Source organism: Rhodoferax sp. LS1R11, assembly GCF_056521395.1.
In genome coordinates this window covers 215,723-443,057 of record NZ_JBWMAW010000002.1, presented here as the reverse complement: position 1 = coordinate 443,057, position 227,335 = coordinate 215,723, and the positions used below count along the sequence as shown (strand labels likewise).

Below are 227,335 nucleotides of genomic sequence, written 5' to 3'. Positions count from 1 at the left end.
GGGCATCAAGCGCGGTTTGATGACCACCGTGCACGCCGCCACGGCCACGCAAAAGACCGTGGACGGCCCCAGCAACAAAGACTGGCGCGGCGGCCGCGGCATTCTGGAAAACATCATCCCCAGCAGCACCGGCGCCGCCAAGGCCGTGGGCGTGGTCATCCCTGAGCTCAACAAAAAGCTCACCGGCATGTCCTTCCGCGTGCCCACCTCTGATGTGTCCGTGGTCGACCTGACCTGCGAACTCAACAACGAAGCTACCCTGAAAGAAATCTGCGCCGAGATGAAAGCCCAGAGCCAGGGCGCGTTGAAAGGCGTGCTCGGCTACACCGAAGACAAAGTGGTCGCCACCGACTTCCGCGGCGAGACCTGCACCAGCGTGTTTGATGCTGATGCCAGCATCGCGCTGGACAGCACCTTCGTGAAGATCGTGGCCTGGTACGACAACGAGTGGGGCTACTCCAACAAGTGCCTGGAGATGGTGCGCGTGGTGGCCAAGTAATTCACGTTCTGCGTGAAGCAAAAAAGCGCCTGCGGGCGCTTTTTTCATGTCTGTTCAACTAACGTGGCCGTTCCTCACGCCCGTCCGGATGCCTGGCAAAGCGTGCCGGGTCGCGCCCATGCACGGGTGCGGTGTCGGGCCAGGGCCAGCCGCCGAACTGGGTGCGCTGGTAGTCGGCCATGGTTTGCGCAATCTCGGCCTGGGTGTTCATCACAAACGGGCCGTATTGCACTACCGGCTCGCCAATGGGGCGGCCCTGCAGCAGCAGGAATTCGGCCACTTCGCCCTCGTCGCTGTTCTGCAGGTCCACGGTGGCGTCGCCGCGCAACTCAATCGCCGCGTGTTGGTTCACCGGCTGGCCGGCGATGGTGACGGACGTGCCCTTGAAAAAATACAGCGTGCGCCGCGTGCCCGGCCCGGTGGCGGCTGGCAGCGTCCAGCGGGCGCCCGGTGCCATGCGAATGGTCCAGATGGCCACGTCGGCGTCTGCCTGGGCGGCCCAGGAATCGGGCGGCGGGCTCAGGGGCGCCTCCACGGCCGCCCCTGCGGCATCCAGCTTGGTGCCTTGTAATTGCCCGGCAATGACCGAGACCTCGGTGGTGCGACCCCGCGCATCGGTGAGCTGCTGGCGCGGAATTTTTTCGGACCAGAACATCGTGAAATGCGGGGGTGACATCTTGGCGGCGGCTGGCAGGTTCAGCCAGATCTGGAATAGCTCCAGCGGGTTGGGCGCGTCGGTTTTCAGCAGCGGAAACATCTCCGAATGCACCACGCCCTTGCCCGCCGTGAGCCACTGCACATCGCCACCGCCAAAGCGTGCGGCAGCACCCAGCGAGTCCGCGTGGTCAATCAGGCCCTTGCGCACGATGGTCACCGTCTCAAACCCGCGGTGTGGGTGCGACGGAAAGCCCGGCACTTGTTGGCCGTGGTACATGCTCCAGCCGTCCTTGCGGCCAAAGTCCTGGCCGATGTCGCGGCCCGCCAGCGAGGCATCGGGCCCCATCTGTGCATTGCCCTGCGGGTAGGCGTCGTCGTGGTAGACGCAAAACAGAAACGGGTCGAGCGTGGCCCACGGAAAACCCAGGGGCTGGATCTGGACGACGGGGCTGGCGGCAAGGGTGGACATGGCGGTGCTTTCAAAATGAGCAGGTGACGTTGATCCCCCGGCTTTCAAGAGACGCCATCCCTGGATGGCCCGAGTTTATCGGCGGCCCCTGGCTTTAGACACAATAGACCCCCCGGGCGCGACCGCGCCCTTGTCCCATGGGTCTTGTGTGATCAAACTTTCCCGGCTTCCACTGCTCCTCCCGGACGCGCTTGCCCGCCTGCGCGGCCTCACCCGGCGTCAAAAGACCCTGGCGCTGGCCGCCGTGCCTGCGCTGTTTTTGCTCTACGTGCTGGTGCTCATTCCGCTGACCCCCAGCATCAGCGACATCCGCAAGGCCAAGCTGGAGCAACCTACGCAGGTGCTCTCCAGTGACGGCAAACCGCTGGCCGAGTTTCGCCGTGCCAGCGGGGCCCGTGTGCCGCTGGAGGACATCTCCCCGAATGTGATGGCGGCGTTGATTGCCACCGAAGACCACCGTTTTTACGACCACCACGGCCTGGACTGGCGGCGCACGGCGGGGGCGGCGCTCAACACCTTCACGGGCAACCGCCAGGGCGGCTCCACCATCACGCAGCAATTGGCGCGCAACCTGTACCCCGAAGAAATTGGCCGCGCGCCCACGCTCAACCGCAAGCTCAAAGAGGCCATCACCGCGTTCAAGATCGAGGCCCTGTACACCAAGAAGGAGATTCTGGAGACCTACCTCAACACCGTGCCGTTTCTGTACAACGCCTATGGCATCGAGATGGCGGCGCGCACTTACTTTGACAAATCGGCCGACGAGCTGGACGTGTTGGAAAGCGCCACGCTGGTGGGCATGCTCAAGGGCAACAGCTACTACAACCCGGTGCTCAACCCCGAGCGCTCGCTGCAACGGCGCAACATCGTGCTGGCGCAAATGGTCAAGCACGACCAGCTCGATGCCGCCAGATTCGAGGTGCTCAAAAAGCGGCCACTGCGTGTCGAGTTTGAGCGCCAGACCGAGCCCACCGGCCCCGCCCCGCACTTTGCCCAGCAACTGCGCAAGTGGCTCATCAACTGGGCCGACAGCCACGACTACAACATCTACACCGACGGCCTGGTGGTGCACACCACCATCGACTACCGCCTGCAAACCATGGCCAACCAGGCGGTGGCGCGCCAGGGGCGGCAGTTGCAAGGCATTGCCGATGCCGCCTGGGCACCGCGCGGCGTCTGGGGCCCGGGCAGCGCCGTGGTGCAAGCCTTGGTGCGTGAAACGCCCGCGTTCAAAACGGCTCTTGATACGGGCTTGAGCGACGAAGCTGCGCTGAAGAAGCTGATGACAGACACCCTCTTCATGCGCAGCCTGCGTGAAGAAAAAACCCGGGTGCAGGCGGGCTTCATGGCGCTGGACCCGCGCAGTGGCCAGGTGCGCGCCTGGGTGGGCAGCCGCGATTTCAAGATCGACCCGTTTGACCACGTGCAGCAGGCGCGCCGCCAGCCCGGCTCCACCTTCAAGCCCTTTGTGTACGGCGCCGCGTTTGACAAAGGCGCCAGCCCCGACGACACGCTGGTGGACCAGGCGGTGGAAATCCCGATCTCGGGCAACGACGTGTGGCGCCCCACCGACGGCGGCCCGCCCAGCGGGCAGACCATGACCCTGCGCGACGGCCTGGCGTATTCCAAAAACACCATCACCGCCCAGCTGATGCAGGCCGTCGGCCCCGACCGGGTGGCCAAACTGGCCGTGGCCATGGGGGTGCGCCAAAGCAAGCTCGACCCCGTGCTCTCGCTTGCTTTGGGCACCAGCCCGGTGACGCTGAAGGAGATGGTCACCGCCTACGGCACCATCGCCAATGGCGGCGGCTACCTGGAGCCCATGCTGGTGACCCGCATCGAGAACCGCAAGGGCGAGGTGGTGGCCGCCTTCAGCCCCGCCGCGGCCGAGACCGCGCTGCCCCCGGCCGCCAACTACACGCTGCTGGACACCATGCGCGGCGTGGTGGATAAGGGCACGGGCAGCGCCATTCGCAGCCGCTTTGGCATTCGTGCCGATGTGGCGGGCAAAACCGGCACCACGCAAGACAACACCGATGGCTGGTTCATCTTGATGCACCCGCAACTGGTGGTGGGTGCCTGGGTGGGCTTCAACGACGGCCGCATCACGCTGCGCAGCGACTACTGGGGCCAGGGCGCCCACAGCGCGCTGCCGATCGTGGGCGATGTCACGGCGCAAGCGCTGCGTGCCCGCCTCATCGACGTCCGCGTGAAGTTTGTGGAGCCGCAGGACACCAGCTTCATCAGTCCGCTGCTGGGCCGTTTGCGGGATTGGGCCAATGGGCTGATGGGCAACATCCCGGCGCCTGAAGGCCCGGTGGATGCGGCGCCCCCACCTGCGCCGGACAGCGCACCCGAGCCGGCACCAGCGCCGGAGCCTGCCGCGTCGGCCAGCCTGCCCGCCGCCCCGCTGGAGCCTGTGAACGGCGTGGCGCCCCCGGTGTCACCCGCACCCGCTGCGCCGCCAGTGGGTCCGCCGGCCGTGGTGCCTGTTGCGCCCGCCACGCCAGCGCCTGAGCCTGTGACGCCCGTGGTGGGGGAGCCGAAAGCGCCCGGTATTTAAGCAAAATCGGGCTGTAGCCTAGGTAATACCTTCGGGTGTAGCTATTAAATCAGGAGCAAGCTGGCATCGTGAAGAGACTGGTTTGTGGCTGATTAATAGTCAAAAATATCTATTCATAAAATAGTTTAAGACGTTGAATTAAAAGTATTTTTATATGAATTTATCTATTCATATAATGATTCATGGCCAAGCCCGATGATCTGACCTCCAAAGCCCTGCAAGCGCTGCGCCGCCAGGGCAGCGTGCTTTCCAGCGCCGAATTGCAAAACCTGCTGGGCGTGAGCCAGCCCACCGTGTCGCGCGCGCTGGCGCCGCTTATTCAGTCAGCTCAGGTGCAAAAGGTGGGGGCGGCACGCGCCCAGCGTTACGTGCTGCCGCGCACCGTGCCCGGCGTGGGCCGGGATGTGTTGGTCATGCGGGTGGATGCGCAGGGCCAGCCCTCACCGTTTGCACGACTGGTGCCGCTCGAAGGCGGTGCGTTCTGGGTGGATGAAGCCGATGGCGCACGTGCGCTGCACGGCGGCCTGCCCTGGTTTCTGGATGACATGCGCCCCCAGGGCTTCATGGGTCGTGCCTTTGCCCACGCCCACCCCGCCTTGCAACTCGGCAGCGATCCCCGCCACTGGAGCGATGACGATGTGCTGCGCGCGCTCACCCAGTTTGGCGACGACTTACCGGGCAACCTGATCCTGGGCGAGGCGGCGTTTCAGCGCTTTCACACCCTTTCCGAGCGCGTCTCCCGCGTGGACTCGAAGGCGGAATACCCGGCGCTGGCCGAGTTGGCGATGCAGGGCGCGCACCCCGGCTCATCCGCGGGTGGCGAGCAGCCCAAGTTTTGCACGATCAGCGCCGGGCGGCCGGTCATCGTCAAGTTTTCGCCCGCGGGCGACGCCCCGGCCGACCAGCGTACCCGCGACCTGCTGGTGTGTGAGCATTTGGCGCTGCAAACCTTGGGGCAAGCGGGTGTTCCCGCGGCCCGCACCCAAATTTTGACCGGGGCGGGTCGGGTGTTTCTGGAGTCCGAGCGCTTTGACCGCACCATCCCCAGTGGCCAGTCCGGGCCGATCGGACGGATCGGCATGGTCTCGCTGCAGGGGTATGACGCGCAATACGTGGGCGAGATGGACAACTGGGCCGCGACGGCCAACCGCATGGCCGCACGCCAGTTGCTGAGCCCGGCAGATGCCCGCACCCTGCGCCTGCTGGAGGCCTTTGGCGTGCTCATTGCCAATACCGACCGGCATTACGGCAACATCTCGCTGCTGCTCCAGGACGACGACTGGACGCTCTCGCCCACCTACGACATGCTGCCCATGCTCTACGCCCCGGTGGCGGGCGAGCTGGTGCCGCGCGACTTTGCCGCCCGCCCCCTGCAGCCCACCGCCGCGACTCTGCCCGAGTGGCGCGAGGCCCAGGCGCTGGCGGTCACGTTCTGGCAGGCCGCCGCGGGGGATGTGCGCATCTCGGCGGGCTTCAGGCTGATCGCGGCAGAGAATTTGAGTCAAATCGGGCTGTAGCCCAGGTACTGCGTGCGGGAGTAGCTATTAAATCAGTAGCGATCTGGCCTCTGGCCCAGCGGTCAAGCCGGTGCCAGGGCAAGAAAGGTGCGCAGCCGCGCCAGCTCCTCCTCCAGCGCCTGGCCAAAGGCGGTGTCGTGCGGGGCGGTGCCGGATGCATAACCCAGTTCAACCTTCAGCCCGCCATCACGCACCGCCAGGTTGCCCCAGCCCATGACTTGGTCGCGCCACAACAGCGGCAGCGCGTAGTAACCGCGCACCCGTTGGGGCGCCGGGGTGTAGGCCTCAAAACGGTAGGCCCAGCCCCACAACAACTCAAAGCGCCTGCGGTCCCACACCACCGGGTCAAACGGCGCCAGCAGGCGCACCACATCCCGGGGTGCGTGGCGGCGTGAGGCGGGGGACTCAGCCACCGGCCAATACCAGTTCACCCCCGCCACCTTGGCGGATGCCAGCCGCAGCTTGGCCCGCTGGAAGGCCGCCTGGCGCTGGTCCGCCCATTGCGGCGCGCCGCCGCGCAGGTGGCTGATCAACTCCCCCAGCGAGCGCTCCGGCAGTGGCGCGTACTTGTGCACGATCACATCGACCAGCGCGTCCAGGGACGCCGCCGGTTCAGCGGGTTGATCGGTTTCATCAGGCGCGCGGACCGCGTAGGTGCGCACCCCGCTTGCGCGTGCCGCAATGCGCAGCAGGCCGCGGTAGTGCATGTCGTCCAGCAGCTGCGTGCTGGCGTTGGACGAACCGCCAAACCAGTTGCGCGCCGGGCCATGCGCAAAGTGCGCGTCCACCTCGCGCGGGTGCACCACGCCGTGCGTCCGCACAAAGTCCAGCACCGCCGCCGCCTGCACCCGGCGTGCCTCGGGCCACACCGTGCGGGGTGTGCGCGGGTGCATCAGCGCCTGCGTGGCGCGGGGCAAAAAACCGTAGTTGACGAAGAAGTCTTCTTCAATGTCGAGCGTGGGGTAACGCCGCTCCAGGTCGCCCGCGCAGTAGCCCTTGACGCGGTGGCGCAAGGTGAGGTCTTGTGCGCGCGCCGGAGCGCGGATCGGGTCGGCCTGCACAAAACCCAGGCGCTCAATCGCGCTGCCCAGCGTGGTCGGCGTGAACAAGGTGCGCGCCACCGCAAAGCGGCGCAGGGCGTCCAGGGTGATGGGCATGACAGCGCCCGAATCGTATGACGGTTAGCCGCCCACCACCGACCAGCCCGCGTGGCGGTTGACCTTGTTGTTCTCGTATTCCCACGACGTGCCGCAGCGTTCGCAGCGGTATTTGGTGATGGTCACCTGACCGTGTTTGTGCGTTTCGGTGCGGTTCGTGCCCTGGACCAGCTCGGGGTGCCCGGGGGCGCGGCGCCAGTTGCGCTGGATGCCGGCGCACGAATCGCACAACTCCATCTTCTTCAATTCATTTTTTCGGTTCAGGTCTTCGGTCATGGGGTTGCTCTTCAGGTTGGCGCTGGGTGGCCTTTCTGGCCATGGATCAGTGCTGGCTTTCGCCTTGGGGTTGGAACTGGATTGTCGCTGCAAGTTCACCGGGTCTTTCTCCGAACGGACAGCAGGGACCTGAATGCGGGTGTCCGTGGTGCCGCTTCTGATCGGGTCGGCCGGTATGATGGACGTCACGGCTCAAGGCTTCAGCACCTCACAAAGGACTGCCATGTCGAATTTATCGAACCCCGGCGACCCGGCGGCAAGCTCCGCAGGTCTTTGGCTCACCCTCAAGAAGGCCGCCAGTCGGCTGCAGGACTGGTTCGCAATCCAGTCGGTGGCCGTCAAGCTGACCGTGCTGGTCATCGTCGTGCTGATCCCGGTCACCGCCATTTATTCGTTCACGCTCTTGCAGAAGCAGGCCGCCCTCGCCGAGCAGGTCAAGTCCATGACCGTGGCGGGCAAGCCGGGCGAGGGCATGTGGGCATTCAACGACAAACTGCCCGTGGTGTTGGGCGGCGGATCGGTGCTGCGCTTTCTGGAAACGAACCCGGTCGAGCGCATCACGGTGGTCTATGAACCCCTGCTGTGGAACTTGTCGGAGCGCATTGTCCTTATTGAGTCACAGGGTAAACAGCACGCGTACTATCCGAGCGATATGGAGACCAAAATCTTCACCGACAAAGCCGTCACCGCCCCTTGGGGTGGCAAGCTGGACTTTGTTCCACGGGCAGAGCTCTCGCCCGCCAGCCTGGCGGTGTTCGAGCGCCTGGACCAGCGCTTTGCCGATGCCCGCCCGCAGTCCGAGAAGGCCGGCTGGAAGGCCGGCCTGAGCGGCGGCTTGTCGGCGGCGCTGACGCTCGGCGTGCTGGCCTTTTTGTATATCCAGCTCAAGAGCCAGCACAAGTCGCTCAAGTTCATTGAGCCAGCGCAGGTGCAAGGCTCCATCGACGACCTGGTGGGCATGGACGACATCAAGGCCGAGGTGGCGCAAATCAAGGACCAATATCTGCGCCGCGCCGAGTATGCCGAGTACGGCATCAGCAAGCCCTTCAATGTGATGTTCAGCGGCCCGGCGGGCACCGGCAAGACCAAGCTGGCGAGCTACCTGGCCAAGGAATTGCGTCTGCCGATCCTGTTCCACTCCGCGGCCAACCTGGAAACGGGCTTTGTGGCGGGCGGCTCGAACACGCTCAGCCGCATCGTGGCCATGGCCCAGCGGCGCAAGCGCTGCATCGTCTTCCTGGACGAGGCGCAGGACCTGTTCATGAAGCGCGGCGGTCGCCGCAAGTTCGACGATGACACGGCCAACACGCTGCTGTCGGTGCTTGATGGCGTGCGCAGCAAGAATGACGCCGAGATCATCTGGATTGTGGCCAGCAACTTCAACAGCGAAACCATGCAGATGGATGAGGCCATGCTGCGGCGCTTTCAGATGAAGGTGGACTTTCGCCTGCCCAACGGGGAGGAGCGCCTCGCCATCATCGGCCATTTCCTGAGCCAGCGCGCTGGCAAGGTGCTGCCTGCTCTCGACCTGCACCATGTGGTGGACGTTACCGAGGGCCGCAGCCCGGCCGACCTGGAGACCATCGTCAACCAGGCCGGCATCACGGCCGTGCAGGCGGGCCAGCTGATCGGCGCCGATACCCTGATGCAGGCCGCCGAGCGCGTGCTGGTGGGCAACGTCAACATCCACACCACCCAGGAGCGCGAGCGCGACCGCCGCATCATTGCCGTGCACGAATGGGGCCACTTCCTGGTGGACCTGGAGCACGAACGCCAGCAGCCCAACAGCGACTGGGCGCAGATCCTGGCCGACATGAAGACCATCAAGATTTCGCTCAAGGCCAACCCGCGCACCAACGCCTTGGGCTTCGTGTTCCACAAGCAGGGCGTCAACCTGCTCAAGACCAAGAGCGACATCGAACACGATGTGCGCGTGCTGCTGGGCGGCATGGCCAACGAGGAATTGTTCTTTGGCGAGGAAGGCACGACCAACGGCGCGCACAACGACATCACCCGCGTGACGCAGTTGCTGCACCACGCGGTGGGTGAGATGGGCATGTACCGCAAGACCCGCCTGAACTTTGGCGCGCTCAACAAGGACAGCCACGGCGGTGGCCGCGAGCTGGACGCGGAGACGCGCTCCATCATGGAAGCCCAGAGCGAGCGCCTGTACCTGGAGACCAAGTCCGTGCTGGCCCGGCTCAAGCCACTGACCGAGCATCTGGTGGGCAAGCTGCTGGAGACCAGCGAGATGAGCCTGAGTGAGGCCCTGTTCGAGATCCGCAGCTTCGAGTCAACAATAGCCCACTAGCCCCCGCAGGTATTGCGCAGGCAGCTAGCAAACTAATAGCAAAAGTGCGCCCCTCGGTGTGGCGGGTTAGGGCGGCTCAGCACCACGTCGGTGACGAGTACGCCTCGACCTAGATGACGCCGGGGGCCAAGAAGATCAACGACAAGATGTTCACGTTCAACGGCATGGTACATATGTGCGCTATCCCACAGACGACAACACGCACGGGGCATGTAATGGACTTTTAGGAGCCCACCATGACCCAACACGCTACCATCAATGACCACGTGACCTACCGGCCCGGTGACGGTGCGCCCCTGCTGATCCCGGAAGGCCCCGTGGAGGTTGACCTGGCACCCGACAGCGCCACGCTGAGCTGGACCGAAGAAAACGGTGCGGCCGGCGTGACGGCCATTCCGCTGACGCAATACGAAGAGTACGTAGACCAGAAGCGGATTACGCCGGCAGATGAGCCGCCCGCACCAGCCCCTGTGGCTGCAGAGCCGTCTAAAGCACCGCCCCCCTAGCCCCGGCCTTCTGCCGCCAGCCCGCGCACCACCGCGGGCCGCGCCACAAACGCGGCCAGTGCGCGTGTCACATGGGGAAAATCCTGAATGCCGACCAGATCACCCGCCTCGTAAAACCCGACCAGGTTGCGCACCCACGGGAAGATGGCGATGTCGGCAATGGTGTAGGTCTCGCCCATCATCCAGTCGCGGGTGGCGAGGTGCTGGTTCAGCACGGCCAGCAGGCGTTTGCTCTCGGCGACGTAGCGGTCACGCGGGCGTTTGTCTTCATAGTCTTTGCCCGCAAACTTGTGGAAGAAGCCCAGCTGTCCAAACATCGGCCCCACGCCGCCCATCTGAAACATCAGCCACTGAATCGTCTCGTACCGTGCGGCGGCATCTTGCGGGATGAACTGCCCGGTCTTCTCCGCCAGGTACAGCAGAATCGCGCCGGACTCAAACAGCGCCAGCGGCTGGCCGCCCGGCCCGTGGGGGTCCAGGATGGCCGGAATCTTGTTGTTGGGGTTGAGCGACAGGAATTCGGGGGACATCTGGTCTTGCGTCTCAAAGCTGACCAGATGCGCCTCATACGGCAGGCCCATTTCCTCCAGCGCAATCGACACCTTCACGCCGTTGGGCGTGGGCAGCGAGTAAAGCTGCAGCCGCTCGGGGTGCTGGGCGGGCCATTTGTGGGTGATGGGGAAGGTGGTGAGATCGGTCATGGGGTTCCTTGGGGTGGATGGGGACGGCACGTGCCTGAAGCGCGATTTTGGCCGCAAAGCAGTGGACCTGCTGCGGCAAGGGCGAACGCCTCACCCGCCGGCTACAGCACCTGCCGCGGCAGTTTTTCAAAATGGGCGGTCAGTAGCGCCAGCGCGTGGCGCACCTTGGCGGGCTGTTCGCCGCGCCGGGGGGTGATGGCGTAAACGGGCATGTCGGGCAGTTGCCACTGCGGCAACACAGGCAGCAGGCGCCCATCGGCCAGGGCGCGGCGGTCATCGTCACTCACCACCACGCTGATGCCCCAGCCCGCCACGCACAGCGCGTGCAAAGCCGTCACCTGGTTGGCCTGCGCGCGGCCAGTCACCTGGACCGTGGCCTGTTCCCCGTTGTGGCTGTGCAGCACCAGCGTCTCTGTTCCGCCGCTGGACGGTCTGCCGCCCAGCCAGTCGTGCGCGCTCAGGTCTTGCGGCACACGTGGCCAGCCGCGCTGTGCCAGGTAAGCCGGGGCGGCGCACAGTTGCGCCTCCATGCTGCCCAGCTTGCGGGCCACCAGGCTGGAGTCGGACAGCTTGCCCGCGCGCAGGGCAATGTCCACCCGCTCCTCGATCAGGTCCACCAGCGTGTCATCCAGCAGCAGCCGCAGGGTCAGCTTGGGGTGGCTGCGCAGGGGGGCCAGCGCCTGCGCCAGCAAGCCGCCAAAGCCCATGGGCGCGGCAATGCGCAACTCGCCCTCGGGCTCGTCCCGGTGGCGCTCCAGCGCCTGGTCGGCGGCGCGTGCGGCGGCCACCATGGCGTTGCAGCCCTCGATGTAGCGCGCTCCCGCCTCGGTCAGCGTGAGCTTGCGGGTGGAGCGGTGCAATAACGCCAGCCCCAGCGCGCCCTCCAGTTGGCGCAGGTGCTGGCTGACGGCCGAGGGCGTCATGCCCAGATGGCGGGCCGCGGCGGTGAGCGAACCGGCGGCCACCACTTCGGCAAACACCGCCATGCGTTTGAGTTGGTCCATGCCAAAGCCTTTATTTGTGTAGTTTTACTTCACAGTATTAGCGAAATTTACCGTCTATTCATAACTTCATGAAGCAAACAAACTAGAGCCTTCTGAAACACACACCGGAGATTCACATGAAAGTTGCACTCATTGGCGCCACAGGTTTTGTGGGCAGCCCCGTTTTGACCGAACTGCTCAGCCGCGGCCACCAGGTCACCGTGCTGGCGCGCAACCCGGCCAAATTGACCGCCCAGCCGGGCCTGACCGTGGTGGCGGCCGACGCGCTGGACGCCGCCCAGGTGGCCCAGGCCGTGGCCGGGCATGACGCCGTGGTCAGCGCCTACAACCCCGGCTGGACCGAGCCCAAAATTTACGACCTGTTCCTGCAAGGCTCCCGCGCCATTGTGGACGGCGTGAAACGCGCAGGCCTCAAGCGCCTGCTGGTGGTAGGCGGCGCAGGCAGCCTGTTTGTGGCCCCCGGCGTGCAGCTGGTGGACACCCCGCCGTTCCCCGCTGAATACAAACAAGGTGCCCTGGCCGCGCGTGAAGCGCTGAACCAGCTGAAGCTGGAAACCTCGCTGGACTGGAGCTTCGTGTCACCCCCCATCGCCCTGGCCCCCGGTGCGCGCACCGGCCAGTACCGCACGGGCCTGGACGACTTGTTGCCCGGCGTGGGCGAGGCACCGGCCGGCATCTCGGTGGCCGACCTGCGGTGGCGATCGTGGACGAGATTGAAACCCCGCGCCATGTGAAGGCGCGGTTCACGGTGGCGAGCTAAGCCCCCGCAAGCGCAGGTGCGCCGCGTTTTCCAGATCCGCGGGCACGCTGTTTTTGGCGCTCAGGTAGTGGTGGGTGAACACCGCCAGGTACGCCTCCAGCACCTGGGCTGCCTGCGGCTCACCGGCCAGCGCCAGGCACAGGGCCGCCACCTCTGAGGTGCACAGGTGGTCGTCGCGCGTGGAGCGGCGCAGGCGGTAGGCGGACAGCTGTTCGGGCTGCAAACTGAGCACGGGCAAGTGGTTGAGGTAGGGACTCTTGCGAAACATCTTGCGCGCCTCGGGCCAGGTGGCGTCCAGCAACACAAACAGCGGGCGCTTGCCCTCGCTCTCAGGGTTCGGACGCACCGCCGCCACCACCCGTTCGGCCTCTACAAACTCCCCCGGAAACACCAGATACGGCTGCCACTGCGGGTCGGCTAGCATCGCCAGCAGGGCCGGGTCCACCGCCGTGCGTGACCAGCCAAACGCGGCCGTGTCGGCCACCACGTCGGCAATCAGCCAGCCCGTGTTGCTGGGCTTGAGCGGCTCGATGTCCGCCATGATCAGGCATACCCCCGCCCGGGTGGGCACCCGCGGGCGCAAGGCGCACAAACAGTGGCTCGCGATGACCCGGCAACCCGCGCAGCGCTCGGCCCGCGAACCCCGGGCGATGAACGGCGTGGTGCGCAGCGCCAGACGGGCCGTGCGCAGGCGTGCTACGGCGTGGGTCATGCGGGGTGCGGCCAGATGGCGCTGGGCGGGGTGGTGGATGTTTGGGTTGGCATAAGGCGTATTGTCAAGAATACGGTGCAGGGTGATTGGGCTGCCAGAGTTGATGGCGTGCTTGGTTTACAGTCAAATCGGCCTCTATCCCAGATGGAGCTTGCGGAAGTAGCTATTAAAAGCAGAGCAAAAATACAGCCGCTCCCCGCTTGGCCGGGCAAGTTGCACAACTTGTAGCACGAAAGTGCTACTATTTCACATCCTCTGGAAAGCACAGCATGTCCACCACCACCATCCGAATTGAAGACGATCTCAAGGCCCGCGTGGCCGCTGCCGCACAGCGTGCTGGCAAAACGGCTCATGCCTTCATCCTTGATGCCATCGCCCAAACAGTGGAACAGGTGGAACTGGACAACGCCTTCAACGCCACGGCCGACCAGCGCTGGGCCAACATACAGTCCACCGGTCAAACGGTGCCATGGGAGGACGCCAAAGCCTACCTGGCAGCCCGCGCCCGCCATGAGCCCGCGCTCAAACCTGTCGCCCGCAAGCGCACCGTACGAGCGGGCGCATGACGCACCTGGAACTGGCCCCGGAAGTTTTTGATGACTTTGACCGATTTTTTGACCACATTGCCCAGTTTGACGCAGACGCCGCACCCCAGCGCATTGGCGAAATTCTGCAGGCCTTCCAAATCCTCACCCATAGCCCCCTGATCGGGAGACCCGTTAAAGACGGCAAACGCGAACTGGTCATCGGTCGCGCCACCCGAGGTTATGTGGCGTTGTACCGCTACGTGGTCGCCATTGACACCGTGTTTCTGCTGGCTGTGCGGGCCCAGCGCGAGTCTGGCTACAAGCATGAAAGCGACACGTAGTCCCCATGGACCTCTTTGACGACCTGCCCCCCGAAGCCGCCCTGACCGCCATCGCCCCCGGTGCCGTGCTGTTGCACGGCTTTGCCCGCGAGGGGGCGGCTGCTCTGCTGCAAGCCATCGAGTCCGTCATCACCCAAGCCCCCTTGCGTCACCTGCAAACCCCGGGCGGCTACACCATGTCGGTGGCCATGAGCAACTGCGGCCCGCTGGGCTGGGTGTCCAGCGCCAGCGGCTACCGCTACGCCGCGTGCGACCCGCAAACCCAGCAGCCCTGGCCCGCCATGCCAGATTGCCTGATGGACCTGGCCCAGCGCGCCGCGGCGCAAAGTGGTTACGCCCACTTCGAGCCCGATGCCTGCCTCATCAACGAATACGTGCCCGGCGCCAAACTCTCGCTTCACCAGGACAAAGACGAAAAAGACCTGCGCGCGCCCATCGTCTCGCTCTCGCTGGGCTTGCCTGCGGTGTTTCTGTTCGGCACCCCCAGCCGCAAAGACCGCCCTCAGCGCTGGCGGCTGGTGCATGGCGACGTGGTGGTGTGGGGCGGGCCCGCGCGTCTGGCCTACCACGGGGTGAGCGCGCTGGCCGAGGGCGAGCATGCGCTGCTGGGGCGGCGCCGGTTGAACTTGACGTTTCGGTGTGTGGGGCAGGAAATTTAAATCAAATCGGGCTCTAGCCCAGGTGGGACGTGCGGAGGCTGCTATCAAATATGAAGCTGCCGCAGCTGCACGCGGCGTCACCATCCAATGCCTGCCCGCCTTATTTGGCAGGCCGATGCAGCGCACAAATCTTGTTGCCGTCGGGGTCGCGCAGGTACGCCAGGTAGAGCTTGCCCACCGAGCCGTCGCGAAAGCCCGGTGGCTCCTCGCAGGTGGTGCCGCCGTTGGCCACGCCTGCCGCATGGAACGCGTCTGCCTGCTCAGGTGTCTGCACCGCAAACCCGATGGTGCTGCCATTGCCATGCGTTGCCGGCTCGCCGTTGATGGGCTTGGTGATGCCAAACATGCCCGTGGGGCCGCGGTAGAAATAGCGGTTGCCGTTGGCAACGCCCGGGCCAATACCCACTGTGCCCAGCAGCGCGTCATAAAACTTGCGCGAGGCCTCGAGATCATTCACACCAAAAATCACATGACTGAACATAGCTTGCTCCGTAGGCGCCCCGGATTGGGGCAAATTAAGACCGTCAGCATGGTACTGGATGGGCCGGCCACTGGGCTGTGCGGTGATATGAGGCGCATTGCGTGCTTAATCACCGTTTAAAATGCGGCGAATAAACCGCCTAATCACCGCATGCGAGCCCACCGCCCCTCAAGAAACCCGCGCTATATCTGGCAACTGCCCGACTGGCCCAACTTCACCTATGACGCGGCCGCCCTGGCTGCGCCACTGGCGTTGGTTCACCGCGCCCAGGGGCAGCTCATGGGCCGCATGGCTGAACTCGGGCTGGCGCAACGCGAGCAAGCCACCTTGCAGGTGCTGACGCAAGAGGTCATCAAGACCAGCGAAATCGAAGGCGAGCGGCTCAGCCTGGAGGCCGTGCGCTCTTCCATTGCGCGCAAACTGGGGCTGGACATTGGCGCGCTTGCGCCCAGTGACCGGCATGTGGATGGCGTGGTGGACGTGGTGCTCGACGCCACGCGTAGTTTTGATCAGCCTCTGACCCAGGAGCGACTGTTGGGCTGGCATGCAGCCCTGTTTCCCACCGGTTACAGCGGCAGGATGCGCATCAATGTGGCGGTATGGCGAGATGATGCCAATGGCCGTATGGAAGTGCTGTCGGGCGCTGTCGGGCGAGAAAAAGTGCACTTTACTGCCCCGCCCGCCGACACCCTGTCTGTGCAAACCAATGCGTTTCTCAACTGGTTTGAGACCGCCCCCGTGGGCGATGCCCTCATCAAAGCCGGGTTGGCGCACCTGTGGCTGGTGACACTGCACCCCTTTGACGACGGCAATGGCCGCATCAGCCGCGCGGTGGGCGACATGGCGCTGACCCGCGCTGAAGGCACCAGCCAGCGCTTTTACAGCTTTAGCGCCCAGATACAGCGCGAGCGCAAAGACTACTACGACCAACTGGAGGCCACGCAAAAAGGCCCGTTGGACGTCTCACCCTGGCTCCATTGGTTTTTGGCTTGCCTGCTACGCGCGGTGCAGGGGGCCGACACGACGTTGGCCGGGGTGCTAGACAAAGCCCAGTTCTGGCAGCGCTGGGCTGGCACCCCCATGAACGAGCGACAAGCCAAGGTGCTTAACCGCGTGCTGGACGGCTTTGAAGGCAAGCTCACCAACGCCAAATGGGCCGCCTTGGGCAAATGCTCCACGGATACTGCGCTGCGCGACATCAACGACCTGCTGGCGCGCGGGGCATTACGCAAGCTGGACGGCGGCGGACGCAGCACGGCCTACGAGTTATGTACAAAATAGGCCTCTAGCCCATGCGCATCCTCCACACCTCTGACTGGCACCTCGGCCAGCACTTCATGGGCAAAAGCCGTCAGGCGGAGCACCAGCAGTTGATCGACTGGCTGTTGCTTCAGGTGGACCAACACGCCGTGGACGCCGTGCTGATTGCGGGTGATATTTTTGACACCGGCGCGCCGCCCAGCTATGCCCGCGAGTTGTACAGCCAGCTGGTGGTGCGCCTGCACGGCGCGGGCGTGGCCCTGCTGCTGCTCGGCGGCAACCATGACTCGGTCGCGACCTTGGGCGAAAGCCGGGCGCTGCTTGAATGCCTCAGCGCCACCGTCATTGGCGCGGCCGATGACCCCGCGGCGCAGGTGGTCGTGCTGCCCAAGCGCGGTGGCCAGGGCGAGGCCGGTTGCGTGGTGTGCGCCATACCGTTCATCCGCCCGCGCGATGTGCTGCAAAGCCAGCCGGGTCAAAGTGCGCAGGACAAACAAGAGTCGCTGCAAAACGCCATCCAGGCCCACTACGCCGCCGTGTTTGACGCCGCCAGCGTGCGCCGCGCTGCCCTGGAGGTCGCGCACGGCGTCAAGCTGCCCATCCTGGCCACCGGGCACCTCACCACGGTGGGCGCCAGCACCAGTGAGTCGGTGCGCGAAATTTACGTCGGCTCCCTGAACGCCTTTCCGTCAACGGCTTTTCCCGCGGTGGACTACATTGCGCTGGGGCACATTCACCAGCCCCAAAAGGTGGGCGGGCAGGACCACATTCGCTACTGCGGCTCTCCGATTCCGCTCAGCTTTGACGAGGTGCGCCAGCAAAAAGAAGTGCTGCTGGTGGACCTGGACGCCACCGGCCTGCGTGCCATCACGCCGCTGCCGGTGCCCCGCTTTCAGCCCTTGGCATCGGTCAGTGGCAACCTCGTCGCCCTGGCCGAGCTGATTGCCGCTGCCGCCGCCAGCGGCACGCCAGAGCGTCCCGTCTGGCTGGAGGTGACCGTGGCCGAAGACGACTACCTGTCGGACCTGCCCGCGCGCATTGAGGCCATCACCGAGGGCCTGCCGGTCGACGTGCTGCGCATCCGCCGCCTGCGTGGCAACGCCGCCGCCACGTTGGCAGCCGCCAGCGAAACCCTGGATGAACTCAGCCCGCACGATGTGTTTGCCCGCCGCCTTGACCAGGAAGAGTTGGCCGAAGATTTGAAACTCGCCCTGCAGGAGCGCTACCGCGCCATCGTCACCCGCCTGCAAGAAGGCCAGGCATGAAGATTCTTGCCCTGCGCCTCAAAAACCTGAACTCGCTCAAAGGCGAGTGGGCGATTGACTTCACCCAGCCCCCGTTTGTCGAGAACGGCCTGTTTGCCATCACCGGCCCCACCGGCGCGGGCAAGTCGACCTTGCTGGACGCCATTTGCCTGGCGCTGTACCACGAGACGCCGCGCCTGAAAAGCATCTCGGTGTCCAACAACGACATCATGACGCGCCACACGGCAGACTGCCTGGCGGAGGTCACCTTTGAGGTCAAAGGCGCCGTGTACCGCGCCTTCTGGAGCCAACGCCGCTCGCGCGACAAGGTTGACGGCGCCTTGCAAGCGCCCAAGGTCGAACTCGCCACCGGTGCGGGCCAGATCCTCAGCAGCCAGAGCAACGACAAGCTCAAACGCATTGAGGCCATCACGGGGCTGGATTTTCCGCGCTTCACCAAATCGATGCTGCTCGCCCAAGGCGGCTTTGCCGCGTTTCTGAACGCCAGCGCCAACGAGCGCGCCGAGTTGCTGGAGGAGCTGACGGGCACCGAAATCTACGGTGAGATTTCCAAAAAAGTGTTCGAGCAGGCGCGGGAGGCCAAGCAACAACTGGATCAACTGAAAGCCCGCGCCGATGGCATGGAGCTGCTGAGCGCCGAGCAACGCGACGCCATGCAAAGCGATGTGGATCGCCTGGGCAAGGAGTTGATGGAGGTGCAAGCGGCCCACCAAACCACGCTGCTGCAACGCCAATGGCAGCTTGACCTGTCGCAAAGCGTGCAAGCCCTGCAAAGCGCCGAGACCCAGCGCGTGGCGGCCGATGCCGCGCTGGACATGGCCGCGCCAGCGCTGCGCCGCCTGGCCGACAGCGAGCCCGCACTTGCGCTCAAGCCGCTGCACCAGGCGTGGCAGCAAGCACAAGTGGCGTGTACCCAAAGCACCAGCACCCTGGCCGCGTTGCGCCTCGATGCGCAGCGTCAGCAAGTGGCGCACTACCAGCAGCAGCACCGCGCCCAGTCGCTGGCCGCCCGCATCGAGCGCGCCGCGCAAGCGCAGTTGACGCTCCAGCAAAACCAGCGCCAGCAACTCGACACCTACTGCACCACCCACCCCCAGCACGCCGCCCTAGGCGAGCGCCTGGGTGTCTGGCGACAGCAGTTTGACCAGCGCTTGAAGCTGCAGCAAAACCTGGCCACGCACCACCAGGCCTTGCAAACACTCGCCGCAGAACAGGACGAGCGCGCCAGCCACATCGCCACCCAACGCACATTGGTCGACGCCGCAGCCCAAGCCCAAACCGCGTTGGAGGCCGCGCAGCACACCGCGCAAACCGGGCAAGCCCAGCGCCTGGCGGGCCAAACCCTGGCCACGCTGCGCGAGCAATGCCAAGACGAACAGGCCAACGTGCACCGCTGGCAGCAAGCCGAGGCCCTGGCCCGTCAGCGCCGCACGCTGGCCGCGCAGCAAGCTACGCTGGCGGCAGAGCAGCAACCGGCCGCCGCCACTATCGCCACGCAAGAGGCCGCCGTGCTGGCCCTGCGCGAGCAGCACAAGCGCTTGAAAGAGCAAGTGGTCGACAAACAAAAACTGCTCGATCAAGAGCGCCGCATCCAAAGCCTGGACGCGCACCGTCAAGCCCTGCAACCCGGCGAGGCCTGCCCCCTGTGCGGCGCCACGGAACACCCCGCCATTGAGGCCTACCAGGCGCTGGACGTGTCCAGCACCGCAGCCGCCTTGAAAGAAAAACAGGCCGCGCTGGACGCATTGGTGGCCGACGGCACCCAGGCCGCCGCCGAGTTGGCGACCAGCCAAGCCAACCAAGCCAGCCGCCTCAAGCAGCAAGCGCAAATTACCCAAGACATTGCCCAATGGCTGGTGGATTGGGCGGAGTTAACCGCGCCCATCACCTACCCCCGCGCCCTGGCCGCAGACGACTGGAAAAACGCCGAGAGTTTGGGCGCCACCCGCGCCACCGCTGAGCAGACCCTGGCTCAAGCCACCCAAAACCTGCAAACCGCAGAGGCCGGTGAGCAAGCGCTGCGCCACGCGGTGGACGCCGCCCACCAAAGCGCACAGGCCCTGCAAACCGCCAGCAATCAATGGGAGCGCCTGCAACAGGCCGAGCAAGACGCCCTGGCCCGCCACAGCACCTTGCAGGCCGCGCTGCAGACCGGCCAGGACGACCTCGCCGCACTGGAGGTCAGCCTCAACGCCACGCTGATGGATGCGGGCTACCAACTGCCCGAAGACGCCGCCCCGTGGTTGACAGCACGCGCGGGCGAGTGGCTGCAGTGGCAAAACACACAAGCCCAGCTGCAAGACATCGCGCAAGCCATCACCCGCCACACCGGCCAATGCGAAGCCGCCCACACGCAGGCCGCGCACTGGGCGCAGCTGTGGGATGCGTTGCGTGTCAGCACCGCCCACGACATCGCGGCGCATGCCCAACTCACGGACGACGCCGATGCAATCGATGCCAATTTGCCCGCCGCCTTGACGCAGTGTGCCCAGGATATCGACCGCCTCTCGCAGGCGCTCGCCGCCCTGCAGGGCCAAACCACCCAGGTGCAGGCCAACCTCGCACAACAAGGCGTTGCACTGGCCGACGCCGACACCGCCTGGCAAGCCGCGCTGGCCGCCAGCCCCTTTGCCGACGCATCAATCTATGAGGCCGCCCTGTTGGCGGCGCCCGAGCGCCAGCGCCTCATCGACTTGAAAGAGTCACTGCAAGCCGCGCAACAGCAAGCCACGGCCCTGCTGCACGCTGCACGCAGCCAACACACCCAATTGGCAGCGCAGGCACTCACCGCACTGACCGTGGAAGAGCTGGCCGCGCTGCTGGCCGCGCAAGAAGCACAACGCAGCACCCTGAGCGAGCACATGGGCGCCCAGCGCGCCCTGCTGGCCAACGACGAACAGCATCGCAACAGCCAGCAAGCGCTGCTGGCGCAAATCAGCGCGCAAAGCACGGAGGCGGACATTTGGCAGCGGCTGGACAGCCTGGTGGGCTCCGCCAAAGGCGACAAGTTCCGCAAGTTTGCGCAAGGCCTCACGCTGGACCACTTGCTGCACCTGGCCAACCGCCACCTGGTGCGCCTGCATGGCCGCTACCTGCTGCGCCGCAAGCAAACCGGAGAGCTGGAGCTGGACATTGTGGACGGCTGGCAGGGCGACGTGGCGCGCGACACCCGCACCCTGTCGGGCGGCGAGAGCTTCCTGGTCAGCCTGGCGCTGGCCCTGTCGTTGTCGGACCTGGTGAGCAACAAAACGTCGATTGACTCGCTATTTCTGGACGAAGGCTTTGGCACGCTGGACGGCGACACCCTGGACATCGCCCTGACCGCCCTCGACACCCTGAACGCCAGCGGCAAGATGATCGGCGTCATCAGCCACGTGGAGAGCCTGAAAGAGCGCATACCCGCGCAGATTCGGGTGGAGAAGGGCGGCGGCGTGGGGCATTCGCGGTTGGTGGTGTAGCGCAAGTTGTTGCAGTAAAAGGATTTACGGTATGTTTTGCAAATGAGCAGGAACATGCCGAACTGCGAGAAACCAGCGCACCTCACGCGACATTGATCTGCCGTGGGACGCCTGATCACCATTTGCAAGAAAAATAGGCCTCTAGCCCCCGTCCTGCGTGCGGAAGGTGCTATTAAATCAGGAGTACCGAGCGGACATCTCCTTGCACATCCGCGCGTTTGCCAGAACGACGCCGCGCACCTCATCCCGTTGACGCGCCTCGATCACAAACCCGCTCTTCCTGAAAAACGGTTCGGCCGTGAGGCTGACATCAGCGAACAGTTGGGCAATGCCACGGCTGGCTGCTGACCGGTGAATATGCGCCATGAGCGCCCTTGCCGCACCGCGACCCGCATACGCGCCCGCGACAAAAAAATGGTCGATATGGCCGGACGCCTGAAGGTCTGCATAAGCCACCATGTGCCCTTCGATCTCGGCGACGAACGGTTGGTTGCTGCGAATTCGCTCACCCCATTGCGCCGCGTCGTACTGGCGCGGCGCCCATGCCTCCAGTTGCTCGGCTGTGTAGTCTTTGCAGGCCAGCGCATGTACCGATGAGTGGAAGACGGCACGCAATGCGGGTTCGTCGCCGGGGTGGAAGGTTCGGATGTGCATGTCGGCGGGATGAAATCGGGAAGGGGAAGAATTCTACGAGTACGCCTTAACTGCATGGTGTCGCTCCTGGTGTTTGACGCCGAATACGTAGGCACCATGGACAACTGGGCCGCCACCGCCAACCGTATGCAAGAGCGCCAGCTGCTGCGCCCGCAACCCACCGCCGCCACGCTGCCCGAGTGGCCGCGCGCCCTGGCACTGGCCCGCAGCTTCTGGGCAGCGGCTGCGGCAGACCTGCGCATATCAGCAGGTTTTAGGCAGATTGCGGCGGAAAATTTAAGCCAAATTGGCCTGTAGCGCACGTAGAACGTGCGGGAGCAGCTATTAAAAAGTGAGCAATTGGTAGGCGGCCAGGCGTACGCTCAGCTCGCCATCGGCGCGCATCGGCTGCGCCGCTTCAAGCTGTCGCCTATCGCTTGAGCGCGGGCTGCTCCCAGCCGGGCACGTTCACCGCGTAGCGTGTGGCCTTGCCCACGCCTTCCACGCGCAGCAAACCCTTGGCAAGCAGGTCGGTCAGGTCCCGCGTAGCGGTGGCTTTGGAGGTGTCGGTGAACTTGGCGTACTTTTCGTTGGTCATGCCGCCCAAAAATCCGCCACCTGATCGCACGTGCCCGGCTTCCAGCAAGCGCTCCAGCACCTTGCTTTGGCGCGGGTTGATAGCGCATTGGGCCGCCCACTGGCGGAACTGCGCCTTCTCGGTGGCATCCATCACCACGGCCTGGCTGGCTATGCACGCGCGGGTAAAGGCTTGGGCAAACCATTGCACCCAGAGCGTGACGTCAATCGCGGTGGCGTCGGGCGCAATGCCGCGCAGGCGCTGCGCATGGTTGAGCGCGTCGTAATACGCGGCACGGGTTTTGAGCATCTGGTGGGCCAAGCCGTACACACGCACCAGCGCCGGGTTGGCTTGGGGGTCTTGCGCTTGCATGTCCTGCGCCAGTGCCATGTCGGCCAGGGCGCGGCCCAAGCGACCGTTGCCGTCTTCAAACGGGTGGATGGACTCAAACCACAGGTGCACCAGCGCAGCCCGTGCAATGCCATTCACTGCTGCGCCTGCGGTAGCCCCGCCCGTGGGCCGGGTGTGCTCGAACCATGCCAACAACTTATCCATGTGCGCCACCACCTGCGCAGAGGGCGGCGCCTCGTAGTGCACCACCTCACGCCCCTGCGGCCCGCTGACGATCTGCATGGCATCGGCGTGATCGCGCAAGCGCCCCACCGCAATGCGCGTGATACCCGACGTGCCCCCCGGAAACAGCGCCGACTGCCAGCGGCACAGCCGGTCCAAATCCAGCGCCGCGTTGTGGTTGGTCAGCGCGTCTTGCATCACCTGCACCAGGCCTTCGGCAGACCGGTCGGGGCCGGGCGCATCGGCCAGTTGAAGCCGGTGCGCCACGGACGAGCGCAAGGATTCCAGATTGAGCTGCTCGCCTTCAATCGCGGCGGTGGCCAGTGCCTCTTGCACCCACAGTTCGCGCTGCACCGCGTTGGCCTGCTGCAGCCCAATGGCGCTCAACAAACCCAGCAACCGACCCTGTTCCAGGCGGGCTTGGTCCAGCGCGGCGGCAAGCGCAGCAGCGTCAAACGTCAGCTGCGGCCATGCGCTGTGCTGCCAGATGTAGCGTGGGGATTGGGGTGGGTTTGGGGGCGGCATGAGGCGTATTTTAGACAATACGGCTCACAATGTGAGGTGTATTTGTGAGAATGCGGTTCAAGCGCAAAGCCTGACCCATTTTTATATGCCAAATCGGCCTGTAGCGCCCGTATAACGTGCGGGGGTAGCTATTAAAAAGTGAGCAAGTGGTTGGAGGTCTGGCGTGCACAAGGCAATTTCAAAGCTGGGTGCGTGGGCGTCGGCAGACTGTAGGTTTTTGCCCATTTGGCGTATCAGCGAATGGGCTGAAAACGCCAGCGTGGTGCTGCCCGTGTTCAGCTCGCCGTAGTCGCCCCCGTCGTGCAGAAAGCGCGTCGTCAGCCCAAACGCCGCTTCGTAAAACGCCAAGGTGGCTTTGACGTCTTTCACATAAAGAATGGTGTAGCCGAATTGCATGGGTTTTCTCCTGGTAGGGGGGTGGTCAGCAGGAATGACTTTAGCCCTGTTTCCGAAGTGCTACCTTGGAGGAAGGCGACCTGCAACGGCATTCACACTACCCCAGCATACGCACTCAACCCAGCCCCGTAGTAATGGTCATATACATGGGCGTAGGCCCGGGCGAATTTCTCGTCTCGGATGTCCTTGGTGTACTGCACCGGCAAGCGCCGCATTTCCAGCTTCAAGGTTTGCATCACAGCAGCCTTCGTCTGCTGCTTTTCACGCCAGTCAAAGACCAGCTTCTCGCGTCGGAGCGTTTCCAGCAGCTCGCGGCAGACCTTCTTCACATCGGCCTGTTCCGCTTTGGTCAGCACCGGTTCCGGCTTGGTCAGGATGTCAAACAGCGCCAACTCCTCCTCACTCAAGCCCTCGGCCATGCCTCGCTGGTCTTCATTTGAGAGCACCTGCACAAAGTCTTTCAGCTCAGCAAACAGGGCTTCGATGTTTTGGCTGCCCGCGTTGTAGGCGTCAATCAGTTTCTGGAATTTCTCAGCCAGATCCACCCGCGTGGCGTTGAGCTTCAGCATCGACGCCAGCTTGCCCTCAATCAGCCGTTTCAACTTTTCCGCCTCAGTGCGTTTGTGGCCCTGGGCGAACTTGGCCTGCAGTGCTTCAAAATCAATTTCGGACAGGTTGATCAATGACTCCGCGCGGCTGGCGGGCCCGATGCGGTAACCCTCGGTGGCAATCGAATCGTTCAGCAGGTCTTCCACGTCGCCCATCACCGCCGAGATATCGGGCTGCTCGGTTTCCGCCTTGATCTTGGCCGCCAGATACGCCACCAGCACCGACAAGGGCGCCAGCTCATTGGCCATCGGGTCGGGCAGGATGGCTTTGAACAGCCGCGCCACCCGACTGGCCAGTTGCAGGTAACGCTTTTTATCAGCCTCGCTGCCCAAAAACGCCTCCACCGCATCGTCAATCAGCCCAATGCGCTCAAACCCCTGCGCCGCCGCTATGCCTGCCAACATCACCCCGCGCGCTTGCGCGAAACTGTCCGCTTCATCCAGCGCCAAGCGCAGCGCCGCGACCAGTTCGGTTTTGTCCAGAATCGGCGCGCCCGCGTCGCCACCCGCCGCCCCAGGCTGGGCATAAATCGCCAGCGCGTTTTGCAATGCGCGAAAGATACCCACATAGTCCACGATCAGGCCGGATTCCTTGCCCGGCGCCACGCGATTGGCCCGCGCGATGGTCTGCATCAGCGTGTGCGCCCGCATCGGTTTGTCGAGGTAGATGGTCGAACAGGTCGGCACGTCAAACCCGGTAATCCACATGGCGCAGACAAACACCAGCCGCAGCGGCGCATCGGCCGCCTTGAACTGCTCCGCCAGGTCATCTTTGAGCATGCGCTGGCGATGCGGCACGATGTTCAGCCCCTTGCTGGCCAGGTCTTCCACCTCGTTCTGACCTTGCGACACCACCACCGCCATGTCCGTGGATTCCATCAGGTGGATGCGGGCCAGCAGCGCCTCGCGCTCATCCCCCAGGGCTGGCACCAGCGCCGCCTGCAGCCGCGCAATTTCAGCCTGCCAGTGCACTTGCACCTTGTCGTACATGCGCAGCGCCGTCGCCTTGTCAATGCACACCATCATCGCCTTGCCCCGGTAACCGCGCCCGGTGAAATGCGCCACCAGGTCTTTGGCTATCGCGTCCAGCCGGTCTTCGCGGGTGATGATGTGGTACTCGCGGCCAAACTCGCGCTCCAGCTTTTTCTCCTGGTCCTCGTCCAGCTCGGCGGCTTCCAGCAAGGCTTCCAAATCCTTATCCAGGTCCTCATTGGTGAGCTGCACCTCGGGGATGCGGTTCTCGTAATACAGCGGCACGGTGGCCCCGTCTTCAATCGAGCGGGCAAAGTCATACACGCTCACGTAGTCGCCAAACACCTCGCGCGTGCGCTCGTCATCCCCCTTGATCAAGGGCGTGCCGGTAAAGCCCAGAAAGCCCGCGTTGGGCAGTGCGTTGCGCATGTTCAGCGCAAAAATGTCGTACTGGCTGCGGTGCGCTTCGTCGGTGATCACGATCACGTCCGACCGGTCTGAGAGCTGCGGGTACGGCAGGCCCGGCTCGTTTCTGAACTTCTGAATCAGCGTGAAGATGTAGCGCTCATTGCCTCCCAGCAACTCGCGCAAATGCGCCCCGCTGGTGGCCCGCACATCCTCCCGCGCCGTGGCGCCGGTGGCCTTGAAGGTTTTGCTGATCTGGTCGTCCAGCTCCTCGCGGTCGGTCACGATCACAAAAGTGCAGCTACCCAACACCCGGCGCAGCACCTTTTGCGTGAAGAACACCATCGACAAACTCTTGCCCGAACCCTGCGTGTGCCAGAACACGCCCAGGCGTTTGGCATCCATCTGGCCACTATTCAGCTGGGCCGCCCGCAACTCCACCAGCCGGGCAATCGACTTGTTCACCCCCAGAAACTGGTGGTTCTTGGCAGTCTTTTTGATCAGCCCGCCCTTGCCCTCTTCAAACACCGTGAAGTTCTCGACGTAGTCCAGCAGCCGCGACGGTTCCAGCAAGCCGCGCAAAGCCCGCGCCAGCGACACCTGGCTGCCCTGAGCTTTGACGTTGACCACCTCGTCCTCATCGTCCACCCGCTTCCAGTCAAAAAAGTGCTCCCAGGCGCTACTCAAAGTGCCCACCCGCGTGTCCGAGCCGTTGGACAACAGGATAAAAGCATTGGGGTGAAACAACTGCGGCACCGACTGGCCCTTGTAGTCCCGCAGGTTGGCGTCATACGCGCTTTTGAGCGGCACGCTGGGTTTCTTCAGCTCAATGAACACCAGCGGCAGGCCATTCACAAACGCCACCAAGTCGCAACGGCGGCGGTACATATCGCCCGCCACCCACATTTGCGAGGTCAGCAAGAAGTCGTTATGGCCGGGCGTGGCCCAGTCGATCACGCGCAGCGTCTCGATGGTGTGCGCGCCCGCCTCGTCCAGCACCTTGACCTTGACGCCATCTTTGAGCAAACGGTACAGCTCGCGATTCGCATTGACGGCAATTTGCTTGGAGCGGTCTTGCGTGAGTTGTTCCACCGCCTGTGCATAGGCGTCGAGTGGCAGGCCGGGGTTCAGCGATTCGAGTGCGGCACGCAATCGGCGCGGCATGACGACCTGGTGCTCACTCACACGGCCCTCAGTGCCGTGTTCGCCAAAAGTTTCGCCATACAGGTTCTTGACCGTCCAGCCCAACCCGGCCAGCAAGTCCATTGCCGCCTGCTCCACCAGCACCAGCTCGCCATAACTGGCCGTGACTTCACGAACTGACAATTGAGACATCAAGTTTCCCGTTAAAAATCAACCTGTTGGCTCGTGAAGAGCCTCCCTTGAACTGACACAGACTGACATCTCCACCGTTATTCGGCGTGTTTTTGTCAGTCTAAAACTGCACTGGCGACATCATGCGCCGTTGAGTATCAATGGCGTTTTGGTGTGACTTTTGCGAGTTCGGCAACCATTTCAGAAATGCGTGCCATGGCGGACTGGTACACGGCGCTGTCTTCGCGTTTACCAAGATCAACTTCAATGGCGCGCGCGCGCTCACCCATACGAGACAGCACGGTGCGGTGCAAATCCTGGTCGGATAACTCTTCAAGAATGGCTTCAAAAAGAGCTGGCTCAACCATGTAAAAAGCGGCCTTGTTGTGGTTCAACACCGCTACAGGTTTGCTTTTGGCATCGCGCAGCACCGCAGCCGGATTCTTTTTGAATTCGGACATGCTGATCGTGACTTCGGAATAAATTGCTTCCATAATTAAGCTCCAAATTAAGAGCCGATTGTAGTGCCGACAGTCGCCGATGCAGTCCCGAATAATGCGAACACACACCAGGAGCAGTTGGGGATTAAAAGGACCAAGCTCGAATCTGCAACCCGGCCAGCAAGTCCATCGCCGCCTGCTCCACCAGCACCCACTCGCCATAGCTGGCGGAGACTTCAAGTCCGCACTTGCGCGCCCACATTCACCACGCGGCCGTCTTGCCAGATGTAGCACGGCGTGCCGGTTTGCTGCGACAGCTCCATAGCCTTGCGGGCCGCACGGCGTAGCGCAACGCCCACTTTCAAAAGGTCAGGGTCGCGGGTGGGGCCAGCAATGGGAGCCGGTACAGGGGTTGAGGGCATTGATTTCATGGTTGATCCTTACTGTCAATCAGCACGGGGACTGAGCCTGAATTATCGTAATGAACCCAGGCATCGACCACCGGCTTGTACAAATGCTCAAAGTTGCGCAGCCCGCCGTCAAAGCGTCGTCGAACCACCGCTTCAGGAATGGCATGCCCGCCTTGCGCCACCCGGCCCGACACGCGGGCCAGTGCCATTTCAGCACTGGGCAGCGACAAAAACACCAGTTTGACATGGTAGCCCTGCTGCCGCCAGCGCGGAATCTGCCGCGCATAGGCCATGCCGCTCAGCGTGGTCTCGAACGCAAAGCTGCGGCCATGCGTGATGCGCGAAGCCATTTCCTCCAGCATCAGCCGCCCGGCCCGCAAGGCGGCGGCCTCTGGGTTGAAGGGGGACAGCCCGGCGGCGATCAGATCGGCGTTGATGAAGTCGGGGCACTGCGCCTCGCCCGGTAAAAACTCGCGGGCGAAGGTGGTTTTACCCGCGCCATTCGGCCCGGCAATGATGAGGATGCGGCGTAGTTCGGTCATGCGGTTTCGGCCTGTGGTTCGGGCAGCGTGGACACGTCCAGCTCGCCGGAGATGAGTTTGGGGAGCAGTAGGTCGCGGGTGGTGCGGAGGTTGGCGTTCTTTGTTTTAAAGTTTCTGATCAAGGCAAACATTGGCTCTACGATTGTTTCAAAATCAACAGCAACTTGATCGGAAGGGCGAATTACGGCCATTGAGTTGATGTAATCCTTGTTCGCATGTGGAATGGCCGCACCAACGTTTTTGCCTCGGATATCAACTTGATTTCCTGCAAAGAAGAGGTAAATCCAGTAAGGCCTTACCCCACCCGCCTCACTTGCTCGATACCTACCCAAGGTCGATCCCACTGCACCCTCGTGGCCAATAAAAACCTCCCCTGAACCTGATCCGTCCATCACCATGATCGTGTCACTTAAGCAGACGGTAACTAGCTTTTCTGGATGGGCATATTCGCAGGCTCCACCCCGCAAAGAGTCAATTAACAGGGCAGGAATTGCCCCGCCGTTTGGTGTGGGCTGCGTAGCATTTGGTTTTTTGCCTTTTTTGAATTCGATAAGTTGCCCGAGGGTTGTCAGTTCCCATCCTTCCGGCACCAATCCCAACTCGGACTCGACCATCCGCACGCCCTCATGGCCGGGGAAGCGGAAGCGGACGAACCACTCCTCGTAGAGGCGCCGGGCCATCTCCTCCAGAATCGCGATGCGCCGCGTGTTGTTCTCGATCAGGTCGTCGTAGGCGGAGAGGATGGAGGCGATGCGGCGCTGCATAGGCAACGACGGTAACCACAGCGGAAGCGATCTGATCATTTCCAAGCTGATGTAACTTTGAGCAACGCCCCCCTTAATCAAGTAGATCGCTTGTTGGAATTCCGGCCCCGTCACCCAGTAATAGAGGTAATCGGAATCGAGGGACTGCTGTGTGGGTCGCAGCATAGCGATGCTGCTTGAAAGTCCGAATCTATCTTCGTTATTCACTCGATACGCCTGCCCGAGACTACCAATGATGCCAAAAATCACATCGCCGCCAATTGGCAAAGTTAGCGCTTTTGAATCACGTTTGAAATGCTTCGAAAAAGTTAGTTCATCAATGAAATAGGCGCCATCAAGTTCTAGTCGCCCCTCCTTCAGGTTCTTGGCCGTGAGATATGGAACTCCTTCATCAACCCGTTTTAGGCTTCCATGCGCGCCATCGCCAACCTGGCAGTGATCACCTATTCGGCAAACCAAGTAGTTCATCAGGACTGCCCTGAAAGCAAGGCTGCGAGACGCTCAGAAATACTGTCTTCTAAAACTCTTGAGTCAGAGTTCAGCAATACCAGTTCCTCGTTCAACTCCTCCAGCTTCTCCATAAAATCAAACTCATCCGCCGCCCGCGCCCCGACACCCACATACCGCCCCGGATTCAAACTCCAGCCCTGAGCCTCAATCTCCGCCCGCGTCGCCGCCTTGCACAGCCCCGCCACATCGGCATACACGCCGCCCGGAAAGCGCTCCTCCAGCAGCGCCTGGCTGCCCGCCTCAAACTCCGGCGCTTCACCGCGATGCAGTCGCACCACGTTGGCCAGTAACTCCAGTTGCTCGGGCGTGAACTCGCGCGTCGAGCGGGTCACCTGTTTGAAGAACGGCCGCGCATCCAGAAACAGCACCTGGTCTTTGCGTGGGTTGGCCGTGGGCAACTGCGCCTTGGCCTTGTCGAAAAACCACAGCGTGCAGGGCAACGTGACGGTGTAGAAGAAGTTGGAGCCGATGCTGACGATCACGTCCACGCTGCCGCTCTGAATCAGCTTCTTGCGGATTTCCAGCTCGCTGCCTCGGGCGTCGCCGGCCGAGTTGGCCATCACAAAACCGGCGCGGCCGGTGTCGTTCAGCGCCGAGTGGAAGAGCTGAATCCACAGGTAGTTGGCGTTGTCGGTGCTGGGCAGGCCGAGCGGGAAACGGGCGTCGTCCTTGATGCGGTCCTTGTCCACGCCCGACACGTTGAACGGCGGGTTCGCCATCACGAAGTCGAACTTTCCCAGCACCTGGTGCGGGTCTTCGTAATAGGTATTGGCCTCGCGGATGTCGCCTGACAGGCCATGCACCGCCAGGTTCATCTTGGCGAGCTTGACGGTGTCGCTGGATTTTTCGGTGCCGAACACGGTCAGCTCGGTGGTGGCGTTGCGTTTGTGGCGCTGCACAAAAGCGGCCGACTGCACAAACATGCCGCCCGAGCCGCAGGCCAGGTCGCCGATGCGGCCGTGGTAGGGCTGCAAGATTTCCACAATCAGTTTGACGATGCTGGTGGGGGTGAAGAACACGCCGCCTTTTTGCCCCTCTTTCAGCGCGAAGTTGCCCAGAAAGTATTCGTACACCTTGCCAAAGGCGTCGCCATCCAGATCGACAGCCGCCAGCAAGCGCAGCAGCTCCACCAGCGTGGCGTTGGGCAGCAGGTTGTAGCCGCGCGGCAGCACGCCCTGCAACTCGGGGTTGTGCTCTTCTACCAACGCCATGGCGGCGCCAATGGCTTTGCCCAGATTGGCGCTCTCGGTCAGGGTGACCAGGTACGAAATGCGGGCTTCCAGCGGCAGGTAGAGCACGCCCTCGGCGTGGTAGTCCATCGCCTCACGTTCGTTGGCCGGGGTGCCTTGGGCCGCCAGTGCGTCATCAATTTGCGTGAAGCGCTTGTCGGCATGGCGCAAAAAGATCAGGCCCAGCACGGGCGTGGAAAATTCGGAGGGTTTGAGGCCGGTATTGGCCCAGAGTTGGTCGGCGGTGGCCCAAAGCCGGTTTTCGACTGCGACGAGATCAGATGCCATGGAGTCCCTGTAGATGTTGGGGTGATGGTAGCGGCTGGGAGTGGACGATTGAAACCGTGGCGCACGGGCGATGTGGCTTGTTTTGAGGGGTGGGAGACGGGTTTGATAGAAATATATGCCAAATCGGGCTCTAGCCCACGTCCTACCTGCGCAAGCCGCTATCAAATCAGGACTAAATCGAAATCCCCAGCCTGTGCACCATCGCCGGTCGCGCCATCGACGCCCCAGCGAGCATCTGTTTTGTCTTAGAAAAAACTGGACCGGCGAATTTTGAAGTTGCCGTTGATGCGACCGCCCAGGTCGATACGATGCCCCATGAGGCGTTTGGCGCATAGCTAATCCGCTAGCGCCCGAGCGGGACCTGGAGCGTGGCCGTTTCGCCGCCGCGAATGGGGATCATGGCGATGGGGGCGTGGGCCTCTCAAGTGTCGAGCTTGACCACCACATGTTGACCCGCCTCGGCAAGCCCGGTAATCGTCAGGGGTGCCACATCACCCGCCCCATTGACCGCAACCGGGATAAACCAGCGAACCGCGCCAGTCGCCGGAAAGGGGGTGCTGGCAAACCGGCCTAGAAAACGCGCTGGAATGTCTGGCCAGCGCGTCCAGAACATGGCCCCGATCACCAACACCAGCGCAATAAGAAAGAAACGGCTCCGACGCGCTTTGGGCACAGCCAGCCCATGAGAAGAGCCGCTGTACCTGGCAAAACGATTTTTCAACTCTTCGGCCTGGCGTGCTTTCTGCTGCTCAGACGTGCGGAATCGCCGAGCCATCATGTCGAAAGCTCCATTTCGATCACGCATGTAGTCTCGGTCGTCAATGCTCATGGGGGTCCTCGCATATCACTTGGTCGGCGTTACCCAGCTTGGTACCTTCACCTTTGGTATCTCCTCGGAATCGCCAAGTGTCAGGTCAACTTCCAGCCAGTCGTACAAAGCAGGCGCGGGCTCAGATTTTGGCTGTTGTAATCGATCTCCACCGTAAGCATCTGCGCGGCTACGCATCGCATCACGATCAGAGAAGTGCTTGGCCAACACCTGAAGGTGTGAAACTTGCGCATCGACGTTCCCGGATTGGATCGCCTGAACCAAAACATCAGTTAAATCCTGTATGTTTTGAGGCGTTTTCAACTTCAAACCAGACTTCAAGAAATCAATTAGCCTGCTTGGGAAGCTCTCACCATCTGCTAATTTTCTGCCAAGAAGCGACTCAAGCATTGGTAAAGAATTCTTTGCAGGATCGAGTGTTTCAACGATCGGCAAGTACGCCACCAATTGCAGCGGAACCGGTAGCATTTGGGGTCTTGGTTTACCCTCAAGCATGTTGAACGGATCAATGTCGGCGATCACCATAGCCTGGTCGCACTCACTGAGTGGATCCTTTGGATTGTTGTAATAAATACCTTTGGACCAGCCGTGATACGGGGTTGCGGCAGAAATAATGCCAACGGCATTGGTGCCATTTTTCCAACTTTCTCGTCCCATAAAACAACTACCGCCATTGAAGTATTTTTTGAGTACACCATTGCAAAACACAGTGGTCGTGCCCGAAGCTAAAAGGCTGGCCTGACCAGCGATCCAGTAATCAGCGGTTCGTGAGGTTGCTGCGGGCACTACAAGAATGGAACGACGGGGACCGATCAGACCGCCAGCTCCAATCGCTAAACCTCTGCTCAAATTCTTAATGTCTTCAATTACGTGCTCCCAGCCGTTTTCTGGACGACCTTTTGAGAAATGCCTTACTTGGTTTTCATAGTCAACGGCCAGCGGATTCAGATTCGCGGGACTGGTGAGCATAAAAAGCTCCGAGCAGATCAACTCCAGGCAGAACTTGAGCGGCATTGGAATTTCGGTCAGCAACTGGTTCAATAGTTTGTTAGGAAGCGGGATGCCTTTTTTTGAAAACCAATCATTGATATCTTTCGGGAAAAAGAGTGGTCGTAGCGGGTCGTTCGAGGGGTTGATGTACTCCTCCATCGCCACTGCGCGGTACTTCTTGCGCCGCTCCCACTCCAGTACCATGCCTGCGCTGACCATGTCGGCGTTGACGACTTCATCATCAGCCCTTAGGGCCGTTGCAAGTGCATCACCAGCAACACCCGGATAGGGCCATAACAACGACATCTTGGCACTCAAATGTTTGCCAGGTTCAGAATCAAATTGACGGTGTGTGCCAGCCAGGACGGCAACCCCTTTTTTTCTAAGCTCCTCCCGAAGCCACTCAATGGTCTCTGGTCTCACGGAATATTCCGGCAATACCAAAAGATCGACCTCGAAGCGCTCGCACGTCTGGATTGCCACCCGCAGAAAGCGCTGCCGCCTGTGCTCTGCCCAACTGGGAAGGTCCGTTGACTTGTTCCACAAGTGCTCCGACCCACGCTTTTCAGTTGATTGGTTCAACAAATCGTAGTCATTCAGCTTATCTACGGAAGCCAGCAAAAGGGCTGCTTGGCGGGTGTTCTCCATTTCGCCGAATGGAAAGGCTCTTAAGCCAACTTCAGCGATGGGATGTGTGTAAGTCTCATCCAGCCGCCATTGTAAAAGTGCAACACGTACGTGGCCGCTGGACTTCTTGCGACCTGGCCCGGCCCACAGCCGATTTTGAGTCTCTCGAAATTTCGGCAGCACTGGACGCTTCGCGCCAACTACGTCTGCGGACTCTTGTGCCGCTTGCTGGGGATTCAGATTCTGAGCCCCCGACAAAGACGCTACTCCAGCGTCTTGTGAGAGATCTATTGGGGGACCTAGTCCTACGGTGCTGACTGGTGTTACCAAGTGTCCCTGCTCAGAATTGACGATTGCGTCAGTCGCGTCATTCAACCCAGAATGCGCCAGCTCACTTTGAGATGCAGTAATGGCAGCCATACGCGGGTCCGCAGCACCGCCAAGTTCATCCGCCGCCGTAGTAGGCAACAATGTGTCATGGTCAGCAAGCGAGATCTTTGCAAACAAATCCCCCAGCACATGCACGGATAACAACTTGCGAGTCTTCAGCTCGTAGGCCTCACTCCAAATCTTAAGAACACCGTCTTCATGCATGGCCTCTTCAATCCTGGAAGGGCCATGTGGATATTGGCTAATCTGGGACGGAGCCACTTGCCAGATATGCCCTTCAGAGTCCGTAAATCGCTTCCCCTGTGGCGAGTACCCATAGCGGGGTGCAACGACATTACGGACAGCAACACCACACAAACCATCAATGGCGAGTGCAATGTTGCAAACGGTATTGACCAGACCTATATCGATGAGCTGCATTGTTGCAAGCGACAAATCCTCAAATGGCCATGAGCAGTCAATCCCGGGCGGCGAGCAATGGAATTCAACGAGCTTTTTGGCAATTGCTTTGAGATCTCTCGACACCTTTTCCCAATCAGGGTGGTCAATTCGCAGATCCGGTTCAAGTTGCCCGATCAATACGCATAGCCACTCAAGGGCAGATCCACCACCAAGTCTTCCCCAGTCCTCAGTCCGCAATGCAACTAGGATCGACTGCTCACTGTCTGCTTGCATGTCTGGCGACCATTGCGGCCAATCCTCTACCGGGAACGCTAATGATGCGGGCAGATGAAAGTCTTTGAGACCGCGAAGTGAAATAACCAAACCCCTGAATGCCGCAACGCATGTTGACAAAACGAGCGAAGTTAGCAGTGCTGCCGCAGCTTCATCTTTTGAATTCAAAGGTCGAAGCGCCCAAACGCGGTGACTCAATGCACTAATTGCCAGCAGATCGCGTCGCAAACCAGCGTAGAGGGACGGGTACGTTGCCAAAGACTTGCCGACAGTAACCGGCAGTTTCGTGAAAACACGATTGGCGATTTGATGCAGTTTTGATTTTAGCTTCGGGTGTTCTGGCGATGCAGAACCTTCACAGCGAATCCGCATCGCAGCGGTTTCAGCTTCAGAGGCCAACAAGCAAAATATCCTGGAATCAAAACTCTCTGAGTCTTGTGGGAAATTTTGCAGAATTTTCAGGGAGCGCAGTACGGCTGTTGGTAGCCCGCTATCCTGATCAATTTTTTTGAGCGTCTTGCTATTTGCGTAAGCGCCGCGCAATTTACGAAGTTGATTGCGCAATACGTAACGTGCAGGATCCTTCAGCGTCACTTCAGTGAGCGACAACTGCGCTTCGTGATCTGCCAGTTTTGCAATGTCGTCTTGCAAGCCAAACAAGTCACTTACCGTGACACCGATGCGCCAAAGATAAGCGCCGTCCATGGGAACAGTAATACTTCGAAGGGACCGTCCGACATCTCGAACAAAGGCACGCTGTGCCAACTTTCTTGAATCAACGGGCTCGCATAACAAGAAAATACCGCGGCTGATATCCGTCCCACTAGACGCAACAAATGGCCATGCTGGAACGAACTCCTTTTCTTCTTGCTGAGAATCTTGCTTTCTCCAGATTGCAAAAAGTTGCAAAAAAAGCTCAGCGGCTTGATGCGGAGATGCTTGGATTGACTCTTGATCGAGTGACGGAGCGATTGTGTAAACCTGCAATGACTGTGGATCATTCAGCATGCCTTTCGAACACTTTAGAACTTCCGCAGTACTCGTTGATGGCGCTCCCCAATTGATGAGCAGCTTTCTGATGTCCGTCGCGCCGTCATAAGCACCAAAAAATTCAGGCATGAGCGTTGGTTTCGCCGCCCGAATTTGTAGCTCGATGACAACTAAAGAGTCGACGTCAGCAATGCCATTCGTAATCGTTGGGTTGCATGCCAACAATCGATCCTGCTCGATCCCCGGCAGTGGCGGCAACAACAGCAGGTTGTTTTGTGTGTAGCCCAGCAAGTGCCGGCGTTCAGCCAATATCGTCCACAGATGCTGGCGCGGCACAACCGCCGCTATAACTTGGAGTGCTATGGAAAGGGCTTTCGGCTCGTGCACGTCCAAGGTTCCGTCGGCGCTGCTTTGGGGTAGGAGTGCATTTGCGATTGCTAACGACTGCGTGTATCCGTTCCACTGGGTGCTATCTGTCGGCTGCTTCAGCTTTTTCAAAGGATCCAGTGGGTCTGTTGCTGACGCCACAAAGTTCATCAGTACCTGAACTGCGTGATCCATCCAGACAAAAGGGTTTCGGCTGGCGAATGGTGCGGCCCTTGCGGCAATCACTGAAGCTACACCTGCCTTTTCAGGGGTTGCCCGAGACGCTTTCCATGTAAGAAGCTCCAAACGACGCTTTAATTGGTGGTTGAGCCGGGGTCCGGATGGCACATTCAAGGAAAGGCGTCGGAACTCTGGCTCTAATGCAATGTTGGCCAGCATCAACAAACATTTATCTTTGTGCAGCCTTTCTTCGCTCGTCAAACCATATTGCTCAGACGCATTTGCGTCGAGCAGTTTTTCAAGTCCTTCGAGTGCAAAAAGATAGGGGTCTTCCCATGCCTTTTTTTCCGGGTGAAGCGTCCATCCCGATCCCGCGCAGCATTGATGCCAAAGTTGCCAGTAACGATCCCACGCTGCGCTTGCATCAAGCTGCAGATCACGCTTTGCAGCGTCAGTTACCACTGCAAACCAGAGCCACCGAGCGCCCTTCGCAAATTCAGAAGGTCTCAAATCACTCGCCTTAAAGGCGGTGCTAACGGCTTGGGTAATTCCTTCTTGGCTATCCCGAAATAGGCAGGCATTCCTGAATATTTGCAAGGCTGACTGCCGATCAATTTCAGTGGCCTCCGTCCATAAGCCCCACCCAAGCTCGCCATCGCCAATTAACGGAGGTTCCCATGCCGGTCCCGAGGCTGCGAATGCACGCCCCTCGTTTAACTGTTCAAAAAATTCTTTCGCGGTAAGAACTGGTAAATCATCCGCCTTGGCAGCCAAGCTGAGGCCGAGGCCACGCGCGCTGGTTTCGATGGCGCGCCGCATCTCCGCTAATAAGTCGGCGCTATCAGCGAGCAAAACCACATCGTCCACGTAGCGTGCGTAACCAAGTTTTCGCGCGCCCGCATTGTGCCTGCGCATCAGTCGTCGGGCTTCCTGATCTAAGGGGAACAGCGCCACATTGCCAACCCACGCCGACAATACCGGGCCCTGAGGGATACCCATGTCTGCGACAGCTTCTGCGCGTGTACCGTCTTCCGGTCGTTCATAGGGATAACCAAAAAGCAAATCGCAGATCGCATCCACAACATTAGCGGCTCTTTCATCGCTTGTCATGATTGCCGGATGTGGAAACAGTGGCCCGAAACTGCTGGCATCACTACCGAGATCGTCAATTGCGGCCTGTATGTGTGGAAGGATGCTGTCACGAACAACAAAGCGTTGGAGATTGTCGTAATACCGCTTCACATCAAGGCGCAGCGAATGAACGATGCCAATGTCCTCAGCTTGTTTCTTGAGCGTGCGCATGAAGTCTCGCCAGCTATCCATGTAAGGGCGATACATGCCCTGGTCTGAAGGCGGTTTTCTTCCTTCCAAGACCTCCATGTCGATCTGGTAAGCAAAACTCAATACCTCAGAGTCGTCAACGACAAAGCCCCTCTCGGTTGATTCGTCGGGCAATCCAGTTGTAATGGTGCGGTTTTCCTCGCTGTAGTAACGCACTGCCGGTATTCGCGCACTGAAATTTTTTCCATCGAAACAAAGCGCATCAAGCCGTTCGGTCAAAAGCTCGTTCAAAAGGTATTGCTGAACCACTAGATCTGCAGGTTTTGGCATCGCCTTCAACCGATACTCATTGCCCCCAAATTTTCGCGGGACATGAACGGCGTCAAAAGGATCAATCGCACTTCTTAGTCCACCGGAGAGCCGCTCTCTTAGCATGACGTTAAACGCTGTTGCTGCAATATCCAGTCGCTCCCATTCAGGCTCTGCGCATGGCAATTCACCGCGCCGAGACCCCATGTATGCGAGCACACGAGCGTGATTCAGTTGTGCATCGTGATCCTCAATGAACAATGTCGACAAAGGTCGATTGGCGACATCGCCTTGTTCCACAAAACTTAGCAGCTCAGTTTGGCAAGCCAAAAGTGGGCGCGAGTCATCCGAGTGCTGACCGCCGATCAGTCTACGCAACTCTGCTTGAGAGTTCGAAAGTTTCCTCAACGTCCTAGCTGTTCGTTGCAGGGCTCGGTATCTTCTGGAGCGCGGGGCATTAGTCCAGCGCTCATCCGACAGGACTTCCTCTGCCGTTCCACCAAATTCATAGATCAGGAAGGCTAATGCTGGTGGATATGAAGATTTTTTGATGCAGTCAAGGACCGCCGTTTGATCGGTTGCATCACGAAAACACTCATCTGGATCCTTGCCGACAGGATTGGCACCGGGGACGGCCTCCAACGATCTGCTTGTCAGTAGCGTTATCTCTACATCGAAGCTCAAATTTTTGCTAAGCAGGCGTTGGCTAGCGCGCGCCATGCCTCTAATTCCTGCAGAGTCTCGATCAAGGAATAGATGGACCGTCAGTGAATTGTCTTTAGGGAGAGAACTTAGAAAATTTGAGAGAAGTTCGACTTGTTGTTCACTCAGTTGCGCCCCCATGGCAGCAACCGCAGATACACCAAAGCCATCGAGCCGAAGTGCGTCAAAGAATCCTTCAGTGACGTAAACATGGTGATCTTTAATGTTCGCCTTTGCCCTGGCGAAAATTTCCGAGAATGTTTTGTTAGCTAGGTAAAGAACTCTGCCCTTCTCCGTACCTTTGGCATTGAGGTACTTGGGCGTAATGGGATCTAAGTCATCATTCGCCGCACGCGCAACGAGTCCGACCAACCGTCCATTTTCATCCTGCAAAGGAATAATGATCCGATTTCCGGGAAAAGAATCGGTGTAATAGACCTCCAAAGGTAGGTGCGTGGAATTGGTTTTTTCTCCATTCTTCGGCGGGATTCGCCTAAGCAAAAAAGCTTCTTCCAGCTCAGATCCTATTGCACGACCTTCATTGAAAGACAAATTGGAAACGGAGTCCGCCAGCGTGTTGGCCTTTGCGTATATCAGACCTGAAGCTTTTAGAGTTTTCTTGTCAATGTGGCGAGTAAGCGCCCATCTCTTTAGGTCAGTTGCGGAATTCTCCGCTCGGTATATGCCTGTCGCGGTCTCCAGCGCAGACATATGAGATTCAAACCGATTTTTACCCTTGTTGGACTGTTGAAAGGTCTGAAGCGATACACCAAAGGAAGTAGCCAACCATTGAACAGCTCCTTTAAAGTCTGTATTGTTTATTTGCTTTACCAGCGAAATAATGTCGCCGTGCTCACCACAGGCGAAGCAATGAAAGTGGGGCTGTCTTGTTCCATCATCGGGATAAAGCACAACCGATGGGTTAGTTTCAGAATGGAAAGGGCAAAGAATTCGATTGCGATCACCTTCCGTCTTTGTCTCCCGCCCCAGCCTATGAGCCACCTCAATAATTGAGATGCCTTTGAGAAGACGATCCAATTCAATCCAAGCCATAACTATTCCCTATTTGTTGTGTTACGAAGCGGCCGTGCTCATGCGTGACCCGCGTCGCCCCCACATAAAACAACCGCGCCTCCTCCCGCTCATCCTCGCCCGCAGCAGGCATCTGCCCCACGCCCATCAGCGCCACCACCGGAAACTCCAGCCCCTTGCTGGCGTGCATGGTCAGCACCTTGATGGTGTCCTCAAGCGGGTTGAAGCTGCCGGAGCCTTTGCGCACCTGGTGCGGCAGTTGCCAGCGGCTCAGCGCTTGGGCGCATTCATCAATCTCGTCGTAGCGTCGGCAGATCACCGCCATGTCGCCCCACGCGTGGCCCTCTTGATGGGCGGCGTTCAGCAGGTCGGCAATCTTGGTGGCTTCGGCGCGTAGATTCGGCAAACGGATGATCAGCGGTGCTTCGCCATCGCGCCCGCAGCTGATGGGCTTGAGCAGCGGAATGCCGTCGTCGTCTTTGTCGTCCGCCGTCAGCAGGTCCTTGGCTATCAGGCTGGCGGTCTGCAGAATCTGCCGGGTGTTGCGGTAGTTGATTTTCAGAATCGTGGTACGGCCTTGCGCCTGAATGCCCACGCTCTTGAAGCTGAACTGCTTGGAGCGCGCGCGCTCGTAAATGCTTTGCGCATCGTCGTACAGCACCAGCAGGCTATTGGTGGTGGGGTCCACCATTTGCGTGACCAACTTGAGCCACTCGGGCGCAAAGTCGTGGCCTTCGTCAATCATCACGGCTTGGTATTGACCGCTGGGGATTTGCTGGCTGTCTACGCCGCTAATGACGCGCAATACCAAGTCATCAGCGTACTGCTCGCGGCTCAACTGGCCCGGTAAAGTTTGTCCAAACGCTACCAGTTGGTCGCGGCACCATTTATGAAAATGCCGCACATGCACCTTGTCACTCAGGCCTTTGGCGTCCATCACACTGGCCAGCTTCACGCCCAGCGGTTCGTTAAAGCAAAGAATGAGGATAGGTTTGCTGGTCGGTGTGTGGGCCTTGGCCAGGTACTCGGCGCGGTAGCCCAAGATCATCGTTTTGCCGGAACCCGCCACACCGTGAATGACGCGATGGCCGTCACCCAAGCTGCGCGCCAGTTGCTCTTGCTGCAGGTCCATCACGCGCATGATGCTGGGCAGTTCGGCGTCCACATTGCTGTCGTCAAACAGCGCGCCTTGCGTTTGCACGCGCACTTCGGGGAACATGATCCAGCGCACGCGGTCGAGTTGCGGCAGGCTCATGACACCGCGCATCATGTAGGGGAACATGCCCCACAGGCGGCTTTGCAGGTCTTCCGCATCCACGGACTCCGTCATCTCATCCGAACAGATCACGCGGTTGGGCTCCATGGCGTGGTGCAGTTCGGCGTCATCAAACTGCTTGCGTGTGATGTTGGTCAGCACCACGCCGTAGCTCCATGGGAAGGCGAGCTTGCCTTGGTGTGGGCCGTCTGCTTGCACCAGCTGCGGGTCACGCTGCAAGGCGTCAACCACTTGGTGGGCGTAGTTGCGGGCTTGCAGCAAGGGATTAGCTACGCTTTTTGGAGCGCCGTGGTCCAGAATGCCCCACTCCTCTTTGTCAGCCCGCTGGATGGTGCTGAGCTTCCAGTCTTTCACCTCCAGCACCAAAATGCCGCGTCGTGGGTGCATCACCACAAAGTCGGGGTGTGAGTGGCGCGGCCCCACGGGCACGTCGTACCAAAGCAGGTAGTCGTCGTCGAGCTTGTGCTCCAGCCGTTCGGCCAGGCGTCGCTCGCCCGCAGTCATGCGCGACACGCAGGCGCCAAGCGCCGGTAGTAAGGTAGCCAATGGATTGATCCCGTCCCTGAGATTTGTTTTTGGTCTGCCTTGATTATGTGCGCGGCATAAATACAACGATGCCCCGTTTCGAATCGCGGGACAATAGGGTTACACGCTGTAACCAATTGCTACTGTTTTAATAGCTGCTTGTGCAGACCATGCAAGGGCTACAGCCATTTTTCTTATAAATTTAGTTCGTTTCCTGGCAAGTTTTTGCTAAAGGATGTTTGTCATGACTACCACCGTAAACCCCATCAAGGCCACTGTATTGGCCGCCTGCCTGTCACTCTCTGCGCCTCTCGTGAGCGCGCAAACCTTTGAGGCCGTGCGCCTGTATGACGCGGCGCCCGGCAACAGCGGGGGGTCGGTGGGCCTGGCGGTGATTGCCACGCGCCAGTACCAGGGCTCTGACGAAAACCGCAACCTGCTCTTGCCCAAGCTGGATTACCAGTGGGGCAACGGCTGGTTTGCCGGCACCACCAATGGTCTGGGTGTGAACCTGTCCGACCGCGCCGACATGGCCTACGGCCTGCGCCTGACGGCCGACCTGGGCCGCTCGCAAAGCCGCTCCAGCGCGCTGGCCGGTATGGGTGATGTGGATGCCAAGCCCGAGGTGGGCGGCTTCTTCAATTACGCGTTCAACCGCGAGACGTTTTTGACCACCTCGCTGCGCTACGGCTCGGGCAATGACAGCAAGGGCTTGCTGGTCGACGTGGGCGCCACCTACCTGCGCGAACTGGCGCCGCAGTGGCGCCTGGGCCTGCGCGTGGCGGCCACCTACGCCAATGGCGAGTACATGCAGTCTTACTTTGGCGTGGACGCCGCGCAGTCTTTGGCCAGCGGTTACACGGCCTACAAGCCCGGCGCGGGCATTCGGGACGTGCGGGCGGGGGTGTCGGTGTCTTACCACCTCAACCCCAACATGATGATCATCTCGGCCCTGTCGCTCAGCTCCTTGCAGGGCGACGCCAACAGCAGCCCGCTCAATCGCAAGCGCACCGATGCCACCGGCATCGTGGCCGTGTCTTACGGTTTCTAAACCCCGGTGGGTTTGAAGCAAAACCTGCCGCGCGCCGGTGCGGCCTGCCCGTGCGAGAGCGGCCAGACCTACGCCGAGTGCTGCGGCCCCTGGCATGCGGGCTTGGCCACCGGTGTGGGTGCGCCCACGCCCGAGGCGCTCATGCGCTCGCGCTACAGCGCCTATGGGCTGGGGCTGATTGAGTATTTGCTGGCCACCTGGCATCCGTCCACCTCGCCGGGGGACCTGGAGCTGCCGCCCGTCAAATGGCTGGGGCTGGAGGTGCGCCACGCCGCCGCGTCGGGCGACGTGGGTGTGGTGGAGTTTGTGGCGCGCTGCCGCGACAGCAACGGCGCCCAGCGCATGCACGAGAGCAGCCGCTTTGTGCGCGAAGGCGGCTTCTGGCTTTACATCGACGGTGTGGTGGACGAGGCGCCCTGACCCTGCACGGGCGGCTATGTGAATAAGAGAGGCTTCGGCCTCTTTTTTTATGGGTTTCTGCCGATGTACTAGACACATCCTTGTGACATCGCAAGACCTCCGTCACGCTATGCTGTGCCCGGTTTGCAAAAAAATCACGGAATCGCATGAAATTAATTCAAAAAATAGCCTCGTTGGCGCTGGTTTTTGCTTCCTCCCTGTCCATGGCGCAGACTGGCGTGACGGACAAGGAGATTCTGGTGGGCCAGTTCGCCGCCATCAGCGGGCCCTCCGCCCAGCTGGGGCAGCGCATGCAGGTGGGCATGCTGGCCTACTTTGCGGCCATCAACGCGCAGGGCGGGGTGAACGGGCGCCAGCTCAGGCTGATCACCCGTGACGACGGCTACGAGCCCGAAAAAGCCGCTGCTGCCGCCAAGGCGCTGATCCAGGAAGACAAGGTCTTTGTGCTCGCGGGCTCCGTGGGCACGCCCACCGGTCTGGCCGCGCTGCCTGTGTTGACCGAGGAGCATGTGCCCTTGGTGGGCATGTTCACCGGCGCGCAGGCGCTACGGGAGCCGTTCAACAAGCAGGTGTTTCATGTGCGCGCCAGCTACTTTGACGAGACCGAGCGCATCGTGCAGCACCTGACCACGCTGGGCGTGAAGAAAATCGCCGTGTTCTACCAGAACGATGCCTACGGCAAGGCCGGTCTGGAGGGCGTGACCCGCGCGCTGGAAAAACGCCAGCTCAAACCGGTGGCCACGGGCACGGTGGAGCGCAACACGGTGGACGTCGCCAAGGCGCTGGGCGCCATTCTGGAGACGGCGCCCGAGGCGGTGGTGCAGATTGGCGCCTACAAGGCCTGCGCGGCCTTCATCAAGCAGGCGCGCACCAAGGGCTACGGCGGCCAGTTTTTTAACGTGAGTTTTGTGGGTTCTGCCGCGCTGGCCGACGAGTTGGGTGAGGTCGGCCACGGCGTGGCGATTTCGCAGGTGGTGCCGTTTCCCTATGCGGCCAAAACAGCGGTTGTTCGCGACTACCAGCATCACATGCTGGCCGCCGGGCAAAAGGAGATCGACTTCTCCAGCATGGAGGGTTACCTGACCGCCCGCGTGCTGGTGGAAGGGCTGCGCCGCGCCGGGCGGGCGCTGACGCGCGAGAAGCTCATTGGCGCGCTGGAGTCCATGCGCGAGGTGGACCTGGGCGGTTTCATCATCAACTACAGCGCCACCAACCACCAAGGCTCGAACTTCACCGACCTGACCTTGATCGGCAGCAACGGGAAGTTCATGCACTGAGGGCGGGAGCCCTTATTTGGCCTTGGGACGACCGTATTTGGCGGTAAAACTGGCCTTGCCCAGGCTGTTGCCATTGATCATGTAGCCGGTGAGCGCCGCGGTGGCGTCGGCCGGTACGTCCAGCTTGTCTTTCAGCGCGTACACGGTAAAGGTGTAGCGGTGCGGCTTGTCGCCCTGCGGTGGGCAGGTACCGCCCCAGCCCGCCACGCCGAAGTCAATGCGCGCATGGCTGGCGCCTGCGGGCAGGTTGGCGCCGCCCACGGCACCGGCGTTGGCGGCCAGGCTGCTCACCTCAGCCGGCACATTGATCACCATCCAGTGCCACCAGCCGGAGCCGGTGGGGGCGTCGGGGTCGTACATGGTGACGGCAAACGCCTTGGTATTTTTGGGCGCACCGCGCCATTGCAGGGCGGGTGATTTGTTCTCGCCTGCGCAGCCAAAGCCGTTGAACTCAAAACTCTGGGGCATGGTGCCACCAGCCTTGATGTCGGGGCTGCTGAGCGTGAAGCCAGCGGCCTGGGTCAGGGTGGCGGCGCCGAGCAGGGCCGCAGCAATCAAGGTGTGTTTCATGGAGGTCTCCGAAAAAATGAGACCTCCATGATGCCGCGAACCGTCCTGGCTGGCTAGCCAGGGGCTTTTTAGCTCAGGTGCTTGCCCACAATGCCGGCCAGTTCAAACATCGTGACCTGTGGTTTGCCAAACACGGCCAGGAGCTTGGTGTCCGCATTGATGGCGCGCTTGTTGGCCGCGTCTTGCAGACCGTTGGCCTTGATGTAGTCCCACAGTTTCTTGATGACTTGCGGACGCCCGATCGGTTCGGTGCCAATGACGGCGCCCAAGGAGTCGCTGGGCGTGAGCCCGACGCCCGGTTTGGCGGCGGATTTACGCGGCGTTTTGACGGCGGCGGTCTTGGTGGCTGCTTTTTTGGCCGGTGCCTTCTTTGTAGCGGCTTTCTTGGCTGTAGCCCCCGTAGAACGTGCGCCAGCAGCTACTGTTTTGGTAGCAGTCGTGGTTTTGGCCGCGGTCTTGCGTGGTGGGAACTTGCTGGGCGCAAACTCAAAGTTCACCTTGCCCGCTTCGGCGTCCCACGCCAGCATGGCCTTGAAGGCGCGGCGCGTGCGCATGCTGACGAACTTGTCCATCAGGTCGGTCTTGCCGGTGGCCAGCAGTTTGCTCATTTGCTCGCGCGCAATGGGTTGCTGCAGGATGATCTGGCCGCTTTTGAAGTCGCAGCTGGGTGTGGGCTGTGCCAACGTGGGCACGGCTTTTTCGCACAGGTAGTTTTTGCCATGCTCATACACGGCACCGCCGCATTTGGGGCAGGCGCCCAGGCTCTCCTGGCCGGTGAAGTCGATCAGCTCGCCGCTTTCTTCGCCTTTTTTGTCATCGCCAAAGTCGAATTCGAGCTTGTAGTTTTTGGTTTCTTCGTCGAACTTGATGACCATCTCGGCGGTGAAGGGCCAGCCTGCCTTGGAGCGGAAGCCGTCCAGCGGGCCAATCTTCTTGTCGCGCAGAAACTGCTCCACCTCGGCCGCCTCGAAGGTACGGCCAGCCGGGGTTTTGCCAAACGAGAAGCCGCAGCCTTCGCTGGTGCCGTCAGCGCCGGTGCAGGTGTAGCGGCGGTAGTTTTCTTTGACGATGCCGCCGCAGTTGGGGCAGGGGCTGCTGAGTGTGGCGTAGTCACCGGGGATGGTGTCGCGGTCGTATTCCTTGGCTTTTTTGACCATGCGTTCGGTCATGGCGGCAATCTCGGCCATGAAGGCGTCGCGGCTCATCTTGCCTTGCTCCATCTGGGCGAGTTTGTATTCCCACTCGCCGGTCAGCTCGGCTTTGGTCAGCTCCTGCACGTCCAGGCCGCGCAGCAGGGTCATGAGCTGGAAGGCCTTGGCGGTAGGAATCAGTTCGCGGCCTTCGCGCAGCATGTATTTCTCGGCAATCAAGCCTTCGATGATGCTGGAGCGGGTGGCGGGCGTGCCCAGGCCTTTTTCCTGCATGGCTTCGCGCAGCTCGTCGTCTTCCACGGTCTTGCCGGCGCCTTCCATGGCGCCCAGCAAGGTGGCTTCCGAGTAACGGGCCGGTGGGCGGGTTTTGAGGCCCTTGGGGTCCACGGCATCGGCGTTGACCAGTTCACCGGGTTTCACCGGCACCAGGCTGGAGCCGCTCTTGTCGTCGCCGTCCTTGACCTCTTCGGCGGCTTCCTTGCCGTAAATGGCCAGCCAGCCCGGCTTGACCAGCACCTTGCCTTCGGTCTTGAAGCTGTGCCCCACGGCGGTGGATATACGCGTGGTGATCTGGTACTCGGCGCTGGGGAAAAACACCGCCATGAAGCGGCGCACCACCAGGTCATAGACCTTTTGTTCGGCCTCGCTCAAGCCGCTGGGCGCTTGCAGCGTGGGGATGATGGCAAAGTGATCACTGACCTTGGCGTTGTCAAACACGCGTTTGGTGGGCTTGATGTAGTTGCCGCTGAGGGCGGTACGGGCGTGAGGTGCCAGGTGCTTCATGCCGGAATCGGCCAGCATCTCGAAGGTTTGCTTGACCACCGGCACGTAGTCCTCGGGCAGGGCGCGCGAGTCGGTCCGGGGGTAAGTCAGGGCCTTGTGGCGCTCGTACAGGCTTTGCGCGATGGAGAGCGTGGTCTTGGCCGAGAAGCCAAACTTGCCGTTGGCCTCGCGCTGCAGGCTGGTCAGGTCAAACAGCAGGGGCGAGGCCTGCGTGGTGGGCTTGCTTTCTTCAGTGACCGTGGCCTTTTGGCCGCGCACGGCGTCGGCAATGGCTTGTGCCTCGCGCTGGTTCCACAGGCGGTCGGCCTTGAGTTCAGCATCGGCTTCTTCATTGCCAGCTGCGGCGTTGGCAGCGGTTTTTTTCCACTTGGGGTCAAACCACTTGGCGGGGTAGTCACCGGCTTGGGCGCCAAAGGTGGCGTGCACCTCCCAGTAGTCGCGGCTGATGAACTTGCGGATTTTTTCTTCGCGCTCCACCACCACCGAGAGCGTGGGGGTTTGCACCCGGCCCACGGTGGTCAAAAAGAAGCCGCCGTCGCGCGAGTTGAAGGCGGTCATGGCGCGCGTGCCGTTGATGCCGACCAGCCAGTCGGCCTCGGAGCGGCAGCGTGCGGCGTCGGCCAGCGGCAGCATCTGCTGGTCGCTGCGCAGGGCGTTGAAGCCGTCGCGGATGGCCTGCGGCGTCATGGACTGCAGCCACAGGCGCTGCACCGGCAGCTTGACCTTGCTGTACTGCTGGATCAGGCGAAAGATCAGCTCCCCCTCGCGGCCCGCGTCACAGGCGTTGATGAAGGCGCCCACATCCTTGCGTTTGGCCTGCTTGACGATGGCGTTGAGCCGCGTCTTGGTCTTGTCCATCGGCTTCAGGTCAAAGTGCGGCGGAATCACCGGCAGGTGGGCGAAACTCCATTTGCCGCGTTTGACGTCGAACTCTTCAGGCGCCTGAATTTCGACCAGGTGGCCGACGGCGCTGGTGACGACGTACTTCTCGTTTTCGAAGTGCTCGTCGTGTTTGTCGAACTTGCCCGCAATGGGCGTCAGCGCCTTGACGATGTCTTGCGCGACCGAAGGTTTCTCAGCAATGACCAATGTTTTCATCTGACTACAATCCAGTTTCTCGCGTGCGCACAAGCGCACACATGCCTACGTGAGCGCGCACACGCACGCCCATACGAGTTCACCATACCAAATTTTTAGCTGTGTCCAAAAAAGCCGTCCCCGAATCTGGTCGCCGCATTCAAACCCGTCGCTCGGGGGTGCACGGCAAAGGTGTGTTTGCCGTGCAGGATATCGCCGAGGGCGAAACCCTCATCGAGTATGTGGGCGAGGTCATCAGCTGGCCCGAGGCGCAGGCGCGCCATCCGCATGACCCCACGGACCCCAACCACACGTTTTATTTCCACATTGACGAAAACCGCGTGATTGACGCCCTGTTTGGGGGCAACTCGTCGCGCTGGATCAATCATTCGTGTGCGCCTAACTGTGAAGCGGACGAGCAAGACGGGCGTATCTTCATCAAAGCCCTGCGCAACATTCCGGCGGGCGAAGAGCTGAACTACGACTACGGCCTGATCATTGACGAGCGCTACACCGCCAAACTCAAGGCCGAGTACCCCTGCTGGTGCGGTGCCCAAAACTGCCGCAGCACGCTGCTGGCGCCCAAGCGCGGTCGCCGCTGAACGCCCCCATGCGCAGCCCGATACGCTGGCCCGCCGAGGCAATCTGGGAAGCCGTGGCACCTGATGTGCCTGGCTTCACGGTCGAAGTGCTGCCCGAGGTGGACTCGACCAACACCGAGCTGATGCGCCGTGCGCGGGCCGGCCAGCTGGAGCCCATTTTGCTGGTGGCTGAGCAGCAAACCGCGGGCCGTGGCCGCCTGGGGCGGGAGTGGGTGAGTGACGACAAGACCAACGCTGGTGGGCCCGCTTCCCTGACTTTTTCGCTGGGGTTGCCTCTGGCGCCGCAAGATTGGTCCGGCCTGTCGCTGGCGGTGGGCGTGAGCGTGGTGCAAAGCCTGCACCCTGATTTGCGCCTGAAGTGGCCCAACGACGTGTGGCTGCACGACTGCAAGCTGGCGGGCATCCTGATCGAGACCGCCAGCTTTGGCGACACCCGTTATGCCGTGGTGGGCGTGGGGCTCAACATTCGGGAGCGCGAAGGCACGGGCATGCGCACACCGCCCGCCTGGTTGCAGCAAGTGCTGCCAGGGCTGGACGCACCGCAGGCTCTGCTGCGCATCGTGGCGCCACTGGTGCAGGCCATCAAGGTGTTTGAGGTGCATGGGTTTCAGCCCTTTCAGGCCCGCTTTAATGAGCTGGACGCGCTGGGTGGGCTGGAGGTCAGCTTCAGTGACGGCTTGGGTGGTACGGCCATGGGCGTGGACGAGGTGGGTGCCTTGCGGGTGCAAACTGCGCAGGGCCTGAAAAAGGTCACCAGCTCCGAGGTGAGTGTGCGCCCCTTGCGCCCGCCGTCTTACGAAAACCTTTGATCCATTCCCATGTTGCGACTCATTGTTCTGGTCTTGCTGCTCCTCAACGGGGTGTATTTTGCGTGGTCACAGGGTTTTCTGGCGGGGCTGGGTTTTGCCCCCGCGCAGGAGTCGGAGCCGCAACGGTTGGCGCAGCAGGTCCGGCCCGACCTGCTGCGTCTGTTGACGGCGAAAGAATTGCGTTTGGCTGAGGCCGAGCCCCGTGCCAATGGCAAGCCGGGTGAGTGCCTGCAGGCGGGCTTGTTCAACGAGACCGAAAGCGCGGCCTTGCGCCGTGCGCTGGAGTCCTCGTGGCCAGCCAGTGCGTGGGTGCTGGAAGATGCAGCCATCCCCGCACGCTGGATTGTCTACATGGGCAAATACGCCAGTGCGGAAGATCTGCTCAAGAAACGGACCCAGCTGGCCGCCTTGAATCTGAAGTTTGAGCCCTTGACCAATCCCGCGCTGGAGTTGGGTCTGTCCCTAGGGGGCTTTGCCACGCAGGATGCTGCCAATGAGGCGCTGGATGCCTTTGCCCGGCGCGGCGTGCGCACGGCGCGGGTGGTGCAGGAACGGGCCGAGACGCCGGGTGCGCTGCTGCGCTTGTTGCAGGTCAATGACGCCTTGCGTGTCCGGCTGGAAGAGTTGAAGCCTGCGTTGGCGGGCAAGCCGCTCGGCCCCTGCCGGTAAGCGGTGCCCAGCGCGCTTTAGACGACTGCCGTATCGGACGACTCGGCGATGAATTTCACCGTGAAACGCGCGCCGGGTGGCACCTGGCCTGGCCGGGTTTCTTCCAGGCTCACGGTGGCGCTGTGTTGCTGCGCAATTTCCATGACGATGGGCAAGCCCAGACCTGAGCCGTCGACTTCTGTGCCCAGTGCGCGGTAAAAGGGCTGAAAGATCAGTTCCCGCTCGGCCTCGGGCACGCCGGGGCCGGAGTCTTCCACCTGCAGCACCAGAGTTTTGCCAAACGGGTCGGTCAACACCCGCGCGGTGATGACGCCCGGCTTGTCGATGCTTGACGGCGTGTAGTTGATGGCGTTGTCCACCAGGTTGCGAATCAATTCTTTGAGCAGGGTGGGGTTGCCTGCGAGTTGTCCGCCGTCGGCCTCGGGCTGGATGCCTTCGTAACCCAGGTCAATGTGTTTTTCAATGGCCCGTGGCACGCAGTCGCGCACCACGGACATGGTCAGGTCGGCCAGGTCACAGGTGGCGCGCGGCATGGCCGAGCCATTGCTCTCTGCCCGGGCCAGTGCCAGCAACTGGTTGACGGTGTGGGTGGCCCGGATGCTGGCACGACCAATCTGGCGCAGCGATTGTTTGAGCTCTTCGGCGCTGGCGCCTTCGCGCTGAGCCAGGTCGGCCTGCATGCGCAGGCCCGCCAGTGGCGTTTTGAGCTGGTGGGCCGCGTCGGCCAGAAAACGTTTTTGCGTAGCGATGGAGTCTTTGAGCCGCATCAGCAGGTCATTGACGGAATACACCAGGGGGGCGACTTCCATGGGCACGGCTTGGGCATCGATGGGGCTCAAGTCATCGGGTTTGCGGGCACGGATGCGCTCTTCCAGCCGGTTGAGGGGCTTGATGGCCTGCACCAGCGCCAGCCACACCAGCAGCACTGCCATGGGCAGGATGACGAACTGCGGCAGCATCACGCCCTTGACAATCTCAGTGGCCAGGATGGAGCGCTTTTCCATGGTCTCGGCCACCTGCACCAGAGCGGGTTTCGACCCGGGCAAGGGCAGCTGGACCCAGGTGTAGGCCACCTTGACATCGGCGCCCAGCACCTCGTCGTCCCGGATGCGCACTTCGCCAAGCACCACGCGTTCCTCTTCCGGGGGCAGGGGCAGCGCACGCTCGCCAGCCAGGTACTCGCCTTTGGCGCCCAGCACCTGGTAGTAGACGGTGTCCGAGTCGTCCGCCCGCAGCAGCTCGCGGGCGGGCAGGGGGAGGTTGAATTGCACGCGGTTGTTGCTGACCGTGACGAGTTGCGCCAGCGCGCCCACGTTGTATTCCAGCGCCCGGTCAAACGGCTTGCCGGCAATGCTCTGTGCCACCAGCCAGGTCAGCACCAGACTGATGGGCCACAGCAACAGCAGTGGCGTGAGCATCCAGTCCAGGATTTCGCCGAACAGCGAGCGCTGTTCGCGGTGAAAGATGTTCACCCCGGTATCTTCTCCAGGCAGTAGCCCAGCCCCCGCACGGTGGCAATGCGGATCGGACCTTTTTCAATCTTTTTGCGCAGGCGGTGAATGTAGACCTCAATGGCGTTGTTGCTCACCTCCTCACCCCATTCGCACAGGCGCTCCACCAGCTGGTCTTTGCTGACCAGGCGGCCGGAGCGCTGCAGCAGCACTTCAAGCAGGCCCAGTTCACGGGCCGACAGTTCGACCATGACGCCGTCAATCGTGGCCACGCGGCCGGACTGGTCGTAAATCAGGGGGCCGTGTTTGATCGTGCTGCTGGCCGACCCCATGCCACGGCGGCTTAAAGCGCGCACGCGCGCTTCCAGCTCGGACAAACTGAAGGGTTTGGCCATGTAGTCGTCGGCGCCATAGTCCAGGCCTTTGACACGCTCTTCCACGCTGTCGGCAGCCGTCAAGATCAGCACCGGCAGGGAGGAACCTCGGGCACGGAGTTTTTTCAGCACTTCCAGGCCATGCATCTTGGGCAGGCCCAGGTCGAGAATCAGCAGGTCGAATTCGGTGTTGGTCATGAGCGCGGCATCGGCTTCGGTGCCACTGGCCACGTGGTCCACCGCGGCGCCTGAGCTGCGCAAGGTTCGCAGCAAGCCATCGGCCAGGACTTGGTCATCTTCTGCAATCAGAATTCGCATGTCTGTCTCCTTGTTGTTGTCGCCCGTGTGGCGTTCCGGTTTTTATTCATTCTAGGCTTCCCCGCACAGGGCCGTGGCTGGAAATGCGGGGGCACCGCTCAAGATGCATAGGCCTCCAGACCAATGGCAATGACGGTCGCTACTTCATCCCCCACGGCGGCCCGCAGCTCGGCTTCTGCCTGCGCCACGGCCTGCTCAAACGCATGCAGCCAGCTCAGTCCGACGGGGGTGAACACAATGCGCCGGGCCCGGGCGTCGCGCGCATCGGGCAGGCGGGTGACCAGGCCCCAGGCCTCGCATTGTTCGACGAGTTTGCCCATGGCCTGTTTGGTCATGTTGGCGCGTTGCGCCAGGTCGGTCAGGCGCGAGCCATCGAGCGCCAGATGCCGGGTGATGTGGACGTGGGACGCACTCAAGCACCCCCTGGCCGCCAGGTTGGACAGGGCCAGCGGCACATCTTCGTTGCGGGCCATCAGGGACAGCACGCGGGCGTCAAACCGTTGCAGCGCCAGGTTCATCCAGTGCCCCAAATGGGCCTGCCGCCAGCCCGCGGTGATGTGGGTTTCTTGCATGGCTTAAATAGTAAGCTAAATTGACTAAAAAATCTGTTTACAGATTTGAACCACGCAAGATAAACTACTGTTCAAGCATCCAGCCTGTTATTAAAAACAGACGTCTTGCCAGATTCACCGCCAACCCCAGTCATTGATATTCAAGGAGATTTCCATGGACGCACCCGTCAAAGCCCCGACCGCCGTGAACAGCGAAAAAGCCAAAGCCCTGCAAGTGGCCTTGGCCCAGATTGAAAAGCAGTTTGGCAAAGGCACCATCATGCGCCTGGGTGAGGGCGAGGTGATTGAAGACATCCAGGTGGTCTCTACCGGCTCATTGGGCTTGGACATTGCCCTGGGCGTTGGCGGTTTGCCACGTGGCCGGGTGGTAGAAATCTACGGCCCCGAGTCGTCGGGCAAGACCACGCTCACGCTGCAGGTCATTGCTGAAATGCAAAAAATTGGCGGTCAGTGCGCGTTTGTGGATGCCGAGCACGCCCTGGACATTCAATATGCCCAAAAACTGGGTGTGAACCTGCAGGATTTGCTGATCAGCCAGCCCGACACCGGCGAACAGGCGCTTGAAATTGTGGACAGCCTGGTGCGTTCGGGGGCGGTTGACCTGATCGTGGTGGACTCGGTGGCGGCCTTGACGCCCAAAGCCGAGCTGGAAGGTGAAATGGGCGACTCCTTGCCCGGCCTGCAGGCACGTTTGATGAGCCAGGCCCTGCGCAAGCTCACCGCCCACATCAAGAAGACCAACTGCATGGTGATTTTCATCAACCAGATTCGCATGAAGATTGGCGTCATGTTTGGTTCGCCCGAGACCACGACGGGCGGCAATGCCTTGAAGTTTTACGCCTCCGTGCGCCTGGACATTCGCCGTACCGGCACCATCAAAAAAGGCGATGAGGCCATTGGCAACGAGACCAAAGTCAAGGTCGTCAAGAACAAGGTGGCGTCGCCGTTCAAGACGGCCGAATTTGATATTTTGTTCGGTGAGGGCATCAGCCGTCACGGCGAAATCATTGACATGGGCGTGACCGCCAACATCCTGGACAAGTCGGGCGCCTGGTATGCCTACAACGGCGAAAAAATCGGCCAAGGCCGCGACAACGCTCGTGAGTTCCTGCGTGAAAACCCCGAGTTGTCGCGTGAAATTGAAAACAAGGTGCGGGCCTCGCTGGGCATTCCCTTGGTGCCGGGCGGTGAAGCGCCTGAGGTGAAAACCAAGGTTTCAAGCAAAAAAGCCGCCTAGCCCAGGTAGGCCGTGCACAAGTAGCTATCAAATCAGTAGCATTTAATGGTGGCTTGTGAGGCGTAAAAAACAGCCATGTCATTCGACCAACCCTCATTAAAAGGCCGCGCGCTAAGGCTACTCAGCGGCCGCGAGCACTCGCGGGCCGAACTGGAGCGCAAGCTCGCGAGCTTTGAGGAAGAGCCTGGCACGCTGGCCCAGGCGCTGGATGAATTGCAGGCCAAAGGCTTTATCAACGAGCAGCGCGTGATTGAGTCCGTGGTTCACCGCCGCGCAGGCAAGCTGGGCACGGCGCGCATCAAGCAGGAGTTGCAGGGCAAAGGCCTGGACTCCGCGGCTGTCGCCGAAGCCCTGCAAGGTTTGCAGGCCACGGAACGCGAACGGGCGCTGGAGGTTTGGCGCAAGAAATTCGGTGCGCCACCCGAGGACGCCCAAGCCGCCGCCAAACAGATGCGGTTTTTGGCGTCACGCGGGTTTGGCGCGGATGCCATCCGGCGCGTGGTGACCGGCGCTGACCGGCTCACCGACGAGAACTGAGCCTCAGAGCCCCAGCATCAGCTTCAGGTTTTGGACCGCCGCACCGCTGGCGCCTTTGCCCAGATTGTCCAGGCGGGCCACCAGCACGGCGTGGTGAAAGCTGTCATCCGCGTCGTTGTTGGCAAACACACGAAGTTCCATTTTGTTGGTGTCGGCCAGTGCCAGGGCATCGAGCTTGTTGTCCGGTGTGGCGGGCTCAACGCTGACCCATTCGCTGCCCGCATAGTGTTGGGCCAACGCGTCATGCAAGTCTTTGGCGCTGGGTTGGCCGGGCAACAAATCGAGGTCCAGCGGCAGCTGCACCAGCATGCCCTGGCGGAAATTGCCGACAGACGGAATGAAAACCGGGCGCCGCGTCAGACCGCTGTATTTCATGATTTCGGGCAGGTGCTTGTGCTTCAGGCCCAGGCCGTACAGTTCAAACGCAGGCGCTTCGCCTTTTTCATACGCCTCGATCATGGGACGACCGCCACCCGAATACCCGCTGATGGACGGCAGCGTGAGTGAATGATCCTTGGGGATCAGGCCCGCATCAACGAGTGGTCGGATGAGGGCAATGGCGCCAGTGGCATAGCAGCCTGGGTTGGCGACGCGACGCGATTGCGTCACCGCCTCTTTTTGCCCCTGCATGAGTTCGGGAAAACCAAACACCCAGCCCGCCATGGTTCTGTGTGCGGTCGAGGCGTCGATGATTTTGGGACCTGTTCGGCCCGAGGCTTTTTCCATCTCGTCAATCATCGCAACCGATTCAAGTGCGGCGTCATCGTGCAGACAAAGCACCACCAGATCGACTTGCGCCATCAAGGCGCGTTTGGCCCCGGCATCCTTGCGCAATTCGGGAGAAATGCTGACCAGTTCAATGCCGGGCATTGACTGGAGCCGCTCGCGGATTTGAAGCCCGGTGGTGCCTGCTTCGCCGTCAATGAATACTTTATGCATGTCTGCCCCTTGCTCGTCAGTTTCTATTCAGATGCACATTCATATAATTATGAATTATGCGAGTGGCGCCCCAGCCCTGTTTTGGTGCGCTGCAACATGATACAGTCCTCGACTGCTTAGCCCAGTGCCGCCCGCAGAGCTTTCGTTGTGTGGCCGGATAAAAATAATCCATTCCTGAGAGAGTCCTCATGAAGATTCACGAATACCAAGGCAAGGAAATCTTGCGCCAAGCTGGTGTGCCGGTGCCTCGCGGCATCCCGGCCTTCACCGTTCAAGAAGCGGTGGAAGCCGCTCAAAAACTCGGCGGCCCCGTGTGGGTTGTCAAGGCGCAAATCCACGCCGGTGGCCGTGGCAAGGGCGGCGGCGTCAAGCTGGCCCGTTCCATTGAAGACGTCAAAAAAATCGCGGGTGAAATTCTGGGCATGCAGCTCATCACTCACCAGACGGGCCCCGAAGGTCAAAAAGTCCGCCGCCTGCTGATTGAAGACGGCGCTGACATCAAAAAAGAATACTACGTGTCCGCTGTGACCGACCGTGCCACGCAACGCGTCGCCATGATCGTCTCCAGCGAAGGCGGCATGGACATCGAGGAAGTGGCCCACTCCACCCCCGAGAAAATCCTGACAGAAATCGTCGACCCGGCGACTGGTCTGACCGAAGTGCAAGCCAAAAAATTGGCCGATGCCATTGGCGTGCCTGCCGGTTCTACAGCGCAAGCTGTGGATGTGTTGCAAAAGCTGTACAAGGTGTACATGGACACCGACGCGTCGCTGGTCGAAATCAACCCCCTGATTCTCGAAGGCAACGGCGGCATAAAGGCCATTGACGCGAAGTTCAACTTCGACGCCAACGCGCTGTTCCGCCACCCGGAAATCGTGGCCTACCGCGATCTGGACGAAGAAGATCCGGCCGAAGTCGAAGCTTCAAAGTTTGACCTCGCTTACATCAGCCTGGACGGCGATATCGGTTGCCTGGTCAACGGCGCCGGTCTGGCCATGGCCACCATGGACACCATCAAGTTGTTTGGCGCTGAGCCAGCCAACTTCCTGGACGTGGGCGGCGGCGCGACTCCCGAGAAGGTGACAGAAGCCTTCAAGATCATGTTGAAAAACCCCAAGGTCAAGGCCATTTTGGTCAACATCTTCGGCGGCATCATGAAGTGCGACACCATCGCGACGGGCGTGATCACGGCTTGCAAAGCCACCAACCTGAACGTGCCGCTGGTCGTGCGCATGAAGGGCACCAACGAAGAGTTGGGCAAGAAAATGCTGGCCGAGTCCGGTTTGCCCATCATCAGTGCTGACACCATGGCCGATGCGGCCGAAAAAGTGGTTGCCGCCGTCAAAGCCGCCGCATAAGGAACCATCATGTCGATCCTCATCAATAAAGACACCAAAGTCATCACCCAAGGCATCACCGGCAAGACCGGTCAATTCCACACTGAAAAGTGCCAGGAATACGCCAATGGCAAAGAATGTTTCGTCGCGGGTGTGAATCCCAAGAAGGCTGGCGAGTCCATTTTTGGCATTCCAATTTTTGCCTCCGTCTCGGAAGCCGCCAAGAACACTGGCGCCACCGTGTCGGTCATTTACGTGCCCCCAGCGGGTGCAGCCGCTGCGATCTGGGAAGCCGTTGAGGCTGATCTGGACCTGGCGATCTGTATCACCGAAGGCATCCCGGTTCGTGACATGCTGGAACTGCGCAACAAAATGCGCGCCAAAGAAGCGGCTGGCGGCAAGAAAACCTTGTTGCTCGGGCCTAACTGCCCTGGTTTGATCACGCCTGACGAAATCAAGATCGGCATCATGCCCGGTCACATCCACCGCAAGGGTCGCATTGGTGTGGTCAGCCGCTCCGGTACGCTGACCTATGAAGCTGTGGCGCAGTTGACCGAAATCGGTCTGGGCCAGTCTACGGCGGTTGGTATTGGTGGTGACCCCATCAATGGCCTCAAGCACATCGACATCATGCAAGCCTTCAATGACGACCCGGACACCGATGCCGTCATCATGATTGGTGAAATTGGTGGTCCGGACGAAGCCGAAGCGGCTCGTTGGTGCAAGCTCAACATGAAGAAGCCCATCGTCGGTTTCATCGCGGGTGTGACTGCTCCTGCAGGTAAGCGCATGGGCCACGCCGGTGCCTTGATCTCTGGCGGCGCCGACACGGCCGATGCCAAACTGGCAGTGATGGAAGAGTGTGGTTTCACGATCACACGCAATCCATCCGAAATGGCCAAGTTGCTCAAAGCTTTGCTGTAATCTGTCGAGGGCGCCTCATTTGGGCGCCCCTGCGGTTATCCACAATAGAAAGCCGGATTTCCTGAGGGAAAATCCGGCTTTATTGTTTGTATGCCTTGGGCATTGATAAAGAAAGATTACCGTGGAAGAATTCCTAACCGCTCATTTTTGGCTCGCCGTCGGTCAGATCATCATGATCGACATCCTGCTTGGCGGCGATAACGCCGTCGTTATTGCTCTGGCTTGTCGGCAATTGCCCGCAAACCTGCGTACCAAAGGCATTTTGTGGGGAACGGCAGGCGCCATCGTGCTGCGCGTCATCCTCATTGCTTTTGCCCTCACTTTGCTGCAGGTTCCTTTCCTGAAGTTGGTAGGCGCTGCCCTGTTGTTGTGGATTGGCGTGAAGCTGCTGGCACCTGACGAAGAGGGCCATTCCGACATCAAGGGCAGTGACAAGCTGTGGGCGGCTGTCAAGACGGTGATCGTGGCTGATTTGGTCATGAGTATTGACAATGTCATTGCCATTGCGGGTGCGGCCACGGGCGCGGGCAGTCAGCACCAATTGCCTTTGGTTATCTTCGGCCTCCTGGTGAGCATTCCCATCATCATCTGGGGTAGTCAGCTGGTGCTCAAGCTGATGGATCGATTCCCGATCATCATCACGGTCGGTGGCATGCTGCTGGGTTGGATTGCGGGTACGATGGCGCATAGTGATCCGGCCGTTGTCGATTGGTTGCCGCAAACCAAAGTATGGAATTATGGTTTGGGCATTGCTGGTGCACTGGGGGTGTTGCTCATGGGCGTCGTCTTGAAGAAACGGGCGCAGTCAACGGCTTGACCGAGTAGCCTGCCGTGAGGCACTGTCGATAAAATATAGGGCTGGACAGGTTCGCCCCCGAGTCGGGGGTGGGCTGTATTATTAAGAGGTCATGCAATTGCCTCAAACTCAGCCTGAGACTCAATGAACTACAAATTCGTCGCGCAAACTGATCCGGGACGCGCCCGTGAAAACAACGAAGACTCTGTAGTTTTTGACATCGATGCCCACATTGGCGTGTTGGCCGACGGCATGGGGGGGTACAACGCCGGGGAGATTGCCAGCGGTATGGCCACTGCGTTCATCAAGACGGAATTGGCCGGTTGGCTGACCGAGTTTGGTGGACAGGCGAAGGCGGCGCAAGTCAGACGAGCCATTGAGGTGTGTGTTGACAACGCGAATCGGGCCATTTTTGATGCGGCTAACGCGAACACCCAGTACGCGGGGATGGGAACCACCCTTGTGGTTGGCCTGTTTCAGGGGGCCCGGTTGATGTTGGGGCACATTGGTGACTCCCGTTGCTACCGCTGGCGCGGCAACGAGCTGGTACAAATCACCAAGGACCATTCCCTTCTGCAGGAGCAGATTGATGCGGGATGGCTGACGCCGGCTCAAGCCGCCACCGCAACCAACAAGAATCTGGTGACACGGGCTTTGGGCGTTGAAGAGACGGCATTGCTCGAATTCAATGAGTACCATGTCATGGAGGGTGACCTCTACCTGATGTGCTCCGACGGGCTCTCTGATATGGTGGACGATTCAGACATAGCAGCGCTTCTTCGAAATGGTGCGTCTCTGGAGCACATCGCGGCAAAACTGGTCCTCATGGCAAATGAAAATGGCGGACGGGATAACATCACAGTCTTGTTGGTCGAAGCAGTGGGCTCGCATGAAAAGCGCGGTTTAATATCCAGACTGCTTGGAAAGTAACAAGCCCATGGGTTATCCAACAACAAATTTCAGGAACAGGAGTCGGTCATGCCAAAAATGATCGTTTCGATCGACGGCGTCGTCATCAAGGAAGTCCAGTTGACGAAGGACAAAACGACCTTGGGTCGGCGGCCGTACAACGACATTGTGATAGACAACCTGGCCGTGAGTGGTGAGCATGCCTTGCTGCAAATGTCAGGGTCAGAGGTTTACCTGGAAGACCTGAACAGTACCAATGGCACTTACGTGAATGGCAAGGCGGCCAAGCGGCAGTTGCTGCAAAACGGTGACACGGTTGAGGTCGGCAAGTACAAAATCAAGTTTGTGAGCGATGTGGCTTCTGAAGGTTATGAGAAGACCATGATGTTCAAGCCAGGCGGCGTAACGCCCGCCTCTGAGCCTGCATTTGCGTCGCATGAATCCCGGTCAGCCGGTCTGGAGGCCCTTCATGCGGCCATCAAGGTGCTATCGGGCGCTGCTGCGGGCAGGGAAATGCCTTTGACCAAGGTGGTCACCACGGTGGGCAAGCCCGGGGTTGCCGTGGCTGCCATCACCCGGCGTCACCATAGCTATTTTGTTCACCATGTGGAAGGCGCGGGTAATCCGTCACTCAATGGTGCTGCGATTGGCGTGGAGCCTGTGGCATTGAAAAATGGGGATTTGATCGAGTTGGCCGGTACCCAAATGCAGTTCGTCCAAGCCTGATCAGGGCTGGATACAACGGCTTGCGTTGCTTTTGCTGCTCTGCGACCGGATTTAAGGCATAGCGAGGAGCCGCAATGAAAGTTCGTGTATTGGGCTGCTCAGGCGCCATTTCCAAAGGGTGCCGAACCACGTCTTTCCTGATCGATAGCGACATGTTGGATGTGGCCATGCTGGTGATCGAAACGGCCTTCAGCAACCGCGAACAAGTTCTGGCCAGGCAAGGCTTGCATTTGTCGCCTAGCGTCCTGGCTGAAGAGTTGGATTGCATCGCTCAGGGAAAGAAATTCCCGGTTTACATCACGCATACCAAGCCCGCCGAAACCGAGGTGATCATGTCCGAGATTCAGCGTTTTGATCAAAACCCGGCTGCGGGCAGCGGGGTGGCGCATGACATTCGCTGGCTGCGGGCTGGTCAGGAGTTCGAGGTATGAGCGCAGTCTTGAAGCCCGGGGGATCGGACAAAAAACCAGAGGCTTCTCTTGAGAGGCGCGGCATGACATTTGAGGCGCTATTTTACAAACAGCTGCAACAAGTCACCGCCCGTATCCACGAGACCGATAACGTGGACCAAATCATGCTGGAGGCCAGCCAGGACATTTGCAAACTCTTCAATGCGGACCGGTTGACCCTGTACGCCTTGAATGGAGACCGCTCGGCCATCGTTTCCAAAGTCAAGACGGGGCTCAATAGCAGCCAGAACCTCAAACTGCCCATCACGCCCCAAAGCATTGCGGGCTACGTGGCGTTCAGCCAAAAGCTGGTCAATATTGCGGATGTTTATGACGATGAGGCGCTCAAGCAGCTTCATCCCTCTCTGACCTTCCTGAAGGAAGTGGATCGGCGATCGGGTTACCGAACCCGGCAGATGTTGGTGGCCCCCATTCTGGAGGGCAATACCCTTCAAGGCGTGCTGCAGGTCATTAACAACAAAAGTGGACATCCCTTTGGTGAACTGGAGGTAGAGGGTGTCTCGCAGTTGTGCAAAACACTGGCCACCGCCATTCGGCAGCGCGTGCAAAAAGCCAGTGAGGGCGTGCGCGCCAAGGCGACCAAATACGACGGTTTGATTGCCGATGGCGTCATGACATCGCCAGAGCTTCAGCAGTGCCTGCAAGAAGCGAGAGTGGATGGCAAGCCCGTAGAGCACGTGCTGATTGCCAAGTACATGGTTCGCCCGGCGCAAATTGGGCCGTCACTGGCCAAATTTTTTGGCGTCGCCTATGAACCCTTTGCCCCCAGCCGAATTCGTTCGGAAATACTGCACGGCTCCCTCAAGCGCGAGTTCATTGAGGAGCAGGGCTGGATTCCCCTGGAGGAGTCGCCCGAAGGTCTGGTCATCATGTGCGTGGACCCGGAGGCGGTGCGCGGCGCGCGCGTCGTGCCGCAGGTCTTCCCCCGCGTGACCAAATTTGTGTACCGGGTGACCACGCAGGCTGAGTTCCACGACACGCTGGCGCAAATATTTGGCGCCGGAATCGAAGGGGGCTCTATTGACGAGCTTCTGGCCGAAATGGACGGCCCCCCCATTGACGACGGCTTCAATGACGACGCGCTGGAGTCGGCCGCGGCGGACAACGAACTGGTCAAGTTCGTCAACAAGGTGATCATTGACGCCTACCACCAGAAGGTGTCGGACATTCATATTGAGCCGATGCCGGGCAAGCTGAAAACCGGCATCCGGTTTCGCATTGACGGCACCTTGATGCCGTACATCGAGGTACCCTCGCATTTCCGTCAGGCCATGGTGACACGCCTGAAGATCATGTGTGACCTCGACATCTCGGAGCGCCGCAAGCCACAGGACGGCAAGATCAAGTTCAAGAAATATGGCCCGATTGACATCGAACTCCGGGTCGCCACCATTCCTTCCGCTGGAGGGGTGGAAGACGTGGTCATGCGGATTTTGGCCGCCGGTGAGCCCATTCCGCTGGACAAGCTGGGCCTGACCCCGCACAACAAGGACCGGGTCATCAAAACGATTGAGAAACCCTACGGCTTGTTCTATGTGTGTGGTCCTACGGGTTCCGGCAAGACCACCACGCTGCACTCCATCCTCAAGCACCTCAACACGCCGGACACCAAGATCTGGACCGCCGAAGACCCGGTGGAGATCACGCAAAAAGGGCTGCGCCAGGTTCAGATCAACCGCAAGGCCGGGATTGACTTTGCGTTGATCATGCGGGCCTTCCTGCGGGCCGACCCCGACATCATCATGGTCGGTGAATCGCGCGACAAGGAAACTGTGGCGATGGGCGTGGAAGCCTCACTTACCGGTCACCTGGTGTTTTCGACCCTGCATACCAACTCGGCACCCGAGTCCATCACGCGCTTGCTGGACATGGGCATGGACCCCTTCAACTTTGCCGATGCCTTGTTGGGCATTCTGGCGCAGCGGCTGGCCAAAAAGCTGTGCGACTGCAAGGAGTCGTATGTGCCTGACGCCGAAGAGCTGCGTCTTTTCGCGGTCGAATATGCCGACGAACTCCGGCACTCCGTCGCCTGGAAAGCTGACTACGAAGGCGAAATCCGGAAGCTGATCGACAGCTGGCACAAACTGTACGGTCAGGATGGCCAGATCAAGTTCTACCGCCACGTGGGCTGCGACAAGTGCAACAAGACCGGCTACAAAGGCCGCATTGGCCTGCATGAATTGCTCATTGCTTCTGACGACGTCAAAAAGCTCATTCAGGAACGCGCCCGTGTGGCCGAGATTTTTGCCGCTGCGGTGGAAGGCGGCATGCGCACCCTGAAGATGGACGGCATGGAGAAAATCATGATGGGCCTGACCGACATCAAGATGGTTCGGTCAGTCTGCATCAAGTAAATGACAAAAATGGCGTGACAAAAATGTCGCGTCAGGTCTTGTAACCAACTCAGGTCGTCATGTTTCTAACGAAATGTGACGTGTTTGGTCCAAAAACAATCAAATTTGGCGTTTCAAAGACTTGGCACAGTTACTGCTGAATATGAACGTCTCTAAGTTGATTTCGTTTTTACCCAAGGAGTTATTCATGAAACGTTCCATGCAAAAAGGTTTTACCCTGATCGAGCTGATGATCGTGGTTGCGATCATTGGTATTTTGGCTGCAGTGGCTTTGCCTGCTTATCAGGATTACACGGTTCGTGGTCGTGTATCTGAAGCCATGGTTGCGGCTTCTGCTGCCAAGCTTAATGTGGTTGATATTTTGGCGAATGGTAAATTTACTGCGGTCAATGGTTATAACCAAGGGTTCACCACTCCGACAGCCAGCCCCAATTTGACGTCAGTTGCCATTGCCGCAACAACTGGGCAGATCACTGTGACCACTACACAAAAAGCGGGTAACGGAACATTGGTATTTGTTCCTTACACAGGCGGTGCTGCTGGTACGGTTAATTCCGGTACTGCGCTGCCTGACGCCACGGCTGCATTCACACCTCCGACGGATGCGACGAAATGGCAATGTTTATCTGCTACTGTTGGCCTTGTTATATCGCCTGCGCCAACAGCTGCGGCTACACTCCCTGCGCGTTTTGCCCCGAGTGAGTGCCGTTAATTAATCCGCAGATTAAAAAAGAGCGTTACGACGCTCTTTTTTATTGAAGTTCGTAGGTGAATTGGTTGGAAGTATGTTTTTATAGGTAAGAGGCTATTCATGACGCGTTCTATCCAAAAGGGTTTTACCCTGATCGAATTGATGATCGTGGTTGCGATTATTGGTATTTTGGCTGCCGTGGCTTTGCCCGCTTATCAGGATTACACGGTTCGTGGTCGTGTATCTGAAGCCATGGTTGCGGCTTCTGCTGCCAAGCTTAATGTGGTTGATATTTTGGCGAATGGTAAATTTACTGCGGTCAATGGTTATAACCAAGGGTTCACCACTCCGACAGCCAGCCCCAATTTGACGTCAGTTGCCATTGCCGCAACAACTGGGCAGATCACTGTGACCACTACACAAAAAGCGGGTAACGGAACATTGGTTTTTGTTCCTTACACAGGCGGTGCTGCTGGTACCGCCAATTCCGGCACTGCATTGCCCAACGCGACCGCTGCGTTCACTCCGCCAGCTGATGCGACGAAGTGGCAATGTCATTCGGCGACGGTCGGGTTAGCTATTTCGCCAGCTCCAACAGCTGCGGGCACTCTCCCTGCACGTTTTGCTCCGAGTGAGTGTCGTTAATCAATCCTTGGATTCTCAGTGAGCGTTTCGACGCCCGTATTCTGATCAATAAAGTATGCAGTATTGATCAGCCTCAAATTCACAATGCCCGAATGAATTTCAGAAACCGCTTCAAATCAGCCAGTTATGCCGCACTATTGCATCTCCTAGGCAGCATGATCGTTGCGGCCGTCGCAGCGTCTTTGGTGTTCGGTCTGTGGTATCCATATCCGTATCGGGAGCTTTCGGGCGGCGATGAGTTGTTTTTGCTGGTTGTTGGCGTAGATGTTGTCTGCGGCCCTTTGTTGACTCTAGTGTTGTTTAGCCCAAAAAAAACGCCTCTAGAGTTGTTTCGTGACTTGACGCTTGTGGGTTTGATTCAGCTTGCCGCCCTGGCTTATGGAATGTGGACGGTCGCCATTGCTCGTCCGGTTTTTCTGGTCTTCGAATTTGATCGTTTTCGCGTCGTTAGCGCTGCAGAAATAGAACCGAATAGTCTTAACGCTGCTGCACCTGATTTTCGGCATCTCGGCTATATCGGTCCGAAAATTATTGCGGCACGGGTAGCGAGGCCTAGTGACGAGGACTATCTTCAGAGCATCAATCTATCTCTGAACGGGATTTCCCCCGCTCTAAGGCCTAGCGCTTGGCGGCTTTACGATTCAGTTCGCGATGCCGTTCTGGGCAAGAGTCGCGCTTTGAAGCTGCTGAAAATGCGCTACCCTGAGCATATGGCGTTGATTGATGCGGCAGCGGCCAAAACCGGTTTGTCCGAAGAAAAGCTAGGCTATTTGCCAGTCCAAGGGCGGCAACAAATGTTTTGGGTTGCATTTGTTGCCATGGACGATGCGCGAGTTGTCGGTTTTCTTCCGTTAGATGGACTCTGACACCGCCAAAGCAGCCAGCAATTTGCGTAAGCACGGTGTTTCTTTTGAGGACGCAATCATTGCGTTCGCAGATCCACTTGCCTTGATGACGCAGGATCGAGTCGAAGGACTGGAGCAGCGCTGGCAAACATTGGCAATGATTGGTGGCTATCTGGTGCTCTTGGTGGCGCACACCGTTGGGGAGGATGACGACGGCACGAGCCGCAGACCGCAAGGAGCGAAAAAGTTATGAAAACCAAGTTCGTTAAACGAGATATTGATTTGCAAAATCTGCCGCCGTTGACTGATGAGCAGCGTGCCAGACTTAGCCTATTGGCAAAAATTCCAGACAGCGAGATTGACTACAGCGACATCCCGCCATTGAATGATGTGTTCTGGAAAAATGCCATTCGCAATCCCTTCTATAAGCCCACCAAACAAGCCACCACTGTGCGTATTGATGCCGATGTGCTGCTATGACCCGAAAAGCTCGCTGTGCGAGCCGAGCCTGGCCAGTCGCAAGATGTCGGCGTCAGGCTTACGGTAGATCAGCACCAGATCGGGCTTGACGTGACAGTCACGGTAGCCTGCTCATTCACCGCTCTAATCGTGATCGCGGTGTCGTGGCTCCAATGGGTGGTCAATCGTCCGCATGCAAGTCCGCCATCAAGGCATCGACGCTGGCGAAGCGTTTGCCCTTTCCCGTTTCAAGCTCGGCTATCGCCTTGCGGGTGGTAGCGTTTGGAACCTTGACCTCGAAGGGCAAGCGGCGCTCGTCTGCAACGCGCAGCATCAACAGGCGGATGGCATCCGAAATCGACAGGCCCATTGCGGCCAGCGCTTCGGTTGCACGTTCTTTGGTATCCGTGTCGATACGAGCACGGACGTAGGTATCGGCGGTGGTCATGGCGGCTCTCCCTGGATCAGTGTTGAGTTTGTATTGTAGTCACAGTGCGACTACGTCACAAAACTCCCCGATTTCCCCCCATGCTTCTCCAGCAGCTTGACTTCGGAAATTGTCGTGCCGCGGTCCACGGCTTTGCACATGTCGTAGATGGTGAGCAGTGCTACTGTGACGGCGGTCAAGGCCTCCATCTCCACGCCGGTGGGGCCGACGGTTTCTACTGTTGCAGTACAAAACAGGCCTCTAGCCCCCGTGTTATCTGCGGAAGTAGCTACAAAATAAATAGCAAATAGCGTCAATGCAAGGGTGACACGCGGGCGTCAATTGCTGGTAACCCGCCTCGTTACGTGCGCGCGAAGCCATGCGGCAAAGGTGTCTTCGTTCAACTCTCCGTCGGCAACCGCCAGTATGGTGATCGTAGCATCGGCTTGCGTGGTTGCCAGGCGATAGCCATTGAGGTACAAAAACAAACCCGTCGCCAAAAATGCGGCCCGTTTGTTGCCATCCATAAAAGGGTGGTTTTTTGCCAGTCCGATGCAATAGCTTGCGGCCAGGCTCGCCAAGTCTGGTGGCTCCGTGGCGTTGGCGTAAGCCAGCAGGTTCAGGGGCCGCGCCAGCGCAGAGTCCAGGAGCCCTTCATCGCGCAGGCCTGCTGCACCACCGTGTTCGGCCAAACTTTCACCATGTAACAACAGCAACGCTGATTTGCTGATCCAGCGCCACATCATTTGGCCAGTTGATGAAAGGTGTCGCGAAAATCCCGCATGAACGCGCGACCCGCGTGAATCTCTTCTTCCAGCGCAGGGTCATAAGGTGTGAGTGTGTAGCCCTCGGGTGTTTCGGTCAGAAAGACGTTTTCACCCTTGCTCAGTTTGAGCCTCGCCAGGGCCTCCTTGGGCAATACAACCCCCACCGAATTGCCGATTTGAGTGAGTTTGAGCATGTGCATGACGTTCCTTGGTTATTACGTTTGTAATACTAAACGACACCCCGTTTGCTCGTCAATCGTTGAACCCGGATTTCCCCCCATGCTTTTCCAGCAGCTTGACGTCGGAAATCGTCATGCCGCGGTCCACGGCTTTGCACATGTCGTAAATGGTGAGCAGCGCCACTGTGACGGCGGTCAAAGCTTCCATCTCCACGCCGGTGGGACCGACAGTTTCTACCGTTGCAGTACAAAACAGGCCTCTAGCCCCCATGTTGTCTGCGGGAGTAGCTACAAAATCAAGAGCAACTCGCGTCAGCGCCAGGGGGTACATGCTTGACATGACAGTCGGCGTGCGTCAAGGTTGACAGCCCATTCGCCAACGTCAACACACTTTAATTAGTATTGATTGCATAAACTTTAAAGAAAAGACACAATCCAACTACTGGCAAACCGTCTTTTGTGCGAGGAAATCATCATGAGCAGCCACACCATAGACACCGCCATGGCAAAACGGATGGTCGAAGCGTCCGCGATCCGTGGCGCGTCGATCATTGGCCAACCTGGCGGCTGGTCCGTCGTCCTGAAGCTGGGAATGCAAGAAAAACCGCTGGGGGCTCAGCGTAGCGACAAGCCCCGCATGTGGCGCAGTCTTGACCGCTGTGTGGACTACCTGAAGAAAGAGCTTCATATCGTCCGCTTCGAGCTGCTGGATGCGACCAACTTCAGCGGCGCTGCCCTGGTGGGCAAGTCCCGCGAGGACGCATCGGAACGGCTGCGCAACGCTCATGAAGCGGCAACGCATGACAAGTGGTTTCGTGAGCAGGTAGAGATTGGCATCGCAGAGGCCAACGACCCGGCGGCCGACTGGGTGACGAACGAGGAGGCGAACGCGAGCTGGGCCAAGAAGCGGGCCGAGCTGGTCAAACGAGCTGAAGGGAGCGCCACCTGATGATCGTGTGGCTACGCAGGGCGATAGCTGACCGTGATGCTCAGCTGGACTACATCGCCCAGGACAACCTCCGCGCAGCCATCGAGCAAGGCGACCGCATAGCCCACCAGGTGGGCCAGTTGGTCCAGCACCCGGAAATGGGCCGCGCAGGGCGCAAGCCAGGAACCCGCGAGCTAGTCATAAGCCGGACTCCGTTTATCGTAATTTATCGCCTTGAGGGCAAGCGTATCGAGCTGTTGCGTTTGCTGCACGGTGCACAGCAATGGCCGAAGGAGATGCAAACAAGGTCCTGAACGTCAATTGGTATTGCACGCCCATCCCGTTCGTGCTCCTGTTGGCTCAATGATTTGAATTCACCTCGTGAATTTGTTCTGCGTCTGGGTGGCAGTTGACCAAGAACGCCATCATTTCAGTGGCGTCCTTCTCCAGGTAAAACCGGACCATGTTTTCATTGAATTGCTGCGCCTTGGCTGCGGGTACGCTGATTGCATCAATGCCCGCTGACATCAGAATGCCATTCATCATGAAACGGGAAGTGCGTTTGTTGCCATCGAAGAAGAATTGCTGCAAGGCACCGAACAGAAAAAAGGCGGCAGCTTTCTCAAAGGGTTGCTGTATCTCGCTTTGAAGCGCATGCAGGCCACTGGCAAAGACACGATTCAACTCCGGGGCACCGGCAACAGTCGCCAGTGGCGTGTATCGACCATGCTCACCCAAGCCGACATCCGGCGTGTAGCCCTTCTCTTCGCCCTCGCCCCGAAAGTGGCCCCACTCCAACGCTTCATTTCGGGCGACAAGACCATGCAGCTCAGTGAACGTCACTTTGTCCATGAAAAATTTACCTGCCTTCACCAGCGCCAACAGGTGCTTGGAGCTGGTCGCCAGATTCAGAACCTGTTCCTGGTCAGAGATTTTTCGTCCGCCGATGGTCACGCCATCCAACAAGGTTTTGACCTCAGGATAGGTGAATGGGTTGCCTTCAAGCACGGATGCATCCCAAACGAACTCGGGCAGCATGCGATGAAAGCGGAAGGCCACTCGCTCGATGGAGTGAGTCGGCACCACGTCAGGCACGGCTGACCTGTTCCAGTGAAATCCGAGTGCAGAGAAGAGTTCCATATTTTTCCTTGTGTGTCTCGCCGCTCACTCCGCCACAAAACTCCCCGACTTCCCCCCATGCTTCTCCAGCAGCTTGACGTCGGAAATCGTCATACCGCGGTCCACGGCTTTGCACATGTCGTAAATGGTGAGCAGCGCTACTGTGACGGCGGTCAAAGCTTCCATCTCCACGCCGGTGGGGCCGACGGTTTCTACTGTTGCAGTACAAAACAGGCCTCTAGTCCCCGTGTTGTCTGCGGGAGTAGCTACAAAATCAAGAGCAACTCGCGTTAGCGCCAGGGGGTGGCACAGGGGAATCAAATCGCTGGTTTTCTTGGCGGCCATGATGCCGGCGATGCGGGCAATGCCCAGCACGTCGCCTTTTTTGGCGGTGCCCGACTCGATGAGCGCCAGCGTGGTGGGCAGCATGTCGATACGACCGCCGGCCACGCCGATGCGGTGGGTGGCGGCCTTGGCAGCCACGTCCACCATGTGGGCTTGGCCTTGGGCGTCAAAATGGGTGAGTGAGCTCATGGGGAATATTTACCGAACGTTCATACAAGTCGAGCATCATACGTTCACTGATCTGCGCAAGCCCCTTTTGCGAATGACGCGTCCTCACAGCCTACGGTATTCATTTTGAACCCTAAATTTAGATTAAATCGGCCTCTAGCCCCCGTCTATACGGCGGGAGTAGCTCTGTTTTTAATAGCGTTTGGTTGGGGCGCTCCGCTTGCCTTGCAGGCGCAAACCAGCGATGCGTTGCCAAAGCCGTCGACCTCCCAGCCTTCCGCGCAACTCCCCACGCTGGGCGACGGCAGCGACATGACCAGCAGTGCCGAGCGGCGCCTGGGCGACCGCATTGCCCGTGAAATCTACCGGGATCCCGATTACATCGACGACCCCGTGCTGGCCGAATATGTGCAGGGCATCTGGCAACCCTTGCTCGCGGCAGCGCGCCTGCGTGGTGAGCTCACGCCCGAACTGGACGAGCGCTTTGCGTGGGAGATCATGCTCGGGCGCGACCGCACGGTGAATGCGTTTGCCCTGCCGGGTGCCTACTTTGGCGTTCATCTGGGCCTGATTGCGGTGGTCAGCAGCCGTGACGAACTGGCTTCCGTGCTGGGGCACGAACTCAGCCACGTCACGCAGCGGCACATCTCACGCCTGATTGCCAAGCAGAGCCAGCAAACGCCGTGGATGATTGGCGCCATGATTCTGGGCGCGTTGGCGGCCAGCAAGAGTCCTGATGCGGGCAACGCCCTGATTGTGGGGGGGCAGGCCGTGGCCGCCCAGAGCCAGCTGAATTTTTCACGCGACATGGAGCGCGAGGCCGACCGGGTGGGTTACGGCGTGATGACGCAGGCCGGGTTCGAGCCGCAGGGTTTTGTGTCGATGTTCGACAAGTTGCAGCAGGCCTCACGCCTCAATGACAACGGCGCTTACCCCTACCTGCGCAGTCACCCGCTGACCACCGAGCGGATTGCGGACATGCAGTCCCGTCAGGCCCTGACCGCACCCACTGCCGTGCCGGTACCGCTCACGTTTGAACATGCCATGGTGGCGGCACGTGCCCGCGTGCTGTCCAACCCGGGCGTGGACGCCCTGCGGGCCGCGCTGCTGGAGGCGGGCAGTGCCAATCTCGCGACCTTGTCGGCACCCCGGCAGGCGGCCGTGTTGTACGGCGCCGCCCTGGCTGCCAGCCGCTTGCGTGATTTCACCGGTGCCAAGGGGTATCTGGACCGCCTCTCGGTGCTGGTGCGCGCCGATTTGCCGGGCGCCCGTTTGGTCCGCTTGCTGGAGGCTGAAACGGCGTTGACGGCGGACGATGCACGGCGCGCGGCCTCGGTCTTGACCGCCAACACGTTCGCAGCCCAAGGCGGCGCTGCAGACGCTGCATCGGTGCACCGGCCCGAGTTGTTTTTGGCCATGCAAATCGCCCTGCAAACGGGTCAGGGCGGGCAAGCCAAGGCGCTGGGTGAGTCGATGCAACAACTTCAGAGTTGGGTGGCGGCGCACCCGCGGGATGCGCAGGCCTGGCAGTTGTTGTCCAGCGCTTACGCGGCGCAGAATCAGAGCTTGCGCGCGATCCGGGCCAACGCCGAGGCCCATGTGGCCACGCTGGACTACCAGGCGGCGGTTGACCGATTCAAGGCGGCGCAAGAGCAGTTGCGCGCAGGCGGCACGGGCGTGGTGGCCGCGGACCACATTGAGGCGTCCATCATCGACACCCGCAAACGCCAGGTGGAGGCGCTACTTAAAGAACAGGCGCTCGATCGCTGAATCGATCACGATGCCAAACACCGAGTAAATCAGCGAGCCCAGCAGCGCCGCGCCAAATCCGCGCACCGCAAAGCCGTCGAGAACCCCTGCGGCTGACCAGAACATCAACGCGTTGATGACGAATAAAAACAGCCCCAGCGTGATGACGGTGACGGGCAGCGTCAGCAGCACCAGCAGCGGTCGCAAAATCATGTTGAGCAGGCCGATGACCAACGCGGCAATCAGGGCTGCGGTGAAGCTGGTCACCTGCACCCCGCTGTAGAGGTAAGCAACGGCCAGCAGGGCGGCGGCGCTGAGCAGCCATTTGACGATGAGTTTCATGGTTCAAAGGATAGCACCCCATGGCCCGGCGCGCATGACACTCGTCAACACCTTGCGGCAAATTCGGCCGCAGGCGCCGCGCACCGTCAGCGCGGCTTCGGGTACCCGCTGTCGGCCCAGGCGGTGGCGCTGGCGCGGTTGAGCTTGAAGCCGGGCGACACACGCACCTGCGCCAGCTCGTCTCCGGCTTCGTCGTGCGCGGTCAGCGTGGCATAGGGGTGCTCCTCGTCCGGCACGATGTCGAGTGACACGGTGATGCGCGCGTTGCCGGCGGTCACGGCCAGGCTCTGGTGCAGCGAGGCGTGCAATTGCTGCTCATGCCGGCGCACAAATTCAGACGCTGTCTTGACCAGGGTGCTGAAGGCGTTGCCGTCCAGCGGTTTGGGATTTTTCTTGTCGCGCCCCATGGTCCAGGGGCCGATCAGGGCGGGCTCGGGCTCGCCGTCCTTGATCATGGCGACCGCCCAGCCGTCGTCGTCCTCGTTCTTGATGACGCGGGCGGTCCAGCCCACGTCGCGCCACAGGCGGGGCTCTTGAATTTTGGCGTCGGGGTCGGGGAGGAGTTCGGTCACAGGGCGGGTCGTTTCTGTCAAGGGTGCGCGGGAAGCCCTTGATTTTACCGGTCCGGGTGTGCCGGGCTATGATGCGACCCCCATGGCAGGCATCCACATCACCGACATTGAATCGGCCATCAACTATTGGCGCGAGAAGAGGCCTTCTCTCGACGGATTTTCGCTCGCCCCCGAAATCCGGGCGCTGGCCGAGGTGTATGCGCTGATGGTGTACCACCATGAGGTCCAGGCCGATGAGTTCTCAATCCCCGCGCCAGCCCTGCAAGCGTGGCTCACCTGGTACGACACCACGCCCGACACCCCCTGCATTGCCATCTGCTCCACCAGCCAGGGTGACGAGGAGTGCAAGGGCTGCGGCCGCAGCTTTGCCGAGGTGCAGTACTGGCTGGAAATGAGCCCGGTGGAGAAACGCCAGACCTGGCGGCGCATCACGATGCTGGGGGCGGCCTGGCGGTTCAACCGCTACGCGGAGCGAGCCACTGAGACGACGCGGTTTGCTATTTAATTAATAGCTACATACGCACTATTGACGTGTGCTAGAGCCCAATTTGGCATTTATTTCCAGCGAATGGGCTCAATGTCCACAGTCGTCGTGCCGTCGCCCAGCATCAACACCCCTTCCTGAATCGTGGCCTGCAGCTGCATGCTGCGCTGGGCCAGCGGGATCAGGGCCTGCGAGGCCACGGTGGGGATGCGGAACACGCTCAGGTTTTTGGGTCGGGCCAGCTTGGCCTTCATGGTGCGCCACCACACTTCGGCCGCGTGGTTGAAGCAGTACAGCACCACCTCGTCCCCCTTGTTGCAGGCCTTGAGCAGCGGTTTGTCTTCCGGTTGGCCCACCTCGATCCACAGGCGCGTGAGGCCCGTGAAGTCGCGCAGCCAGGCGTCGGGCTCGTCGGGGTCCGACAGACCGGCGCCAAAGGCCAGCGTGCCATCGCCACCGCACACGGTTTGCAGCTTGTGGGCCTGCAGCGCCAAAGCGCACAGGCGCACCATCATGCGTTCGTCCGTCTCGCTGGGGTGGCGCGCCAGCGTGAGCGCGTGGTCGGCGTAATACGCGTGGTCAATGTCGGCGATTTGCAGACTGGCTTTGAAGATGGTCGATTTGATGGCCATGCACGGCTTTAGATTCGGCGCGCCAGTTCAGCAGCCTTGCCGGTGTAGCTACCGGGTGTCATGGCCAGCAAACGGGTTTTTTCTTCTGCCGGAATGGCCAGATCGGCGATGAAGCCCTGCATCAGTTCACGCGTCATGGGTTCACCGCGGGTGAACTTTTTGAGTTGCTCATAAGGCTGGGGCAGGCCAAAGCGGCGCATCACGGTCTGGATTGGCTCGGCCAGCACTTCCCATGAGGCGTCGAGGTCGGCGGCAATGGCGGCCTCGTTGATCTCGAGCTTGCCCAGTCCGATGTTCAGCGACTGGTAGGCCAGCACGGCGTAGCCCATGGCCACGCCCATGTTGCGCAGCACGGTGGAGTCGGTCAGGTCACGTTGCCAGCGCGAAATGGGCAACTTCTCGCTGAGGTGGCGCAACACGGCGTTGGCCAGGCCCAGGTTGCCTTCGGCGTTCTCGAAATCAATCGGGTTGACCTTGTGCGGCATGGTGGAGGAACCCACTTCGCCGTCGCGCAGTTTTTGCTTGAAGTAGCCCAGGGACACATAACCCCAGACGTCGCGCGCCCAGTCAATCAGGATGGTGTTGGTGCGCGCCACGGCGTCAAACAACTCGGCCATGTAGTCGTGCGGCTCGATCTGGATGCTGTAGGGCTGGAAGGTCAGGCCGAGGCCCAGCGGCTCCGGCGTCTCGATGACCTTGCGGCTGAAGGCTTCCCAGTCGAACTCGGGCCAGGCCGACAGGTGGGCGTTGTAGTTGCCCACGGCGCCATTCATCTTGGCCAGCAGCTTGACGCCGGCAATGCGTTCACGTGCGGCCACCAGGCGGACCACGACGTTGGCAATTTCCTTGCCCACGGTGGTGGGGCTGGCGGTCTGGCCGTGGGTGCGGCTGAGCATGGACACGTCGGCAAACGCATGCGCCATGTCGCGCAGCTTGGCGATGATGGCGTCCAGCGCGGGCAGCAGGACCTGGTCACGTCCGGCCTTGAGTTGCAGGGCGTGGCTGGTGTTGTTGATGTCTTCGCTGGTGCAGGCAAAGTGCACGAATTCGCCCGCGCTCATCAGCTCGGGCCGGGCTTCGAACTTGGATTTGATCCAGTACTCGACGGCTTTGACGTCGTGGTTGGTGACTTTCTCGATCGCCTTGATGGCTTCGCCATCGGTTTCGGAGAAATGCTTCACCAGACCCAGCAAGTAAGTGCGTGCTCCTGGGGAGAGTGGCTTGAATTCGGCAAAGCCGCAATCGCTCAGGGCGATGAACCAGGCCACTTCGACTTGCACACGGCGTTGCATGTAACCCTGTTCGCTCATGACAGGACGGAGTTTGGCGAGCTTGGCGGCGTAGCGGCCGTCCAGCGGAGAAAGAGCGGAGATGGCTGAAAATGTCATCCCCGGATTGTAGGTTGTGCGTCACACCGGGTCCGTGCAATGCCCCGCACGTCAGTTCCGGGACACCTCGGTGGCTAGAATGAACGCTCCTGAAACGATGAACCGCCCATGAAATTACTCGGATCCAGCTCCAGCCCTTTTGTACGCAAAGTGCGCGTCGTCATGGCCGAGAAAAAACTCGACTACGCTTTGGTGCCTGAGGACGTCTGGTCTGCTGAGACCACCATTGCCGACTCCAACCCGCTGGGCAAGGTGCCCTGCCTGGTGATGGAAGGCGGCGAGGCCCTGTTTGATTCACGCGTGATTGTGGAATACCTGGACACCCTGTCCCCCGTGGGCAAGCTGATTCCGTCGATGGGCCGTGAACGCGCCGAGATCAAGACCTGGGAGGCCCTGGCCGATGGCTTGATGGAGGCCGCGGTGCTGGCGCGCCTGGAGGCCACCTGGCACGGGCGCACGCAAGAGCAGCGCAGCCAGGTCTGGATCGACCGGCAGTTGCTCAAGGTGTCCGGCGCCTTGAAGGCCATGAGCCGCGGTCTGGCTGAAAAGCCGTTTTGCGGCGGCATTCACTTGAGCCTGGCCGATATCGCGGTGGGTTGCGCCCTGGGCTACCTGGACTTCCGGTTTGCGCACATCGACTGGCGCACCGACTACCCCAACCTGCACAAACTCCACGACAAGCTGGTGCAGCGCGCCAGTTTCGCCGACACGCTGCCGGTCTGACAACGGCGGTCAGCGGTTGGCTCGTTGCTTGAGCCAGCGCATCAGGCTACCCACCAGCGGCAGTTTCTCGTACAACTCCTCGGCGGCGTCCCAATAATCGCGGTGCAGCGTGATCAGCCCCTGCGGTGAGAACACCAGGTGCGAGCTGCCCAGAATGGTCTGCTCGGTGGCCGCTCTGAAGTTCTTGAAGCGAAAACGGAACTCCCAGGTCAAAAAACACTGGTTTCCCTGCACCACTTGCCCGGTCACCACAAAACGCGGGGCCTGCAAGGCCACAAACATGTGTTCAAAAACGCGCTGGATCGCGGGCACGCCGGTCACGTCGTTGAACGGATCCTTGAAGCGCGCTTGCACGTCGTAATACGCGGCGATCTCTGTCACGTTCTGCGGGGTAAGGGCTTGAAAGTAGTGCACGACCCGTGCCACGGCCTGGGCCGACAGCGCGTCAGCGCAAGAGGGGGTGTCTGGGAGGAGAGGGGGTGTTGACATCATCGGGTGGCCCGGCGGACCAGGAAAAAGTAGGCCCGGTGGGGCAGGATGCGCAGGGCTTTCATCCAAAGCGTAAACCGTTTCGGAAAATGAATCTCAAACGCCCCGCGTGCCCAGCCCTGCACGATGGCTTGCGCCGCCTGGTCGGGCGTCAGCAGCGCCGGCATGTCGAACTGGTTGCCCGCCGTCAGCGGGGTTTGCACAAAGCCGGGGTTGATGAGGGAGACGCCAAGGCCCTGGCCGTGCAGGTCCAGGTACAGCGTCTCGGCCAGGTTGATCAGGGCGGCCTTGGTCGGGCCATAGGCCAGGCTTTGGGGCAGGCCGCGGTAGCCCGCCACGCTGCCCACCAGGCTGATGTGGCCCGCGCGCCGGGCCCGCAGGGCGGGCAGCACGGCATCGAGCAGGTGCAGGGCGCCGGTGTAGTTCACGTCCACGTGGCGCAGCATGTCGTCCAGGTCGATGGCGTCGGCCTGCATCGCGGTGTAGTGCCCGGCGCAGTACATCACGCAGTCCAGCGGGCCTTGTGCCAGCAGCCCGGCGGCGGCGGTCTTCACGGCTTGGCGGTCGGTGGCGTCCAGCGCGAGGGCCTGGCAACCGGGGTGGCGGTTGACAAAGGCGTCCAGCGCCTGCGCCTGGCGCGCCGACACGATGACCCGGGCGCCCAGGGCATACAGCGCGGTGGCGGTGGCCCGGCCGATGCCGGTGGAGGCGCCCACGATCCAGACGGTCTTGCCGCGCCAGTCCTTCATCGGGGTGTTCAAGGCAGGGAAGAGAGTCATGGGTGTTTCACTATTATTTTTATAGCTGCTTGTGCACGGAGTACGGGGGCTACAGCCTGATTTTGTATAAATTTTGTCAATGCATGCGCTTGGTGAACGACAGCGTCACCTCGCCCAGGCGCACGCCGAATTTGCGCATGGTGGCCTTGTTCAGCATGACCTGGTCGGTCATCAGGTACATCCAGTCGTCGAACTGGACGTCGATCACCCGGCCGTCTACCGGCAGGCTCAGTGTGTAATTCCAGTGGAAGGCATTGCCCTGGCTCTCGCCCGCGGCCTCGCCCACCACGTCATCGGCGCGGCCGGTGAAGCGGCCACCGGGCAACTTGGTCAGGCGCCAGATGCGTTTCTGGGTGCTGCCGTCCGAGTAGTTGAAGGTCTCGTCCAGCACACCTTCGTTGCCGGTCCAACTGCACTGCATGACCACCGTGAAGCGCTTGACCACGGCGCCCGAGCGGTCGGTGAAGATGCCGTAGGCATCGAGCGTGCCATTGAAATACTGCTGCAGGTCCAGCGGCGGTTTCTCCTGGGCATAGGCCTCGATGTGTTGCGAGGCGCAGCCCGTCAGGGCCAGCGTGGCGGCAGTGGCCGAGGCCAGGAGCAAGCGTCTTTTCATGGGGTCTTCCGGATGATGAGGGTGTACAGGAGGCCCGTCGCCAGCAGCTTGAGGGCGCAGGGCAGCAGGCAATAAGCCCAGGTGAGGGTTTGCAGGGCGTGCGCATCGCGCGCACCCGGTGCGTAGCCCAGGCTGCCCAGCAGCGGCAGGGCGACGCCTGCGGCCAGGGCGAGGTTGAGCTTGGTGGCGAAGTTCCACCAGCCCAGGTAGGCACCCTCCGAGCGCCCCCGGTCGCCGTTGGCCTCGATCGTGCCCGCCAGCAGGGCGCCGGGCAGGGCCAGGTCGGTGCCCAGCGCCACGCCCGAGAGCGCGCACACCACGACAAAGGCGGTGAGGTCGCCGCTGCCCAGTTGCGAGGCGAAGACGAAGGTGACCATCGACAGCAACATGCCCAGCCCCCAGGTGCGCGCCAGCCCCAAGCTTCTGACCACGCGCAACCAAAGGGGAATGGCGAGCGCCGCGCTCAAAAAATAGCTGCCCAGAAACAGGGACTCGCTGCCGGGTGGGGCCTGCAACCGGTCCTGCACAAAAAACAGGATCAGTGTGGCGGGGATGGCGCTGGCGATTCCATTGACCACAAAGACCGTCAGCAAGGCCCGAAAGCCGGGTTGGGCCAAGGGCTGCCAGAGGGCGCCGGTGCTGCCCTTGCCGCCGGGCGAGGTCGCTGGCACGTGGGCTCGGCGCCTTGGGTGCGGCGCCAAACGCCAGGCCAGCCAGCCTGCGATCAGTGCGATGAAAAACAGCGCTGTTGTCGCCCGCAAACCCAGGGCTGCAGGCGTGATGGACGCCACCATCACACCTACCAGGCCCAGTCCTTCGCGCCACGCCACCACGCGGCTGCGCTGCACCTCGTCACCGCCCAGCATCGCGCCCCAGGACTGGTACAGGATGCTCAGGGCGCTGTAGGCCGCGTAGGTCAGCACCAGGCAGGCGCCAGCCCACAGCAGCAGGCCGGGCCGGGTGTGCGTGGGCGGGAAAAACAGCAGGGTAAAACCCACGCCCAGCACCAGTGCGGCGGCCGCGCCCCAGCCCAGCACGGCCTGCAGGGAGCGTGCAAACAGGCGGTCGCTCCAGCGCCCCAGCAGCGGGTCGATCAGGGCGTCGAACAGGCGCGCGCCCAGCAAGAGCGAGCCGAGGGTGGCCAGCGGCACGCCAAACGTCAGGGCATAGTGGTTGGGCAGCACCACATACAGCGGCAGGGCGACAAAGGCCAGCGGCAAGCCCATCAGGCCGTAGCGCCAGCCGCTCCGCCACGTGAAGGGCCGGGCGGCTGTGGCGACAGAAGGTGGGTGACTCATGGCGTGGGCAGTCAGCGCAGCACTAAGGCGTGGCCCGGGCCAGCAGCTCGGCGCGCAAGGCGGGCTGGCTGGTGGATTCGGCCAGCCAGATGCCAAAGAACAGGCGGCTGAAGGCAGGGTCTTTCACCCAGGCGCGGGGCTCGCCGTTGAACCAGAAGTGCGCGCCCTGCGCCGGGTGGTGCAGCCCGGTGAGGCGGTCACCGGCCTTGACGTCGGGCAACGCGCTCTCCAGGGCGGCCAGCCAGCGCTGTTCTTGCGCGGGAGTGATGTTGTCCAGATGGCGCATCTCCTGGAGCGAGCGCGCGGCGATGTCCCTGCCCGCCAGGGCGCGCAGGTAGGTCAGCTCCAGCGCCAGCGCGTGCAGGGCGTAGTTGGCAGCCCGAAAACCGGGCGCGACCCAGAGTTGGGCGTCATACACGTCAAAGCCGAAAAACCGCAGCCGCGACGCGCCCGCCCACTTCCCGCCCGGCAGTTGCGGGGCCAGCTCCGCGGGCAATGCGGTTTGCGCCTGGCCTGCGCCACAGGCCAGCAGGCCTGTGCCCGCCAAGACGCTGGCGGCACCCACAGACAAAATGTGACGTCGATCGGTCATGGTGTCCTCGTGCTGGGTTCAGGCAGCACGCTTGTGCAGCGTGTACTGGACGACATCGACGTTGTGCTCGTCAAACGCGGCTTCGCAGTACGCCAGGTAAAACTCCCAGATCAGCACAAAGCGTTCGTCAAAGCCGTTTTGCAGCACCTGCGCGCGGTGCGCCATGAAGGCCTCGCGCCAGCGCCGGAGCGTCTCGGCGTAGTCGTGGCCAAAGGCGTATTCGTCCACCACCTCCAGCCCCGCGGCCAGTGCCTGCGCGCGGAACTCGCGCGGGCAGGGCAGGCAGCCGCCGGGAAAGATGTACTGCTGGATGAAGTCGGTCGAGCCCACGTAGCGATCAAACAGCGCGTCGTCAATCACGATGCTTTGCACGCAGGCGCGTCCGCCGGGTTTGAGCAGCCGGGCCACGGTGGCAAAGTAGGTGGGCCAGTATTCGCGCCCCACGGCTTCGACCATTTCAATCGAGCAGATCGCGTCAAACGGGGCGTCGGTGATGTCGCGGTAGTCCTGCAGGCGCAGGTCGGCCCGGTCGGCCACGCCCAGGCGCAGCAGGCGGGCCCGGGCAAAGGCGAGTTGCTCGGTGCTCAGGGTGACGCCCGCGACGGTGGCGCCACATTCGGTGGTCGCCATCTCGGCCAGCGCGCCCCAGCCGCAGCCGATTTCCAGCACGCGGTCGCCGGCCTTCACGTGGGCGGCCGACAGCGCGCGGCGCACCTTGGCATGTTGGGCCTGTGCCATCGGCTGGCTCAGGTCGCCGCCGAACAGGGCGGACGAGTAGTTCATGGTCTCGTCCAGCCACAGGGTGTAGAACGCATTGCCCAGGTCGTAGTGGGCGTGGATGTTTTTCTGGCTGTTGGCGCGCGTGTTGCGGTTGAGCAGGTGCTTGACGCGGTACAGCAGGCGCCCGGCCCACGAGCCGTAAACCATGCTCTCCACCTCAAGGCGGTTTTTCACCAGCACGCGCAGCAACTCGGTCAGGTTCGGCGTAGTCCAATCGCCGGCAATGTAGCCCTCGGCAAAGCCGATGTCGCCCGATTTGAGTGCGGCCGCACACACCTTCCAGTTGTGCAGGACCAGGGTGGCATGCGGCAGGAGGTCGCTGCCAAAACGCTGCATGCTGCCATCGGGCAGCTGCACGGTCAGGCTGCCGTGGCGCAGGCGCTGCAGCAGTTTGAGGATGGTGCGGGCCGCCGCCGGGGTGCCGCGCGGGATGGAAAACAAGGGGGCTGTGGTGCTGTTCATTGTGGGCCTCGGGGGTCAGCGGGTGGTGAATGAAGTGGGCGCGGGGGGCTTGCCAAAGAACCGTACTTTCTTGACCAGCAGTTGCAGCGCCTGCCAGTGAATGCGCAGCACCACGCCCAGCGTCATGGCCGGGTGGCGCCACAGGGCGCGGCGCACGCTGTGGGGCGTCAGGGCTTCGAGCGTGCCGCTCACGCTGGTCTCGATCAGGGGGCCGCTGGCGTCATCAAAATCAATGCGCGCCACGGTGCGGCTGCGGTCCGGTGTGACCATGAAGCGAAAGCGGTAGCCGCCTTCCACCGGGCAAAACGGTGAGACATGAAACACCTTGACTGCGCGCTGCTCCACCCCAAAGCGAGGTGCGTCCAGCAGGTAGCAGTGGCGCTCGCCAAAGGTGTTGTTCACTTCCACCACGATGGCGCGCAGGCGACCGTCAGCTTGGTGGCAGTACCAGAAACTCACGGGTTTGAAGGTGAAGCCCAGCACGCGCGGGTAGCAATGCAGCCAGACCTCGCCGTCGGCGCCGTCCATGCCCTCGGCTTGCAGCAGCGCGTCCAGCCAGGCCAGGGCGCCGCCCTGCTCCGGGCCGCGTCCGTCGCCATGGTCGGCGTCAAAAAAACTCAGGGCGGCCAGGCGGTTGCGCGCCAGGTGGCCCGGGCCGTCGCGCTGCAGCGAGCGCATCGGCAGCATCAAAAAATAGGTGCCGTAGGTGAAGGCATGGCGCACCGGCTTGAGCCGCGTGTGGCGCACCTCGCCAAAACCTATCTGGGCCAGCGCGGGCGCGGCGGTGGGCACCAGTGGTGTGTTCATACGATGGGCAAGGCCGTTTTTGACAAGGCCGATGCCAACCGTGCCGCCACGTTCAGGCCGGACTTGAGCCCGTCTTCATGAAAACCATAACCGGTCCAGGCGCCGCAGAAATAGGTGTGGTGGTGGCCTTGCAAGGTATGCACCTGGCGCTGGGCGCGGATGGCGGCCACGTCAAATACCGGGTGCGCGTAATCAAACGTGCCATGCACGTGGCGGGCCTCAATCTCATGCAGCGGGTTGAGCGACACCACCACCGGCTGCTGGAAAGGCACCGGTTGCAGCAGGTTGATGAGGTAGTGCAGGCAGACCCGGGTGGACGCGGCGGGCTCGCCGCTCAACGGCGCTGCGCGCTCGTAGTTCCACGCCGCCCACGCGCGCCGCTGGCGCGGCAGCACGGCGGTGTCGGTGTGCAGCACGGCCCGGTTGGGCTGGTAGCGGATGGCGCCCAGCGTTTCGCGCTCCTGCGCCGAGGCATCCGCCAGCAGCGCCAGCGACTGGTCGGCGTGGCTGGCCAGCACCACTTTGTCAAAGCGCTCGGTCTGGCCGCACGAGGTGATCAGCACGCCCTGTGCATCGCGGGTGATGCGGTCCACCGGGCTGTTCAGGCGCTTGTCGGTGATAGGCGCGACGATTTTTTCCACGTACTGGCGCGCCCCCCCGGCGACGGTCCACCACTGCGGACGGTTGGTGACCTGGATCAGGCCGTGGTTGTGGCAGAAACGGACCATCGTGGCCACCGGGAATTGCAGCATCTGGTCGGTCGGGCAGCTCCAGATGCAGCCCAGCATGGGCAGCAAGTACCAGTCCCGGAATTCGTGGGTGAGCGCGTGATGGCGCAAAAAATCGGCCAGCGGCTGCATCAACTCGGCCTCGGCACCGCGCTCGGCAATGTCGGTGGCGATGCGGTTGAAGCGCAGCACGTCGCGCAGCATGGCCAGAAAGCGCGGGTTGGCCAGGTTGCTGCGCTGGGCAAACACCGTGTTCAGCGAGGAGCCGCTCCACTCCAGCGGGCCGCCCCGGCGCGCGCCCGGCACCTGCACGGAAAACGACATGTCCGAGGGCACGGTGGCCACCTCCAGTTGGGCCAACAGCTGGATGAGCTCGGGGTAGGTGCGCTCGTTGAACACCAGAAAACCGGTGTCCACGCCATGAGTCACGGGCCCGGACGGGCCGTCCAGCGTCATGTCCACGGTGTGGGTGTGGCCGCCAAAGTAACTGCCCGCCTCATACAGGGTGATGTCGGCCTGGCCTCGCAGCGTGTGGGCAACCGCCAGACCCGAGATGCCGGAGCCCACGATGGCCAGCTTCATGCGGCCTGGTTTCCAAAAGAAGAGGTATGGATATTCATGCGTTAAAACTTATCAGTAATTTTGTGACTGATTGGTAATTTAACATGTTGAACAGTTTTAAAACCACTCGCCCGGCGGGGTCTCTGAGTCCATTCAGGGCGTGGCGACGCCATCACCAGCGGGGCGGCCTTGCCGGTTGACAGAGATGTTGTCGCCCGGATCTGGCGACGCGTCTGCTACCAGGGACGGTCTGAGACGGGAATGCGGGTCAGCGCCAGCAGGCGTTCCAGGTTGAGTTGGACTTTGACGTCGCGGTGCGCCACGCCGCCGGCAATGCGAAATTCCGGCTTGCTGGTGTCGCGCACCATGATCTCCACCGTGGGCATGCCCGAGCGGTTGAGCACCACGGCGACCCGCGGCGTGGCGGTGTTGGCGCCGCGTTTGATGACCACGGCAATCTCCCCGCTGGCCAGCCGCACAAAAGAGCCGGGTGAGTAAATGCCCATGGCCTTGATCAACGAAGCGCCAGCTTCGTCGATCTGCTTGTTTTCATCAAAATAGCAGGCCTGCATGGCGCTGGACGGCGACCCCGGCATGCGCGAGGCTCGGGGTGCCAGGCGCGCAGCAAACGTGTCGGCACGCTGGATCAGACGGGCCATGCGCTGGCCCTCGGTGCGGGTGGCCAACGGGCCCGGTGTTTTGGCATGGTGCTCGCGCACGGCCTCCAGCCAGCGCGGGTCGGTGATGCCCAGTTGCTCCAGGATGCTGGCAGAGCGGTTGGCGTGCTGGTTGATTAACTCGCGCTGGGCCGGGCTGGGCATTTCTTTTTGCTGGGCCAGGCGGTCCTGCAGCTCGGTCATGCCGATGTTCATGGTGAGGGCCGCCTTGCACACCTTGGCCTGCAGCTCGGGCGGCCACTTCAGCACCTCCCGGGCGGCCAGGCTGCACATCACGCTCACCAGCATGGCGTGCGTGGCGCTGTACAGACGCACCTCGCTGCTGGAAATCTGAATGAGGGCAAACAGCGCACCATCCGGGTTGTCGTCCAGGTGGCGGTTCAATTCGACCTGCAGTTTGTCCAGCCGGGTGCGAAAACTCTCGGGGTGGGTGTCGCGCAACATGGCGTGGGTCTGGCCCTGCAGGTTCAGCCAGTCCGTCACACCGGCGTCTTCCGCCGTGCTGGGGGGGGGCATGTCCTCGGCCGACATCTCGGCGCCCGCAATCTGCCCCAGCGACCGGTCCTCGCGCACCAGGTGGTGCAGCTTGCCCACGTAGGCACGCCGATGCGCCTCGGACTCCGACACATCCACGAACAGCTTGCCACGCTGCTCGACGATCTGCTCCAGATAGCTCCGGTCGATGATGACAAAACCTTTGGGCGCGAGCAGAACGCCGCCTTTGTCCCGAAGTGAAAACGGAAGCGGCTGGCTGAGGCGAATGGAGTCGATGCTGACGGTAACGAGGTTCATGGAAGATGGAAATTATGCCAATGCACGATGGCAACGCGGTGAGCAAGCTTAAGCGATAACGTCCGCCTGCTAGCATCGAAGGCATGACCGACTTACCCTCTATTTCTGCGCTTTCCGACAAGATTTGCGGACGCGACGCCGTTCTGGCCCGGGTGGCCCAATTGCCCCGCCCGCTGGTATTCACCAATGGCGTGTTTGATGTGATGCACCGCGGCCACGTGATGTACCTGGCCCAGGCGCGTGCGCTGGGCGCCAGCCTGCTGGTGGCGCTGAACACCGACGCCTCGGCCAAACGGCAGGGCAAGGGCCCGGACCGCCCGCTCAACAACGAAGCCGACCGTGCCTTTGTCATGGCCGCGCTGGGTTCCACCAGTTTGGTGACCTGGTTTGATGAAGACACGCCGCTGGAGTTGATTGCGCAGGTCAAGCCCGATATTCTGGTCAAGGGCGGGGACTACGACATGGGCAAGCTGGCTGAGACGCGTGTGGTCGAGGCCTACGGTGGACGGGCGCTGGCGCTGCCATTTGTGGACGGTTATTCGACCACCGCCCTGGTGCAGAAGATTCGCCAGGGTTAAGTGCCAAATCGGGCTGTAGCCTAGGTAGAACGTGCGGGAACAGCTACTAATTTAATAGCATCTTCTGCAGCAACCAGTCCAGCGCCTGGACCAGCGCTGCCTCACTGGCCGGGGTCGCCACCGTCACCTCAAAATGCCCGGCGCCGGGCAGTTCCCACAGCCGGGCGGCGTCTCCGGCGGCCTGTGCTGTTTGCACGTAGTGACGCACGGATTCCACCGACACCGTGTCGTCCAGGTCGCCCTGGACCAAGGCTTGCGGCACGCCCAATGGCAGACGGCGCAGGGGTGATGCGTCGGCGTAGCGCTGTGGCATGTCGGCCGGGCTGCCGCCCAGCAGCAGGTCCACCGCGGCGTGGCAGCTGTCGGCCGGGCCGATGCGGTACTGGTCCAGATCGGTGATGGCCGCCAGGCCCAGCACGCCCGCCACCGGCAATGGATCGGGCACGTACAGCGGGCTGTTGGTGTCCAGCCGGGCGCGGCCCGCCAGCCACAGCGCGAGGTGCCCGCCTGCGGAATGCCCGGCTGTGACCACACGCTGCAAATTCAGGGGTGCGGTGACGGCCAGTTCGCGCAAGGCGTCCAGTGCGGCTCCGGCATCCCGCAGGGTGCCGGGCCAGCCACCGCCTTCGTCGCCCAGGCGCCGGTATTCAATCGTCCACGTGGCCCAACCGTGTGCCGTGAGCCAGGCCGCCAGGCGCGTGATGTAGGCCAGGTCGAACCGGTTGCGCCAGCAACCGCCATGGATGAGCACGACCACCGGGTGCGGTCCGCTGCCTTCCGGCAGGCGCAGTTCGCCAAACTGTTGTGGTGCGCTGCCATAAGCCGTGCTCACCACAGCGGGCGGCAAGGGCATGGCATCGAGCTGATCCCAGGTTAATGGGGATGGGGTTTCAGCGTGCATCAGGGCTTGTCCTGTGATGGCGGTTGGAAGAGGTCAGGTCACCGCGTGTTTCTGGTTGAACTCTGGCAACTTCCATTCGCCGCTTTCCAGCACCTGGCGCAAATGTTCCACGGCCTGCCACACATCGGCAAAGCCCACGTACAGCGGAGTAAAGCCAAACCGCAAAATGTCTTTGTGCACACCGCCGTCGCCGGCGCGGTAGTCGCCGATCACGCCGCGCGCAATCAGCGCCTGCACGATGGCGTAGGCGCCGGACGATTCACCGCCCAGCCCATGCTCGCGCGTCAGGCACACCTGCGAGCCGCGTTGGGCGTGCGCACGCGGGGTGGCCAGGCCCAGGCCATAACCGGCGCAACGCTGTTCCACCAGCGTGATGAACAGATCGGTGAGCGCCAGCGACTTGGTGCGCAAGGCCGCCATGCCGCCCAGCGCTTGCGCGGCGTCGAAGACGTTGAGCCCGCACTCCAGCGCGGCCATGCTGATGATCGGCTGTGTGCCGCACAGGTAGCGCGTGATGCCTGGGGCGGGCCGGTAGTCGGGCGTGAATTCAAACGGTGTGGCGTGGCCCCACCAGCCCGCCAGTGGTTGCCAGAAGCGTTCGGCATGTTTCGGGTTCACCCACACAAACGCCGGTGCGCCGGGGCCGCCGTTGAGGTACTTGTAGCCGCAGCCCACCGAGAAGTCGGCGCCGGCTGCTTTGAGCGCCACCGGCACGGCCCCGGCGCTGTGCGCCAGGTCCCAGACCGTGAGGGCGCCCGCGCGGTGGGCCAGTGCCGTGAGGGCGGCCATGTCGTGCATGGCGCCGGTGCGGTAGTTCACGTGGGTCAGCATCAGCACCGCCACCTCTGCCGTGAGGCTGGCGGCGATGTCGTCGGGCTCGACCAGTTGCAGCGTGTAGCCCCGTTCCTTGCACAGCGCCTCGGCAATGTAGAGGTCGGTCGGGAAATTGCTGCGCTCGCTCACGATGACGCGGCGCTGCGGCGCCTCCTGCGCGGCCAGGCTGAGCGCCGCGCTGAGCACCTTGAACAGGTTGATGGACGTGCTGTCGGTGGCCACCACCTCGCCCGCGTCCGCGCCAATCAGGGTGGCGATTTTGTCGCCCAGGCGCTGCGGCAGGTTGAACCAGCCCGCGCTGTTCCACGAGCGGATCAGGTCCTGGCCCCATTCCTTTGTGACGACCTCGGCCACGCGCGCCGCCGCCGTTTTGGGCAGCACGCCCAGCGAGTTGCCGTCCAGGTAGATCACGCCGTCGGGCAGGCTGAAGTGGTCGCGCAGTGCGCGCAAGGGGTCTTGCGCGTCAAGGTGCTGGCAGTCGGGGAGTGTTGTCATGGTTTGAATGGTGTCGGTGGGCCTGGCGGTGTCAATCGTTGGGTAGCGCATCGAATCTTAATGTGATTTATGAAAAATAGCCTCGTAACCGCCGTGGTTCGTGCGCATGTAGCTACTTATTTCATAGCGCTTTTGAGTTGCTAATCCTCACCCGTTGAGGGGGGCGCTCACCAAAGGTTGCCGGTCATTTTTAATCGCCCCATGAATGCCACAATGCGTTCGACAGCGTATGCGTATAAGGATACTGAATGAAGGGCCCACATGATTGATTCCGCTACATTGGCTTGCGCCGTGGAGACACTGGTCAAAGCCGCGCCCAAGGCTGAACAAATCCTGCTGTTTGGCTCCTATGCGCGCGGCCAAGCCCATGAGGATTCGGACCTTGACTTTTTGGTCATTGAGCCGACGGTGGAAAATCGGGCCCGCGAAATGATTCGCCTGCGCCGCGCTTTGCGCCCACTGCGTGTGCCTGTCGATGTTCTTGTGTATTCGCGCTCAGAAGTCAATCAGTGGGGTCAGCAACCCGGTACTGCACTGTATTGGGCGTTGCGTGAAGGTCGGGTCGTTCATGGTTGACCCTCTTGTCCACAAGCCGGTGTATGCGCTGTTGCTGAGTGCCGCCGCGCAAGATCTGGCTGCCTGTGAGGTGCTTGCCGCCAATATTGGCATTGGGGATGCCATGGTCGGCTTTCATGCGCAACAAGCGGTTGAAAAATCGCTCAAGGCGGTGCTCAGTGCCAACATGATCGAGTTTCGCCGTACGCATGACCTTGTCTCATTGTTGGACCTGCTACAAGATCACAAGCTCGCCGCCCCGCCTGAGGCGGATTGGCTGGATGAACTCAATCCCTATGCTGTTGAAGCGCGCTACGGAACGCGACCCTGAAGGGCTTGACCGCAGCCGGGCGCTGCAGGCCGCCAGGCAGGTGCTTGACTGGGCCCGGCGTGAAGCCAGCATGGTACGTGGTGTTGAATGATCAAAGCGGGGTTGGCAAATCCCTTGAATTCACCCCTGTGGCGCCCGCCCACGCAGCCGCGCCACACCCCGCTTGATCAGGTGCTCCAGGTCGTCCATCACGGTGAACACCGAGGGGATCACCAGCAGGCTCAGCAGGGTTGAGGTCATCAGCCCGCCAATCACGGCCACAGCCATTGGGCTTCTGAAGCTGCTGTCCGCTGCGCCCCAGCCCACCGCCAGCGGCACCATGCCGGCGCCCATCGCCAGCGTCGTCATGACAATCGGGCGGGCCCGCTTGTGGCAGGCGTCCAGCAGCGCATCGAAGCGGTTCAGGCCATGGTCACGGCGCGCCACGATGGCGTACTCCACCAGCAGAATCGAATTTTTGGTGGCAATGCCCATGAGCATGATCAAGCCGATGAGCGAGGGCATGGAGAAGCTCTTGTCCGCCAGCAGCAGCGCCACAAAGGCGCCCCCCAGCGACAAAGGCAGGGCCGCCAGAATGGTGAACGGGTGCAGAAAGTCCTTGAACAGCAAAACGAGCACGATGTAGATGCACAGCACGCCGGTCAGCATCGCCAGCCCAAAACTGGCAAACAGTTCGCCCATGACTTCGGCATCGCCCAGGGTGAGTTGCTTAACGCCAGCGGGCAGGTTGGCCACGCTGGGCAGCTTCTCCACCGCCGCGGCCACATCACCCAGAGGCGCGCCGGACAGCTCCACTTCGAAGTTCACATTGCGGCTGCGGTTGAGGCGGTCAATCACGGCGGGGCCACCGGCCATCTCCAGCGTGGCGACCTGGCTCAGCATGACCGGGCCCTTGACGCCGGGCACCGCCAGGCGCCCCAGCACCTCCAGGTCTTGCCGGGCGGCGTCGGCCAGTTTCACCACAATGGGCACCTGGCGCTGGCTCAGGTTGAGCTTGGCGAGCGACGTGTCGTAGTCGCCCACGGTGGCAATGCGCAGGGTCTCGCCAATCGAACTGCTGGTCACGCCCAGGTCCGCGGCGCGGGCAAAGTCGGGTCGCACGGCGATCTCGGAGCGGATCAGGCTGGCGCTCGATGTGATGCTGCCCAGGCCGGGGATGGTGCGCAGGTCTTTCTCCACGGCCGCAGCGGCTGCGGCCAGGGCCTGCGGGTCTTCACCGGTGAGCACCAGCTGGTATTTTTCACCGGAGCCGCCCAGGCCCACCTTGCTGCGCACACCGGGCAGCTCGGTCATGGCAGCGCGGATGTTGTTCTCGATGCCCTGCTTGCGGGGGCGCTGGCCGCGCTCGGTGAGCAGCACGGTCAAGGTGGCTTTGCGCACTTCGGCCGTCCCGGCCGGGGCAAACGGGTCGGCACCGGCCGCGCCGCCGCCAATGGTGGTGTAGATGCTCTTGATGTGCTCAACCTTGCCCAGCAACTGGCGCGCGGCCTCGGCGGCCTCGCGGGTTTGTGCCAGCGTGGAGCCGGGCGGCAACTCCAGGTACACCTGCGTTTGCGAGTTGTCGTCCGGCGGAATAAAGCCGGTGGGCAGGAGCGGAATCAGCAGGATGGAGCCGGCAAAAAAGGCCCCGGCCAAGCCCATGGTGATCCAGCGGTGGCTCAGCGCCCAGTGGCTTAGCTTCATGTAGCGGCCCATCCAGAACGGCTCGGTGTGCGCGCGCGGGCTGCGCTTCATTACATAGGCGGCCATCATGGGGGTGAGCGCGCGCGCCACCACCAGCGAGGCAAACACGGCGAGTGCGGCGGTCCAGCCAAACTGCTTGAAGAATTTGCCCGGGATGCCTGCCATGAAGGCCGTGGGCAGGAACACCGCAATCAGCGTGAACGTGGTGGCCACCACGGCCAGGCCAATTTCGTCAGCGGCCTCCATCGCGGCCTGGTAGGGCGTCTTGCCCATGTTCAGGTGGCGTTCGATGTTTTCGACTTCGACAATCGCATCGTCCACCAGCACGCCGATCACCAGCGAGAGCGCCAGCAGCGTCACCGTGTTGATGGAAAAGCCCAGGTACGCCATGCCAATGAAGGCGGGAATGGCCGACAAGGGCAGGGCCACGGCCGACACCAGCGTGGAGCGCCAGTTGCGCAGAAACAGCCACACCACGATGACGGCCAGAATCGCGCCCTCGTAGAGCATGGTCATGGACGCATCAAACTCCTCGGCCACCGGCTGCACAAAGTCAAAGGCCTGGGTCAACTCGATGTCCGGGTGTTCGGTTTTGAGTTGGGCCAGGGCCACCTGCACGGCAGCGCCGACCTCGACCTCGCTGGCGCCCTTGCTGCGGGTGATCTCAAAACCCACCACGGGCACGCCATTGAGCAGGGCCAACGCGCGGGGCTCGGCCACCGTGTCCTTGACGGAGGCCACTTCGTCCAGGCGCACGCGCTGGCCGTTGCTAAGCGTCAGCTCCAGCTTGGCCAACTCCTGCACCGTCTTGACCGTGGCGATGGTGCGCATGGGCTGCTCGCTGCCGCCCACATCCGCGCGGCCACCGGCGCTCTCGGTTTGCACCTGGCGCAACTGGCGTGACACATCGGCCGCGGTGGCGCCCAGCGATTGCAGTTTGAGGGGGTCCAGCGCCACCTCCACCTGGCGGTTCACACCGCCCACCCGTACCACCGAGCCCACGCCCTTGACGCCCAGCAGGCGGCGCGCCACGGTGTTGTCCACAAACCAGCTCAGGGCCTCATCGTCCATCCGGGGGGAGCGAATGGTGAGCGCCAGAATGGGCGCGCCTGACAGATTCACCTTGCTCACCACCGGGTCGCGCACATCGCTGGGCAGGTCGCTGCGCACGCCTTGCACGGCGCTGCGCACATCGTCCACCGCTTCCTGGGTGGCTTTCTCCAGCCGGAATTCGGCCGTGACGGTGACGCCGCCGTCCTGCACCTTGGTGTAGATGTTTTTCAGACCCTGCAGGGGCGCAATGGCGTTTTCCAGCTTGCGGGCGACTTCGGTCTCCAGCTGGGCCGGGGCGGCCCCGGGCAGGGAGGCCGACACGGTGACGGTGGGCAATTCGAGGTCAGGAAACTGCTGCACCTTCATGGAGTTGAAGGCCAGCAGGCCGGCAAAGGTCAGCATCACAAAGAGCATGACCGCCGGGATCGGGTTTTTGATGGACCACGCGGAGACATTCATGGGGTTTGCTCCTTATTTTGTAGCTGATGCCGAACGATGGGCGGGGGCTGCAGTCGTATTTGGCTTCAAAGCGTCAACCACCTTGACCAAATCACCGTCGCTCAGGAAGCTGCCGCCGCTGGCCACCAGTTGGTCCTGGGGCGTCACGCCGTTCTGGATTTCAATCTGGTCGCCCACCACGCGGCCGGTTTGCACCTTGACCTGGCTGACCCGGTGGTCGGCGCCCACCCGGTAGGCGTAGCTGAAGCCATCGCGCACCACCACGGCGGTTTGCGGCACGGTCAAGGCGCCGGAGCTTCCCAGTTCAAACTCGCCGCGCGCATACATGCCGGGTTTGAAGCTGGCGCCGCTGCCCGCCAGGTCCACATACACCAGCCCGTTGCGGGTGGCGGTGTCCACGGTCGGTGCCAGCATGCGCACCTTGCCCTTCACTTGCGCGCCACCGGGCGCTGTCACCAGCACGCCGGTGCCGGGGGTGATGCGGGCAATCTCGGCCGACGTCACCTCACCCCGCCACTCCAGGCGGCCCTGGCGGATGAGTTTGAACATCTCGGTGCCGGCGCCCACCACGCTGCCCACGGTCGCCAGGCGGGCCGAGATGATGCCGCTATCCGGTGCCACCAGCCGGGTGTTTTTCAGACGCAGCAGCTGCGCATCCAGCTGGGCTTTGGCGGACGCGACACGGGCCTTGCCGGTTTGCTCCTGCGTCAGGTACTGGTTGACCTGCTGGGCGCTGATGGCGCCGCTGCCCTGCACCGCACGGGCGCGGTCGGCGTTGGCCGCGGCTTCGGCGGCGTTGGCTTGCGCCTCGGCCACGGCGGCGCGGGCCAGGGCCACATCGGCCTGCACACTCTCGGCGGCAAAGGTGGCCAGCAGCTGGCCGCGCTTCACGCGGTCGCCCACGCTGGCGTGCAACTCGGCCACGCGCAGGCCGTTGGCCTCGGCCCCCACACTGGCCTCCTGCCAGGCGGCCACGCTGCCATTGGCGGCCAGCTTGATGATGAGTTGGCTGCTTTTGGGCTGGGTCAGGGCCACGGTGAGGGCGGGTTTGGCGGCCGGTTTGGCCGCATCGGCCGCCTCGCTGCGGGTGGCCACCAGGCCCAGGGCGGCCAGCGTCAACACGCTGGCCGCGATGAGGCCCAGCGTGACGGGCTTGAACGGCAAGCCGCCCAACAAGTGATGGAGGGGGGCAAGGGCGTGGGGCTGGATGGATGGGTTCATGAGGGTCTCGCGTCGCATCAAAAAATGGAGTTCGGTGGGGGTCAATCAGCGGGCATGGGCCATCGTGGTGACGGCATCGGGCTCAAAGCCGCCGCCCAGGGCGCGGTACAGCGCCACCCAGGCGCGGTTGCGTTCCAGGCCCAGTGACAACTGGGCGGATTCGGAGGCCAGCGCGTTGCGGCGCGCGTCCTCCAGCTCAATCAGGCTGGCCAAGCCCTGGCCAAAGCGTGACTGGGTGGCGGCCAGTGTTTCGGCATACCCCTGGGTCGACACCTGGGCGTCCTGCGTGCGGGCCTCGGTGCTTTGCAAGGTGACCAGCGCTTCTTCGACCTCGCGCACGGCCTGGCGGACCTTGCCCTGGTAGACCACCACGGCCGACTGGTAGTTGGCCTCGGCCGACTTCACGGCCGCGACTCGCTGGCCACCGTCAAACAGGGGCAGGCTCAGGGCCAACGGGCCGAAGGACCAGGTCGACAGGTTCTGGTCGGCCCCGCCACTGCTGACCCGCAGCGCGCCAATCGAGCCGTTGAGGCTCAGGCGCGGCAAGCGCTGGGCCTTGGCACTGCCCACCTGGGCACTGGCCACCACCACATCACGCTCGGCGGCAAACACATCAGGCCGTTGGGCAATGGTTTGCGCGGGCACGCTTGCTATTAAAAAAGGAGCTGCTTGCGCGCGTCCTGTCTGGGCTAGAGCCAGTTTTTGCTTCAAAACCGGTTCTGACAGCGCCGTCAATGCCACCAGCCCTTTGGTGGCGATATCGCACTGGGCGCTTTGCTGGGTGGCACGGCTTTGGGCGTCGGCGGCACTGGCACGGGCCATGGCCGCGAACGAGGGGGCCAGAAACCCGACGCTGGCGTTGATGCCCGTCAGACGCGCGGTCTCCCTGCGTGAGGCAGCATCGCGCTGGGCCAGGGCGAGCAGCTGCTCGCAGGTCGAGAGGCTGTAATACAGGTTGGCCACTTCGGCGGCGACCGACACGCGGGCATCGTGCCACTGGGCCTGGGTGCCTTCGAGGTTGGCCAGCGCGGCGTTGCTGACGGCGCGGTTGGCGCCCACCAGGTCCAGCTCCCACGCGGCCTGCAGGCCGGCCTGGGTGGTGGTGGCGACCGGCGTTGCGGGCTGGCTCACCCCGCGGCTGGCGCTGGCCTGGGCGCCCACGTTGGGCAGCAGCGCCGATCGGGCCAGCACCTGGTTGGCGCGGGCGGCTTCAATGCGCGCCAGCGACTGGGCCACTGAAGGGCTGACGCCCTGTGCCGCGGTGATGAGTTCCACCAGCAGCGGGTCCCCTTGTTGCTGCCACCACTGGGCCAGGGAACCCACGGTGCCGTGGTGCGGCAGCGGCGCCTGCCAGGCCGGTGCGACGGAGGCGTCCACCCGGGTCGGGGGCATCAGAGCGGCGCAGGCGCCCAGCAGCAGCACCGCGGCCAGAGGAGTGAGTTTGCGCAAGGATTTCAACATCATGGAGACGACTCAAGTAAGTGGCTTAGAAAAAACGGGCGCCGCGCCTGCCAGCGCAGCCCGGCGCTGGCCCTCGGCCTGCACCATTGCCATGGCATAGGTCACCAGGCGCTCGCCATAGACATCGAGCGCTTCGTGGGAGGCGACCAGCTGGGGCCGGATGGCTGAAAACACATCACCTGCCACATGCAGCATCATGCCCAGCCCGGCAATGCTGAAGCACAGGCGGTGGATATCGTCGTCCGGCTCGGTGACCTGCAGATGACGGCACACCACGCCCACCAGGGCCATGTGTGCGGGCTTGATGTGGGTGTCAATTTCCTCTTGCCACACGCCGGTGGGTTCCAGCATTTCCCTGAAATGCAGCTTCATGCACTGCTGCATCAGGTCGCCCTGTTTGAGGGGCTCGACAAAGCCGCGCAGTACGCCGCTCAGGGCTTCTGGCAGGGTGAGGCCGGCACCGTCGAAGTCGCTGGGCTGGATATCCGGGTTGCACCGCGGGTCGACCCAGACGGCCCGGTACAGGCCCGCCTTGTCGCCAAAGTAGTAGCTGATGGACGCAATGTTCACCTTGGCCGCCTGGGCGATCTCTCGGGTGGAGGTTTTGGCGAAGCCTTTATCGGCGAACAAGGCCAGGGCCGCTTCCAGCAAGCGCTTGCGCGCCTCCTGGCCGTCGCTGCGCAGCGTCTTGCCGGGCGGGGTGTGGGAAAGAACGGTCGACATGCGCAGGATTCTAGCCAGTTAAAACAAACGATTGATTTAACTAGACCCATGTCCCGCAGGTCAGCCCGTGTTTGTCGCGCGGTCAAACACCGTGTGCCACAGCGCCAGCACCGCCTCGCGCTCTGCCTGCAGTTCAGGCAGGACCACCTGCGTGGGCTCTTCGTTCAGCCGGGCCTGGTGCTGCACCCGGCGCATGGCGCGGTAGGCGCTGGCCGCCGCGTGACCCACGCCGGCCGGCAGCAGCCCGGCCTGATCAGCCCGCTCCAGCAGGGCGATGTTGCCGGCGTTGTCGGTCAGTTCCGGGTGTTGTGCCGCGTTGGCCAGAATCAGGTACTGCATGACAAACTCGACATCGATCATGCCGCCCGGGCTGTGCTTGACGTCGAACTGATCACCTTTCACCGGGTGGGCGCTGCGCACCTTGTTGCGCATGGCGGTGATTTCAACCTTCAGGGCCTCGGGGTCGCGCGGCGCGGCAATCACGGCCTTGCGGATCGCGTCAAAACGCTGGCGCAACGCATCGTCCCCCAGCACAAAACGTGCCCGCGTCATGGCCTGGTGCTCCCAGGTCCAGGCGGTATTCGATCCGCGCTGTTGCTGGTAGTTGGCGTAGGCGTCAAAGCTGGTGATCAGCAGGCCGGAGTTGCCGTTGGGGCGCAGGGCGGTGTCGATTTCATACAGATCGCCCTCGCCAGTCTTGACCGTGAGCCAGTTGATGAGCTTGCGCACCAAGGCGGCATAGACCTCGGGGGCGCGTTCGTCGTCGTCCGAATAAACAAACACAATGTCCAGGTCGCTGCCGTAGCCCAACTCCTTGCCGCCGAGCTTGCCGTAGGCAATGATGGCAAATTGGGGGGTCTCGCGGTGCCGGCTTTTCAAGCGGTCCCAGCACCAGCGGGTGGTGATGCGCAAGACCGCTTCGGCCAGCGAGCTCAGGTCGTCGGCGACCTGTTCGACGGTGAGTTTGCCTTCCACGTCGCGCGCCAGGGTCCGGAACACCTCGGCATGGTGGGCGCGGCGCAGCAGGTTGAGCAGGGCTTCGTCGTCATCTTCGCCAGTGCCTGCCAGCGACGCCCGGCGGTGGTCCAGTTCCTGCTCGAAGTCGGGCGCGCTGAAGCGCTCGTCGAGCATGTCCACACTGGCCAGTTCGTCAATCACACCCGGGTGCAGCAGCAGGTAGCGCGCGGGCCAGCGCGCTGCGCCCAAGAGGCGCAGCAGGCGCTCGTGCACATTGGGGCGCTCCAACAACATGGCCAGGTAGCTTTCCCGGCGCAGCAGGGGCTCAATCCAGTCGGCAATGCGCACGGCGGACTCTTCGGTCACTTTGCCTTCACGCACCCATTGCGCCGTGCGGGCGACCAGGCGCACCAGCCGGGCCAGCGATTCTTCCCGCAAGGCGCGCACCCGCGGGTGGTCGCGCCAGACGGTGACCCGGGCTCTGAAAGTCGGCGGCAGCAGCTCCAGCAGCTCGTCAAAACCGGGTGTGGCTGCGGCGGCCTTGCCCCCTTTGCAACCTTTGCAACTTTTCTCGGCACCACCGCCCAGCAGGGCATCGAACTCCTGGGCGACCAGCTCGCGGTGGGCGTCGAGCTGGTGCAGCAGCTGGCAGGCGTTCTCATAGCCCAGGGTACTGGCGATCCACTCCAGGTCAGGGTCCTGCGTGGGCAGCACATGGGTCTGGTGGTCGTCCAGGTACTGGATGCGGTGCTCCACCCGGCGCAAAAAGTCATAGGCCTGGGCCAGTGCTTCGGCGGTTGTTTGCGACATCAGGCCAGCCTTGGCCAGCCGCGGCAGGGCGCTGAGTGTAGGGCGCGTGCGCAACTCGGGAAACTGCCCGCCGCGTACCACTTGCAGCAGTTGCACGGTGAATTCAATCTCGCGAATGCCGCCACGCGACAGCTTGACGTCGTTGGCCCGCTCCGGGTGCCCGGTGCTGCGTTTGCTCGCATGCTCGCGAATTTGCCGGTGCAGGATGCGCAGCGAGTCAAACACGTTGTAGTCCAGGTAACGCCGGAAGACAAATGGAATCACCACACTGCGCAGGCTTTGGGCCGAGCCGTCGGCCTCGCAGCCCAGGCGGGCCACGACCCGGCTCTTGAGCCAGGCAAAACGTTCCCATTCGCGGCCCTGCACATGCAGGTATTCCTCCAGCGCGCCGAGTGACACGGCGGGCGGACCCGAGTTGCCGTTGGGGCGCAGCGCCAAGTCCACCCGGAAGACAAAGCCGTGTTCGGTGGTGTCGCCAATCAGGCTGTAGATGGCTTTCACGGCCTTGCCGAAATACTCCTGGTTGGAGAGGCGGCCGCGCCCGGCGGCGTCACCTGCGGTGTCGCCGTCCTGGTCGTAGATGTAAATCAGGTCGATGTCGCTTGACACATTGAGTTCGCGTGCCCCCAGCTTGCCCATGCCCACTACCCAAAGCCGGGCACGCTCGCCCGTGGGGCTGACCGGCCTGCCGTGGGCCTCGTCCAGCAGCTGCTGGACCTCGTCGCAGGCGCGTTGCAAGGCAAATTCGGCCAGGTCGGTCATGGCTTGGGTCACCTCGCGCAATGAGGCGTGTTCCTCGCAGTCCAGGCACAGCAGGCGTTCCAGCACCAGCTGGCGCGTGGTGCGCAGGGCGCTTGCTGTGTCATTGCCTGCCGCTTTCAGGGCCGAAAAGGCCTGGGTCATCGTGGCTTGATCGGGGATGCCCGGGGGCAATAAGTGCAGTTGGGTTTCGTACCTGCGCCGAACGCGTTGTGCAAAACGCGAGTGGGATGACAAAGCGTGGCGGGTCATAATTCCAGACATATTTTCAAGTTAACAATGATCGACTTGTCGTCCGCGCCCTCATCCCTGCTTAAAACACTGTCAACCGTTGCCCGCTGGTCTCTTGGGATCGTTGTGGTGGCGTGGTTTTGTCTTGCGGTGGTCTGGGGGACGCTGCACTGGCTGATTGTGCCGCGAATCAGTGAATTTCGCCCGCAGCTGGAAGTCCGCGCCGCGCAGGTGCTGGGCGTGCCGGTGCGCATTGGGGCGATTGCCGCGTATTCGACCGGCATGATCCCGTCGTTTGAGTTCACTGATGTCCAGTTGTTTGACCCTCAGGGGCGTGAGGCCTTGCGGCTGCCGCGCGTGCTCGCCGCCTTGTCCCCGCGGTCCCTCTGGCATCTCGGGTTTGAGCAGCTTTATATTGACCGGCCGGAACTCAGTATCCGGCGCGCCCGGGACGGAAAAATACGGGTGGCCGGTCTCGATTTTTCCAACAATGGCGGCTCGGGCCAGGATGCGGCCGACTGGTTTTTCTCCCAGATCGAGTTTGCCATCCACGACGGCACCATTGAATGGACTGACGAACTGCGGGCCGCACCCCCACTGGCGCTCAAACAGGTGGAACTGGTCATGCGCAACCGGCTGCGCCGCCATGACCTGCGTCTGGATGCCACACCGCCTGCCAATTGGGGGGACCGGTTCACGGTGATGGGCCGCTTCCAGCAGCCCCTGCTGTCACGCCACAACGGCCGGTGGCAGGACTGGGAGGGCCAGCTCCATGCCGCTTTTGACCGGGTGGATCTGTCCGAGTTGCGACGCCATGCCGATGTCGGCATGGACTTGCGCGAGGGCAATGGCGCGGTCAGGGCCTGGGTCGACGTCAGCCGCGGCGCGGTGGTCGGCGCCGTGGCCGATGTGGCCCTGGCCGAGGTGAGCGTGACCCTGGGTGCGGACTTGCAGGCGCTGGAGTTGCGGTCCATTCTGGGGCGCCTGGGCGGGCGTGTTCTGGCGAACGGTTTTGAGTTTTCGACCCAGGGGCTGCAGTTTGACACCCGTGACGGCCTGCGCTGGCCGGGTGGCAACGTGAGCGCGATGTACATGGGGGCGGAGGGCAAAATCGCCGCCCGTGGCGAGTTCAAGGCCGACCGGCTGGACCTGGCCGCCCTGTCCCAGATTGCCAACCGTCTGCCGATTGATCCGGCCACCCGTGCCGCCCTGCAGACCTACGCGCCCAAGGGGCTGGTCGACCGGATCCAGGCCCAGTGGCAAGGGCCGCCCAGCGCGGTCAGCAGCTATGACGTCAAAGGCCATGTGAGCCAGCTTGAACTGGCCGCGCAGGTCGCCCCCCCCCCGGCGCCCGTGGCGTCCGGCGCGGCTGCGCCCCTGGTGGCCATGGGGATTCCCGGCATTCGGGGCGCCAGCGTGGAGTTTGATTTCAACCAGTCCGCAGGCAAGGCGGGCATCAGCCTGGCCAGCGGCAGCGTGGATTTGCCCGGCGTGTTTGAAGACACCGTGATTCCGTTTACGCAGTTGACCGCGGATGCCAAGTGGCAGATCAACGGGGCGCATTGGGCGGTGCAGTTGCCCAACGTCAAGTTCAGCAACGCGGATACGCAGGGCACGGCGCAGGTCAAATGGGAGACCAGCGACCCGCTCAAGTCCAAAACCCGTTCGCGCTTTCCGGGAGTGCTGGACCTGCAAGGCACCTTGAGCCAGGGTGACGGAACGCGCATTCACCGCTACCTGCCCTCGGTCATTCAAAAATCGGTGCGTGATTACGTGCGTGACGCCGTGGTCGCGGGCACGGTCAGCGGCGTCAAGTTCAAGGTCAAGGGCGATTTGTACAACATGCCTTTCACCGACCCGAAGCTGGGCGAGTTCCGGATTTCTGCCGATGTGCAGAACGCCACTTACGCCTATGTGCCGCGTAGCATCCAGCCCGCCGATGCCCTGCCCTGGCCGGTTTTGAGTCAACTCAATGGTGAGCTGGTGATTGACCGCATGCAACTGCAGATCAGGGGCGCACGCGCCAAAATGGGTTTTGCGGCCGGTGTGCCGAGCGTGCAGATCAGCAAGGTCGAAGCCCTGATTCCTGATCTTGACCACGCTGTCGTGACCGTCACGGCGGACGCGCGTGGCGCGCTTGGGGATGCGCTGGGCATTGTCAATGGCTCGCCGCTGGGGCCCATGACCGGGCGGGCGCTGGCCCGTGCCGTGGCGACGGGGGCGGCCGACTACAAGTTGAAACTGGGGCTGCCGATCTCAAACATTGACAAATCCACCGTGCAGGGCAGCGTCACGCTGGGCAACAACGACATTCAGATCTCCCCCGATGCACCGCGCTTGAGCCGGGCCCGCGGGGTGGTCAATTTTTCTGAAAGTGGTTTCTCCGTGGTGGGTGGGCAGGCGCAAATGCTGGGCGGCGATACCCGCCTGGAAGGCGGTATGGTGTCGACCGCGGCGAGTCTGGCCGCCCGCGCGGTGCCCCCGACTGTGATCCGTATCAACGGCACGGCCACGGCCGACGGTCTGCGCCAGGCCAAAGAGTTGGGTTTTGTGGCGCGCCTGGCGCAGCAGGCTAGCGGCAGTGCGGCGTATTCGGCCGTGTTGGGGTTTCGTCAGGGCGAGCCTGAGCTGATGGTCACCAGCAGTTTGCAGGGCATGGCCTTGAGCCTGCCGGCCCCCTTGAACAAGAGCGCCGAGTCGGTGCTCCCCTTGCGCCTGGAGACGGCCCTGGTGCGCGAATCCCTGGTGCCGGGGAGCAACGGCAAGTTGAACCTGAAAGACCAGTTGACGCTCGATGTCGGGCGCATTGGCTCGCTCGTGTATGTCCGTGACCTGTCCGGACCCGAGCAGCGCGTGGTGCGCGGCAGTATTGCGGTGGGCCTCACCGGTTCTGAATCAGCGCCGTTGCCTGAGGAGGGGGTGGTCGCCAATATCAATCTCAATGCGCTGGACCTGGATGTCTGGAGTACCGTGCTGTCACAGGTGGCGGGCACACCGCTGGCGCCGGTGGCCAACGGCGCCGTCAATGCCAGCAACGCACAGGGCTATTTGCCTACCAGCGTGGCGGTGCGGGCCCGTGAGTTGACGCTGGGGGGGCGCAAGCTCAATAACGTGGTGGTCGGTGGCTCGCGCGAGGGGCTGCTGTGGCGGATCAATCTGGACGCCAGCGAACTCAATGGCTATGTCGAATACCGCCAGCCGTCCGGTCCTGGCGAAGGCCGTGTTTATGCGCGCCTGGCGCGCCTGACCATCGCACCCGGAGCCGCCTCTGACGTGGAGGCACTGCTCAACGAACAGCCCGCGAGCATTCCCGCGCTGGACATTGTGGTGGACGACTTTGAGCTGCGCGGAAAACGCCTGGGCCGGGTCGAAATCGAGGCCATCAACCGGGGCTCGGGTGGGCTTGCGCGCGAGGGTGGCACACGCGAGTGGCGCCTCAACAAGTTCAACATGATCACGCCCGAGGCGGTGCTGACTGCCACAGGCAATTGGGCCACCCTCAATGCGCAGAATGGGGTGGCGCCGGGTCGACGCCGCACGGTGATGAATTTCAAACTCGACATTGCCGATGGCGGTGCCCTGTTGGCGCGCCTGGGCATGAAGGACGTGGTGCGCCGCGGGCGCGGCAAGATGGAGGGACAGGTGGGATGGATTGGCTCCCCCTTCACGCTGGATTACCCCTCCATGGCGGGGGCCTTTGCGGTCAATGTGGAGACGGGCCAGTTTTTAAAGGCGGACCCCGGTATTGCCAAGTTGCTGGGGGTCTTGAGCCTGCAGTCGTTGCCGCGTCGTCTGACGCTGGATTTTCGGGATGTATTCAGTGAAGGTTTTGCCTTTGATTTTCTGCGCGGTGATGTCACGATCGAACAAGGCATTGCCAAAACCAACAACCTGCAGATGAAGGGCGTGAACGCCGCCGTGCTGATGGAGGGGCGGGCTGACATTGCCAGGGAAACACAGGACATCAAGGTGGTGGTGGTGCCGGAAATCAATGCGGGGACGGCCTCCCTGATTGCCTCCGTCATCAACCCGGCCGTGGGTTTGGGAACCTTTTTGGCGCAGCTGTTTTTGCAGCGGCCCCTGAGCGAAGCGGCCACCCAGGAATTTCACATTGACGGGGCCTGGGCGGATCCCAAAATCACGAAAGTCGTGCGGTGAAAATCGTCTCCAGCCCGGCGGTGCTGCCCTCGGTGCTTCAGCGCCGCACGCTCTGGATCTCCCTGGTGTTGCTGGTGGTGGCCTTGCTGGCCATGCTGGTCTGGCTGGCTGGCCGGTACGAAGCAAGCCAGGTGCAGGACCGGGTGGAGCGGGATGCGGCTGAAGCGGTGGGCGATATTCGTGCAGCGCTGCTGCGCAATGTACAAAGCCTGCAGGCGCTTCAATACAGTGACCCGTCGCCCAACGCCTGGGCCATTGACGCCGCGGCGTTCCTGCGTGAGCACCGCGAACTTGTGCGCGTGGAATGGCGCAACAATGCCCTGCAAACGCAGGCGCAGGTGGACAGCCCTTTTCGCTCGCCGGTGTTTGACCACATGGGCCGAAGCAACACGCAGTCCGACCTGTTGCTGGCCTGTGCAACCGCCCGACGGTTCAATGGCCCGGTTTACGCCAGTACCTATTTTTTGCCCCTGATCGATGGCACAGGTGTGGAGCTCATGGAGTTGTGCTTCCCTTTGGACCGCGGTGGCAAACCCATGGGTTTTCTGGTAGCCACCTACGCCTTGCAGGACGTGCTCGATGTGCTGGTGGCGCGCAACACGACGCGCAATTACGAGGTTTCCTTTACCGAAGGGGACGGCACCCGCCTGGCGATGCGTGGCACAGCCCGCCGGGGTAGCCGTATCTTCACGGCCCAGCATCTGCTGGACTTGCCGGGCATGTCGCTGGTGCTGCGTATGGACAGCTGGCGCTCGGCGCCGGACTTGTTTCCCAACGTGCTCACGGCCTTGGTCACGGCCACGTCCATTGCCCTGGTGTCGGTCCTGGCCTTGCTGGGCAAGGACATGCGCCGCCGACTCAAGGCGGAGCGCGATCTGGCCGATGCGCTGGCGTTTCGCAAGGCGATGGAGGACTCGCTGGTCACGGGCCTGCGGGCGCGCGATTTGCAGGGCCACATCACCTACGTCAACCCGGCGTTTTGCCAGATGGTGGGGTTCTCGGCTGATGAGTTGATCGGGCACAGCCTGCCCGCGCCTTACTGGCCGCCCGAGTTTGTCGACGAATATCAGCAACGCCAGGCCATCCGGCTGGCGGGCAACCTGCCACCGCGCGAGGGTTTTGAGTCGGTGTTCATGCGCAAGGACGGCAGCCGTTTTCCGGTGCTCATCATTGAAGCGCCCCTGATCAACGCCCAGGGGACCCAAACCGGCTGGATGAGCGCTTTTCTTGACATCAGCGAGCAACGCCGGGTGGAAGCGCTCTCCCGCACCAGCCAGGAGCGCCTTCAGGCCACCGCCCGGCTGGCCACGGTGGGGGAAATGGCGTCCTTGCTGAGCCATGAGTTGAACCAGCCGCTGGCTGCAATCTCCAGCTACGCCACCGGGTCAATCAACCTGCTGCAGGCGGGGCCAGGGGCTTATGTCGAGTTCGAGGCCGACCTCAAGCTGGCCATGCACCGCATTGCGGAGCAGGCCGAGCGGGCTGGCAAAGTCATCAAGAGCGTGCACGACTTTGTCCGTCGCCGCGAGCAGGCACGGGACGCGGTGGCGCCGCAGGACCTGCTGGATGCGATTTTGCCGCTGGTCAACCTGCAGGCGCGCAACCTGTCGGTTCGTGTGCAGACGGAGGTGGGGCCGCACGTGCCGGATGTCTTGTGCGACCGTACGATGGTGGAGCAGGTGTTGCTCAATCTGGCCCGCAATGCCATGCAAGCCATGGACCAGCCGCATATTGTGGAACGGGTGCTGTCCATCAAGGTGAAAGAGGTCAACACCGGTGGCGGCAAGCCTTGGCTCCAATTTTCGGTGGCTGATGTCGGGGACGGCATTGCGCCGGATGTGCAGCTGCAACTCTTCAATCCGTTTTTTACCACCAAGGCCGAGGGCATGGGCATGGGGCTGAGCCTTTGCCGAACCGTCGTCGAACAGCATGGCGGTGCCCTGGTGTTTGAGCCCAACCAGCCGCAAGGCACCGTTTTCATTTTTACCCTGCCTGCCAGCCCGCTGGCATAACATCGCCCTATGCAACCTGTGATTGATGCCCTGGTTTTTGTCGTTGACGACGATGGTGGCGTGCGCGACGCGCTGGCGTGGTTGCTGCGTTCGCGGCGTTTGCCGAGCGAGGTGTTTGACAGCGCCGAGGCTTTCCAGTGCAAGGCAGAGGGTTTGGTGGCCTTGCAGCAACCCAGCTGCTTGCTGCTCGATGTGCGCATGCCGGGGCTCAGTGGCCTGGCGTTGTTCGACTGGCTGGTGGAACGAAACCTTCATCTGGCCATGCCGGTGATCTTTTTGACCGGGCATGCAGATGTGGCCACCGCGGTGGACGCCGTCAAGCGCGGTGCTTTTGACTTTTGTGAAAAACCCTTTTCCGACAACGCCCTGGTGGACCGTGTGGAGCAGGCCCTGGCGCGTTCGCAGGCCCTGCTGCAGGAACGCAGAAAGAGCGGACTGCTGAGGGAGCGTCAGGCCGAGCTGACCGACCGGGAGCGTGACGTCATGCGCCTGGTGGTGGAGGGCCTGCCCAACAAACTGATTGCCGACCGGCTCGATATCAGCGTCAGAACGGTTGAAGTGCACCGCTCCCGGGTGTTTGACAAAATGGAAGTCAAGTCAGCGGTGGAGTTGGCCAACCTGATTCGCGAGGCCTCTGCCTGAACCTTCAGGCCTGGCTCATCTCATTCCGGGTCGACGGGTGATGAGGAGGGGACGGTCTTGTCGTCGGTGAGGGTTTGGGAGGCTGGCAACTCCCCCTTTTCCCGCCCGGAAAACATGGTCCACCAGACAATCAAAATCAGCAACACCATGGCCCCCAATGCTTCCAATAAGAGCAAACTCATGAACCGACTCCTGTATACCGTTTTGAATGGCCTGATTGTAGGGATGCTGGCGGCCTGTGGCAGTGTGCCTTTCCATAGCCCCACCGACAGCCCGACGTATGAACCTGCGTTAACGCCAAGCGGTCAGTTGCCGGAAGACAACGGCGTCTTGCCGCCCCCCATCGTGCAGGCCAAAAGCCGCTGGACACCGGTGCGTTGGGCCGAGTTGCCGGGCCTGGGGGACGATCCCCTGCATGAGGCCTGGAATGCCTGGATCAAGAGTTGCGAGCGTCCGGGGCCGGTGTTTGCGCCACTGTGCGGCGACGTGCGGCGTTTGAGCATCGGCAGCGCCAGCGAGCAGCGGGCCTGGATGATGTTGCGTTTGCAACCGTACCGCGTGGATGCCCTGGCGGGCGGGGCCGAGGGACTGCTCACGGCCTATTTCGAACCGGTGATGGACGGCTCGCGCACGGCCAGCGCCGAGTTTTCCGTGCCGCTGTACCAACCGCCCCTGAGCCTTGCCCAGCGCAAGCCCTGGTACACCCGCCAGGAGATGGACACCGTGCCTGCCGTGCAGGCGGCGCTCAAGGGCCGGGAGATTGTGTATGTGGCCGACCCGATTGACGCACTGATCCTGCAGATTCAGGGGTCCGGCCGCATGCGCATCACGCAGACCGATGGAACCCAGGTCATGGTGCGTTTGGCCTACGCCGGCTCCAATGAGCAGCCTTACAAGAGCCCGCCTCGCTGGCTGATTGATCAAGGGGCGGTGCGTGATGCCTCGTGGCCCACCGTGAAGGCCTGGGCGGCGAAGAATCCCGCCCGAGTCAACGAGTTTCTCTGGAGCAATCCGCGGACGATTTTTTTCCGCGAAGAACCCTTGAACGGTCCTGACGCGGCATGGGGTCCCAAAGGCGCCCAAGGCGTGCCGCTGACGCCAGGCCGATCGATTGCCGTCGACCCCGGCAGCATCCCGTACGGCACCCCGGTGTGGCTGGCCTCCAGTGGCCCCACAGTCAAACTGCAAAAACTGGTGCTGGCGCAGGACACCGGCAGCGCCATTGTGGGGGCGGTACGGGCTGACTATTTTGCGGGCTCGGGCACGGCGGCGGGTGAATTTGCGGGTCGCCTCAAGCAAGCACTCAATCTTTGGGTGCTTTGGCCGAAATAGAGGGGGTAAACCTGTCACAGATTCCTTCAGCAGGCTAAGTCACCCACAACGAACGAATCCATGAACACATCCATGCGCGACATCGACGAACGGACCAATCTGGCGGGCAACAGCATGTTCGAGCTGCTGTTGTTCCGCTTGGGCGAAGCGCCGGGCACGAATCGGCGTGAGTTGTTTGGCATCAACGTGTTCAAGGTTCGGGAGATTCTGGTCATGCCCGAGATCACCGCCATTGCCAACGCGCCGCCCAGCGTGATGGGCGTTGCCAATATCCGCGGCCAAATGATCCCGGTGATCAATCTGCCGGCGATCACGGGCTGCAACCCCACCAAGGGACTGGGCATTTTGCTGGTCACCGAATTTGCGCGCACCACCCAAGCGTTTGCCGTGGAAGAAGTGAACGAAATTGTTCGCCTGGAATGGAAGCAGGTGCTCTCGGCCGAAGGCACGGGTGGTGGCCTGGTCACCAGCATTGCGCGACTGGACGGCAATGCCGAAGGCAGCCGCCTGGCGCAGGTGCTGGACGTCGAGCAGATTTTGCGCGACGTCTTTCCCCGGGAGCATCAGGCGATCCAGGATGCGGCTGTCATCCCCAAACTGAAACTGCCGCCCGGTACCGTGATCCTTGCCGCCGATGACTCGGCCGTGGCCCGGATGATGATCGAGCAAGGCCTCAAGGCGATGGACGTGCCCTACATCATGACCAAGACCGGCAAGGAAGCCTGGGAGCGTTTGCAGACGATCTCGGCCCAGGCGGTGGCCGAAGGCAAAACCGTCAAGGACAAAGTGGCGCTGGTGCTGACCGACCTGGAAATGCCCGAGATGGATGGCTTTACGCTGACGCGCAACATCAAGCAGGATGTACGTTTCAAATCCATTCCGGTGATCATTCACTCGTCCCTGACCGGCTCGACCAACGAGGGCCACGTCAAAAGCGTGGAGGCTGACGCCTACATTGCGAAGTTTGTGGCGGAAGAACTGGCTGCCACCATTCACGAGGTGCTGACGCGGCCGTGCTGAACAGCGCTGTGTTTTCTAAATCCGGCACTTGGTGAGGCCGGAGCCCTGTGCCAGTACAAATTTCCGGAAGGCACCGTTGACCCCCATCAGGTTGGAGTCACGTCGGTGCAACAGGCACCAGTCCAGCATTTTGGGCATGTCCTCCATGTCCAGCACCACCAGTTTGCCTGCCTCGATTTCAATTTGAAAGGTGTGGGCGGACAGAAAACTGATGCCCATGCCTGCCATCACGGCCTGCTTGATGGTCTCGTTGCCCGAGAGTTCCATGGACACCCTGACCTGCAGTGATTGCGCCTGCAGCAGGTGTTCAAAAAACTGGCGCGTGGCCGAGCCGGGTTCCCGAAAAATAAAGGGCTCGTCGCGCAAGGCATCCCAGTGAATGCGTCGTTTTCTGGCGAGCGGGTGGTTGGCCGCCGCCACAATGCAGTGGGGATTTTGAGCAAATGTTTCGGCCTCCACGTCGGCCTCTGACGGCGGGTAACCGGCGATCGCCACATCCAGCTGATGCTCCTGCAGCATGGCCAGGATTTTTTCACGGCGATCGACTGTGAGCTTGAATTTCACCCCCGGCCAGTGGTCTGCAAAAGCCATTAAAAGTGCGGGCGCAAAGTAGTGGGCCGTGGGCACCACCCCCAGATGCAGCAGCCCGCCTGTGGCCCCCTCAGGAACGTGAAATGCCGCCATGGCTTCCTCTGCAATCAGTACCTGGTTCAGGATGCGCCGGGTTTGGCGCAGCATTTCCTCCCCGGCCTGGCTCAGGCTCACCCGCTTGCCGGTTTTGACCAGCAGTTGAAGGCCCAGTTCGGTTTCAAGTTGCCGCATCTGCATTGAAATCGCGGGCTGCGTCAGGTTCATCTGCTCTGCGGCGCGCGAGTAACTCAAGTGGGAGGCCACGGCTTCAAATAGCCTGAGTTGGCGCAAGGTGAGGTTCTTCAGGCGTGCATCACGCGGGGGCTCGCGGAGCAGGGGGGGCTGAATACGGGATATCCCTGAGGACCGGGTCAGAGGACGTTGCCGTGGCGGTGTGGTTTTCATCAGTGTTTTCCCTTGGACTGCGCCCCTGTGTGATGCCTGAACACAGGGGCGGTGAGGCTGCAGCCCCTGGCGTTCGATCGATTTTATCAAGCATCAGAAAAATTGATGAATTTGATAAAAAAGTATGCGTTGCACCTATCGATTGGCGTGGCTACAGTCACTCCCAACTCTTCGCTACCTATCCCACCATGACCACTCGCACTACTCTCGCATTTCCTGCATGGAACCCGGCGCATGCCGCTTCCCTGGATGCCCCCAATTTGTTGCTGTACCGCTCCAACCTGCTGGGCTCCGACTTGCGCATCACCAACTACGGTGGCGGCAACACCTCGGCCAAGATTGACCAGAAAGACCTGTTGACCAGTGAAACCGTTCAGGTGCTGTGGGTCAAGGGCTCGGGGGGCGACGTGGGTTCGATGAAGCTCGACGGCTTCTCGACCCTCTACATGGAAAAGCTCAATGCCCTGCAAGGCATCTACCGCGGTCCGGCACATGAGGATGAAATGGTGGCCTACCTGCCCCATTGCACCTTCAACCTGAATCCCCGCGCTGCCAGCATTGACACGCCCTTGCATGCCTACCTGCCGTTTGCACACGTTGATCACATGCACCCCGACGCCGTGATTGCGATTGCCGCCATGGCGGACAGCGAGAAGCTGACCCAGGAGATTTTTGAAGGCGCTGTGGGTTGGCTGCCCTGGCGCAAGCCGGGCTTTGAGTTGGGCCTGATGCTGCAACGCTACCAAGCCGCGCATCCTGAACAGCGGGGTCTGGTGCTGGCCGGGCACGGCTTGTTCACCTGGGGTGCGGACTCCCAGTCTTGCTACGAGAACACCGTGGGCGTCATTGCCCACGCGCAAGACTGGCTGAGCCGTGAACGGGTGGCGCGCCAGGCCGTGAGCTTCGGCGGCGAGGTGCGTGCTTCACTGAGCACGCCAGCGCAGGATGCCGTCCTGGCGCGGGTACTGCCCGTCCTGCGCGGATTGGCCTCGAAATCAGGCCACAAGCTGATGCATGTGGACCGTCAGGCCACCGTCATGGAATTCGTCAACAGCCGTGATCTGGCACCCCTGGCGGCCATGGGCACGTCGTGCCCGGACCACTTCCTGCGCACCAAGATTCGTCCCTTGATTCTGGAAGAAGCCGTGTACACCCTGGAAGGCCCCGCGCTGGCCAAGGCCCTTGACGACAAGCTGGTGGCCTACCGCGCCGACTATTCGGCCTACTACGAGCGGTGCAAACGTGCAGACAGCCCGGCGCTGCGGGACGCCAACCCGGTCATCATCTTGTTGCCCGGCATTGGCATGGTGTCGATTGCCAAAGACAAGGCCACGGCGCGCATCGCTGGTGAGTTCTACGTCAACGCCATCAATGTGATGCGTGACGCCAATGCCATCAACACCTACGTGGGCCTGCCGGAACAGGAAGCCTTTGACATCGAGTACTGGCTGCTTGAAGAAGCCAAGCTGCAGCGTATGCCCAAGGCCAAACCCATGGTGGGCAAGGTGGCGTTGGTCACCGGGGGTGCCGGTGGCATTGGCCGCGCCATTGTGGAGCGCTTCCTGGCCGAGGGGGGCTGCTGTGCCTTGCTCGACATTGACGCCGCCGGGCTGGAAACCACGGTGGCTGAACTGCAAAAACGTTTTGGTGCTGACGTGGTGCGAGGCATGGTGTGCGATGTGACCAGTGAAGACTCGGTCATCGCCGCCTTTGCCCAAGCCACGGTCGAATTTGGCGGCGTGGACATCCTGGTGTCCAACGCCGGTATTGCCTCGGCCTCGCCGCTGGAAGACACCACGCTGGCCTTGTGGAACCGCAACCAGAGCATTTTGGCCACAGGCTATTTCCTGGTCGGCCGCGAAGCTTTCCGCCTGATGAAGGCGCAAGCCGTGGGGGGCTCCATGGTGTTCATTGCCAGCAAGAACGGCATGGTGGCCAGCAACCAGGCGGTGGCCTACTGCGCCGCCAAGGCGGCCGAGATTCAGCTCTCTCGCAGTTTTGCACTGGAAGGCGCGCCGCTGGGCATTCGCTGCAATGTGGTGAACCCCGACGCCGTGATTCGCGGCAGCAAAATCTGGACTGGCACCTGGAGCCAGGAACGCGCTGCCGCCAACAAGGTGGGTGAAGAAGACCTCGAAGCCTTCTACCGCGACCGCTCCCTGCTCAAGCGCAGTGTGTTTCCCGAAGACATTGCGGAGGCCACCTACTTTCTGGCCAGTGAACTGGCGGCCAAATCAACCGGCAATATTCTCAATGTGGACGCGGGCAATCTCGCTGCCTTTCCGCGCTAAGTTCCACCGCAGCCCTTTTCAGGACGTATTCCATGACACAACAGATCAACTCCCAGCTTGTCGCTGAACACAACGCACAGGCGGCCGCCCGTGTGAACCGGGACTATGAAACCCTGGGCGAGCAACTGGCCCGCCGGGGGGTGGACATTGCCGCACTGCAAGCCGACGTCGCCCAATTTGCCGTGGCCGTGCCCTCCTGGGGTGTGGGCACCGGTGGCACCCGCTTTGCACGCTTTCCGGGCCAGGGCGAACCGCGCAACGTGTTCGACAAAATTCAGGATTGCGGCATCATCCAGCAGCTGGTGCGCTGCACGCCCACCGTGTCGCCCCACTTTCCGTGGGACAAATGCACCGATTACTCGGAGCTGCGCCAACATGCAGCCGCCCATGGCTTGGCGTTCGACGCGGTGAACTCCAACACCTTCTCGGACCAGCCGGGGCAAGCGCTCTCCTACAAGTTTGGCAGCCTGACCCATGCGGATGCCGGTGTGCGGGCGCAAGCCGTGGCGCACAACCTGGAATGCATGGACATTGGCCAGCAGCTGGGCAGCAAGGCCCTCACCGTGTGGATTGGCGACGGTGCCAACTTCCCCGGCCAGAGCCACTTTCGCCGCGTGTTTGAGCGCTACCTCGACAGCAACCGCGAGATCTATGCGGCCTTGCCCGCCGACTGGCGCATGTTCCTGGAACACAAGATGTTCGAGCCCGCTTTTTATGCCACCGTCATTCAGGACTGGGGTTCCAGCTTGCTCGCCGCGCAAACCCTCGGACCCAAAGCCCGCTGCCTGGTCGACCTGGGGCACCACGCCCCCAACACGAACATCGAGATGATCGTGGCGCGCCTGGTCCATGCCCAAAAGCTCGCCGGTTTCCATTTCAATGACAGCAAGTATGGTGACGATGACCTCGACAGCGGCTCCATCAACCCGTTCCAGTTGTTCCTGGTGTTCAATGAACTGGTGGACGCTGCGCAGAGCGGTGCGGCAGAGTTTGACCCGGCTTACATGCTGGACCAGTCCCACAACGTGACCGACCCGATCGAGAGCCTGATGACCAGCGCCGCCACCGTGCAGCGTTGTTATGCCCAGGCGCTGCTGGTGGATCGCCAGGCGCTGACCGCCTATCAGGATGCCAACGATGTGTTGATGGCGGCGCAAACGCTCAAAGCCGCTTTCCACACCGATGTGACCCCGTTGCTGCAAAAAATCCGCATGGACGCAGGCGGTGCGGCGGACCCGGTGGCGGTGTACCGCGCCAGTGGCTACCGTCAGCAGGTGGCGGCGGTGCGGCCTGCCAGCGGCCCGAGCAGCGGCATTGTTTAAGGGCGCTTGTTCCCAGCAAGTGCGACTTCCCCATCGAATCCGGCGCAGCTGAAGAGGTCGCTGCAGTCGGTATCGAGACCGGCCTTCGGGTCCATTTGTCAGTCATTTTAAAAATCAGGAGACATTCATGAAGAAACAACTTAAATCCCTGCTCGCGGTGGCCTTGAGCGCGGCGCTGGTCAGTCCGGCCATGGCCGCTGACAAAATTGCGCTGGTCGTCAAGAGCCTCGGCAACGGCTTCTTTGACGCGGCCAACCAGGGCGCGCAGGAAGCGGCCAAGGAGCTCAAGAACATTGAGATCATCTACACCGGCCCCGCCAAGGCGACCGCTGAGGGCCAGATTGAAATTGTCAATTCGCTGATTGCCCAGAAGGTCTCGGCCATCGTGATTTCGGCCAATGACCCGGACGCCCTGGCGCCCGTGCTCAAGCGCGCTATGGACCGTGGCATCAAGGTGCTCTCGTTCGATTCACCCGTTCGCAAAGACGGTCGCATGATGAACCTGAACCCGTCGTCCAGCGCCCTGATTGGCGAAAAGCTGGTCAAGATGACCCAGGAGGCCATTGGCGCCAACGGTGAAATTGCCGTGTTGTCCGCCACGGCCCAGGCGACCAACCAGAACATTTGGATCGACGAGATGAAAAAGGTGCTGGCCCAGCCCGCCTACAAAGGGCTGAAGCTGGTGAGCGTCGTCTATGGCGATGACCAGACCGACAAGAGCTACCGCGAAGCCCAGGGCCTGTTCAAGAGCTACCCCAACCTGAAGGCCATCGTGGCCCCCACCACGGTCGGCATTGCGGCCGCCGCCAAGGCCGTGCAGGATGAGAAAAAAGTGGGCGCGCTGTTCGTCACCGGGTTGGGCTTGCCGTCCGAAATGGCCGGTCATGTGAAGAGCGGCGCCGTCAAGTCGTTTGCCATCTGGAACCCGATCGACCTGGGCTACTCGGCCATCTATGCCGCCAGCCAGTTCATCTCCGGCAAGGCCACCGGCAAGGCTGGCGAGAAAGTGTCCCTGGGCCGTGTCGGCACCGTCACCCTGGATGCCAATGGAGACGCGGCGATGTCCGAGCCGTTCACCTACGATGCTTCCAATGTTGAGAAGTTCGCCAAGTTCTTCTAAGCTAGCGGGCCTCCTGCTGGATCTCTGAAACGGGAGATTCAGGTCGGGCAACCCTGCCAGGTTGGGGTTGCCCTTTTTTTGAAATTTGGATGGTCTTCATGTCTGATGTATTGCTGAGCCTGCGCGGCATCCACAAGCGCTATGGCGCGACCCATGCCCTGCGCGGCGTGGATCTGGATTTGCGTGCCGGTGAAGTGCTGGCCCTGGTCGGCGAGAACGGTGCCGGCAAGTCCACCCTGGTCAAGCTGCTCACCGGTGTGGTGCCGCTGGATGAAGGCACCATCACTCTGAACGGTGTGGTGCAAAAATTTGCCAGTGCGCAAGCCTCGCAGGCGGCCGGCATTCTGGCGGTGCATCAGGAAACCGTGATGTTTGAGGAACTCAGCGTGGCCGAGAATATCTTTGTCGGGCGCTATCTGCAGCGCGGCCCCGTCATTGACTGGGCGGCCATGAACGCGCAGGCGCAGGCGGTGTTGTCCAAGATCGGTGCCCGCTTTTCAGCCGTCACGCTGGTCAAGGACCTCAGTCTGGCAGAGCGGCATCTGGTCGAGATTGCGCGCGCGCTGTCACAACAAGCCTCGGTGGTCATTCTGGACGAACCCACCGCAGCGCTGTCGCAGCAGGAGATTCGTGATTTTTACGGCATCGTGCGCCAGTTGCGCACACAAGGTGTCGGGGTCATCTTCATCACCCACAAGTTTGACGAAATATTTGCCGTGGCAGACCGCTACGTGGTGCTGCGTGACGGTGCGGCGGTGGGCTCCGGCGATATCGCCAGTGCCACAGAGCAAGCCTTGGTCAAGCTGATGGCGGGTCGCGCGATTGACCAGATCTACCCGTCCATTGCCACGGCGCCGGGCGAGGTGGTGATGACGGTCAAGGGCTTGTCACATCCCACCGAATTCCAGAACCTGTCGTTTACCCTGCGCAAGGGGGAAATTCTGGGTTTTTACGGGCTGGTGGGGTCCGGGCGCAGTGAGGCCATGCTGGCCCTCATGGGCCTGAACCCGGCGGCCACGGGCGAGTTCACGGTCAATGGGCAGCGCTTGCAACCGCGTCGCCCGGTGGACGCCATTGCCGCCGGCATGGCCTATGTGCCGGAAGAGCGCCAACGCCAGGGCGGCATCCTGAGTTTTTCGGTGCAGCACAACATCAGCCTGGCAGGCCTGAGCCGGTTTGCCCGTGGACCCTGGTTGTCGCAGGTGCGCGAGTCGGCCCTGTGCCAGCGCATGACCGAGCGCCTGCGCATCAAGACCCAGTCGCCGCACACACCTTTGTCAGGCCTGTCAGGCGGCAATCAGCAAAAAGTGGTGATTGCCAAATGGCTGGGGCTGGACCCGCGCATTGTCATTCTGGACGAACCCACCAAAGGCATTGACGTGGGCGCCAAACAAGCGGTGTACCAGCTGATCGCCGACATGGTGGCGCAAGGGCTGGCCGTGATTCTGGTGTCCTCGGAGTTGCCCGAGGTCATGAACCTCGCGCACCGGACCATCGTGATGCGCCGCGGCCTGCAGGTCGCCGAGTTCGACCGTGCGACTGCGCATGCGGAAGCCATCGTGGCTGCGGCCTCAGGGCTGGATGGCCGTCACACCTCCGCCGCTACAGAGGCGATCAGCGCATGAAAAATTTTCTGAATATTCGACGCGAGTGGCTCTTGCTGGTCATCATTGGGGTCATCGCGCTCGCCGTGGGCGCACGGGCTCCTGTGTTCCTGACCTGGCGCAACGGCATGGACATTGCCAATGACTCGGCCATTCTGGCCATCCTCGTCATGGGGCAGATGCTGGTGTTACTCACCCGGGGTATTGACCTGTCGGTGGCCTCCAACCTGGCATTGACCGGCATGCTGTGCGCCCTGGTCGGGCGGGCCTGGCCTGGCGTCAGCATCGGGGTTTTATTGCTCATGGCCCTGGTCGTTGGTGCGCTGTTGGGCAGCTTGAACGGCTGGCTCATCACCCGCTTCGATCTGCCCCCCATCGTGGTGACGCTGGGGACGATGTCCGCGTACCGCGGCGCCATCTTTGTGGCCAGCAAGGGCGCCTGGATCTCGGACCAGGACATTCATGTGGCCATCAAAGGGCTGCCGCGCGAACAGTGGCTGGGCCTGCCCATGCTGGTCTGGTTTGCGCTGGTGGTGCTGGCGGCCATGGCATTCTTTCTGACCTTGCGGCGCGAAGGCCGCGAGATTTATGCGCTGGGCGGCAACCCGCACGCGGCGGCCTATGTCGGCATTTCCGTGCCGTCGCGGCTGATGCTGGTCTACACCCTGTCGGGCATGCTGGCCGGTCTTGCGGGCTTGTTGTGGGTGGGGCGCTACTCGATTGCCTATACCGAACTGGCGGCAGGCTATGAACTGACGGTGGTGGCGGCCTGCGTGATTGGCGGCGTCAGCATCGGCGGCGGGGTGGGGTCGGTGTGGGGCGCAGCCCTCGGGGTGCTGTTTATTGGGGTGATCAACGGGGCCTTGCCGGTCATTCAGGTGTCACCTTTTTGGCAGCAGGCGATTGCGGGGGCGGTGATCCTGATTTCCGTCACCGTGAATGCACGCGCCGAACGCCGCGCGGGACGACAAATTCTGGAACGACAAGGAGCGCTGGCATGAAGGCCTGGAACACATGGGAACGCGTGCTGCTGGCTTTGCTGGTGCTGCTGCTGGTGGTTTTTGGGGTGATTCAACCGGGGTTCCTGACGCCGGACGCCCTGGCCGACAGCACCTTCAATTTCAGCGAGAAAGGTATTCTGGCCCTGGCGCTGGCCTTGCTCATCATCACCGGTGAGATTGACCTGTCGATCGCCGCCATCCTCGCCCTGTGCTCTCTGGCCATGGGTTACGCCATGCGGGCTGGCCTGGGGCCACTCGGGATGACGCTGGCCGCGTTTGCCACGGGGGGCCTGGCTGGTGGCCTCAACGGCGTTCTGGTGACGCATTACCGCCTGCCGTCGATTGTGGTCACCATCGGGACCCTGTCGCTGTACCGGGGCCTGGCCATGGTGGCGCTGGGGGACAAGGCGATCTCGGGTTATCCAGACATTTTTTCTTTCCTCGGCAATGGCTACCTGGGTGAGTTGGTGGGGGTGAAGTGGCTGATCCTGCCGCTTGAATTTGTGGTGCTGTGCCTTTGCGCTGGCGCCGTGGGGCTGGTCTTGCACCGCACGGTGTGGGGCCGCCGGCTGTATGCCATCGGGGCCAATCCGGTGGCGGCCCGGTTCTCGGGCATCGAGGCCGACCGCTACCGCATGGCCCTGTTTGTGTTTGCCGGCTTGATGGCGGCGTTGGCAGCCGTCATGTTGACCGGGCGCATCGGCAGCACCCGCCCCAACATTGCGATGGGCTGGGAGCTGGACGCCATCACCATGGTCATTCTGGGCGGTGTGGCGATTGAGGGCGGTCGCGGCAGCATCGTCGGAACCATGCTGTCGGTGTTGCTCCTGGGCCTGCTGACCTTTGCCATGGGCATGGCCAATGTCACGGGCATTGTGATGTCCATGGTGATTGGGGTGCTGTTGATTGTGTCGATGGTGCTGCCCCGTCTGTTGCAGCGCCGGGGAGCCCACGCATGAAGAGTGAACGGGGTGAAAAAATTGCCTTTCGCATGTTCCTCAACGCCGGTTGCATGCAGGACTACAAAAAGCGCCACGATGAGATCTGGCCCGAGCTGTGTGCCTTGCTGAAAGACGCCGGTGTCAGCGACTACAGCATCTTTCTGGATGAAGAACATGGTGTCCTGTTGGCCACGCTCAGGCGCCCTGTCCATCACACCATGGACGCGCTGCCCGCGCATCCGGTCATGCAACGCTGGTGGCGCCACATGGCCGATCTCATGCGCACCCATCCCGATGGCTCCCCCGTGGTGGAGCCCTTGCCCTGCCTTTTCCACCTGGACTGAATGCGCGTGATGACTGATTTTTCGGCTGACCTCACGCTGGTCATCGACATTGGCAAAAGCCACGCCAAGCTCCTGATGGTCAATGTGGACGGTGCCGTGGTCGAGCGCCATGGCCGTGACAACGCCAACGTGATGTCGCCGCTGGGCTACCCGGCGCTGGACCTGCAGGGCTTGGGCGACTGGATGACGCAATGCCTGCGCAACTCGGCCCACACCGCACACTGCCACCACGTCATCGCGTCCACCCACGGCGCAGCGTTCGTGGCGCTGGCGGACGAGGGAGTGGCGTGGGCGCCGCTGGATTACGAGTTCGATGGCTTTGCGCCGGAGGGCGAGGGGGCTTGCCGGGCCGACAACGCACTGGCGCAGGCCTATGCGCAAGCCCGTGATGGTTTTGAAGACACGCTCTCGCCTGACCTGCCCGCTGGGCTCAATGCCGCACGGCAGTTGTTCTGGATGCAACACTGCCACCCCGACGCCTGGGCGCGGACCCGCTGCTTGCTGCCCTACCCCCAGTACTGGGCGTGGTGGCTCAGTGGCGTGTGTGCGAGCGAGCGGTCGTCGCTGGGTTGCCATACCCAGCTGTGGCGGCCGCAGGCCGACGGTTTCACCGAACTGGCGGTCACACAAGGGTGGGCAACCTTGTTCGCGCCGCTACGCGACGCCTGGGAGGTCATAGGTCCGGTGCGTGCCGAGGTGGTCCGCGAGTTGGGCTTACCCGCCACGTGCCAGGTGCATGTGGGTGTGCATGACAGCAACGCCTGCCTGGCCCGGTACCTGGCGGCCCAGGACGACGGCGTGGGGCAAGCGGCGCACGCCAAAGCACTGACCGTGGTGTCCTCCGGCACCTGGACCGTGTTGATGGCCCCCGGCGCACCCACGGCGGCGCTGCAGGCCGGGCATGACATGCTCGGCAATGTGGACGTGTTGGGGCGCGCCACCCCCACCGCGCGCTTCATGGGTGGCCGCGAATTTGCCACGCTTCTGGAGGGCGCGGACCCGAACGCGGGAACGCTGGCGGACCTGCAGCACCTGATCGACAGCCAGATCCTGGCATGGCCGACGTTTGCACGCCAGGGCGGCCCCTTCATGGACCGCGAGGGCTACGTGCAGCGGGGCGGGCAGCGCTTGCCGGGTGCGCTGGCGACGTGGCTCAGCGCGGGGGAGCGTTCGGCGCTGGCCGCGCTGTACTGCGCACAGGTCACGGCCTGGCTGGTCCAGCGGCTCTGGGAGGGGACGGCGTCGCAGGAACCGGTGCTGGTGGTGGAGGGACCGCTGGCCCACAACCCGCTGTACCTGGCCGTTCTGCAGGGTTTGTTGCCCCACCATGCCTGCTTCGCGAGCCGCGATGGCATGGAAGGCACGGCGCGCGGCGCCTGGCTGCTGTGCCACTGGCGCACCGTGGCCGGTCCGCAGTTTTTAAAACCCGTGGTGGCGTGCCATGTGCAGGGTCTGGCGCGCTACCAGGCGCAGTGGATCGAGCAGCTTCAGCATTAATTTTGCTATTAAATTTATAGCTATAACCGCACGTTACACCTGGGCTATAGCCCTAAAACATGTAAATCCTGCTCAAAAAACAGGTTTTCGCCTTAATTCTTGGACAAGGCCGCCCCGCCCGTCTTGAGGTGCCCCAGAGGGAGGGCGCTGCTGGCTTTCACCTCGCCCAATGAAAAACTGGTGTGCAGGTCCTTTACGTTGGGCAGGTTGATCAGCACGTCGCGTGCGAACTGGCTGAAGGTGTTGAGGTCGCGGCTGACCACCTGCAACTCAAACGTGCCGGTGCCGCTGATGTAGTGGCAACTCACCACCTCGGGGATCGCGCGAATGGCCTCTTCGAGCCCGCGCAACACGTCCCCGGCGTTGCGGTCGGCGTCCAGCCGCACAAAAGCCAGCACGCCCAGGCCAATCTTGTGGCGGTCAATTTCGGCCCGGTAGCCTTTGATGAAACCCGCCTCCTCCAGTGCCCGCACGCGCCGCCAGCACGGTGCCGCGCTCAGGCCCACGCGGGAGGCCAGTTCGGCGTTGCTCAGGCGGCCGTCGGTTTGCAATTCATTCAGAATGGCGAGGTCAAACTTGTCGAGTGTTTCCATTCTGGCGATTATTGAGCAAGATCCTTTCCCGGCCTTGCCGGGAGGCCCCTCAGAACAGGGACTGCAGCGCCGGATAGAGCGCCCGGTAGCGCGGGTAGCGCGCCATCAGCAGGGCCCTGAGTGCCGGATCAGGCTCAAAGCCCTGCGCCAAAGGCAGGGGTTGGCAGACCTCGGCCTCGCTGCCGCCATCGGCCAGCCAGGCCAGGCGGGCAGCCCCCAGGGCCGCGGCCGCGTGAGCGCCTTCGGGCCGGTGCAGCGGGCAACCCAGGCCACTGGCCAGCAACTGGGCCCAGGCATCGCTGCGTGCGCCGCCCCCCACGAGGGCCAGCGGTGTGGTGGAGGGTTCGCTTTGGCCTATGGCGCGCAGGCCGTCCATCAGGCCGAAGCTCACGCCTTCCATCACCGCATAACCCAGGTCGGCGGCGCTGTGGTCACCCCGCAGGCCGATGAACACGCCGCTGGCTTGCGGGTTGTTATGGGGCGTGCGCTCGCCACTCAGGTAGGGCAAAAACACCGGTGCGCGGGCGCGTTGCGCCAGCGTCAGGGTAGCTACCTGTTCCGACAGTTGCGCCTCATCGGCACTGCCGGTGAGCTGGGTGACCCAGCCAAACGCACTGGCGGCACTGAGCATGACCGACATCTGGTGCCAGCGCCGGGGCAGTGCATGGGCGAAGGCATGGACCGCGAGTTCCGGCGCGGGCCGGTAGGTGTCGCTGACCAGAAACACCACACCCGAGGTGCCGAGCGACACAAAACCCTGGCCGGGGTTGACCGCGCCAATGCCGACCGCACTGGCCGCGTTGTCGCCCCCGCCACCGGCCACCACCACGTGGGGCGGCAAGCCCCAGGCGGCGGCCAGCGTGGCCAGCAGCACGCCGCCGGGGGCACTGCCTTCGACCAGGCGGGGCATGTGGGAGGTATTCAGTCCGCAGGCTGCCAGCATCGTGTCGCTCCAGCGGCGCTGGCCGACATCAAGCCACAGGGTGCCGGAGGCGTCAGACATCTCGCTCACGGCTTCCCCCGTGAGTTGCAGGCGCAGCCAGTCTTTGGGCAGCAGCACCTGTTTGATCTGAGCGAACAACGCGGGCTCGTGCGCCTGCAGCCACAGCAGCTTGGGCGCCGTGAAACCCGGCATGGCCAGGTTGCCGGTGATCTGGCGTGAGGTGGGCACCCGGCGCTCCAGCTCGGCGCATTGCGCCTCGGAGCGGCCGTCGTTCCACAGCATGGCGGGGCGCAGCACGTCGGCTTGGTCATTCAGCACGACGGCGCCGTGCATCTGGCCCGACAGGCCGATGGCGCGCACCTGCTGCCACGCCTGGGGTGCCATCGCCCGGAGTTGTGCCACGGCATGTTCCAGCGCCTGCCACCAGTCAGCGGGATGCTGCTCGCTCCAGTTGGGGTGGGGGCGCTGAACGGTCAGGGCGGCATCGACGCTGGCATGCACATGGTGCTGCGCGTCGAGCAATAAAAGTTTGATGCCGGAGGTGCCGAGGTCAATGCCGAGATACATGGTGCTGGGGGTGTCGGGGTTCAGGCTTTGATGCCAAAGCGGTTGGCCGCCTGGCGGCGGTATTCGCTGGGGGTCATGCCCTTGATGTCGAGAAAACGCCGGTTGAAGTTGGCGATGTTGTTGAAGCCGACATCAAAACCGATGTTGGTGATGAGCAGATCGGATTCCATCAACAACTGGCAGGCCCGGTTGACCCGCACGTGGTTGACAAAATCGGTGAAGGTGTTGCCCGTGGCCCGCCGGAAAAACCGCGAGAACGCACTCTCGCTCATGCCCAGGTCCCGCGCCAGATCGGCTGCCGACAGGGGCTCCGTCAGGTTTTCGGTGATGCGGCTGACAATACCGCTGATCTGGTCCTGCTGGGCATCGTCGTCCATGCTTTGCAGGGGCGCGTTGGACAACATGCGGTAGTCGGTGCACTGGGCCAGGTCACTCAGAAAGTCGCAAAAGGCCCCGAACCGGGCCAGACCATGGCGCGCCTTGACGTGGTGCCAGTGCTCCAGCGCCTTGGGGTACAGGCCGAAAAATTCGATGCCGTGTTTGGCCCGCTCCAGCAGGGGCAGAATCTCACGCAGCTCCGGAATGTGCTGGCTGCCGGTCTCGATGGGGCCGTGCAGGAACTGGATCACCAGGTCGCGCTCGGCCACCCCGCCAGGCGGCACATCCATGCTGACCCAGTTGTGCGGCAGCCGGGGGCCGGTCAACACCACCTGGCCGGGCTGGAACTGGCCAATCCAGTCGCCCACGAACAGTTTGCCCGAGGTGGCGGTGATCAGGTGCAGTTCGTACTCGTCATGGTGGTGCCAGCGCGCCAGGGGCGTGGGGTAACCATGCGCCAGGCAGCGGATAAAACCCGCCTCGTCCGGGGACTCGTAGCCCAGGTCGGTCGAGCGCAGGTAGTCGTGCTCCAGCTCGGGTTTGAGTTGACGGGGTTTGTTGGCCATGGCGCAAGACGGGTGGAGCAGGGATCAGGACATCACATTACCACCGCCCACAGGGCGTGTCTGCGTGTTGATGAACTGAGTGACCCGGTTGAAGGCCTGGCGCAGGGCCGTGATCAGTCGCTCGTCGTTGGCCAGCGGGCCCCACAGGGTGAGGTCGGCGCAGAACGCGGCCACGGGGTCGGCGGCCTCGCATATCGCGTGGGCCACCGCGGGGTCCATGGCCTGGTCCTGGTAGGTATAGGCCAGTTGCCCGGCATGCCAGCGTTGCAGGTAAGCCAGAAACAGCGCCGGCAGCATGGCCACGCTGTTGATGGACTCGCCGCGTGCCAGCCGGTCGCGGATGGTGGGCGCGATCATGGCCGGGATCTTGGCAAACGCGTCCATGGCCACGCGCTGGTTGGTGTCGGCAATGGCGGGGTTGCCAAAGCGGTCCAGCACCACGTCGCGGTAGGCCGCCAGGTCAATCGGGCTGGGGCTGAGCACCGGAATCACGTCGTCAGTCACGTAGTCAAACGCAAACTGGCGAATGACCGGGTCCAGCGTGCCTTCGTGGATGAACTGGTAGCCCACCAGCGTGCCAGCCCAGGCGATGCAACTGTGGGTGGCGTTGAGCAGGCGAATCTTGGCCTCTTCATGGGCCTGCACCGACTGCACCATCTCCACGCCGACCTTTTCCCACTCGGGGCGGCCGGCGATGAAGTTGTCTTCAATCACCCACTGGATGAAGCTTTCCCCCATCAGCGCGGCGGGATCGTCCACGCCGGTGGCGGCCTTGACACGCTCGCGCACGTCGGGCGTGGGGCGGGGTGTGATGCGGTCCACCATGGCATTGGGGCTGGTGGTGTGGGCCTGCACCCAGGCCAGCAGCGCGCTGTCGCCCAGGGCTTCGATGAACTGCAGCAGGCCGCCGCGCGAGCGCTCGCCGTTGTGGCGCAGGTTGTCGCAGTTCATCAGGGTCACCGGGCCGGCGTCGGCCCGCATGCGCGCGCGCAGCAGGGTGACGAGGCCGCCGTAAATGGTGTGGCCTGCGTGACCGGCTTTCACGGCATCGAGATCGGCGCGCAGGTCGGGGAAGGTGGCCCAGTCCAGCTGGTGCTGGGCGTCCAGGTAGTAGCCCGCTTCGGTGACGGTGAACGAGATGATGCGGGTGGCCGGGTCGGCCCCCACGGCGACCAGGGGCCCCAGGTCGTCCTGATACGAGATGACGTGCTGGATGGACGTGATGCGCGTGTAGCGGCGCTCGCCCTGCGGCGTGACGGTTTCCAGCGTGTAGGCACCGCCTTGCGCCTGCAGCGCGTTGATGGTCTCTAACATGTCGGGGCGCAGGTTGCCGCCGATCAGCGACCAGCGGGTGTCACCCGACTCGCGCAACTGGTGAACATAAAGGGCCTGGTGGGCACGGTGGAATGAGCCCAGGCCCAGGTGGAGGATCGTGTACATGGCTTGGTTTCTTGGTAGGGATCGAATGTCAATGAAAAGCGCCGTGGCTGCCTGACTCAGAGATCGAACTGCGTGGGCAACATCACGACGTCGCGGATCGTCATGCCGCGCTTGCGGGTGAGCATGAACAGCACGACCTCGGCGACCTCGGACGCCTCCAGCAAACTGCCTTTGGCCTTGGCTTCCGCCAGTTTTTCGGCCGGCCAGTCGGCCAGCAAGGAGGTGATCACCGGTCCCGGCGAGATGGAGCCCATGCGGATGCCGTGCTTGAACACCTGGCGGCGCACCGTCTGCACGAAACAGTCGATGGCCCACTTGCTGGAGGCGTAGACCGGTTCCCAGGGGGTGGGGAAATGCGCGGCGAGCGAGCTGGTCACGATGATGTCGCCCGTGCCCCGTTCGATCATGTGGGGCAACACGCCGCGCACGTTTTTCATGACCACGTTGATGTTCAGGTTGAGCATGCGGTCAATCGCGTCGTCGGTGGCGTCCACCAGATCGCCGCCCACATACAGCCCGGCGTTGGCGTGGAAGATGTCGAGCCGGCCGGTCAGGCCCAGAATGCGCTCGGGCATGGCCGCGCACTGCGCGGGGTCCAGCAGGTCCAGCACCATGGGCAGGGCGGCGGCGCCCAGCGCCTCCCGGGCTTGTGCCAGGGCTTGGGCGTCGCGGTCGACCAGCACGACTTGCGCGCCGGCCTGAATCATGGCCTGGGCACTGGCAAAACCGATGCCCGAGGCTGCGCCGGTGACAGCGGCTACTTGGCCACTCAGGACTTGTGTGGGATTCATGCTGTGGCCTGGTCAGGGGTCGAGGCGGTTTTGCCGGTGCGGGTGATGCGGCCTTGCGCGTCGAACAGGTGAGCCGCGTCCACGTCAATGTTCACCCCCACGCGGTCACCGGCATGCAGGGTGCTGCGCTCGTTCAGACGCGACACCAGTTGCGCACCCTGGGCGGTGCTGACGTAGATCAGGGTCTCGGCGCCCAGCGCCTCCACCAGCTCCACGGTGCCTTGCAGCAGCCCTTGGCCGGCGGCGTCCAGCGTGACGTTTTCCGGGCGCAGGCCCACAAAGCCGCCCGCGGGGATGGGCAGGCCGACCACCACTTGCAGCGCTGGCATATCGGCCGCGGCCACCACGTTCATTTGCGGCGTGCCGATGAACTGCGCCACGAACTGGTTCGCGGGTCGGTCGTACAACTCCAGCGGTGTTCCCACTTGCTCAATCTTGCCGTCGCGCAGTACCACCACACGGTCGGCCAGCGTCATGGCCTCGACCTGGTCGTGCGTCACGTAAATGGTGGTGGCGCCCAGGTCGCGGTGCAGCTTGGCAATCTCGATGCGGGTCTGGCCGCGCAGGGCCGCGTCCAGGTTGCTCAGGGGCTCGTCAAACAGAAACACCTTGGGTGCGCGCACGATGGCACGGCCAATGGCCACGCGCTGGCGCTGGCCGCCAGAGAGTTCTTTGGGCGTGCGGTGCAGGTAGTCCGTGAGGTTCAGAATCTTGGCAGCGCGTCCGACTTTTTCCTGGATCACGGCCGGGTCGGCCTTGGCCAGTTTGAGGGCAAAGCTCATGTTCTCGAACACGCTCATGTGCGGGTAGAGCGCGTAGCTCTGGAACACCATGGCCAGATCGCGCTTGCTCGACGGCTGGTGGGTGATGTCGCGGCCATCCAGGTGGAGCGAGCCGCCATCGATGTTTTCCAGGCCCGCAATCAGGCGCAGGAGGGTGGACTTGCCGCAGCCCGAGGGGCCGACAAACACCACGAATTCGCCTTGCTTGATTTCAAGGTCAATGCCTTTGATGACGCGGTGTTCGCCGAACATTTTTTCGACGCCAGAGAGTTTGAGGTATGCCATTGGAAGAGCTCCTGTTTTTTATTGGTTACAAACGTTTGAGTACCAAACACCCCATACCAGGGGTGCCGCGGAACCGGCTTTGCCGGGCCGCTGGCACCGCCCCCTGCAAGGGGGAAAGCGGCCACACGGAGCGGGCAAGCCGGGGGGTGTGCATCACTTCACGGCGCCGAAGGTCAGGCCCTGCACCAGTTGTTTCTGGCTGAACCAGCCGAATACCACGATGGGGGCAATCGCCATGAAAGAAGCGGCCGAGAGCTTGGCCCAGAACAGGCCTTCGGGGCTGGAGTAGCTGGCAATCAGCGTGGCCAGCGTGCCGGATTTGGCCGCGCTCAGGTTGAGCGACCAGAAGGCTTCGTTCCAGCTCAGCACCAGGCACAGCAAGCCAGTGGAGGCCAGTCCGCCCATGGTGAGCGGCAGCAGTACATGGCGGAATTCCTGCCACAGCGTGGCGCCATCCATGCGCGAGGCCTCCAGAATTTCGCCCGGGATGTCCTTGAGGTGCGAGTACAGCATCCAGACCATGATGGGCAGGTTGGAGAGGGTGAACACAATCACCAGCGCCGTGCGCGAGTCCAGCAGGCCGGAGCTTTGCGCGAGCACGTAGATTGGCACCAGTGCGCCCACGGCGGGCATCATCTTGGTGGAGAGCATCCACATCAAAATATCTTTGGTGTATTTGCCCTTGAAGAAGGCCATGGAGTAGGCCGCTGGGAATGCCAGCGCCAGGCCCAGCAGCGTGGAGGCCACGCTGGTGATGAGTGAGTTTTGGGCGTACAGCAGGTAGTCACTGCGCTCCTGCACGATGGAGAAGTTCTCCAGCGTGGGCGTGAAAAACAGCAGAGGCGGCACAGAGATGGCCTGCAGTTCGGTCTTGAAAGCGGTGAGTATCAGCCAGCCCAGCGGGAAGAAGAGCAGCAGGGTCACGCCCCAGGCCACCAGGGTGCGCAGGGAGTAGGTCAGCAGTGCCAGTTTGGAATGTGTCATGGGATGCTCACTTGTCGAGGTTTTTGCCGACCATGCGGATCAGGAAAACGGCAGCGATGTTGGCCAGAACGACCGCAAACAACGCACCCGCCGAGGCCACGCCAGCGTCAAAATTCAGCAGGGCCTGCTTGAAGATCAGAAAGGCCACGTTGGTGCTGGCATCGCCCGGTCCGCCGCCCGTGGTGGTGTAAATCTCGGCGAAGACGCTGAGCAAAAAAATCATTTCGATCATCACCACCACCGCCACCGAACGGCCCAGGTGCGGGATGTAGAGGTAGCGCAATTGCTGCAGGTAGTTGGCGCCGTCCATGCGCGAGGCCTCTAACTGCTCGCGGTCCATGCTTTGCAGCGAGGTGATGAAGATCAGGGTGGCAAACGGTAGCCACTGCCAGGACACGATCAGGATCACGCTCCATAGGGGCCAGTCGGTCAGCCAGTCCACCGGGGTGGCGCCAAAGAAGAGCCAGACCTGCGCCAGCACGCCGTAGATGGGGTTCATCATCATGTGCTTCCACAGCAAGGCATTGACGGTGGGCATGACGAAGAAAGGCGAGATCAGCAGGATGCGCACCAGACCACGGCCGGGAAACGGCTCGTCAATCAGCAAGGCCAGCAAAATGCCACCGATCACGGTGACCAGAATGACGCTGCCCAAGAGCAACAGCGTGTTCATCACGGCCGTGCCGAACGAAGGGTCGGTCACAAAGTATTCAAAGTTCTCCAGGCCGATGAACCCGGACTGGTCGGGCTGCATCAGGTTGTAGCGGATGAGGGAGAAATAAATCGTCATCACCAGCGGCACGATCATCCACAGGAAGAGCGTGATCATGGCCGGGGCCAGCAGGATGCGGGGAAGAAATCGTTTCATGGAAATGCCTCTGGGAAAAAGGGGCGCGCAGGACAAGCCCTGCGCGCCAGCAATCAGTCAGCCACAGGTGGGCCGCCGTGCTTATTTGTAGTAGCCTGCCTTCTTCATTTCGCGTTCAGCAGCGACTTGCGATGCCTTCAGGGCAGCGTCCACGGTCGATTTGCCGGCCAGCGCCGCGCTCATTTGTTGGCCCACGGTGGTGCCAATGGCCTGGAACTCGGGGATGGCGGCAAACTGCACGCCCACATACGGGCTCTTGGGCAAGGTGCTGTCATTCGCATTGGCGCTGTCAATCGCGGCCTTCTCGGCGGCAGCAAACTTGGCGACCTTCAGGAACTCGGCATTGGTGTAAGTGCTCTTGCGCGTGCCGGTGGGAATGTTGCCCCAGCCCACTTCCTTGCCAATCAGGTTGATGTACTCCTTGCTGGTCGCCCAGGTCACGAATTTCGTGGCGGCATCCACTTTTTGTGAACCGGCCGGAATGGCCAATGCCCAGGCCCACAACCAGTTCGCGCCCTTGGGTGTGACGGCGGTGGGTGCTTGTGCAAACGCCACCTTGTCAGCTACCTTGGATTGCTTGGGATCGGTGATGAACGAGGCTGCAATCGTGGCGTCAATCCACATGCCGCACTTGCCTTCGTTGTACAGCGCCAGAATTTCGTTGAAGCTGTTGGCCGACGAGCCGGGAGGGCCGTATTTTTTCAGCAAGTCCACGTAGAAGTTGATGGAATCCTTCCAGGGCTTGCTTTCGAGCTGGGGCTTCCATTTCATGTCGAACCACTGGCCGCCGTTGGTGTTCACCAGCGTGGTCAGGAAGGCCATGTTGTCGCCCCAGCCTGGTTTGCCGCGCAGGCAGATGCCATACACGCCATTTTTCGGGTCATGAATTTTTGCGGCCAGGTCTTTGACTTCGGTCCAGGTGGGGTGGTCGCTGACCTTCACGCCAGCTTTGTCAGCCAGGTCCTTGCGGTACATGAGCATGGAGCTTTCGCCGTAGAACGGCGCTGCAAACAGCTTGCCGTCAACCGACAGGCCGTTTCGCATGGCGGGCAGCAGGTCGTCCACGTCATAGGCAGCGTTGGTCTTGAGTTCGGTCAGCCAGCCTTTTTTGCCCCAGATGGGGGTTTCGTACATGCCGATGGTCATCACGTCGAACTGGCCGCCCTTGGTGGCGATGTCCGTGGTGACGCGCTGGCGCAGCACGCCTTCTTCCAGCGTGACCCATTTGAGGGTGATGCCGGGGTTGGCGGCTTCAAATGCCTTGCTGTGCTTTTGCATCTCGATCATGTGGCCGTTGTTCACGGTGGCAATCACGAGCTCGGTTGCCGCGTGCGATGCACCGCAGAGCGACATGGCCAGGGCGGCGGCCACGGTAAGACGGGTTGTCAGTTTCATCGGAATGTCTCCTTGTTGTATGAAGTTGAATGCAATGTTCAATGCGTGGATGCAGTCTGCATTGACACCTCGAACGATACTGATCGCCTCGTGCAAGATTGGTACTCCAATCATCCTGATTGGTATTTAATTGCATATGAGGACTAGGATTTATACCTAGTTCTGTCAATTTCGTATTGTTTTTGATGGGAGTCGACGCTTCAGCCCTTGGTGTGGTGCCGTTTTCGTGTGGCCATTTGCCTTGGCGTGAGGGGTTCGTTCTGGATGATGGGATTGATCTGCCTGATTCAGGCTGTTAATGGATCTTTGCAGCAAGATTCTTTCTAGAATCATCCTATTCAAGGCAAAGAAAGCAATGACATATCTGCGCTGCACGCATACACTTTCCCTCCAGTTAGAGGCAACTCACCATCCGTGGGTTGTTCTTGACCCAGCCGCCCACAAGGCGCTCAACATTTGCATTTCGCCAGCATCCTGGAGACTCCCACAATGAACGCACCGCTGCCCGAACACATCCGCAAAGCACTTGAAACCGTGACGCTGGATGACAAGTACTCACTCAACTACGGGCGAGCTTTCATGAGTGGCGTCCAGGCACTGGTCAAGTTGCCCATGCTGCAGCGCCTGCGCGATCAACAGATCGGCAAAAACACGGCGGGTTTCATCAGTGGTTACCGGGGCTCGCCGTTGGGCGGTTATGACCAGGCGCTGGTCAAGGCCGAGAAGTACCTCAAGGCGCAGAACATCATTTTTCAGCCCGGTGTCAACGAGGAGTTGGCGGCCACGGCCCTGTGGGGCACGCAGCAGCTGGGTTTTGCGCCACCCGGCTCGAACAAGTTTGATGGCGTGTTTGGCATCTGGTATGGCAAGGGCCCGGGGGTGGACCGCTGCAGCGATGTTTTCAAACACGCCAATATGGCGGGCACCACCGAGTGGGGCGGCGTGATTGCCGTGGCCGGTGATGACCACATTTCCAAAAGCTCGACCGCCGCGCACCAAAGCGACCATATCTTCAAGGCCTGCGGCCTGCCGGTGTTCTTTCCGGCCACCGTGCAGGAAATTCTGGACCTGGGCATTCACGCCTTTGCCATGAGTCGTTTTTCGGGCGTGTGGGCGGGCATGAAAACGATCCAGGAAATCGTCGAGTCCAGCGCGACGGCCATGATTGACCCCGACCGCGTGCAAATCAAGATTCCGACGGATTTCGAGATGCCGCCCGGCGGCTTGCACATTCGCTGGCCGGACCACGCGCTCGACCAGGAAGCCCGGTTGTTCCATTACAAGTGGTACGCCGCGCTGGCCTACATTCGTGCCAATCGCCTGAACTACAACGTCATAGAAGGCCGGAACGACCGTTTGGGGCTGATCGCCAGTGGCAAGGCCTACAGCGATACACGTCAGGCACTGGTCGATCTGGGGTTGGACGATGCGACCTGCCAACAGGTCGGCATTCGTCTGCACAAGGTGGGTGTGGTGTGGCCGCTGGAGGCCCAGCTCACCCGCGAATTCGCCACCGGTCTGCAGGAGATTCTGGTCATCGAAGAGAAGCGCCAGGTGATTGAATACCAGCTTAAGGAAGAGCTTTACAACTGGCGGGCGGATGTTCGCCCCAATGTGCTGGGCAAGTTCAACGAGGGGGAGGGCGATTTCAGCGGTGGCGAATGGTCCAATTCCAACCCCACAGCCAATACCCTGCTGCGCGCCAATGCCGATTTGTCGCCCGCCCTCATTGCACGTGCGATTGCCCAGCGGGTGAAGAAGCTGGGCGTGGACGCGGCCATTGCTTCACGTATTGACGCGCAGCTGGCCATTCTCGAAGCCCGGGAACGCGCCATGCAGGTGATCGAACTCACGGGGACCCAAGGGGCCGAGCGCCAGCCCTGGTTTTGCTCCGGTTGTCCGCACAACACGTCGACCAAAGTGCCTGACGGTTCGCGTGCCATGGCCGGTATCGGCTGCCACTTCATGACGATCTGGATGGACCGTGCCACCGTGGGCTTTACGCAGATGGGCGGCGAGGGCGTTCCCTGGGTCGGGCAGCAGCCCTTCAGCCATGACCAGCACATGTTTGCCAACCTTGGCGACGGCACCTACTTCCACAGCGGGCTGCTAGCCATTCGCCAGGCCATAGCGGCCGGGGTGAACATCACCTACAAAATTTTGTACAACGACGCGGTCGCCATGACCGGTGGCCAGCAGGTCGGGGAACGGCCCGAAGGACACTCCGTTGTGCAGATAGCCCAGTCAATGCGTGCGGAGGGCGCTATCAAAATAATAGTGGTCACGGACGAGCCGGAGAAATACGAGCACATCACCGGCTTGCCCGAGGGCATCGCCATTGAACACCGCGACGAGCTGGACCGTATTCAGCGCGAGTTTCGCGAGATCAAAGGCACCACGGTCATCATTTATGACCAGACCTGCGCTACCGAGAAGCGTCGGCGCCGCAAACGGGGCACTCTGGTGGACCCGGCCAAACGCGTGGTCATCAACGAGCTGGTGTGTGAGGGCTGTGGCGACTGCGGTGTGCAGAGCAACTGCCTGAGTGTGGAGCCGCTGGAGACCGAGTTTGGCCGCAAGCGCCAGATCAACCAGAGTACCTGCAACAAGGACTATTCATGCCTCAAGGGGTTTTGTCCAAGTTTTGTCACGGTCGAGGGTGGCCAGCTCAAGAAAAAGATCAAGGGCCAAGGGCCGTCACCTTTTAATATGGGGCCGATGCCTGAACCTGTCGTGCCAACCCCTGAGGCGGTGAATGGCAAGGTCTGGGGCATTGTGGTGGCGGGCGTGGGCGGTACGGGCGTGATCACCATAGGCCAGTTGTTGGGCGTGGCCGCCCATCTGGAAGGCAAAGGCATCGTGACCCAGGATGCCGGGGGGCTGGCGCAAAAAGGCGGCGCCACCTGGAGCCATGTGCTCATTGGTGCCACCCAGAGCGACATTCGCACCACGCGCGTGGGCATGGCAGGGGCCGATCTCATCATCGGCTGCGATCCCATTGTGGCCGCAGGCAAGGAGACGGTGCTGCGCATGCGTGAGGGCCGCACCCATGTGGCCCTCAATTCACATGCGGCACCCACTGCGGCGTTTGTGACCAACGCCAATTGGGAAAACCCGTCTGAGGCCTGCGTCAGTGCCGTCGTCAAGGCCGTGGGGCTGGCGGCCGTGGGCGCCTTCAACGCCGATGCTGCCGCCACTCAGCTGATGGGCGACAGTATTTACACCAACCCCATGATGTTGGGCTACGCATGGCAAAAAGGCTGGATTCCGCTGGAGAAAGCCTCTTTGATCCGTGCGATCGAACTCAACGCCGTGGCCGTGGAGCAAAACAAAACCGCGTTTGAGTGGGGCCGCCGTGCGGCGCATGACTTGCAGGCATTCGACAAAGTGGTGACTCCGGGGCAAGTTGTGACTTTTATCAAGCGCACTTCGCTGGACGACCTGATTGCCAAACGTGTGGAGTTTTTGACCCGCTACCAGAATGCGGCCTATGCCGAAAGTTACCAAGTCTTTGTCCGGAAAGTTCGGGGCGTGGACGAGTCGGCCGGCGAGAAAAGTTTGGCGCTGACTGAGGCGGTGGCCCGATATCTCTTCAAGCTCATGGCGTACAAAGATGAGTATGAAGTGGCCCGGCTGCACTCCGACGGCAGTTTTCAGGCCAAGGTCAATGCCATGTTCGAAGGGGACTTCAAGCTCAACTACCACCTGGCGCCGCCCTTGCTGGCCAAAAAGAACCCCAAGGGCGAACTGCAGAAGCAGCAGTTTGGCCCCGCCATGCTGACCGCATTCAAAGTACTGGCGCGGCTAAAGGGCTTGCGCGGAACCGCCTGGGATGTTTTTGGACGGACAGAAGAGCGTCGTCATGAGCGGGCATTGATCACCGAGTACCGGGCGAGCATGGAAGAAATCGTGAGCGTTCTTGCGTCTGGCCACGGAGCCCGGCAGGCGGGTGATCGTTATCAACTGGCGCTGGGTATTGCCCGTATCCCTGAGCAAATCAAGGGTTTTGGGCATGTCAAGGCGCGCAATCTCATGGCGGCACGCCAGAATTGGGAGGCCCAACTGGCCCAGTTCCGCAGTTCGCAGGCCGCCCAAAAAGTGGCCTGAGACGCTTCCCAGGGGTCACACGGGCCCCGCATACAATGACGGGTTGCCTGTTTTTTGCACAGTTATGTGAGAAAACAGGCGCCGTGTCTTGTTGTCCTGATTCATTATTCTGGAGTTTCCCGTGTTTATTTCATCTGCTTTTGCCCAAACCGTCCCCGCTGCTGCCGCTGGTAGTGACATGCAGTCATCGCTCATGAGCATGCTGCCGCTGGTGCTGATGTTTGTGGTGTTGTACTTCGTGATGATCCGCCCCCAGATGAAAAAGCAGAAAGAGCATCGCGCCATGATTGATGCGCTGGCCAAGGGTGACGAAATCGCTACCGGCGGTGGCATGCTGGGCAAGGTGACCAAGCTGGGTGACAGCTACGTGTCTCTGGAAATCGCCAGCGGCGTGGAGATTCAGATCCAGCGCAGCGCTGTGGTTCAGGTCTTGCCAAAAGGCAGCATCAAGTAACTCCAGATTTCACAGACGGAAGAAGCGCGATCATGAATCGTTACCCAATATGGAAGTACGCGATCATCGTGGTCGCGCTCTTGGTCGGGGTGTTGTACACCCTGCCCAATTTCTTCGGTGAGGCGCCTGCCGTTCAGGTGTCGTCAGCCAAAGTAGCCTTCAAGGTGGACAGCGACACCCAGGCGCAAGTGGAAGCCGCGTTGAAAGCGGCGGGCGTCACGGCGGATTTGATCTCACGGGATGGCACCTCTATCAAGGCGCGTTTCGGCAACACCGAGACCCAGCTCAAAGCCAAGGATGCGATTCAGAAGGCACTGATTCCAGATCAAGCCAATCCGGGCTACGTGGTTGCGCTCAATTTGTTGTCACTGTCGCCGTCCTGGCTGACGGCTTTGCACGCGTCCCCCATGTTTTTGGGGCTGGACTTGCGGGGTGGCGTGCACTTCATGTTGCAGGTGGACATGCAAGCTGCATTGACTAAAAAGGCGGAGTCATTGACGGGCGATATTCGCACCAGCTTGCGCGAAAAAAATGTGCGTCATAGCGGTATCAGTCGCAACGCGCAGACGATTGAAGTGCGCTTTCGCGACACCGAGACACTGGCTGCCGCCAAAGCACTGATCCAGGACCAGTTTGCTGACCTGCAGACCGTGGATGCCCCGGACGGAACAGATTTCAAGTTGACCGCCTCCATCAAGCCCGAGGCCGCCCGCCGCGTGCAGGATCAGGCGCTCAAGCAAAACATCACCACCCTGCACAACCGAATCAATGAGCTCGGTGTGAGTGAGCCGGTCATTCAGCAGCAGGGACTGGACCGCATTGTGGTGGAGCTGCCGGGCGTGCAAGACACCGCCAAGGCCAAAGACATCCTGGGCCGCACCGCCACACTGGAAGTCCGCATGGTGGACGAAAGCAGCGAAGCCCGTGGTGCCGAGAGTGGCACCGCGGCCGTGCCTTTCGGGTCCGAGCGGTTTTTGGAGCGTAGCGGCCAACCTGTCATTGTGAAAAAACAGGTCATCCTGACCGGTGAAAACCTCACAGATGCCCAGCCCGGTTTTGACAGCCAGACCCAGGAAGCCGTGGTCAACCTGACGCTGGATGCCAAAGGCGCCCGCATTTTCAGGGATGTGACGCGTGAAAGCATCGGCAAGCGCATGGCGATCGTCTTGTTTGAAAAAGGCAAGGGCGAAGTCGTGACGGCCCCGGTGATCCGCTCCGAGATCAGCGGCGGGCGCGTTCAAATCTCGGGTCGCATGACCTCGATGGAAGCCAACGACACTTCGTTGTTGCTGCGCGCCGGCTCGCTGGCTGCGCCCATGGAGATCATTGAGGAAACCACCATCGGGCCCAGCCTGGGTGCGGAAAACATCGCCAAGGGCTTCAACAGCGTGACCTTTGGCTTCATCGCCGTTGCCGTGTTCATGTGCATCTACTACATGCTGTTTGGCGTGTTTTCCAGTATTGCTCTAGCATTCAATCTGTTGCTGTTGGTGGCTATTCTGTCCATGTTGCAGGCGACATTGACCTTGCCTGGTATGGCCGCGATGGCTCTGGTGCTGGGTATGGCGATTGACGCCAACGTGCTGATCAACGAGCGGGTGCGCGAGGAGCTCCGCAATGGCGCGTCGCCGCAGGCGGCCATCCACGCCGGTTATGACCGCGCCTGGGCCACCATTCTGGACTCCAACGTGACGACGCTGATCGCGGGTCTGGCGCTGTTGGCCTTTGGTTCCGGGCCGGTGCGAGGCTTTGCCGTGGTGCACGTCCTGGGGATTCTGACCAGCATGTTTTCGGGCGTCTTCTTCTCAAGAGGCCTGGTTAACCTATGGTACGGTCGTCAAAACAAGCTCAAAAGCGTGTCAATCGGTACGATTTGGCGCCCTGAGTCCGGAACTCAGGTCAAGTCGAACTAAGGGAAGACAGTCATGGAATTTTTCAAAATCAAACGCGACATTCCGTTCATGCGGCATGCGCTCATTTTCAATCTGGTTTCATTGGCGACCTTTTTGGCCGCAGTGTTCTTCCTGTTCAGCCGTGGTTTGCATCTCTCGGTGGAGTTCACGGGCGGTACCTTGATGGAGGTCACCTATTCACAGCCTGCAGACTTGAATGCGGTGCGCGCCACCGTGGCAAAACTGGGCTTGAACGATGTGCAGGTGCAGAACTACGGGACGGCTCGCGATGTGCTTATTCGTCTGCCGGTACAAAAAGGTGTGAGTTCTGCCCAGCAAAGTGACCGTGTGTTAGCTGCACTGAAAGAATCGGATGTGTCGGCGTCTTTGCGTCGTGCCGAGTTTGTTGGCCCCCAGGTGGGCGATGAATTGGCCACTGACGGTTTGAAGGCATTGGCTTTTGTGGTGGTCGGCATCATGATTTACCTGGCTTTGCGGTTTGAATGGAAATTCGCCGTTGCTGCCATCATTGCCAATTTGCACGACGTCATCATCATTCTCGGTTTCTTTGCATTTTTCCAGTGGGAGTTTTCCCTGCCCGTGCTGGCGGCTGTGTTGGCGGTGCTGGGTTATTCGGTCAACGAGTCGGTCGTCATCTTTGACCGGATTCGCGAGAATTTCAGGCGTTATCGCAAAATGAATTCCCACGAAGTGATTGACAGTGCCATTACCTCGACCATCAGTCGGACCATCATCACGCACGGTTCAACCCAGTTGATGGTGTTGTCCATGTTGCTGTTTGGTGGCGCGACGCTGCATTACTTTGCCCTGGCCCTCACCATCGGTATTCTGTTTGGCATTTATTCGTCGGTCTTTGTGGCCGCGGCCATTGCCATGTGGCTTGGCATTCAGCGCGAAGACTTGATCAAGGGCGGCACCAAGAAAGATGAAGATCCCAATGACCCGAACGCCGGCGCCACAGTCTGACTAGAATCGCGGGCATGGCGACTCAACCTTCTTTTTCACAGAGAGCCGAGCTGGCACAGGAGACACGCAAGCGCTTTGTGAATGAGGCCGGACGCGCCCTGGTTGAGCTGTCAGCGGCTGTGCAAGAGCGGCTCACCAACTTGATGGATGAAGCCGCGCCGTCGCGGGACATGCAGACCCGGCGAGACGCCTGGACCTTTTACCAACGCAACCGGACCGCCTGGGTGGATGCCACCCTGAAGGACTGGCAGGCGGCCTTGAAGCCGCCAGAGGTTGCGCCCCAAAAGGATCTGGATGGTGGTTTCGAACTCGTGGGGACCGAGGTGGTCGAGAACAAGATCATGGCCTCACGCTTGGTGTTGGGCGTGGCCGAAAAGCTCAATTCCGTGCTGAATGACCTCAAGGTACGCATCAAGTTCCTGGAAAGCACAGAAGATTTGGCGGGGCACGACATCTTGCGTCCTGAAGTGCTCGTGCTGTTGATGGTCGAGCAATGGGCCCATGTGGGCATGCCGCGCGCCACCTGGCTCTTGGTCAATGACCTGGTGCTCAAGCTGCTCTCGGAGAACCTTAAAAAGGCTTACGCCAATTGCAATGATTTCCTGATCAAGCAGGGTGTCATGCCAACCATCGAGTTGAAGGACCGCGTCAAGCGTATTCCATCTGCGCCCCCGCGTGGCGGTCCGTCGGGCGCAACAATGCCGGGGCAACTGCAGCAGGAGCGTCAGCCTGGCGGTGACACCGGACCGAGCGGTTACAACGGCGATCCTGGACCTCAGGGTTACGCGGGTGGCTACCCTGCTGGACAAGGTGCCGCAGGTCAGGAGACCCCGGGTCAGGGCGTCTCTGCAAGGGCTGCTTCTGGGGGTGCATTTGGAGGACGCCTTGGCTGGGGCAGTCCCGCGGGATCGGGGTCGATGCCGATAAAGTCCGGAACGGCACCGATGCCGCCTCAATCACAGTCTGATCGGTATGGATCGAATTTTGGTGGGGCATCTGACGAAACCCGCTTGATGACCTCGGTCACGCCCCTGGCTCGTGCCCGCACGCGTGCACAAGGTGTTTTGGGGCAACTCAAGCGGTTGTTGGTGGGCTCGGTTGATGCCGGTTTTGAGGCGACTCATTACCTGCCGCCGTCTCCGGCATTGGTGGCGGCGATGGCTGAACAAACCAGGCCAGCAGGCGGCTATTCAGGCGGCGGTATTGTGGAGGATTACAGCCCCGCAGGCGTGGCACGTGTGGCCGGTGAGTTGCGACAGAAAACAGCCGAGCTCAAGAGCAAGGCCGAGACCAAAAGCGAAAAAGCCACGATTGAAATCGTCGCCCTGATGTTCCAGTCTATTTTGCAGGAAGACCGGATTCCTCCTGGCATTCGGGTGTGGTTCGCCCGTCTGCAAATGCCGGTGTTGCGGGTCGCTTTGGCAGAACCGGACTTCTTTGGCACTTTGAACCACCCAGCCCGGCAGTTGATTGACCGCATGGGCTCCTGCGTGATGGGCTTTGATGCCAGTGGTGCCCATGGCGGAGCGCTTGAGATGGAGGTCAAACGTGTCGTGCAGGTGATTGAGCAATACCCCGAAACCGGCAAACGGGTGTTCCAGCTTGTGTACGACGAGTTTCAGAAATTCCTGACCCAGTTTTTGACCGGCAAGGCCTCGACCCAAAAAGTCGTGAGCGTGGCGCAGCAGGTTGAGCAAAAAGAGACCTTGACGATCCAGTACACGATCGAGATGCGCAACATGCTCAAGGACATGCCGGTGCGCGAGGAGATCCGGGAGTTTCTCTTCAAGGTCTGGGCTGATGTGCTGGCGGTGGCCGCTGTGCGCAAAGGTCCGCAGCATGCCGAAACGCTGGGGCTCAAAAAATCAGCCACAGACCTGGTCTGGGCCGCCAGTGCCAAGCCCAATCGCAGTGATCGTGCGCGCGTCATTCAGGATTTGCCCCAGCTGTTGCAGAAACTGCGCGCCGGCATGACCATGCTCGGCGTCGGATCCTCGGCTCAGGAGGCGCACATCAAGGTGGTGAGCGACACGCTCGCCGATGCCTTCCTGTCCAAGACCCAGGCCATTCCCAACGAGCAGATTCAGGCGATGGCGGCGCGATTGGCCAACCTGGAAGACTTCGTCAGTGAAGATGGCATGGGCGATCTCCCACTGGATGCCCAGAGCATCGAAATGATGCTGGGCATGGATGCGTCCATGATTGACGTGGTGGCCGATGGGGGCTCCAAACCGACGGCAGCGATGCTGGCGTGGGTGCAGGAGCTGCAGTTGGGCTCGTGGTTTACGCTGGACCATAACGGCCTGATCGCTCAAATTCAGTTTGCCTGGCGCAGCGACCGCAAGCATTTGAATTTGTTTGCGTCCACCGACGGTCGCAGCTACCTGATTCAGGCGGGTCGTCTGGCAGCCTACCTGCAGGCCGGGCTGCTCTTGCCGCAAGAAGAAGAAACACTGACCGTGCGCGCCACACGTGACGCATTGGTCAAGCTCGAAGCCAATCCCGAGCGCTTGTTGGGCTGACCGGCTGGCCCTTAATGGGCGACCCGGTTGATGCTGTTGTCACACAGCTCATCGAGCACCAGCGGATCGGGTTCTTCGCCCAGGCTCCAAAACACCATCAAGACAATGATCTTGAGATCGTCCAGGGGAACCGTGTGCCCCGGCGCTGCCATCGCGCGGTCGATCACGATTTCCCGCATGTGCGGTGGCAATACACCCGCGCCTTCGAGGAAGGTGACAAATCCGAGGCATTCGGCCCCCAGATGATCCTGCTCAGCTGTTGAGTAAACCCGCATGCTCAGCGGGGACTGGGCGACCTGGGTGGGGCTGGAGGGTAACGCAGGGCTGCTCTCGTCGCCTTTTGATTCAGGGGGGCGCAGGCCGCTGGCCGCCAGATTCAATTCATTGAGCCACGTCAGGGCCTCCTGAATTTCTTCGGCATCAAAGCCGACTGCATTTAATTTGCGCTCAAGGTGAGCGGACTCGGGACATGCATCACCGCGCCAGTAATTCTCGTAAACGAACACAAGGACTTCAAACATGGCCCCAATATATCGCGAATGTGAAGGCCCAAAAGCTTAATTTGGAGGTCACATTGGACTTATCGGCCAATTCCGGCTTTATGCCCTGTTTAGCCTCTGAAACAGGCCGCCCGGCAAGCGGGCCACCAGGCCGTCCAGTTCCAGGGCCATCAACTGGGCTTGCAGGTTGGCGGTGTCCATGCCGCAACGGGCTTGCAAGGCATCCAGGCCAACCGGGTCGAAGCCCAAAGAAGTCAGTAGCGCCTCGTCGGCGCCCATCAGAGGCTCTTCCGCTGACGCTTCCAGGCTGGCGGTGAGCGACGTACCCGCAAACAGCACCCCCGAATCCAGCTTCAACTCTTCCAGCACGTCCTGCGCCGACTCCACCAGCTTGGCGCCTTGTTTGATGAGGGCATGGCAACCGCGTGCCTGGGTGGAGTGAATGGAGCCGGGGATGGCGAAGACTTCCTTGCCTTGTTCCGCCGTCAGCCGTGCGGTGATCAGCGAGCCGGATTTCAGCGCGGCCTCCACCACCAGGGTGCCCAGCGACAGCCCGGCGATGATGCGGTTGCGCTTGGGGAAATTCGCCGTCAGTGGTGGTGTGCCCAAGGGGTACTCGCTCACCAGCAGGCCGTTTTGTGCAATGCGGTGGGCCAGGTCATAGTGGTTCTTGGGGTACACACGGTCCAGGCCGGTGCCCACCACCGCCACGGTGGCGATGCGGTTTGAGCCTGCCTCAGCCGTCTCCAGCGCGCCTTCATGCGCTGCGCCGTCCACGCCCAGTGCCAGGCCGGACACGACCGTCAAGCCCGCCTCGCTGAGGGCTTTGGAAAAATGCCGCGCATTGGCCGCACCTTGCGGTGTGGGGTTGCGGCTGCCCACCACCGCAATGCAGTTGGATAAACGATTTGCTATTGAATATATAGCTGACTGTGCAGGTTCGGCGGTGGCTGCGGCCATTTTTTGTTCAAAAATACCGGCCCCCATCAGGTACAGCATCAGCGGCGGGTCGTCCATGGTCAGCAGCGACGCCGGGTAGTCTGGGTCGCCCAACACCACGATGTGACGCTGGGCCTTGCCTTCGCCGGTATCCGACAACCAGGCCCATGTCACGTCCAGCAGTTTGGCGAGTTCGGGCGGTTCGACTTGCAATGCAGTGGCCTGGGCCTGGCTGACGACCTGGCGCAGGGCGGTCGCCGGTTGGTCAAACACAGCGCCCGGCAACCCAAATGCCGCCAGCAGCTTGCGGGCGGTGCCGTTGCCAATGCCGGGCGTGAGGGTCAGGCGCAGCCAGCCACCCAGTTCTTCGCGTTCCATGGGCGATGCCTGCCAGAGCATTTATTGACGCGGGTCGACGAGACGGTCGCCGACTTTGACGCCATCCACAATCTCCAGCACCAAGGCGTAAGACAGGCGGTCGAAAGTCCGGAACACCATCAGCAAACCGTTGCGTTCATCGGGCAATTTCAGTTCAGTCCGTTTTTCATCCGTCTTGTCGATGAGGCGGGCGCCGTCTTTCAGGATGGCCATCACATGGCCGCTCTCCATGCCGTCACGGGTGCCACGGTTGATCACCACCACCTGGTTTTGTGCTGCGTTCACCACCGCGCTGCCGTACACCGAGACGATGCGGCCGTCCACCTTGCCGGTGGGCGCGTGAGGCACGTAGCTCAAGACCTGCTGCGGCGGTTCGGGCAACAGCCGGTCGCCCACCCGCATTTCCTCCTTGGCCGCCACGATGTCAATCGTGGCCGGAATGATGTCAACGCGTGGCTTGCCGTCTTTGTCGGTCGAATCCTGCACGGACTCGCCGCGAGCCAGCACGGCTTTGCCGACGTACTGCGCCTCATAGCCCAGCACCTCGCCCGTTCCCGGGTCTTTCAGCGGTGTGGCGTTGCGGAAAACGCGGTACGCCTTCTGCTTTTGCCGAACGTCGTCCACCAGCGTGGCGTCACCCTGGCCTCGCGCATAGGCGCGGTCGCCGCGGGTGAGCAAGACCCGGCCTTCCTGGGCTGCAACAATGCGCGGGGCCGCCTTCAGGCCGTTTTCGTCGACGATCACGGGCTCGGCCAAAAAGGGCTCAATGAGGTGGTTTTTCAGCGTTGGCAAGGCATCGTCTGCCAGGCTTTCCTACCGGATGCGGGGGGACAGGCGAACCGTGTTGGGTGCGCCGTCGTTGGCGCCAGATGGCCGGGTGCGCAGGGTGGCGCGCCCGTCTTTCTTCTCCAGGTACAACTTTTGCCCTGGGTAAATGAGGTGCGGGTTCTTGATGTCGTCCAGGTTCATGCCCCACAGCTCGGGCCAGCGCCAGGGAGTCTTCAGGAAGATGCCGGAAATGGCCCACAGGGTGTCGCCGCGTTTCACGGTGTAGTCGTCGGGCGCATTGGCGGCCAGTTCACTCAAGGGCACGCCTGACTGGGCAACCTGGGCTGCGGTGGCCTTTTGGGCTGCCGTGGTCGGGTAGGTCTGTGCGCCGGCCGATGCGGGCCACACAGCGCTGGTCAGAACTGCCAGGGCAGCCATGGCGATATTGAATTCGACTTTGGTTTTCGCCATTGTGTGTTTTGTCCGTTGAAATTCTTGATAAATCACGCGCGATTTTCCTCTCAAGCCCTTGATTCGGCAACGTTTTCTGGTCCGGGTCCGTGCCGGACTTCTCAAAAGTAGCGAAAATAACGACATCTTTGAAGAGAACCCATGGCCTTATTACCCATTCTTTGCTTTCCCGACCCGAAACTTCACACCGTGGCCAAACCGGTCCTGGCGGTGGACGAACGTATCCAGCAACTCATTGCCGACATGCTCGAAACCATGTACGACGCCAAGGGCATTGGCCTGGCGGCCACGCAGGTCAATGTACACGAACGACTGATCGTGATTGACGTGTCGGAAGACCGCGACCAGCCGCAGGTGCTCATCAACCCCCAGATCATCTGGCACAGCGCGGAGACCCACCTCAACGAAGAAGGATGCCTGTCGGTGCCGGGTATTTACGATGGTGTGGAGCGCTTTGATGCCGTCAAGGTCAGTGCGATGAATGGCGAAGGCAAAACCGTGGTTATTGAAGCCGACGACCTGCTGGCGGTGTGCATTCAGCACGAGATGGATCACCTGATGGGCAAGGTGTTTGTGGAGTATTTGTCACCCCTGAAGCGGGACCGCATCAAGAAAAAAATGCTCAAGGCCTTGCGCGAGGAACAGCGGTGAGATTGATTTACGCCGGCACGCCCGAGTTTGCGCGGGTCGCGCTGGCGCAACTCCACGCGGCCGGGCACGACATTGTGCTGGTGCTGACCCAGCCCGACCGGCCCGCCGGACGCGGCATGAAGCTGCAGGCCTCGGCCGTCAAACAGTACGCGCTGGACCATGGCATACCGGTTGCGCAGCCACGCAGCTTACGCCTGGACGGCAAATACCCTGAAGACGCGGCTGCCGCGCGTGTCACCATCGAGGCCGCCCAGGCTGACGCCATGGTGGTGGCCGCCTACGGGTTGATCCTGCCGCAATGGGTGCTGGAGGCGCCCACGCGCGGTTGTTTCAATATTCACGCCTCGCTCTTGCCACGCTGGCGTGGTGCGGCACCGATTCACCGTGCGATTGAAGCGGGGGACGCCGAGACCGGTGTCACGATCATGCAGATGGACGCCGGGCTGGACACGGGCGACATGTTGTTGGTTGAAAAAACACCCATGGCCGCCACCGACACCACGGCCACCCTGCACGACAAGCTGGCCGCTCAAGGGGGCCGCCTGATGGTTGAGGTTCTGGCATTGGCGGCAAGCGGTCGCCTGCAACCGGTGCGCCAGCCCGAAGAGGGCGTCACCTACGCGCACAAAATTGAAAAACACGAAGCCGCCATTGACTGGGCGCAGCCTGCCGCATTGATCACCCAGCGCATTCGTGCGTTCAATCCCTTCCCCGGCGCCAGCGCTACTGTGAACGGCGAAACACTCAAAATCTGGTCTGCAGGTGTTGCGTTGGGTATACCCCCGGTGGATAGGGGATTTGGATCAATTCTGGCTGTAGCCCCCGACAGTATTGAGGTGGTAGCTATGAATTCGATAGTAACTATCACCGAGCTGCAGCGCCCCGGTGGCAAACGCCTGGGGGTTGCCGATTTTTTGCGCGGGTTTGACCTGCAGCCCGGCATGCTCTTCGAGAAGCGCGAAGCCTAGTGTTTTTCCTCAAGGCCAACTACCGCCACCCCGAGTTCCGCCAGGGCGCGCTGCATGCCATGGCCGTGGCGCCAGGCATCGCCGCCTGGGGCCTGATGACGGGCGTGACCATGATGAAGTCGGGCATGAGCCTGGTCGAATCGTTGCTCATGGGGGTGATCGTGTTTGCGGGCAGCTCACAACTCGCTGCCATCCCGCTGTTGGCGGCGGGGGCGCCGATGTGGGTGATCCTGGCCACGGGGTTTTGCGTCAACCTGCGTTTTGTGGTGTTCAGCGCCCACATGCGGCCCTATGTCATGCACCTGCCCCTGTGGCAGCGGCTGGTGACGGGTTACCTCACGGCCGATTTGAGCTATGTGCTGTTCACCAAGCGCTACCCGCACCATGGTGGCGACGCCGGGCAACTGCGCGCCCAGCAGGCCTATCTCGCTGGCAACTGCGGTGTGCTCTGGGTTGCCTGGGTGGCATTCAGTGTGCTGGGCGTGGTGCTGGCCAACTTCATTCCCACCCACTGGGGCCTGGGTTTTGCCGGGATTTTGGCCCTGCTGGGTATCTTGTGTTCGCTGGCTTCCAGCCGGTTGCGCCTGGTGTCGGCGGGGGTGGCGGGTGCGGCTGCCGTGGCGGCTTTTGCCCTGCCGTTCAAGCTCAATATTCTGGTGGCCATCGCCGCAGCCGTGGCCATGTGCCTGATGCTGGAACACACACCGTTGGCCCGGCGGCGAGCACCATGACGGGCAGTACCGACCTTTGGACCGTGGCCGTCATTGTGGGCTTGACGGCGGTGAGCGTCATCACGCGGTGCTTCTTTTTCATCTCCAGCAAGCCCTGGACATTGCCGCATTGGGCCCAGCGCGGGCTGCAATACGCGCCGATTGCGGCGTTGTCCGCCGTCATCGTGCCTGAAATGGTCATGACGCAGGGGCACTTCATCAGCACCTGGCAGGACGCCCGGCTGTTCGCTGCCGTTGCAGGTGCGGCCTGGTTTTTCTGGCGTAAAGGCGTCGGACAAGCGGTGCTGGGCACCATCGTGGTGGGCATGGTCGTGTATTTGCCCTTGCATCTTGGTTTGGGCTGGTAGAGCGTCCCGTGCGCGGGTACCTGTCTTGTGCAATAGCCCTACAGTCAATATAGACAACGTAGATAAGGTTTTTAGGCGGCGGATAAAACCATCAGCATCAGACGAAGTTTGACAGCCGCAACGACTCACGGAGTAACCTGGCCATGCGCATCAACGAACCCATCACCCGGCAAAGTTATGCGTTCCCTGCTGACCAAACCCTGGTCTCCGTGACCGACCGCAAAGGCTGCATCACCGATTGCAACCCTGTCTTTATTTATTGAAGTCAGCGGCTTTTCCGCTGCCGAATTGCTGGGCTAACCGGTGCGATTTTTCAGGCCTTGTCCTGCGGGCTCTCAGCCCGGGCATTCTTGGAAAACTTGTCATCGTCCAAATGCTGGCTGCAGCAGCCATTGTGTTTTCAGCCGGACTCGGCATGCCCTTGTGGTTGACTGCTGCGGTGGGCACTGCTGCCGCAGCCGCAGCGTTTTGGGCAACCTGGGCGCTGGCGATCAAGCCCTTGCAGTCGCTGGTCATCGGGGGCGGCGGACTCGTCGGCCAGCTTCAACAAGGGTTGATGCAAATGTCCGTCAACCTGCGTACGGTGGTGCGTGATGTGCGTCAGGAAGTGGGCCACCTGGGCAGCGTCGTGCAGGAGATTGCGGATGGCAACCAGGCGGTGCAATCCGTGGCCGAGACCATGCGCGGCATCACCGACTCGTCGGCCCGCATCAGCACCGGCAGTGAGCAAACCACGGGCATTTCACAAATCAATGAAGCCGTGACCCACATGGACTCCATCACCCAGCAAAACGCGGCGATGGTGGAAGAACTGGCCGCGGCTGCCAAGTCCCTGCTGGGGCAGGTCGAAGGAGTCAGCAACTCCATGCGGCTGTTCCGCCTGGCCCGTGGCGAACTGACCCTGTCCCGGATGGATGCCGTGACCCTCAGAAAAGAGCACAAACAAGCCCGGTTGCATTGAGTTTTACCAGGCTCAATCCATCTTGCCAGGGCGCCCCACTATGGGCAAATAATGGCATGCTCCTGCTGCAGGACATGGAAAAACGGCTTCAGAAACAGACCGTGCCGCCGATACATCAAACAGATGTACTTAATGTCGGCAGTCGCCCGGCATAAAAAACACTTTTACACCAGGGATCACCATGACGGCATCTAAACAGCTCAGTTTGGCCCAGCGAACTTATCTCATCAGCGGGCTATTGGTCGCAGGCATGGTCATTGTGGCCATCATGGTGATGATGCTGATGAAAAGCGTGTCTGACGACACCCGCATCATCAGGGAGCGGGCCGTGCCCCAGCTCGCGCACATTGCTGAGATTGAACTCAACGTGACCCGCACCTCCCTGCAGTTGCGCCACGCCATCCTGGCTCGAAACCCTGACGAGATGAACATCGCACTGGCGGACGTTGAGGCCAAGCGCAAGCTGCTGTCTGACGAGTTTGATGAATTAAAACAAGGCATGGTGACCGACGCCGGGCGCCAGGCCTACGCCCCCCTGCCCGGGCTGGCGGCGGCCTTTTGGACCAAGGAAGACGAAAACATCAAGCTCATCAAGGACGGGCAAAAAGAAGCCGCTTTTGCCTTCCTGGCCGACGTGACCGTGCCCGCGCGCAACCTGCTGCTCAGCCCCTTGGCCGCCGAGAAAAAACGCCAGGGTGAGGTCTTGACAACCGCGCTGGACGGCGTCGTGGACGGGTCCAACCTGGCCCGCAATTCGGTGCTGGTGGTCGTGGTGTTGGTGACTTTGGGGTTGTTGGGCTTTGCCCTTTACATGGTGCGCGTCATGAAACAGCTGGGCGCCGAACCCGGTGAGCTAAAAGAGGTGGCCGATGCCGTGGCGGCGGGCAACCTCGCGGTGTCCATTGTGCTGCACCCCGGTGACTCCAGCAGCATCATGGCCGCCATGAAATCGATGACCAACAACCTGGCGCGCACCGTGCAGTCGGTGAGGCAAAACGCCGAAGGGGTGGCCACCGCCAGCGCTGAAATCGCCCAGGGCAACCATGACCTCTCAAGCCGCACCGAGCAGCAGGCCAGCGCGCTGGAAGAAACGGCGGCCTCCATGGAGGAGCTCAGCGCCACCGTGCGGCAAAACGCAGACAGCGCCCGCCAGGCCAACCAGTTGGCCATGAGCGCCAGCTCGGTGGCCGCTCAGGGTGGGCAAGTGGTCGGCCTGGTGGTGGAGACCATGAAGGGCATCAACGAATCGTCCGGCAAGATTGCCGACATCATTCAGGTCATTGACGGCATTGCGTTTCAGACCAACATTCTTGCCCTCAATGCCGCGGTCGAAGCGGCCCGGGCTGGTGAGCAGGGGCGCGGTTTTGCTGTGGTGGCCAGCGAGGTGCGCTCGCTGGCTGGGCGCTCGGCCGAGGCCGCGAAAGAGATCAAGTCATTGATCAACGCCAGCCAGGAGCGTGTGGCGCACGGCGGCGCCCTGGTGGACCAGGCGGGCTCCACCATGACCGAGGTGGTCGCTTCCATCCGACGCGTGACCGACCTGATGGGCGAGATCAGTGCCGCCAGCTCCGAGCAAAGCGCCGGTGTTTCCCAGGTGGGTGAAGCCGTCACGCAGATGGACCAGGTAACCCAGCAAAACGCGGCGCTGGTGGAGGAGATGGCGGCGGCGGCCAGCAGCCTCAAATCGCAGGCTCAGGAGCTGGTGCAAACCGTGGCCGTGTTCAACCTGGGGGGCGACAGCCACTACGCCATGCGTCCGCCCCAGTCCACAGCTTCAAAATTTATAAGAAATAAGCCTCTAGCCCAGGTAGGACGTGCACAAGTAGCTATCAAAACAGTAGCAAAAAAGCAAACGGCACCGACGAAGCTGCCAGCCCCCGTGTCGGCTGTGCCGCCGAAGGCGAGCACCAAAGCAGCGCCGGTGGCGAACGGTGATGCTGACTGGGAAACTTTTTGAAATCGGCCAGGCAGTTCCTGGCGGGTGCGCCTGGCCGAGGTGCGTGAAATGGCGCCGATGCGGGTCTGAAAACGTCGTCTGGCGGTTGTTGGCAGGCTCCTACAATCTGACAAATTTTGTTTAACTACTGTCAGAGGTTTTCATGAACGTCATCCGCTTCTCCGATCTGTGCACACAAGGCCAGGTGACTGGCAAACGCGTTTTTATCAGGGCTGACCTGAATGTGCCGCAAGACGACACGGGCGCGATCACCGAAGACACCCGCATTCGCGCCTCCATTCCCTGCATTCAGATGGCGCTGGACGCTGGCGCAGCGGCGGTCATGGTCACCTCCCACCTGGGGCGTCCGACGGAAGGCGAGTTCAAACCTGAAGATTCATTGGCGCCCGTGGCCCAACGCATGGGGGAGTTGATGGGACGTGAGATCCCCTTGCGCGCCAACTGGGTGGACGGTGTCAGCGTGGAGCCCGGCCAGTTGGTGATGCTGGAGAACTGCCGCCTCAACAAGGGCGAGAAGAAAAACAACGAAGAACTCGCCAAAAAAATGGCGGCCCTGTGCGACATTTTTGTGCACGATGCTTTTGGGACGGCGCACCGCGCTGAAGCCTCGACCTATGGCATCGCCCAGTTTGCCAAGGTGGCGTGCGCCGGTCCGCTGCTGGCGGCGGAGATGGATGCCATCACGCTCGCCCTGGCCAACCCGAAACGGCCTTTGGTGGCCATCGTGGCGGGCTCCAAAGTGTCCACCAAGCTCACCATTCTCAAAAGCCTGGCCGACAAGGTGGACCAGCTCATTGTGGGGGGCGGTATTGCCAACACGTTCATGCTGGCTTCCGGTCTGAAGATCGGCAAAAGCCTGGCCGAGCACGACCTGCTGGCCGAGGCCCGCGCCGTGATGGACGCCATGAAGGCCCGCGGTGCGGCGGTGCCGATCCCGACCGATGTGGTTACCGCCAAATCGTTTTCGCCAGATGCTGTGGCCACCGTCAAAGCCGCCACCGATGTGGCCGATGATGATCTGATTCTTGATATTGGCCCGCAGACCGCCGCCGCGCTGGCAACACAGCTGAAAGCGGCCGGCACCATTGTCTGGAACGGCCCCGTGGGTGTGTTTGAGTTTGCGGCGTTCGAGAACGGCACCAAGGTCATTGCCCATGCCATTGCCGACTCCAGCGCCTTCTCCATCGCCGGTGGGGGCGACACGCTGGCGGCCATTGCCAAATACGGCATTGAAAAACAGGTGGGCTATATTTCCACAGGAGGCGGTGCGTTTCTCGAAATCCTGGAAGGCAAGACGCTGCCGGCATTTGAGATCCTGACCCGCCGCGCGGCAGGCTAAAGCGCCCACATGACATCAATCAACTCCGCTTCATCGCAAACCGGTCAAAGTACTTCCGCGCAAACGCAAGGCTATTTCGACCGTGAAAAGGGCGTTGACATGATGGGTTCTGATGCGTCCTTGCGCAAAATAATGGTCAGTGTAGAGGTCAGTCTGGCCAGCGGTCTCCCTGAAATAGGGGTGGCCTTGGAGAGCGGCGATGTGGCCGCTGCCAACCGCCTTTTGCATGCCATCAAGGGTTATGTGCCTATTTTCTGTACGGAGGCCTTGGTGGCGCACGTGGTGGAGGTTGAGCAACTGAGCAAGACGGAAGGTGTGGCCGTGGTGCGGCCTGCATTTGCCGAGCTGGCGCCGAAATTTGAGGTGCTTCTCCAGGAAATCCGGACTTATGTGGCACAAGCCTGACGCCGTTAGCCGCGGCGATCCGTTTTGATGCCTTGTGCCGCCCATACTGCGGCGGCAGAAGTCTTTGACTAAGGGACTTCACTTTTATTGAAAACTGTCGATAGAACCAACAAGATGAAGATCACAAGCGCTCGGGTAATGGTGGTGGATGATGATGCGGTCATGCGGACGTTCGTGGTGAATTCGCTGCGGCGGCTGGGGATTCAGGCGATTGAAACCTGTGTCGATGGCGCCAGCGCCTTGACATCGGTTGAAGCCTTCAACCCCGACCTGATTTTGACGGACATCCATATGGAGCCGATGAATGGACTTGAGCTCGTTCGGATATTGCGCAAACACCCCAACGTGGCATTGCGAAAAATCAGGGTGATTTTCATGAGTGCTGATTCCAGCACGGCCACGCTGGAAGAGGCCATGCCTTTGGGAACCTATGGTTATATTGTCAAGCCGCCCAGGCCAGAGAGTCTGCTTGCCAAGCTGGAGTTTGCCCTGAAATAGAGTCGTTATTCAGGGTTTTTATTGATTTGAAATTTTCTACAGTTGACGTTCGCTCTGTGAGGCGAATTTATTTGTGAGTGCCATGACCACTGATTCAAACAATAAATCGGCCGGCTTTTTTCGCCCCGGCGTCGCCCTGATGATGCGATTGAGCGGCCCTGTGAAATTTTGGGGCCTTCATGTGCCCTTGCTGCTCATCCTGGGTGTCGTGCTGGCGCTGCACCTGGATAGCCTGGCAACCCAATATCACCTGATGCCGGTACAGCGGGCGTCCCTGCGTTTCGAAATCATGGCGACGGTCGTCGTGTCCGTCGTGGGTCTGCTGCTTTGGTGGTACCTGCTGATGAGCTTCTTTCGCAGCAGTCAAATGGACCATGCCCACACAGAGAGGGCCATTGAGTTGGCGTCCAACGGGGACCTGACGATCATGGCCACTTCCGGCATCGGCACATTGGGTGAATTTGGCCGCCATCTGGATGTGATGATGGCCAAAATGTCGAGCATCGTGGCCAATATCCGCACGGCCGCCGTGTTGCTTGGCGATTCCGGCAAGCGCCTGGTGGAAGACACGCGATCCCTGTCAGATCGCGCCAACGCGCAAGGGCAGCATTTGCAGCAGACCTCCATGCATGTGCGCCGCGTGAGTGAGACCGTGGCCCGCAATGCCGAGGCCTCGCAAGAAATCAGCCTGATGACCGATAGCCTGCACAAGGAGGCAGATTCCGCTGGCAAGTTGATGCACCAGGCCGTGCAGGGCATGGGGCCCTTGCAGGTCACCTCCGGTCGCATGTCGGACATCATTGCCACCATTGACGGCATTGCCTTTCAGACCAACTTGCTGGCGCTGAATGCTGCCGTTGAGGCTGCGCGTGCCGGTGAGCAGGGTCGTGGTTTTGCCGTGGTGGCGGCAGAGGTTCGCAATTTGGCCAAACGAAGCCAGGTCGCCGCCGCTGAGGTTCGTGGCTTGATTGCAGAATCTTCCACCCGGGTCAGCACCACGGTCTCGGAGATCAGGCAGGTGAGCGAGATGATGGAGAGCCTGGTGGCCGGTATCGGGAAAATATCCGTGAATGTGAATGTCATGGCCGAGGGCAGTGCGGCGCAAAGCTCGGCTTTGGAAGAGGTCGTGAACGCTGTGGGTGACCTCGACGTCCTGACTCAGGAAAACGCGGGACTGATCGCGCGCGCGGCTGAAAACTCTGAGCGCATGATTGCCCAGGCTTCCGCGCTGGAAATTTCGGTGGGCGATATCCAGTTGCGTCAGGGCACGGCAGACCAGGCTCGTGAACTTGTCTTTGACGCGTTGCACCATGTACGTAGCATGGACATGGACCGGGCAGTCGTTGATTTTCAGGATCCACGGGGTCGTTTCATTGACCGTGATCTTTATGTTTTTGTTCTCAATCGGCAGGGGTATTACGTGGTGCACGGCGCCATTCCGCAGCGGGATGGCACCAGCCTGAACGATATTGCGGGTCTGGATGCCCACAAATTGGTGACCGATGCCTGGGTGGCCTGCGACGACAACCAGGGGGGGTGGGTCACCTATGCCATCACCAATCCGCTCACCGGCGACATCCAGGCCAAAATTTCCTATGTGGTTCCGCTGGACGACAACCGTTTGCTTGGTTGCGGCTGCTACCTCAATTCGGAGTGGCTGGACTTGTAAATATTTTGTTGCGTGTGCCGATATGGGGTTATTAGCAATGATTCCATGCAAGTCCCGGCGCTGCAGACCAGCGCCGCGGGCACGCCGGAAGTCCTTGTAGAGAGTGATGCCCTGGTGGCACGGTGTACCGCCGTGTTGCCGGTTTGGGCTCGTCATCTGGACATGGCGGAGCAGCACCATGACCCTGGCAAGAGCGCCTTGTCTGGTTCGACGCCAACCCCGAACACTGATATTGAAACGACTTTTTTTGAAGGCATTTTCAATGGCGCCAAGGACTGGATGGTCAAGCCGTTTTCGCCCAGTTCATTGCTCAATGCAGTCTCCAGACTCTGCCTTCCTTGATTCCTGTTGCAACTAGACCCGACCGGGGCTAGAGGCTAATTTGGCAATATTTTTCCAGCAAATTTCTCAGAGCGGCTGAATTGATGGGCTTGGACAGGTGGGCGTCCATACCGGCCTGCAAGCAGGCCTCACGGTCAGCGTCCATGGCATTGGCGGTGACCGCGACGATGGGCGTGTGTTGCGAGGCCGCTTCCATCGCCCGAATCAACTGCGTGGCCTCAATGCCGCCCATCACCGGCATTTGCATGTCCATCAGCACGATGTCCCAGGGGGCCGTGGGGAAAAGCTCAACAGCCCGCTGCCCGTTGTCGGCCAGCACCACGGTGTGTCCCCATTGTTCCAGCAGGACCGTGGCCAGCAATTGGTTCACAGGATGGTCTTCCACGAGCAAGACCCGAAGTTGGCGCGGGCTCGCCGCGTGACCTGGTGGTGGGGACGACCGTTCTGTCTGCACAGGCCCGGCGGTGGACAAGACCGCATCCAGGCGGACCGTGAAGTGGAAGGTGCTGCCTTCGTCCGGCTGGCTTTCCAGCCAGATGCGCCCACCCATCAGCTCCACCAAACGGGCGCTGATGGACAGCCCCAGACCGGTACCGCCAAACTGCCGCGTGGTTGATGTGTCGGCCTGCGAAAAAGCGGCAAAGATGAGTTGTTGTTTGTCCTGCGCAATGCCCAGTCCGGTGTCGGCGACCGACAGGTGGGCTTCGTAGCCACGGGTGTGGTCACCCGTCAAACGCAGGCACACGGTCAGCGTGCCGTGCCGGGTGAACTTGATGGCGTTGTCGCACAGATTGGTCAGAATCTGGCGGATGCGCCCGGGGTCACCCCGCAATTCCGGCGCTTCAGTGGGCAGCTCGCGGATGAGGGTCAGCCCTTTTTTGGTGGCCCGAACCTCAATGCTGGTCAGTGCATCCGTGACCACCTGACAGAGGTCCATGGGAATGTGCTCCACCTCCAGCTTGCCCGCCTCGATCTTGGAGAAGTCAAGAATGTCATTGAGGATCACCATCAAGGACTGGGCTGAACTCATCACGGTGTTCAGGTAACTCCGTTGAAGGGTGTCCAGGGCGGTCTCCCGCATCAGCTCTGTCATGCCGATCACCCCATTCATGGGGGTGCGAATTTCGTGGCTCATGTTGGCCAGGAAATCGCTTTTGGCCCGGTTCGCGCTCTCCGCCTTCAGGGTGGCCGCTTGCAGCGATTGTTCGAGATTTTTGATGGCAGTGATGTCGGTGCGAATGCCGATGTATTGCAGCGGCAGTCCGTCTGCCCCCAGCATGGGCACGATCGTGGCGTCAACCCAATAGTGGGAACCATCTTTTTTGCGGTTCTTGACCTCACCGCGCCAGACCTCGCCACGGGCAATCGTGTGCCACAGCGTCTCAAAAAACGCGCGCGGGTGGTGGCCGGAATTCACAATGCGGTGGCTGTTCTCCATCAGTTCAGCCTGCGAATAGCCGCTGATGTTGCAAAACAAATCGTTGGCATAGGTGATGTCGCCATGCAGGTTGGTGATGCTGACAATGGCATGCTGGTCCAGGGCAAACTTTTGATTGGCCAGGTCGCGGTTCTGGGTGAACAGCCGTTGTGACACATGGTTCAGCGCCAGGCCCAGGGCTTCAATCTCAGCCGCACGTGTGGAGACCGGCATTTTTTCACCCAGCGCGTGGTCCAGTTCACCGGCGAACCGGGTGGCCGCCTGCAAGGCGCGCATGGGCGGTCGCAATAACAGGGTCAGCAAACACAAGGTGGCGGTAATGGCCAGCACAATCACCAGCAGCGCCTGCGTCCAGATGTCGCGTGCAGTTTGTTTGAAGCTGTCGAGCCGGTAGCTCACGCGTACCCAGCCCAGATGCGTTCCGGCCTGGATCGGTTGCCAGGCCGCAATGGTTCCTTCACTGCCCGCCAGGAAGTCCACTTGGGTGGCGCTCCGACCCTGTGCCTCGGTTTGTATGACGGGATTGATAGACGAAGGCACGGTCACCTTGCCGGCGTTGAAGCGGGGGGACCACTGCCCTTTGTTGTTGACCACCTCACTCAGGGGTTTGCCCGTGCTGTCGGTCACCAGTACCGAGAAAATGCCGGGCACGGTGGCGGTTTGCACCGTGATGCCTTCGATGCCTGCCAGATCGTAGGTGGTAATGAAATAGGCACTGACCGCGGCAATGTTTTGTGCCAGCGCCGCCATTTGCGCCGTGATCGTCTGGCGCGCCTGGCTGGTCTGGCTTTTGGCGGTGTAGGCACCGTAGCCCAGAATGGAGGCCACCAGGCAGACGGCTGTCAACAGCATCAACTGGCGTTCCAGGCTGCGTGGCAGCCAGCGGTAGAAACCGCATTGAGGGGGCATGTCCCTACTCTTTTTCCAGGGGAAAGCAGTCATGCCGATAACTGACGGTTACCCGGGCAAGCCCGCAACCACTCATGCAGGCTTCATCATCGTGCCGCACACCCGACCCCTGCCGGAGTGTTTGGCCAGGTAAAGCTGGGCATCCGCCTCGGCCAATAGCAGGCTGGAGGCGCCTGGTGAGGTGGCGTCTCGGCCCGCTACCCCGAGGCTGATGGTGACGACCGGTGCGACCACCGAGTTTTCGTGGGGAATGCTGTTCCTGCGGACCCGTCGCTCCAGTTCGTGGGCAACCGCCATCGCGTCAACAAAGTCGGTGTCGGGCAGAATGCAGACGAATTCCTCCCCCCCATACCGTGCCACCAGATCAGCAGGGCGGCGCAGACCCTCTTTCAAGGTGGCCACAATCTGGCGCAGGCAGTCGTCCCCGGCCTGGTGGCCATATTGGTCGTTGAAAAGCTTGAAAAAGTCAACGTCAAGCATGATCAAGGCCAGCGGCGACTGGTTGCGAACCGATCGGGCCATTTCCGTGGCCAACTGCTGGTCAAAATACCGGCGATTGAAGGCGCCGGTCAGTCCGTCCAGAAACACCAGTTTGCGCATGATGTCGGACTGGAGTTTCAAGGTCAGGTGGGTTTTGACGCGGGCACGGACCACGGCCGGGTTGATGGGTTTGGAGATGAAGTCCACCGCCCCCACCTCCAGACCACGGGTCTCCTCAGCGGCGTCCGTCAGTGCGGTGACAAAGATGACCGGAATGTTACGGGTTGCATCATCGGTTTTGAGTTGGGTGCAAACTTCAAAGCCGTCCATGTCCGGCATCACGATGTCCAGCAAAATCAGGTCGGGTGGAGTGTCTTTGCAAAGCCGCAGGGCCTGCGCGCCACTGGTGGCCATGAAAACCTGAAAGTCGGCCCCAAAAATCTGGTGCATCACCTGGATATTGATTGGTTGATCGTCGACCACAAGCAGCCGGGGCTTTCCTAGCGGAATGTCGAGCAACTTGGCAATAGGCGTGTCGTCGTAGCGCATGTCAGGTCGGAGCCCCGAGTTTCTGAATCAAAGTATCACATTGAACCACACCTGTTGCGAAGTCAAAAGCGGCCACTGCCGTTGCCAGCTCTTTGAGTTCGCCGGACATGTCATGGGCACAGGCGTGCTGCAACTGCGCATGCGCGTCCAGTGCGCCCATGTCTGATTTTCTGAGCAGGTTTCGAAGCACGTGCAGCTTGGCCAGGATGGTGGGCAGGTCGCCCGCCCGAGTCAGGTCTGCGGTGGGGGTGGGGGCTGTCTGTCGGGACAGTTCGTGCGCGACGCGATCGACGGCGGCGCCTGTTTCAGTCACCGCCTGGCGAAAACCTTGTTGAAGAGCAGGGTGTTGGCCGGCACCCCCCGGGTTCTTCAAGGTGCTTTCCGCCGCCAGCGCCACGGCACTCAGGTGACTGGCGCCCACGGTGGCGGAAAGCCCCTTGACCGTGTGCAACAGCCGGCTTACGGCCACCCAATCACCCTGTTGAACCAACTGCTCCAGCTTGTCTGGCATGGTGGTGATGTCATCACGGTAGGTCTTGAGCACACGCGCATACAGGTCTGCATTACCGCCCATTCGTTCCAGTGCGCTTTTAACGTCTATTTGCGCGCCGCTGCTGGCATGGGGTTTTGACCGGGCACTACCCGCCATTTCAAGCGCTTCCGTCATGGACGGGGGCTTCGCCCCGCGTGCCTGATCGACATGGCGTTGCACGACCCGAATCAGGTGTGGGAGGTCAAACGGTTTTCCCACATGGTCGTTCATCCCGGCCGCCAGGCAGGCCTCGCGGTCAGAGGCCATGGCGTTGGCAGTCATGGCAATCACGGGCAAATCGGACAGGCCCAGTTCATGGCGAATTGCGTGAGTGGCGGTGTACCCATCCATGACGGGCATTTGAATATCCATCAACACGGCATCAAAGGCTGGGTTGGCACCCCTGACGGCAGCAACACCCAGTTCGCCATTGGCGGCCAGTTCGACGTGAGCGCCCTCGGCACTCAGCAGTTCCTGGGCGACTTGCTGGTTGATCAGGTTGTCGTCGACTACCAGCAGGCGAATGCCCTCAAGGCGCCGCGGCACCTGGGCCTGCGACCTCGGGCTGGCGTGCAGGTTGCTGCGCCCGGCCATGGCATTGGCCACCGCATCGAGCAGCATGGGGGCCGTGACCGGCTTGACCAGAAAGCTGTGTAATTGGGCCTGCTCCTGCGGCGTACGCTTGGACAGCATTTCCCGTCCCTGGGTGGTGACCATCACCAGAATGGGTGCGGCTGATCTGGGTACCAGCGACTCGATGCGCGACAGGGTTTCCCATCCATCCATGCCCGGCATCAGCCAGTCCACAAAAATGGCCTGGTAGGCGGACTGGCGCGCTCTGGCGCGGGCCTCTACCCGTTCAATCGCCTCGGCGCCACTGGAGGCTGTGTCAACCTGCCAGCCCAAAGACCTTGCCATGGTCGCCATGATCTCGAGCGCAGCGGGATTGTCGTCCACCACCAATGCGCTCAAATGGGCGGGCACCTGCGCCAGGGAGACGTCCAGGTCGTCTGGCAATTGCGCCGAGGGCAGGGTGAGGGTGAAGTGAAAGGTGCTGCCAACGCCCAACTCGCTGTGCAACGCCAGTTCTCCCCCCATCAAGGCAACCAGCCGTTTTGAAATGGACAGCCCCAGGCCTGTGCCGCCAAACCGGCGGGTCGTCGATGCTTCCGCCTGGGCAAAGCCTTCAAAGATGTATTTTTGGTTCTCGGGGGCTATCCCGATGCCACTGTCGCGCACAGCGACTTGCAGAGTGGTGTGCGAGCCAGTGTGCGCCAGGGTCTTGAGTTGAATGATCACTTCGCCGTGCTCTGTGAACTTGATGGCGTTGCCGCCCAGGTTGACAAGCACTTGTTGCAAGCGCATCGAATCGCCGATCAGCGCCTTGGGCGTCGCCGGGTCGATGTCAAAAAGTATCTCAACCGGCTTGTTGTTCAGGTTGGATGAAAGAATCACCGACAGGTCGCGCATGAGGAGATCTACCCTGAAGGGCTGTGGATCGAGCTCCATCTTGCGGGCATCCATCTTGGAAAAATCCAGAATGTCGTTCAGCAGCCCCAGCAATGACTTGGCAGCCCCCTCCGTTTTGGAGGCATAGTCGAGCTGCCGGGGCGACAACTCCGTGGTGTGCAGCAGGCGCAGCATGCCCAGAATGGCATTCATGGGTGTGCGGATTTCGTGGCTCATATTGGCGAGAAACTGGCTTTTTGCGATCGTGGCGGCTTCCGCTTTTTCTACGGCGGTACGCAGCCAGTTCTCGTAGGCCTTCTCAGTGCTGATGTCGTGGTTGATGGCCAGATAACCTGTGCACACGCCATCGGCACCGGACAACGGCGTCACCACCATGCCGACCATCACCTGGCTTCCATCCTTGCGAACGAGGGTCCACTCGGTTTTTTTGCCCAGCGTTGACGCGTCGATCATCACCGTGTCGATCGGGATGGGGCGTTCGTGTGCAAGCGAAAGGCTGGCTGCCCTGGCCTTGATTTCTTCGGGGTTCATAAACAGCAAGGTGGTTTGCAGGCCCACCACTTCTGAGGCCGAGTAGCCCAGCATGCGCTCGGCCCCGATGTTGAAGAGGGTGATGGTGTGATCCAGCCCCGTGGTGATCACGGCCACCTCAGACGCTGCGTCCAGAACAGACTGCAGCATGGTGGTGGTTCGAGCCATTTCTTCTTCAGCGTGTTTTTGTTCGGAGATGTCCAGATGGGTACCCGACATCCATTCAGGTTGGCCATCGGCTGTCCGGGACGATGTTTTGCCACGTGCGTGGATCCACACCCAATGACCGTCCCGGTGATGCATCCGGAAATCACAGTCGAAATAGTCGAGGGCACCGTCCAGATGCTGCGTCAGCAACAGGTTGGCTCGCGGCAGGTCTTCCGGGTGGCAAAGTTGCGTCCAGGTTTGCAGGCTGGCGGGCGTCAGTTCGGACAGGGTGTAGCCCACCATCGTTGCCCAGCGCTCATTGAGGCAGAGTTCGCCTGTGAGGATGTTCCATTGCCAGGTGCCGGCATCGGTACCCGTGATGATGTTGCTCAGGTGTTCCCGTTCGGCGTCAAGGGCTTGTTCAGCCATTTTGGTGGCTGTGATGTCTGTGCGGATGGCGACATATTTTTCTATGCCGTTGTGATCAAAAAACGGCGAGATCAGGGTGTCAACCCAATACAGGGTTCCATCCTTGGCGCGGTTGCACACTACATTGCGCCAGACGTAGCCGGATGAAATGGTTTTCCACATGTGCTCCCAGAACGCGTCGGACTGAACGTCGGACTTGATGATGCGGTGGTTGCTGCCCACGAGTTCGTCTTGGCTGTAGCCACTGACCTTGCAGAAAGTTTCGTTCACGTAGCTGATATTGCCGGTTGGATCGGCGATGGACACCAGGGCGTGCTGGTCGATGGCGGCCATCAGGGTCTGAGACTCCCGCAGCGCCTGGGCCAGATGATCATTGGCGGCTTTTTGGGCTTTGATCAGGTGGTCCAGGTCCTGGGTCATGGCGTGCGCCCGAGCCTCGGCGCGGGCCTTGCCAATCATGCCCAGCCAGGTGATGGCCGATAACAAAAGGCTCAAGCCTGCCCCGCCGGCTCCAAACAGCAGCGGTGTACTGCGGTTTATTTGCGCCTCAAATTGGGCACTGCTCCCTGCACGCAGTTGCAGCAAGCGCCCCCCAATGGGCATGGTTCTGATGAGGTGAAATGCGCGTGCTGCTGCGAAATCAGTGGGCTGGCGATGTGCGTCCTGGACGTCAATGGTTTTTTGGGAAGAAAAAACGAGGCTCTGTGCGGAAGACTTCGTGCCGTCAAATAACTCGAAATCCACCGAGCCATTGGCTGTGAAAACAGACCTGAACAAGAGGTCATTGAGCACCAGTGGCGCGTAGAACAGCCCCGTGATTGCCGCTTGGCGTGATGGCGGCGTATCGGGTGTCTTCCCATCTGAAAATACGGGTACCAGATACAGAAACCCAGCACTTTGGGTTCCATCCTGAATCAGGGTGATCTTGCCTGTCAGGCTCGGCTCACCGGTGTTGATGGCGCGTTCAACGGCTTCGCGCCTGACCGGCTCACTACCGATGTCCAGGCCCACCGCCGCCGTGTTGCCAGCTGCAGGCTCCAGGTACTTGACGACAAACAGATCGTCAGCATGGCCGTTGGACTTGACTGTAAAACCGGGGGCGTGATCAGCTTTCTCACGGGCCTCGAAACGGCTGAGATCTTTGCGCATGACCCGCTCGATGAAGCCAAATCCGCGAATGCCAGCAAATTCGTTGGGAAGGTCGCGGGACGCGACATAGGCCGCAAAATTGGCCCTTCGCATGGGGCTGGTGATGGCAGTGCTCGCCTGTGCGCCGATGGCGCCACGCAAGCCGTACAAAGGCAGGTTGAATTGGACACGGATGACCTCTTCTATCCGGTCAAAATCGTCCATGAATCGGGATGCGGCCTCGGCACGGATGTTTTGCGTTACGGCATGAAGGCCGTAGGCGGTACATGACAGGCCAAGCGCCAACACCATGAGTGTCCACAGCAGGGGTTTCCAGCCGTACTGAAGCGGGCTATTGTTCAAAGATTTTTGCATACCTCCCGGTGCGGCCGACCTCCGTTTTGATTTACTGGAGCAAGTGGTGTTTGACACTCCAGCCTCTATATCGGCAACTGGCTGGTTTAGTTAAACGTGGCCGTGTTACCCGCAAGGTGCTGGGCGTACGGAGTCCGTTGCACGATCTGACCTTGATGCTGGCATGTAACCACTTCCGTGTAAAAATGGAAACTTAATTACAAGGAGACCTGTTCATGACCCGTCGCGCTACCAAAATCGTCGCCACCCTTGGCCCCGCTTCCAGTGACCCGGCGTTGCTGGAGCAGATGATTCGTGCGGGGGTCAATGTGGTGCGTCTGAACTTCAGCCACGGCAAGGCCCAGGACCACATTGACCGGGCCCGTCTGGTTCGCGAGGTGGCGCACCGTGTGGGTCGTGAGGTCGCGATCATGGCGGACCTGCAGGGCCCCAAGATCCGGGTCGGTAAATTTGCAGAAGGCAAAGTGATGCTCGAGCCCGGCCAGAAGTTTGTTCTGGATGCGGCGCGCACTGAGCTGGGCGATATCGACGCCGTCGGTCTGGACTACAAGGCACTGCCGCGCGAGGTCAAGGCGGGTGATGTGCTCTTGCTGAACGACGGCTTGATTGTGATCACGGTGGATGCCGTCAAGGGTGAGGCTGTGCACACCACGGTCAAACTGGGGGGTGAGTTGTCCAACAACAAGGGCATCAACAAGCAGGGCGGCGGCCTGACGGCCCCGGCCCTGACGGGCAAGGACATGGAGGACATCCGCACCGCCATGAGCTTCCAGGCCGATTACGTGGCTGTGAGCTTCCCGAAAAATGCCACGGACATGGAAATGGCGCGCCAACTGTGCAACGTAGCCGCTGCTGAATACGGCCACAAACCGGGACTGATTGCCAAAATCGAACGTGCCGAGGCGATTCCCAAATTGCTGGAAATTCTCCTGGCCAGCGACGGCATCATGGTGGCCCGCGGAGACTTGGCGGTCGAGGTCGGCAATGCCGCCGTGCCGGCCCTGCAAAAACGCATGATCAAGCTCGCCCGTGAACATGACCGGGTGGTGATTACAGCCACGCAGATGATGGAATCGATGATCACCAACCCCGTGCCTACCCGCGCCGAGGTGAGTGACGTCGCCAATGCGGTGCTGGACGGCACCGATGCGGTCATGCTGTCCGCCGAGACCGCCTCCGGCAAGTACCCGCTGGAAACGGTGATTGAGATGGCCAACATCTGCCACGCCGCTGAAGGCCATGAAGACTTCGAACTGGAGGGTGATTTCACGGGCAAGACTTTCAGCCGTATTGACCAGTCCATCGCCATGGGTGCCCTGTTTACGGCCCATCACCTCGGTGCCAAGGCCATCGTTGCCATGACGGACAGCGGGTCAACCGCCTTGTGGATGAGCCGTCACCTGATCAAGGTGCCGATTTACGCGCTGACTTCCAAGGTGGCGACCCAGCGAAAAATGGCGCTTTATCGCAACGTGCGCCCCTTGTTCATTGACACGAGCGCTGATCGTGACACGGCGCTGCGCGAAGCTGAAAACCATCTGAAAACCCGTGGCATTGTGCAACCCGGTGACGTGTATGCCATTACCTGTGGCGAGCCCATGGGCGCCCCTGGCGGCACCAATATGCTCAAGATTTGCCAGGTTTCGTAAGACAGACGTTTGACTCAGAGGGTTAAAATCCGCCCATCGGTAGAAGTTACCACGCGGTTACCAACTTTCAGGGGATTTCAAAATGGCACTCGTCTCGATGCGTGAACTGCTGGACCATGCAGCAGTCAATGGCTACGGTATTCCGGCCTTCAATGTCAACAATCTGGAACAGGTGCAGGCCGTCATGGCGGCGGCCGATGAAGTGGGCGCTCCTGTCATCCTGCAGGCCAGCGCTGGCGCCCGCAAATACGCCGGTGAGGCCTTCATCAAGCACCTGATTTCCGCGGCAATCGAGGCCTATCCGCACATTCCACTGGTCATGCACCAGGACCATGGCCAAAATCCCGATGTGTGCCAGGGCGCCATCAATCTGGGCTTCAGTTCGGTGATGATGGACGGCTCCCTGGAGGCTGACGGCAAAACCATCGCCAGCTACGAGTACAACGTGGCCGTCACCCGCAAGGTGGTTGACATGGCCCATGCCACCGGCGTGACGGTGGAAGGCGAGCTGGGTTGCCTGGGCTCTTTGGAGACCATGAAGGGCGACAAGGAAGACGGCCACGGCACCGACGCCACCATGACCCGTGAACAGATGCTGACGGACCCGGAGCAGGCCGCTGATTTTGTGAAACGTACCCAGCTTGACGCCCTGGCGATCGCGATTGGTACCAGCCACGGCGCCTACAAGTTCACGCGCAAGCCCACCGGCGATATTCTGGCAATTGACCGCGTGATGGAAATCAACAAGCGCATTCCCAACACCCACCTGGTCATGCACGGCTCCAGCAGCGTGCCGCAGGAGTTGCTGGCGATCATTCGCGAATTCGGTGGTGACATGAAAGAAACCTACGGCGTGCCTGTGGAAGAAATTCAAAAAGCCATCAAGTTTGGCGTGCGCAAGATCAACATCGACACCGACATCCGCCTGGCCATGACCGCTGCCGTGCGCAAGTTCATGTTTGAAAACCCTGACAAGTTCGACATGCGTGACTGGCTCAAGCCTGCCCGTGAAGCCGCCAAGCAGATTTGCAAACAACGCTACCTCCAGTTTGGCTGCGAAGGGCAGGCCGCCAAGATCAAAGGGCACAGCCTGTTTGAGGTGGCCGGGCAATATGCACGGGGCGAATTGGCACAAGTCGTCCGCTGATCTTTGTAATTGCGATAATCAGGGCCTGCTGATGGTGAATTCACCGCAGCAGGCCTTTTGTTTTGACCCCCACGTTTTTTACGCATTGACCACCTCGATATGACTGCTGCCCTGCACACCTCCATGCTGACCTCCTTGCCCCTGCTTGCTCGTGGCAAGGTGCGCGACAACTACGCCGTGGGCGATGACCGCATCCTGATGGTCGCCAGCGACCGCCTGAGTGCCTTTGACGTGATCATGGGCGAGCCCATCCCTGGCAAAGGCGCGTTGCTGACGCAGATGGCGCTGTTCTGGTTTGACAAGCTGGGTCCGACGGGCTTGAATATTTGCCCGATTCACCTCACTGGCGATGCGCCTGAAAGCGTGGTGACCCCTGCTGAAGTGCCGCAGGTGGTCGGTCGCTCCATGCTGGTCAAGCGTCTCAAGCCTTTGCCGGTCGAGGCGGTGGTGCGTGGCTACCTGGCGGGCAGCGGCTGGAAGGAGTATCAGGAGAATCAGGCGGTGTGTGGCGTCAAGCTGCCCGCCGGGCTGAAAAACGCCTCCAAACTGCCCGAACCCATCTACACCCCGGCGGCCAAGGCGGCGGTGGGCGACCATGACGAGAACATCACGTTCGAGCAGACCGTGGAGATGATTGGCCTGGACCTGGCCACCCGCATTCGCGACATCAGCATCCAGCTCTACCAAGCGGCCTGCGAGATTGCGGCGGCCAAGGGCATCATCATTGCCGATACCAAATTCGAGTTTGGTCTGGACACCGACGGCACACTCACGCTGATGGACGAGGTGCTGACGCCTGATTCATCCCGCTTCTGGCCAGCCGAGAGCTACCAGGAAGGGACGAACCCGCCGAGTTTTGACAAGCAGTTTGTGCGCGACTGGCTGGAGCAGGCCCAGGTCGACGGCAAGCCCTGGAGCAAAACACCCCCCTCGCCGCGCGTACCCAATGAGGTGATCGCAAAAACGGCCGCCAAATACCAGGAAGCGTTGACCCGGTTGATGGGTTGACCGGGCTGTTTCTGTAATTTATAAGAAAAATGGCTCTAGCACCCGTGTAGCGTGCGGGAGTAGCTATCTAATTAATAGCAGATTTGCTTGATCAACCGTCAGATGGGTTCTGGCAAACCACTGTGCAGTGAACGCGTGATGGCCAGCCCGATGCGCGTGGCCTCCAGGGCGTCAGCCAGCGTGAGCGTCAGTGCCTGCTCGCCTCGGCAGGCGGCCACAAAAGCGGCCATCTCGACGCCAAACGCCGTCTCGAAGCGTTCATAAAAGTCTTTCACCACCGCGTGTCGCACGCCCTGGGCGTCGCTGCGCACGACCCGGTCGCTGGCAGCGTGTTCGCCCACCGTCAGCTTGCCGGCGGTGCCGATCACTTCGGTGCTGGTTTCATGGCCGTGCGCCATGGTGCGGGAGGCGTACAGCACGGCCCGTGCACCGCCCTCGAACTCCACGATGGCCATGCCGTTGTCCACGTCGCCAAATTCGGCCAGGGCCGGGTGCAGGGCGTTGGTACCCGTGGCAAAGGCGCGCAAGGCTTTGGGGCGTCCCAGCAGCCAGCGCGCCAGATCAATGTCATGCACGCTGCAGTCCATGAAGATGCCGCCCGAGGTGGGGGCAAAGCGCACAAAGAAGCCGTCGGGGTCGTTCTGGTCACAGGTTTGGGAGCGCACCAGAAAGGGTTTGCCAAGGTCTCCGGCTGCAATCAGGGATTGGGCGTTGACGTAGCTGGGGTCAAAGCGACGCACAAAGCCCACCATGGCGACCAGATCCGGATGTTGCTGGGCGACTGCCAGCACGCGTTCGCAGTCGGGCACATTGAGGGCCAGTGGCTTCTCGACAAAGACGTGTTTGCCGGCTTCCAGCGCTGCCATGGCCTGGCTGGCGTGCAAAGAGGTGGGGGTGACCAGCACCACCGCATCCATGTCCGGATCGGCGATGAAGGCGTCGAAGTCTTCATACCGCCGCGTCACCCCGAGTTGCTCGGCGGCGAAAGCCCGCTCGCTGGCGACCGGACTGCAGGCGGCCACCAGCTGGCAGTGGCGTGTTTTGAAGGCCAGGGCTTGCGCGTGGCGCTGCCCCAGTCGCCCCAGGCCGGCGATGCCGATCCGCAGGGGTTGAGAGGGCGTTGCCATCGTGCAGCTTTGGTTTAGAACTGGATGGGCAAACCGCTCTTGCAGCTTTCAGCGGCGGCGTCAGCCAGCTTCTGGGCGGCAACGCCGTCAGCCACGGTGGTCTTGAAGGCGCTGCCGGTCTGCAGGGCTTCAAAGAAGTGCGTCATTTCCAGGCGGTAGGCTGCGGCGTAGCGTTGCAGGAAGAAGGCTTCGGGCTTGTCAGCGCAGATGCCTTGCGCGTCCCACTGCACCACTTCGGTGGGGGTGTGGTTGCCGCATTGCAGCAGGCCTTTTGAGCCCAGCACTTCAAAGCGCTGGTCGTAACCGTAGGCGGCGCGGCGGCTGGTGTTGATCTGGCAGAGACGGCCCTTGCGGGTGCGAATGCTCACGGCGGTGCTGTCCACGTCGCCCAGCGCGGCAATCGCGGGGTCGGTCAACACCGAGCCGGTGGCGCTGAGCCATTCGGCTTCGTCGCCATCGGCGCACAAAATCCAGCGGAACACGTCCAGGTCATGGATCAGCATGTCGCGGAAGATGCCGCCGGAGGCCTTGATGTAGTCCGCAGGAGGTGCGCCGGGGTCGCGGCTGGTGATGATGAGCATCTCGGCGTTGCCGATTTCGCCCGCGGCCAGGCGACGGCTGGCATCGTTGAATGTGGGGTCAAAGCGGCGCTGGAAGCCGATCATGCAGGAGACGCCTGCTGCCTTGACGGCTTCGGCGCAGGCGATGGCGCGGGGCACGGACAAGTCAACCGGCTTTTCGCAGAAGATGTGTTTGCCGGCCGCGGCGGCGCGGGTGATCAGGTCGCTGTGGGTGTCGGTGGAGGAGCAGATGGCGACGGCATCGACGTTTTTGTCGGCCAGCACGGCTTCGATGCTGGAGACTTCGGCGCCGTACTTCTGGGCTACTTCCGCGGCGGACGCGGGCACGGGGTCACACACGTATTTCAGCTTCACACCACTGAGCGTGGCGATGTTGGAGGAGTGAATGCGACCAATGCGGCCGGCACCGAAAACAGCAACGTTCTTCATGAATATTCCAGGAATGGGACTAAGAAAACCCGACTCGGCGGGCAACAAGAGGCCTGACTATAAATGGATTTATCACGCATGGAAAGAAATTTCCATAAATATTAAAAGTCGAATTAAATTTCAATAACAGCTTGTGAATTGATCAAAAATGATCAAAAATATTGCTGCCGACAAAGACCACTTTCTCTAAAGTCGTGGTCTTGTTTTTCTTATAAAGCTGGAGACCCTCATGAACCCAACCATTCACTTTTCCATCAACCGCATCAGTGCGCCCCGTGTCTCTTTTTCCGAGTTTGCGGGTCTGGCCAAACGCCTGGGCGTAGGCGCCATCGAAATCCGCAATGACTTGCCCGGGGTTGAAATGGTGGACGGCGCAGCAGCCAAAGACATTGGCGCCATTGCCCAGGCGCACGGCCTGACCATTCGTTCCATCAACGCGCTGCAGAAGTTTGAACAGTTTGATGCCACGCGTGAAGCCGAGGCCCGCGAGATGATTCGTTACGCCGTGGCGTGTGGCGCTGAAGCCCTGGTGCTGTGCCCCACCAACAGCCTGCGCGACGCGCGCACGGCCGAGCAGCGTCATGCCGACCTGGTGCATGCGTTGAAACAACTCAAGCCGATGTTGGAAGAGAGCGGCCTGATCGGTCTGATTGAACCTTTGGGTTTTGAAGAGTGCGCCGTGCGTCGCAAGTCCCAGGCGGTGCGCGCCATTCAGGAAATTGGTGACACCGGCACCTTCCGTCTGGTGCATGACACCTTCCACCACCACCTGGCGGGTGAAGGTCTGTTCTTCCCGGAATTGACCGGTTTGATCCACATCTCGGGCGTGGAAGACACCACGCTCGACGCATCGCAAATGCGTGATGGTCACCGGGTGCTGGTGGGGGTCGCCGACCGGCTGGGCAATGCGGTTCAACTCAACACCTTGTTCAAGGCGGGTTACCAGGGCTATGCGTCCTTCGAGCCCTTTGCCGAAGAGATCGCTGCGGCCACCAACATTGAAAAGCGGCTGGCCGACAGCATGGCCTATCTGTCCCAAGCCGTGGCGGTTGAGCACATGCGCGACGCGCAGCCCGCCTGATCGGCAGGCCCGGCCCCGTTGTCATGGCTGACGCCCTCGCGCCTCGCAAAAAAAGCAGCGCGAGGTTTGTGGACATTGCTGCCAAGGCGCAAGTCAGCATCGCCACCGTCAACCGGGTGCTCAATGACCGCGGCGGTGTGTCGCTGGTGACACGCGAGAAGGTGATCCGTGCGGCCAAGCAATTGGCCGTGCCGCGGCTGATGCCGGATGTGCGACGCGGGTTGACCCGTTTTGATGTCGTGCTGGCACGCAGCCGGACCCCATTTTTTGAGCGCATCGAGTTGGCTTTGCAGCGATTCATGCAGCTGCTGGACCGTCGCATCGTGGTGCATCGCCATGAGTTTTCGCCGGAGGATGATGAACTCACCGCTGCGTTCATTCGCCAGCCACCCCACCGTCGGGACGGTCTGATTGTGGCCATTCATGACACCCCGGTGTTACGCGACGCGGTTCAAATGGTGAGCCGCCAGGGGGGTCCGGTCGTCACTTTGATGAGCGACATCAGCGATGTGTCACGTCTGCATTACGCGGGGATCGACAACGTCCATGCGGGCCGGACGGCCGGACATTTCATGGGCAAGATGATCCCGCGTGCGGGCCGACTGCTGGTGCTCACCAATGACCTCAGCTACCGAGCCCACCGTGATCGAACCAGCGGATTTTTGCAATTGGTTGATGAACGCTTTGCCCACCTGCAGTGCTTGCCTGTGGTGGCCTGCCGCGATGACGCTGACCGGACTTTTCATGCCGTGGACGCGGCATTCAGGCAGGCAGGTCCGTTGCCACTCGTCGGCATTTATCACAGCGGTGCCGGGTCACAGGGCATTGCGCAGGCTCTGACACGGCATGGGCTGCCGCGCGATCTGGTGTGGATCGGGCATGAACTCTCTGATGAACATCGTGCGTTGTTGGTGCAAGGCACCCTGGATTTGGTGATCGATCAGGACCCCGATGGCCAGGTGCTCTCTGGCATGCAGCACCTGCTGTTTGTCAACAAGTGGCTGGACCAGAAACCGCCTGCAGGCCCCAACGAGTTTCGACTTTTTTGTGCAGAAAACCTGCCATCACAGGCTTATTTGCCGGCACTTCGATTGCCGGCCTGACCTCCGGGCAAGGCATCAGGCACATCAGCCCTGATGCGGCTCCGGGGTATGGGACTTGTACGGCAGTTCTAGTGTGTAGGCCAGCGCAATGAACAGGCTTTGCGCCAACCCCATCGTGCTGCTGAGTGAGCGAAAACCAAACGTTGAGTTGTCCTGCACCACCAGCGCGACCTGGGCCAACTTGGACAAGGGGCTCATGCGGCTGTCGGTGATGGCGATCAACCGGGCGCCCCGCTCGACCGCCATTTTGGCAACTGAAATGGTTTCCTCGGCGTAGGGCGAGAATGAAATCGCCACCATCACATCGCCCTTGCGTACCGAGCGCATCTGCCCCAGATGCATGCTACCTGTGCCCGAGACCAGGCCAATGCGCTTTTCAGTGTGTTGTAGCGCATAGTCCAGGTAAACCGCAATCGGAAACGACCGCCGGGACGCTGCGATCCAGATGCAATCGCTTTCGGCGAGCAATTCAACCGCTTTCTTGAAAGAGGGGCCGTGCAGGCTGCTTTGCAACTCCTGCATGCCCGCCACGCTGCCGGCCAGGAATTCGCTGGCAATTTCAACGCTGGAGAGGCTGCCCGCGGCTGATTCAATGATGTCGCGAATGCGCGCCTTGTAGTTGCGGCTGGGGGCCAGCTGGCGCGACAGGCCCTCCCGAAAGATGGCTTGCATCTCGGAGAACCCTGAAAACCCAAAATGTTTGGCAAACCGCACCACCGCTGACGGTTGTACCTGGCACTGGGTGGCCAGTTGCTGGATGCCGTCCAGACCGATGTGGTCCCGGTGCTGCTCGATATGGCGGGCGATGACTTTGAGTTGCTTGCTCAAGCCGTCATATTCCACGGAGATGCGCTTGATCAACTGCTCGACATTGAGCTTCTGAACCTTGTCAACGGGCATGGCGATCTCGAATCATCAAAAATTTCATTCTAGGCCGAAATTTAAATTCTCTATTTTTATAAAATAGAAAAAATTTATTATTTCAGGGCTATTTTTCTTATAATTTAAGTTTACACACAACAAACCTGATTGCCATGCACCGCTCAAACGAAGATTCCATGGTCATCATAGGCGCAGGTCATTGCGGTGGCCGGGCGGCGCAGGCGCTGCGTGACGCCGGGTGGGACGGTGCTGTTCATTTGGTGGGTGAAGAACGCCATCCCCCCTATGAGCGCCCACCCCTGTCCAAGGGGCTGCTGACCGCGGAGAAGTCTGCACAAGACTGCGTGTTGCTGAGCGTTGAGGCCATGGCGGCTTTGCGCATCGAGCGTCACCAGGCCCGCGCCCTGTCGATTGATCCTGCCGCGCAGACGGTGGCTTTGTCGGATGGCCAGGTGCTGGGGTACCGGTCCTTGCTGCTGGCCACAGGCGGGCAGGTCAGACAACTCAGCATTCCCGGCGGTGACCTGCCGGAGGTCATGACGCTGCGCAGCCTGGACGATGCAGCGGCGCTGGCGACGCGTCTGACACCGGGGCAGCGGTTGGTGGTGATTGGTGGCGGCTTCATCGGGCTGGAGGTGGCCGCCTCTGCACGACAACTCGGTTGTGAGGTGGCGCTGATTGAAGGTGGGCCCAGGTTGATGGGGCGTGCCGTGCCCGAACCCCTGGCGGAGCGCGCGTTGGCCTTGCACCGTGCCCGCGGCGTGCGGGTGCACCTGGGCGCCAATCCTGAAAGCATTGTCCCTGCCGAGCGGGGCGTGCTGGTGGCCTTGACCGATGGCACCGTGTTGGAGGCCGACACTGTGCTGGTCGGTATTGGAATCGCTCTAGGGCTGGATTTGGCGCGTGCCGCCGGATTGTCTGTGGCGCGTGGGGTACTGGTCAATGCGCAATTGCAGACCAGCGCACCCGGGATTTTTGCAGCAGGAGATGTGGCGGAGTTCCCCAGCGCGGTGTCTGGCCAGCTGATTCGGCAGGAAACCTGGCACAACGCGGAAACCCAGGCCGGCATTGCCGCACGCAACATGATGGGAGGGGCTGAGCACTACACCTCATCCCCCTGGTTCTGGTCCGACCAGTACGACCACCAATTGCAGGTGGCCGGTGAGCCTGCTTTGGCCGTGACGTCCGTGACGCGTGTGCTCGAAGACGATGACCTGATTGTTTTTTACCTGGACCAGCGCGAACGGCTGGTCGGCGCCTGCGGCTGGGGGTTGAGCAGCCGCATGGCCCGGGAGCTCAAAATTGCCCGCACCCTGGTGGAGCGGGGCATCAGCGTGTCCCCGGACGTACTGGCCGACCCGACCAGCAAACTGAAAGCACTGCTGAGTCGTGCCGCCTGAGTTGTGCGGACGGGTGGAGGCGAACTTTATTCGCCCAGTGCGGCCTTGAACTTGGCCAGTTCTTCCGGCGCAATCCCCACTTCATGAGTTGACTGGGGGTACGCGCCGCTGGCCACGTCTTGCTGGTATTCACGAAAGGCGGCCACGCGCTCTGTCTGCAGGCGGTCGTACTCCGCCGCAAAATTCCGGTACACCTTGGCATGACGTGGCACATGGCCCCGGTTGGCGCCGAGAACATCGCTGGCAAACAGGTACTGGGCATCGCCACCCGCACCCGCACCCATGGAAATCATCACCAGCGAGGTGCGCGCCGAGATCAGGCTCGCCACCTCTGCAGGAACCACCTCAATTTCAGCCGCGAAGGCACCCGCTTCTTCCAGCGCTTTGACTTGTGTCCACACCAGCAGGGCGGTGTCCAGCGTTTTTCCCACGGCCTTGAAGCCGCCCGTCCAGGTGGCTTGGGAAGGAATCAGCCCCGAGTGGCCGCAGACCGGAATGCCTTCTTCCCGCAGGCGCCGCACGATGCCCATGCTGGCGGCGCAATACACTGCATCACCACCGCTTCGCATCGCCGCAAAAGCCGCTCTGAGGTACTCTTCAGCGGTGACAAAATCACCGTACTCCAGACCGGGAATGGCAAAGCACGTAGGCGCCGCCTCCCGGAATGCCGGGCCAAGCAATGCTGGCGGCACTGACAGCATGTCAATGCCCGCCTGCTGGGCTGCATGGGCTTCCTCCAGCGTCTCCACGCGAAGCATGGAGAGCTGTCGCTGACCCTTCAGAGAGCGCAGGTCGGCAATGGTGGGGCGGCTGGCTTTTTTCATAAGGATCTGTAAATTAATGAGAAAATATTTTCTATTGTATGTTTAAAATAGAATTAAATGTGCATACCCTTTGAATCAATTGAAAGTGCCAGCAAGTCATGAAAAAAACCTACATTCTCACCCTGTCGTGCCCGGACAAGTCCGGCATTGTTCATGCCGTTTCGGGCTTGTTGCTGCAGCACGGCGCCAACATCGAAGAGGCTGCCCAGTTCAATGACGTGCAGACCGGCCTGTTTTTCATGCGGGTGCAATTTGCCTGTGGGGATTCGAGCCAGGAGGCGATTGATCTCGCCTTGCAGGACCTGGCCGCGGCCTGGACCATGACGGTTGACCTGCGGCCCGCCGACCGGCGCATGCCCATCGTCATCATGGTCAGCCAGCAAGGGCACTGCCTGAATGACTTGTTGTTTCGCTGGAAGAGTGGCTTGCTGCCGGTGGACGTCAAAGCCATTGTCAGCAACCATCGCGATTTTTACCAACTGGCGGCCAGCTACAACGTGCCTTTTCACCACGTGCCGGTCACCGCGGCGACCAAAGCAGATGCGGAGGCCCGGCAACTCGACATCATCCGTGCCGAAGGTGCCGAGCTGGTGGTGCTGGCGCGTTACATGCAGGTGCTCTCTGACAACATGTGCCGCGCCCTCAATGGCCGCGCCATCAATATTCACCACAGTTTTCTGCCTAGCTTCAAAGGCGCCAAGCCTTATTACCAGGCGCATGACCGCGGCGTCAAATTGATCGGCGCTACTGCGCACTATGTGACGGCCGACTTGGACGAAGGCCCGATCATTGAGCAGGACGTGGCCCGCGTTGACCACAGCCAGACCACGGACGACCTGACCACGCAAGGACGCGATACCGAGAGTCAGGTGCTGGCACGTGCTGTCAAATGGCACAGCGAGCATCGCGTGCTGCTCAACGGACATAAAACCGTTATTTTCAAATGACCACGGCCGCCCGCTTGCCGGTGGGCATCAACCTGGATGGTGTGCTGATTCATGACGGACTGGCCACGCCCCATGCCGCGACCCGCTTCGCGTGGGTCCGGCACAGTGGGGTATTCGACTACGTTGAAAAAAACATCGACCCGGGTGAGGACTTCGCCCCCTACTTTGACCTCGTCGAGCGGTATGAGCTGCCCATTCGGGTGTTTGGCGGTATTTTTTGCGCCGGCCAGGATGAAGCCCGCATGCGATGGGGACTGGCCACGGGCGGCAAGCTCGGCGCACGGGTGTTCAATATGCAGCTCTACGCGCGACGGTCCGATGGCAGCGCCATCACGGACCAGCAGGTTGCCGATTTCTTTCTTGACGCCATGGCGCACGGCGAGCCCGTGGGTTGCCTGCCCAGTCTGGAAGTCCATGTGGACATGTGGAGCGAGCAGTTTCAGCGCATTGAACGCGTGGCGGAGCTGCTCGCGCGCAGCCACGTCAAGCTGCGCCTGACGCTGGATCACTCACATCTCGTTTTCAAGATCGATCATCCCGAAGAACTTGTTTTGAGCGGGCTGGCTGACGAGCCCGATGGCGCACGCGCGTTGCTGGAGCCTGGGCACCCGACCACGCTTTACAGCCATTGGTTGACGGAGGGGTGGGTGGCACATGCCCATGCCCGCAGCGCGACGCCCGGCATGCGCCGCAACACGGCCATGAACCGGCGCCGGGGGCTGCACGGCCGTGCCATTCAATACCCCTTTGTGGCGCCGCCTGCGGGCAGCTTTCAGGCCCCTTGGGGTGAGGAACCACTGCAACCGTGGAAGCAGGCGGTGCGTGAATTGCTGGGCGCCATGCACGCCCATCCGGAGGCCACGCCGCAGCAGATCAGCTGCGAGTTCATTCCGTTTGCTGACTACGGTGGCGGCAGCCGTTATTCCATTTGGGACAACAACCTGGCGTGTGCCCAATGGTTGCGCACCGAGTGGGATTCGCTGCAAGCGCCTGCCGCGCCTTAGTTCACCTGAATCAGCACCTGACCGCCCTCGACCTTGGCCGGGTAGGACTTGAGGTTGACGCACACTGGTGCCCCCAGCGCACGGCCGTCGCGGATGTCAAAGCGGCCATTGTGTTTGGGGCATTCAATCACGTACTCCATGACCAGGCCGTCGGCCAGGTGCACTTTTTCGTGGGTGCACAGGCCGTCGGTGGCGTACACCTTGTCTTCATAGCGGTAGACGGCGTAGGTGTGGCCGCTGTGGTCAAAACGGGCGACGTCTTCGTCGTCGATGTCGTCAAGTGCGCAAACTTCAATCCATTGGCTCATGGGGTTTCCTGGTTTTTTTGGGGTGGGGAAAATGAATCAGACTGGCGCTGCAGGCAGCGGACGCACGACGTAGTAATGCGGGTCTTTGGCCTGGCGCAGGATGGCCGGAATGATTTCGCGGTAAGTGGCGACCGTGCCCTGGTAGGGCGGTGGGCAATCGGCCTTGATGGCCTCATGTAGCTTGGGCAGCGCATGAAAAGGCACCATCGGGTACATGTGGTGTTCCACGTGGTAGTTCATGTTCCAGTACAGAAAGCGGAATACCGGGTTCATGTACACGGTGCGGCAGTTCTGGCGGTGGTCCAGCACATTCTCTGGCAGGCCGGCGTGTTGGGTCAACCCGAAGAAGGTATAGAGCCAGGTGCCCGCCATGCCGGGCAGCAGGCCGAACAGGACCAGAGGCAGAAAGCTGCCGCTGTACACGGCAGACGTGATCAGCAGGGCGTAAACACCCACCCACACGCGGGCTTCCTTGATCATTTTGGGCCACTCCATCTCGGGCACAAAGGTTTTCTCTTCTTCACCCAGCACGCCTGCGGCATTGCGCAACACACGCCACAGTTCGCGTGGGCCTGATTTGAGGGAGAACACATTGAGCAAGGTGCCCATGATGTCGGTGGGCAGGGGAACGGCAACCTCCGGATCGCGACCCGTCACCAGGGTGTCGGTGTGGTGGCGGGCATGGCTCCAGCGCCAGACGGTGGGGCGGCGCAAGACCTGAAAAGACGCGACCTGGTACAGCAGGTCATTCATCCAGCGGGTCTTGAAGGCGGTGCCGTGGCTGGACTCATGCCAGCGGCTGTCGGCCGGGCCGCAGTACAGGCTGGCATACAAAAAGAACGCAGCAAACGCCCAGCCGGTGCCCCAGGTTGCGACCACCAAGGCCCCCGCTGCCGCGATCAGGGCGTACCACAAGACCGTGTCGCGGATGGCGCTGGCGTCTTCGCGCTTCATGAGTTCTTTCATTTGCGCACGCGGCACGGCACATTTGTACCAGTTGGCATTGACCAGGCCCGCGGCTTGGGCACGCGCCCCGGCGCCGTCGATCAGGCTGTAGTCGTCTCGGGTTCGGGCCGGGCCCGGGGTGGTCTGGGTGGAAGCGTTCATGGTGGCTGGGTTCCTGAATGTCAAGCGGTAGTGGATGGTACGGGGTCACATCAAGAGTTTCAATAAAAAACATCAAAACATATCAAAAAACATCATTTTTGCGAATCGTGAACTTGCATTTATTGCATGAAGTCACGATGATCGCTGTCATGAAGCAAAAAATCACCTTGCACAAAGTGGCCGAAGAAGCCGGCGTGAGCACCGCCACCGTGGACCGCGTGCTTAACAGCCGGTTGCCCGTGCGCGAAGGCACGGCCCGGCAAGTCATTGCGGCTGCCGAGCGCTTGGGCTATCACGGGGTCGGGCTGATGCGTGAGCGGGTGAAGGAGCGGGTGCCGACGCGGCACCTCGGCTTTTGCCTGCAAAAGCAGGCCGATCCTTTCTACCAGGCCCTCGGCCTCGCATTGCAGCAGGCTGCCGCGCAGAACAAGCCCGAGGTGTGCCAGGCGCATGTGGTCTATATCGATGCGCTGGAGCCTGCGGCCATTGCTGCGCAACTGGCGGCGTTGGGAAAAACGGTGGACGCGGTGGCTGTGGTGGCCGTGGACCATCCCCACGTCACCGCCGCCATTGAAGCCTTGCGCCAGGCGGGCAAACCAGCCTTCGCCTTGTTGAGCGACCTGAGTGCACCCCAACGCGCCGGGTACATTGGCCTGGACAGCCGGCAATGCGGGCGCACCGCGGCCTGGGCCATCAGCCGCCTTTCGAAGCGTTCTGGCGAGGTGGGTGTGTTTGTAGGCAGCCACCGGTACTTGGGTCATGAGCTGGCAGAAATCAGTTTTCGCTCCTATCTGCGCGAGCACGCGCCGGAATTCAAGGTGCTGGACTCGTTGGTCAACCTGGAGGACGCGCAACTCGCACACGAGGCCGCCCTGGAGCTGCTGGCGCGCCATCCTGACCTGGTGGGTATTTACGTGGCGGGCGGTGGCATGCCGGGCATCGTGCGGGCGCTGCGGGAGGAGGGCGCGGGGCGCGAGCTTGTGGTGGTGGGCAACGAGCTGACCGCCGACAACCGCGCTGCCTTGATTGATGGTGTGGTGGATCTGGTGATTCAGACGCCGTTGAGCCGGTTGGCCGAAGCCACTGTGTCGCAAATGCTCAATGCCCTGGCCGCCGGGGAGGCCTTTGCAGGCCCCCAGCAGCGGCTGTTGTCCATGGAAATTTTTACGCCTGAAAACGTGTGAGCTGAAGACTCAGGTGCGGCGTTTCTTGTTGCGGTACTGGTCCGCCACCACAGCCGCCACAATGATCGCGCCTTTCACCATTTCCTGGTAGTACGCGTCGATGCGGATAAACGTGAAGCCCGAGGTCATCACGCCCAGGATCAGCACGCCAATCACTGTTCCGGTGATGCGGCCCACGCCACCCACCAGAGAGGTGCCGCCGATCACGACGGCGGCAATGGCGTCCAGTTCGTACATCACACCCATGCCGGATTGACCCGAAATGGCGCGCGCCGCTGTGACAGACCCGGCAATGCCGCTGAGCAGGCCAGCAATCGTGTAAATCCAGATCAGGTGACGGTTCACATTGATGCCTGACACGCGGGCAGCTTGCCGATTGGCACCAATCGCATAGGTGTACTTGCCAAAGCGGGTGTAGCGCAACACGATGTGAAAGATCAGCGCAATTACCAGAAATATGACAACCGGATTGCCGCCCTCGCCAATCCAGGCAAAGTCGGGGGTCAACATGCTGACCGGCATGCCCCCTGTGAACCACTTCGCAAAGCCGCGTGCGGCCACCATCATGCCAAGTGTTGCAATGAAAGGTGGGATACCGGTGAAAGCAATCAGTGACCCGTTGACCATCCCTGCAACCAGGCCTGCAAGGAGTCCCGCGAGCAAAGGCCAGATGATGGGCAGATCGGTGAGATGCGGAAAGATGGCCCGCGGAAAATCGGACACCTGGGCCAGGCTGGCTGACACCACGGCGGCGGCGGCCACGATAGAGCCGGATGACAAGTCAATCCCGCCGGTGATGATGACCAGATTGACGCCCACAGCGATGATGCCGATCACCGACATCTGCAAGATGATGATCTTCAATCGCTCCAGGTTGAAAATGAAGCTCTGGTCGTTCAGGTACCAACCGATGGCTTCAAAAAAAATACTGATACCCAGGAGAACCAGAAAAATGCTGAATTCCGGCGGCAATTTCAGTTTGGGTTTGGCGATGGTGGACGCCGTGCTTGGAACAGATGTGGTACTCATGATCAGTCGTTTCTCTCGGGTTACTTTGAAGCCAGGTCCATGATGGACACCTGGTCTGCGTCTTTGCGATCAAGGATGCCGGTGGCCCGGCCTTCATGCATCACCAGGATGCGATCACTCATGCCCAGCACTTCGGGCATTTCCGATGAAATCATCAGAATGGCGACACCCTGGCCTGCCAGCTGGGAGACCAGGCGGTGAATTTCGGCCTTGGCGCCCACGTCGATGCCACGCGTTGGTTCATCGAGAATCAGAATTTTGGGGTTTGTCAGCAGCCAGCGCCCCACCAACACTTTTTGCTGGTTGCCGCCGGACAGGTTCTGGATGATCTCGTCCATGCCCGGTGTCTTGACCCGCAATCGCTGGGCCATCTCCAGACAGTCTTTGACCAACGGTTTGTTTTGGACAAATCCGTGGCGAACATACCGTTGGGTCAAGACCGCTGCATCCATGTTGTCCTGGATGTTCAGGCTCAGGAAGCAACCGGTTTCCTTGCGATCTTCTGTCAGGAAGGCCATGCCTGCCGACAACGCCTTGGCCGGCGTGTCAACTTTGAGTGGTTTTCCGTTGACCTCGATCGTGCCGGACGAGGCAGGTGTGACGCCAAACAAGGTCTCCGCCACGTTCGATCTGCCGGAGCCCACCAGGCCGGCCATGCCAAGAATCTCACCAGCGCGAATGTCAAAAGATACGTTCTTGAAAACGCCTTCCAGACACAAGTCTTTGACTGACAACACCACCTCTCCGATGGGCACGATCTCTTTCGGGAACATTTGCGTAATTTCACGACCCACCATCATGCGAATGATGTCATCGCGCGTGACGTCCGAAGACGCACAGGTGGCAATGTATTTGCCATCGCGGAATACCGAAAATTCGTCCGCAATCTCAAACAACTCGTTCATCTTGTGTGTGATGTAAACGATGCCTTTACCCTTTGAGCGCAGATTGCGGATGATGGCGAACAGATGGGAAACCTCTGTTTCGGTCAGTGCGGAGGTGGGCTCGTCCATGATGAGGACGTCCGAGTTGTACGAAACCGCTTTCGCGATTTCGACCATTTGCCGGCTTGCTACCGACAGGTTCTGAATCTCGACGGTCGGATCAATCTGGATGTTCAGTTCCGCAAACAAGACGGCAGTCCTGCGATTGAGCTCTTTGTGATCCACAAAGCCCAGCCGGGTTTTTGGCTCGCGTGTGATCCAGACGTTCTCGGCTACCGTCATGTGCGGCATGAGGTTGAGTTCCTGGTGGATCATGGCAATACCCTGATTCAGGGCATCAATGGGCGACTTCATCGTGATCTTGCGGCCATTGAGCAGGATCTCACCCTTGTCCGGCGTGTAGATGCCGGAAATGATTTTCATCAGGGTCGACTTGCCTGCCCCGTTCTCTCCCATCAGTGCATGGACGGTGCCAGCCCGGAGCTTGAAAGACACGTTATCGAGTGCCACCACGCCAGGGAAAGCTTTGCGTATCCCTTGGATCTCCAGCAAAGGGGCTGAAGGCAGGGTCGAAGCTTGTGCAGCGGGGGGCTCAAGTGTGGTGGTGTCTGACATCCTGCTTGCTCTTTTGATCGGGGATATGAATGGAGAAAAGACGCCTCCGCAGGAGGCGTCTTCAGGGAGTTCGTCGATCAGTTTTTGCTTGCGTATTTGCTCAGGTTGGCAGGGGTGACCAACTCAAACGGCACGTTAACAAAGCGTTCAACTGGTTGCTTCTTGGCGAGTTTCAGCGCCGCATCAACAGCGCCAGCGCCTTGGCCTGCTGCGTTTTGGAACACGGTGACTTTCAGGTCGCCAGCTTTCATGGACGCCAAGGCATCGGGTGTAGCGTCAATGCCAGCCACGATGGACTCAGGTGTCCACTTCTTGGCCGCCTTGAGCGCGTTGATGGCGCCAATGGCCATCTCGTCGTTGTTGGCAATGATGGCGTCAAATTTCATGCCTGCAGTCAGCCAGTTCGTGGTGATGTCCTGGCCTTTGGTGCGGTCCCATTTGCCTTCACGTTTGTCGAGAATCTTGATGCCGCTGCAGTCCTTGGTTGCCAGCACTTCTTCAATGTCTTTGGTACGGGTGCGCGCTGCTTCGTTGGACAGTTCGCCCATCAGTACAACGATATTGCCCTTGCCCTTCATCAGGCGGCAGACTTCCTGTGTTTCGAGGGTGCCAGATACTTTTTCGTCAGAGGCGACGAACGCGACGCCAGCCGGCAATTTTTCAAAGTCAACGGGCTTGCGGTTCACGTAGACCAATGGAATCTTCGCGTCGGTGACCATTTTGGTGATTTTGGGTGTGACATCCGTGTCCACCGGGTTCACGATGATCGCGTCAACCTTCTGGGCGATCAAATTCTGGATCTGGCTGAGTTGCTTACCTACATCGGCTTGAGCGTCTTCCACTTGCACGGTGGCACCGGATTTTTTACCCGCATCCACCACGCCGTTTTTCAGGATCGTGAGGAAAGTGTCCAGCTCAGCCATGGCCAAACCGATTTTTTGCGCATGGGCAGCCAGAGGTGAAAACAGGGTGGCTGACACGGCTGCTGCGACTAGAAGCTTTTTCATGAGGATGGGTCTCCAAGTTGGTTTAAGAGCAACGTCTGCGACGTCATTCGGTTAATGGGGTTCTTGTTGGAAAAAATCCGCTGAACCACGAACGTAACTTTAACCAAAATAAAATGAAAATAGAAAAAATTTGCTAAGTAAATACCCCTAGAGAAATTTATTTCTCTATAATTTAAAGTTGCAACACCGGGTATTGCCCATGGCATACGTCGAAGTTCTCTCGCGGTCAATCGCGAATGCCCAACTTGTATTTTCATAAAGTCCTGTCCTGATGAGTATCTTCAATTTTCCTTCTGGTCGCCCTGTTGATTTGGCCTGTCTGGGGCGTCTTGCGGTTGACCTTTACGCCCAGCAATTTGGTAGCCGGCTCGAAGACGCCCGCAGCATGGCCAAGTACCTGGGCGGCAGCTCCGGCAACCTGGCTTTTGGCGTGGCACGCCTGGGGGTCAAGAGCGCCATGATTTCCCGCGTAGGGAACGAGCAGATGGGGCGGTTTTTGATCGAAACACTGCAGCGCGAAGGGTGTGACACCAGCCAGATTCAGATAGATCCCGAGCGCCTGACCGGGCAGGTCTTGCTGGGTCTCAAGGATCGCGACACCTTTCCACTGTTGTTCATGCGTGAGAACTGCGCTGACATGGCCGTGGATGCCGACCAGATCAGCGAATCCTTTATTTCCACCTGCCGCGCATTGGCGATCACCGGCACTCACTTGTCGACGCCGGGTACGCGACGCGCCTCCGAGGTGGCGCTCGCCTATGCGAAAAAGCACGGTGTTGTTCGCGTGCTGGACATCGATTACCGTCCGGTCCTGTGGGGTTTGACGTCACGCGGCGCCGGTGAGAACCGCTATGTGGCAGATGCCCATGTCACGCGTCAATTGCAGGAGATGCTGCCCGAGTTCGAGATGCTGGTGGGTACCGAGGAGGAGTTCTTCATTGCAGGCGGCGTGGCGGGTGACCTCATGGCCAGTTTGCACGCTGTGCGTGCGGTCAGCGCGGCCACCCTGGTCGTCAAACGCGGTGCACTGGGTTGCACGGTGATCGAAGGCGCGATCCCGGTGGATATTGATGATTCGCCCACCTTCCGCGGCGAGCGGGTTGAGGTGTTGAATGTGTTGGGTGCGGGTGACGCGTTTCTTTCCGGTTTGATGGCCAGTCTGTTGCAGGGCAAGGACTGGGCGGAGTCCACCCGCGTGGCCAACGCCTGCGGTGCGATTGTGGTGTCGCGTCATGCCTGCTCGGCCGCCATGCCGACCGCGGCCGAATTGGCGCATTGGTTCGGTGGCAGCCGCAACCCCAAGGTCGATGCCGACCAGGAACTGGCCCACCTGCACCGTGTCACGGCAGCGCGTCCGGACTGGAACGAGTTGTGTGTCATGGCCTTTGACCACCGCAGCCAGTTCTTTGATCTGGCCCGCGAAGCGGGGGCCGATGAGTCGCGTATTCCGTACCTCAAGAAATTGCTGGTCAAGACGGGCGAGCAGGCCGAGCGCAGCTACCAGTTGCAAGGCCACACCGGGGTGCTGATTGACGGGGGTGATTACGGCACCGATGCACTGGCCAGCGCCACCGGTCGCGGCTGGTGGGTGGGGCGTCCGGTGGAATTGCCCGGCTCGCGCCCGCTGCGTTTTGACGGCACACGCTCCATTGGCAGTGCGTTGATTCATTGGCCGACCGAGCATGTGGTCAAGTGCCTGGTGCATTACCACCCGGATGACGCGTTTGAGCTGCGCCTGGAGCAGGAGCAGAAGGTGCTGGAGTTGTGGGAAGCTACACGCGAGAGCGGCAATGAACTGCTGCTGGAGATCATTGTGCCCAAAGCCATGACGCCCGCCGGGACCGAGGACGCCGCGGTGCTGCGTGCCGTCAAACGTTTTTACAACCTGGGCGTCAAACCTGAGTGGTGGAAACTCGCGCCCATGCAAGCCGAGGGCTGGTGCGCCCTGGAAGCCTTGTTGGCAGAGCGTGACCCGTATTGCCGTGGGGCCGTGATTCTGGGCCTGAACCAGCCTCTGCAGTACCTGGCTGATAGCTTTGTGCATGCCACCAATCCGGTGGTCAAGGGCTTCATGGTCGGGCGTACGCTGTGGGTCGATGCCTCGGTGCGATGGTTCAAAGGTGAGCTCGATGATGCCGGGTTCATCAACGAAGTGGCTCATAATTTTGGGGTACTCGTCAACGCGTGGCGCAGCCGGCACAACCCGCTCCGCGCTGCGGCCTGACTCTCCTTTGGACTTCTTTAGAACACCAACATGAAAACCCAAAGACTCACGATGTCGCAAGCCCTGGTCAAGCACTTGGCCGCGTTGCGCGTAGAAATGGCCGACGGCCAGGTGTTGCCCTACTGCGGCGGCGTGTTCACTATTTTTGGCCATGGCAATGTGGCCGGTCTGGGCGAAGCCCTGTGGGCCGAGCGCGCGGCGCTGCCGACCTATCGCGCACACAACGAACAGGGCATGGCCCTGGCAGCGGTGGCCTATGCCAAGGCGAATTTTCGCCAGCGCATCATGGCCGTGAGCACCAGCATCGGACCGGGTGCCACCAATGTGGTCACGGCCGCGGCGGTGGCGCATGTGAACCGCTTGCCCGTGCTGCTATTGCCCGGTGACACCTTTGCCACGCGCACACCCGATCCCGTGCTGCAGCAAATCGAAAATTTCCATCAAGGCGACATGAGCGCCAGTGACACGTTCCGCCCGGTGACACGTTACTTCGACCGTATCACCCGGGCCGAGCAGATTCTGACCGCCTTGCCGCGCGCCATTCAGGTCATGACGGACCCCGCCGCCTGCGGCCCCGTGTGCCTGTCGTTGCCGCAAGACGTACAAACCCACGCGTTTGACTGCCCCGAGAGCTTTCTGTTGCCCGAGGTGCTCCACTTTCGCCGCCCGCCCGCAGATGCCCGCCAGCTCATGGCCGCTGCGGCCTTGCTCAAGACGGCCAGGAAGCCCCTCATCGTGGCCGGTGGCGGTGTGCTGTACAGCCATGCGTGTGACGCATTGCGCGCCTTCGCCGAGGCGCATGGCATTCCGGTGGTGGAGTCGCACGGCGGTAAGAGCAGCCTGCCCTGGGACCATCCGCTGAACCTCGGTGGCATCGGTGTCGACGGTGGCCCCGCCGCCAATGCGCTGGCGCGTGAGGCCGATCTGGTGCTGGCCGTGGGCACACGCCTGCAGGACTTCACCACCGGCTCACACGCCTTGTTTGCGAAGGCCCGGTTGTTGAGCCTGAATGTGCAGAGTTTCGATACGGGCAAGTGGAGTGGCGCCGCGCTCGTGGCCGATGCGCGCATCGGTCTGGGCCAGCTCAGCCAGGCGGCGGGCGACTGGAAGGCGGACGCCGCCTGGACCGCGCACGCCAAACAGCAGGCGGCGGCCTGGGTGATCCGGGTGACCGAACTCACCACGGCCGTGCCCAAGGACGTCTTGCCCTATGACGCCGAAGTCATCGGTGCCGTGCGCGACTCCCTGAACGATGCCGGTGGCGACAGTGGCCAGCGCGATGTGGTGGTGTGTGCCGCAGGCACCTTGCCCGCGGAGTTGCACAAGCTCTGGCGCGCCACCAAACCCGGCAATTACCATGTGGAGTACGGCTACTCCTGCATGGGCTACGAGATTGCCGGTGCGCTGGGTGCCAAGATGGCACGTCCGGACCAGGAGGTGATTGTCATGGTGGGTGATGGTTCCTACATGATGATGAACTCCGAAATTGCCACCTCTGTCTTGCTGGGCCAGAAGCTCATCATCGTGGTGCTGGACAATCGCGGTTACGGCTGCATTGAGCGCCTGCAACTCAAATCGGGCAGCCCCAGCTTCAACAACATGCTGGACGATTGCGTGCCTGAGGGCGGCAACACCAGCCAGATCGACTTTGCCATGCACGCCCGAAGCATGGGCGCCGAGGCGGTGCACGTGAAAGATGTGGCCGAGCTGAAAACGGCCATGGTCAGCGCGCGCGCTGCCCGCAAGACGCAAGTCATTGTGATTGACACCACGCATCACCGCGTGACGGCCGAAGGCGGCTGCTGGTGGGAAGTGGCCATTCCGCAAGTCTCCGAACGCGCCGAGGTACATGAAGCCCTGGAACGCTACGTGAGCGCCAAACAAGATCAACGTGTTTGAAATTTTGAATCTCTCCAAGAAAGAAACCCTGTCATGACCTGGAACGTACGCATCGGCATCAACCCCCTGTCCTGGATGAACGACGACCTGCCCTCGCTGGGCGGCGAAACCTTGCTCGAAACGGCCTTGAGTGAAGGCAGTGAAATCGGCTATGAAGGCTTTGAGCTGGGCAATAAATTTCCCAAGGACGGCCCCGGCCTGAAAGCCAAGCTCGACGAATTTGGTCTGGCCTGCGTGTCAGGCTGGTACTCCGGCTTTCTGGCTGAAGTGGCCCCCGGCCAGACCGATGCCCAGGCCGTTGCCGCGGAAATCGATCGTTGCGTGGCTCACATGAGCAAGCTCCAGTTCAACGGCGTGCAAGTCGTTGTCTATGGCGAGTGCGCTGGCACCATCCAGGGCCAGATCGACACCCCCGTGTCCAAGCGTCCGCGCTTTGCGAATGAAGGCCTGTGGAAAGCCTACGCCGAGCGCCTGAACGCCTTTGGCGAGCACCTGCTCTCCACCTACGGCATCAAGCTGGCTTACCACCATCACATGGGTGCTTACGTGGAGTCGCCGGCTGATGTGGACAAGCTCATGGACCTGACCGACCCGGCCAAAGTGTTTTTGCTCTTTGACACCGGCCATGCCTATTTTGGCGGCGCCGTGGACCCCGTGACCCTGCTCAAAAAACACGTCAAGCGCGTGGTGCACGTCCATTGCAAGGATGTGCGGACCAAGGTCATCGCGCAGGCGCGCAATGACAGCTGGAGCTTTTTGAATGGCGTCATCAACGGCACGTTCACGGTGCCGGGCGATGGCGGGCTGGACTATGAAGGTGTGCTGTCCACGCTGAAAAATGCCGGTTACGAAGGCTGGCTGGTGGTGGAAGCCGAGCAGGACCCCGCCGTGGCTCCGAGCTATGAATACGCCAAGAAGGGGTATGACACCCTGCGCGGCATCGTCAACCGCCTCAGCTGAGGAGCCCACCATGGTCAGTCCCCTGCTTGCCAAGGCCGCGCCCCAAGGCCGCGAAATCGTCAACGTCACGCCGGAACGCGCGGGCTGGACCCACGTGGGTTTTCGCGCCGTGCGCCTGAAGTCCGGCGAAACCGAAACCGTGCAAACCGGCCGCCGCGAACTGTGCCTGGTGGTGCTGACCGGCACCGTCGAGGTGACGGTCGATGGCCAAAACTTTCCTCACCTGGGCACGCGCGACAGCGTGTTTGAAGAGGTGCCTCCGGCTGCTGTGTATGTGCCTGCCGGAAAAACTGTGCTGGTACGCGCAGAACGCGATTCTGAGGTGGCGTTGTGCAGCGCGCCGGGCGACAGCAAGGCGCGTGAGGTGCGCGTGATCGACCCGGCCTCCATGCGCCGCAGTGTGCGGGGCAAAGGCACCAACACCCGTTATGTGTGCGACATCCTGCCGCACGATGACCCGATGGCTGCACACCTGCTGGTGGTGGAAGTCATGACGCCCGCCAGCCACTCGTCGAGTTATCCGCCGCACAAGCACGATGTGGAACAGCCCCCGGTGGAAACGCTGCTGGAAGAAACCTACTACCACCGCCTCAACCCGCCGCAGGGTTTTGCCTTCCAGCGTGTTTACACCGACGACCGCAGCCTGGACGAAGCCTGTGCCGTGGAAAACCACGATGTCGTGATGGTGCCGCGCGGCTACCACCCGGTCACCGCCCCGCACGGCTACGACCTCTATTACCTCAATGTGATGGCGGGGCCGAACCGCTTCTGGGTTTTCAAGAACGACCCGGCGCATGAGTGGATGCTGGCACCGGGCTGAAGCCGCCCGCCAGCGCCTCGCGCAGGTAGGCCACAAACACCGTCACGGCGCGCGGCACATGGGCTGAATAAGGCCGGATGGCGTAGAGCTGTCCGGCAAACGCGCCCACGGGCTCCCACTGCGGCAGCACCTGCACCAGCTTGCCCGCGAGCAAGCTGGCTTGGGCGGTGAAGTCCGGCAACAGCGCAATGCCCAGACCCGTCAAGGCCGCGTCACGCAGTGCCTCGCTGTTGTTGGCGGACAGCGAACCCGAGACCGGCATGGTGACCCGTTCGGCTGCCTGTGCGCTATCATTTTCACCCCTGTTTTTCGGATGGATGGCTTCGAAGGTCCAGGCCGGTGTGTCCTGCGCGCGTGGGTAGTGCAGGCAGTTGTGGGTGAGCAGGTCCTGGGGTGTGGCAGGCACTCCACGCTTGCGCAGGTAGCTGCGGCTGGCCACCAGCACAGACCGGGTGGCGCACAGCGTCCAGGCGACATGGGTGTCCGGCGGTGCGGCGGTGTGGCGAATGGCCAGGTCGAATCCCTCCGTGGCCATGGAGCGCAGACGGTCGGACATGTCCAGCTCCAGTTTGATCTCGGGGTAGTCACGCAGAAAATCGGCCAGCCGGGGTACCAGTTGCTGGCGCGCAAAGGCCACCGGTGCGGTGATGCGCAGCAGGCCCCGCGGCACGCCTGCCAGGTCGCGCACCTGGGCAAAACTCTGGGCAATCTGTTCGAACTGCGCGCGCGTGTCATCCACCAGGCGCTGGCCCGCTTCGGTCAGCTGCACACTGCGTGTGGTGCGGCGCACCAGGGCGACGCCGGCGGTGCGCTCCAGATCGGCCATGTGCTGGCTCATGGCTGCCTTGCTCACGCCCAGCCGGGCCGCCGCGGCCGTGTAGCTGCCTTGCTGCGCCAGCACGGTGAGCCAGTGCAGGTGGCTCCAGAGTTCATGGGTGTGTTGCTCGTTCATGGCGCTATTGTTCATTATTTTGAACAATCAGTTCAGCGCTGCGGTCTTGTGGCACGGGGGTGTCGTCCCTAAACTACACAGGCAAACCGCAAGCGCGCCTTCTTTTTAAACCAACGAGACAAGTCATGACCCACACCGCAGATACCGCCGAAATTGCCCAGTACATCCACGGCGTGCGCACCGCAGGCAGCGGCACACGCACCCAGCCCGTCTACAACCCCGCCACCGGGGCCGTCAGCCGCCAGGTGCGCCTGGGCAACGGGCAGGACGTGGATGCTGCCGTGGCCTCGGCCAAAGCGGCTTTTCCCGCGTGGTCCGACACGCCGCCGATCCGCCGCGCACGCGTGCTGTTCAAGTTTCTGGAGTTGCTGAACAAGCACAAGGACGAGCTGGCCCACCTCATCACCGCCGAGCACGGCAAGGTGTTCACCGATGCCCAGGGCGAAGTGGCCCGTGGCATTGATATCGTCGAGTTTTCCTGCGGCATTCCCCAGTTGCTCAAGGGCGACTTCACCGACCAGGTCTCCACCGGCATCGACAACTGGACGCTGCGCCAGCCCCTGGGCGTGGTTGCTGGCATCACACCGTTCAACTTTCCCGTCATGGTGCCGATGTGGATGTTCCCGGTGGCCATTGCCGCAGGCAACACCTTCATCCTCAAGCCCAGCCCGATCGACCCCAGCGCCAGCTTGTTTCTAGCCGACCTGCTCAAGCAGGCCGGTCTGCCGGACGGCGTGTTCAACGTGGTGCAAGGCGACAAGGAAGCCGTGGACGCGCTGCTGGTGCACCCCGATGTCAAGGCCGTGTCCTTCGTCGGCTCCACGCCGATTGCCAACTACATCTACGAGACTGGCGCCCACCACGGCAAGCGCGTGCAGGCCCTGGGCGGTGCCAAGAACCACATGGTGGTCATGCCCGATGCCGACATCGACCAGGTGGTCGATGCGTTGATTGGTGCAGGTTTTGGGTCGGCAGGCGAACGCTGCATGGCGATTTCGGTGGCCGTGCTAGTGGGGGATGTGGCCGACAAGGTCATGCCCAAATTGCTGGAGCGCACCAAGGCGCTGAAGGTGCTCAACGGCACCAACCTCGCCGCCGAAATGGGCCCCATCGTCACCCCCGCAGCGCATGCACGCATCACCGGCTACATCGAGCAGGGTGTTAAGGAAGGCGCGCAAATGCTGGTGGACGGTCGCGGCTTCAACGGCGCCGCAGCAGGCGAAGGCTGCGAGCAGGGCTTCTGGATGGGCGGCACGCTGTTTGACCACGTCACGCCCGACATGCGCATCTACAAGGAAGAAATCTTCGGCCCGGTGCTGGCCTGTGTGCGCGTACCCGATCTGGCGACCTCGATCCAGCTCATCAACGACCACGAATTCGGCAACGGCGTGGCCTGCTTCACCCGCGACGGCAACGTGGCCCGTGAATTCAGCCGCCGCATCCAGGTGGGCATGGTCGGCATCAACGTGCCGATTCCCGTGCCCATGGCCTGGCACGGTTTTGGCGGCTGGAAGAAGAGCCTGTTCGGTGACATGCACGCCTACGGCGAAGAAGGCGTGCGTTTTTACACCAAGCAAAAGTCCATCATGCAACGCTGGCCCGAAAGCATTGCCAAGGGCGCTGAGTTTGTGATGCCCACCGCCAAGTAAGCGGGTTCAGCTCAGGATCACGCTGGACAGGCGCCGGCGGTAGGTGGCGACGGTGGGGTCCACCGGCGGAATCTGTCCGTCGGCCACCTTCACCTGGGGCGGCTCGATGATGTCCAGGATGGCGATGAAGGTCTTGCGGGCGAGGTCATCGGCCCAGGTCTTGTCGCGCATCAGGATTTCGAGCAACTCGTCCATGGCGGCCACCCAGTCTTGCGCCGCCATCAGGGTTTGGGCTTTGGCGAAGCGGGTGTCGAAATCACGCTTGTTCAAGGCAATTTTTGCGTCAAATTCGGCTGTAGCCCCCGTGTGTCCTGCGCGGTCAGCTGCAAAATCAATAGCATTCATCCAGCGTTGCAGGGAGTCAAACTTGCGCACCAGGCTGGTTTTGGCGATCACCGGGGCAAAAGCGACCTTGGCATCGTCGTCGCGGCCGTCCTGCAGCAGCAGCTTGATGTAGTCAAAACGGGCGTCTTCGTCGTCCGGGTTCTTCAGCATGGCCTGGTGCAGGGCCTCGTGGATGGCTTCGGGGTCGTCGGCCGCTGGCGCGTCGCTTACTTCCACACTGGTCACTTCTGCTTCCAGCACGTCGCCTTCGGGCAGGTGTTTGTCCAGAAACGCCTTGATCTGGCCTTCGGGCAGCGCGCCCATGAAACCGTCCACCGGCTTGCCCTGGAACATCAGCACGCAGGTGGGGATGCTGCGAATGCCAAAGGCCTGGCTGAGTTCCTGCTCCTGGTCGGAGTCAATCTTGACCAGCTTGAAGCGCCCGGCGTAATCCGTCTCGATCTTTTCCAGCAGCGGGCCGATCACCTTGCAGGGGCCGCACCAGGGCGCCCAAAAGTCCACCAGCACGGGGACTTGCATGGAGGCGGCGACCACCTCGGCATCAAAGTTTTCTTCGGTAACGTTCATCATTTTGGGGAACTCGGGTAGGGTTAAGTAAAATTTGATTTTTGATTACTTGCGGGACAGACCGCAGCCGGTGACGCGTAGCGCACTGGCAAGCGCTGTTCTCAACACTATGCACATTCAAATCGGCGTCGTCATGGGTTCCAGCTCCGACTGGGACACCATGCAGCATGCAGTCCACATTCTCCAACAGTTTGGCATCAAGCATGAGGCCCGTGTGGTCTCGGCCCACCGCATGCCCGACGACATGTTCGCCTACGCGGAAGCCGCGGTTGGCCTGGGGCTGAAAGCCATCATCGCCGGCGCGGGCGGTGCCGCCCACCTGCCAGGCATGCTGGCCGCCAAAACCACGGTGCCGGTGCTGGGTGTGCCGGTGGCCAGCAAGCACCTCTCGGGGGTGGACTCGCTGCACAGCATTGTGCAAATGCCCAAGGGTGTGCCGGTGGCCACCTTTGCCATTGGCGCCGCCGGTGCGGCCAATGCGGCGCTGTTTGCCGTGGCCATGCTGGCCAACGACAACCCGGCGTTGCGCGCCAAACTGGATGCCTTTCGTGCCGAGCAGACCGAAGTGGCCCGCGGCATGACGCTGCCCCCCGTGTTATGAGCCGCCAGACCATCCTGCCCGGCAGCGCCGCCAGCGGGCAGCAAACCACGCTGGGCGTGATGGGCGGTGGCCAGCTGGGCCGCATGTTTGTGCAGGCCGCCCAGGCCATGGGCTATTTCACCGTGGTGCTGGACCCCGATGTCATCAGCCCCGCCGGGCTGGTGAGCCACTACCACATTCAGGCCGATTACCTGGACGAGCAGGGCCTGGCGCAACTCATGCAGCGCTGCGCGGCGATCACCACCGAATTTGAAAACGTGCCCGCCCCCGCGCTCATGACGCTGGGCGCCGCGCGCCCGGTGGCCCCAAGTGCCGAGGCCGTGGGCATTGCCCAGGACCGCGTCAAGGAGAAGGCTCATTTTGTGCGCTGCAGCGTGCCCTGCGCGCCCTATGCCGTGATCGAAACGGCCGCGCAATTGGCCGCGGTGACGGACGATTTGTTGCCCGGTATCGTCAAAACGGCCCGCATGGGCTACGACGGCAAAGGCCAGATTCGCGTCAAGACCCGCACTGAGCTGGCGGCGGCTTGGGACGAGCTGAAAAACGTCACCTGCGTGCTGGAAAAAATGCTGCCCCTCAAGGCCGAGTGCTCGGTGATCGTGGCGCGTGGCTGGGACGGCACCTGTGTCAACCTGCCGGTGCAGCTCAACCTGCACCGCGAAGGCATTCTGGCGGTGACCGAAGCTTTTGAAGGAAATATGCCTCTAGCCCAGGCGCAGCAAGCGGTAGCAGCTACTAAAGCGATAGCAGATGAGCTGCAGTACGTGGGGGTGCTGTGTGTGGAGTTTTTCGTGCTGGCCGACGACTCGCTGGTGGTGAACGAGATGGCGCCCCGCCCGCACAACAGCGGCCATTACTCGATGGACGCCTGCGACCTCTCGCAGTTTGACCTGCAGGTGCGCACCCTGGCCGGCCTGCCGCTGGTGCAACCGCGCCAGCACAGCCCGGCCATCATGCTCAACCTGCTGGGCGACTTGTGGGTCGATGGCAAAACGCCCGCCTGGGACCAGGTGCTGGCGCTGCCGGGCACGCATCTGCACCTGTACGGCAAGCTCAATGCCAGCAAGGGCCGCAAGATGGGCCACCTGACGCTCACTGGCGCTACCGTGGCCGAGGTCCGCGTCACGGCGCTGGCGGCGGCGGCCTGCCTCGGCATTGAGGCGTTTTAAGTGTTGCACCGGTCATGATGCTGGATGGATTGGCGGCTGCCTCCGTCGCTGCGGGTGTTGACGCCATCCGGGCAGGCGACTTGCTGGGCTTGCCCACCGAGACCGTGTACGGCCTGGCGGCAGACGCTGAAAACGACGCTGCGGTGGCCAAGATTTTTGTCGCCAAAGGCCGCCCCGCCAACCACCCCCTGATCGTGCATGTGCTGGATGCGGCCAGCGTGGCGCACTTTGCGGCTGAGGTGCCGGACTTTGCCCAACAGCTCATCACCGCCTTCTGGCCGGGTCCGCTGACCGTGATCCTGCCGCGCCGCGCCGGTGTGGCAGCGGCGGCGGCAGGCGGGCAAAACTCGATTGGCCTGCGCAGCCCCTCGCACCCGGTGGCACAGGCCGTGCTCAAGGCCTGCCTGGACACCACGGAACCCGCCCGCAAGCCGGTCTGGGGCATTGCGGCCCCCAGCGCCAACCAGTTTGGCCGCGTCAGCCCCACCACCGCGGCGCATGTGCAGGGCGAATTTGGCGCGGAGCTGTTGATTCTGGACGGCGGCGCTTGCACCGTGGGCATTGAGTCCACCATCATCGACTGCACCCGTGGCGTGCCCGTGCTGCTGCGTCCCGGCGCCATCAGCCGCGAGCAGGCGCAGGCCGTGTGCGGACAGCAAGTGCTATTAAAAGAAGAGCTGGAGGCGCCCGATGCACCTGCGCCCAGGGCCTCTGGCACCCTGGAGTCGCACTATGCGCCCCACGCCAAAGTGCGCCTGATGGACGCCCAAGCCCTGCAGACGGCGCTGGACATGCTGGGGGCGGACATCGACGGCGGTGAAGTCGCTGGCCCCGTCATCGCCACCTATTCACGCGCCATTTTGAAAAGCCGTTCCAGCAGCGTGCTGCGCCGGCGCATGCCGGATGACGCGGCGGACACTGCGCAGCAGCTGTTTGCCGCGCTGCGGGCGTTTGATGCGCAAGGCGTCAAGCTGATCTGGATCGAAACTCCGCCCGACACCCCGGCCTGGGATGGCGTGCGGGACCGGCTGCAACGGGCGTCGGCGGGTTGAGGCCGTGGGCGACTAAAACTTGTAGCCCACCGTGATGCCGTAAGACACGGGGTCCAGCGCAATGTCCATGGTCTGGCCGGTTGAAAAGTGGGTCGTGGTCGTCAACTTGGATTTGGCATAAAACACGTCGACAAACCATTTCTCGTTCACGGCAAAAGTTGCACCGATTTGCGGCGTCAGCACGAACTTCGAATCCACGGTGATCTTGGTCGGCGAGCCACCGGGGTTGGTGGCTGCCGTCAGCTTGCCGCTGCCTGATTCATTGAAGAAATAGGCGTAGGTTGCACCCAGTCCCACATAGGGGCGAAACCTGGCGCTGGCTTCCATAAAACGGTATTGCAGGAACACGACGAACGGCAGGGCCTGCACTTCGCCCACCTGGCCTGCCCCGGCCAGGGCGCCATCGCCGTAGAGCTTGTGTTTGAAAGGCAAGGCCAGTGGCACGTCCACCGACACGTTGTCGGTCAGCATGTAGGTCACGCCGCCGCTGAGTTGGGAGTCCGAACTCACATCGGCCTTGGTGCCCCCCAGAAAGTCAGGCGCGGTCAGAAAACCGCTGGTCACTTGCGGTGCAATGGTGGTGACGCCTGCGCGCACCATCCAGGTTCCGGCTGTCTGGGCAAAGCTGCTGGTAGCGGCCAAGGTGGCAGCGGCAACGGCGAGGAACTTCAATTGGTTTTTCATGAGGCAGTTTCCTTGACGTTCGTTGGGTTAGAGCCAGCCGGCCAGGATCATTTCCTTGGTCACGAGTTGCGCCAGCAGCTTGTAGCCGTAAGGGGTGGGGTGGACGGCGTCGGCAAACAGGTAGCGGGAGACATCGCCCACATTGACGTTGGTCAGGTTGCAAATCAGGGAACTCCCCAGTGAATTGGGCGACGGTGTGGCCAGGTTACAGGCGGTGCTGGTCACGTTGCTCAGGTCGTAGCTTGCGGGATTGGCTGCCTGGTTGCGGTTGTCGGAGTAGGCGTCGACCAGGCGCACGCCCGCGGTGCCTGCCAGGCCTGCTTTCAACTGCGCGTTGAAGGTGGCCGACATCGTGTTGATGAGACCTTGTGTGGCGGCGTCCTGGGCGTAAGCAAACGGGGTTTTGCTGACATCGGGCACGTTGACCACGGCGACGTATTTGGCCCCTTTGCCCACGATCTGCGTCTGTACGTAGGCGGCCAATTGCGCGCCAGCGGTTCCCATTGCCGTGACAGCTGCGGTCGAGGCGGTGTTGGTCGCTGTGGCCTGGTCCATGCCGCCCCCCATCAGCGAGGCGACCGTGGGTGCAATGGCGGCGAGGTTCAGAAACACGTCGTTGCCCCCGGCCATCACGGTGACCAGTTCTTTGCCACTGAAACTGCCGCCCACTGCGGCCAAATGGTTGCTGATTTGTGTCACCACGGGCACCGTGAGCTGACCGAGCGTGGCGTTGGCGCCGCCCAGCAGTTTGTTGCCAGGTCCGACCGGGTGGGTGACCCGCGAGCCGCCCTGCGCGTAGTTCAGGCAACCGGCGTGGTTGGTGACCGGCACGCTGAAGCCGTAATTGACATCGCCATCCAGTCCGGTTTGTGCCGAACAGGGCGCAGCCTGGCCGATTTGGGCCGCAATCAACGCCGTCCAGTTTTTGCTGGGGACGGGGCTGGTGCCCGTTGCGCCTGCAATGCCATTGACGGTGTAGAGGCCACCGCCCAAAGCCGCGACCGTGCCCACCTTGTAGGTGCCCACATCACTCAGGCTGTCGCCAAACGACACCAGGGAGGTGAATTTGACGGCGTTCGACTGGTCGCCATCGCCGCCACCGCCACAGGCGGCAACGAGGAGGGCTGCGCCCAACGCTAGCGGGAGTGATTTGAACTGTTTCATGCAGGGCTCCAAAATGGATTTTCTAAAATAGAACGGTCGTGCTATTTCAGATCCTGATCATAAATCTCAAATCAAACGATGCAAATTGGGGTTAACCCCTTCGCTACCTTGCCAGTGACCCGTGCCTCTCCGGATGCCGCCGTTGGCGTCCACATAGCCGGTTAGCGTGGGCATCGAATGGTCTGACCAAAAGCGCAAGTTCAAAGTGGTAGATGCCTGCGTACAGTCTTATCCGACAATTTGAAGTTCTCATGGCGTAATTTTGACTGTCGAGAATTTTTACATTCAAGATGCTTGCTATGCATTTAATTTCTTTTAAATGTCGTAAGTTATTGATAATTATCATGAAGTGATTGTGGGCGCACTAATTGCTTTAGTCTGAACTGCTGTAGGCAATTACCCAAATCACGAAAAGTTTCCACAAATGAAAATCAAAGCACTGATCGCCGCAATGGCACTGTTCACAGGCCTCACTGCGAACGCGGCAATTGTCAGCGCCTCACAAAATCAGACCGTTAACGGTCAGGACTTCACCTTTGCGCTCGCAACCCCAGCCCATGCCGTCAATACCGGCTCCAAGCTGAGTTTGACGGTTCAGGGCGATTTCAACGGTGAAGATGGCGAGTTCGTGACACTGTTCATTGAAGGCGTCAACATGGGCACGTTCGGCGCTGCGTCTGCTGGCGTCTACGATGTTGTCGACTACCGCTCCGGAACCAACAACTTCAATGCACTGAAGTTCAGCTTCGACTTTCTGCTGGCCAGCGGCCTAACCAGCGCTTACTTGGCTGACGGCGACATTGACGTGCTGGTCGACTTCAACTCCGGCGTGACTGCCAACTGTGGCTGGTCCAATAGCCAGAACTGCATCACCAATGTGGGCACTTCGCCATTTGCAAATGTCGCATTCGACTACCAAACCGCGGTTGTCCCTGAGCCCGCATCGCTGGCGCTGGTTGGTTTCGGCCTGTTCGGCTTAGCAGTTATCCGCCGCCGCAAGTCAATGGAAGGATGATGCTTGCCTGCATCGAAGCTTAAACGGGGCTAACGCCCCGTTTTCTTTTGGCGATGCCCATTCTGCGGCTAACCCCTTTGCCACCCGGGCAATGGCGCGCGAGTCTATCGATACCGCAGTTTCATCCCCAAAATCACGCTGGCGAGCGCCAGGGTGATGGCGTTGGCGATCACGATGGGCCAGGCGGCCAGCATCACGCCATACACCAGCCAGCCAGCTGAGCCGATCGTGAACACGCTGTACATGCCCAGCGAGATACCGCGCACATCGCGTGTTTGAAAGGTGTGCCAGGCCTGGGGTACAAAGCTGGCGGTGGTGAGAACGGCTGACACATAGCCGATAAGTTCAACGGTAGACGGGATGGACATGGTGGGGACGCTGGGGGCTAAAAGGTGTTTGATGAAAAGGTCGAAAAGGTCGAAAAAAGGCGCAACAAGCGGAAATGGGATGTCTGTTCAATTGTCCTTGGCCGCCCAGTCCACCAGCGCTTCAAACGCGGGTCGGACTGCATTGGCGTTGGGGTGGTTGGCAATGGCCACCAGCACATAACGTTTGCCACCGCTGGCGTCCACATAACCGGCCAGCGCGGTCACATCGCGCAGGCTGCCGGTTTTCAGGTGGGCGCTGCCCTGGGACAGGGTGCGGCTGCGCTTGAGCGTGCCGTCGACCCCGGTGATGGGCAGGGACGACATCAGCTCGGGCATCACGGGTGAGGCGTAGGCGGTTTGCAGCAGGCGTGCCAGCGCCTGGGCGCTGATGCGCTCCTGGCGCGACAGGCCGGAGCCGTTGTCCAGCGTGGGCGCGTCGTCCGTGCCGATGCGGTTTTTCCACCATTGGCGCACCACCTCGCGCGAGGCCTCGCGGGTGGCCAGTGGCGCCTGCAGGCTGAGCGTCAGGAACACCTGCTGCGCCATCACGTTGTTGCTGTATTTGTTGATGTCCCGGATGACCTCGGTCAGCGGGGGCGAGGTCATTTCAAAGGCGGGCGTCAACAGGACGCTGGATGGCGCGGGGACCTGTCCTTCATGCACGGTGCCGGTGAGCTTGCCCCCCATGTCGCGCCACAGGCCTTCCACCGCGCGGGCGCTGAAGCTTTTGGGATCGGCATAGGCCACGGCCCACACTTTTTCATTGCAACTGGCCGGGTAGCTGCCGTTGAAGCGGATGCGTGTGGGATCGGAGAAATCCGCCTTGAGCGCGGCGCGGTAATCGCCGCACTCGGCGTTGCCTGCGTTGTTGCCATTCGACAGCGGCACGCTGGTCTGCATCTGCACGCCCGCCAGCGTGGGTTCGATCTGCACCTGCGCCGTGTTGGCCGTGCGGTCGGGCACAAAGGTCATGACGACCGACTTGAAATTGAGCAGCAGGGCGTCGGGCGTGGCGTTGTAGGGGCGCAGCGGGTCGCCGTCAAAGTCGGCCGGGTCGGCGGTGATGGCCTCGAACGCGCTGCGGTCCAGCACGATGTCGCCCGCGATGTGGTGGATGCCCAGGCCTTTCACGCGGCGCAACAGCAGCCACAGGCGCTCGACCACCAGCTTGGGGTCGCCCTGGCCCTTGATATACAGGTTTCCAAACAGGGTGCCGTCGCGTACCGCGCCTTCCACAAACACCGGCGTGCTCCAGGTGAAGGCGGGGCCCAGCAGGTCCAGCGCGGCAAACGTGGTGACCAGCTTCATGACCGAGGCCGGGTTGACGGGCACGTTGGCGCGGTGGCTCAGGCGCGGCGGCCGTTTGCCCTCGGCGTCCACCACCAGCAGGGTGATGGCGTCGCGCGGCACCTTGGCGCGGGCCAGCGCCGCGTCCACCGCCGGGGGCAGGTTTTGCGCCAGGGACAGGCCGCACATAAGGGCTGAAAAAGTGCACAGCAGGGTGGTTTTGAAAGACATGCCCTGATTATCCGGTGGGCCATCTCACGCTGGGCATTAACAAAGTTAGGCTCAAAATCTAACGAAGTTGTGCGTAACTTTGAGTAGAACGGTAAGCAATCAATTGGATGACGTCGCCCGCTACTGTTCTGAGCTGAGGCAGAATTTCATGTCTGCAATGCGGCGCAAGCGGACCTTGTCGGCACGGTTTGTGTAGGGCCGATGCCACCGGGGTGGATGGCTCCGCTCATGTCCCCCGGAGCGGGCTGCGCCCGATCCTCCTCCTTGACTTCGCTGCACCATCCACCCCGGTGTCATCGACAGCCAGCCATGTTGATGCGCAATGACTCAAAAGCCAATGAACGCCAGCAACGCTTGCAGGCTCAGGACGGTGTGGCGCTCAGCACCGTGAGGTCAAGGAGGAGCCCGCAGGGCGGGGGACACGAACGGCGCTGAGTGCTACACCGTCCTGAGTCCCGCCTGCCCTCTTGGGAATAACTGCAAAGGGTCTGTAGCCGTCTTGCGCTTTCGACCCAATGCAGATGTCAGTTCCAAACTAATGGCAGCTGCAGAGTTGCCTATTTACGCTTTTCAAACCAGACACTCGCGACGCCTTCAAGGGTTATCAGCGCAAAATAGCGCAAAAAATAGCGCTTTAGAAAATGAGGTCCTTGTGAATCAATCCGTTGCCCATGCCGAACTCATCGCCTCTTTCAGGAGGGCGGAGGTAGATGCTGCTCACAAATTCGGATTGATCAAAGCTGTTGAAAATAAAGGACCCAAGGCCATTCAGGCGGCCGTCGAAACCGCTGCAAAGGCAGCTAAACGCAGGGATTCGTATGCAAAAAAGCTGAATGTCCTTGGGGTGAGCCTCAAGGATTGAGCGCGGCTCAGTACCTGCACGGCCGACCCCGTCTGCTGGCCTGACAGCACTACAGCCCGCTATGAAGGACTGCGAACAGTCAGGAAATACGTGGGAATTGAACTTCCACCAAGCTGCCGTTGGCGAATGGCTGGATATGGACCATTGCAGTTTTCCCGGTACCAGGCGATTTGCCCGGCATTTTTGCAGCTTAAGTTTGAAGATTGGGTGGTCGTAACTTTGTGAGTGCCCACACGCCGCGGGATCAGCCACGGATAATGGGGAGATGCACTCCTCTTCACGCCCCGCTTCCGGCGGTTTGTCGCCCCGCACGGTGGGCCTGATTGCCGCCGTGGTCACCGTCTTCATCTGGACGTCGTTCATCATCATCGCCCGCGCCTCGGCCGACCCCGCGCGTGGCGGCACCCTGAGCCCGTTTGACATCGCGTATTGCCGCATCCTCGGCGCCAGTGTCATCCTGCTGCCCTGGGGCGCCTGGCTGGTTTACCGCGACCGGGCGCGGGGTGTCGGGCAGTCGTCCCTGTTCGGCGTGTCGCCGCTGTCGCTCAAAGTCACCGCCACGGTGGGGCTGTTTGGCGGGCTGCTGTACGCCCTGCTGGCCTACAGCGGCTTTGTGTTTGCGCCTGCCGCCCACGCCTCGGTGCTGATGCCGGGCAGCCTGCCGCTGTGGACGGCCGTGCTGGCCGCCGTGGTGCTGCATGACCGCATCACCCCGCTGCGTGCGCTTGGCCTGGCCTTCATCGTGCTGGGCGACCTGATGGTGGGAGGCGCCAGCCTGCTGCATGCGTTTGACGGCGGTCATGTCTGGAAGGGCGACCTGCTGTTCATGTCGGCCGCCATGTGCTGGGCGGCCTACAGCGTGCTGGCACGCCGCCACGCACTTGATGCGGTGCGCGCCACCATCGCCATCACGGCGTTTGCCTTTGTGACGTACGTGCCCGTCTACTCCCTGCTGATGCTCACGCAGGCGGTCCCGGGGCAGGTGTTCACGGCACCGCTCAAAGAGGTGTTGTTCCAGACCGTGTTCCAGGGCTGGGGCTCGGTGGTGATCTCCGGCATCACCTTCACCAAGATGATCCAGCACTTTGGCCCTGTGCGCTCCACCATGATCACGGCGCTGGTGCCCGGCCTCTCGGCTCTGGGCGCCGTGCTGTTTCTGGGCGAGCCTTTGCACTGGAACCTGGCCGCCGGGCTGGTGCTGGTGACCGTCGGCATTCTGTTTGGGGTGCGTGCGGTGCCGCCTGTTGCTATGAAAAAAGAAGCTACTTCCGCAGGTAATGCGGGAGCTAGAGGCTGATTTGATATAAAAATATGACCATGAACCTGCTTGCCTTTGACACCAGCACCGATGTGATGTCCATCGCCGTGCAGCGCACGCAAGACGGCGTGGCCGAGCTGTGGCAACACACCGCCCCCGGCGGCGCCCAGACCTCGGCGAACCTCATTCCCGCCCTCCAGCAGTTGATGGTGCAGGCCCAGCTGCAGTTCAGCCAGCTCGACGCCATCGTGTTTGGCTGCGGCCCGGGCTCCTTCACGGGGCTGCGCACCGCGTGTGCCGTGGCGCAGGGGCTGGCGTTCGGCGTCAAGCGGCCCGTGCTGCCGGTGGACACCCTGCTGGCCGTGGCCGAAGACGCCCGCCACACGCACGCCGCCGCCCAGAACCGTTTTGAGGTGACCGCCCTGCTGGACGCCCGCATGGATGAAATGTATGCAGCCTGCTATGTGTTTGATAGCGGACAGTGGACGCAAACACAGGGCCACAGCCTGATTCGCCCTGAAGACCTGATCGGCCAGACCGGCGGCGCCTGGGTTGGCAATGTGTTCGCCGTCTACGGCACGCGCCTGCCCGATACCGGCGCGCTGCGCCTGGACGCGCGGCCCACCGCCGCCGCCCTGCTGCGCCTCGCGCCCGCCTTGCTCGCGGCCGGGGCTGCCGTTCCGGCTGACCAGGCCTTGCCGCTCTATGTGCGCGACAAAGTGGCCAAAACCACGGCCGAGCGCGCGGCCGAAAAGGCGGCGCTGTGAATGCCATGCTGAACCCGGTGGAAGTGCGCTTCGAACCCCTGGACCCGCGGCACCTGGGTGCTGTGCTGCGTTTGGAGCAGCAGGCGTATGCCCACCCCTGGTCGCAGGGCAACTTTGTGGACTCCCTTAAATCGGGTTACGAGGCCCAGATGCTGTTGGCTGGCGACATTCTGCTGGGCTACTTCGTGGCCATGAAGGGGGTGGACGAAGTGCACCTGCTCAACATCACCGTCGCGCCCGAGTACCAGGGCCAGGGCTGGGCCCGCGTCATGCTCGATGCGCTCACCCTGTGGGCCAAGGGGCAGGGCGCCGAATGGCTCTGGCTGGAAGTGCGGGTGGGCAATGTGCGCGCCTTTCAGGTGTACGAGGCGCATGGCTACCGGCGCGTGGGGCAGCGCAAAAATTACTATCCCGCCGTGGATGGCCAGCGTGAAGATGCGCTGGTGATGAGCCGCAAGGTCTGAGTCGGTGAAAATCACCCCATGAGCCTTGACCTAGACGAACGCCAGCGCGCCATGTTGCAAGAGATGGGCGTGCACGTCTGGCTGCCCCTGCCCGAGGCGCCTGCCGGGCAGATGTCGGCAGACGCTATAGAAAATATAGCTATTACCGCCCTCCAGACGGGGGCTGCAGCCCAAAAAGCCTCAAATTCACCAGCCCGGGTGCCGGCACCCCGCGTCGCTGCACCTGCCGCACCCGTGGTGTCCGGCGTCGTGCCGGACGGCATTGCCCACATGGATTGGCCCACGCTGGCCCAGACCGTGGGGGGCTGCGAGGCCTGCAAGCTCTGCACCGGCCGGCGTGCGCCCGTGTTTGGCGGCGCCAGCGCCCCCGGCCAGGCGGACTGGCTGGTGCTGGGCGACCCGCCGGACGATGCCGAGGAACGCGCCGGCATCCCGTTTGCGGACCAGGCCGGTCAACTGCTGGACAACATGCTCAAGGCCGTGGGCGTGAGCCGCCGTGACGCCGACATCAGCGGTGCGGCGGCGGCCTATGTCACCAACGTCGTCAAATGCCGCCCGGCCGTGGTGCGCATGCCCGACCCGCAGGAACTCGCCACCTGCGCCCACTACCTGCGCCGCGAAGTGGCGCTGGTGCAACCCAAAGTCATCCTCGCCATGGGCCGCCTGGCCGCCCAGAGCCTGCTGCAGGACAGCCTGCCCGGCGTGGCCACCATCCCGCTGGGCAAGCTGCGCGGCCAGATCTACCGTTACCAGGGCATCCCGGTGGTGGTCACCTACCACCCCACCTACCTGCTGCGCACTCCGCAAGACAAGGCCCGTGCCTGGGCCGATCTGTGTCTGGCCCTGGATGAGGCACGGCGCGGGGGTTAGTGGGGCGTAATGGGGTTTGGCGGGCGGTGCGGGCTAGTCCCGCCACGGTGGCGCCGCCACGCGATCCGTCTCGCCGGGAATGGCCGCAAAACCATTGGCTTCCCAGCGCTTGGCCGCCTGGGCAAGACGGCTGCGGTCGGTGGAGACAAAGTTCCACCACATGCGCACCGGTTGTTCCAGCGGCGCCCCACCAATGACCACCAGCCGCGCCCCTGACGGACCCGCTTGCAGTGTGGCGCCGGACGCGGTGGGCAGCACCGCCATCGTCTGGGCCGCCAGCGGCTGGCCGTCCATCACCAGGCTGTGCGCCGGGCTGTAGAGGGCCATTTCTGTCGCCAGCGGTGGCAACACCCAGGTAGCGTCGGCCGGTAACTGCACATCCAGGTACAGGGTGGGCGACGCGGCGCGCACGGGGCTGCGCAAACCGAAGGCCTCGCCCACCAGCACGCGGATGTGCACGCCATCGGGCTGTTCCAGTGTGGGCAAGTCGGCGGTCGCAACATGCTGGAAGGCGGGTGCAGTCTCTTCCAGCGCAGGCGGCAAGGCCACCCACAGTTGCAGCCCGTGCAGGCGCCGCGGCTGGCCCCGTTCCTCATCGGTCGCCCGCTCGCTGTGCACGATCCCGCGACCGGCCGTCATCCAGTTGATCGCCCCGGGGGTGATGGCCTGCACCGTGCCCAGGCTGTCGCGGTGCAGCAGGCTGCCCTCCAACAGGTAACTCACGGTGGCCAGGCCGATGTGCGGGTGCGCGCCGACATCACTGTCCGCTGCCGGCGGCAGGGTGACCGGCCCAAAGTGATCGAAGAACACAAAGGGGCCGACGGCTCGCCGGGCGGTGGCGGGCAGCACCCGGCGCACGGTCAAGCCATCGGCCAGGTCAGTCACGCGGCCGGTCAAGTGAAGCAGGTCTGTCATTGGGGTTCTCCTTCAAGCCTGTTCAGAGGGCAGGCTGGCGGGATTCTCCCAGCCGCCCGTCGCGGAAATCGCTCAAGGCCTGGTAAATCTCGTCTTGCGAGTTCATCACAAAAGGGCCGTACTGAACAATCGGTTCCTTGAGCGGTTGTCCTGAAATGAGCAGCACCCGGGCGTCTGTGCTGGCCTCCATCACCACGCCATCGGCCTGCGCGTCGTTGGCCAGGATGGCCATGCGCTGCACCGGAACGGTCTGGCCTGCAATGCGCACCTCACCCCGGTACACGTAAACAAACGCGTTGTGGCTGGCGGGCAGCGTTTGTTCGAAACGTGCGCCACCGGGCAGGTGCACATCCAGGTAGCGGGGGGCCGTGGTGTCGCGGGTCACGGCACCGGTGACGCCCTGGCTCTCCCCTGCAATCACCGTCACGGCCACGCCTTGAGCGGTCACGAATTTGGGCAGCTCGTCGGCTTTGAAGTCGCGGTACCAGGGTGTCCTCATTTTCTCGCCCTTGGGCAAATTGAGCCAGAGCTGGAAGCCCTCCATCACGCCGGCTTCCTGCTGGGGAATTTCAGAATGGATCACGCCTTTGCCGGCCGTCATCCACTGCACGCCGCCGTTTTCCAGCAGGCCCTCATGGCCCGCGCTGTCGCGGTGCAGCATGCGCCCGGCGATCATGTAGGTGACCGTCTCAAACCCCCGGTGGGGATGGTCCGGAAAACCCGCGATGTAGTCATCCGGCTGGTCGCTGCCGAAGGCATCGAGCATCAGGAAGGGGTCCAGCCGGTGCTGCAGGTGGTGGGTCAGCACGCGGGTGAGTTTGACGCCCGCGCCGTCCGTGGTGGCCTGGCCGGTAATCAGCCGCTCCACGGTGCGGGACCGTTGGACGGCAGGAGGGGTGAGTGGGGTGTTCATGGCTTGGCTCTTTCGCAAGGTTGATTCATTCAGCGGCGTCAGTTCAATCGCGGCGGGCGTCCAGACTCCAGGCGCCTGCGCCGTTGGCGGCCAGTGCCAGCAAACCACCGACCACGGCGATGTTCTTGAAGAACAGCAGCTGGGTCACAAAGGCCTGGTCAGCCGGGACGGCCCAATAAGCGTGGAAGAAGAAACTCGCCACCAGCGTGAACGCCGCCAGGACCAGGGCCGCAATGCGCGTCCCGAACCCCGCCAGCAACGCCAGGCTGCCTACGATTTCCACGGTCAGTGCCAGGGCAGCGCCGAGGGTGGGCAGCGGCAAACCCACGGAGGAGATGTAGCCCACCGTGCCGGCAAAGCCGGTGAGCTTGCTGATGCCGGCGGGCAGAAACAGGGCAACAAAGAGCAGGCGGGCAGCCAGGCTCAGCGCGTTTTGAAGGGACTTGGACATGATGGATTCCTTTGAAAAATAAAATGAAAGAAGGGCGATGGGTGAACTTTATTCCTCATCAATCCACTTGGGAATCCCTTCGAATGGATAAGATTGTTCCCATGATGGAACAATCACCCGCCCCCGGCAGCGTTGACCCCAACGACCTGCTCATCTTTGCCCGTGTCGCCGAACTGGGCAGTTTCAGCCGCGCAGCCGAGCGCCTGGGCTTGCCCAAGTCCACCGTGTCGCGGCGGGTGGCGGCGCTGGAGCAGCAGCTGGGCGAGAAGCTGTTGCTGCGCACCACCCGGCGCCAGACGCTGACCGAATTCGGCTTGCAACTGTTGGAGCATGCGCGCCAGGTGGCGTCTGAAGTGGAGGCGGTGACGGCGCTCAGCGAGCGCCGCCAAGCCACCCCGAGCGGGCGATTGCGGGTCTCCATGCCCAGCGATTTCGCCAATCTGCTGCTGGCCGACACACTGGCCGCGTTCATTGCGCTTTATCCAGCGATCCAGCTGGACCTGGATTTGTCACCGCGCCGGGTGGATCTGCTGGGCGAGGGCTTTGATGTCGTCTTGCGCATGGGCGCCTTGCCGGACGATGCTTTGCTGGTGGCGCGGCGCCTGGCTGTTTTTTCCATGGGCCTGTACGCGGCACCGGGCTACCTGGCCGAACACGGCGAGCCACTGGTTCCCGACGATCTGGCCCGGCATGAAGCCATCAGGATGCTGCAGGGCAACGGTGAACCGGCCAGTTGGACCTTGATGCAGGGTGAACAGCGTTGGCAGGGGGTTCCGTCTGGGCGGGCCGGCGCCAATTCGCCCGAGCTGTTGATCCGCCTGGCCTGCGCCGGCACCGGTATCGCGGCGGTGCCCGACTATTTCGCGGCCCCCGACGTGCGCCGGGGCGCATTGCGACGGGTCTTGTCGGCTTGGTGCCTGCCCAGCCCGACGGCGTGGGCCGTGTTCCCCGAGCGCAAGCTGATGCCCCTCAAAACGCGCGTTTTTATCGACATGCTGCACACCGCGCTGGCCCAGGTGCCCGCTTGAGGGCACGTCTTGTCGTGAGGTGTCACATGGAGGCCGCATGGTCCAGGTCCGGCCGGTGCCAGGGGTCCACATGGGTCATCAGGTTCAGCACGCGGTGGCGGGCCAACACGCGCTGGCGCGCCAGCACGGCGATGTCGTGCCCGGCCTCGACGGTGATGGTGGCATCCACCTCAATGTGCGCGTCCACCACAATCATGTCGCCCATCTTGCGGGTGCGCACATCGTGCACATTGCTCACGCCGGGGGTCTCCATCAGGGTTTGGCGAATGGCCTCCACTTCCTGCTCGTCCACCGCGCGGTCCATCAGGTCGTGCAGGGCGTCCCAGGCAAACTCCCAGCCCATTTTGGTCACCATGAAGCCCACAATCAGCGCGGCAATCGGGTCCAGAATCGGGTAGCCCGCCAGGTTGCCGATGATGCCGATGCCCACCACGAGGGACGACGCCGCGTCCGAGCGCGCATGCCAGGCGTTGGCCACCAGCATGCTGGACTTCACCCGTTTGGCCACCGACAGCATGTAGCGAAACAGCAGCTCCTTGGCGATCAGCGCGCCACCGGCCACCCACAGCGCCATCACGTGCACGGTTTGCACGGTTTCGGGTGCTTCCAGCTTGCGCACGGCCGACCACAGCATGCCCAGGCCCACCACCAACAAGAGCGTGCCCAGCACCAGCGACGCCGCGGTCTCGAACCGCTGGTGGCCATAAGGGTGGTCTTCGTCCGCGTCTTTTTTGGCGTGGTGGCTGGCGAACAGCACCACAAAGTCGGCCACCAGGTCCGACAGCGAGTGAATGCCGTCGGCAATCAAACCTTGTGATTTGGCCACGATGCCCACCACGATCTGGACGATGGTCAGAACTAGGTTGACCCCCACACTCACCCAGGTGCTGCGCGAGGCGGCAGCGGCGCGTTCGGCCGGGGTGTGTTGGGTGTCTTCGGTGTCGTCGGCGAGTTCGGTCAATTTCATGGCGTACGGGTTCGAATGTCGCAAGGGGGCTTGCGGGGATGCGACGAGTTTAGGGGGCGCTCGTGTCTGCCGATTGTCGTGGCCGTGTCTTAACGCGGACTTAGGAGCGCACTTCTTACAATAGCGGCATGATATTTCTCGACATGCTGCGCGCCGCCGAGCGCCAAAACGGTTCGATGTTGTGCGTGGGGCTGGACCCCGAGCCCAGCAAGTTTCCTGGCGCCTTCAAGGGCGATGCCAGCAAAATCTACGACTTTTGCGCCGCCATCGTGGACGCCACGGCCGACTTGGTAATTTCGTTCAAGCCGCAAATTGCCTACTTTGCCGCCCACCGCGCCGAAGACCAGCTGGAGCGCCTGATGGCGCACATGCGCCGCACGGCGCCCCAGGTGCCCGTCATTTTGGACGCCAAGCGCGGCGACATCGGCAGCACGGCCGAGCAATACGCCATCGAGGCTTTTGAGCGTTATGGCGCTGATGCCGTCACGCTGTCGCCCTTCATGGGTTTTGACTCGGTGCAGCCTTACCTGAAGTACCACGGCAAAGGCGCGTTTTTGCTGTGCCGCACCTCCAACCCCGGCGGTGATGATTTGCAGAACCAGCGCCTCTCCAGCGTGCCAGGCGAGCCCTTGCTGTACGAGCACATCGCCCGGTTGGCGCAAGGCCCATGGAATCTCAATGGCCAGCTCGGGCTGGTGGTGGGCGCCACCTACCCGGCCGAGATCGAGCGGGTGCGCGCGGTCGCGCCCACGCTGCCGCTGCTGATTCCCGGTGTGGGCGCACAGGGCGGTGACGCCGTCGCCACCGTCAAGGCCGGCTGGCGCGCGGTGGACGGTGAAACGGTGGCCCCGATCATCGTGAACTCTTCCCGCGCCATCATTTACGCCTCCTCCGGCGAGGACTTTGCACAGGCGGCGCGGCGCGAGGCCATCCGCACTCGTGACATGCTGCAGGCCGCCAAACCCGCGGGCTGAACGGTCCGTGCGGCCAGTGCGACCATGCTGATACAAGCTGTTGCAAAGCAGGGGTTCAGTTCGAGGTCTTTTCCCCGATAAGACAAAAGTGGGCCATGCCGATAGGCCGCCCACCCCATCCAGCCTCTTTTTACTTGCCACCTGCCCAGGTGCGGGAATCCGTTGCCATGCCCCAAGATTTTCTCGAAACGGCCAGCCCCTCCTTCAAGGTTGAGGCACCGCCACGGCCTGCGGCTGGCACCGTTGCCCCGCTGACGGGCGCCACCCTGGCGTCTGCCGCCCTGGCCGCGTGTGGAGGAGGAGGCGGCGGCAGCAGCCCGGCGGCCCCCGTGGTGCCCGTCAACATCAACACCACCGGCTTCAGCCACGCCACCGCCAGCACCGACGCGCAGGCCGCACGGTTTCTGCTGCAGGCCCAGTTCTCGGCCAGTACGGATGACATTGCCGCCGTGCGTTCGGCGGGCTACGCCACCTGGCTGGGGCGCCAGCTGGGCATCGCCATCGGCACCACCGGCTGGGACTGGCTCAACAGCCAGGGCTATGGCGAGGTACAAAACACCGCCAACTATTACGACAACACCTACCCCGGCGACTACATGATCTGGAACCAGCTCATGACCGCCGCTGACCCGGTGCGCAAGCGCGCGGCGCTGGCCTTGTCCGAGTTTTTTGTGGTGTCGCTGTCCTCGCTGGACTTCAGCTGGCGCAGCCACGGCCTGGCCCACTACTGGGACACGCTCAACACCCATGCCTTTGGCAACTACCGCGACTTGCTGGAGGCCGTCACGCTCAACCCGGCCATGGGTTTTTTCCTGAACACCAAGGGCAACAAAAAAGAGAACGCCGCCGGCCGCCAGCCCGATGAAAACTACGCCCGCGAGGTGATGCAACTGTTCACCATCGGGCTGCACCAGCTCAACCTCGACGGCACGCCCAAGCTGGATGGTGCGGGCAAGAAGATCGACACCTACACCGCCAGCGACGTCAGCAACCTGGCCCGCGTGTTCACCGGTTATGACCTTGACCAGAGCCAGAACCTGACCACCACCATCGCCCAGACGGGCGGCGGCACGCGCGATGTGCCCAACACCGCCTTTACCCGGCGGCCGATGGTGCTCACGGCCAGCAACCACTCGACGAAGGCGGCCACATTTTTGGGCACCAGCGTTGCCGAGGGCACGCTGGGCGGGCCCGCCCTCCAGACAGCGCTGGACGCGCTGTTCAACCATGCCAACACCGCCCCCTTCTTTTGCCGTCAGATGATCCAGCGACTGGTCACCAGCAACCCCACACCGACCTATGTGGCACGGGTCGCGGCCGTGTTTGTCAACAACGGCGCGGGCGTGCGGGGCGACCTGGCCCGCGTGTTTGCCGCCATCTTGCTGGACGACGAAGCGCGCGGCCCGGCGGGCGTGACCCAGGCTGAATTTGGCAAATTGCGCGAGCCCATGGTGCGGCTGGTGCAATGGACGCGCACCTTCGGCGCCACCTCCAGCGCCGGGACCTGGAAGATTGGCGACCTGAGCAATGCCGCCAGCCAGTTGGGGCAAAGCCCGTTGCGCGCGCCCTCGGTGTTCAATTTCTTCCGGCCCGGGTATGTGCCACCGTCCACCGCGCTCAGCGGCGGTGCCGTGGCGCCCGAGTTTCAGCTGGTCACCGAGAGCAGTGTGGGTGGCTACCTGAACTACATGCTGGACATTCTCAACGTCGGCATACGGAGGTGGGAGGGCTCGCCTGGCGTCGTGGTGGACACGGTCAGCGCCGCCTACACCGGCGAGCTGGCGCTGGTGACCGACGCCGCCGCGCTGGTGCAGCGCCTCAACCTGTTGCTGTGTGCGGGGCAGTTGTCCGCTGCCAGCCAGACGCTGATCGTCACGGCGCTGAACGACCCCGCCACGCCCGTCACCGCCAGCAGCACCGACGCCATTAAACGCAACCGCGTCTGCGCGGCGGTGTTGATGGTGATGGCATGCGCCGAGTACCTGATCCAGAAATAACGCACCACGACCGGGCCTGCCATGCATTTGCTTCAACCCCCCCTTTCCACCCGCCGTGCGTTTTTGAAACGTTCGGGCCAACTGGCCATGACCGGCGCCGCCCTGCCGCTGGCCCTGAACCTGGCCGCCATGGGCGAGGCCGCGGCCTTTGACGCCACCGACTACAAGGCGCTGGTGTGTGTGTTTCTGTACGGCGGCAACGACTACGCCAACACGGTGGTCGCCTATGACGACCCCAGCTACAACCAGTACAGCACCATCCGCGGTGGTGGCGCCGGGCAAACGGCAGGCGGCATTGCGCTGGCCAAGTCGGCCCTGGCCGCCACGCTGCTGAACCCTACAACAGCGCCGGTGGATGTGCTGGGCCAGACGCGCCAGTACGCACTGCACCCGTCCATGAGCGGCCTGGCGGGTTTGTTCAATGCCGGCAAAGCGGCGGTGCAGCTCAATGTTGGCCCGCTGATGATGCCGATGACGCGCACCCAATACAACAGCGCCAACCGCACGCTGTACCCGTTGCCCCCGCAGCTGTTTTCGCACAACGACCAGCAGTCCATCTGGCAGTCTTCCTCGCCCGAGGGGTCCACGGTGGGCTGGGGCGGCAACCTGGGCGACCTGGCGCTGGCGAACAACGGCCAGGCCACGTTCACCTGCATGTCCGTCTCGGGCAATGCGGTGTTTTTGTCGGGCGACACGGCTTTGCAATACCAGGTGAGCACCAGCGGCGCGATCAAGATCAGACCGGCGACAGACAGCAAGGTCTACGGTTCTGCGGCCGTGCGCGCTGCCCTCAGCAGCCTGATCCAGCAGACCAGCGCCCACCGGCTGGAGAATGAATACAACAAGGTCACCCAGCGTGCCATCACGGCCGAGGCGTCGGTGACGAGCGCGCTGGCGTCAACCGCCACGACGCCACTGGCCACCAGCTTCCCCGCCGACAGCTTCGCGCAGCAACTCAAGATGGTGGCCCGCCTGATCAAGGGGCGGACCACGCTGGGCGCCAAGCGCCAGGTGTTTTTTGTGTCCCTGGGCGGTTTTGATCTGCATGACAACCTGATTGCCCAGCAGCCCGCCTTGCTGGACCGGGTGAGCGCGGCCATGACGGCTTTTTACAACGCCACGGTCGAGATGGGCGTGGCCAATCAGGTGACGGCGTTCACGGCGTCAGACTTTGGCCGCACGCTGGCCTCCAACGGCGACGGGTCCGACCACGGCTGGGGCAGTCATCACCTGGTGGTGGGTGGTGCCGTGAAAGGCAAGGCGTTTTATGGCACCCCGCCGCCCGTCAGCGTGGGCGACGTCAAGGACAGCGCCGGCAACTATGCGCTGGCCGACCAGTGGCATGTGGGCCAGGGCCGCTTGCTGCCCAGTACCTCGGTGGACCAGTACGCCGCCACGCTGGCCACCTGGTTTGGTGTGGCCGACAACGAGCTGACCGGCATTCTGCCGAACCTGGCTCACTTTGGCGGAACGGCCCATCCAGACTACCCCGTCAATCTGGGGTTCATGGCGTGATGCTATTGAATTAATAGCTGCTACCGAACGTCCTGCCTGGGCTACAGCCCAATTTTATATAAATCAGAGCTTGAACACGGCCACCGTGTGCACCAGCTCATCGGCCTGGCCGCGCAGGCTGGCCGCCGCTGCCGCCATTTCTTCGACCAGGGCGGCGTTTTGCTGTGTGGCCTGGTCCATCAGCGTGACCGCTTCGCCCACTTGAGAGACGCCCAGGCTTTGCTCGGCGCTCGCGGCGCTGATCTCGCCCATGATGTCGGTCACGCGCCGGATGGCGCCCACCACCTCGGTCATGGTGCTGCCCGCCTGGTCGACCAGACCCGTGCCGTGCGCCACACGTTCCACGCTGGCGGTGATGAGCGATTTGATCTCCCTGGCGGCCTCGGCCGAGCGTCCGGCCAGGCTGCGCACTTCGCTGGCAACCACGGCAAAACCGCGGCCTTGTTCGCCTGCCCGCGCCGCTTCGACTGCCGCGTTGAGGGCGAGGATGTTGGTCTGGAAGGCAATGCCGTCAATCACGTTGATGATGTCGGCGATCTTGCGTGAACTCTCGTTGATGCCTTTCATGGTCTCCACCACCTGGCCCACGACCTCGCCGCCCTTGATGGCTACCGAACTGGCGTGCAGGGCCAGCTGATTGGCCTGGCGCGCGCTGTCGGCGTTTTGTTGGACGGTGGAGCTGAGTTCCTCCATGGACGAGGCGGTTTCTTCCAGCGCGCTGGCCTGCTGTTCGGTGCGGGCTGACAGGTCGCTGTTGCCCTGGGCAATTTCGGCACTGGCCGTGGCCACATGCCCGGAGCCCTGAGTGACCTGGGACACCAGGTGGGCCAGGTTGTCGCGCATGGTGGTCAATGCCTGCATCAATTGACCCAATTCGTTGCTGCCGCGCACGGTGGCTTGAACCCGCAAGTCACCTTCCGCCACGGCCCGTGCCACCGCCACGGCTTCGCCCACCGGACCGGTGATGCTGCGCACAAACATGACCGCCAGCGTGGAGGCGGCCAGCACGCCCAGCAGCAGGGCGGCGATCAGCAGGTAAGTGACGCGCAGGGCCTTGCTCTCGCGCTCGGCCATCGAGTCTGTCAGCGTTTTCATGGCCAGGGCGTTGAATTCAAACAGGCCGTCAATCGTGCGGCTGAACTCGTCAAAATAGTCCGCCGCCGGGTGGTTGATGTCGGTCGCCCCAATCAGCGCCTGCTCAGCCAGCGCCAGGGCTTTGTCGACCGCGGCCTGGTTGAGGTCTGCCTTGGCTTGCAGGGCGGTTTTGATGGCTGGGTTGGCGTCGGTGGCTTTCTTCAGGTTGCGAAACATGTCGCCCTGCAACTGCAGTACGCGCTTTTGCAGCGCCTGCAGGCTGGAGCGCCCCTCGGGGGGGAGGTTGGCCTGGGTCAGGAAACCACTGCCCAGTGCACGCATGACGCCCAGGTTTTCGGCCAGCCAGGGCATGTTGACCATGGTGGACTGGATCAGGAAATAAATGTCGGCGTCAGGGTCCAGGCTCAGTCCAAACGCATCCAGCAGTTCTTCGTTGAGCAGCAGTTGGCCGGTGATCAACGAGGTGTGAAGTTTGGTGCTTTCGGGGGCTTTGAGCTGACGACTCGCCACCCCTTGTTCCAGTGCTCCCCAACTTTGCCGCAATGCCTGCCAGTGTTTTTGAATGCGTTCGGGCGCTGCAGATTGTTTCAATTCAGCGTCCAGGGCGTCCATGGCTTTGGCCACGTTGTCACGCATGGCCGGTCGGCGAGCGGCCAGGTTGTCGTTCCCGTTCAGCATGGCTGCGGACAGGCCGCGGTGCGACTGTGTGAGCTGGATGACCTTGTTCAAGGCCACCAGCGAGGTGCTGCCCTGCACCTCGCTCTGGAAAAATGCCACATCGGCGAAGACCCGCTTGAAATACAGGGCCGACGGCAGGGCCACCATGAACAGGGCAATCGCGCCCAGAATAAAAAACTTGTGTGACAGGTTCAGACGATGCAGCAGAGGCATGGTGTTTTTGGGGTGATGGGTGGCAACAATGGGCAGCACGGCGCTTGTCGGGAGCTGTGCAACAAGGGAAAACCCCAGTTGTGCTGCTCCGTCACCTTTGTATCGGCCAGAACGTTCAAATATTGAGCGTTAATTACTGGCGCTAGTTGGCTTTGGCGCCTTGCATGTCATTGTCAAAAACACCCTCCCACAGTTCACCGCTTTTCCAGGTGAAGGTGCCTTTTCCGTGTTTCTTGCCCGCCAGCCACTGGCCGACATACTGGTCGCCATTGGTCCAGGTGAAGGTGCCCTGGCCATCGGGCAGGCCGTTGGCATTGTTGCCCACATAGAGGTCCCCGGAGGCAAACACCAGGCGTCCGGCGCCATGCGGTACACCGTCCACCACCGTGCCTTCAAACAGGTTGCCTGTGGCGAATTTCAGCTTGCCCTGCCCATGGGGCCGTCCTTTCTTCCAGGTGCCTTCAAACTGTTGTCCGTTTTTCCAGGTGAAGGTGCCCAGGCCTTCGGGCTCGCCGATGGTGAACTGGCCGGTGTAGGTGTCGCCGGAGGCGTAGTTCATGCGCCCCTGGCCCTGGGGCTGGCCGTCGGTCACCGCGCCTTCGTACTGGTTGCCATTGGCAAAGCGCACGCTGGCCCGTCCGGTCGGGGTGTCCTGGACCCAGTCGCCGTCATAACTCTGGCCGTTGGCCCAGGCCATGCGTCCCCTGCCGTGGCGCAGGCCTTTGACGAGGGTGCCATCAAAGACATCACCGTGAACCCACGTCATCTTGCCGGTGCCCGAAAACGTGGTGCCGTCGGGGTCGCGCACAAACGGGCCTGTTAACCGGGTGGTGCCCGCCATGAACTCGCCAGGCTGCGCCGCACTCACGGCCGGTTTGGGGGCGGCCTTGACCTCGATGGTTGCGCCTGGCGGGACGGCGGTCGGGATCACCGTGTTGCCCGCCGCACCGGTACCTGAGGACTGCTTCAGTACCGAGGCTGTGGCCGTTGGGGCTGCCAGCGGTGTCGACGCCACGCGGGCCACCCAGGGGGTGCCACGTTCGCGCGCCAGAGCCTGGGCGTTGTTGCGGGCAATGTCCTGGACCGAGGCCCCTTTGCATTGCCCCACGGCTTCGCGCCACAGGGTTTCGGCTACCTGGGAGGCCTCTTGCTTGTCTTCGCGCGAGAGTCCGGCGGCAGCGGCGCGCAGTTTTTGGGTGCTCTCGCGGGCGCGCTCAAACAGCGGTGCGCAGTGCTCGGCGTTTTCGCCATCGATTTCAGACTGCTCGCGTCGGCGGTTGGCCAGCTCCTGCTGGGTGCCGACGCAGCGTTCGGCAGCCAGTTCCCACATGTTCTCGGCTTTGCGAAAGAGCACCGAGGCCTGCGCCCAGCGCCGCTCGCTCAGGGCTTGGCGGGCGATGTCTTGTACGGCGCCTGCGTTTTTGTGCGCGGCGGCGCATTCGGGCCCGGAGCCCATTTGTTCGCTGATGGCGTCACTGGTTTTCTGGTCATCGGACAGGTTGCGCTGGGCCCGGTCTTTGGCACGGCCCTCGCATTGCGCCACGGCTTGTGACCACAGTGCCACGGCACTGTCGTACAGCCGGGCCTGCTCGGCCAGGTCCAGCTTTTGGGACTGCGCAGTCAGGGCTTTCATGTCGGCGGCCATGGCTTGGTCCGTGAGCGGGCGACACCCTTCGGCCACGGGTGCTGGGGAGGGGGACTCGGTGGCCGGGGCGGGTGTTTGCGCCCAAACGGAGACAGGCAAGGCAAGCCACAAAGCCAGGCGCATGGGGTGTTTCATCAAGTTCATCATGGACGGTGGGGCTGGCTTAAGGGGTGGCAGCGGAGGCAATCGGCATGCTCAGCATGCCTTCCACCATGCCGCGGGCAAAGGGTTGGGTGCTCAGCGCGGGGTCGCTGAGGTCGTCATAAGAAAAACCGGCAGGCGCGGAGGCCAGTGGCATGTCGGTGACCTCAAACAGGAGTTCATCCGGTTTGATGCCTTGCAGGATGGCCACCACGTCGTCGCCCCGTCCCCGTTCTTCGGCGATTTTGTTGAGGGCTTTCATGCGGTCCGGGTCCAGCACCATGGCGTTGGAGGTCAGGCTCTGCTCAATGAGCTTCTGGTGCAGCGAGAAGGCGGCCAGCGGGTTGGCGTTGAGCTTTTCAAGCCCGGCAAACGCCCAGGCATCGGCTTTCTCGAAGACGGTCGCGGCCACCCAGGCCACGCCCGACAAGGTGCCCCGGTTGGCGGCAGCCTGCTGCATGGCCCCCATCACCTGGGCTTGGGTCAGTTTTTGCACGGCGCCCGTGAGTTCGTTGCGGATTCGGGCGGTGGCAGCGGCGGTGGCCTGGTCAATGAGCTGCTGCTTGAGGAGGTCGGTGGCCAGGGTGGCTGCGGCTGATTGGGCCGCTTTGACGGCCGCTTCAGCGGCCAGCGTCGCGCCTTTGATGCCGGAGGTGATGGTGAAGATGTTGTACAGCGTGCCGGCGATCTTGGTGCCGTAGTGGTAAGTCTTCATGCGCGCGCCACCTTCTTCGGATACGCCTTGGGTCCACAGGACGGTCCACAAGGCTTCGTCATCGGTCAGGTTGCCGCGCGCCACTTCCAGCGGGTGCACGCTGAGCAGCCAGTGGTAGTCCTGCGCCTGGGGGCTGTTGGGCGGGGCCAGCCGCGTGTAACCCCGGCACACCTTGAACGGCACCACGTTGACCGACTCGCCGCTGGACAGCTTGACCAGGAAGGGCTGGCCGGCGTCACGGCGCTCGGCCAGCTCCAGCATCATTTTTTCAGTGTTCTTGCGGCTGTAGCCGCCGATTTCGGTGATTTTGTCGCGCAGCCGCAGGGGGCTTTGGGCGGCGGTGGCCACCACGGTCAGGCGCTCGTCGACCCCCAGTCCCCGCACCCACGCCACGCGGTCGTCAGCGTTCCAGTCGTAACTGGTGGCCACGGAAAACGGCAACTCCCACTGGGTGTCGCACTCCGGGTGTTTCAGTGCGGCGGTGCGGGCAATGGCGGGGCGCAGCGCGGTTTCTCCCGCGCCATAAGTGCGAATGTGGCCCAGCAGCGCTTCGTCCACCTTGCGCCCGTCGTCGACGGTGAATTGGGGTCCGGCACAGCCAGCCAGCAGGCACAGGGCAATCAGCGTGAGTATCCAGCGCATGGGTCATTTCCGTATCAATTTGTAACTCGTCGAGGTGACTATGTTACGGCCACCTCACGGCAGCCTGACGCGGTGTCCTTTGGGGGAGAGGGCTCCGGGACGGGTTGAGATATGTCAAGAAGTGCACGGCGACCCGGGCATAGACTTGGCCGGAGGGTGGCCTGCAAGGCGGGGCCCAAACGACAAGGAGACCTGGCGATGGAGAAAATCTGGTTGAAAAGCTACCCGAAAGGGGTCGCGGCCGAGGTCAGTATTCACGAGTTCGCCTCGCTGCGGGATGTGCTGAGGCACAGCTGTGACCGTTTCTCCGATCTGCCAGCCTTCAGCAACATGGGCGCCTCCCTGACCTATGCCGAGCTGGACCGGCACAGCCACGATTTCGCGGCCTACCTGCAGAACACGCTGGAGCTGCGCAAGGGTGACCGGGTGGCCCTCATGATGCCCAACCTGCTGCAATACCCGGTGGCTTTGTTTGGCGTGTTGCGCGCGGGCCTGGTGGTGGTGAATGTCAACCCCCAATACACCGTGCCCGAACTGGCGCATCAGCTCAAGGACTCCGGCGCCGTCGCCATCGTCGTGCTGGAGAACTTTGCCCACACGTTGCAGGGGGTGCTGGACCGCAACCCGCCCATGAACCTGACGGTCATCACCACCGAAGTGGGGGACATGTTCCCGGTGGTCAAGGAGGTGCTGACCAATGTGGTGGTCAAGTACGTGAAGAAGATGGTGCCACACTGGAAGATCAGGAACGCCACCGAGTTCAATGCCGCGTTGCGTGCGGGACGCGAACAGGTGCTGCACCATGTGTCGCTGGGCCACACGGACACGGCTTTTCTGCAATACACCGGCGGGACCACGGGCGTGGCCAAGGGCGCAGTGCTGACCCACGGCAACATGGTCGCGAACCTGTTGCAGCTGTCTGCCTGGATTGAGCAGGATTTGCTCGATGGCAAGGAGATGCTGGTCTGCCCCTTGCCGCTGTACCACGTGTTTGCACTCACCACGAGTCTGGTATTTTTGAACATTGGTGCGCACAACGTGCTCATCACCAACCCGCGTGAAATCCACACCTTCATCCATGACCTGAAGAAACACCGCTTCACCGCCATCATGGGCGTCAACACCCTGTACCGGGCCTTGCTGGATGCGCCTGAGTTTGCCGAGGTAGACACCCAGGATCTCAAGATCGCCATCGCAGGCGGCATGGCGGTGCAGCGCGTGGTGGCCGACCGCTGGAAGGCGGCCACTGGGGTGCCTCTCATCGAGGCCTACGGGCTGACGGAAACCTCACCGGGTTTGATGGCCAACCCCTTGAACATCACCGAATGGACCGGCGCCATCGGCCTGCCGATTCCCTCGACCGAGGCGACCATCCTGGATGAAAGCGACAACGAACTCCCCGTGGGCGAGGTCGGAGAGATTGGTGTGCGCGGCCCGCAGGTCATGCCCGGTTACTGGAACCGGCCGGAGGAGACGGTCAAGGTGTTCACCCCTGACGGGTGGTTGCGCACGGGGGACATGGGGTTGGTGGATGAGCGCGGTTACTTCAAGATCACGGACCGCAAGAAGGACATGATCATCGTGTCGGGTTTCAAGGTGTTTCCCAACCAGATTGAAGATGCGGTGGCTTTGCACTTGGGCGTGGCGGAGGTCGCGGCCATTGGCGCGCCTGACGAACGCTCGGGTGAAATCGTCAAGATCGTGGTTGTCAGGAGCGATCCGGATCTGACCGTGGAGGACCTGCTGGCCCATTGCCGCCTGCACCTCACCGACTACAAGATACCCAAGATTGTCGAGTTTCGTGATGCGCCCTTGCCCAAAACCAACCTGGGCAAGATTTTGCGCCGGGAGTTACGCGAGATGTCGGTCCGGCCCGGCTGACTCACAGCAACCGCTTGAGATACCGCCCGGTGTGGCTGGCCGGGTTGGCCGCGATGTCTTCGGGCGTGCCCACGCCCACCACCGTGCCACCGCCGGCACCGCCTTCGGGGCCCATGTCAATCAGCCAGTCAGCGGTTTTGATGACGTCCAGGTTGTGTTCGATCACGACGATGGTGTTGCCCGCGTCGCGCAATTGATGAAGGACTTTAAGCAGCAGGTCAATGTCGGCAAAGTGCAGGCCGGTGGTGGGTTCGTCCAGGATGTAGAGCGTGCGGCCGGTGTCGCGTTTGCTGAGTTCGAGCGCGAGTTTGACGCGCTGCGCCTCGCCGCCCGAGAGCGTGGTGGCAGCTTGGCCCAGACGGATGTAGCTCAGGCCCACGTCCAGCAGGGTGTGCAGTTTGCGCGACAGGGTCGGCACGGCTTTTAAAAAGTCATAAGCCGCCTCGACCGTGAGGTCCAGGATCTGCGCGATGTTCTTGCCCTTGTACAGCACCTCCAGCGTTTCGCGGTTGTAGCGTTTTCCGGCGCACACGTCGCAGGGCATGTACACATCGGGCAAGAAGTGCATCTCCACCTTGACCATGCCGTCGCCCTGGCAGGCTTCGCAGCGGCCCCCTGCCACGTTGAAGCTGAAGCGCCCCGGGCCGTAGCCGCGTTCGCGGGCGGTCGGCATCTCGGCCATCAGTTCCCGTATGGGCGTGAACAGGCCGGTGTAGGTGGCCGGGTTGGAGCGCGGTGTGCGGCCAATGGGGGATTGGTCCACGTTGATGACCTTGTCGAAATGCTCAATGCCTTCGATCGACTCGTGTGCCGCGGGCTCGTCATGCGCCCGGTACAGCGTGCGCGCCACGGCGGTGTACAGCGTGTCATTGACCAGGGTGGATTTGCCGGAGCCCGATACGCCGGTCACACAAGTGAACAGGCCTACCGGGAATTCAACGTCAACCCCTTTGAGGTTGTGGCCGGTGGCGCCCATCACCCGCAGCGCCTGCATGTCGCCCAGGGTCGCCTGGTGCAGGGCTTCGCGCGCGGCACGGCGCTCGGCGGCCGGGCTGGGGGTGTAGTACGGCGATTTGCTTTTTTCCGGAATCATCGCCTTGGCCTGCACGGTGGGTAGCCATGCGGTGCGCTTTGTCGGCACGGCAATCTTCAGCGTCTGGGCCAAATACTTGCCCGTGAGCGAGTTTTCATTGGCCTTGACCTCGTCAAACGTGCCTTGTGCCATGACCCGGCCCCCATGCAGCCCGGCGCCGGGCCCCATGTCGATGATGTGGTCCGCCGCACGCATCATGTCTTCGTCATGTTCCACCACCAGCACGCTGTTGCCGATGTCGCGCAGATGCTTCAGGGTGTCAATCAGCCGGTCGTTGTCGCGCTGGTGCAGGCCGATGCTGGGCTCGTCCAGCACATACATCACGCCGGTCAGGCCGGAGCCGATTTGCGAAGCCAGCCGGATGCGCTGCGACTCGCCGCCGCTCAAGGTCTCGGCGCTGCGGTCCAGGCTGAGGTAGTTCAGGCCCACGTCGTTGAGAAACTTCAGGCGCAGGCCGATTTCGCGCACCACTTTGCCCGCGATTTCGCCCTTGGCGCCGCTCATCTGCAGGCTGTTGAAGTAGGTGTGGGCGTCGCGCAGGGTGGCGTGGCTGATCTCGAAGATGGCGCGGGCCTGGGTGCCTTCGCCAATCTTCACGTGGCGGGCCTCGCGCCGCAGACGCGAGCCGCCACATTCGGTACACGCCTGGGTGCTGCGGTAGCGGGACAGGTCTTCGCGTACCAGTGCCGAATCCGTCTCCTTGTAGCGCCGCTGCATGTTGGGAATGATGCCCTCGAACGGGTGCTTCTTGCTGATCTTCTTGCCTTGGGAGATGCCCGAGTCCATGACGTAGCTGAACTTGATGTCCTCCTCGCCGGAGCCCTGCAGCACCGCATGCTGAATCTCGGCGGGCAGCGACTCGAACGCCTGCTCGATGTCAAACTTGTAGTGTTTGGCCAGGCTCTCCAGCAGCGCAAAGTAATAGCCATTGCGCCGGTCCCAGCCCTTGATGGCACCGCTGGCCAGGCTCAGGGACGGGAATGCCACCACCCGTGCCGGGTCGAAAAATTCCTGCAAGCCCAAACCGTCGCAGGCCGGGCAGGCGCCCACCGGCGAGTTGAACGAGAACAGCCGGGGCTCCAGCTCGCTGATGGAGTAGTTGCACGCCGGGCAGGAGAATTTGGCGTTAAATAAATGCTCTTTCGGGCTGTAGCCCACGTCCACTGTGCGGGGAGTGCTATCAATTTCGAGAGCAATGGCGCGTCCACCTGCCACCCGCAAGGCGGCTTCAAAGCTCTCAGCCAGACGTTGTTTCAGGTCCGGGCGCACCTTGATGCGGTCAATGACGACATCAATGTCGTGTTTCTCGGTTTTCTTGAGCTGCGGCAGGTTGTCGAATTCGTAGGCCTGGCCATTGACCCGGAAGCGCACGTAACCTTGGGCCTGCATGTCGGCAAATACATCCAGGAACTCGCCCTTTTTCTCCCGCGCCAGCGGCGCCAGAATCATCAGCCGGGTGTCCAGCGGCAGCGCCAGCACGGCATCCACCATCTGGCTCACGGTCTGGGCCTGCAGCGCCAGGTCATGGTCCGGGCAAAAGGGCGTGCCTGCGCGGGCGAACAGCAAGCGCAGGTAGTCGTGGATCTCGGTCACCGTACCCACCGTGGAGCGCGGGTTGTGCGAGGTGGCCTTTTGCTCGATGGAGATGGCGGGGCTCAGGCCCTCGATCACGTCCACATCGGGCTTGTCCATCAACTGTAAAAACTGGCGGGCGTAGGTTGAAAGGCTTTCCACATAACGCCGCTGGCCTTCGGCGTACAAGGTGTCAAACGCCAGGCTGGACTTGCCTGATCCACTCAAGCCGGTGATGACCACCAGCTGGTTGCGGGGAATGTCCAGGTCAATGTTCTTGAGGTTGTGGGTGCGCGCGCCGCGAATGCTGATCTGGCGGGCATGGAGCGGAATCGACAGGGGTTCGGAATCGGTGTGAGGCATGTCAGGCAGGCGGCGCGGGTGAAATCGGGGTCCAGGCACGGCGCGGGCTGGTACCTGGACGTCGTGGGCAACCTTGGATCATAGGCTTTTCGCGCTTGCGCTGCCGCTTGGGGCCACGCCGCTGGACGAGGCGTTCGCTGGGGCGGGCAGATCGGGGACAATCAACGTTTTAGTCAGACCACTGGTGAATTTCAGGGTGAGCAACTTTTCAGCACGACCTCAGACGGATGCGCCTGCCGCGCAAGCCATCCCCGTTTCATCCACCACCATGACCCCGGTGGAGCGCAGCGCCAGTTTTTCGCTGGCGAGCATTTTTGCCCTGCGCATGTTGGGCCTGTTCCTGATCCTGCCGGTTTTTGCGATCGAGGCGGGCAAGTATCCGGGTGGCGACGACCCCTCCTTGATCGGGCTGACCATGGGCATCTATGGGTTGACGCAAGGCCTGTTGCAGTTTCCTTTTGGCATGGCCTCTGACCGGCTGGGGCGCAAACGGGTCATTATTTTCGGCTTGCTGGTGTTTGCCCTGGGGAGCTTTGTGGCTGCACTGGCGCCCAGCCTGACCTGGCTGGCCATTGGGCGGGCGGTGCAGGGCGCGGGCGCCGTGTCCGCCGCCGTGACGGCGCTGCTGGCGGATCAGACTCGCGATGAGGTCCGCACCAAATCGATGGCCCTGGTCGGGGCAAGCATCGGGCTGATGTTTGCCTTGTCATTGGTGGCGGCTCCGATGATGGTGGCGCACATCGGCTTGGCGGGCCTGTTTGTGTTGACTGGCGGGCTGGCTCTGACGGGGGTGGCGGTGGTGATCTGGTGGGTGCCAGCCGAGCCGCTCAAACACAAAAATATGCCGCGCGGACGTTTGAGGGATGTGTTGCGGAATCCCGCTTTGTTGCGGCTCAATCTTGGTGTTTTTGTGTTGCATGCGGTGCAGTTGGCCATGTGGATGGCGGTGCCGGCGCTGTTGGTGCAGGCAGGGCTGCCGCGTGAGCACCATTGGTACATCTACCTTCCGGCCGTTCTGGCCTCATTTGTCGTAATGGGCGGCAGCTTGTTCCCGCTGGAGAAGCGGGGCTACCTGCGCGCTGTGTTTTTGACGGCGGTAGGATTGATTGCCGTGGTACAGGCCGGTTTTTATGGCGTCGCCTCCGGCGCACCCGGCGTGGGGGCATTGGGCGGCCTGTTGTTTGTCTTTTTTTGCGGTTTCAATGTGCTGGAGGCCAGCCAGCCCAGCATGGCGTCGCGCGTGGCACCGGTCCAGGCCCGCGGTGCAGCGATGGGGGTGTACAACACCTTGCAGTCGCTCGGGTTTTTTGCCGGAGGTGTGGCAGGCGGCTGGCTGATGAAGCACCTGGGTGCGCAAGGTCTGTTTGCGGTGTGCGGCGGCGCTACGCTGGTGTGGTTGCTGGTTGCCTGGCCGATGAAGGCGCCCCCAGCCAAAGCGCCGGAGCTTGAACCAAAGGCGGGATAATCGAACCAGAAATAGTAATTGCTGGACAGACCTGTTGCGCTGTCCTCATCTGATTAAGGAAGAAACCATGGCATCTGTAAACAAAGTCATTTTGGTCGGCAATTGCGGCCGCGACCCTGAAATCCGCTATTTGCCGTCGGGCCAGGCGGTGGCCAATATCAGTGTGGCAACGTCCTCGCGCCGCAAGGACAAGAACACCGGCGAAAACATCGAAGACACCCAGTGGCACCGGGTGACGTTTTATGACCGTCTGGCTGAGATTGCCGGTGAATACATCAAGAAGGGCCAGCCTATCTATGTGGAAGGCCGTCTCAAGTATGGCAAATACACCGATCAGGCCGGTGTGGAAAAAAATACCGTCGACATCATTGCCACCGAGATGCAGTTGCTGGGCAAGCGCGAAGGCATGGGCATGCCCGGCGGCGATGAAGGCGGCGGAGGCGGTGGTGGGTATTCGCGTCCTGCACCGGCAGCACGCCCGTCGGTACCTGCGCAGGCGCCCCGTCAGGCACCGGCACCGGTGCAGTCTCGGCCCGCCAGTGGCTTTGATGACATGGACGACGATATTCCGTTCTAGGGCCTCGTCAGATCAAGATTGAAAAAAGCCCGCAGTGCACAACACTGCGGGCTTTTTGTTTGGGCTTGCCGGGCCGCTGCAGACGTCTAACCAATGCAGCGGGAATTGGCTCCTTCAATACGTACGGCCCTTGGTAACCGACTCGCGCGTGATGCGCCAGGCGCCCTTGACCAGCTCCAGGTTAAGCGTCTTCTCGACCACATCTTTGTAGTCCACAGAGCCGTATTCTTGCGTGAAAGAGACTTCGGCGTTGTTGCCTTCGCAGCGTACCGGCTTGACATTCTTCAACGTCGTCTGCAGCTCGCCTTGCTTGGTGATACGTTTTTTGCGCAGGTTTTCCCAGGCGCTGTGGCTCATGCCCATCGCTGGCACAAAGGAGTCGCTGTAAGCCCCCAGATAGGTGGTGACGTCTTTGCGGTTCCAGGCGTTCAGCCAGTTGTCAACCGCCGGGGTCAATTTCTGGCACGCGTTGGCATTGGCATTGACCGGCGCTGGCGCAAGCGGGGTCACGGGCATGGGCATCACCAGCGCGACCTCTGACTTGGGCAGGTTGTCTTTGTCCAGTACCGTGGCGGCTGGCAGCTCGGTGTTGCAGCGCTGCAGATCGTCATCGCTTTCGTTGCCGCCTGGTGCGGGGGGGGCTTCTTGCTCCAGCGGACGCAGTTTCAGGGCAGCGAGCAAGGTGCTGGAGGTGGCCAGCACGCGGGTCTTGGCCAGACGCAGGTCGTATTCCGCCTTGACCAGGGCGATGCGGGCTTGAAACAGCTCGTTTTCTGTGTCCAGCAAGTCCAGCAGGGAGCGCTGGCCAATGTCAAACTGCTGGCGGTAGGCTTCGCGGGCTTTGGCGGTGGACAACTCGTGCAGCGCCAGCAAGGTCAGCTGTTGCTCCAGACGACCGATGTCGTTGTAGGCAATCTGGGCCGTTTGGCGAATGTCCCGGCAGGCTTTGTCCCGCAGTTCATAGGCGGCATTGAGTTTGGAGACATATTGGCTGATGCGGGCCTGGTCTGCACCACCCCGGTACAGGTTGTAGTTCAACACCAACTGCAAAGCGCTGTCGCGGTAATTACCGGCGACGCCCTGCTGGTTGCGCTCCAGGCTTTGACGAGCCACGAGTTCCAGTGTGGGCCAGTTGGGCGCTCGCCGGATGTTGGCATCGGCCCGATAGGCCCGGATCGTGGAGACTGCCGCCAGAAACTCCGGGTTGTTGGCAATAGCGTCGGGCAACATGTGTTCGCGGGCAGGCAGAAACTGGTCCAGTACAGGCGCGGTATCCAAATTGGGTGCCGGTGTTTCACCGGTCAAACGCTGATACCGGGTGGACACATCGTGCAGGTTGCTGGACTCTGTCAACCAGTTCGATTCCGCCAGCGCCAGTCGGCCGGAAGCTTGCTCCAGGTCAACACGGCGTCCTACACCGGCGGACACGCGGCTGGTGATTTTTTTGTGGACATCGGCATGAGTCGCGTAGTTGTCACGGGCCAGGGTCACGGTTTCTCGATAACGCTGAACATCCAGGTAGGCCCGGGTGGTCTCCAGGGCCGTCTGGTCGCTGGCACCCAGTAACTCGTAATAGGCGACCTGGCGGTTGTGGCCGAGTCGACGCACGTCGCTGTTGGTGGCATAGCCGTCAAACAGGGTCTGACGTAGCTGGATGGTGGCGCTGGAGCCTGAATAGTTCAAGGGCGATGCCAATGTGGGATTCAGTGTGGAGCGGGGGCCCACTGCCGCTTCAAGATCGATGCGGGGACGCCAGCCACCTTTGGATACATCCTGCTCGCTCCTGGCGGCTTCCAGGTTTTGGTACTTGAACTTGACGTCCGGATTCTGGAGCACTGCGCGCTCGACCGCATCTTTCAGATTCGTGGGTGTCTGGGCCGATGCATGCAGGGCTGACAGGCCAAGAATGGCGAGTACGAGTGGCAAAGGCTTTAGGGTCATAATTATCTTGCTGAAGATCGGCATTCGCGCAGTGAGAGATCCGAAACTGGGCTACCGTGGGTTGGTGTGTGACTGGCCTGCGGATTATAGAGTTTGCATATATCAGATATTTAGTCTGTGTTGTGATTATTCGCACTACTTATTGATTTTTTTTACACATGTTTACACCCGATCGGATGACTGTCGTTTGAATGTCTCGTCTCTATTGAATCGCTTGGCTGAGAGGATCAGGCTGATTCGGGCGGCACGATGGGTGACTGGAATGGCGATCGCCTTGCTATTGGGGGCTTGGTCGTACTCGGCACCTGATTTTGACCGGATGCTTGAGATGGTGGTGCAGCGCGGTGGCAGTGTGGCCGCCCAGAGGTTTCAGAGTTGGCGCAACTTGACGCAAGCCATTGGCGGTGGTTCCGACCTGGAGCGGTTGACGCGGGTCAACGAGTTTTTCAATCGGCAGATTGTTTTTGGCGAAGACTCGGCTATTTGGGGGCAGCTTGACTACTGGGCAACCCCTTTGGAAAGCTTGGGGCTGGGTCGTGGTGATTGCGAAGACTACGTGATTGCCAAATACTTCACGCTTCGCATGGTGGGTATGGCGCCCGAGAAGCTCCGGTTGGTCTATGTGCGTGCCCGAACGGGTTCCGGTGATGCGGTGGCTGCCCAGGCCCATATGGTGCTGGCTTATTACGCTCAACCCGATGCCGAGCCGCTGGTGCTTGACAGTTTGATCAGTGACATCCGGCTGGCATCTCGTCGACCCGATCTCTCCCCCGTGTTCAGCTTTAACAACGAGGGTGTTTTCACCGGCGCTCCGGGCAAAAGTGATGTCAAGATTGGCGGCATTGGCCGTCTGTCCCGGTGGGAGGACCTGTTGAAGCGCGCGCGGGCCGAGGGGTTTGAATAGAGATGTTTGATTGAGGAAAAATACCATGTCGTTGTACCGTCAACTTTGGCTTGCCATCATCACCAGCATGTTGCTGGCTTTGGGTGGCGGCTTGCTGGCGTCGCTTGTCAGCGCCCGAAGCTTTCTGGAGTCGCAACTTTCGATCAAAAACACAGACAACGCGACAGCGTTGGCACTTTCCCTCAGTCTGAGCAACCCGGATGCCACCGTGATCGAGTTGACGGTCGCGTCGTTGTTTGACGGCGGACACTATGAGTGGATTCGTGTCACGGATCCGCTTGGAAAAGTGATGGTCGATAGGACCTCACCGCTTGGAGACACCGATGCGCCGGGCTGGTTCATCCGCTTGTTACCGATCAAGGCGGAGGAGGGGCGAGCCCAGATCAGCAGTGGCTGGAAGCAGGTAGGTGTTGTTTCTCTGGCCAGTCACAGTCGATTTGCTTACGGTGCGCTCTGGAGGAGCGCTTATGAAATGGTGATGGCTTTGACTTTGGCAGGACTCCTGGGGGGGTACCTGGGTGCCCTGGTGCTTCGCCGATTGCGTGGACCGCTAGATGCGGTGATTGGGCAGGCGAATGCCATTACCCAGAGGCGGTTCGTCATGATTGATGAGCCTGACGTTCCTGAACTGAGGCAGCTGGCGGCCGCCATGAACACCACCGTGGGGCGTTTGAAGGCCATGTTTGATGACGAAGCTTCGCGGCTTGATGCTGTGCGTCGTGAAGCGAATTGCGACCCGCTGACGGGGCTGGCCAACCGCAGCAATTTCATGGCGCGGCTGCGTGACGTCTCCATGGCGGAGGATTCAATGGGCGGCACCATGTTCATTGCGCGTTTGGGCCACCTTGCCTCTGTCAATCAATCACTGGGCCGCGATGCGACGGATGAACTGCTGCTCGCATTTGGAAAGGTAATGACGGATGCTGCCCTTCAACATCCTGAGGCGTTGGCCGCGCGGTTGAATGGTGCCGACTTTGCCCTGCTGGTGCCGGGTCTCCCCACGACCAAGGGCGTGGCGGATGGGCTGTTGCAGGCACTGACGCAGGCCGCTACGGCCTTTTTGCCAGATCAATCCAGCACGTGGCTGGGTTGTGGGCACTTTCCGCGTGGCATCGCTATTGAAAAGATTTTGGCTCAGGTCGACGCCGTCCTTGCAACTGTTGAAGCGGGTGGCCGCAGTGGACTGAGTGCGGTGGTGGATATGCATGAAGGTGACGCTGCCCCCAGGAGTTCTGCTGAATGGTCCAAGATGATTTTGCAGGCGCTCGAGCAGCGCTGGGTACGATTGGTATCGTTCCCGGTGTCCGGGCTTGATGGCTCGCTGCTGCACCGGGAATGTCCCTTGCGGCTGATGTTTGATGCGAACGGCGACTGGCAGCCTGCCGGCCGTTTCCTCCCGTTTGCGGAACGTTTGAAACTCACCCCGCAGCTGGATCTCGCGGCAGTTGCTTTGGGGTTGGACGAACTGGAAGCAGATCCACTGCTGAGTGGCTTGGCGATCAATCTGTCTGCCAGCTCGATTCAACTACCCGAGTTTCGAGTCGAGCTGCTGAAAATACTGCAACGACGTCCGGGCACGGTACGTTTGTGGCTTGAGGTGGCAGAAGTCGGCGCGCTGGCGCATTTTGATGCTTTCCGCGCGCTCTGCGAAGAGGTTCGTGATCTGGGCTGCCAAATGGGTATTGAGCATTTTGGGCGACAGTTCAGTGAAATCGGTCGTCTGCATGATCTTGGGCTGGACTACATCAAAGTCGACGCCAGCTTCATCCGTGGCCTGGAGACAAATATTGGGAATCAGTCGTTCCTCAAGGGGTTGTCGTCGATCGCCCACGGCATTGGCTTGAAGGTGATTGCCGAGGGTGTTGCAACGGAGTTTGAGCTGCAAGCGTTGAAAAGTCTGGGCTTTGACGGCGCGACAGGCCCCGCGGTACGCGATATCGCGGTGCGATAGAGAAAGGGATGACCTGCACGGCAGGTCATCCCTTCATCACTGGACTGGTCGGTGATCAGTCCGTAATCAATTTCCCTTTGCTGATCAAGTCATTGATGACTTGTTGATCGGTCGTGAAGCCTGAGGTCAGATTCACGCCGGTAAAGACAACTTGCTGAACATCATTGTTCGTGACGTTGGTGGGGTTGGTCGCCACCGCGTTGTTGTCACTGAAGGCTCCCGTCGTGCTGATGTACAGCGTCGTGTTGCCGCCCGAGAAGTTGAAGTGCAGGTAGTTGTCAAGGCTCGCTGCGGTATTCGCTTCTCCCGTCAACAGGTCTTTGAGGTTCAGCACGTCGCCTCCTGAAGCGGCTGTGCCGGTGGTGAAGAGGTTGATGGTGTCAACTACTGGCGTAGTTGTTGTTCCATGGTCGCCAAAGGACCAGACGAATACATCTGACGCTGTGTCCGCTACTCCTGTGTCGCCACCTGTCATCGTGTCGTTGCCAGCGCCGCCGCGAATTGTGTCTGCCCCGGCATTGCCAAAAAGCTGATCATTGCCGTCTCCGCCGCTCAGAATGTCGTTGCCGGCGCCGCCCGAGAGATTGTCATTGCCAGCATTGCCATAAACCTGGTCATTTCCTGTGCCGCCATTGAGTGTGTCGTCGCCGGCATTACCAATGATCAAGTCAGGGGTAACAACTGTCGATCCATTCAATGTGTCAGCACCGGCGGTGCCAATGGTGACCGACGTTTGCTCCACGTTGACGGTGATGGAGCTTGATTGTGTGTCTCCGTCACGATCGGTCATTGTGAAGTTCAAGATATCCACAATCAAGCCGGTAACCGTCGTTGGCGGCAGGTAGTTGTAGGTGCCATTGTCCATATCGACAGAGAAGTGACCGCCAGCTGTGGTCGTTACTGTCAATGTATTGGTTGACGTGTCGAACGTGCTGTTGTTGGTTCCAGTAACCGTAACCGAGCCAGCACCCGCGGGGTTGTAGGTGTACGTACTGCCACCAAGAGCAATGGATTTCACAAAGCCCGTATCTGCGCCCAAGTTGGCGACAATGCCGCCCGCGATGAGTTGTCCTCCCACCACGTTTTGAACAGTACTGGCCAAAACATTGTCAAGTTGAGAGAAGTTGTTGACGATCACCCCATTCAAATTGGTGCCACTTTGTCCGTCATAGGCTATCGGATTGAGGTAAGCCACGTCGGTGATGCCAGAACCCATGCCGATAGAGAAGGCCTTCACTTGGTTGTTGTTCAGGAAAGTCGTCCATGTCGCCTCTTCGGTGGTTTGGATGCCTACGTCCGGGTCACTTGTAGGGCTGGATCCATTTCCGTTCGTGGCGCCATCCTGCAAAACATTGACTCCACCAGATCCGAAAGTTGGAACACCATCTGAGAAGAAGTAGGCAAGATTTTGTGCATTGGTCAATTTGCCCGTGCCGCCATATGCAGTCATGCTGTCTGCGAGTGCTGCATCGTAGTTGGTGCCGCCAGCCGGGCCTGCTGCCATGATCGCGTCCAGTTGGGCTTTGGCTGTTGCAACATCAGTCCAAGTCGTTCCCACTGGATTGGCATTGGTTGAGAAGGTCACAAGTCTGATCTTGACCGAGCCAAATTCGTCGTAACGATCCAGGAGGGCCTTGATGGAGTCAACGGCGCTGACCAGTCGGGTTGTGCCATTGACGCCATCGGTCGTGGCCATGGACCCAGAGATGTCCAGCGTGATGATCAGATTGGTATCGATCGTGGCAAGGTTCGCTGTGATTGGTGCAATGGCATTCGGTGCATCGTCTTCCACATTGATCGTCAGCAAGCCAGTGCCGACTGACGTGCCATCGTTTGCACCGACGCCAAAACTTAGTGCGCGAATATCTTCGCCTGTGCCTGCCTGGTCAATAGGTGCTTGCAGGGTAAATGTGTAGTTGCCCGCGTTGTTGATGGTCAATGTACCCACGGTGGTCGAGCCTGCTGTACCCGTGTAAGTGTGACTGTCTGGGCTCAGAGTCCAGATTACAGCGACCCCGTTTGAAGTGATGCCGGCTGGGCCAGAAGTCAACGTCCATGCGGAGATGGGGCTGAGTTCAGGGTCGGTAGCCACCATGGTTCCCGAGAACGTGGTCGAGTTGGTGGTATCTGGCGTGCCCGTTGTGTCTGTCAATCCATTCACCAAGCCTTCCTCGGACACATTTTGGGTTTGGTTGATGACAACGGGCGCATCGTTGGCTCCCTGCACGGTGATGTTGAGGGTTGTGGAGGCCGTGCCGCCGTTACCGTCACTGATGGTGTAGGTGAAGGTATCGGTGACATTCTGGCCCGCGGCCAGAGCTTGGGCTGCAGCGCCCGGGGTGTAGGTGTAGGAGCCGTTGGCGTTGATCACCACCGAGCCGTAAGTACCGGCGACGCTGGTGGCCACATTGCCCGAGGCCGAAGCGGGCGTGCCTGCGGCCACGCCAATGACATTGAGCGTGGTGCCCGCATCGACATCGGAGTCCTGCCCGGCTGTGCCGGGGGTCACATCGCCTGAGACGCTTGGCGCATCTTCGCTGACCGTGTTGACATCAGCTATAGCGACCGGCCCGTCATTGGATCCGTGGATGGTGAGGGTCAGCACCGCAGTGGTGGTGGAGCCATCGCCGTCCGTCAGCGTGTAGGTGTAGGCGTCGGTGAGGGACTGGCCGGTGGCCAGCAGGTTCACGGCCGGATCGGCGTTGTTGAGCGTGTAGGTGTAAGAGCCGTTGCTGTTCAAGACCAGCGAGCCGTGGGCCAGGGTGACGGAGGCGGGGGTCACGGGCGTGGCATTGGCATCGGCGCCGACGGTGTCATTGGAGAGCACGGAGCCCGAAGCCACCAAGGCGGAGTCCTCGGTGACCGAATTGGCGTCCGCCAGGGCGACAGGCAGGCTGTCGGTGATGACGATGTCCAGCGGGTTGACGGCACTGGTGAGGCCATTGGAGTCGGTCACGCTGAGCGGGAAAACCGCCGTCACGGGGCCATTGACACTGTGCACGACGGGATCAAAGGTATAGCTGACCTTGCCGGTGGCGGGATCAAAGGCGGAGAGCTTCAAGACGCCGTCAGGCGTGGTGATGGCCACCGGGGTGGTGGCCAGGTTGGCCAGTTGGGCGGCCGTCACGGGCGTGCTGCCCACCGTGAGAGAAGCCAGACCGGCCGGTGCGGTGACCGTGAAGTCACCCGCGATGGGGCCATCGGTCTCGGCCACAGTCTTGTCGCCGGCGGCGGCGGGACCATTGGCATCGGGCACGGTGACCGAAGGGGCGCCATCGGTGTTGCCGTGGATGGTGAGGGTCAGCACCGCAGTGGTGGTGGAGCCATCGCCGTCCGTCAGCGTGTAGGTGTAGGCGTCGGTGAGGGACTGGCCGGTGGCCAGCAGGTTCACGGCCGGATCG

Annotated in this window: 190 protein-coding genes and 7 pseudogenes; 102 read left to right on the top strand and 95 right to left on the bottom strand. The window is 61.5% G+C overall.

Annotated elements, in window-relative coordinates; translation table 11 throughout:
* Window positions 1–499, top strand: a pseudogene (locus tag AC097N_RS04670) (type I glyceraldehyde-3-phosphate dehydrogenase); the annotation flags it as partial.
* A 58-nt stretch (window positions 500–557) separates the two neighbouring features.
* Here the strand turns inward: AC097N_RS04670 and AC097N_RS04665 are convergent.
* Window positions 558–1,625, bottom strand: coding sequence for a pirin family protein (locus AC097N_RS04665; RefSeq protein WP_479579572.1), 1,068 nt, complete (start codon window positions 1,623–1,625; stop codon window positions 558–560).
* 64 nt (window positions 1,626–1,689) lie between these two features.
* On the opposite strand from AC097N_RS04665, the gene AC097N_RS04660 reads away from it, so the two are divergent.
* A complete protein-coding gene (locus tag AC097N_RS04660; protein ID WP_479579571.1) occupies window positions 1,690–4,188 on the top strand; it encodes a penicillin-binding protein 1A in 2,499 nt (832 codons plus the stop codon).
* Between the two features lie 182 nt (window positions 4,189–4,370).
* Window positions 4,371–5,705, top strand: coding sequence for a type II toxin-antitoxin system HipA family toxin YjjJ (gene yjjJ / locus AC097N_RS04655; RefSeq protein ID WP_479579570.1), 1,335 nt, complete (start codon window positions 4,371–4,373; stop codon window positions 5,703–5,705).
* Window positions 5,706–5,767: 62 nt separating this feature from the next.
* Here the strand turns inward: yjjJ and AC097N_RS04650 are convergent, their stop codons facing one another.
* Window positions 5,768–6,862: a DNA glycosylase AlkZ-like family protein gene (locus AC097N_RS04650; RefSeq protein WP_479579569.1), complete on the bottom strand. Its 1,095-nt coding sequence runs from the start codon at window positions 6,860–6,862 to the stop codon at window positions 5,768–5,770.
* 24 nt (window positions 6,863–6,886) lie between these two features.
* Window positions 6,887–7,138: a hypothetical protein gene (locus tag AC097N_RS04645; protein WP_479579585.1), complete on the bottom strand. Its 252-nt coding sequence runs from the start codon at window positions 7,136–7,138 to the stop codon at window positions 6,887–6,889.
* Between the two features lie 223 nt (window positions 7,139–7,361).
* Between AC097N_RS04645 and AC097N_RS04640 the strand changes: the two genes are divergently transcribed.
* Together AC097N_RS04640 and AC097N_RS04635 are read left to right on the top strand one after the other, a co-directional pair.
* Window positions 7,362–9,449: an AAA family ATPase gene (locus AC097N_RS04640; RefSeq protein WP_479579568.1), complete on the top strand. Its 2,088-nt coding sequence runs from the start codon at window positions 7,362–7,364 to the stop codon at window positions 9,447–9,449.
* Window positions 9,450–9,685: 236 nt separating this feature from the next.
* Entirely contained in the window at window positions 9,686–9,955 is a 270-nt protein-coding gene (locus AC097N_RS04635) for a hypothetical protein (protein WP_479579567.1), read from the top strand.
* On the opposite strand, the gene AC097N_RS04630 is transcribed toward AC097N_RS04635, so the two are convergent.
* A complete protein-coding gene (locus AC097N_RS04630; RefSeq protein WP_479579566.1) occupies window positions 9,952–10,656 on the bottom strand; it encodes a glutathione S-transferase N-terminal domain-containing protein in 705 nt (234 codons plus the stop codon). The genes AC097N_RS04635 and AC097N_RS04630 overlap by 4 nt on opposite strands.
* Window positions 10,657–10,757: 101 nt before the next feature.
* Window positions 10,758–11,660: a LysR family transcriptional regulator gene (locus AC097N_RS04625; protein WP_479579565.1), complete on the bottom strand. Its 903-nt coding sequence runs from the start codon at window positions 11,658–11,660 to the stop codon at window positions 10,758–10,760.
* A gap of 116 nt (window positions 11,661–11,776) precedes the next feature.
* Between AC097N_RS04625 and AC097N_RS04620 the strand changes: the two are divergent.
* Window positions 11,777–12,420, top strand: a pseudogene (locus AC097N_RS04620) (NAD(P)-dependent oxidoreductase).
* On the opposite strand, the gene AC097N_RS04615 reads toward AC097N_RS04620, so the two are convergent.
* Window positions 12,404–13,132 (bottom strand): tRNA-uridine aminocarboxypropyltransferase, encoded by a 729-nt coding sequence (locus tag AC097N_RS04615; protein WP_479579564.1) that lies wholly within the window; start codon window positions 13,130–13,132, stop codon window positions 12,404–12,406. The pseudogene AC097N_RS04620 and the gene AC097N_RS04615 overlap by 17 nt on opposite strands.
* 269 nt (window positions 13,133–13,401) lie before the next feature.
* On the opposite strand from AC097N_RS04615, the gene AC097N_RS04610 reads away from it, so the two are divergent.
* Genes AC097N_RS04610 through alkB form a run of 3 tightly spaced genes read left to right on the top strand, consistent with a single transcriptional unit; the run spans window position 13,402 to window position 14,659 of the window.
* Window positions 13,402–13,698 carry a CopG family transcriptional regulator gene (locus AC097N_RS04610; protein WP_479579563.1) on the top strand — a complete coding sequence of 99 codons (297 nt, stop codon included), beginning with the start codon at window positions 13,402–13,404 and terminating at the stop codon, window positions 13,696–13,698.
* The gene (locus AC097N_RS04605; protein WP_479579562.1) at window positions 13,695–14,000 is read left to right on the top strand and encodes a type II toxin-antitoxin system RelE/ParE family toxin; all 306 of its coding nucleotides are present in this window, start codon (window positions 13,695–13,697) and stop codon (window positions 13,998–14,000) included. The genes AC097N_RS04610 and AC097N_RS04605 overlap by 4 nt, the downstream gene beginning before the upstream one ends.
* 5 nt (window positions 14,001–14,005) lie before the next feature.
* Window positions 14,006–14,659, top strand: coding sequence for a DNA oxidative demethylase AlkB (alkB, locus tag AC097N_RS04600; RefSeq protein WP_479579561.1), 654 nt, complete (start codon window positions 14,006–14,008; stop codon window positions 14,657–14,659).
* Between the two features lie 100 nt (window positions 14,660–14,759).
* Here the strand turns inward: alkB and AC097N_RS04595 are convergent, their stop codons facing one another.
* A complete protein-coding gene (locus AC097N_RS04595; protein ID WP_479579560.1) occupies window positions 14,760–15,140 on the bottom strand; it encodes a VOC family protein in 381 nt (126 codons plus the stop codon).
* Between the two features lie 150 nt (window positions 15,141–15,290).
* Here AC097N_RS04595 and AC097N_RS04590 point away from each other — a divergent pair, with 150 nt between their 5' ends.
* Genes AC097N_RS04590 through sbcC form a run of 3 tightly spaced genes read left to right on the top strand, consistent with a single transcriptional unit; the run spans window position 15,291 to window position 21,123 of the window.
* Window positions 15,291–16,421: a Fic family protein gene (locus tag AC097N_RS04590; protein ID WP_479579559.1), complete on the top strand. Its 1,131-nt coding sequence runs from the start codon at window positions 15,291–15,293 to the stop codon at window positions 16,419–16,421.
* An 11-nt stretch (window positions 16,422–16,432) separates the two neighbouring features.
* On the top strand, window positions 16,433–17,665 hold the full coding sequence (gene sbcD / locus AC097N_RS04585; protein WP_479579558.1) for an exonuclease subunit SbcD: 1,233 nt from the start codon (window positions 16,433–16,435) through the stop codon (window positions 17,663–17,665).
* Window positions 17,662–21,123, top strand: a complete 3,462-nt coding sequence (gene sbcC, locus AC097N_RS04580) for an exonuclease subunit SbcC (RefSeq protein ID WP_479579557.1) — start codon at window positions 17,662–17,664, stop codon at window positions 21,121–21,123. The genes sbcD and sbcC overlap by 4 nt, the downstream gene beginning before the upstream one ends.
* Window positions 21,124–21,300: 177 nt before the next feature.
* Here the strand turns inward: sbcC and AC097N_RS04575 are convergent, their stop codons facing one another.
* The gene (locus AC097N_RS04575; protein ID WP_479579556.1) at window positions 21,301–21,777 is read right to left on the bottom strand and encodes a GNAT family N-acetyltransferase; all 477 of its coding nucleotides are present in this window, start codon (window positions 21,775–21,777) and stop codon (window positions 21,301–21,303) included.
* Between the two features lie 54 nt (window positions 21,778–21,831).
* Between AC097N_RS04575 and AC097N_RS04570 the strand changes: the two genes are divergently transcribed.
* Window positions 21,832–22,074: a hypothetical protein gene (locus AC097N_RS04570; protein WP_479579555.1), complete on the top strand. Its 243-nt coding sequence runs from the start codon at window positions 21,832–21,834 to the stop codon at window positions 22,072–22,074.
* 112 nt (window positions 22,075–22,186) lie between these two features.
* Here AC097N_RS04570 and AC097N_RS04565 read toward each other — a convergent pair whose 3' ends face one another.
* The 11 genes from AC097N_RS04565 to AC097N_RS04515 form a co-directional block, all read right to left on the bottom strand.
* A complete protein-coding gene (locus AC097N_RS04565; RefSeq protein WP_479579554.1) occupies window positions 22,187–23,431 on the bottom strand; it encodes a Fic family protein in 1,245 nt (414 codons plus the stop codon).
* An 81-nt stretch (window positions 23,432–23,512) separates the two neighbouring features.
* On the bottom strand, window positions 23,513–23,827 hold the full coding sequence (locus AC097N_RS04560) for a VOC family protein (protein ID WP_479579553.1): 315 nt from the start codon (window positions 23,825–23,827) through the stop codon (window positions 23,513–23,515).
* A 92-nt stretch (window positions 23,828–23,919) separates the two neighbouring features.
* On the bottom strand, window positions 23,920–27,147 hold the full coding sequence (locus AC097N_RS04555) for a type I restriction endonuclease subunit R (RefSeq protein WP_479579552.1): 3,228 nt from the start codon (window positions 27,145–27,147) through the stop codon (window positions 23,920–23,922).
* Window positions 27,148–27,284: 137 nt separating this feature from the next.
* Complete coding sequence (locus tag AC097N_RS04550; protein ID WP_479579551.1) at window positions 27,285–27,620, bottom strand: type II toxin-antitoxin system Phd/YefM family antitoxin; 336 nt, start codon at window positions 27,618–27,620, stop codon at window positions 27,285–27,287.
* A 182-nt stretch (window positions 27,621–27,802) separates the two neighbouring features.
* Entirely contained in the window at window positions 27,803–27,997 is a 195-nt protein-coding gene (locus AC097N_RS04545) for a hypothetical protein (RefSeq protein ID WP_479579550.1), read from the bottom strand.
* Window positions 27,994–28,518, bottom strand: coding sequence for an ATPase (locus AC097N_RS04540; RefSeq protein WP_479579549.1), 525 nt, complete (start codon window positions 28,516–28,518; stop codon window positions 27,994–27,996). The genes AC097N_RS04545 and AC097N_RS04540 overlap by 4 nt, the downstream gene beginning before the upstream one ends.
* Entirely contained in the window at window positions 28,515–29,750 is a 1,236-nt protein-coding gene (locus tag AC097N_RS04535) for a restriction endonuclease subunit S (protein WP_479579548.1), read from the bottom strand. The genes AC097N_RS04540 and AC097N_RS04535 overlap by 4 nt, the downstream gene beginning before the upstream one ends.
* Window positions 29,750–31,309: a type I restriction-modification system subunit M gene (locus AC097N_RS04530; protein ID WP_479579547.1), complete on the bottom strand. Its 1,560-nt coding sequence runs from the start codon at window positions 31,307–31,309 to the stop codon at window positions 29,750–29,752. Before AC097N_RS04530 ends, AC097N_RS04535 begins: the two co-directional genes overlap by 1 nt.
* 421 nt (window positions 31,310–31,730) lie before the next feature.
* The gene (locus AC097N_RS04525) at window positions 31,731–32,138 is read right to left on the bottom strand and encodes a hypothetical protein (RefSeq protein ID WP_479579546.1); all 408 of its coding nucleotides are present in this window, start codon (window positions 32,136–32,138) and stop codon (window positions 31,731–31,733) included.
* Between the two features lie 15 nt (window positions 32,139–32,153).
* Window positions 32,154–39,701 (bottom strand): CHC2 zinc finger domain-containing protein, encoded by a 7,548-nt coding sequence (locus AC097N_RS04520; RefSeq protein ID WP_479579545.1) that lies wholly within the window; start codon window positions 39,699–39,701, stop codon window positions 32,154–32,156.
* Window positions 39,688–41,502, bottom strand: coding sequence for a DEAD/DEAH box helicase (locus AC097N_RS04515; protein WP_479579544.1), 1,815 nt, complete (start codon window positions 41,500–41,502; stop codon window positions 39,688–39,690). Before AC097N_RS04515 ends, AC097N_RS04520 begins: the two co-directional genes overlap by 14 nt.
* A 223-nt stretch (window positions 41,503–41,725) precedes the next feature.
* On the opposite strand from AC097N_RS04515, the gene AC097N_RS04510 reads away from it, so the two are divergent.
* The 3 genes from AC097N_RS04510 (at window position 41,726) to AC097N_RS04500 (ending at window position 44,229) form a co-directional block, all read left to right on the top strand.
* The gene (locus AC097N_RS04510) at window positions 41,726–42,532 is read left to right on the top strand and encodes a MipA/OmpV family protein (RefSeq protein ID WP_479579543.1); all 807 of its coding nucleotides are present in this window, start codon (window positions 41,726–41,728) and stop codon (window positions 42,530–42,532) included.
* 12 nt (window positions 42,533–42,544) lie between these two features.
* Window positions 42,545–42,952: a YchJ family protein gene (locus tag AC097N_RS04505; protein ID WP_479579584.1), complete on the top strand. Its 408-nt coding sequence runs from the start codon at window positions 42,545–42,547 to the stop codon at window positions 42,950–42,952.
* Between the two features lie 146 nt (window positions 42,953–43,098).
* Complete coding sequence (locus AC097N_RS04500; RefSeq protein ID WP_479579542.1) at window positions 43,099–44,229, top strand: ABC transporter substrate-binding protein; 1,131 nt, start codon at window positions 43,099–43,101, stop codon at window positions 44,227–44,229.
* 12 nt (window positions 44,230–44,241) lie between these two features.
* On the opposite strand, the gene AC097N_RS04495 is transcribed toward AC097N_RS04500, so the two are convergent.
* Together AC097N_RS04495 and AC097N_RS04490 are read right to left on the bottom strand one after the other, a co-directional pair.
* A complete protein-coding gene (locus AC097N_RS04495; RefSeq protein ID WP_479579541.1) occupies window positions 44,242–44,799 on the bottom strand; it encodes a YbhB/YbcL family Raf kinase inhibitor-like protein in 558 nt (185 codons plus the stop codon).
* A 68-nt stretch (window positions 44,800–44,867) separates the two neighbouring features.
* Complete coding sequence (locus AC097N_RS04490; protein ID WP_479579540.1) at window positions 44,868–47,831, bottom strand: DNA topoisomerase III; 2,964 nt, start codon at window positions 47,829–47,831, stop codon at window positions 44,868–44,870.
* Between the two features lie 101 nt (window positions 47,832–47,932).
* On the opposite strand from AC097N_RS04490, the pseudogene AC097N_RS04485 reads away from it, so the two are divergent.
* The 3 genes and pseudogenes from AC097N_RS04485 to AC097N_RS04475 all read left to right on the top strand — a co-directional run.
* Window positions 47,933–48,403, top strand: a pseudogene (locus AC097N_RS04485) (SET domain-containing protein); the annotation flags it as partial.
* 17 nt (window positions 48,404–48,420) lie between these two features.
* Entirely contained in the window at window positions 48,421–49,221 is an 801-nt protein-coding gene (locus AC097N_RS04480; protein WP_479579539.1) for a biotin--[acetyl-CoA-carboxylase] ligase, read from the top strand.
* A gap of 9 nt (window positions 49,222–49,230) precedes the next feature.
* Complete coding sequence (locus tag AC097N_RS04475) at window positions 49,231–49,890, top strand: SPOR domain-containing protein (RefSeq protein WP_479579538.1); 660 nt, start codon at window positions 49,231–49,233, stop codon at window positions 49,888–49,890.
* A 17-nt stretch (window positions 49,891–49,907) separates the two neighbouring features.
* On the opposite strand, the gene AC097N_RS04470 is transcribed toward AC097N_RS04475, so the two are convergent.
* From AC097N_RS04470 to AC097N_RS04460, 3 genes are all read right to left on the bottom strand, one after another.
* Window positions 49,908–51,362: a sensor histidine kinase N-terminal domain-containing protein gene (locus tag AC097N_RS04470; protein ID WP_479579537.1), complete on the bottom strand. Its 1,455-nt coding sequence runs from the start codon at window positions 51,360–51,362 to the stop codon at window positions 49,908–49,910.
* A complete protein-coding gene (locus AC097N_RS04465) occupies window positions 51,359–52,033 on the bottom strand; it encodes a response regulator (RefSeq protein ID WP_479579536.1) in 675 nt (224 codons plus the stop codon). Before AC097N_RS04465 ends, AC097N_RS04470 begins: the two co-directional genes overlap by 4 nt.
* A gap of 98 nt (window positions 52,034–52,131) precedes the next feature.
* Window positions 52,132–52,605, bottom strand: coding sequence for a MarR family winged helix-turn-helix transcriptional regulator (locus tag AC097N_RS04460; protein ID WP_479579535.1), 474 nt, complete (start codon window positions 52,603–52,605; stop codon window positions 52,132–52,134).
* Between the two features lie 154 nt (window positions 52,606–52,759).
* Here AC097N_RS04460 and recA point away from each other — a divergent pair, with 154 nt between their 5' ends.
* Together recA and recX are read left to right on the top strand one after the other, a co-directional pair.
* Window positions 52,760–53,842, top strand: coding sequence for a recombinase RecA (recA, locus tag AC097N_RS04455; RefSeq protein ID WP_479579534.1), 1,083 nt, complete (start codon window positions 52,760–52,762; stop codon window positions 53,840–53,842).
* A 75-nt stretch (window positions 53,843–53,917) separates the two neighbouring features.
* The gene (recX, locus tag AC097N_RS04450) at window positions 53,918–54,379 is read left to right on the top strand and encodes a recombination regulator RecX (RefSeq protein WP_479579533.1); all 462 of its coding nucleotides are present in this window, start codon (window positions 53,918–53,920) and stop codon (window positions 54,377–54,379) included.
* Window positions 54,380–54,382: 3 nt separating this feature from the next.
* Here recX and argC read toward each other — a convergent pair whose 3' ends face one another.
* On the bottom strand, window positions 54,383–55,318 hold the full coding sequence (gene argC / locus AC097N_RS04445; RefSeq protein ID WP_479579532.1) for an N-acetyl-gamma-glutamyl-phosphate reductase: 936 nt from the start codon (window positions 55,316–55,318) through the stop codon (window positions 54,383–54,385).
* A 188-nt stretch (window positions 55,319–55,506) separates the two neighbouring features.
* On the opposite strand from argC, the gene sucC reads away from it, so the two are divergent.
* The 12 genes from sucC to AC097N_RS04385 all read left to right on the top strand — a co-directional run bounded on the left by sucC (window position 55,507) and on the right by AC097N_RS04385 (window position 65,495).
* Entirely contained in the window at window positions 55,507–56,676 is a 1,170-nt protein-coding gene (gene sucC, locus AC097N_RS04440; protein ID WP_479579531.1) for an ADP-forming succinate--CoA ligase subunit beta, read from the top strand.
* Between the two features lie 9 nt (window positions 56,677–56,685).
* A complete protein-coding gene (sucD, locus tag AC097N_RS04435; protein ID WP_479579530.1) occupies window positions 56,686–57,579 on the top strand; it encodes a succinate--CoA ligase subunit alpha in 894 nt (297 codons plus the stop codon).
* A gap of 121 nt (window positions 57,580–57,700) precedes the next feature.
* Window positions 57,701–58,396 (top strand): TerC family protein, encoded by a 696-nt coding sequence (locus AC097N_RS04430; RefSeq protein WP_479579529.1) that lies wholly within the window; start codon window positions 57,701–57,703, stop codon window positions 58,394–58,396.
* 123 nt (window positions 58,397–58,519) lie between these two features.
* Window positions 58,520–59,305 carry a Stp1/IreP family PP2C-type Ser/Thr phosphatase gene (locus tag AC097N_RS04425; protein ID WP_479579528.1) on the top strand — a complete coding sequence of 262 codons (786 nt, stop codon included), beginning with the start codon at window positions 58,520–58,522 and terminating at the stop codon, window positions 59,303–59,305.
* A 48-nt stretch (window positions 59,306–59,353) separates the two neighbouring features.
* Window positions 59,354–60,010, top strand: a complete 657-nt coding sequence (locus tag AC097N_RS04420; RefSeq protein ID WP_479579527.1) for an FHA domain-containing protein — start codon at window positions 59,354–59,356, stop codon at window positions 60,008–60,010.
* Between the two features lie 74 nt (window positions 60,011–60,084).
* A complete protein-coding gene (locus AC097N_RS04415) occupies window positions 60,085–60,441 on the top strand; it encodes a hypothetical protein (RefSeq protein WP_479579526.1) in 357 nt (118 codons plus the stop codon).
* Window positions 60,438–62,834: an ATPase, T2SS/T4P/T4SS family gene (locus AC097N_RS04410; protein ID WP_479579525.1), complete on the top strand. Its 2,397-nt coding sequence runs from the start codon at window positions 60,438–60,440 to the stop codon at window positions 62,832–62,834. Before AC097N_RS04415 ends, AC097N_RS04410 begins: the two co-directional genes overlap by 4 nt.
* 187 nt (window positions 62,835–63,021) lie before the next feature.
* Window positions 63,022–63,546 (top strand): pilin, encoded by a 525-nt coding sequence (locus AC097N_RS04405; RefSeq protein WP_479579524.1) that lies wholly within the window; start codon window positions 63,022–63,024, stop codon window positions 63,544–63,546.
* A 99-nt stretch (window positions 63,547–63,645) separates the two neighbouring features.
* A complete protein-coding gene (locus tag AC097N_RS04400) occupies window positions 63,646–64,170 on the top strand; it encodes a pilin (protein ID WP_479579523.1) in 525 nt (174 codons plus the stop codon).
* The gene (gene tfpZ / locus AC097N_RS04395; RefSeq protein WP_479579522.1) at window positions 64,161–65,036 is read left to right on the top strand and encodes a TfpX/TfpZ family type IV pilin accessory protein; all 876 of its coding nucleotides are present in this window, start codon (window positions 64,161–64,163) and stop codon (window positions 65,034–65,036) included. The genes AC097N_RS04400 and tfpZ overlap by 10 nt, the downstream gene beginning before the upstream one ends.
* The gene (locus tag AC097N_RS04390) at window positions 65,026–65,268 is read left to right on the top strand and encodes a BrnT family toxin (RefSeq protein WP_479579521.1); all 243 of its coding nucleotides are present in this window, start codon (window positions 65,026–65,028) and stop codon (window positions 65,266–65,268) included. Before tfpZ ends, AC097N_RS04390 begins: the two co-directional genes overlap by 11 nt.
* Window positions 65,265–65,495, top strand: coding sequence for a BrnA antitoxin family protein (locus AC097N_RS04385; protein ID WP_479579520.1), 231 nt, complete (start codon window positions 65,265–65,267; stop codon window positions 65,493–65,495). The genes AC097N_RS04390 and AC097N_RS04385 overlap by 4 nt, the downstream gene beginning before the upstream one ends.
* Here AC097N_RS04385 and AC097N_RS04380 read toward each other — a convergent pair.
* The 6 genes and pseudogenes from AC097N_RS04380 to AC097N_RS04355 form a co-directional block, all read right to left on the bottom strand.
* Window positions 65,490–65,657, bottom strand: a pseudogene (locus AC097N_RS04380) (type II toxin-antitoxin system YafQ family toxin); the annotation flags it as partial. The gene AC097N_RS04385 and the pseudogene AC097N_RS04380 sit on opposite strands and share 6 nt — an antisense overlap.
* The gene (locus AC097N_RS04375) at window positions 65,656–65,922 is read right to left on the bottom strand and encodes a type II toxin-antitoxin system RelB/DinJ family antitoxin (protein WP_479579519.1); all 267 of its coding nucleotides are present in this window, start codon (window positions 65,920–65,922) and stop codon (window positions 65,656–65,658) included. The pseudogene AC097N_RS04380 and the gene AC097N_RS04375, both read right to left, overlap by 2 nt.
* 50 nt (window positions 65,923–65,972) lie before the next feature.
* Window positions 65,973–66,243 (bottom strand): annotated as a pseudogene (locus AC097N_RS04370) (cyclic pyranopterin monophosphate synthase MoaC); the annotation flags it as partial.
* A complete protein-coding gene (locus AC097N_RS04365; RefSeq protein ID WP_479579518.1) occupies window positions 66,240–66,647 on the bottom strand; it encodes a type II toxin-antitoxin system death-on-curing family toxin in 408 nt (135 codons plus the stop codon). The gene AC097N_RS04365 and the pseudogene AC097N_RS04370, both read right to left, overlap by 4 nt.
* Window positions 66,644–66,868, bottom strand: a complete 225-nt coding sequence (locus AC097N_RS04360) for an AbrB/MazE/SpoVT family DNA-binding domain-containing protein (protein ID WP_479579517.1) — start codon at window positions 66,866–66,868, stop codon at window positions 66,644–66,646. The genes AC097N_RS04365 and AC097N_RS04360 overlap by 4 nt, the downstream gene beginning before the upstream one ends.
* Window positions 66,869–66,920: 52 nt before the next feature.
* A pseudogene (locus tag AC097N_RS04355) lies at window positions 66,921–67,202 on the bottom strand (cyclic pyranopterin monophosphate synthase MoaC); the annotation flags it as partial.
* Window positions 67,203–67,322: 120 nt separating this feature from the next.
* On the opposite strand from AC097N_RS04355, the gene AC097N_RS04350 reads away from it, so the two are divergent.
* Window positions 67,323–67,796 (top strand): hypothetical protein, encoded by a 474-nt coding sequence (locus AC097N_RS04350; RefSeq protein WP_479579516.1) that lies wholly within the window; start codon window positions 67,323–67,325, stop codon window positions 67,794–67,796.
* The gene (locus AC097N_RS04345) at window positions 67,796–68,089 is read left to right on the top strand and encodes a type II toxin-antitoxin system RelE/ParE family toxin (RefSeq protein WP_479579515.1); all 294 of its coding nucleotides are present in this window, start codon (window positions 67,796–67,798) and stop codon (window positions 68,087–68,089) included. Before AC097N_RS04350 ends, AC097N_RS04345 begins: the two co-directional genes overlap by 1 nt.
* A gap of 46 nt (window positions 68,090–68,135) precedes the next feature.
* On the opposite strand, the gene AC097N_RS04340 is transcribed toward AC097N_RS04345, so the two are convergent.
* Window positions 68,136–68,915, bottom strand: coding sequence for a Fic family protein (locus AC097N_RS04340; protein ID WP_479579514.1), 780 nt, complete (start codon window positions 68,913–68,915; stop codon window positions 68,136–68,138).
* Between the two features lie 24 nt (window positions 68,916–68,939).
* Window positions 68,940–69,428: a cyclic pyranopterin monophosphate synthase MoaC gene (gene moaC, locus AC097N_RS04335; RefSeq protein ID WP_479579513.1), complete on the bottom strand. Its 489-nt coding sequence runs from the start codon at window positions 69,426–69,428 to the stop codon at window positions 68,940–68,942.
* Window positions 69,429–69,602: 174 nt separating this feature from the next.
* Between moaC and AC097N_RS04330 the strand changes: the two genes are divergently transcribed.
* Complete coding sequence (locus AC097N_RS04330) at window positions 69,603–71,177, top strand: M48 family metalloprotease (RefSeq protein WP_479579583.1); 1,575 nt, start codon at window positions 69,603–69,605, stop codon at window positions 71,175–71,177.
* On the opposite strand, the gene AC097N_RS04325 is transcribed toward AC097N_RS04330, so the two are convergent.
* Together AC097N_RS04325 and AC097N_RS04320 are read right to left on the bottom strand one after the other, a co-directional pair.
* The gene (locus AC097N_RS04325) at window positions 71,148–71,498 is read right to left on the bottom strand and encodes a phage holin family protein (RefSeq protein ID WP_479579512.1); all 351 of its coding nucleotides are present in this window, start codon (window positions 71,496–71,498) and stop codon (window positions 71,148–71,150) included. The two genes, AC097N_RS04330 and AC097N_RS04325, sit on opposite strands and share 30 nt — an antisense overlap.
* A gap of 86 nt (window positions 71,499–71,584) precedes the next feature.
* The gene (locus AC097N_RS04320; protein WP_479579511.1) at window positions 71,585–72,070 is read right to left on the bottom strand and encodes a hypothetical protein; all 486 of its coding nucleotides are present in this window, start codon (window positions 72,068–72,070) and stop codon (window positions 71,585–71,587) included.
* Window positions 72,071–72,152: 82 nt separating this feature from the next.
* On the opposite strand from AC097N_RS04320, the gene AC097N_RS04315 reads away from it, so the two are divergent.
* Entirely contained in the window at window positions 72,153–72,575 is a 423-nt protein-coding gene (locus tag AC097N_RS04315) for a DUF3717 domain-containing protein (protein WP_479579510.1), read from the top strand.
* 50 nt (window positions 72,576–72,625) lie between these two features.
* Here the strand turns inward: AC097N_RS04315 and AC097N_RS04310 are convergent, their stop codons facing one another.
* Window positions 72,626–73,186 (bottom strand): YaeQ family protein, encoded by a 561-nt coding sequence (locus tag AC097N_RS04310; protein WP_479579509.1) that lies wholly within the window; start codon window positions 73,184–73,186, stop codon window positions 72,626–72,628.
* An 8-nt stretch (window positions 73,187–73,194) separates the two neighbouring features.
* Window positions 73,195–74,574: an adenylosuccinate lyase gene (gene purB, locus AC097N_RS04305; RefSeq protein ID WP_479579508.1), complete on the bottom strand. Its 1,380-nt coding sequence runs from the start codon at window positions 74,572–74,574 to the stop codon at window positions 73,195–73,197.
* A gap of 108 nt (window positions 74,575–74,682) precedes the next feature.
* On the opposite strand from purB, the gene AC097N_RS04300 reads away from it, so the two are divergent.
* Window positions 74,683–75,297 carry a glutathione S-transferase N-terminal domain-containing protein gene (locus tag AC097N_RS04300; RefSeq protein WP_479579507.1) on the top strand — a complete coding sequence of 205 codons (615 nt, stop codon included), beginning with the start codon at window positions 74,683–74,685 and terminating at the stop codon, window positions 75,295–75,297.
* Window positions 75,298–75,306: 9 nt separating this feature from the next.
* Here the strand turns inward: AC097N_RS04300 and AC097N_RS04295 are convergent, their stop codons facing one another.
* The 9 genes from AC097N_RS04295 to AC097N_RS04255 all read right to left on the bottom strand — a co-directional run bounded on the left by AC097N_RS04295 (window position 75,307) and on the right by AC097N_RS04255 (window position 83,878).
* Window positions 75,307–75,786, bottom strand: a complete 480-nt coding sequence (locus tag AC097N_RS04295; RefSeq protein WP_479579506.1) for a nuclear transport factor 2 family protein — start codon at window positions 75,784–75,786, stop codon at window positions 75,307–75,309.
* On the bottom strand, window positions 75,786–76,565 hold the full coding sequence (locus AC097N_RS04290) for an SDR family NAD(P)-dependent oxidoreductase (RefSeq protein ID WP_479579505.1): 780 nt from the start codon (window positions 76,563–76,565) through the stop codon (window positions 75,786–75,788). Before AC097N_RS04290 ends, AC097N_RS04295 begins: the two co-directional genes overlap by 1 nt.
* A 76-nt stretch (window positions 76,566–76,641) precedes the next feature.
* Window positions 76,642–77,181 carry a DUF3833 domain-containing protein gene (locus tag AC097N_RS04285; protein ID WP_479579504.1) on the bottom strand — a complete coding sequence of 180 codons (540 nt, stop codon included), beginning with the start codon at window positions 77,179–77,181 and terminating at the stop codon, window positions 76,642–76,644.
* The gene (locus AC097N_RS04280; protein WP_479579503.1) at window positions 77,178–78,479 is read right to left on the bottom strand and encodes an MFS transporter; all 1,302 of its coding nucleotides are present in this window, start codon (window positions 78,477–78,479) and stop codon (window positions 77,178–77,180) included. Before AC097N_RS04280 ends, AC097N_RS04285 begins: the two co-directional genes overlap by 4 nt.
* A 22-nt stretch (window positions 78,480–78,501) precedes the next feature.
* Entirely contained in the window at window positions 78,502–79,071 is a 570-nt protein-coding gene (locus AC097N_RS04275; protein WP_479579502.1) for a chalcone isomerase family protein, read from the bottom strand.
* 18 nt (window positions 79,072–79,089) lie between these two features.
* Window positions 79,090–80,313 carry a class I SAM-dependent methyltransferase gene (locus tag AC097N_RS04270; RefSeq protein ID WP_479579501.1) on the bottom strand — a complete coding sequence of 408 codons (1,224 nt, stop codon included), beginning with the start codon at window positions 80,311–80,313 and terminating at the stop codon, window positions 79,090–79,092.
* A gap of 15 nt (window positions 80,314–80,328) precedes the next feature.
* The gene (locus AC097N_RS04265; protein WP_479579500.1) at window positions 80,329–81,120 is read right to left on the bottom strand and encodes a DUF1365 domain-containing protein; all 792 of its coding nucleotides are present in this window, start codon (window positions 81,118–81,120) and stop codon (window positions 80,329–80,331) included.
* Entirely contained in the window at window positions 81,117–82,430 is a 1,314-nt protein-coding gene (locus AC097N_RS04260) for an NAD(P)/FAD-dependent oxidoreductase (RefSeq protein ID WP_479579499.1), read from the bottom strand. The genes AC097N_RS04265 and AC097N_RS04260 overlap by 4 nt, the downstream gene beginning before the upstream one ends.
* 215 nt (window positions 82,431–82,645) lie before the next feature.
* Window positions 82,646–83,878: an HD-GYP domain-containing protein gene (locus AC097N_RS04255; RefSeq protein ID WP_479579498.1), complete on the bottom strand. Its 1,233-nt coding sequence runs from the start codon at window positions 83,876–83,878 to the stop codon at window positions 82,646–82,648.
* Window positions 83,879–83,961: 83 nt separating this feature from the next.
* Between AC097N_RS04255 and rfaE2 the strand changes: the two genes are divergently transcribed.
* Entirely contained in the window at window positions 83,962–84,456 is a 495-nt protein-coding gene (gene rfaE2, locus AC097N_RS04250; protein ID WP_479579497.1) for a D-glycero-beta-D-manno-heptose 1-phosphate adenylyltransferase, read from the top strand.
* Between the two features lie 46 nt (window positions 84,457–84,502).
* Here rfaE2 and AC097N_RS04245 read toward each other — a convergent pair whose 3' ends face one another.
* The gene (locus AC097N_RS04245) at window positions 84,503–85,357 is read right to left on the bottom strand and encodes an alpha/beta hydrolase family protein (protein ID WP_479579496.1); all 855 of its coding nucleotides are present in this window, start codon (window positions 85,355–85,357) and stop codon (window positions 84,503–84,505) included.
* A 33-nt stretch (window positions 85,358–85,390) separates the two neighbouring features.
* The gene (gene kynU, locus AC097N_RS04240) at window positions 85,391–86,686 is read right to left on the bottom strand and encodes a kynureninase (RefSeq protein ID WP_479579582.1); all 1,296 of its coding nucleotides are present in this window, start codon (window positions 86,684–86,686) and stop codon (window positions 85,391–85,393) included.
* A 261-nt stretch (window positions 86,687–86,947) separates the two neighbouring features.
* Between kynU and AC097N_RS04235 the strand changes: the two genes are divergently transcribed.
* Complete coding sequence (locus tag AC097N_RS04235; protein ID WP_479579495.1) at window positions 86,948–87,262, top strand: nucleotidyltransferase domain-containing protein; 315 nt, start codon at window positions 86,948–86,950, stop codon at window positions 87,260–87,262.
* Window positions 87,255–87,572: a HEPN domain-containing protein gene (locus tag AC097N_RS04230; protein ID WP_479579494.1), complete on the top strand. Its 318-nt coding sequence runs from the start codon at window positions 87,255–87,257 to the stop codon at window positions 87,570–87,572. The genes AC097N_RS04235 and AC097N_RS04230 overlap by 8 nt, the downstream gene beginning before the upstream one ends.
* 120 nt (window positions 87,573–87,692) lie before the next feature.
* On the opposite strand, the gene AC097N_RS04225 is transcribed toward AC097N_RS04230, so the two are convergent.
* Genes AC097N_RS04225 through glnE form a run of 5 tightly spaced genes read right to left on the bottom strand, consistent with a single transcriptional unit; the run spans window position 87,693 to window position 96,962 of the window.
* Window positions 87,693–90,767: an efflux RND transporter permease subunit gene (locus AC097N_RS04225; protein WP_479579493.1), complete on the bottom strand. Its 3,075-nt coding sequence runs from the start codon at window positions 90,765–90,767 to the stop codon at window positions 87,693–87,695.
* A 12-nt stretch (window positions 90,768–90,779) separates the two neighbouring features.
* A complete protein-coding gene (locus AC097N_RS04220; protein WP_479579492.1) occupies window positions 90,780–91,988 on the bottom strand; it encodes an efflux RND transporter periplasmic adaptor subunit in 1,209 nt (402 codons plus the stop codon).
* 45 nt (window positions 91,989–92,033) lie between these two features.
* Window positions 92,034–93,452: an efflux transporter outer membrane subunit gene (locus AC097N_RS04215; protein WP_479579491.1), complete on the bottom strand. Its 1,419-nt coding sequence runs from the start codon at window positions 93,450–93,452 to the stop codon at window positions 92,034–92,036.
* Window positions 93,453–93,461: 9 nt separating this feature from the next.
* The gene (locus AC097N_RS04210) at window positions 93,462–94,172 is read right to left on the bottom strand and encodes a CerR family C-terminal domain-containing protein (protein WP_479579490.1); all 711 of its coding nucleotides are present in this window, start codon (window positions 94,170–94,172) and stop codon (window positions 93,462–93,464) included.
* A gap of 60 nt (window positions 94,173–94,232) precedes the next feature.
* The gene (gene glnE / locus AC097N_RS04205) at window positions 94,233–96,962 is read right to left on the bottom strand and encodes a bifunctional [glutamate--ammonia ligase]-adenylyl-L-tyrosine phosphorylase/[glutamate--ammonia-ligase] adenylyltransferase (protein WP_479579489.1); all 2,730 of its coding nucleotides are present in this window, start codon (window positions 96,960–96,962) and stop codon (window positions 94,233–94,235) included.
* A gap of 15 nt (window positions 96,963–96,977) precedes the next feature.
* Between glnE and AC097N_RS04200 the strand changes: the two genes are divergently transcribed.
* Genes AC097N_RS04200 through AC097N_RS04190 form a run of 3 tightly spaced genes read left to right on the top strand, consistent with a single transcriptional unit; the run spans window position 96,978 to window position 103,741 of the window.
* Window positions 96,978–101,087: a YhdP family protein gene (locus AC097N_RS04200; RefSeq protein ID WP_479579488.1), complete on the top strand. Its 4,110-nt coding sequence runs from the start codon at window positions 96,978–96,980 to the stop codon at window positions 101,085–101,087.
* Window positions 101,084–103,099 carry a two-component system sensor histidine kinase NtrB gene (locus AC097N_RS04195; protein ID WP_479579487.1) on the top strand — a complete coding sequence of 672 codons (2,016 nt, stop codon included), beginning with the start codon at window positions 101,084–101,086 and terminating at the stop codon, window positions 103,097–103,099. Before AC097N_RS04200 ends, AC097N_RS04195 begins: the two co-directional genes overlap by 4 nt.
* A 9-nt stretch (window positions 103,100–103,108) precedes the next feature.
* Window positions 103,109–103,741, top strand: a complete 633-nt coding sequence (locus tag AC097N_RS04190) for a response regulator transcription factor (RefSeq protein ID WP_479579486.1) — start codon at window positions 103,109–103,111, stop codon at window positions 103,739–103,741.
* 20 nt (window positions 103,742–103,761) lie between these two features.
* Here the strand turns inward: AC097N_RS04190 and AC097N_RS04185 are convergent, their stop codons facing one another.
* On the bottom strand, window positions 103,762–103,923 hold the full coding sequence (locus AC097N_RS04185) for a hypothetical protein (protein ID WP_479579485.1): 162 nt from the start codon (window positions 103,921–103,923) through the stop codon (window positions 103,762–103,764).
* Between AC097N_RS04185 and mltA the strand changes: the two genes are divergently transcribed.
* Entirely contained in the window at window positions 103,856–105,073 is a 1,218-nt protein-coding gene (mltA, locus tag AC097N_RS04180) for a murein transglycosylase A (RefSeq protein ID WP_479579484.1), read from the top strand. The two genes, AC097N_RS04185 and mltA, sit on opposite strands and share 68 nt — an antisense overlap.
* Before the next feature lie 60 nt (window positions 105,074–105,133).
* Window positions 105,134–106,093, top strand: coding sequence for a chemotaxis protein (locus tag AC097N_RS04175; protein ID WP_479579483.1), 960 nt, complete (start codon window positions 105,134–105,136; stop codon window positions 106,091–106,093).
* Window positions 106,094–106,108: 15 nt separating this feature from the next.
* Here AC097N_RS04175 and AC097N_RS04170 read toward each other — a convergent pair whose 3' ends face one another.
* Window positions 106,109–107,128: a LysR family transcriptional regulator gene (locus AC097N_RS04170; RefSeq protein WP_479579482.1), complete on the bottom strand. Its 1,020-nt coding sequence runs from the start codon at window positions 107,126–107,128 to the stop codon at window positions 106,109–106,111.
* A 188-nt stretch (window positions 107,129–107,316) separates the two neighbouring features.
* On the opposite strand from AC097N_RS04170, the gene AC097N_RS04165 reads away from it, so the two are divergent.
* The 8 genes from AC097N_RS04165 (at window position 107,317) to AC097N_RS04130 (ending at window position 117,248) form a co-directional block, all read left to right on the top strand.
* Window positions 107,317–109,419, top strand: coding sequence for a bifunctional rhamnulose-1-phosphate aldolase/short-chain dehydrogenase (locus AC097N_RS04165; protein ID WP_479579481.1), 2,103 nt, complete (start codon window positions 107,317–107,319; stop codon window positions 109,417–109,419).
* A gap of 32 nt (window positions 109,420–109,451) precedes the next feature.
* Complete coding sequence (rhaI, locus tag AC097N_RS04160; RefSeq protein ID WP_479579480.1) at window positions 109,452–110,741, top strand: L-rhamnose catabolism isomerase; 1,290 nt, start codon at window positions 109,452–109,454, stop codon at window positions 110,739–110,741.
* A 127-nt stretch (window positions 110,742–110,868) separates the two neighbouring features.
* Window positions 110,869–111,861, top strand: a complete 993-nt coding sequence (gene rhaS, locus AC097N_RS04155; RefSeq protein WP_479579479.1) for a rhamnose ABC transporter substrate-binding protein — start codon at window positions 110,869–110,871, stop codon at window positions 111,859–111,861.
* A 98-nt stretch (window positions 111,862–111,959) separates the two neighbouring features.
* Complete coding sequence (locus AC097N_RS04150; protein WP_479579478.1) at window positions 111,960–113,486, top strand: sugar ABC transporter ATP-binding protein; 1,527 nt, start codon at window positions 111,960–111,962, stop codon at window positions 113,484–113,486.
* Complete coding sequence (locus AC097N_RS04145) at window positions 113,483–114,466, top strand: ABC transporter permease (protein ID WP_479579477.1); 984 nt, start codon at window positions 113,483–113,485, stop codon at window positions 114,464–114,466. The genes AC097N_RS04150 and AC097N_RS04145 overlap by 4 nt, the downstream gene beginning before the upstream one ends.
* On the top strand, window positions 114,463–115,425 hold the full coding sequence (locus AC097N_RS04140) for an ABC transporter permease (protein WP_479579476.1): 963 nt from the start codon (window positions 114,463–114,465) through the stop codon (window positions 115,423–115,425). The genes AC097N_RS04145 and AC097N_RS04140 overlap by 4 nt, the downstream gene beginning before the upstream one ends.
* Window positions 115,422–115,751 (top strand): L-rhamnose mutarotase, encoded by a 330-nt coding sequence (locus tag AC097N_RS04135; RefSeq protein ID WP_479579475.1) that lies wholly within the window; start codon window positions 115,422–115,424, stop codon window positions 115,749–115,751. Before AC097N_RS04140 ends, AC097N_RS04135 begins: the two co-directional genes overlap by 4 nt.
* 9 nt (window positions 115,752–115,760) lie before the next feature.
* Window positions 115,761–117,248 carry a hypothetical protein gene (locus AC097N_RS04130; RefSeq protein WP_479579474.1) on the top strand — a complete coding sequence of 496 codons (1,488 nt, stop codon included), beginning with the start codon at window positions 115,761–115,763 and terminating at the stop codon, window positions 117,246–117,248.
* 92 nt (window positions 117,249–117,340) lie between these two features.
* Here AC097N_RS04130 and AC097N_RS04125 read toward each other — a convergent pair whose 3' ends face one another.
* The 9 genes from AC097N_RS04125 to AC097N_RS04085 all read right to left on the bottom strand — a co-directional run bounded on the left by AC097N_RS04125 (window position 117,341) and on the right by AC097N_RS04085 (window position 126,840).
* Window positions 117,341–117,841 carry an Lrp/AsnC family transcriptional regulator gene (locus AC097N_RS04125; RefSeq protein ID WP_479579473.1) on the bottom strand — a complete coding sequence of 167 codons (501 nt, stop codon included), beginning with the start codon at window positions 117,839–117,841 and terminating at the stop codon, window positions 117,341–117,343.
* A gap of 49 nt (window positions 117,842–117,890) precedes the next feature.
* A complete protein-coding gene (xylB, locus tag AC097N_RS04120; RefSeq protein WP_479579472.1) occupies window positions 117,891–119,351 on the bottom strand; it encodes a xylulokinase in 1,461 nt (486 codons plus the stop codon).
* Between the two features lie 20 nt (window positions 119,352–119,371).
* Complete coding sequence (locus AC097N_RS04115) at window positions 119,372–120,295, bottom strand: AraC family transcriptional regulator (RefSeq protein WP_479579471.1); 924 nt, start codon at window positions 120,293–120,295, stop codon at window positions 119,372–119,374.
* Between the two features lie 24 nt (window positions 120,296–120,319).
* Window positions 120,320–121,735 carry a D-arabinitol 4-dehydrogenase gene (dalD, locus tag AC097N_RS04110; protein ID WP_479579470.1) on the bottom strand — a complete coding sequence of 472 codons (1,416 nt, stop codon included), beginning with the start codon at window positions 121,733–121,735 and terminating at the stop codon, window positions 120,320–120,322.
* 56 nt (window positions 121,736–121,791) lie between these two features.
* Window positions 121,792–122,526, bottom strand: a complete 735-nt coding sequence (locus AC097N_RS04105) for an SDR family oxidoreductase (protein WP_479579469.1) — start codon at window positions 122,524–122,526, stop codon at window positions 121,792–121,794.
* Window positions 122,523–123,593 carry an ABC transporter ATP-binding protein gene (locus AC097N_RS04100; RefSeq protein WP_479579468.1) on the bottom strand — a complete coding sequence of 357 codons (1,071 nt, stop codon included), beginning with the start codon at window positions 123,591–123,593 and terminating at the stop codon, window positions 122,523–122,525. The genes AC097N_RS04105 and AC097N_RS04100 overlap by 4 nt, the downstream gene beginning before the upstream one ends.
* A 153-nt stretch (window positions 123,594–123,746) precedes the next feature.
* A complete protein-coding gene (locus tag AC097N_RS04095; protein WP_479579467.1) occupies window positions 123,747–124,577 on the bottom strand; it encodes a carbohydrate ABC transporter permease in 831 nt (276 codons plus the stop codon).
* 7 nt (window positions 124,578–124,584) lie between these two features.
* Window positions 124,585–125,445, bottom strand: coding sequence for a carbohydrate ABC transporter permease (locus AC097N_RS04090; protein ID WP_479579466.1), 861 nt, complete (start codon window positions 125,443–125,445; stop codon window positions 124,585–124,587).
* Between the two features lie 81 nt (window positions 125,446–125,526).
* Window positions 125,527–126,840 carry an ABC transporter substrate-binding protein gene (locus tag AC097N_RS04085; protein WP_479579465.1) on the bottom strand — a complete coding sequence of 438 codons (1,314 nt, stop codon included), beginning with the start codon at window positions 126,838–126,840 and terminating at the stop codon, window positions 125,527–125,529.
* 489 nt (window positions 126,841–127,329) lie between these two features.
* Here AC097N_RS04085 and AC097N_RS04080 point away from each other — a divergent pair, with 489 nt between their 5' ends.
* The 5 genes from AC097N_RS04080 to AC097N_RS04060 all read left to right on the top strand — a co-directional run bounded on the left by AC097N_RS04080 (window position 127,330) and on the right by AC097N_RS04060 (window position 136,802).
* Entirely contained in the window at window positions 127,330–130,947 is a 3,618-nt protein-coding gene (locus tag AC097N_RS04080) for an indolepyruvate ferredoxin oxidoreductase family protein (RefSeq protein WP_479579464.1), read from the top strand.
* Between the two features lie 121 nt (window positions 130,948–131,068).
* Entirely contained in the window at window positions 131,069–131,401 is a 333-nt protein-coding gene (gene yajC, locus AC097N_RS04075; protein ID WP_479579463.1) for a preprotein translocase subunit YajC, read from the top strand.
* Window positions 131,402–131,433: 32 nt separating this feature from the next.
* The gene (gene secD / locus AC097N_RS04070) at window positions 131,434–133,314 is read left to right on the top strand and encodes a protein translocase subunit SecD (protein ID WP_479579462.1); all 1,881 of its coding nucleotides are present in this window, start codon (window positions 131,434–131,436) and stop codon (window positions 133,312–133,314) included.
* Between the two features lie 12 nt (window positions 133,315–133,326).
* Window positions 133,327–134,280, top strand: a complete 954-nt coding sequence (secF, locus tag AC097N_RS04065) for a protein translocase subunit SecF (protein WP_479579461.1) — start codon at window positions 133,327–133,329, stop codon at window positions 134,278–134,280.
* A 14-nt stretch (window positions 134,281–134,294) separates the two neighbouring features.
* Window positions 134,295–136,802, top strand: coding sequence for a DUF1631 domain-containing protein (locus AC097N_RS04060; RefSeq protein ID WP_479579460.1), 2,508 nt, complete (start codon window positions 134,295–134,297; stop codon window positions 136,800–136,802).
* An 11-nt stretch (window positions 136,803–136,813) separates the two neighbouring features.
* Here the strand turns inward: AC097N_RS04060 and AC097N_RS04055 are convergent, their stop codons facing one another.
* The 3 genes and pseudogenes from AC097N_RS04055 to AC097N_RS04045 all read right to left on the bottom strand — a co-directional run bounded on the left by AC097N_RS04055 (window position 136,814) and on the right by AC097N_RS04045 (window position 139,858).
* Complete coding sequence (locus AC097N_RS04055) at window positions 136,814–137,323, bottom strand: Smg family protein (RefSeq protein WP_479579459.1); 510 nt, start codon at window positions 137,321–137,323, stop codon at window positions 136,814–136,816.
* Window positions 137,324–137,401: 78 nt separating this feature from the next.
* Entirely contained in the window at window positions 137,402–138,619 is a 1,218-nt protein-coding gene (gene dprA / locus AC097N_RS04050) for a DNA-processing protein DprA (RefSeq protein WP_479579458.1), read from the bottom strand.
* A 21-nt stretch (window positions 138,620–138,640) separates the two neighbouring features.
* Window positions 138,641–139,858 (bottom strand): annotated as a pseudogene (locus AC097N_RS04045) (LysM peptidoglycan-binding domain-containing protein).
* Between the two features lie 141 nt (window positions 139,859–139,999).
* Between AC097N_RS04045 and def the strand changes: the two are divergent.
* From def to AC097N_RS03990, 11 genes are all read left to right on the top strand, one after another.
* Window positions 140,000–140,509: a peptide deformylase gene (gene def / locus AC097N_RS04040; RefSeq protein ID WP_479579457.1), complete on the top strand. Its 510-nt coding sequence runs from the start codon at window positions 140,000–140,002 to the stop codon at window positions 140,507–140,509.
* Window positions 140,506–141,477 carry a methionyl-tRNA formyltransferase gene (gene fmt, locus AC097N_RS04035; RefSeq protein ID WP_479579456.1) on the top strand — a complete coding sequence of 324 codons (972 nt, stop codon included), beginning with the start codon at window positions 140,506–140,508 and terminating at the stop codon, window positions 141,475–141,477. The genes def and fmt overlap by 4 nt, the downstream gene beginning before the upstream one ends.
* A 59-nt stretch (window positions 141,478–141,536) precedes the next feature.
* Complete coding sequence (locus tag AC097N_RS04030) at window positions 141,537–142,208, top strand: AzlC family ABC transporter permease (protein WP_479579581.1); 672 nt, start codon at window positions 141,537–141,539, stop codon at window positions 142,206–142,208.
* Entirely contained in the window at window positions 142,205–142,555 is a 351-nt protein-coding gene (locus AC097N_RS04025; protein ID WP_479579455.1) for an AzlD domain-containing protein, read from the top strand. Before AC097N_RS04030 ends, AC097N_RS04025 begins: the two co-directional genes overlap by 4 nt.
* 373 nt (window positions 142,556–142,928) lie before the next feature.
* Window positions 142,929–143,516 carry a hypothetical protein gene (locus AC097N_RS04020; protein WP_479579454.1) on the top strand — a complete coding sequence of 196 codons (588 nt, stop codon included), beginning with the start codon at window positions 142,929–142,931 and terminating at the stop codon, window positions 143,514–143,516.
* Window positions 143,517–143,697: 181 nt separating this feature from the next.
* Window positions 143,698–145,473: a methyl-accepting chemotaxis protein gene (locus AC097N_RS04015; protein ID WP_479579453.1), complete on the top strand. Its 1,776-nt coding sequence runs from the start codon at window positions 143,698–143,700 to the stop codon at window positions 145,471–145,473.
* A gap of 142 nt (window positions 145,474–145,615) precedes the next feature.
* Complete coding sequence (locus tag AC097N_RS04010; protein ID WP_479579452.1) at window positions 145,616–146,812, top strand: phosphoglycerate kinase; 1,197 nt, start codon at window positions 145,616–145,618, stop codon at window positions 146,810–146,812.
* A 9-nt stretch (window positions 146,813–146,821) separates the two neighbouring features.
* Window positions 146,822–147,217, top strand: a complete 396-nt coding sequence (locus AC097N_RS04005; RefSeq protein ID WP_479579451.1) for a hypothetical protein — start codon at window positions 146,822–146,824, stop codon at window positions 147,215–147,217.
* Window positions 147,218–147,331: 114 nt separating this feature from the next.
* Complete coding sequence (locus AC097N_RS04000) at window positions 147,332–147,715, top strand: response regulator (RefSeq protein ID WP_479579450.1); 384 nt, start codon at window positions 147,332–147,334, stop codon at window positions 147,713–147,715.
* A gap of 82 nt (window positions 147,716–147,797) precedes the next feature.
* Complete coding sequence (locus tag AC097N_RS03995; protein WP_479579449.1) at window positions 147,798–149,384, top strand: methyl-accepting chemotaxis protein; 1,587 nt, start codon at window positions 147,798–147,800, stop codon at window positions 149,382–149,384.
* A gap of 45 nt (window positions 149,385–149,429) precedes the next feature.
* Window positions 149,430–149,726: a hypothetical protein gene (locus AC097N_RS03990; protein WP_479579448.1), complete on the top strand. Its 297-nt coding sequence runs from the start codon at window positions 149,430–149,432 to the stop codon at window positions 149,724–149,726.
* Between the two features lie 28 nt (window positions 149,727–149,754).
* On the opposite strand, the gene AC097N_RS03985 is transcribed toward AC097N_RS03990, so the two are convergent.
* The 3 genes from AC097N_RS03985 to AC097N_RS03975 form a co-directional block, all read right to left on the bottom strand.
* On the bottom strand, window positions 149,755–152,073 hold the full coding sequence (locus AC097N_RS03985) for a PAS domain-containing hybrid sensor histidine kinase/response regulator (RefSeq protein WP_479579447.1): 2,319 nt from the start codon (window positions 152,071–152,073) through the stop codon (window positions 149,755–149,757).
* A 72-nt stretch (window positions 152,074–152,145) separates the two neighbouring features.
* Window positions 152,146–153,102: a diguanylate cyclase gene (locus AC097N_RS03980; RefSeq protein ID WP_479579446.1), complete on the bottom strand. Its 957-nt coding sequence runs from the start codon at window positions 153,100–153,102 to the stop codon at window positions 152,146–152,148.
* A gap of 1 nt (window position 153,103) precedes the next feature.
* The gene (locus AC097N_RS03975) at window positions 153,104–157,714 is read right to left on the bottom strand and encodes a CHASE domain-containing protein (protein WP_479579445.1); all 4,611 of its coding nucleotides are present in this window, start codon (window positions 157,712–157,714) and stop codon (window positions 153,104–153,106) included.
* A gap of 215 nt (window positions 157,715–157,929) precedes the next feature.
* On the opposite strand from AC097N_RS03975, the gene pyk reads away from it, so the two are divergent.
* The 3 genes from pyk to AC097N_RS03960 all read left to right on the top strand — a co-directional run bounded on the left by pyk (window position 157,930) and on the right by AC097N_RS03960 (window position 161,518).
* On the top strand, window positions 157,930–159,363 hold the full coding sequence (gene pyk, locus AC097N_RS03970; protein WP_479579444.1) for a pyruvate kinase: 1,434 nt from the start codon (window positions 157,930–157,932) through the stop codon (window positions 159,361–159,363).
* An 82-nt stretch (window positions 159,364–159,445) separates the two neighbouring features.
* Window positions 159,446–160,510: a class II fructose-bisphosphate aldolase gene (gene fba / locus AC097N_RS03965; RefSeq protein ID WP_479579443.1), complete on the top strand. Its 1,065-nt coding sequence runs from the start codon at window positions 159,446–159,448 to the stop codon at window positions 160,508–160,510.
* A gap of 99 nt (window positions 160,511–160,609) precedes the next feature.
* Window positions 160,610–161,518, top strand: coding sequence for a phosphoribosylaminoimidazolesuccinocarboxamide synthase (locus tag AC097N_RS03960; protein WP_479579442.1), 909 nt, complete (start codon window positions 160,610–160,612; stop codon window positions 161,516–161,518).
* Between the two features lie 98 nt (window positions 161,519–161,616).
* Here the strand turns inward: AC097N_RS03960 and AC097N_RS03955 are convergent, their stop codons facing one another.
* Window positions 161,617–162,645, bottom strand: coding sequence for a Gfo/Idh/MocA family oxidoreductase (locus tag AC097N_RS03955; RefSeq protein ID WP_479579441.1), 1,029 nt, complete (start codon window positions 162,643–162,645; stop codon window positions 161,617–161,619).
* Window positions 162,646–162,659: 14 nt separating this feature from the next.
* On the bottom strand, window positions 162,660–163,655 hold the full coding sequence (gene iolG, locus AC097N_RS03950; RefSeq protein WP_479579440.1) for an inositol 2-dehydrogenase: 996 nt from the start codon (window positions 163,653–163,655) through the stop codon (window positions 162,660–162,662).
* 229 nt (window positions 163,656–163,884) lie between these two features.
* Between iolG and AC097N_RS03945 the strand changes: the two genes are divergently transcribed.
* On the top strand, window positions 163,885–164,736 hold the full coding sequence (locus AC097N_RS03945) for a TIM barrel protein (protein ID WP_479579439.1): 852 nt from the start codon (window positions 163,885–163,887) through the stop codon (window positions 164,734–164,736).
* Between the two features lie 23 nt (window positions 164,737–164,759).
* Window positions 164,760–165,839, top strand: coding sequence for a LacI family DNA-binding transcriptional regulator (locus AC097N_RS03940; protein WP_479579438.1), 1,080 nt, complete (start codon window positions 164,760–164,762; stop codon window positions 165,837–165,839).
* 24 nt (window positions 165,840–165,863) lie between these two features.
* Here the strand turns inward: AC097N_RS03940 and AC097N_RS03935 are convergent, their stop codons facing one another.
* On the bottom strand, window positions 165,864–166,739 hold the full coding sequence (locus tag AC097N_RS03935; protein WP_479579437.1) for a MurR/RpiR family transcriptional regulator: 876 nt from the start codon (window positions 166,737–166,739) through the stop codon (window positions 165,864–165,866).
* Window positions 166,740–166,873: 134 nt separating this feature from the next.
* Here AC097N_RS03935 and AC097N_RS03930 point away from each other — a divergent pair, with 134 nt between their 5' ends.
* Window positions 166,874–168,121 (top strand): NAD(P)/FAD-dependent oxidoreductase, encoded by a 1,248-nt coding sequence (locus AC097N_RS03930; protein WP_479579436.1) that lies wholly within the window; start codon window positions 166,874–166,876, stop codon window positions 168,119–168,121.
* 26 nt (window positions 168,122–168,147) lie between these two features.
* On the opposite strand, the gene AC097N_RS03925 is transcribed toward AC097N_RS03930, so the two are convergent.
* Window positions 168,148–168,945, bottom strand: coding sequence for a 3-methyl-2-oxobutanoate hydroxymethyltransferase (locus AC097N_RS03925; RefSeq protein WP_479579435.1), 798 nt, complete (start codon window positions 168,943–168,945; stop codon window positions 168,148–168,150).
* Window positions 168,946–169,043: 98 nt separating this feature from the next.
* Here AC097N_RS03925 and purU point away from each other — a divergent pair, with 98 nt between their 5' ends.
* Both purU and AC097N_RS03915 read left to right on the top strand, forming a co-directional pair.
* Window positions 169,044–169,892 carry a formyltetrahydrofolate deformylase gene (purU, locus tag AC097N_RS03920; protein WP_479579434.1) on the top strand — a complete coding sequence of 283 codons (849 nt, stop codon included), beginning with the start codon at window positions 169,044–169,046 and terminating at the stop codon, window positions 169,890–169,892.
* Window positions 169,889–170,896 carry a xylose isomerase gene (locus tag AC097N_RS03915; protein WP_479579433.1) on the top strand — a complete coding sequence of 336 codons (1,008 nt, stop codon included), beginning with the start codon at window positions 169,889–169,891 and terminating at the stop codon, window positions 170,894–170,896. Before purU ends, AC097N_RS03915 begins: the two co-directional genes overlap by 4 nt.
* On the opposite strand, the gene AC097N_RS03910 is transcribed toward AC097N_RS03915, so the two are convergent.
* On the bottom strand, window positions 170,893–171,204 hold the full coding sequence (locus AC097N_RS03910; protein WP_479579432.1) for a MocE family 2Fe-2S type ferredoxin: 312 nt from the start codon (window positions 171,202–171,204) through the stop codon (window positions 170,893–170,895). The two genes, AC097N_RS03915 and AC097N_RS03910, sit on opposite strands and share 4 nt — an antisense overlap.
* Window positions 171,205–171,240: 36 nt before the next feature.
* Window positions 171,241–172,311, bottom strand: coding sequence for a fatty acid desaturase family protein (locus AC097N_RS03905; RefSeq protein ID WP_479579431.1), 1,071 nt, complete (start codon window positions 172,309–172,311; stop codon window positions 171,241–171,243).
* A 149-nt stretch (window positions 172,312–172,460) separates the two neighbouring features.
* Between AC097N_RS03905 and AC097N_RS03900 the strand changes: the two genes are divergently transcribed.
* Complete coding sequence (locus tag AC097N_RS03900; protein WP_479579430.1) at window positions 172,461–173,495, top strand: LacI family DNA-binding transcriptional regulator; 1,035 nt, start codon at window positions 172,461–172,463, stop codon at window positions 173,493–173,495.
* A 9-nt stretch (window positions 173,496–173,504) separates the two neighbouring features.
* Here the strand turns inward: AC097N_RS03900 and AC097N_RS03895 are convergent, their stop codons facing one another.
* The 3 genes from AC097N_RS03895 to AC097N_RS03885 all read right to left on the bottom strand — a co-directional run bounded on the left by AC097N_RS03895 (window position 173,505) and on the right by AC097N_RS03885 (window position 177,090).
* Window positions 173,505–174,524, bottom strand: a complete 1,020-nt coding sequence (locus AC097N_RS03895; RefSeq protein ID WP_479579429.1) for an ABC transporter permease — start codon at window positions 174,522–174,524, stop codon at window positions 173,505–173,507.
* A 20-nt stretch (window positions 174,525–174,544) separates the two neighbouring features.
* Window positions 174,545–176,083: a sugar ABC transporter ATP-binding protein gene (locus AC097N_RS03890; protein WP_479579428.1), complete on the bottom strand. Its 1,539-nt coding sequence runs from the start codon at window positions 176,081–176,083 to the stop codon at window positions 174,545–174,547.
* A 77-nt stretch (window positions 176,084–176,160) separates the two neighbouring features.
* On the bottom strand, window positions 176,161–177,090 hold the full coding sequence (locus tag AC097N_RS03885; RefSeq protein WP_479579427.1) for a sugar ABC transporter substrate-binding protein: 930 nt from the start codon (window positions 177,088–177,090) through the stop codon (window positions 176,161–176,163).
* Between the two features lie 271 nt (window positions 177,091–177,361).
* Here AC097N_RS03885 and AC097N_RS03880 point away from each other — a divergent pair, with 271 nt between their 5' ends.
* Genes AC097N_RS03880 through iolB form a run of 4 tightly spaced genes read left to right on the top strand, consistent with a single transcriptional unit; the run spans window position 177,362 to window position 182,993 of the window.
* A complete protein-coding gene (locus AC097N_RS03880; RefSeq protein WP_479579426.1) occupies window positions 177,362–179,314 on the top strand; it encodes a bifunctional 5-dehydro-2-deoxygluconokinase/5-dehydro-2-deoxyphosphogluconate aldolase in 1,953 nt (650 codons plus the stop codon).
* Window positions 179,315–179,344: 30 nt separating this feature from the next.
* Entirely contained in the window at window positions 179,345–181,213 is a 1,869-nt protein-coding gene (iolD, locus tag AC097N_RS03875; protein WP_479579425.1) for a 3D-(3,5/4)-trihydroxycyclohexane-1,2-dione acylhydrolase (decyclizing), read from the top strand.
* 33 nt (window positions 181,214–181,246) lie between these two features.
* Window positions 181,247–182,173 (top strand): myo-inosose-2 dehydratase, encoded by a 927-nt coding sequence (gene iolE, locus AC097N_RS03870; RefSeq protein ID WP_479579424.1) that lies wholly within the window; start codon window positions 181,247–181,249, stop codon window positions 182,171–182,173.
* Window positions 182,174–182,183: 10 nt separating this feature from the next.
* Entirely contained in the window at window positions 182,184–182,993 is an 810-nt protein-coding gene (gene iolB, locus AC097N_RS03865) for a 5-deoxy-glucuronate isomerase (RefSeq protein ID WP_479579423.1), read from the top strand.
* Here the strand turns inward: iolB and AC097N_RS03860 are convergent.
* A complete protein-coding gene (locus tag AC097N_RS03860) occupies window positions 182,950–183,945 on the bottom strand; it encodes a LysR family transcriptional regulator (RefSeq protein ID WP_479579422.1) in 996 nt (331 codons plus the stop codon). The two genes, iolB and AC097N_RS03860, sit on opposite strands and share 44 nt — an antisense overlap.
* 125 nt (window positions 183,946–184,070) lie before the next feature.
* Between AC097N_RS03860 and AC097N_RS03855 the strand changes: the two genes are divergently transcribed.
* Window positions 184,071–185,594 carry a CoA-acylating methylmalonate-semialdehyde dehydrogenase gene (locus AC097N_RS03855; RefSeq protein ID WP_479579421.1) on the top strand — a complete coding sequence of 508 codons (1,524 nt, stop codon included), beginning with the start codon at window positions 184,071–184,073 and terminating at the stop codon, window positions 185,592–185,594.
* A gap of 6 nt (window positions 185,595–185,600) precedes the next feature.
* Here the strand turns inward: AC097N_RS03855 and trxA are convergent, their stop codons facing one another.
* Window positions 185,601–186,509 (bottom strand): thioredoxin, encoded by a 909-nt coding sequence (gene trxA / locus AC097N_RS03850; protein ID WP_479579420.1) that lies wholly within the window; start codon window positions 186,507–186,509, stop codon window positions 185,601–185,603.
* Window positions 186,510–186,615: 106 nt separating this feature from the next.
* Between trxA and purE the strand changes: the two genes are divergently transcribed.
* Genes purE through AC097N_RS03835 form a run of 3 tightly spaced genes read left to right on the top strand, consistent with a single transcriptional unit; the run spans window position 186,616 to window position 189,328 of the window.
* Window positions 186,616–187,107, top strand: coding sequence for a 5-(carboxyamino)imidazole ribonucleotide mutase (gene purE / locus AC097N_RS03845; RefSeq protein ID WP_479579419.1), 492 nt, complete (start codon window positions 186,616–186,618; stop codon window positions 187,105–187,107).
* A complete protein-coding gene (locus AC097N_RS03840) occupies window positions 187,104–188,276 on the top strand; it encodes a 5-(carboxyamino)imidazole ribonucleotide synthase (protein WP_479579418.1) in 1,173 nt (390 codons plus the stop codon). The genes purE and AC097N_RS03840 overlap by 4 nt, the downstream gene beginning before the upstream one ends.
* Before the next feature lie 14 nt (window positions 188,277–188,290).
* Complete coding sequence (locus AC097N_RS03835; protein ID WP_479579417.1) at window positions 188,291–189,328, top strand: L-threonylcarbamoyladenylate synthase; 1,038 nt, start codon at window positions 188,291–188,293, stop codon at window positions 189,326–189,328.
* A gap of 12 nt (window positions 189,329–189,340) precedes the next feature.
* Here the strand turns inward: AC097N_RS03835 and AC097N_RS03830 are convergent, their stop codons facing one another.
* Together AC097N_RS03830 and AC097N_RS03825 are read right to left on the bottom strand one after the other, a co-directional pair.
* Window positions 189,341–190,012: an OmpW/AlkL family protein gene (locus AC097N_RS03830; RefSeq protein WP_479579416.1), complete on the bottom strand. Its 672-nt coding sequence runs from the start codon at window positions 190,010–190,012 to the stop codon at window positions 189,341–189,343.
* A gap of 27 nt (window positions 190,013–190,039) precedes the next feature.
* A complete protein-coding gene (locus AC097N_RS03825) occupies window positions 190,040–191,176 on the bottom strand; it encodes an SGNH/GDSL hydrolase family protein (RefSeq protein ID WP_479579415.1) in 1,137 nt (378 codons plus the stop codon).
* 424 nt (window positions 191,177–191,600) lie between these two features.
* Between AC097N_RS03825 and AC097N_RS03820 the strand changes: the two genes are divergently transcribed.
* Complete coding sequence (locus tag AC097N_RS03820; RefSeq protein ID WP_479579414.1) at window positions 191,601–192,191, top strand: PEP-CTERM sorting domain-containing protein; 591 nt, start codon at window positions 191,601–191,603, stop codon at window positions 192,189–192,191.
* 104 nt (window positions 192,192–192,295) lie between these two features.
* Here the strand turns inward: AC097N_RS03820 and AC097N_RS03815 are convergent, their stop codons facing one another.
* Window positions 192,296–192,559, bottom strand: a complete 264-nt coding sequence (locus tag AC097N_RS03815) for a SemiSWEET transporter (RefSeq protein WP_479579413.1) — start codon at window positions 192,557–192,559, stop codon at window positions 192,296–192,298.
* 87 nt (window positions 192,560–192,646) lie between these two features.
* Entirely contained in the window at window positions 192,647–194,077 is a 1,431-nt protein-coding gene (dacB, locus tag AC097N_RS03810; protein ID WP_479579412.1) for a D-alanyl-D-alanine carboxypeptidase/D-alanyl-D-alanine endopeptidase, read from the bottom strand.
* A 652-nt stretch (window positions 194,078–194,729) separates the two neighbouring features.
* Between dacB and AC097N_RS03805 the strand changes: the two genes are divergently transcribed.
* The 5 genes from AC097N_RS03805 (at window position 194,730) to AC097N_RS03785 (ending at window position 198,298) form a co-directional block, all read left to right on the top strand.
* Window positions 194,730–194,939 (top strand): hypothetical protein, encoded by a 210-nt coding sequence (locus AC097N_RS03805; RefSeq protein WP_479579411.1) that lies wholly within the window; start codon window positions 194,730–194,732, stop codon window positions 194,937–194,939.
* A 265-nt stretch (window positions 194,940–195,204) separates the two neighbouring features.
* Window positions 195,205–196,236, top strand: a complete 1,032-nt coding sequence (locus tag AC097N_RS03800) for a DMT family transporter (RefSeq protein ID WP_479579410.1) — start codon at window positions 195,205–195,207, stop codon at window positions 196,234–196,236.
* A gap of 20 nt (window positions 196,237–196,256) precedes the next feature.
* Complete coding sequence (gene tsaB, locus AC097N_RS03795) at window positions 196,257–196,964, top strand: tRNA (adenosine(37)-N6)-threonylcarbamoyltransferase complex dimerization subunit type 1 TsaB (RefSeq protein ID WP_479579409.1); 708 nt, start codon at window positions 196,257–196,259, stop codon at window positions 196,962–196,964.
* 5 nt (window positions 196,965–196,969) lie between these two features.
* Window positions 196,970–197,428, top strand: coding sequence for a ribosomal protein S18-alanine N-acetyltransferase (gene rimI / locus AC097N_RS03790; RefSeq protein WP_479579580.1), 459 nt, complete (start codon window positions 196,970–196,972; stop codon window positions 197,426–197,428).
* Window positions 197,429–197,446: 18 nt separating this feature from the next.
* Window positions 197,447–198,298, top strand: coding sequence for a uracil-DNA glycosylase (locus AC097N_RS03785; RefSeq protein WP_479579408.1), 852 nt, complete (start codon window positions 197,447–197,449; stop codon window positions 198,296–198,298).
* 33 nt (window positions 198,299–198,331) lie between these two features.
* Here AC097N_RS03785 and AC097N_RS03780 read toward each other — a convergent pair whose 3' ends face one another.
* Genes AC097N_RS03780 through AC097N_RS03770 form a run of 3 tightly spaced genes read right to left on the bottom strand, consistent with a single transcriptional unit; the run spans window position 198,332 to window position 200,577 of the window.
* A complete protein-coding gene (locus tag AC097N_RS03780; protein WP_479579407.1) occupies window positions 198,332–199,213 on the bottom strand; it encodes a pirin family protein in 882 nt (293 codons plus the stop codon).
* 22 nt (window positions 199,214–199,235) lie between these two features.
* Entirely contained in the window at window positions 199,236–200,126 is an 891-nt protein-coding gene (locus tag AC097N_RS03775; RefSeq protein WP_479579406.1) for a pirin family protein, read from the bottom strand.
* 43 nt (window positions 200,127–200,169) lie between these two features.
* Entirely contained in the window at window positions 200,170–200,577 is a 408-nt protein-coding gene (locus tag AC097N_RS03770; protein WP_479579405.1) for a DoxX family protein, read from the bottom strand.
* A gap of 83 nt (window positions 200,578–200,660) precedes the next feature.
* On the opposite strand from AC097N_RS03770, the gene AC097N_RS03765 reads away from it, so the two are divergent.
* Entirely contained in the window at window positions 200,661–201,605 is a 945-nt protein-coding gene (locus AC097N_RS03765) for a LysR family transcriptional regulator (RefSeq protein ID WP_479579404.1), read from the top strand.
* A 22-nt stretch (window positions 201,606–201,627) separates the two neighbouring features.
* On the opposite strand, the gene AC097N_RS03760 is transcribed toward AC097N_RS03765, so the two are convergent.
* Window positions 201,628–202,572, bottom strand: a complete 945-nt coding sequence (locus tag AC097N_RS03760; protein ID WP_479579403.1) for a cation diffusion facilitator family transporter — start codon at window positions 202,570–202,572, stop codon at window positions 201,628–201,630.
* A 128-nt stretch (window positions 202,573–202,700) separates the two neighbouring features.
* On the opposite strand from AC097N_RS03760, the gene pyrF reads away from it, so the two are divergent.
* The 3 genes from pyrF to AC097N_RS03745 all read left to right on the top strand — a co-directional run bounded on the left by pyrF (window position 202,701) and on the right by AC097N_RS03745 (window position 207,058).
* Window positions 202,701–203,546 (top strand): orotidine-5'-phosphate decarboxylase, encoded by an 846-nt coding sequence (pyrF, locus tag AC097N_RS03755; protein ID WP_479579402.1) that lies wholly within the window; start codon window positions 202,701–202,703, stop codon window positions 203,544–203,546.
* Window positions 203,547–203,713: 167 nt separating this feature from the next.
* Window positions 203,714–205,543 carry a DUF1800 domain-containing protein gene (locus AC097N_RS03750; RefSeq protein WP_479579401.1) on the top strand — a complete coding sequence of 610 codons (1,830 nt, stop codon included), beginning with the start codon at window positions 203,714–203,716 and terminating at the stop codon, window positions 205,541–205,543.
* A gap of 21 nt (window positions 205,544–205,564) precedes the next feature.
* Window positions 205,565–207,058, top strand: coding sequence for a DUF1501 domain-containing protein (locus AC097N_RS03745; protein ID WP_479579400.1), 1,494 nt, complete (start codon window positions 205,565–205,567; stop codon window positions 207,056–207,058).
* A 63-nt stretch (window positions 207,059–207,121) separates the two neighbouring features.
* Here AC097N_RS03745 and AC097N_RS03740 read toward each other — a convergent pair whose 3' ends face one another.
* From AC097N_RS03740 to AC097N_RS03730, 3 genes are all read right to left on the bottom strand, one after another.
* The gene (locus tag AC097N_RS03740; RefSeq protein ID WP_479579399.1) at window positions 207,122–209,044 is read right to left on the bottom strand and encodes a methyl-accepting chemotaxis protein; all 1,923 of its coding nucleotides are present in this window, start codon (window positions 209,042–209,044) and stop codon (window positions 207,122–207,124) included.
* Between the two features lie 142 nt (window positions 209,045–209,186).
* Entirely contained in the window at window positions 209,187–210,824 is a 1,638-nt protein-coding gene (locus AC097N_RS03735; protein WP_479579398.1) for an MORN repeat-containing protein, read from the bottom strand.
* 28 nt (window positions 210,825–210,852) lie between these two features.
* Window positions 210,853–212,187 (bottom strand): hypothetical protein, encoded by a 1,335-nt coding sequence (locus tag AC097N_RS03730; RefSeq protein ID WP_479579397.1) that lies wholly within the window; start codon window positions 212,185–212,187, stop codon window positions 210,853–210,855.
* Window positions 212,188–212,385: 198 nt separating this feature from the next.
* Between AC097N_RS03730 and AC097N_RS03725 the strand changes: the two genes are divergently transcribed.
* The gene (locus AC097N_RS03725) at window positions 212,386–214,068 is read left to right on the top strand and encodes an AMP-binding protein (protein ID WP_479579396.1); all 1,683 of its coding nucleotides are present in this window, start codon (window positions 212,386–212,388) and stop codon (window positions 214,066–214,068) included.
* A 1-nt stretch (window position 214,069) separates the two neighbouring features.
* On the opposite strand, the gene uvrA is transcribed toward AC097N_RS03725, so the two are convergent.
* Window positions 214,070–217,096 carry an excinuclease ABC subunit UvrA gene (uvrA, locus tag AC097N_RS03720; protein ID WP_479579395.1) on the bottom strand — a complete coding sequence of 1,009 codons (3,027 nt, stop codon included), beginning with the start codon at window positions 217,094–217,096 and terminating at the stop codon, window positions 214,070–214,072.
* Window positions 217,097–217,364: 268 nt separating this feature from the next.
* On the opposite strand from uvrA, the gene AC097N_RS03715 reads away from it, so the two are divergent.
* Window positions 217,365–218,561, top strand: coding sequence for an MFS transporter (locus tag AC097N_RS03715; protein ID WP_479579579.1), 1,197 nt, complete (start codon window positions 217,365–217,367; stop codon window positions 218,559–218,561).
* A gap of 67 nt (window positions 218,562–218,628) precedes the next feature.
* Window positions 218,629–219,138 (top strand): single-stranded DNA-binding protein, encoded by a 510-nt coding sequence (gene ssb, locus AC097N_RS03710; RefSeq protein WP_479579394.1) that lies wholly within the window; start codon window positions 218,629–218,631, stop codon window positions 219,136–219,138.
* A gap of 114 nt (window positions 219,139–219,252) precedes the next feature.
* On the opposite strand, the gene AC097N_RS03705 is transcribed toward ssb, so the two are convergent.
* Window positions 219,253–221,079 carry a TolC family outer membrane protein gene (locus tag AC097N_RS03705; RefSeq protein WP_479579393.1) on the bottom strand — a complete coding sequence of 609 codons (1,827 nt, stop codon included), beginning with the start codon at window positions 221,077–221,079 and terminating at the stop codon, window positions 219,253–219,255.
* 262 nt (window positions 221,080–221,341) lie between these two features.
* Here AC097N_RS03705 and AC097N_RS03700 point away from each other — a divergent pair, with 262 nt between their 5' ends.
* Window positions 221,342–221,983, top strand: a complete 642-nt coding sequence (locus AC097N_RS03700) for a transglutaminase-like cysteine peptidase (protein ID WP_479579392.1) — start codon at window positions 221,342–221,344, stop codon at window positions 221,981–221,983.
* 25 nt (window positions 221,984–222,008) lie between these two features.
* Window positions 222,009–223,934: a bifunctional diguanylate cyclase/phosphodiesterase gene (locus tag AC097N_RS03695; protein WP_479579391.1), complete on the top strand. Its 1,926-nt coding sequence runs from the start codon at window positions 222,009–222,011 to the stop codon at window positions 223,932–223,934.
* A gap of 55 nt (window positions 223,935–223,989) precedes the next feature.
* Here the strand turns inward: AC097N_RS03695 and AC097N_RS03690 are convergent.
* A partial coding sequence (locus tag AC097N_RS03690; protein WP_479579390.1) for a beta strand repeat-containing protein occupies window positions 223,990–227,335 on the bottom strand: 3,346 nt, incomplete at its 5' end.

Bases quoted from the DNA above. Each gene is read 5' to 3' on its own strand.
- AC097N_RS04665 (WP_479579572.1), bottom strand. From the start codon at position 1,625: ATGTCCACCCTTGCCGCCAGCCCCGTCGTCCAGATCCAGCCCCTGGGT.
- AC097N_RS04660 (WP_479579571.1), top strand. From the start codon at position 1,690: ATGGCCCGAGTTTATCGGCGGCCCCTGGCTTTAGACACAATAGACCCC.
- yjjJ (WP_479579570.1), top strand. From the start codon at position 4,371: ATGGCCAAGCCCGATGATCTGACCTCCAAAGCCCTGCAAGCGCTGCGC.
- AC097N_RS04650 (WP_479579569.1), bottom strand. From the start codon at position 6,862: ATGCCCATCACCCTGGACGCCCTGCGCCGCTTTGCGGTGGCGCGCACC.
- AC097N_RS04645 (WP_479579585.1), bottom strand. From the start codon at position 7,138: ATGACCGAAGACCTGAACCGAAAAAATGAATTGAAGAAGATGGAGTTG.
- AC097N_RS04640 (WP_479579568.1), top strand. From the start codon at position 7,362: ATGTCGAATTTATCGAACCCCGGCGACCCGGCGGCAAGCTCCGCAGGT.
- AC097N_RS04635 (WP_479579567.1), top strand. From the start codon at position 9,686: ATGACCCAACACGCTACCATCAATGACCACGTGACCTACCGGCCCGGT.
- AC097N_RS04630 (WP_479579566.1), bottom strand. From the start codon at position 10,656: ATGACCGATCTCACCACCTTCCCCATCACCCACAAATGGCCCGCCCAG.
- AC097N_RS04625 (WP_479579565.1), bottom strand. From the start codon at position 11,660: ATGGACCAACTCAAACGCATGGCGGTGTTTGCCGAAGTGGTGGCCGCC.
- AC097N_RS04615 (WP_479579564.1), bottom strand. From the start codon at position 13,132: ATGACCCACGCCGTAGCACGCCTGCGCACGGCCCGTCTGGCGCTGCGC.
- AC097N_RS04610 (WP_479579563.1), top strand. From the start codon at position 13,402: ATGTCCACCACCACCATCCGAATTGAAGACGATCTCAAGGCCCGCGTG.
- AC097N_RS04605 (WP_479579562.1), top strand. From the start codon at position 13,695: ATGACGCACCTGGAACTGGCCCCGGAAGTTTTTGATGACTTTGACCGA.
- alkB (WP_479579561.1), top strand. From the start codon at position 14,006: ATGGACCTCTTTGACGACCTGCCCCCCGAAGCCGCCCTGACCGCCATC.
- AC097N_RS04595 (WP_479579560.1), bottom strand. From the start codon at position 15,140: ATGTTCAGTCATGTGATTTTTGGTGTGAATGATCTCGAGGCCTCGCGC.
- AC097N_RS04590 (WP_479579559.1), top strand. From the start codon at position 15,291: ATGCGAGCCCACCGCCCCTCAAGAAACCCGCGCTATATCTGGCAACTG.
- sbcD (WP_479579558.1), top strand. From the start codon at position 16,433: ATGCGCATCCTCCACACCTCTGACTGGCACCTCGGCCAGCACTTCATG.
- sbcC (WP_479579557.1), top strand. From the start codon at position 17,662: ATGAAGATTCTTGCCCTGCGCCTCAAAAACCTGAACTCGCTCAAAGGC.
- AC097N_RS04575 (WP_479579556.1), bottom strand. From the start codon at position 21,777: ATGCACATCCGAACCTTCCACCCCGGCGACGAACCCGCATTGCGTGCC.
- AC097N_RS04570 (WP_479579555.1), top strand. From the start codon at position 21,832: ATGGTGTCGCTCCTGGTGTTTGACGCCGAATACGTAGGCACCATGGAC.
- AC097N_RS04565 (WP_479579554.1), bottom strand. From the start codon at position 23,431: ATGCCGCCCCCAAACCCACCCCAATCCCCACGCTACATCTGGCAGCAC.
- AC097N_RS04560 (WP_479579553.1), bottom strand. From the start codon at position 23,827: ATGCAATTCGGCTACACCATTCTTTATGTGAAAGACGTCAAAGCCACC.
- AC097N_RS04555 (WP_479579552.1), bottom strand. From the start codon at position 27,147: ATGTCTCAATTGTCAGTTCGTGAAGTCACGGCCAGTTATGGCGAGCTG.
- AC097N_RS04550 (WP_479579551.1), bottom strand. From the start codon at position 27,620: ATGGAAGCAATTTATTCCGAAGTCACGATCAGCATGTCCGAATTCAAA.
- AC097N_RS04545 (WP_479579550.1), bottom strand. From the start codon at position 27,997: ATGAAATCAATGCCCTCAACCCCTGTACCGGCTCCCATTGCTGGCCCC.
- AC097N_RS04540 (WP_479579549.1), bottom strand. From the start codon at position 28,518: ATGACCGAACTACGCCGCATCCTCATCATTGCCGGGCCGAATGGCGCG.
- AC097N_RS04535 (WP_479579548.1), bottom strand. From the start codon at position 29,750: ATGAACTACTTGGTTTGCCGAATAGGTGATCACTGCCAGGTTGGCGAT.
- AC097N_RS04530 (WP_479579547.1), bottom strand. From the start codon at position 31,309: ATGGCATCTGATCTCGTCGCAGTCGAAAACCGGCTTTGGGCCACCGCC.
- AC097N_RS04525 (WP_479579546.1), bottom strand. From the start codon at position 32,138: ATGAGCATTGACGACCGAGACTACATGCGTGATCGAAATGGAGCTTTC.
- AC097N_RS04520 (WP_479579545.1), bottom strand. From the start codon at position 39,701: ATGGCTTGGATTGAATTGGATCGTCTTCTCAAAGGCATCTCAATTATT.
- AC097N_RS04510 (WP_479579543.1), top strand. From the start codon at position 41,726: ATGACTACCACCGTAAACCCCATCAAGGCCACTGTATTGGCCGCCTGC.
- AC097N_RS04500 (WP_479579542.1), top strand. From the start codon at position 43,099: ATGAAATTAATTCAAAAAATAGCCTCGTTGGCGCTGGTTTTTGCTTCC.
- AC097N_RS04495 (WP_479579541.1), bottom strand. From the start codon at position 44,799: ATGAAACACACCTTGATTGCTGCGGCCCTGCTCGGCGCCGCCACCCTG.
- AC097N_RS04490 (WP_479579540.1), bottom strand. From the start codon at position 47,831: ATGAAAACATTGGTCATTGCTGAGAAACCTTCGGTCGCGCAAGACATC.
- AC097N_RS04480 (WP_479579539.1), top strand. From the start codon at position 48,421: ATGCGCAGCCCGATACGCTGGCCCGCCGAGGCAATCTGGGAAGCCGTG.
- AC097N_RS04475 (WP_479579538.1), top strand. From the start codon at position 49,231: ATGTTGCGACTCATTGTTCTGGTCTTGCTGCTCCTCAACGGGGTGTAT.
- AC097N_RS04465 (WP_479579536.1), bottom strand. From the start codon at position 52,033: ATGCGAATTCTGATTGCAGAAGATGACCAAGTCCTGGCCGATGGCTTG.
- AC097N_RS04460 (WP_479579535.1), bottom strand. From the start codon at position 52,605: ATGCAAGAAACCCACATCACCGCGGGCTGGCGGCAGGCCCATTTGGGG.
- recA (WP_479579534.1), top strand. From the start codon at position 52,760: ATGGACGCACCCGTCAAAGCCCCGACCGCCGTGAACAGCGAAAAAGCC.
- recX (WP_479579533.1), top strand. From the start codon at position 53,918: ATGTCATTCGACCAACCCTCATTAAAAGGCCGCGCGCTAAGGCTACTC.
- argC (WP_479579532.1), bottom strand. From the start codon at position 55,318: ATGCATAAAGTATTCATTGACGGCGAAGCAGGCACCACCGGGCTTCAA.
- sucC (WP_479579531.1), top strand. From the start codon at position 55,507: ATGAAGATTCACGAATACCAAGGCAAGGAAATCTTGCGCCAAGCTGGT.
- sucD (WP_479579530.1), top strand. From the start codon at position 56,686: ATGTCGATCCTCATCAATAAAGACACCAAAGTCATCACCCAAGGCATC.
- AC097N_RS04425 (WP_479579528.1), top strand. From the start codon at position 58,520: ATGAACTACAAATTCGTCGCGCAAACTGATCCGGGACGCGCCCGTGAA.
- AC097N_RS04420 (WP_479579527.1), top strand. From the start codon at position 59,354: ATGCCAAAAATGATCGTTTCGATCGACGGCGTCGTCATCAAGGAAGTC.
- AC097N_RS04415 (WP_479579526.1), top strand. From the start codon at position 60,085: ATGAAAGTTCGTGTATTGGGCTGCTCAGGCGCCATTTCCAAAGGGTGC.
- AC097N_RS04410 (WP_479579525.1), top strand. From the start codon at position 60,438: ATGAGCGCAGTCTTGAAGCCCGGGGGATCGGACAAAAAACCAGAGGCT.
- AC097N_RS04405 (WP_479579524.1), top strand. From the start codon at position 63,022: ATGAAACGTTCCATGCAAAAAGGTTTTACCCTGATCGAGCTGATGATC.
- AC097N_RS04400 (WP_479579523.1), top strand. From the start codon at position 63,646: ATGACGCGTTCTATCCAAAAGGGTTTTACCCTGATCGAATTGATGATC.
- AC097N_RS04390 (WP_479579521.1), top strand. From the start codon at position 65,026: ATGGACTCTGACACCGCCAAAGCAGCCAGCAATTTGCGTAAGCACGGT.
- AC097N_RS04385 (WP_479579520.1), top strand. From the start codon at position 65,265: ATGAAAACCAAGTTCGTTAAACGAGATATTGATTTGCAAAATCTGCCG.
- AC097N_RS04375 (WP_479579519.1), bottom strand. From the start codon at position 65,922: ATGACCACCGCCGATACCTACGTCCGTGCTCGTATCGACACGGATACC.
- AC097N_RS04365 (WP_479579518.1), bottom strand. From the start codon at position 66,647: ATGATGTGGCGCTGGATCAGCAAATCAGCGTTGCTGTTGTTACATGGT.
- AC097N_RS04360 (WP_479579517.1), bottom strand. From the start codon at position 66,868: ATGCACATGCTCAAACTCACTCAAATCGGCAATTCGGTGGGGGTTGTA.
- AC097N_RS04350 (WP_479579516.1), top strand. From the start codon at position 67,323: ATGAGCAGCCACACCATAGACACCGCCATGGCAAAACGGATGGTCGAA.
- AC097N_RS04345 (WP_479579515.1), top strand. From the start codon at position 67,796: ATGATCGTGTGGCTACGCAGGGCGATAGCTGACCGTGATGCTCAGCTG.
- AC097N_RS04340 (WP_479579514.1), bottom strand. From the start codon at position 68,915: ATGGAACTCTTCTCTGCACTCGGATTTCACTGGAACAGGTCAGCCGTG.
- moaC (WP_479579513.1), bottom strand. From the start codon at position 69,428: ATGAGCTCACTCACCCATTTTGACGCCCAAGGCCAAGCCCACATGGTG.
- AC097N_RS04325 (WP_479579512.1), bottom strand. From the start codon at position 71,498: ATGAAACTCATCGTCAAATGGCTGCTCAGCGCCGCCGCCCTGCTGGCC.
- AC097N_RS04315 (WP_479579510.1), top strand. From the start codon at position 72,153: ATGGCAGGCATCCACATCACCGACATTGAATCGGCCATCAACTATTGG.
- AC097N_RS04310 (WP_479579509.1), bottom strand. From the start codon at position 73,186: ATGGCCATCAAATCGACCATCTTCAAAGCCAGTCTGCAAATCGCCGAC.
- purB (WP_479579508.1), bottom strand. From the start codon at position 74,574: ATGACATTTTCAGCCATCTCCGCTCTTTCTCCGCTGGACGGCCGCTAC.
- AC097N_RS04300 (WP_479579507.1), top strand. From the start codon at position 74,683: ATGAAATTACTCGGATCCAGCTCCAGCCCTTTTGTACGCAAAGTGCGC.
- AC097N_RS04295 (WP_479579506.1), bottom strand. From the start codon at position 75,786: ATGTCAACACCCCCTCTCCTCCCAGACACCCCCTCTTGCGCTGACGCG.
- AC097N_RS04290 (WP_479579505.1), bottom strand. From the start codon at position 76,565: ATGACTCTCTTCCCTGCCTTGAACACCCCGATGAAGGACTGGCGCGGC.
- AC097N_RS04285 (WP_479579504.1), bottom strand. From the start codon at position 77,181: ATGAAAAGACGCTTGCTCCTGGCCTCGGCCACTGCCGCCACGCTGGCC.
- AC097N_RS04280 (WP_479579503.1), bottom strand. From the start codon at position 78,479: ATGAGTCACCCACCTTCTGTCGCCACAGCCGCCCGGCCCTTCACGTGG.
- AC097N_RS04275 (WP_479579502.1), bottom strand. From the start codon at position 79,071: ATGACCGATCGACGTCACATTTTGTCTGTGGGTGCCGCCAGCGTCTTG.
- AC097N_RS04270 (WP_479579501.1), bottom strand. From the start codon at position 80,313: ATGAACAGCACCACAGCCCCCTTGTTTTCCATCCCGCGCGGCACCCCG.
- AC097N_RS04265 (WP_479579500.1), bottom strand. From the start codon at position 81,120: ATGAACACACCACTGGTGCCCACCGCCGCGCCCGCGCTGGCCCAGATA.
- AC097N_RS04260 (WP_479579499.1), bottom strand. From the start codon at position 82,430: ATGAAGCTGGCCATCGTGGGCTCCGGCATCTCGGGTCTGGCGGTTGCC.
- AC097N_RS04255 (WP_479579498.1), bottom strand. From the start codon at position 83,878: ATGAACCTCGTTACCGTCAGCATCGACTCCATTCGCCTCAGCCAGCCG.
- rfaE2 (WP_479579497.1), top strand. From the start codon at position 83,962: ATGACCGACTTACCCTCTATTTCTGCGCTTTCCGACAAGATTTGCGGA.
- AC097N_RS04245 (WP_479579496.1), bottom strand. From the start codon at position 85,357: ATGCACGCTGAAACCCCATCCCCATTAACCTGGGATCAGCTCGATGCC.
- kynU (WP_479579582.1), bottom strand. From the start codon at position 86,686: ATGACAACACTCCCCGACTGCCAGCACCTTGACGCGCAAGACCCCTTG.
- AC097N_RS04235 (WP_479579495.1), top strand. From the start codon at position 86,948: ATGATTGATTCCGCTACATTGGCTTGCGCCGTGGAGACACTGGTCAAA.
- AC097N_RS04230 (WP_479579494.1), top strand. From the start codon at position 87,255: ATGGTTGACCCTCTTGTCCACAAGCCGGTGTATGCGCTGTTGCTGAGT.
- AC097N_RS04225 (WP_479579493.1), bottom strand. From the start codon at position 90,767: ATGAATGTCTCCGCGTGGTCCATCAAAAACCCGATCCCGGCGGTCATG.
- AC097N_RS04220 (WP_479579492.1), bottom strand. From the start codon at position 91,988: ATGAACCCATCCATCCAGCCCCACGCCCTTGCCCCCCTCCATCACTTG.
- AC097N_RS04215 (WP_479579491.1), bottom strand. From the start codon at position 93,452: ATGATGTTGAAATCCTTGCGCAAACTCACTCCTCTGGCCGCGGTGCTG.
- AC097N_RS04210 (WP_479579490.1), bottom strand. From the start codon at position 94,172: ATGTCGACCGTTCTTTCCCACACCCCGCCCGGCAAGACGCTGCGCAGC.
- glnE (WP_479579489.1), bottom strand. From the start codon at position 96,962: ATGTCTGGAATTATGACCCGCCACGCTTTGTCATCCCACTCGCGTTTT.
- AC097N_RS04200 (WP_479579488.1), top strand. From the start codon at position 96,978: ATGATCGACTTGTCGTCCGCGCCCTCATCCCTGCTTAAAACACTGTCA.
- AC097N_RS04190 (WP_479579486.1), top strand. From the start codon at position 103,109: ATGCAACCTGTGATTGATGCCCTGGTTTTTGTCGTTGACGACGATGGT.
- mltA (WP_479579484.1), top strand. From the start codon at position 103,856: ATGGTCCACCAGACAATCAAAATCAGCAACACCATGGCCCCCAATGCT.
- AC097N_RS04185 (WP_479579485.1), bottom strand. From the start codon at position 103,923: ATGAGTTTGCTCTTATTGGAAGCATTGGGGGCCATGGTGTTGCTGATT.
- AC097N_RS04175 (WP_479579483.1), top strand. From the start codon at position 105,134: ATGAACACATCCATGCGCGACATCGACGAACGGACCAATCTGGCGGGC.
- AC097N_RS04170 (WP_479579482.1), bottom strand. From the start codon at position 107,128: ATGAAAACCACACCGCCACGGCAACGTCCTCTGACCCGGTCCTCAGGG.
- AC097N_RS04165 (WP_479579481.1), top strand. From the start codon at position 107,317: ATGACCACTCGCACTACTCTCGCATTTCCTGCATGGAACCCGGCGCAT.
- rhaI (WP_479579480.1), top strand. From the start codon at position 109,452: ATGACACAACAGATCAACTCCCAGCTTGTCGCTGAACACAACGCACAG.
- rhaS (WP_479579479.1), top strand. From the start codon at position 110,869: ATGAAGAAACAACTTAAATCCCTGCTCGCGGTGGCCTTGAGCGCGGCG.
- AC097N_RS04150 (WP_479579478.1), top strand. From the start codon at position 111,960: ATGTCTGATGTATTGCTGAGCCTGCGCGGCATCCACAAGCGCTATGGC.
- AC097N_RS04145 (WP_479579477.1), top strand. From the start codon at position 113,483: ATGAAAAATTTTCTGAATATTCGACGCGAGTGGCTCTTGCTGGTCATC.
- AC097N_RS04140 (WP_479579476.1), top strand. From the start codon at position 114,463: ATGAAGGCCTGGAACACATGGGAACGCGTGCTGCTGGCTTTGCTGGTG.
- AC097N_RS04135 (WP_479579475.1), top strand. From the start codon at position 115,422: ATGAAGAGTGAACGGGGTGAAAAAATTGCCTTTCGCATGTTCCTCAAC.
- AC097N_RS04130 (WP_479579474.1), top strand. From the start codon at position 115,761: ATGACTGATTTTTCGGCTGACCTCACGCTGGTCATCGACATTGGCAAA.
- AC097N_RS04125 (WP_479579473.1), bottom strand. From the start codon at position 117,841: ATGGAAACACTCGACAAGTTTGACCTCGCCATTCTGAATGAATTGCAA.
- xylB (WP_479579472.1), bottom strand. From the start codon at position 119,351: ATGTATCTCGGCATTGACCTCGGCACCTCCGGCATCAAACTTTTATTG.
- AC097N_RS04115 (WP_479579471.1), bottom strand. From the start codon at position 120,295: ATGGCCAACAAACCCCGTCAACTCAAACCCGAGCTGGAGCACGACTAC.
- dalD (WP_479579470.1), bottom strand. From the start codon at position 121,735: ATGTACACGATCCTCCACCTGGGCCTGGGCTCATTCCACCGTGCCCAC.
- AC097N_RS04105 (WP_479579469.1), bottom strand. From the start codon at position 122,526: ATGAATCCCACACAAGTCCTGAGTGGCCAAGTAGCCGCTGTCACCGGC.
- AC097N_RS04100 (WP_479579468.1), bottom strand. From the start codon at position 123,593: ATGGCATACCTCAAACTCTCTGGCGTCGAAAAAATGTTCGGCGAACAC.
- AC097N_RS04095 (WP_479579467.1), bottom strand. From the start codon at position 124,577: ATGACACATTCCAAACTGGCACTGCTGACCTACTCCCTGCGCACCCTG.
- AC097N_RS04090 (WP_479579466.1), bottom strand. From the start codon at position 125,445: ATGAAACGATTTCTTCCCCGCATCCTGCTGGCCCCGGCCATGATCACG.
- AC097N_RS04085 (WP_479579465.1), bottom strand. From the start codon at position 126,840: ATGAAACTGACAACCCGTCTTACCGTGGCCGCCGCCCTGGCCATGTCG.
- AC097N_RS04080 (WP_479579464.1), top strand. From the start codon at position 127,330: ATGAACGCACCGCTGCCCGAACACATCCGCAAAGCACTTGAAACCGTG.
- secD (WP_479579462.1), top strand. From the start codon at position 131,434: ATGAATCGTTACCCAATATGGAAGTACGCGATCATCGTGGTCGCGCTC.
- secF (WP_479579461.1), top strand. From the start codon at position 133,327: ATGGAATTTTTCAAAATCAAACGCGACATTCCGTTCATGCGGCATGCG.
- AC097N_RS04060 (WP_479579460.1), top strand. From the start codon at position 134,295: ATGGCGACTCAACCTTCTTTTTCACAGAGAGCCGAGCTGGCACAGGAG.
- AC097N_RS04055 (WP_479579459.1), bottom strand. From the start codon at position 137,323: ATGTTTGAAGTCCTTGTGTTCGTTTACGAGAATTACTGGCGCGGTGAT.
- dprA (WP_479579458.1), bottom strand. From the start codon at position 138,619: ATGGAACGCGAAGAACTGGGTGGCTGGCTGCGCCTGACCCTCACGCCC.
- def (WP_479579457.1), top strand. From the start codon at position 140,000: ATGGCCTTATTACCCATTCTTTGCTTTCCCGACCCGAAACTTCACACC.
- AC097N_RS04030 (WP_479579581.1), top strand. From the start codon at position 141,537: ATGGCCGTGGCGCCAGGCATCGCCGCCTGGGGCCTGATGACGGGCGTG.
- AC097N_RS04025 (WP_479579455.1), top strand. From the start codon at position 142,205: ATGACGGGCAGTACCGACCTTTGGACCGTGGCCGTCATTGTGGGCTTG.
- AC097N_RS04020 (WP_479579454.1), top strand. From the start codon at position 142,929: ATGCTGGCTGCAGCAGCCATTGTGTTTTCAGCCGGACTCGGCATGCCC.
- AC097N_RS04015 (WP_479579453.1), top strand. From the start codon at position 143,698: ATGACGGCATCTAAACAGCTCAGTTTGGCCCAGCGAACTTATCTCATC.
- AC097N_RS04010 (WP_479579452.1), top strand. From the start codon at position 145,616: ATGAACGTCATCCGCTTCTCCGATCTGTGCACACAAGGCCAGGTGACT.
- AC097N_RS04005 (WP_479579451.1), top strand. From the start codon at position 146,822: ATGACATCAATCAACTCCGCTTCATCGCAAACCGGTCAAAGTACTTCC.
- AC097N_RS04000 (WP_479579450.1), top strand. From the start codon at position 147,332: ATGAAGATCACAAGCGCTCGGGTAATGGTGGTGGATGATGATGCGGTC.
- AC097N_RS03995 (WP_479579449.1), top strand. From the start codon at position 147,798: ATGACCACTGATTCAAACAATAAATCGGCCGGCTTTTTTCGCCCCGGC.
- AC097N_RS03990 (WP_479579448.1), top strand. From the start codon at position 149,430: ATGCAAGTCCCGGCGCTGCAGACCAGCGCCGCGGGCACGCCGGAAGTC.
- AC097N_RS03985 (WP_479579447.1), bottom strand. From the start codon at position 152,073: ATGCCCCCTCAATGCGGTTTCTACCGCTGGCTGCCACGCAGCCTGGAA.
- AC097N_RS03980 (WP_479579446.1), bottom strand. From the start codon at position 153,102: ATGCGCTACGACGACACGCCTATTGCCAAGTTGCTCGACATTCCGCTA.
- AC097N_RS03975 (WP_479579445.1), bottom strand. From the start codon at position 157,714: ATGCAAAAATCTTTGAACAATAGCCCGCTTCAGTACGGCTGGAAACCC.
- pyk (WP_479579444.1), top strand. From the start codon at position 157,930: ATGACCCGTCGCGCTACCAAAATCGTCGCCACCCTTGGCCCCGCTTCC.
- fba (WP_479579443.1), top strand. From the start codon at position 159,446: ATGGCACTCGTCTCGATGCGTGAACTGCTGGACCATGCAGCAGTCAAT.
- AC097N_RS03960 (WP_479579442.1), top strand. From the start codon at position 160,610: ATGACTGCTGCCCTGCACACCTCCATGCTGACCTCCTTGCCCCTGCTT.
- AC097N_RS03955 (WP_479579441.1), bottom strand. From the start codon at position 162,645: ATGGCAACGCCCTCTCAACCCCTGCGGATCGGCATCGCCGGCCTGGGG.
- iolG (WP_479579440.1), bottom strand. From the start codon at position 163,655: ATGAAGAACGTTGCTGTTTTCGGTGCCGGCCGCATTGGTCGCATTCAC.
- AC097N_RS03945 (WP_479579439.1), top strand. From the start codon at position 163,885: ATGAACCCAACCATTCACTTTTCCATCAACCGCATCAGTGCGCCCCGT.
- AC097N_RS03940 (WP_479579438.1), top strand. From the start codon at position 164,760: ATGGCTGACGCCCTCGCGCCTCGCAAAAAAAGCAGCGCGAGGTTTGTG.
- AC097N_RS03935 (WP_479579437.1), bottom strand. From the start codon at position 166,739: ATGCCCGTTGACAAGGTTCAGAAGCTCAATGTCGAGCAGTTGATCAAG.
- AC097N_RS03930 (WP_479579436.1), top strand. From the start codon at position 166,874: ATGCACCGCTCAAACGAAGATTCCATGGTCATCATAGGCGCAGGTCAT.
- AC097N_RS03925 (WP_479579435.1), bottom strand. From the start codon at position 168,945: ATGAAAAAAGCCAGCCGCCCCACCATTGCCGACCTGCGCTCTCTGAAG.
- purU (WP_479579434.1), top strand. From the start codon at position 169,044: ATGAAAAAAACCTACATTCTCACCCTGTCGTGCCCGGACAAGTCCGGC.
- AC097N_RS03915 (WP_479579433.1), top strand. From the start codon at position 169,889: ATGACCACGGCCGCCCGCTTGCCGGTGGGCATCAACCTGGATGGTGTG.
- AC097N_RS03910 (WP_479579432.1), bottom strand. From the start codon at position 171,204: ATGAGCCAATGGATTGAAGTTTGCGCACTTGACGACATCGACGACGAA.
- AC097N_RS03905 (WP_479579431.1), bottom strand. From the start codon at position 172,311: ATGAACGCTTCCACCCAGACCACCCCGGGCCCGGCCCGAACCCGAGAC.
- AC097N_RS03900 (WP_479579430.1), top strand. From the start codon at position 172,461: ATGAAGCAAAAAATCACCTTGCACAAAGTGGCCGAAGAAGCCGGCGTG.
- AC097N_RS03895 (WP_479579429.1), bottom strand. From the start codon at position 174,524: ATGAGTACCACATCTGTTCCAAGCACGGCGTCCACCATCGCCAAACCC.
- AC097N_RS03890 (WP_479579428.1), bottom strand. From the start codon at position 176,083: ATGTCAGACACCACCACACTTGAGCCCCCCGCTGCACAAGCTTCGACC.
- AC097N_RS03885 (WP_479579427.1), bottom strand. From the start codon at position 177,090: ATGAAAAAGCTTCTAGTCGCAGCAGCCGTGTCAGCCACCCTGTTTTCA.
- AC097N_RS03880 (WP_479579426.1), top strand. From the start codon at position 177,362: ATGAGTATCTTCAATTTTCCTTCTGGTCGCCCTGTTGATTTGGCCTGT.
- iolD (WP_479579425.1), top strand. From the start codon at position 179,345: ATGAAAACCCAAAGACTCACGATGTCGCAAGCCCTGGTCAAGCACTTG.
- iolE (WP_479579424.1), top strand. From the start codon at position 181,247: ATGACCTGGAACGTACGCATCGGCATCAACCCCCTGTCCTGGATGAAC.
- iolB (WP_479579423.1), top strand. From the start codon at position 182,184: ATGGTCAGTCCCCTGCTTGCCAAGGCCGCGCCCCAAGGCCGCGAAATC.
- AC097N_RS03860 (WP_479579422.1), bottom strand. From the start codon at position 183,945: ATGAACGAGCAACACACCCATGAACTCTGGAGCCACCTGCACTGGCTC.
- AC097N_RS03855 (WP_479579421.1), top strand. From the start codon at position 184,071: ATGACCCACACCGCAGATACCGCCGAAATTGCCCAGTACATCCACGGC.
- trxA (WP_479579420.1), bottom strand. From the start codon at position 186,509: ATGATGAACGTTACCGAAGAAAACTTTGATGCCGAGGTGGTCGCCGCC.
- purE (WP_479579419.1), top strand. From the start codon at position 186,616: ATGCACATTCAAATCGGCGTCGTCATGGGTTCCAGCTCCGACTGGGAC.
- AC097N_RS03840 (WP_479579418.1), top strand. From the start codon at position 187,104: ATGAGCCGCCAGACCATCCTGCCCGGCAGCGCCGCCAGCGGGCAGCAA.
- AC097N_RS03835 (WP_479579417.1), top strand. From the start codon at position 188,291: ATGATGCTGGATGGATTGGCGGCTGCCTCCGTCGCTGCGGGTGTTGAC.
- AC097N_RS03830 (WP_479579416.1), bottom strand. From the start codon at position 190,012: ATGAAAAACCAATTGAAGTTCCTCGCCGTTGCCGCTGCCACCTTGGCC.
- AC097N_RS03825 (WP_479579415.1), bottom strand. From the start codon at position 191,176: ATGAAACAGTTCAAATCACTCCCGCTAGCGTTGGGCGCAGCCCTCCTC.
- AC097N_RS03820 (WP_479579414.1), top strand. From the start codon at position 191,601: ATGAAAATCAAAGCACTGATCGCCGCAATGGCACTGTTCACAGGCCTC.
- AC097N_RS03815 (WP_479579413.1), bottom strand. From the start codon at position 192,559: ATGTCCATCCCGTCTACCGTTGAACTTATCGGCTATGTGTCAGCCGTT.
- dacB (WP_479579412.1), bottom strand. From the start codon at position 194,077: ATGTCTTTCAAAACCACCCTGCTGTGCACTTTTTCAGCCCTTATGTGC.
- AC097N_RS03800 (WP_479579410.1), top strand. From the start codon at position 195,205: ATGCACTCCTCTTCACGCCCCGCTTCCGGCGGTTTGTCGCCCCGCACG.
- tsaB (WP_479579409.1), top strand. From the start codon at position 196,257: ATGAACCTGCTTGCCTTTGACACCAGCACCGATGTGATGTCCATCGCC.
- rimI (WP_479579580.1), top strand. From the start codon at position 196,970: ATGCTGAACCCGGTGGAAGTGCGCTTCGAACCCCTGGACCCGCGGCAC.
- AC097N_RS03785 (WP_479579408.1), top strand. From the start codon at position 197,447: ATGAGCCTTGACCTAGACGAACGCCAGCGCGCCATGTTGCAAGAGATG.
- AC097N_RS03780 (WP_479579407.1), bottom strand. From the start codon at position 199,213: ATGACAGACCTGCTTCACTTGACCGGCCGCGTGACTGACCTGGCCGAT.
- AC097N_RS03775 (WP_479579406.1), bottom strand. From the start codon at position 200,126: ATGAACACCCCACTCACCCCTCCTGCCGTCCAACGGTCCCGCACCGTG.
- AC097N_RS03770 (WP_479579405.1), bottom strand. From the start codon at position 200,577: ATGTCCAAGTCCCTTCAAAACGCGCTGAGCCTGGCTGCCCGCCTGCTC.
- AC097N_RS03765 (WP_479579404.1), top strand. From the start codon at position 200,661: ATGGATAAGATTGTTCCCATGATGGAACAATCACCCGCCCCCGGCAGC.
- AC097N_RS03760 (WP_479579403.1), bottom strand. From the start codon at position 202,572: ATGAAATTGACCGAACTCGCCGACGACACCGAAGACACCCAACACACC.
- pyrF (WP_479579402.1), top strand. From the start codon at position 202,701: ATGATATTTCTCGACATGCTGCGCGCCGCCGAGCGCCAAAACGGTTCG.
- AC097N_RS03750 (WP_479579401.1), top strand. From the start codon at position 203,714: ATGCCCCAAGATTTTCTCGAAACGGCCAGCCCCTCCTTCAAGGTTGAG.
- AC097N_RS03745 (WP_479579400.1), top strand. From the start codon at position 205,565: ATGCATTTGCTTCAACCCCCCCTTTCCACCCGCCGTGCGTTTTTGAAA.
- AC097N_RS03740 (WP_479579399.1), bottom strand. From the start codon at position 209,044: ATGCCTCTGCTGCATCGTCTGAACCTGTCACACAAGTTTTTTATTCTG.
- AC097N_RS03735 (WP_479579398.1), bottom strand. From the start codon at position 210,824: ATGAAACACCCCATGCGCCTGGCTTTGTGGCTTGCCTTGCCTGTCTCC.
- AC097N_RS03730 (WP_479579397.1), bottom strand. From the start codon at position 212,187: ATGCGCTGGATACTCACGCTGATTGCCCTGTGCCTGCTGGCTGGCTGT.
- AC097N_RS03725 (WP_479579396.1), top strand. From the start codon at position 212,386: ATGGAGAAAATCTGGTTGAAAAGCTACCCGAAAGGGGTCGCGGCCGAG.
- uvrA (WP_479579395.1), bottom strand. From the start codon at position 217,096: ATGCCTCACACCGATTCCGAACCCCTGTCGATTCCGCTCCATGCCCGC.
- AC097N_RS03715 (WP_479579579.1), top strand. From the start codon at position 217,365: ATGACCCCGGTGGAGCGCAGCGCCAGTTTTTCGCTGGCGAGCATTTTT.
- ssb (WP_479579394.1), top strand. From the start codon at position 218,629: ATGGCATCTGTAAACAAAGTCATTTTGGTCGGCAATTGCGGCCGCGAC.
- AC097N_RS03705 (WP_479579393.1), bottom strand. From the start codon at position 221,079: ATGACCCTAAAGCCTTTGCCACTCGTACTCGCCATTCTTGGCCTGTCA.
- AC097N_RS03700 (WP_479579392.1), top strand. From the start codon at position 221,342: ATGGCGATCGCCTTGCTATTGGGGGCTTGGTCGTACTCGGCACCTGAT.
- AC097N_RS03695 (WP_479579391.1), top strand. From the start codon at position 222,009: ATGTCGTTGTACCGTCAACTTTGGCTTGCCATCATCACCAGCATGTTG.